Origin of the sequence: Lentibacillus saliphilus, assembly GCF_019093865.1 — a bacterium.
GTDB classification, from domain to species: Bacteria; Bacillota; Bacilli; order Bacillales; family Amphibacillaceae; genus Lentibacillus_B; species Lentibacillus_B saliphilus.
In genome coordinates this window covers 634,385-865,070 of record NZ_JABJXD010000001.1, presented here as the reverse complement: position 1 = coordinate 865,070, position 230,686 = coordinate 634,385, and the positions used below count along the sequence as shown (strand labels likewise).

Genomic DNA, 230,686 nt, shown 5'->3' with positions numbered 1-230,686 from the left:
TACACACGTGTTGCAAACGGTGTTAGAGTGATTTGATCATTGCTAGATTCATCTAGCTCTAGTTCGTTGGTTATTAATAGATTACGAATGTTGCAATCATCAGGAATGCTGAAGGATTGCGCCTCTTTTGTGAAGTTACTCACGACTAGAAGTCCGGTCCTGTTTAGTGTGCGTGTGTAAGCAAAAAGCGCTTCACTATCGGCCTCTAACAGGTGATAATCACCATATAAAATAACGTCATGTGTTTTTCTAAGTTGAATTAACTTCTTGTAATAATGGAAAATAGAATCAGGGTTGTTCAATGCAAATGCAGCATTAATCGTTTGATAGTTTGGATTGACCTTGATCCACGGTGAACCATCTGTAAAACCAGCATGCTCATCAGCATTCCATTGCATTGGTGTACGAGCATTGTCCCGTGATTTAACATGGATTGCTTTCATAAGTTCTTCAGCAGTATGTCCTTTATTGAGTTGTTCCTCATACATATTCAGCGTTTCAATGTCACGGTAGTCGTCAATGTGATCAAAAGCGACATTCGTCATGCCGATTTCTTCCCCTTGATAAATAAAGGGTGTGCCCTTCATCATATGCAGTGTCGTAGCTAGCATTTTGGCGGATTTTTCACGGTACTGGCCATCGTCACCGAATCGTGAGACAACGCGCGGTTGATCGTGATTATTCCAATACAAACTGTTCCAGCCATCGTTTTGCAAAGCGAACTGCCATTTTGACAAAATATCTTTTAGTTCTTTTAGTAACCACGGGATCACATCCCATTTACCTGAAGGGCCTGAATCAATGTCCATATGTTCAAAATGAAACACCATATTTAATTCGTTCCGTTCCTCACCTGTATAAAGCTGGGCTTCTTCTGGTGTTGCACCAGGCATTTCACCGACCGTCATCACATCGTAGTTGGATAGAACTTCTCGGTGCATTTCTTGTAAAAATTCATGAATACGTGGTCCATTCATAAAGTGTTGATGCCCTGATACATAGCGTTTCCCAGGAGCAGGCTCACCGTCAGGAAAGCGTTGATCCTTAGAAATGAAATTGATGACATCCATGCGAAAGCCGTCAATTCCTTTGTCAAGCCACCACGTCATCATCTTGTAAACATCTTTTCTTAGGGTGGGATTTTCCCAATTCAGATCCGGCTGTTTTTTGGAAAAAAGATGTAAATAATAGTCGTCAGTAGCTTCGTTATAGTGCCATGCAGAACCGCTAAAGGCTGCCTCCCAATTCGTCGGTTCTTGACCATTTTTCCCCGGTCGCCAAATATAGTAGTCGCGATACGCGTTATCCTTAGAACGGCGTGATTCCACAAACCATTGATGCTCATCAGACGTATGATTGACAACAAGGTCCATTATTAATTTCATATCACGCTTATGAATCTCGTCAAGCATTGTATCCCAGTCAGTCATTGTGCCAAACTCAGCCATAATAGCCTGGTAATCGCGAATATCATAGCCATTGTCATCATTCGGCGAATCATAAACAGGGGAGAGCCAGATCACATCAATTCCCAGCTCTTTTAAATAATCGAGTTTTTCCGTAATACCATTAATATCGCCAATTCCATCGCCGTTACTATCCTTAAAGCTTCGCGGATAAATTTGATAAACAACACTTTCCTTCCACCATTGTCTGCTCATATGATTGATCTCCTTTAAAAAGTTATGTCCAATGGATTGGATTTGGTTACTTTATCATTAGTATAAATGGTTGTGGCATTATATGGAATTATTAAGTGGAGGAGGGGAGGTTCGTGTGTAAATCGGAGAGCGCGGCGTAGGAAACGGCGAGCGCGACGTAGGAAATGACGAACATGGCGTGAGAATTGGCGAAATCGGCGCAAGAATCGGCGAAAACGGCGTAAGAATCGGCGAACATGGCGTAAGAATCGGCGAACATGGCATAGGAATCGGCGAAAACGGTGCGAGAATCGGCGAAAACGGCGCAAGAATTGACGAGCACCGCAAAGAAAGCGGTGCTCGCACTTGAAGTTCAACGTTCTTCAAAAATACTTAACTGAAGTCAGCGTACAGACAGATTCTGCTCAGCTGTTGAATGTTTTTATATGCTCTATTTACATGATATAGACAACAAGTTGTGCAGCTATCGCAATGAAAATTAATGCGAATGGGTATGCTGCTGCATAAGCAACAGCTGGATCTTCAGAGTCGATTAATTGATTCAAGGACCCGAGTGCAGGGGTACTTGTCATCCCACCACATAACGCTCCGAGTGAATGGACGATGCTCAGCTTAAACAGCTTATTAGCGATTAGGTAGCCAATGAGAATTGGTATAACAGTGATGATCGTTCCACCTAATACGAGCTTTAGTCCTTCTGCTTGGACAACATCAAGAAGTCCTTGACCTGCAGTTGTGCCCGCACCTGCTAAGAACAGGACGAGACCGAGTTCTTGAACGACTTGATTCGATCGACCGTAATACCGCACATGAATCGGACCGAGTTTTCCAAAGTGCCCAATAATGAGCGCTACAAATAGTGGTCCGCCTGCTGTGCCTAAGCTAATGACGCCAAGGCCTGGAATTGGAATAGGGATCATCCCAACTAGAATGCCTATTAAAAGCGTAATGCTAATGGAAAAGATATCGATATTCGTAACGGCAAGCTTTTTCTTAGAGAATAACTGCTCAACCTCATCAAGTCGAGATTCACTGCTGACCATCGTCAACACATCACCGCGCATGAGGGGCATATTTGGATTTTGATTCAGCTCCAGACCTTCACGCTCAATACGTGTAACGGTTGTACCATAGTCATGTCTGAGACAAAGCTTTTTCAAGCTTTTACCAGCAATATTATCTGAATCAACTGTGACTTTTCGAAGTTGAATGTTGTCAGGGTTGTCGAGATGTGTATCAACCTGTTTACCGGCATATTCACAAAACGCATCGAGTTCGGGCTTCACACCGACAGCCACAAGCTCATCTCCAAGCAAGATGACAGTGTCGCTGACCGCAATCATCGTATGCTGGTTGCGAATAACCCGACTGATCACGATCGATTTTTTATTAAACGCAAGCTCTTCTAATGTCTTTTTATCAAAGTCAGGATTCGTGACTTCAACAGTCATGAACTCTGGTGATTCCTCTGTCTTGATTGGATTGTTTGCTTCGTCCAGGTCTTTTTGTAGATCATATTTCCCGATACGGGGCAATAATTGAACAAAAAGCACGAGTGCAAGCACACCAAATGGATAAGCAATCCCGTAGCCGACAGAAGCAAGTGGATCATTTGTCGCTTGCAAAGCTGCAGCAAGTCCGGGCGTCGATGTGAGCGCACCAGTCATTAGACCGACACTCAGTCCCGGCGATAAATCAAGTAGCTTAGACACGATAACGGTTGTGCCAATTGATACCGTTACGATGAGCAGAGCGATAATTCCGAAGACAAGGCCATTGGAACGCATCATACGGAAAAAGCGCGGCCCTGCTTGTAAGCCAACTGCGACAATAAATAGGCTCAAGCCCAAGCTTTGGACGATAGGTGACACTTGAAATCCAAAATGTCCAAATACCATCGCTATGAGAAGCACACCAGAGGTTCCGAGACTGATTCCACTTATTTTGAGTGATCCGAACCAGGAACCGATAAATAAAATAATAAAGACTAAAATGAGAGGTTCGTTGAGTAAATTAATAATGTAGTCCATCTTGCTCTCCCTTTCACGTAATATCTATATATTACTCGGAAGTGAAAGGGAATGAAAGTAAGAGCCAAATGAGTTCATGATTTTTTCAAATGATGATACGCATACAAGGCATTTTAAAAGGAAGATAGGCGTTTTGGAAATTTGTGTAATATGGTTGATCATATAAGTTCTTCTCCCTCGTCACTGAGGGCGGTCGCACGAACGGGAAACGCATATATCCGGATGAAGCCGCATATATGGTGCTCACCACGCATATCTCAAAAAGCGCGCGCATATACGCCAGTCCCGACGCATNTTTTGGAAATTTGTGTAATATGGTTGATCATATAAGTTCTTCTCCCTCGTCACTGAGGGCGGTCGCACGAACGGGAAACGCATATATCCGGATGAAGCCGCATATATGGTGCTCACCACGCATATCTCAAAAAGCGCGCGCATATACGCCAGTCCCGACGCATATATCGAAAAAGCGCCGCATAAGCCGCCCCGCCAACGTATAAGACGTGAATCAGCCGCATATCCAGCGGCAGCCCCCGCACACACTCAAAACAAAAACAAGAAGGAAGTCGTCAACCATGGACACTTCCTTCTCTCGTCGATGAGGGCGGTCACACGAACGGGAAACGCATATCTCCGGATGCAGCCGCATATATGGCGCTCACCACGCATATCTCAAAAAGCGCGCGCATATACACCAGAGTCCTGACGCATATATCGAAAAAACGCCGCATAAGCCGCCCCGCCAACGCATAAAACATGAATCAGCCGCATATCCAGCGGCAGCCCCCGCACACACTCAAAACAAAAACAAGAAGGAAGTCGTCAATCATGGACACTTCCTTCTCTCGTCGATGAGGGCGGTCGCACGAACGGGAAACGCATATCTCCGGATGCAGCCGCATATATGGCGCTCACCACGCATATCTCAAAAAGCGCGCGCATATACACCAGAGTCCTGACGCATATATCGAAAAAGCGCCGCATAAGCCGCCCCGCCCACGCATAAAACTAGAATCAGCCGCATATCCAGCGCCGCTCATGCACACTCAAAACAAAAACAAAAAGGAAGTCGTCAACCATGGACACTTCCTTCTCTCGTCGATGAGGGCGGGCACACGAACGGGAAACGCATATCTCCGGATGCAGCCGCATATATGGCGCTCACCACGCATATCTCAAAAAGCGCGCGCATATACACCAGAGTCCTGACGCATATATCGAAAAAACGCCGCATAAGCCGCCTCGCCCACGCATAAAACAAGAATCAGCCGCATATCCAGCGCCGCTCATGCACACTCAAAACAAAAACAAAAAGGAAGCCGTCAACCATGGACACTTCCTTCTCCCTCGTCACTGAGGGCGGTCTCACACACCACACACGCACTACCGACGTTCCCAGGACGATAGTATCCTATTTAAATCCAGTTCTGCTGTTGATGACACAATAAGATCAGCGTCTTGCAAAATGTCTTTGTCCCCGACTCCCACACTAAACATACCAGCTCGTCTGATTGCTGTAACCCCACTCGCTGCATCTTCAATTCCGATGCAAGCTGCGGGGCACGCATTTAGTTCGGCAGCGGCTAATAAAAATATATCTGGAGCCGGCTTACCGTTATCAATTTTCTCGACATCAGCAATCGTATCAAATAAATTGTCCAGTTCGAGCGCACGTAAAATGAACGGTGCATTCTTGCTCGCGGAGGCCAACCCAAGTCGGTAACCGGCCTCCTGAATGTCTCCTAGCAAATCAGATATGCCAGGCAAAATATCGTCAGGGCTTAGAGTAGCAATCATTTGCTGATAGTGCTCATTTTTCCGTTGCACGAGTTTTTCTTTTTCGTTTTCAGTGTAATCATTTTGTTGTTCTGCTTTAGCGAGAATTAACTCAAGAGATTCCATTCTACTAACACCTTTTAACTGTTCGTTAAAGTGCCGATCGAATGAAATATTGATGTCTTCTGCTAACGACTTCCAAGCTTTAAAATGATATTCTGCTGTATCTGTAATGACACCATCCAAATCAAAAATAAATGCTTCAACCAACATAGCCACTCCTTTCCTGTTGCCAAATCATCACTTACGTCAAGCAAACCTGGACGGGCTGCCCGGGTGAAAGCTTATATGTCGTATCCCAAACACTCATATTGACCGGTTCGCCCTCAGCCATCGTCACAACAAAATCTGTTCCATTTAGTTCAATATGGAGCTGTCGACCTTGATAGTGTAATGGAAATGCGTATCCGTTCCACTGAGTGGGGAGCTGAGGTCGAAAGTGTAAGCCTGATTCCTTTATTCTCATTCCGGCGAAGCCAGCAACAATGGCAAGCCATGTGCCACCCATATTCGCCATGTGCAGTCCATCCTTCGTGTTGCCGTGTGTATTGTCAAGATCCATACGAACGGTATCGATAAAATAATTGTAGGCTTTATCTAAATCACCGAGCCGCGCTGCCATCATGCTGAACACGCAAAAGGAAAGGGAAGAGTCAAACGTCGTAACCTGTTCATAATAAAGGTATGAATGCTTCATCACGTCTTCTGACTGTTCATCCTCGAGTAAAAAATGAGCGAGCACGGTATCGGCTTGCTTACACACTTGATAGCGGTACAGCGTCAGTGGGTGATAATGCAAGAGCAACGGGAATTGTTCCTTAGGCGTTTCCGCAATATCCCACACACCTTTGTTTAAAAATGTGTCGTCCTGAGGATTGATCTTTAACGTATCGTCAACTGGTAGATACATGTTTTCAGCAGCCAACAAAAAGTCGTCCACTTCAGCAGTGGTGACGTCTTGTTCGGCTTGCAGTTTGTGCCAGTGCTCAGGGGCTTTTCTTTTCATCAAATTTATTGCTTTAACGGCCCAAGTGAGGTTGAATTTTGCCATTGCATTTGTATAATAATTGTTGTTGACGATGCACGTGTATTCATCAGGTCCAGTCACCGCATCAATGCGGAAGCTGCCATCACTGGCAAAATGACCTGTGTCGAGCCATAGTCGGGCTGTTTCAACGAGCACCTCACCGCCATATCGCACCATAAAGTCTGTATCATTCGTTGCCAAATAATATTGGACAAAGCTGTATGCGATGTCAGCACTAATATGATATTGAGCAGATCCTGCTGGAAAGAAAGACGAGCATTCTGAGCCAGAAATGGTACGCCACGGAAAAAGCGCTCCTTTCGAATGGCCCATTTCGCGAGCCCGATTTCTTGCTGCATCAAGAATGCTGTAACGATACAGGAGTAGCTGCTTGGCTATGTCGGGCTGTGTCATAGTAAAAAATGGCAGCATATAAATTTCTGTATCCCAAAAATAGTGTCCCTCATACCCTTCGCCAGACAGCCCTTTCGCAGCGATATTCGACTGACCATCTCGGCCTGCTGACTGAAAGAGGTGATATAAATTAAAGCGGATCCCTTCCTGTAATTTGGTGTCTCCACCAATTTGGATGTCTGCATGGCTCCAAAAGTTCGCCATATCCTCTGCTTGTTTCCGAAAAAAGTAAGAGGCAGGAAGCTGATCCAATGCATGTTGCTCTTTTTTTGATAACGCGGTTTGACGTGAATCTGAGAAGTAGGTTCGTTTTTCAATAGTTGATTGACCATCGAGTGTGAACGCGATTGTCGTTGTAACATGATGTTCATCAACGTGATAGGTTGTTTGGTGGTCAACAGCGTCGACGTTAATATGAGAGCGTGCCGTCGCTGTGAGATTTGATGCGTACGTCTTTACTTTAACAACAGATTTATAATCGTCTGTTAATGTGACGTCTTTTATATGTACACGTTTTGCGTGACCGTGACCGACACGGGGATCGCTTTGATCGATATGATTTTCAACATGACCATTTACGCGGCTCTGCACCGTTACCGGTATCGGTCCACTGAGTGACTCAAGCTCGATGTGCTGCAGAAATAATGATTGGTATGCTTGTGAAGCTAGGCGTTTAAATGTGACGCGTAACTCATGCCCATAAGATGACTTCCAATGTATACGCCGCTCGGTAAAGCCTTTATCCATGTGGAGACTGCGTTCATAGTCCAATACGGTTCCATTCCATAGGGACAGTGTTTCCTGTTGATCTCCCACACCGACAATTATGTCGATCGATTGGGCATCAATCATATTTAATTGCTTCTGTTGTGTATCCGGAAATCCGTGCAGTTTTTCACCGTAAGAAATAGGCACATCATCATAAAAGCCATTGATGTATGTGCCACGAATTGACGGCATGTCGGAAGGTGAAGATTCTTCTAAATTTCCGCGAACCCCGAGGTAGCCATTACCTGTGAAAAATAAGCTTTCTTCTAATAATAGTCGATCTATGTTCGTTGCTTTCGATTTAATAACCCATGACATATCGTTCACCCTTTGTTGAATGTTGTCGGCAATGGTGTGTCGCGTATGCACTGCCTGTATCCTTCTTTCGTATAACCATGACGGAGGCGTATGGTTGGCGGAGCATCTCATACGCCTATATTAAAAACAAAAGAGTCTATTGTACTTATTCCTTCACACCGCCTGAGGTTAATCCAGATACAATTTGCTTCTGAAAAACGAGGACGATAATCAGTGTTGGAATTGTTACGACGGCCGTAGCAGCAGCGACCTCTCCCCATAAAATACTAAATTGCGTTCTGAGGAAGGAGATGGCAACAGGAACCGTATGATAACTCGATTCAGAGTTCATCGTGATCGTTAATAGAAATTCATTCCAAGCAGCGATAAACGTAATAATTGCTGTTGTAAACACGCCAGGAGCAGCGAGTGGAAAGACGATTCGTGTTAATGTTTGAACACGAGATGCCCCGTCAATCGTTGCTGATTCCTCTAACGCGAGTGGAATTTGATTAAAATGCGTGACAAGAATCCACACAGCCATTGGCAGCGTAATCGTTGAGTAAGGCAGGACAATCATATAGCTGTTGAGCCAGCCGAGTTCATAAAATAAGTTGTAAACAGGCCCTGTAATGACCATTTGTGGGAACATAGACACCGCAAGGATAAGACCGAGCAAGATGCTTTTTCCTTTGAACGTAAACCTAGAAATGGCATACGCACAAAAGGTTGCGACGATGATGACATAAACCGTCGTAGTGGATGCGACAATCAAGCTGTTGAAAATGGCTTTTATAATGCCTTTCTCAAACAACACCGTCACATAGTTCGCAAACGTTGGATTGTCAGGAATAACGTTAAAGGCACCCGATCCGAATATTTCACCGCTCGATTTAAAAGAAGTGATGAAAATCCAGAAAAACGGGAAGACCATAATAAACAAATAGGCAATGACAATAAGGCCAAAGGAAAATAGAAATCGCTTTTTGGCTGTCGTCATAGTTCATTCACTCCTTTTCTAATTTCGATCGAGCAGATTCGTACCGAGTAAGCGGACGAAAATAATCGCGATAATTGCGACACATCCAAACATCAGCATAACAACGACAGACCCGTAGCCAAAGTTCGTTTGTCCGAACATGAGCTTATACGCGTAAATAGACATCGTTTCGGTTGCCCCACCAGGGCCCCCGCCTGTAAGGACGTAAATTAAATCGAAAACGCGAAATGCATCAAGTGTTCTAAATAACAGTGCAACGAGAATAGACGTTTTCAACAATGGTAGTGTGACACGGAAAAAGCTTTTAATTTTACCAGCACCATCAATTGAGGCAGCTTCATACAATGTTTTCGGGATGTTTTGTAAACCTGCAAGCAGAAGCAAAGCCATGTATGGTGTCGTTTTCCAAACATCGGCTAAAATTGTCGAAACCATCGCTCCGGTCCCGCTCAACAGTAAATCCTGTGACTGAGCAACAAAGCCGATATTTTCAAAAAAGTGGGCGACGATGCCACTGCTGCCATCGTATAAATAGCTCCACATCATTGCAGCAACCGCTGTCGGTATTGCCCAAGGAATGAGGGATGTTGTTCGAACGAAGCCTTGACCAAATATCGCTTTATTGAGAATGAGTGCAAGTCCGAGTCCGAGTACAAATTCTATCCCAACAGAAACGGTCGTAAATATGATTGTGTTCCATAATGCTGTTTGAATCCGTGCATCACCGAGTGCATCTTTGTAAGCACTAAGCCCCGTGAAGTTCGATGGAATTATACTATTTTTGAAGTCATCGACTAGGAGCGGGAGATTTTCTCCATGCGTGAGCGCGTACGTATTGTTCAAATTCGCAACAAGGTCTGCGGTTTGTTCATGAAGACCTTCAATCCGATCTCTTTCCTCTGAAGATATTTTGATGACGTCCGTTTTATCCTCATATACAGCGGCCAGCTCATCGATGTTAGTAATGGCGTCTTCAACAGCTTTTTGATCATTCGGTTCATCTATGTTGGCAAGATCTTCTTCGAGAAAAAGTGAGACATAAAGTGCTGTTTCATTAAACAGATTTGTATTGAACCGTTCATTTAAATAGAGTCCTGATTTTTGTGGGTCATTCAGTTTATAGTCAAACAGTGTATATGTCATCGACTGAACGACAGGCCATAAGGAAAACACGGCAATAAGTGCAATCGTCGGTACGATATACAGCCAGCCGGTAAATCCTGGCTTCTGTTTCATGACCATCACCTCTCTTATTCTGTGAATCTATTTTTCAAGAAACGATGTGTGAGTCTTCGAAGGTGTTGAAAAGCATATAGCGTATAAAGTGAAACATCATTACGTGGTCGTTCTAAAGCCCGCTAATCTGCGATAAAAAGCGAAACTTCCCATGAACGATGTCACAGGAAGTTTGCGCGTTGTCGCCTGTTATTCTGGCAGTATGCTCTCAATGCCAGACACAGCATCTTCCAATCCTTCGCCAGAGCTCAAATATTTATGGGCGTTGATCATAATTTCATCTGATACTTTATTATAGTCAGGTGAAACAGGGCGTGCGATCGTATTAGACAAGGCATTTTTGAATCCGTCATATGACAGCATGATGTTGGCATCCTTGACGTCTGCATCATCAAGCAATGTATTAAAGCCTGGGAGGTATCCGCCTTCTGTAGCCATGATCTTCTGTCCTGCTTCACCAGCGGCAAACTCAATAAATGCCCAAGCGCCGTCGATATGCTCGGAGTTTTTATTAATGCCGAGGAGCCAGCCGCCGACAGAGCCACCATTTGGAAGTGGTGCAATACCAACTTGGTCAGTCGTTATCGTGACACCATCTTCTTGCCCGTTGATACGACCGAATTGATATGGCCAATTTCGCGCAAAGACAGCATTACCTTGTTCAAAGTTCGTATGTGTTTCACCTTCAGTGTAGTTTAATAGATCGTCAGGTGAAAAATCAGCCGCAGTAAATTGGTGCATCATTTCAAGGCCTGTATCAATATTTGCGAAAGCACTTGTGAATTCGTTGACGTTAACTGTTAAACCTTCATATTGTTTGGATTGATAAAGGAAACCATATTTTGTATCTGCTTCACCTGTATACGTTTCGGCCATATTGAATAGGTCCTCGTACGTATAGTCACCACTGTCAAGCATCGCAGCATCTTCTTCACTCACGATATCGCTACGGTAATAAAGTAAACCTAAATCAGGGAAGAATGGCAAAGTGTATTGCTTACCCTTGTAGTTTCCTGATGCCATTGAACCCGCATTAAACTGATCCTTACTATACTCAGCATCTTTCATAAGCACATCAATTGGTTCGAGGAAGCCAGCCCCAGCGAACTCACCAGCCCAAACGACGTCAAGTGATAACACATCATACTCACTTGAACCACTCGTTAAAGAATTTAAGAGCTGATCATGCATTTGTGCCGAGTCGTTCGTTAATGGATCCCATTCAACTGTGTAATCATCTTGACTGTCATTAAAAGCTGCAATCAATTGCTCAGTTGCGGGGGTGTTATCATTTTGAGCACCAAATTTGATCGTGACACGTTCTGTCTCTTTACCATCACCATCGTCATTTCCAGCATTCGCGTTGTTATCACCGTTCCCATTATCGCCACTACAAGCCGCCAAAACGAGTACAAAAATGATTGACAACAACCAAAACCCTTTTTTCCAATTTTTTATAGTCATTGGTAGACCTCCTTTTAATATCTGCTTTCAGTGTAAGTGCTTTCATGATATAGTTATATCATAAACTTATGATATTTGTTGTAAATTTACCATTAATTGTGAATGGAGAGATGGACTTGCAACAATCAAAGATTAATCAGGAAGTCATTCGTCAATTCTTGGAAGCACGTCAGGAAAATGAAGAACGTTTATTTGCACATCCATCATACACGCTGGAACAAGAATTGTTATATTGGTTGAAATTAACGAACGAAGAACGCGCTGCTCGAGTATTGGATCAGATTAACAATTTACAAAAAGCGCGTCTATCTAATAACCCGATTCGTTCCTTAAAAAACTCACTGATTTGCTCATGCACGTTATTTACAAGAGCAACGATCCAAGCGAGCGTAGCACCGGAATATGCGTATGATATGAGCGATGTGTTTATTCGCAAAATCGAAGCGACGGACTCACTCCATGCATTACAAAGCCTTGAATACGATATGCTGCACCACTTTATTCAAGCGATACGCGATTATCAGCAAAAGCCTTTTCAAAATCAAATTGTAAACCGCGCTATTCAATATATTCATGACAACATATTACAGCCCCTAACGTTAGAGGAAATTGCAGAGGCGACAAATGTCAGTCCAAACTATTTATCTGCTTTATTCCATTCCGTCGTCGGCATTAGATTAAAAGCATACATTAATCGGAAGAAAGTGGATGACTCGAAATACTTTCTCTTACATACCGATTCCACGCTACTCGATATCGCGCTGTTATTCGGATTTTGTAATCAGAGCTATTACACAAGCTTGTTCAAGCGGTACAACAGTATGACCCCAGCAGCGTTCAGGAGGAAGGAAGTAGGATGATAGATTTTAGAATGTATGGCATGGACCTGAGAGGCTGAGGCAATTTGAAACAGAAAGTGAAATAGATTAGGAGTAAGGCAGAAACTCCGTGGAAATAGAAGGAAAAATGAGGGAGGCGCGCAGCAGAAACAGAGACAGACGCAGCATGCAGACACAGAAACGCGGCAGATGGAAATAGAAACGCATAAAATGAATTCCACCCGCATATAAGAAGAAAGCCCCGCAAATATCTCGAACGAGCCGCATATGCTCCTAAACGGCCGCATATATAGAGATCAAGCCGCATAACCGATAATCCACACGCATAAATTCCAAAACAGCCGCATACCAATCCTACTCACATGATCAAATAGAAGACGGAAGTGCCTGCTTGGCCACTTCCGTCTTCTGTCCTTATGACGTTCTCGATGAAGTCATAGAATCCGTAATATATGTTTTATCAAGGTCATGATTTAAAATTTTGACAAGCTGTTTGGCCATTTGTTCTGGTGAGGGCTTCAAATCATTTTCAATCCAATCAATGATGATCCCTAAAATACCATTCGCATAAAAGGACGTGTATAACGTATGATCCAGTTCCCTGTCGCCAGATACGATCCGTTCAATATCCTCTTTGAAAAAACGCGTGAGTGATTGTAAAAACGTATCCTTAAAATGAGGTAAGGCGACGAATTTCTTCCATAAACGATAAAACCTTTTATTTGCATAAATGTGTTCAAAAACGATGATATCATCTGGTGACAGCGTGAGCATATCAATAACCGGACTTTTTTTATAAGGATATTTAAATGCCTCTATTAAAGTAGCAATTTGCTCTAAAATAATTTCTTTTACAAGCTGGTCTTTATCGTCGTAATATCGGTAAAACGTCGCCCGATTATATTCAGCCTGTGCGACAATATCAGTCACTGTAATATTTGAAAAGTCTTGTTCACCCATTAAATCGAGCAATGCTTCTTGAAATAATCGTTTTGTTCGACGCACCCGCCGATCCACTTTTCTCTCTGTCATACTATTATCTCCCCCAAAAATATTAACATAATCAACTCACATATAAACACCCTATACTGATCATAAGGACTTTTCTAATAATTAAAATGTAAAAAAATCATGATGCAAAGGTAAGTGGTGCCATGTTTTGTACGTGGAACATCTCATGAGCATATCGAGCTTGTATATATGAAATCTATCTTTACATGCATAGAGCCTATTATTTAAGTACCAAGTATAACACTTTTTTGAAAATAATTGTGAGTCTTTTTTTGGGGGGAGATGTTTGGAGGTATCGAGGGAGATTTTGTTCAAGTATCTCCAAAATGGATCAAGGTATATTAGTTTAATAACGATCACAGTAAAAGAAAACATTGAATTGGCAATGGTTTGAATGATGCCAAAACAAACATGTACATTATATTACAATGAAAATTATAACATATAAAAAGTATATTCACACAATGTCGGATTTCGTCGATAAAATGTATATCTTATCATCTTTAGCACTTGGAGGCGTCCCAAATGTGACGAAAAATAAACTATAATCACTTCATGTACCAACAAGCAGTTAAATAAGGGAGATGGTCTTATTAAAACACTTATACAGTTTAAAAGCATATCGAAGAAAATTTTATTTGGTTTTAGCATCATCATTTTTTTTGCTGGTGTAATGGGGGCGTATAACTACTTTTCGACAGAAACGATAAACGAAGATGTTGATCAAATGATTTCTGAACAGGTGCCATTAGTGATTATGTATGAACAACTGACGACCAAAATGTTTGAAAGCGCCTCTCTCGTACGGGGGTATTTTTTGTATCAAGATGATTCATTAAAAGAGGATTATGAACTTACGCTTCAAGAGATTAAGGACATAGAACAAGATATTTCTAAGGTTAATCAATCTGAACAGAATACGGATTTAATTACAAAACGTCAAGACTGGGAAGATACGATCGATCAGGCGATCAGTGAATTTGATCGTGGTGACGAAACGGGCGCCCTAAATACGTTAACAGGGTTAAAAACCATTACAAGCGACATTCAAGATGGATATCGTGCCATTGCGACAACAAGAGAAGAAGCGATTTTGACAGATGGTCAATCGGTCATCTCGAAAGGGAAACGGGCTATTTTGATCACACTCATAACCTCCATCATGGCTTTTTCTGGTGGTATTATCATTGCCCTGATTACAGCCCGGTCCATTTCAAAACCATTGAACGTCTTGAAAGATCGGATGGAGGCCGTTTCAAATGGTGATTTAAGCCATGAGCCACTCGTTATTCATGCAAAAGACGAGGTCGCTCAACTCATGGAAATGACAAATGTGATGTCCAATAACAACAAGCGTTTGCTAAGGAATATTAGCAGCGTTTCTGAGACGGTTTCCAGTCAAAGCGAAGAGCTCACACAATCTGCAAGTGAGGTCAAAGCCGGTACAGAGCAAGTCGCCGTTACAATGGAAGAGCTTGCACAAGCGGCAGAAAGACAAGCAAACAGTGCAGGGGATTTAGCGAGCGTGATGAATACATTTACCAACAGCGTTGAGGGTGTCAGTCAACATGGCAAGCAGGTAGAAGAAAATTCACAGCACGTACTTCAATTGACTACGCAAGGCACGCAATTAATGCATACATCAACAGAACAAATGGCAGCAATTGATCATATTGTAAAAGATGCTGTTCAAAAGATGCAATTGCTTGATCAGCAATCACAACAGATCTCTAAGCTAGTCGATGTCATTCGTGATGTCGCCGATCAGACGAATTTGCTAGCATTAAACGCGGCGATTGAAGCGGCTCGAGCGGGCGAAAGCGGAAAAGGGTTTGCTGTTGTAGCAGACGAGGTGAGAAAACTAGCCGAACAAGTCGCATTGTCGGTAAACGACATTACGGGCATTGTGACGACGATACAGACCGAATCAAATGCGGTAGCTGACTCACTCGATGAAGGTTATAAACAAGTTGAAGCCGGAAGTCAGCAGCTTCTAACGACAAGCGATACGTTCAATCAAATTCGCGATGCGATAACAGGTATGGCGACGAATATTAATCAAATTGTCGACCAGCTGGCTGACATTACGGCAGGCAGTCAGGAGATGGGTGGATCAATTGATGAAATTGCCTCTGTTTCAGAAGAAGCCGCAGCAGGTGTAGAAGAAACAGCTGCTTCAGCCGAACAAGCCAGCAGTTCTATGGAGGAAGTTGCAGCAAGCTCATCACAATTGGCGGAACTCGCGGAGAATTTGAATGGATTGGTGGGAAGGTTTAAGTTGTAGCGGGTGAAGAAATGGGGCATTTGAGTGTGCTGTGTCTCTACAATAAACAACGACAAGTAATACGCAACTCTTCATTAAATCGTATCAGGTAAAGATATAGACTGGGATTTATTAACTTTTTTCATTAAAAAGGTTAAACATATAGAAAACATGCCGATATAAAGGTTGAGTTCTAAAAAAGTGACAGCATGCTTTGGACAAGCATGTACGTGCTGTGGGCGTGTGCACACCCGCACGTCACGTTAGGACAAGCATCGAAAGGGATGCAAAAAATGAGTTAATAACGCCTTTTTATAGGTGTTGTTATAAATATGGGACACAAGGACGTGACCCAAAAATAAAAACATGGAGGTAGATTGATCATGATTATCAATCACAATATTTCGGCGCTTAACACACATCGTCAGTTGGGTGCAAACAACAGTGCTGTACAAAATTCATTGGAGAAATTGTCTTCAGGTTTACGTATTAACCGTGCTGGCGATGACGCAGCAGGTCTTGCTATTTCTGAAAAAATGCGCGGGCAGATTAAAGGGTTAGAAATGGCATCTAAAAATTCCCAGGACGGAATTAGCTTGATTCAAACTGCTGAAGGTGCACTTACAGAAACACATTCAATTCTTCAGCGTATGCGTGAATTGACTGTACAAGCAGGTAACGTAGGGACACAAGAAGGTGATGATTTACAGGCGATTCAAGACGAAATGGATGCACTAATTGAAGAAATTGATGGTATTTCTGCAAGAACTGAATTTAACGGAAAAACATTATTAGATGGTTCATTCAGTGGTGCTACCAATGAATTGATTTTTCAAATAGGTGCCAATATTGGTCAATCATTAGGTGTCAATATTAGTGATATGTCTGCTTCAGGTCTTGGAGTTGATGCTGTAGATGTGGCCGCTTTCTCTGGTGTAACTGATCCAGCAGCTTTAAGTGGTCTTGTTTCAGGAGCTTTGGGTAGTATAGATGCTGCTATTACGAGTGTTTCTAAACAGCGTTCTGAATTAGGTGCTGTTCAAAATCGTCTTGAGCACACAATTAACAACTTAGGTGCATCACAAGAAAACTTAACAGCAGCTGAATCACGTATTAGAGACGTGGATATGGCTAAGGAAATGATGGAGTTCACAAAGAACAACATCTTGACTCAGGCATCACAAGCTATGTTGGCTCAAGCAAATCAAACTCCTCAGGGAGTACTTCAACTCTTACGTTAATTCAATTAAAAAGAAGGGAGCCCACCATTATGGAGGGCTTCTTTTATTTGGTCATAAGACACTGAATAATATAAATAATCACATTATGTTACTGGGATTAAGTGAATGTGATCATACAAATATCCCTCATGACGTGTGATTAAACAAGAACATTAAATTCTCCCTATTGAAATTCGCATCTATTAAACCGATAATATTTAATATACATACTAACGACAAAATCCGACATATTGGAGGCTGCTATGCAATTAATACATAAACAAGAACGCACAGAACTCGAAAATGATACGTCTGCGATCAAACAAATACTTATAAAAGTCAGTGAGTTAATCGAGCAAGAGAATGTTGTGTTTAGTCATTTACTTGTTGATGAGGTTGAGGTATACGACAATCATGAAGCTTACATCAAGGAACGTATCAATGAAATTATGGCTATCGAAATTGTGACAAAAACCCCGAGTGAAATGATCTGGGAAACAATGGATTCAATTTATGGATATCTTGGGCGAGCCATTCCTGCTTTGAAAAACCTCGTGGATGAAAGTTATGATCATTTTAATGATGAGACTTGGACAGGTATTGATCAATTAGCGGAAGGTATGCAGTGGATTATACAGTTTAAAGCATATGTGGAAGCTACTGAAGAACAGCCTGATCATTGGCAAGAAATTAATCAACACATTGTAGCTTGTGAAAGTGGTTTTGTGCCCTTGCTTGAAGCGGTTCAGACAAGAGATACTGTTTTAATTACCGATATTTTAGCATATGAAATTACGCCTGCTTATGAAGGGTTAGAAAGAGTTATCGGAGAGTCGCTTAAAAATAAGGAGTCTATGAAACATGTTAATTGATAATATTATGTTGTTACGTGAGAGGTACCCTCATATTCGCCGCTATTTTGCAGAACGTGAAACTGATTTAAACACGCATATTGAGGTCATCGAATCACGATCGGGTTCGCAAACGATACGTATTAAAGAAAACGAGTCGAAAAGTCTTATGGTTCATAGTATGTATGACCCTGTGCGTGAGGCTGAACGCGTTATTGCCTCACATCAGGACAAGATTACGGACGATACACATGTGTTTTTTTATGGCATTGGCATGGGGTATCATATTGAAGCATTTATTGAGCAATATCCAAACCATAGCTTTTCACTTTATGAACCATTGCCAGAGATATTTTACGAGATGACCAGTCATCGGCCACTTGATCAGATATTAACAAAGAAGATTAAAAATCTGTATGTGGATATAGATAGTGCCACTACAAAACCATATTTGAATGAGTTTAATGTAAGTAATCGAAATATACAGATTATCGCTTTGCCAAGCTATAAAAACATTGCTAAAGAAAAGTATGACCAATTTCATAGCGATATCAGACGTGCGATTTTAAACAGACGTACAGCTTTACATACTAATATGAATTACCAAAAAACGTGGGTGAGTAACAGTTTAATGAATTTCTCTACAGTCTTGGCAACGCCTAATATTGTAAAAGACACAGAAGAGAGTGACTTTAAAGACAAGCCCGCAATCATCGTTTCAGCAGGTCCATCACTTTCAGAAGACATTGAACATATTCGTTACATTAAAGAAAATAACTTGGCATACATTTTTTCAGTTGGGTCTGCTATAAATACATTAATAGAATATGACGTATTACCAGATGCTGTTTTTACATATGACCCAGGAACATTGAATCAGAAAGTATTTGAGAAAATGATTGCTCACAATATAGATGATATACCCATGGTCTTTGGCTCAAGTGTAGGTTATGAAACACTTGAAAAATACACTGGTCCTAAAGCACATTTTATTACATCACAGGATCGGACATCATTGTATTTCTTACGCGATCAATTGAATTTGGAACAGGATCTCATCCTGGATTCACCCTCTATCGCTGTGATGGCGTTCCAAATTTTAAATAAGCTAGGTGCTAATCCAATCGTATTTGCCGGTCAAAACTTGGGTTATCTTTATGACCGTCTGTATTCAAAAGGTATTGAGTATGATCATGTAGATTCTACTGTGGATAAAACTAAGCTTGATAAAGCAGTAATTACGAAAGACGTGTATGGTAATGATATTAAAACAACACATTCTTTTGAAAGTATGCGTCTAAGTATAGAAAAATTTGCTGAGCATTATAAAGGAAATACCTTTATAAACACAACAAAGGGTGGCGCAGCGATAAAAGGCGTGCCATTTCAACCTATTGAAGACGTTATTAAGAATACGCTCAACACACCAATTGAAAAAACAGCCTGGTGGTTAAACTCTAAAAATAATTATGACAATCGTCATATACAGGATAAGTTTAAAGATATTCATAAACATATAGAGAACTTTCACAAGCAACTTACTCGCTTTGAAAACGTGCTAAAATTAATTAATACGCATACAAAAGTAAAAAACAAATCAAAGGTACTTGACGGTCTTACACAATTTGACACGTTATACAATAATCTTAACAGCAACTTATATTATAGCAATTTCCTATCATTTTATATTCGTGTTCATGTTGAATATTTATCAAATGACATTAAGAGATTAAACAGTGAGCCAGACTTATTTGTAAAAGGAATGGAAGTTGTAAAGGCAGTTGAGGTGTTTGTTCAAAGGTGTAGAGAAGGTAGTGCAGAATTAGAGGAAATAATAAAAACTGTTAATTTTAAGTTGAATCAATAGATTTATTCAAAAGGAGATTATTTTGGCTGAATCACATGAATTAACCATACCAGCACATTTTAATATTTACACAGGTAAACAATATAATAGGGACTTAAATGTTTATTTTTCTGTTCCTAATCAGGGTGTCAATCATGAAACTGGATTATTATTATTAATCTCTGGTTTTGGAGCTAAAGCACAATCAAACGTTTACAGAAAAATGAGAGAGCAATTCGCTGACCATCACAATTTAGTTACAATTCAATGCGACTATTTTGGCTGTGAATACATGCAAGCTGCGAACAATATTCAAGTGAAAAATAGTGATGCTTTAGAAAAAATAATGTCAAAAGAAGATTATGAGAGCTTGCGGCCCAATATGAATCGTGCTCAGGACCTCTTAGCTTGTTTATCTGATTATGAATGTATCGTTGGTGCTGTGGAACAGTTAAATGAAAGTGAAGCCTCTTTTAATGACATGGGTTTTATGCAAGCTCTAGATTTGTTATCAGCTTTATATGCCGTAAAAATCATATTACGAGATAATGAGTTTGTCTATAATGAAGATCGCGTTATTGCGTATGGCCACTCACATGGAGCATTTCTTGCTTACTTATGTAATCGCATGGCACCGTATGATTTTTCTTTAATTATTGATAACTCAGCGTGGTTAAAACCCGGTTATTTTTATGCTTCTCGATATGTAAACCAACAAAAAGGTAACGTATTGCTGCAAACCGAGTTTAATTATTTAGCACGCCAAATAAACTATGATAAAGAATTGTTATCACTCCCCAAGCTGTATAAGGGCTTCGAGAATAACACGCTCATTATAGCTTATCAAGGTGTGGCAGATGCGTTAGTTAACTATAAAGAAAAAGAACGATTTTGTAACAGTGTAGATCATTGTATATTCAACCTTATTGATGAAGAAGCTATTGACTATGAGATGTTTTATTCGACAAACCATGGTCTAAAGGCTGATTTTATCAAGCTTTTTGATGATATTATGAACAAGCAATATTTAAAAAGCTTACACAATCATTCTTGTTCTAGAGATAGTAATATTGAGATTCATTATAACAACAGAATTTATTCAATAAGTTATGATCGCGGATTACCTGTTATGGGTATTAAATAAAAATAGTGATAGAGAGGTCGTCGTATGTCAAACATATTGGTAACAGGTGCAGATGGTTTTATAGGGAGTCACCTAACAGAAGACCTTGTAAGAAGAGGTTATAATGTAAAGGCGTTTGCTTATTATAATTCATTTAATAGCTGGGGATGGCTTGACACATTGCCTCCAGAGATCATGAAACAGGTTGATGTTTTCACTGGTGATATTAGAGATCCAAATGGTGTAAAACAAGCGATGAAAAATGTGGATGAGGTCTATCATTTAGCAGCTTTGATTGCTATACCATTTAGTTATCACTCACCAGATACATATGTAGATACTAATATTAAAGGTACTTTAAATGTTCTTCAAGCCGCAAGAGAATTGGAAACATCTCGACTTCTGATCACTTCTACATCAGAAGTGTATGGAACAGCACAATATGTCCCTATTGACGAACAACATCCTTTTCAGGGGCAATCACCTTATTCAGCTACAAAAATAGGTGCTGATCGCTTAGCTGAATCCTTCTATAGAAGTTTTGATATGCCAATAACGATTGTACGTCCATTTAATACATATGGTCCTAGGCAATCTGCAAGAGCAGTTATTCCAACGATTATAACTCAACTATTAGCAGGAAAAAAAGAAATACAGTTAGGGTCAATAACGCCAACGAGAGATTTTAATTATGTGAAAGATACTGTTAATGGATTTATTGAAATTGCCAAATCAGAACAAACAATCGGTGAAGAAATTAATATCGCGACCCAACAGGAAGTATCTATTGGTGATTTAGCAAGTGAGCTTATCCATCAGATCAATCCCAATGCAAAGATCATATGTGATGACCAAAGATTAAGACCGGAAAACAGTGAAGTGAATCGATTGCTTGGCTCAAATAAAAAGATAAAAGAGTTAACAGCATGGGAGCAAAACTACTCACTTGAAGAAGGATTAGCCGAAACGATAGATTTTTTCCGTCAACATATAGGTGCCTACAAAACAGATATATACAATATCTAAAAGAATATCGTAATTATTATTTTATAAGGCAGATGTTAAAAATGGATAATGTTTGGAAAGATATCGCACGAAAAATTCATAAATTACACCAACAAAAAGAGATTCTCCCTTTACATGAACCAAGCTTTATAGGCAATGAAAAAGCTTATGTAATGGATTGTATTGAGGCTGGTTGGGTTTCTTCAGTTGGTAAGTATGTTGATAGATTTGAAGAAAAATTAGCAGAATATACAGGTGTGGAGCGAGCAATTGCTGTAATGAATGGTACCGCAGCTTTGCATGTTGCTTTAAAACTAGTTGGTGTGAAGCCGGCTGATGAAGTGCTCGTACCATCTTTGACATTTGTAGCTACCGCCAACGCTGTAACATATTGTGGTGCAGAGCCTCATTTTGTTGATGTATCAAGAGAGACATTAGGGATGGATCCATATAAGCTGGACGCACACTTACAGGAAATCTCCTTTATGAAAGGGCAGAACTGCGTTAATAAAGTTACAGGTAATATCATTCGTGCTGTTGTTCCGATGCACACTTTTGGGCACTCGGTTGATATGGATCCGCTAATAGACGTTTGTAGTCGATATAATATTACAGTGGTAGAGGATGCCGCAGAATCTTTAGGATCATTTTACAAAGGAAAACATACAGGAAATTTCGGTAAAGTAGCTGCTTTAAGCTTTAATGGCAATAAAATCATTACAACAGGCGGTGGTGGTGCTATTCTGACAAATGACTATGATTTAGCTGATTATGCTAAGCATATTACAACCACTGCTAAATTACCCCATGCGTGGGATTATGTTCATGATGATATAGGCTACAACTACCGTATGCCAAATATAAATGCAGCTTTAGGATGTGCACAGCTAGAACAGATAGATGAATATTTGCACCAAAAGCGTATTCTAACAAAAAAATACGAACAGATCTTTCGTGAGTATCCTGGTATTAAGCTCTTTAAGGAAAATAATGATTCTCACAGTAACTATTGGTTGCAAGCGATTTTATTAGATCAAGAAAGGTATGATTTTTCAAAGGTTCTTAAAGAATTGCATGAAGAGAAAATTATGGCTCGGCCTATTTGGAAGCCACTTCATTTGTTACAACCATTTGCTGATTGTCAAAAGTCTGATTTGTCAATAACAATCCAATTACAAAAGGAAATTATTAATCTACCAAGTAGCCCTTATTTAGGAGGCGACAATAGTGGACAAGCGTAAGATTTGCGTCGTAACAGGTACCCGTGCAGAATATGGCTTACTTTATTGGCTAATGCGCCAAATTCAAAGTGATCCAGATCTAGAATTACAACTTATTGTTACCGGAATGCATCTGTCGCCTGAATTCGGATTAACGTATAAAGAAATTGAAAAAGACGGTTTTGTAATAGATGAAAAGGTTGAAATGCTTCTTTCCAGTGATACGTCGGTAGGAACTGTAAAGTCATTAGGGATGGGTGTTGTAGGCTTTGCAGACTCTTTATCAAGATTGCAGCCTGATATTGTAGTGATCTTAGGAGATCGTTTTGAAGCTTTGGCTGGTGCACAATCAGCTATGATTTTAAAAATACCAATAGCTCATATACATGGTGGGGAAATTACACATGGTGCATATGATGATTCAATAAGACATGCAATAACGAAGATGAGTACGTTCCACTTTGTGACCACTGAGGAACATCGACAAAGAGTGATAAGGCTCGGAGAACATTATAAAAGAGTACATAATGTGGGTGCGTTAGGTGTAGAAACAATAAAAAAGATGAATTTATATACTAAACAAGATATAGAAGGTAAATTAATGATGAAGCTTAACAGCCCATTATTATTAATCACACACCACCCTACCACCTTAGCGTCAAATCCATGTGAAGGTACAAATGAACTATTGGAAGCATTAAACGAGTTTAAAGATGCTACGTTTATATTTACTAAAGCGAATGCAGATAGTGAAGGACGGCGAATTAATGAAATGATAAACGATTTCGTCGCTCAAAATCCACACAACAGTAGATTGTTCGATTCATTAGGACAACGTTTGTATACAAGTGTTCTTAAAATAGCTGATGCTGTAGTTGGGAATTCATCAAGTGGTTTATTGGAAGCAGCCTATGTAAATACCCCAACGGTTAACATTGGCAATAGGCAAAAAGGAAGAGCGAGACCAAATTCAGTTATAGACTGTGCAGCAAATCCTAACGAGATCACTTTAGCGATTCGTAAGGCTTTATCGTTTAAGTTTAATGATGAAGGTTTAAGTTATAGAATTTTTGGTGAAGGTGAGACTTCCGTAAGGATAAAGGACGTATTGAAACAAGCTGATATAAAGTCGACGGTTAAAGCATTTTACGATGGAGGAATAGTATGACGAAAACATTTATTATTGCTGAAGCTGGGGTCAATCACAACGGTTCATTAGACTTGGCATTTAAACTTGTTGATGCTGCAGTTAATGCTCAAGCTGATGCTATAAAGTTTCAAACGTTTAAAACTGAAAATTTAGTAACTAAGTCAGCAGAGCAAGCAGACTATCAAAAAAAGAATATTGGCAAGGTCTCTTCTCAATACGACATGCTTAAAAAGCTGGAATTAAGCTATAGAGAATTTATAGAACTCAAACAGTACTGCGATAAAAAAGGTATTATGTTTTTGTCAACCCCATTTGACTTAGAAAGTGTGGATTTTTTAGTTCATGACTTGAATTTATCACTTATGAAAATAGCATCTGGAGAAATTACTAATGCACCTTATTTATACCAAATTGCAAACCTGGGTGTGGATGTAATTCTATCTACCGGCATGGCAACAGTTGAGGAAATACACAATGCGCTTGCTTTTTTAGCTTATGGTTATCAAAAAAAAGAAAATATCACTTTTAAAAATGCCAGACAATATTATAAAACTAAGGAAGCAAAGGACGTATTAAAAGGAAAAGTAAGTATTTTGCATTGTACATCAGAATATCCAACACCATATGAAGAAATAAATTTAAATACAATAGAATACATAAAAGAAAAATTTGATTTGCCAACTGGTCTGTCAGATCATTCGCAAGGTATTATAGCGCCCGTAGCAGCAGTTGCAAAAGGAGCTTGTATAATAGAAAAACATTTTACTCTAGATAAAAAAATGGATGGACCTGATCATAAAGCCTCACTAGATCCTCTTGAATTAAAGGAAATGGTGGAATCTATTAGAATAACAGAAAAGGCATTAGGTGATTGGGAGAAAAAGCCTATAGAAATAGAATTAAAGAATAGAGAAGTAGCAAGAAAGAGTTTAGTGGCATCATGTCGAATTAAACGTGGAGAAACTTTCTCCTCAAATAACTTAACGGTCAAACGTCCTGGGACTGGAGTGGCACCTTATTACTATTGGGACTGTATCGGAAAGACTGCAACCAGAAACTATGAAAAAGATGAGATGATTTAGACATGGATCTTAAGCCGGTTATTATACTTGGAAATGGTGGACATGCAAAAGTAATAACAGATATATTGAGATTTAACAATAGAGACATTATTGGTTTTACAGCTCCTACTGAGGAAGTTAATTATTATGATATACAATATCTTGGTGGAGATAATGCTGTTTTCCAATATAATCATCGAGATGTTCACTTAGTTAATGGGATTGGCTCTACTTCTAGCGTAATCCAACGTAAAGCACTGTTTGAATATTTTAGGCGGAACAATTATGTGTTTTCATCGGTCATTCATCCTAATTCAACAATTTCTAGTACTGTTAAATTAGGTGAAGGAGTTCAAATCATGGCTGGTGCAATTATTCAACCATTTGCTCAAGTAGCCGATAATACTATTATAAATACGTCAGTAAGCATCGACCATGATACTCAAATTGGAAGCCATTGTCACATTGCTCCAGGTGTTACAATTTCAGGATCAGTATCTGTTGGTGATGCGTCACATGTTGGAGCTGGATCTACAATTATTCAAAATGTAAAAGTAGGAAACTCTACATTAATTGGTGCTGGATCTCTTGTGCTAAAAAATATTAAGTCAAATAGTAAAGCGTACGGAGTCCCTGCTAAGGAAGTGGAACGATGAATAAGTGGACACAACTATTAGTAAAGCCGTCAACTAGTATTATAGAAACGATGAAAATTATTGATCGTACTGCTCGACAATTTGCGGTAGTCGTTGATAAAGAGAATAAATTACTTGGAACAATTACGGACGGCGATATACGAAGAGGTATTCTAAAAGGCCTTGCATTAGAGGCAACGTCACAACAGATCATGAATAGGGAGCCTATTTATGAAACAGAAGGGAAAAGCTTACTATTTTATAAAAGGATACTTGAGCAAAACAATCTTAAGCAATTACCTGTTGTTAATGAAAAAGGACAAGTAAACAAGATCATTTTTTCAGATGAATTAGATAAAGTAGCCTCAAAAGAAAATGTGGTCGTTATTATGGCTGGAGGTTTAGGAACTAGATTACAACCACTAACAAATAACACACCTAAGCCTATGTTGAAAATTGGTGACAAACCAATTTTAGAAACTATTATTTCAAGCTTTAAAAGCTATGGGTTCACCAATTTTGTATTGACTGTAAATTATAAAAAAGAGCAAATTAAGGATTACTTTCAAGACGGTCGTTTCTTAGGCGTCAATATAACATATATTGATGAAGAAAAAAGATTGGGGACTGCAGGTGCGCTCTCATTACTAGAAAGCAGACCGTCACAACCTTTTTTTGTCATTAATGGAGATTTGCTGACGAATATTAATTATGAGCAGTTACTAGAGTTTCATAATAGCTCGGAATCATTAGCAACGATTTGTGTTAGAGAGCATAATTATCAAATTCCATATGGAGTTATTGAAGTGGATAATGATCGATTAATGTCTATAAAAGAGAAGCCAATTCATCAGAGCTTTGTCAATGCTGGTATATACGTATTAGACCCTATGACTATTACTCACGTTCCGACAGATACTTTTTTTGATATGCCAGATCTTTTTAACAAACTAATAAAACACAATGAAAGAGTATCAGCCTTTCCGATAAGGGAATATTGGATGGATATTGGCAGAGTAGATGATTTTGAAAAAGCGAATGGGGAATTTTCTGAGGTGTTTAAATGATAAATGGAAAGACCGTATTAGCCATAATACCTGCTAGAGGTGGATCAAAAGGAGTCCCTAGAAAGAATATAAAACCACTTGCCGGAAGGCCACTTATTGCTTGGACCATAGAAGAAGCCAAGAAATCAAAATATATAGATCGTCTGATTTTATCATCTGAAGATAAAGAAATTATTAAGGTTGCAGAAGAATTTGGCTGTGAGGTACCATTTCAGAGACCAATAGAATTAGCTATGGACGATACTCCAGGAGTTGCTCCTATCCTTCATGCGTTAGAGCAAGTTCCAACCTATGATTATGTAATGTTGCTGCAACCAACATCACCTTTAAGAAGCATTCATGACATTGATACAGCGATTGAAAAAATTCATAAAAACAATAAGACATCTTTAGTTTCAGTAACAGAGTCAGAAAACTGTCCTTATTGGATGTATCGGATTCAAGACAATGATGAAATAATCCCCTTTTTGAATTCTGAAGATACGCCTGTAAGAAGGCAGGATGGGCCAAAGTTATATAATCTAAATGGCGCTATATATATATCAACACCTGATAGTTTAAAGAAACATAGATCTTTTATTCAATCTGAAACAGTAGGGTATCTAATGCCTAAGGAAAGGTCATTAGATATCGATAGCGAATTTGATTTTAAACTATGTGAATTCATGTTAAATGAAATAATAAATAATAAAAGTGAGGCAGATTAACTATTATTTGATTAAGGTAGTGCTGACAGGAGTGTAGATATTGTTTTGCGTTTGCACTTTCTACCTCTTCAGCACTCATCCATAAGTTATTTGTAGATATTGAACGTATTTTAAAGCAAAAAGAGGTGATCACATGAATCCCAAATCAACTTCCCGCGATAAATTAATTTTAACCGCTTCGAAGCTGTTTCAGCTGCAAGGCTATCATGCAACAGGGCTTAATCAGATTACGAAAGAAAGCGGTGCGCCAAAGGGCTCGTTGTATTATCACTTTCCAGGTGGCAAGGAAGAACTGGCGATGGAATCTGTTCGGGCAACAGCACGGTTTGTTGCTGATAAAATTACAGAAGGGTTAAATGTGTCATCTGATCCAGTCGAGGCGCTTCAAGGCTTCATTTTAAATATGGCTGATCTATTTGAAGTAGAACGGTTTAAAGCTGGCGTCCCAATCGCTTCAATTGCATTGGAAACATCGCTAATTAGTGAGCGGTTAAGACAGGAATGTCAGGCGTCGTATCAGCTGTTTCAACGTATGTTTGCGAATAAATTAATCGAAGCAGACTATGAAGAAAAGCGCGCTGAAGAGTTGAGTGTTGTCATCAATGCAATGCTCGAAGGTGCTTTTCTAACGTCGTTTACGATGGGACATTCAGAACCGCTCCGACTCGTTGCCAAGCAGGTGCCTGTGCTGCTAAAGTAATGTTTTTTTAGTATTAATTATATAGACTGGTCTACTCACGTGGGCTGGCATATCTTTACCAATATCATGTATATACAATCTAATCGAAAGAAGGTTAACGTATGAAAGTTCTTGTAACTGGTGCGTCTGGAAATGTCGGGCGGTATGTCGTAGAGGAATTGCTCAAAAAGGATGAACACGTTGTTGCGGCTGGACAGTCGCCAGATCGCTTAACGGACATGTTTAATGGAAAGGTAGAGGTTGTTTATTTAGATTTCACCGATGAAGCAACGTTTGAACAAGCGCTCGATGAAGTAGATCGTGTTTATTTAATGCGGCCACCTCACCTCGGTAAGCCTGAAGACTTGTATCCATTCATTGACGCCATGAAAGCTAGAGAGATTAAGCTCGTTTCCTTTTTATCACTTATGGGTGTTGAAAAAAATACAATTCCACCGCATCATAAAATTGAAAAGTATATTGAAGCATCAGGTATTCCGTATGCGCATATCCGGCCTGGTTTTTTTATGCAAAATGTATCGGGCATCCATTCAGTTGAAATACGGGAGCGCAATGAAGTGTTTGTTCCTGCTGGTAAGAGCAAGACGAGCTTTATTGATGCAGAGGATATTGGGCTTGCCATAGCGACGATCCTCCATGATCCTGACCAGTATCACCATACAGCCCATACGATTACGGGGCGTGAAGCTTTGGACTATGATCAGGTTGCTGAGATATTGACAGAGGTCACCGGACGAGAGATTCGCTATGCTAAACCTGGGCTTTTAAAATATAGAAAACATTATATGAAAGAACGCGGACTGGCGAAGGACTACGTAAATGTAACCGTCGCGTTGTATGTCATGACGAGGCTAGGCACAGCAAAGGATGTGACTGATGATTTTCATCAACTGACTGGACGACAACCGCGCTCGTTTAAACAATTTGCAATCGATCACTTAGAGTGTTTTACTAAAAACGAAGACAGCTGCCTGTAAAAGATTAGACATCATCACATATCAAGTGAGCAACCACCGAACGATGCAATCTGTTTGTTCGGTGGTTATGTTTTGTCTTAGATGAATGCTGTACCAAACGATGGAAAAACCTGCTACACTATGTTTAACGATAAACGGAAGGTGACGATGGATGAAGGACATTTTGAAACAGGAATTAGTTGAATTCGGCTATTTTCAAATACAGGAAGATTTTGAAAGGTTGGCCTGTGTACAACGGGTATTTGCCAACACGTTTAAATTTGAAAATCTTGATGTGTTGCTAGGTCATGACGCCCCCCTTACTGAGGCCACTTTAGAAAACGATATTCTTCTGAAGAAGCGAGGCGGTCTGTGTTATGAACTCAATAGCACACTTTTTCTCGTTTTGCAGTCACTTGGGTTTGACGTAACACTTGCTGCTGCAACGGTATGGTCTGATTCGGGCTGGATTATTGATCGCACGCATACAATTGTCTTGTTTTTTCAAGGTAATGATATGTATCTACTGGACAGTGGTTCAGGAAGCAATCTATCCTTGCAGCCACTCAAGCTTGATGGTCCATCAGTTTCTGCACCTTCAGGGGTATTCCGACTGAGAACAGAAAAAACAGAGCGCGGTTCGATTGTATCGGAGAAAAAAACAGCTGATGGCTGGATGCTGCGGTATGCCTTTCATCCCGTTCCAGTTGCATTCGATGATATTAATCGTGTAAAGACGATGATACATACCCACCCCGACTCACCGTTTACAAACTCACTTCTGATCGCCAAGACATTTTCAGCTGGTACTATATCTATTACGGAAGAGCGGATGAGCAAGAAGTGGATCAATGCCCAAGGGCTTGTTGAAAGGGAGAAACGGATTGATTTTGCTAGCCACACCGACATGCTTGAGTATATAAAGCAGATTGCGTCGCGTTCTACGTATGAAGCAGCCCAACAATATGTAAAGCAATTAAGTGAACGATAAAAGACAGATTTTTGTAATAAAACATGACAATTTAGTGGCCGTCGCTTATAATTAAAGTGACAAAGAGTGAGGAGTGAGGCTCATGACCACAAGGAAACCGAAAGTCGTTCATGTTGATTATGAAGAAAAGATGTCACTTGATCACGCAGTTCAATTTCTTGAGTCGATCGTTACGAAGCTGAAAGACGAGAAATCCTTTACACTCACGCACGGCGGGAAAGCGCACCATATCGCGCCATCATCTCAGGTAGAACTTGAAGTGAAGGTCGAGGAACAAAACGGAAAACATAAGCTCGAGCTTGAGTTGGAATGGCTAGAAGGCGCAGAAAACAAATGGCTTCATATTGAATAAGAGTTAGACACGATAATCAATGAACGTTATTCAACCATAATCAAGTCTGCTACGGCTCACAATAGGTTAACATTTGAAGTCATATTCTCATCATAAACAATGTATAGGAACGCTTGTTCTTTTAATATCTGTGTTGTAAAATAGAATAGAGGCATAATAGTTGATGAATATGTTGCGACCAAAAGTTATGCTACTCAAAATTATGAGAGGAGGGACGATAGGATGGAACAAAAAATGGATCAGTTACTTGCAATGGTTCAAGGCTTAACGACAGAATTTAGTCATATGAAGTCTGATATGAGTGATATGAAAACAGATATGGATAGCATGAAAACAGATATGGATAGCATGAAAACAGATATGGATAGCATGAAAACAGATATGGTTACCATGAAAACAGATATGGATAGCATGAAAATAGATATGGATACCGTGAAATCTGATATGAATACTTTGAAGTCTGATATGAATGACATGAAAATAGAGATGAATGAAAGATTTAACGTAGTTGATGAACGCTTTGATAAAGTGGACCAACGTTTTGATACCCTTGAGGAAAAAGTGGACAACCTCTCCACTGAAAGCAGAAGTCACTTTAAGCGTCTTGAAGACAAAACAGACACTCATGAATTTGTTCTTAAGAAACTTTCATATGAGACGAATGACTATGGTGGACGAATTAAAGAAATACAAGAGAAGTTTAAATGATCAACGTGACCGGATAAACGTTTGTTTTCCGAGCCACCTTATAGAGTATATTTCCTACTTCTGCTATCATCTTATATCACTTGTATCATTTGACGGTTATGAAGCCGTTTTTTCCTTCTGTTATACTAAACGACGCCTCCCGAAAAACGCCACTGATCAGATGCCAGCTTTTCACACCTCCTTATTCAACTGCCAAGTCGCATAATTGAGACCAAGTGCGAATGTGACCCAGCTTATATAAGGGATCATTAAATGACCTGACGTCTTGCGTGCTTGATAAAAGTAGTAGGTGGTGAGGGTGATAGCCGACCACATCATAGCCGCTTCGATAAAAGCTGTTCCTCGAAGGTTCCAGCGAAAATATAAAAACGACCATAAGAAGTTCAGGCCAAGCTGGGTGTTGTAGGCGATGTTCCCTTTACGTTGCAAATCGTGATGCTTCAACCGTTGATCAAACGTATATTTCGCAATCCCCATTGTTGTATACAGCGTTGTCCACGCGACAGGAAACACCCATGCAGGTGGGGCAAAAGCGGGCTGCTTGAGTTTCTTGTATTTATGTTTAGCCGTTTGAGTTGCAAATTGGCCGATTATGGTGCCACCGACGACGGGAATTGCGATTGTTGCTGCAAGCTTCCATTTGTTTTGTTTGATCTGCATAGTTGTTGCGCTCCTTTCACCTGAAGAGGTTTGGTCTCTCGATAACGCTCATCCTTTTAATAGTGTTTCCAAGAAAACGTCAAATATCGACCACTCAGCATAATCGTTACAGAAAAAGCGCTTCAGCGGATTTACACAAAGCATTACCGTTCGTGCGTCCACATCAGCGCTCCTGTTTCTAAATTTAACGTCCAGGGACTTCAAAGAGCTTGTACCCAACATCAAATTTCCAACCTAAGATGTCATCGAGTATCATTTACAATGCACCAACACCGCATCTCTACCTCCACCACCAAATCAATCAGCTTCTATCTTCACTTCAACATCATTGTATCGTTGAACATACCACTGTTTAAAGTGGTGTGCAGCTTCAATGGGGATATCTTCTAAGCTTTCTTGATGGGCAGGTTTAACCCGATTGACAGTAGTGATGTTAGCAAGCCCTAACTTTTTCTGAAACCAGCTTTGTTCAATTTCGATCTCAATAATCTTTTTCCGATTTGTGATAAAATGCTGTGTCCACAAGCCCCCCATTTTGAAATGAATGCCTGTTTCGTCCCATATATAACATGTGTTTCGGTAAGCAAATAAACGACTGGCATAGGTCACAATGAATAGTGCGATTATTGCAGGCCACCAATTACTTTTGAACCAGATTATTAATGCTGCCGCAATGATTAAAAGCCATGGAACACGTATCATGCGTAAATAAAATGCGTTCTTCGGTAGCTTTTCTGTTGCTTCTTTCATAGGAAGATGAGGTAAAAGGGCACTCATCAAGTTGTTCGCATGCTTGATCGGTAAAAAAGGATAAAGTGTACGCACATCATCAGACTCATCATCCATACTTCCAGCACTAATAAGCTTTATTTCAGCTAGTCCGAGTAGCTTCTTTAAAGGATTTTGTGTGATTTGGATCGCTTGAACGTTTGCTTTTCGAATCGAGAAAGCTTTTTCCGACAATACGCCTCGATGTATAAAAATCCGCGCCTCATCTGAAGCAATCTCATATTTTCCGTATTTCAAAAATGTATGAACGATGCCAAAAACCAAAGCAATGACGATCAGTAGAATGATGGCGATCGTTGTTATGATCCATGATTGTGTTAAAAAAGCTAAAACGCCTTCAGCTTGTTTGTCGACATCGATGAATTGTTCCAAATTCTGATAGCCAACAGCGAGCAGTGGAATAAGTGCTAAAAAGCTAAAAGATAGGAATGATGCTTTAATGAGATCTTTTTTTGTTGGTGTAAAATGTATGGTCCGCTGCTTTTCTGATAGGATAGGAGCAGTACCCTCTAATTGTGCATACGCGTCCGGATTGCTATTAACGGTTTGTGAAGGGGCTTCTGTAACCTCTTCATGCATATCTGTATCAGTTGAAATGTCCTGTGCTTTAAAATGTGTGGCCAGTTCCTCAATTTGTTGAGCACGATCGGTTTTGATCGCTTCAAGCTTGACGGTTGCACTGTCTGACGCTGCACTTGTTTCCAGCTTTAAAGATGTCAGCTGAAACATGCGATAATATAAAGGTGTATCCCATGTGATGTTTTGAATCTCATATAGTGGAATCGTTTTGTGCGTGCGTTGGAAAAGGCCACCTCTAATATGAATCGTTTCATCTTTTATTTCATACGTTGTTCTCTGCCATTCAATCACGATCATACACAATTTGATTGTGATATAAATGAAAAAAACGACTCGAAAAATTTTGATCAAGGTTGATACATCACTACCAATATTAAGAATAAATAACAGGATGATGATAAAAATAGAGTCCTTTACGAGCTTTATTAATGCGTCAATCATTTTCATCGGGTGCATGCGTGTAATTTCAATCATACGTGTTCAGCTTCCTTAATTTTGGCATATTCCGCAATTTGTCCACGCAGTGCGATGGCTTCTTCTTTAGGTAGTGCTGGTATCTTAATCGGTGTGTTCATCGTACCAACTTCAAGTGTTTGTAGGCCATACCGCCGGAGTAAGGGACCTTGCTGGGCGGTTACGTATTGCACTTTTGTCATTGGCGCGATCGTATGATGGATTTTGAAAATACCATGCTTGATTTGGATGAATTCTGCGTTGATATCGTAGCGCCAATAGCGTTGTGTAAGAACTGGCTCTATGAAAATATCCCAGATGGCGAAAAGGACATCTAATGTGACTAATACAAAAAATATAATGACGATCCAATTTTTCCAATCATAATAATAACCAGCTGTAATGAGGCCGATTCCGATGAGGGCAATGATTAAATGCGTAATGGTATTACTGATGCGCCACACTTTGACCGCATCCTCAGCAATTCGCCTATCGGGTTCAATTAATTCATACATGGTCCAATTCCTTTCTATGACATTATTTTACTTGGATATATTTACTATATTAAAGGTTAAACATCAGACTTGCAAAGCGATTCATAGAGTGGGGAGGAATTGGTGGATAAGGTGAGAAAGTGTAGCCGCCTATTGCAAAACAACCTCTCTCAAAACTGGGGCAAAAGAGGTTTGTTTAAATGAAAAAACGAACAATACAACCGCTCCGGAAATACACTACGCTTTCCGTGGGCGGCTGGTGAGCCTCGGGCCAACAGGAAGTTGGTCATGAAGGCGTGGCGATTGTCGTCGCGATTTTAGCCTTCCTTCCCCACGCACTGCGGGGTCTCGCCTAGGCCTCTGCTCCCACCGGAGTCTACGTATATTTCCGGAGCTAATGTTAAGCATTGTTTCGTCTCTTGATTTAAACTTTTAATTATGTCCTAGCCTCCATGGAAGGCTTGGTTATATGATGTTGCGTCGGAGTTCGGGATTGTTGTATAGCAATTGATTTTCAGGAGCCTGCTTGTGGATTTCGAATTTGGCCCATAAATAGGATGATGCCGGTTTCGTTGTCTGTAATTGCTATTAAGAACGGTTTATTGACGTTCATTATAAATGGTTCTTCGGTTGATGCGGATGTTTCCCTGACTTCAACTGACGTGACGCCCGCGGCTTCTGTTCCTTCTTCATTCACATCAATATATGTTTTTTGAATCACGTCACTAATGAATAGCTGAGAATCTCCTTTAACCATTTTCGAAAAGTTAGCCTGTTGTGGATCGAATGGGACTTGCATACCTAGCTGTCCTAGTGCTTTAAGGAGTGATGTTTCATAAGAAATGTTGAATTTAGGTAGCTTTAAAATGCCTTCTTTGTCAGTAAAATTGTTGCGCCATTCGTTCCAACCCTCATTTGAAATCTCTTTTTGTATCTCATCCAACTGTCGACCATTACGAGGAAGAAATACATTCATGCTCATTTCTCCTTCGCCATAAGGTATGGACACAGCTTGAAAATCTTCATTTTCGAAATAAGGGACTTTTTCTTGCATTGTCATGAACGGGACATCCTGTATCTTTTCATCACTTGTGTGAAATGCGTCTTTTTTTGTTAATGTTGGATCGAATTCATACGTCCACTCTCCATTAAAATAAATGGCATTGACTAAAAGTGTAACCAATGCTGGACTGAGTGGCGCCTCTACAATGTCTTCTATCTTTCCATTTGTAGCTTGCTTCACCCATTCATTGATTTGTTTTGGAGAATCGGGATCTGTTATATCGATCGCTTTAATCTCCGCGTTAAAGTAGTCTTTGTTCGCTTGGGAAAAATCGGTCTGAAAGCGATATTTATCATTGAGCCAAATAGAATTGGCGACGTTTAACAACATGTTATCGTCGCTTTTGTGAATTGCTGCAAGCAGTGATGCATTTGCTTCGTTGAGCGCATGATGATCGATGCCGTCTGATTGTAGAACCTGTGCAATTTCTTCTTTTGTTGTGCCGTCAGCGCCATTATACACCATCGATAGTGCCATCAATAAACTCGTTGGAGAGATGAATGTATTGTCGTCGTCATTAGGTTCGACTTCAGATAGAAGCTTGAAGCCCAGATCATTGTTAGCGGTAACGATTTTTGTATAGTCCGATGCTCCATAAACGACATCATTAGAAATGACAGGTTTGTTGTCCTCATCTTGATTCATATCTGCCCCTGACCCACAACCACTCCAAAGTATGGCCCCGCTCACGAGCAACACCGCACTCATATGCTTTATATTTCTCATTACACTTCACCAGCCTCCTATTGCGTCTATCTCGTTAGACGACATGGCATCCCAATTAGTTGCACACCGTTCATTCCCTACCTATTCATTAACAGATATGATGAAAAATATAACCATATCTAGGTATTTTGTACAATGTTGAAAATGAGCGGAACGGATAAAAAATGATTCAGCCGTATATATACAGATCCCCACGCATAACACCCGAACGAGCCGCATATCTGCCTCTCCCGACGCATAACGCCCGCTCGAGCCGCATATCCGCCTCTCCACACGCCTAACGCCCGCTCGAGCCGCATATCTGCCTCTCCCCCCGCATAACCCCCGAACGAGCCGCATATCTGCCGCTCCCGACGCATAACGCCCGCTCGAGCCGCATATCCGCCTCTCCACACGCATAACGCCCGCTCGAGCCGCATATCTGCCTCTCCCCACGCATAACCCCCGAACGAGCCGCATATCCGCCCCTCCCCACGCATAACGCCCAAACGAGCCGCATATCCGCCCCTCCCCCCGCATAAATCTCGATCGAGCCGCATACGCGCCTCGCCCGACGCATAACGCCCGCTCGAGCCGCATATCTGCCTCTCCCCCCGCATAACGCCCGCTCGAGCCGCATATCCGCCTCTCCACACGCATACCGCCCGCTCGAGCCGCATATCTGCCTCTCCCCCCGCATAACGCCCGCTCGAGCCGCATATCCGCCCCTCCCCACGCATAACACCTAAACGAGCCGCATATCCGCCTCTCCCCCCGCATAAATCTCGATCGAGCCGCATACGCGCCTCTCCCGACGCATAACGCCCGCTCGAGCCGCATACGCGCCTGCCACACACATAGATGTCATACTAACTGTACGGTATTCCTAATGATTAAACCTTCCTTTTATTCCAAATGATTTCCAAATAGACACCATTGTTTAGGGATGACAGTCATTGTTTCTGTATACAATCAATGCCATTTGTTCCAGTGATGCTTTGGAATTTAAAGGTACGGTCGTCTATGCATTTTAGTTTGATGATCTTTATGCACGTTCTCTTTCTCAATTTATGAAACTATAGTATACTCAAAGAGAACAATTACATAGTACCAGATAAGGTGTGCTTATTTATCAAATCAAGATAAATAAGTCTTAAAAGGGAAGTTAGGTGAAATGCCTACGCGGTCCCGCCACTGTAATTGGTCATACAGCTGCAACGATGTCACTGTGCTTCGGTTGCATGGGAAGACGCCAGCTGTTAATGTGCCAAGAGCCAGGAGACCTGCCTATGTCTGATACGCCAATGTAACCTACGAGGATAGGGAGGTGTAGCGTTCGGTCTAAAGGTATGTCGTAACATAGGCCGAGTATGTGCAAAATATATTATATTTTGCAGTCTGCATCCATCTACATCAGCTTGTAGAGGGTGTTTTTTTATGTTTAAGGACCATTTAAGGAGGATGACATGACGTGAAAAAGCTTCATTTATTATTCGTTTCAATATTAGTTGTATTAGGTTTGTTATCAGGCTGTGGAAGTGATGATGATCAATCCGAAAATAATAACGCTACAAATGATAATGGTACAGAACAAGCAGAAGACAATGGTGCTAATAACAACGAGACCGAATCAGAAGACGAAGCATCAGCTTTTCCGTACACAATTAATGATGCGTCAGGTGAGGATGTTACGATAGAAAAAGCACCTGAGCGAATTGTATCGGTGATTCCAAGTAATACAGAGATCGCTTTTGCACTTGGTTTAGATGAGGAAATTGTCGGTGTGTCCGATCACGACGATTATCCAGAGGCTGCGACTGAAAAAGAAAAAGTAGGCGGGCTTGAGCTCAATATTGAGGCGATCATTGCCCTTGATCCGGATCTTGTTTTAGCTGAAGCCGGTAATCCTGAAGCGGCGATCAAGCAATTGCGTGATTCAGGTATGACGGTTCTTGTCGTGCCGACGCCAACGGATTTTGCAGGGGTATATGACAATATTACAATGCTTGGTAAAGCAACAGGCACATATGAAAAAGCTGAGGAAATTGTCACGAGCATGCAAGCCGACTTAGCTGCTTTGCAAGAAAAAACAAAAGACATTCCTGAGGCAGATCGCAAACAAGTTTTTATAGAAATTTCCCCATCACCGGAAATCTATACAGCAGGAAAAGGGACATTTTTTGACCAGCTGCTAAACGTTATTAACGCAACAAATGCAGCTGGAGGCGAAGAAGGCTGGCCGATGCTCGATCAAGAGGCCATTATCGCGCTTAACCCGGATGTCATCATTACAACATATGGCAATTATGTTGCAGACCCACATGCTGAGGTTGCTGACAGAGACGGTTGGTCAGATGTGACAGCGATTCAAAATGATGCGATCTATGATGTCGATACAAATCTTGTCAGTCGACCAGGCCCCCGTTTAGTCGAAGGGGCAAAAGTACTTGGCAAAGCGATCTATCCTGATGTTTTCCAAGACTAGACGAATCGCTGCGTATCCGCTACTAGTGATTGCTTTAGTTTGGGCCGTTCTAATGGGAATATCCATTGGAACGGTTCATATCCCAATTTTATCGGTTGTGAATATCATCTGGTCGAACATATTCCAAACCCCACTTGCAGCCCATGTCGCTGATATGCATGAAAATATCGTTATGAATATTAGGCTACCGCGTGTCGTTTTATCCGGTCTAGTCGGCGCTTCACTTGCAATCGCTGGTGCAGCCTTTCAAGGGCTTCTTCGTAATCCGCTCGCAGATCCATATACGATCGGTGTGTCCTCTGGTGCAAGTGTTGGTGCGGTGTTAACGTTGTTTTTTAATTTAAGCTTACCGTTCATCGGCTTGTATACGTTACCTGTCGTAAGTATAATGGCGTCATTTATAACGATATTTTTAGTGCTGTTTTTTGCAAGACAGGTTGACCGTACGATGAGGGTTGAGACGATTATTTTGACGGGCGTTATTTTCAGTTCGTTTCTTGGTGCAATGATCTCTTTAATGATTGCTCTTACTGGTGAAGAATTACGACAAATTATCGGCTGGCTCCTTGGAAGTGTAGCGATGCGAGGATGGGAGTATGTTGGGATTATCCTGCCATTTTTTATAATTGGTACGGTCATTTTGTTGTTGCATGCAAAAGAACTCAACGCAATGTCCTTCGGTGAGGACCAAGCCAAGCACTTAGGTGTCAACGTGGAAAGGAAAAAATTAAATGTCCTGATCGCTGGCTCACTTCTGACAGGCGCGGCAGTTGCAGTATCTGGAACGATCGGATTTGTCGGTCTCGTTATTCCCCACTTTATTCGGATCCTTTGGGGGCCAGATCATAAGCATTTATTGCCGCTATCCATTCTGGCCGGTGCCGCCTTTTTGATTTTAGCGGATCTCGTATCACGCATCATTATTGCACCAGCGGTATTGCCGATTGGTGTCATTACAGCCTTGATTGGGGCACCAATTTTCGCCTTAATTTTAATGAGAAGACGGTTTGAAAGAAGTTGATTGTATGATAGATGTTAACCAGGTAACGGGTGGTTATTCGAATGAGCCAATTATTAAGGATGTATCATTGAACGTCCTTAAGTATGAGTTTTTTGGCATTATTGGTCCGAATGGCAGTGGTAAAACGACGCTGGCGAAGCTGCTGAGTGCGCTCTTACCTGTGCAAACAGGTGCCATTCAGCTGGCTGGACGTCCGCTTTCGGAATATGCACCTAAAGAGCTCGCGCGGCTGATGGCTGTTTTACCACAGCACAGTTCACAAACGTTTAGCTACACCGTTTATGAAACGGTATCCCTTGGTCGGTATGCTCATCAAAAGGGATTCTTCAACTCGTTCACACAAGAAGATGAAGAGATCGTTCAGGATGTCATGCGTCAAACGGGTGTTGTTGATTATCAGCATGCCAAGCTTGACGAGCTATCAGGTGGAGAGCGGCAGCGGGTGTATCTTGCTCAAGCTTTAGCGCAAAAGCCAGCTATTTTGCTTTTAGATGAACCGACGAACCATTTGGATTTAGCTTATCAAAAGGATTTGCTTGATGTGTTGAAGCGTTGGACATTGGAAAATAAACTCACTGTTATATCGATTTTTCATGATTTGAATTTAGCTGGGCTTTATTGTGATCGGCTCCTGCTCCTTAAGAATGGACAAAACATCATTTGTGATAAGCCAGATGAAGTGTTGAAAAAAGAGCGACTTGAATGTGTCTATGGCACAAAAATCGAAAAGAACCCGCACCCGAAAGTGCCAAAGCCGCAAATTATGCTTGTCCCAGAGCAACTATCACGCGCGATTGAGCCGGAAGAGATAGGTCCGCATTTATTAAAACACATTGATGATATGATCTGGCTGCAAACACCTACACCAATGAAAACTATGTCTTCAAGTGTGACCGGGGCTGGGTTGGGGTGGTATCGTCATTTTGTCAATCGTCACGTTGATAAGGGATATGATTGTTCAGATCATCGCGCCGAAATGAAGCGGTACTTAATAGAAAAGGGTCTTGATCCGAATGATACAGCCGGTATGATGACAGCGGTCCATCTGGAGCAGGCTGCCAGCGGGCTGTTTGAAGGTGACGGCTTTTCAGTCTTTGTCATGGTGACGGCAGGTGTTGGCAATGCACTTGATGTAACACAAGGGGAGCAGCACGTAAAAGCGTACACACCTGGAACGATTAATACGTGGGTGCTGGTCAACGGAGATATGCGCGACGAATCCTTTATTCAAGCAATTGTGACTGCAACAGAAGCGAAAACGAAGGCACTTAGGGAGATGGCGGTGATGGATCAGTTGACAGGAAATGTCGCAACAGGAACGTCGACGGATAGTATTTTAATTGCGGCTACACAAAAAGGGACCGTTCTTGAGTTTGCTGGTCCGATTGCCCCGCTTGGCCAGGTTGTCGCAAGAGGCGTCTATGAATGCACGATACAAGCGCTAAAAAACGATCGGAACTGGAGACATGACTCATGATTTGGCACCATCTGGCTGCGATTATAATCGCTTGTGTACTGGATCTGTTGATTGGTGACCCGAAGCACTGGCCTCATCCAGTAAAGTGGATCGGCGCGCTTATTGCGTTTCTTGATCAACATTTGAATCAGGATCGTTATCGCAAAGCAAAAGGTGCCTTGTTAGTGGTAACCGTTGTGACTGCGGTCTTTGTCCCAAGTATCTTGATCATTTATACAGCGTATGACTGGAATATCATTTTCGGGATTGTACTAGAAGCTTTCTTGATCGTGCCAACGATTGCTCAGAAAAGCTTGCGAGAAGCTGCACTTGATGTGTATAAACCACTTCAAAACAATGATCTTTCCCTTGCTCGAAAGCGTCTTTCCTGGATTGTGGGGCGGGATACGGACAAACTTGACGAGGGAAATGTCGTACGAGGCGCGGTAGAAACCGTTGCCGAAAATACGAGTGATGGCATCTCTGCCCCGTTATTTTGGGCGTTGATTGGCGGTGCTCCCTTTGCGCTCGCATACCGTGCTGTAAATACGTGTGATTCAATGGTCGGCTATCGAAATGAACAGTATTATGAGTTCGGCTGGGCATCGGCCCGTTTTGATGACGTCCTTAACTGGATTCCGGCTCGTTTAACAGGTATGCTCATGCTACTCGTTCATCAGCCAAAGCACGATACAAAAAAAGAAGCGTGGAACGTGTTCAGACGTGATGCCTTGAAACATAACAGTCCGAATAGTGGCTGGGGAGAATCAGCCGTTGCCGCACTTCTCGGTGTCCAGCTTGGTGGCATGAATACATATCAAGGCGTACCGTCAGAGGCGCCGTTAATTGGAAACGCCAACGTTCCATTAGAGCGTCATCATATTGTTGATGCCGTATCAATTATGCAGCGCACCATTTTCGCATTTATTATGAGTCTCGTTATCGGAGGTGTCATCATTGAGTTCACCATCACATGGTTCTAATCCACGCTACGTTTATGAATGGCTGCAATTACCGATGCCAGAGCATGTTATCGATTTTAGTGTTAATGTCAATCCGTTAGGTCCACCGTCTGTACTTAAGGAACAGTGGGGAGATTGGTTTGATGCTGTTGCCGATTATCCTGATCCACAAGCGCGCGAGCTGACACGACGCATTGCTTGTATGGATTCAGTCACTGATGACCAAGTTCTGTTAGGAAATGGTGGCGCTGAATTAATTCAGCTCATTGGAGGCCTATTGCGGGAGAAACGGGTGTTGCTCATTCAACCAACGTTTTCTGAATATGAACAGGCGTGTCGTGCACATGGCTGTGAGGTTGACCATTATATCCTTGAAGAAGGAACGTGGTCACTGAATGTTGAGCACATGATCGCCAAGCTCCCAAATGTTGATGCCGTCTTTTTATGCCATCCGAATAATCCGACGGGCATTACATATGAGGAAAGCACGCTCATTCCATTGGTGGAAGCATGTGAACAACACGATTGCTTGCTCATTATTGATGAAGCGTTTTACGATTTCCAGGATGATGCTTGGACAGCTGCTTCAATGCTCTACACACATCCACATCTCATCATTCTCCGTTCATTGACAAAAATGTATGCCATTGCCGGCTTACGTCTTGGCTATGTGTTAGCTGCTCCAGAGATTATTTCTACGTTGAAAAACCAACAGCCACATTGGAGTGTCAACGCCATTGCTCAATTGGCAGGAAAGGCGTGTTTACAGGCAGACCGCCATGTGACAAGAACACGTGACTTGGTCCAACGTGAGCGGGCGGTTCTTTTGGACCATATTGAAGCAGAAGGGTATCTCGTCTCAAACAGTAAGGTGAATTTTTTTGTACTTCGTGATCCTGCGTTAGACGACCAACTGCCATTGCTTCGTTATTTGCTGGAAAAAGGCATTGTTCCAAGGCATACGCTCAACTATACAGGATTAAACGGCCGCTGGCTGCGCTTTAGTGTCCGATTGCCTGCGGACAATGCACTTCTATTGGAGGCGCTCATTGCATGGAAAAAAACAACTTAATCTTTATTTCAGGTGGTGCTAGAAGCGGGAAGTCGAGCTTTGCGGAACGCTGTGCAGCGGAACAGAGTCGGGCGGCTGATCGTCCACTTTACTATCTCGCAACATCACGTCGTGTTGACGGGGAAATGTCTACCCGGATCGATCGCCATCGCCATGACAGAGAAAGAAGTGGTGTGAGGTGGCGAACACTTGAATGTCCAGAAGATATCGGCTCAAGTATCCGTCATATAGAAGCCGGGAGTGTTGTGCTGTTGGACTGTCTCACGCTCCTGTTAACAAATGAATTATTTCGTGAACATGATAAATGGCAGGACAAATTGTATCAAACACAAGTCTTTAATCGGATTGCTAGTGGAATTGAAGATATTCGTACTCACGTCCATACCCTCGTCATCGTGTCAAATGATGTTTCTTATGGAGGTCATTCCTCGTATGACATCAGCAACATATATGCCCGTATACTTGGTCAGTTACACCAGCACATGGTCAAAGTGTCTACTGAGGCGTATGCCGTTGAATCCGGCGTGCCATTGTTAATGAAGGGCACACTGGGAAATGGCAGCTGAAGCAATGAGAAACAAGGGGTGCGGGATATGTTAAAAGAAATAGGCACACTACAATAAGATATAGTGATTTTCTAGGGATTGCTGACAAATCTTTGACATCTAAATTATGTCCATACAGAGTTACCTAAAACGGAAGGCGGGGAATCTCAAGGAGAAATCGGCGACTCTCACACAAGAATCGGCAAGAACCATTTCTGAATCGGTGGACCTCACGAAAGAATCGGCAAGAATCGCGCTCAAATCGGGGATTCTCACGAAAGAATCGGCAAGAATTGCGCTCAAATCGGCAGACCTCACAAAAGAATCGACGAGAACCGCAGAAAGCGCCCGCCTGTAGTGAAAGTCAACGGTGTTAAACGCATTGTCTTTTAAAATAGGCTTCAGATTAATTTGACGTAAAATCAACGCCAAAATAAATTATACGAGGGGATGCGTCCATGATGAAAAGCTATATAAACGGGATGATATTGACGTTGCAATTTTTTAGCGTCATTCCAATCAATCGCAATGTACCAATGACAACCACGCACATCGAACGGGCTATAAGGCTTTTTCCGGTACTCGGCCTTTTATTTGGTGTGCTATATGGCAGCATGGCTTTTCTGTTACATGATTGGACACCTCTTTCGCCCCTTGCTGTGACATTTTTTATTTGGCTGTTTATGATTGTCATCACAGGTGGGATTCATCTTGATGGCTGGATGGATGTTGGCGATGCGTTCTTTTCATATCGAGACCGAGCAAAGCGCTTGGAAATTATGAAGGATCCACGAATTGGTGCATTTGGTGTTTTAAGTGTGAACGTTCTATTGACGGCTAAATTCGTATTCATTTATGAAACGATCTCTATGGCGACAAACATAACTTGGCTGCTTGTTGCTATGATTCCGTTTTATGGACGAATGATGATGGGGCTCATACTCGTTCGTGTTCCGGCTGTAAAAGAAGAAGGACTTGGCAATTTGTTTCAGCAGGCAGCCCGACCGAGTACGTTGTTGAGCTATCTCGTTATGTACGGCCTTTTGCTTTTAGTGCTTGGTTTATGGGATATTAGCGCTTTGCTTTCGATCCTCATTATGGGGGGTATCACCTTGCTGTTATTCTGGTGGCTGAAGAACAGAATTTCGGTTGCGTTTGGGGGCATAACAGGTGATGTCGTCGGGGCAGCAGTAGAAGGAACGGAGGTATGCTTATGGCTGACCGTGTGGCTCTTACATTTTGGCGTCACGGGCTGACAGTGGCAAATGAAAGGCAGCTTTATAACGGCTGGGGCGATGTACCTTTGAGTCCAGAAGGAAAACGAGCGATTCAAAGGATGCACCACTCTTTAGAGGAGCCAGAGTTGCTATTCTCAAGTGATTTAAGCCGTTGTCTCGATACAGCACGTCTTTTGTACCCAGATATGCCCATCGAAAGCGTACCTGAGCTAAGAGAAATAAACTTTGGCGATTGGGAAGGGCACGGGTATGATGCGTTAAAAAATGTGCCTTCTTATCAGAAATGGCTTGATGCCCCGTTTACTGCTCGTCCTGATGGTGGCGAAACTTTTCCAGAATTTACAGATCGTGTTCAACGGGGTGTTGATGTGATTGTTGGACGCATCAATGAGCGAAACGTCAATGAAGCAGCTATTGTGACACATGGTGGTGTGCTGCGGTATCTATTAACATCCTTCGCGCCAGAGAAGCGGCCATTTTTTGATTGGACGATTCCGAACAATGGCGGCTATCGTCTGGAATGGACAAGAGAAGGCTTAAGGAGGCGACAGCGATGCATGTCGTTACAGGCGGTGCTTACAACGGAAAAACAGCGTGGATAAAAAATCATTATATGCTCGAATCAAGAGTTCATCAGTGGATTTCAGCACATGATGGTGGCTCATATCTATTAGAGCAACATATTTCAGACTTTATCGATTTGATCGTTCTCTCAGATGTAGAACAATGGGTGTGGCAATGGGTGCAGCGAGGTGAGACAGATCGTCAATATGGCCAAGACGTGCTGCAACGTTGGCTTGACTGGGAAAAAGCAGAGCCGAATAGAGTGGTTATCGTTATTGGAGCAGATATTTCAAAAGGGATCGTCCCTATGGAAAAAGCCGATCGACAATGGCGTGATTTAACCGGCTGGTTCTATCAAGATTTGGTCGAAGCGAGTGAGCGGTTTGATCTTATTTGGTACGGTGTGAGCAAACGGTTGAAATAATTATAAAGGATATCAGTGTATTGACGAATGCGTCGTATATTTACACGAGTATCACCCTTACTCCTCAAAAAGCGGCATGAGGAGATTATAAATATTTAAAAAAACGGAGGGGTTCATAATGAAATTGTACACAAAAACAGGGGATAAAGGTCAAACAGCTATTATCGGGGGACGTGTTGACAAAGATGATGTACGCGTTGAGGCGTATGGCACTGTCGATGAATTAAACAGCTTTGTTGGTCAGGCGATCGCAGAACTAGCTGATGATGATCGTTTTCGCGATGTTTTTCAAGATCTGGAAACGATTCAACATGAATTATTTGATTGTGGTGGAGATCTCGCTAGCGTATCCGAACGGCGTCCTCTGAAGCTTGAGGAAGCGGCTATTGATCATTTGGAGAAGCGCATTGATGTATTATCAGAGGAAGCACCAGCTATTGAACGCTTCATTTTACCGGGTGGCTCAAAGCCGGCGGCTACTTTGCACATTGCTCGGACGATTACGCGACGGGCTGAACGACTTGTTGTTCGGTTAGCGAAACAAGATGAAACGCTATCAGCGGTTACACTTAAATATTTAAATAGATTGTCTGACTATTTTTTTGCGCTCGCTCGTGTTGTGAATGCTAGATTAGATGTAAGGGACGTGGAATATGTTCGAAGTGCACGCGTGTTTCGGAGCAGTAAGAAAGATTCGTAAGTTAAAAGCGGTCATGTGATATAGAAAGAAGGGGTTAGCGGATGCGTTTGAATCGAGACGTTTTAACGACGGCGTTATCAGAAGGTGAAGAGCTCGTTATCGCTTGTGATAATAGCGGTTCGATTGGGCGAAAGCCATTTGATGATGTTGAGGTTGATTATGAAGTTGTTGCGTACTTTGCTTTTCGAGTGGCATATATGGAATGTGCCGCTGCTGGTGCAACGCCGTTTTCAGTTCTTCTCCATAATTTTAATGGGGACGATGCTTGGGACAGCTTGAAGAAAGGGATTGAACGTGGCTGTCGCGAGCTCAATATACCTGATTTACCAGTGACAGGAAGTACGGAGTCGAACTTTAAGCTTTACCAATCTGCCCTTGGTTTAGCTGTTCTCGGTAAACGGTCTATTAATCATGTTTCGGATAACATACAGCAAAAAGATATGTGTGTTGCTCTCATTGGAGAGCCGTTAGTCGGAAATGATGTATTGACAAATGAGGGGGTCGCACCACTTTGGCTGTTTAATTGGTGCTGCCATAATGAAGGCATTCATGCTGTCATCCCTGTTGGATCCAAGGGGATTCAGCATGAGTTGAATCAACTCGATTCAGTCATAGCACCATATGTAGCGCGATCTGCTTCAATCGATTTTCAACAGTCTGCAGGCCCGGCGACATGTTTTTTGATTCTTTATGATGCTTTGCATGAGGGGGCAATTGTTGAGAAAGCAGGAACGTGGTTTCATAGGTTGTAAATAATAAAGTTATATGTTTCAGTCTCATCCAATCCAAAGAAGCGTGAAATTACTATTTGTAGACATACCACCGACTAAACAGGCGTCATTCGAATGATTCGTGTTTAGTCGGTGTTGTTATACATTGAAAAATTGATTATCAATGAAAGCATATCGTTATAAGCCATTTTGTATCAATAAATAGGATCTATTGAAATGGTACATTCTGTATACGTATCCTGTTTGATATCGAAACATTTCACCTGTGGTTCTTGTGATTTAAGAGATACAATTACCATTTTCACAGATTCGTCAGTATGATGATAGACATCATAGCTTGAAGGAATAGGTGCGGTACTCGGGTGTGAATGATAGATCGCAAGCACATGTTCTTTGCACTTATGAATTTGCTGTAATGTGTCTGCAACAACATTTTTGTGTACGAAAAAACGACTGCTTGACTTTAACTCATTTTCCAGTGTCCATATCGAAAGAACCTTATTGCCGCTTCCTGCTAGTAGCCCACATGATTCATAAGGTAACTGTGTTTCGCCATGCTCAATCATGCTTGTGAAAATAGGATGTGGAATGATGAGATGTGTTGACATACTATTCCTTCCGTCGAAATAAAGACAGAAACGTGTTTTCTTTTTTAGGAGCGTTCTCTTTTTCGTTAGTCTCTATTTTTCTTTGGTTTTCTTCATAATGAGCCTGCTGGAGCTGTTTTTCTGAAGCACGTTCTGATAAAGCACTGTGAGTTTTTACATCGCTGTCTATCGTTACATGACTTAAAGCGTTGCTTGAATTCACCTCTGAAACCTTGCTCTCATTTGGTTTCTTTGGTGGCCTCGCACTTGTAGGGGGAGACATAGGCAAGGGCCGAGACGCCAATCTATTAGGAAAAGAAGATGCTTTTTTCCCTTTTTGTTCAGATGGTGCGTGTTGCTTGTTTTTTGGATAAACCACTTTTTTTGGTTGATTTGTCGTTTGAAGCAGATTTTGCAACTGTTTGAAGCTAGAAGGCGGAAGGACAGGTGTTTGCTGTTGTGACGACTGCCCACTCGCAAAATCAGTCTTTAAGTCCGACGTACCCTCTTTAACCTCTTTTAATTGTTGTTTTTCTTCCTCCGTAATTTTATCATTGATTTGTTTTAGTTGATTTAAGATGACCGCATTGTCTCGTTTTAATTGATTGACAGCCTCTTGGACGTCCTCCATTTGAGTAATGAGTTCGACGATATGCTTCTTGTCATTCTCCAAGTTTCCATCCTGTACGTCTTTCATGGTGTTCATTTCTCCTTCAAAAATTGTCATACGCTCTTTTAAACGGTCAAGTTCAGTTTTTATCTGAAGATCGTTATTATTTGTATGCGAATTGGTTAAGGAATCTACTATACGTTTATAGATTTTTAGTTCTTCATTTAAGAAATCGATGTCCTGTTTATTATATAACTGATATCGTTCCATCAATCATCACCCTTTGACAGCACATTAATATACTATTGATGTGCAATTTGAAATGTGCCAAGTTTGCTTCGATTTGAGCAATCGTCCATCTTATGCTCACTCTTATTTGTATGCGGATAATGTGAAGAATATTGTTCGTTGCTTTTGAAGAAAAGCGCTCGGCTTTATCTGTTACTGTGCAAGATGATCAAGATCATAAACTATTAAATTATGAAAAACTATGATGAAGAACGATACAATCATAGAACAAACATACAAATTAAAGAGAATTCGGCTCCAATTCCGCTCTATTACTATACTTTTATTTTTGGAACACATATGTTGGCAGAGCAAGATAAAATTATATGGAGGTGTTTGCGAGATGCAAGCAAATGATTTGAATGTTGGGCAAGAATTGATATGTATGAATGTTGATAGGGTATATGATTGGGTGCTTAATCAAAATAGTTTTAATGTAGGGCCATTACCTGGTGTTACGTTTCCAGGATTAACACCCCCAATTGCAATAGGAGATATCGTTTCTTTAACAGCTGAAGTAGATGAGGATGCTAGTACTGTGACTGTGACGAATCGTGAAGATATGGATGTCATGGTAGAGGGCGAACTTGTATCTTTACAGCAAGTAACATTACAAAAGGATTTTGTCTTTTCTTTAACGTTAACATTACTAGGTGGGATAACAGCAACAGTTCCTGGTCTAACGTTTACCGCTTATGAACAAGTCGCTTTAAGTGCACCAGAAGGAACAGAGGTTGCAGTATCATTTACGAATATCGATAGCTTTGTTAATACACCTGGTACGCCAGATGCGACTGATCCTATTTTGAACGGCATTACCCTTTCAATCACCGCATGCCAAAACATTCAATCAACGTATCCAGTTACAGTAGAATTCCAGGCTGAGTATTGTGAACCGAGAGAAGCATTACCAACGTCATGTCCAAATGCAATGCCGCCACAAAGTGCTATGATGTTTCCTACTCCGAGCACAGGGAATAATGGCTAGCATTATCGCATAACAATGGAGAGAGGTATTTTCCCTCTCTCTCATTTTTATCGATGTGTGGAAGAACCTTAGAGTATTTTTATTGCGGGAGGGTCTTGCACATAAATAAAACAAACATAAGAGGGAGTGATATGGTTGGAGAATAGTGATTTCCAAAGCATACACGAAAAAATGAATCGCCTTCAACAGCAATCACACGCATACATGGATGATATCAAACAATTGATCACGGAGCGTAATGCAAAAAAACAAACTAACGTAATGAGTTATTTCACCTATTCAATTCACATTTCTCGTGAGCGTTCAAAAGATCATTTGATTTGGGCATCCTACTATATTACGAACGTAAGTGACCATCCAATAACACATCCACATATATGCATTCAGCTGTCAAAAGATACCCCGTTCAACTTCTCAGGGAAATATATAAATGATGTTTCAAAAACAAATCGAATTCCTTCAGATGCATGGGAGCGATTTACTGATCACGATCATAATGATTCGTATTGGCTAAGGCCAATTTACCAGCAAACATTGAAGCCGCATGAAACAATTGCATTTTCTAATTTTCAAGTAAAGTGGCAGTCGCAACAATCTTATGCGGGTAGTATAAAGGGGATTACGTATGGGGATGAGATAAAAGAAGGTATACCAGCAGTGAATCAAATTAATGTTAGTGAAAAAGTACCGAAGAAAGGGGGCGCATAATGACTCAGGATCGTAACGTCCTCCTTGATCAATTGGTGCGTGAGTATATATCTGATCAGTTGGAGACTGCTAAGGAGAATAGTGGTGAAACTGGCAATAGCTTTATAGTTTTGGACAATCATACGATAAATATGCTTCTTACTTATTTACTTTTGTGTAAAGACCGTTCACAGGAGAAGCAAGGGGTTGCTGAAGGGCATATTCCTGATGAACTTTTGCAGGACATTGAAGCTGTTATCGAATCTCAACAACAAAGCTTTGAAGACATTATTTCTTTATTAAAAAATGATCCTCGTTAGTTTATAAGATGAAGGAGGTGCAGGGCTACACCTCCTTCGTCTTGCTTCATTATTGACCAGCTTGCCAAGGCCTTGATAAACGTGGTTTCGATTGAACGGCTTGTTGAATAGGCGTTCCGACCATGTTTTCTTTTTTGACGAGCTTTGGTTCCATCCCTTGCTCGATTGTCTGTTTGACCCGTGAATCCATGCGATACGTTAAAGGGGGACGGAATACCCGCTTAGACAACGTCTCGCATTCTGGGCAATGAGCGACGTCTTTTTTTCCCTTCAACGATGTATGCCATTCTGTAAACTCCCCACATTGAGGGCATGAAAATGTAAAATAAGCCATGTTTCTCCTCCGTTATTTCGGCATGATGTTCTTGGTGAAAATTTCTTTCGGTATACCGATCGTTGCACACGTATTCGGGATATCGACAACTCCTGCTAAATGACCTTGTACAGGTGCACAGCTCAGCAGCATATAAGCTTGTTCCCCCGTATATCCTTGTGTTTTTAAATACTCAATCGCATTAAGGCAGGCGTTTTTATAGGCAAGATTCGCATCCATGTATGTTTGTTTACCGGATTCCTCAACAGATACCCCCTGGAATACAAGGTATTCATTATAATGTGGATTAACAGGACCGGGCTGGTAAACAGGATTTGTCTTAATTTGATATTTTGACATACCGCCTTTAATGACATCGACACGTAATTCAATCCAACCAGACATTTCAATTCCGCCACAGAATGTTATTTCACCATCACCCTGTGAAAAATGTAAGTCTCCAACTGAAAGCTTGGCCCCATCAACAAAAACAGGGAAGTATACACGTGACCCTTTGGATAAATCTTTAATATCACAGTTCCCACCGTTTTCTCGCGGTGGCACCGTTCTGGCACCTTCTTTAGCAACACGATCAAAGTCTGCTCCGGATAAATTCCCAAGTACGACACTTTCTTCCGTTGGTGGATTGGCCAATGGTGGCACACGCTCAGGGTCTGACGCAATAAGCTCTCGTTCACGTCTGTTCCACTCATCTAAAAGCTCCTGAGAAGGTGCAACGCCCATTAAACCAGGGTGAATGAGTCCAGCAAATTCGACGTCGGGCACGTGACGCGAAGACGTGAAAATACCGTTAAAATCCCAAATCGACTTTGCAGCTTCAGGGAAATGGTCGGTGAGAAAGCTACCCCCATTTTCTTTAGCAAAGATACCATTAAAGCCCCATGGCTGTTCATCAAACGTTCCAATATCTAGAATATCTACAACAAGAAGGTCACCTGGTTCAACCCCGTTGACATGCACAGGGCCACTCAGAACATGAACACGCTCTAAATTCACCTTGCGAATATCTGATGGATCATCATTATTTTTGATCTGACCGTCTGTCCATTCCAAGCATTCCATTTTAAACGACTCACCTGGATCAACTGAAAAAGCTGCAGGTATATCGGGGTGCCACCGGTTGTGCCCAACAACATCCTGCTTGTCCATCGTCTTGTTAAGGTCGACTTTAAATAATGTTTTCAAGTGATACATACCTCCTAATTATTTTTGATTATTCTGTATCTACTGGCATCATATCATGAAAACGCATACAAAAACAATGATTATTTTAATGATAAAAATTTATCAGAAAACAGCGAGCGTGTTATGGCACTAGCTGTGAGAATAAAACTAACTGCTCGCTTGGGCAAACGCATATATTAGAAATAAGCCGTATATATTAAAAACGAACCGCATAAAATCGAATCGAGCCGCGTATTACCGAAACGCCACGTATATATTGAAATTCAGCCGCATAACTGCTCCTACAGCCGCATATCTGCTCCCCAGACCGCATATCTGCTCCTGCATCCGTATATCCGCTCATCCGACCGCATAACTGCTCCTGCATCCGCATATTCGCTCACGCAGCCTCATATCTGCTCGTCCAGCCTCATACCCGCTCCCCCGACCGCATAACTGCTCGTCCAGCCGCATCCCGCTCCCCCGACCGCATAACTGCTCCTGCAGCCGCATATTCGCGCCCCCGACCGCATAACTGCTCGTTCAGCCGCATATTCGCTCACGCAGCCTCATATCTGCTCCCCCGGCCCCGCTCAACTATGCCCGGAGCACTTAATCTCCCAATTGAGACCCCATCATTCCTCTTTACCTTCACAGTCCAAACATCTCTCGCAAATACCCATTTAACAGCATTCCATTCGGATCGAGTTTCTTTCTGACGTCCATAAACGCTTCTAGCTTAAGATACGTATCATACAATTGCTGAGCAGACATCGTGTGCATTTTTCCCCAATGGGGGCGTCCATCATAATGGCGAAAGACCTCTTCAATGGCATCAAAGTAAGGCTGGTAGTCCATCCCTTTATACATATGAACAGCAATATAAGCAGCGTCACGCTCGTAAGCGGGACTGAGCCAAATATCATCTTTTTTGACGTAGCGACATTCAATTGGAAAATGAACATTAAAATTGTTTTGATTAATAACGCGCTGAATATCTTCAATGACGTCAGCCATTTGTTCAGCTCGGACGCTATATTCCATTTCGGTAAATTTAACGAGCCGTGGTGTAGCGTACATGTCATGACTCATCCCGCTCGATTGACCAGTCGGAACAGCCTTTGCAGAAACATGACTCACAGTCTTTGAAAAAGATGGCATGGCACGGCATAATTCAGAGAGTGCCCAAAATGCCCCATTTTCTACTAGTAACCCAGATAGATTGGGTGTTGTTTTTGAAGGAGTAGAGAGGCTACTCATTTGTGCATTCATCACTTTAACCTGTACCGTATGCGTATGTGGAAACCAAAAAAATTCAAAGTTACGATTGCTGTGTCGCAGTTCATCGAGATTGTCCAAGCAATCAGATAGCTCAAGTCGGTAGCTTTCCGCGTCAAGCATATATGATGTCACGACGGCCAACTCAACTTTGACGATGATGCCGAGCATGCCTAATGATAGGCGTCCTGCTTGAAAAACGCCGCTGTTCTCAGTTGCGGATACGTTGATTACATCGCCATTTGGTGTCACGATGGTCAGCTTGCTTACTTGCGTGGACAAGCTGCCAAATGTCACCCCTGTACCGTGTGTTCCAGTAGAAATAGCACCGGCAATGGACTGAACATTAATATCACCAAGGTTCTCCATCGCATATCCTTTATCGTACAATAATTGCCCTAGTCGGCTTAACCGTGTTCCCCCCCATACGGTTACACGATGATGCGCATCATCAACGTCCACAATGCCAGATAAATGATCAAGTGATATGAGTACCTCGCTCGAAGCGGCCAGTGGTGTAAAGGAATGTCCAGCACCAATAACGCGGAGCTTTTTGTTTTGCGCCTTGCATGTCTTAACAATGCTCACAACGTCAGAGAGTGATTTTGGATAAAGTAATGCTTCCGGCCTGTTGTATACCGTCCCTGCCCAATTTTTCCAATCCTTGTTACGCCTTAAAGAAAACATTTGTGATCCCCCCTATACGTACGATATGTACCGGTGATTTGCCCTTCCTTAATTAAATGGATGTCATGAAAATGCTCGCATAATTCTCCAGCCTTGCTATGGCGCATGAAAATAGGATCGCCAATCTCTAAATGTACATCACCTTCGTAATAAATTGGTGTTTGGACCTCGCCAGCTCCTTCATTAGCTGTGAGTGTTGCGCCTTTTGGTAGATAGACGCGAGGTAACCTGTCTTCTCCGACAGCACCGGAAGCAATATAACCGCCCCCTGCACACGTATATATATGCCTTGATGGACGACGGGTAATGTCAATCGCAAATCCCATCGCAGGTTCATTATGATGGTCGACATAATCATCAAAGAGGTGTGGATTAAAAAAACCTGATCCGACAGTCATCTCGGTAACAGCATCTTCTTGAGCCGTTTGCTTTAAGCTTCCCGTTCCGCCACCGTTCACAAAGCGCAGTGGAATCCGTTTTTCTTGAATGGCATCACGGATCGCAGCCCGTTTTTTTATGATTTCTTTTGATGCATGTTTTTTGAGCATCCGGATGACCGAGTTTTTCGTTTTTTGCTTAGGATTGTTATCAGTGACACCAGCGATTTGTGCTTCATAGCCCATGATGCCGTCGAGGGTAAGGTACTTTGAGTGAAGGATTCGATTTATGAGTGCCATCGCATGCTCGGTCGTTTTAACCGGTGATCTGTGAACTCCGAAATGAAGCCTAGGGTAAGTGGTTGATAAATCAATGTCGAGACACGTTAGAAAATGGCTGTCGGTTTCTTTAGCGATCGTTTCCAATAGATCAATGTGGAAGGTACTATCAACCATAACAGTTATCGTTTGGTTGTTTTTCGTACGTTGAGCAATCTTTTTTAAATGGGTTTGATTAACTGTTGGATAGGCAATAAGTAAGTCGTCAAATCCGTTATCGTTTAAATAAAGGGCCTCGTCGGCAGCATAGCACATAACACCTTGAAAAATTGGCGAACTATTAAATATATAATTCAACACGTCGATAGAGCGGATGGATTTACTTGCGATTCGGATGGTTTTGCCATTCGATTGAGCGGCAATTCGTTGAATGTTCGTGTCGAAATGAGTCATTTCAATAAAGGCACACGGCTTTGAAACATCTTTGAGCGCCTGTTTAAAATAGTCATATGTTGACATAGACATCTCTCCTTCCTTATACAAATATGTGTTATGAGTATACAGTAAATACTGATAGTTGAAAATAATAATGATGCAATATGCTTTTAAAACAGTTCATTATTGGGTATAGACTGCTAAGAGACAGAAAGGAATGTGAAGCGATGTACCAATATGAGACGGCATTGTTGATATACAATGGTAATGCAGGACATGCTGATACAGAGCAGAAGCTTGCACAAACACTGCCAATACTAAGTCTCGCGATTAAAGCGTTGACGATTATACAGACAGAAACGATTGAAGACTTAAATGAGATTTGTGTTGAATGGGCAGCTAAGGTCGAGTTGTTTATTATTCTAGGTGGCGATGGAACTGTTCATGCGTGTGTTAATGCACTTGCGGCTTTGCAAACACGTCCGACCCTTGCGATATTACCAGGGGGAACGTCAAATGATTTTAGCCGAACCCTCGGTATACCGCAGCAACTGAGAGCAGCCGCTGAAGCGATTCGAGACGGGGAGGAGATCGCCGTTGATGCAGGCAAGGCTGATTCACATTACTTTCTTAATTTTTGGGGGATTGGTTTGGTGACAGACACCTCTCAAAATGTAGATCCAGAGCAAAAACAGAGCCTCGGTGTCCTCAGCTATATGATGAGTACACTTAAAACGCTTGGATCTGCTGAACCTTTTTTATATAAGATGACGATAGAAGGAAAGACATATGAAGGTGAAGCGGTCTTGGTGTTTGTTTTAAACGGACGGTTTATCGGGACAAGAGAGCTGCCAATGTCTACATTATCTGCCCGTGATGGAAAACTCAATGTGCTCATTGTTAAACGATCTAACCTCGCATCTTTTCGTGAATTAATGGCTATGAAAAATCCTGCTACAAATGATGACACTTTCGAGGAAGTTGAGCATTATCATGCAACGGCGTTAACGATAACGACCTCCCCCAAAAAAGAAGTTGATATGGATGGCGAATTGTACCAAACAACGCCATCAGATATTTCCATTTTACCCCATCATTTTCGTATGATTCGCTCTGTTTAATAGGCAAGTACGTGCTTGGGGAATTAGGGGGATCTTTCGTGTTTCACTATATGAAATGCACGTTCAAAAATACTTCATAATTTTGGAAGCTTAATAGTTGTAAATTGTATCAAAAACGTATACAATTTATATAGACTCATTGGTCAGTTTAAGATTCAAGGCAGGTGCAGGAGGATGGCTCCAAGGATATCAGACGAAGCAAAAGAAGAAAGACGTATTAAAATATTGCAAGCTGCATTGGAGTGTTTTTCGGCAAAAGGTTATTACGCTTCAAAAGTCGATGACATTGTGAAATACTCTGGAATGAGTAAAGGTTCGATTTACAATTATTTCAGTGGTAAAGAAGACATTTTTATGAGTATCTTGCAGCACGAAACGGCAAAAATGCATGCTTTAATGGATGCCAGGCTTAAGGAAATCTCCAGCCCGCTTGAACAGTTGAAGTACTGGATCAATTCAGACATACCGTACGACTCGACCAAGAAGAAATTGATGCGCGTCCACATTGAGTTTTGGCTATACTCAACCGATTCACCCGAGGTACAGCATATTTTGACAGATCGCTTTGATCGTAATTTTGAAAAGATCAAAAACATCATTATAGCCGGTCAAAATGAGGGAGAGTTCAAGCAAGATATCGACCCTGAACGCGCAGCAGAAATGTTTTGGGAACTACATGATGGACTGTGGCTGCACCATATTATCGGGTACGCTGAAGAAAAGTTTGCAGAACGGATCAAGAAAATGGAAAAAACAATGTTGGCATTACTCACTTAGGAAATGGCTATTGAATAAAATAAACTGACCAGTCATTTTAAAAGAAGGAGTGAATGTAATGGGAAAGAAACTAAAAGGCATGTTCAAAAAAGAACAGCAAATGCTGGAAAACGACGGTAAATTAGGGGCAGAATATTATCACGTGCAACAGAAGGCAGCAGAGCAGCAAAAACGTAAAGTCATTATTTACTGTGAAAACTTACGTCAGTATTCTCGCTAATTAAGGTAATGATAAATCCATCCAGTTATGAACTGGGTGGATTTATTGCGTTATTCCGCGATGTGAGCTTGAAATTCGGATGTGCGGGTGTTATTCCGCAATATGCGCTTGGAATTCCGCAATGCGGTGCTGTAATTCCGCAATACGTGCTTGAAATTCCGCGATGTGCGGGTGTTATTCCGCAATGCGTGGTTGAAATTCCGCAATGTGCGGGTGTTATACCGCAATGTGTGCCTGAAATTCCGCAATACGATGGTATTATTCCGCAATACGATGTTGTTATTCCGCAATGCGCGCTTGGAATTCCGCAATGCGGTGCTGTAATTCCGCAATACGCACTTGTAATTCCGCAATACGGCGGTGTTATTCCGCAATGAGTGGTTGAAATTCCGCAATACGATGTTGTTATTCCGCAATGAGTGCTCGAAATTCCGCAATACGACGGTATTATTCCGCAATGCGGTGCTATCATTCCGCAATGCACGCTCCAAATTCCGCAAACGCATCACCCCGCATCCTGCAAATAGTCCCTATGCGCCTCTTGCTCATCACCTAGACATTCACGTGACCCTAATTAATAGGAAAAAGGTGGTTAATGTCGTATCATTAGGAAGTACCATATTTTGTATTTGTAACTGATGAAAGGTGTGCGCAGATATGACCATTTTATTTTCGTTTATCGCCGGTATTTTGTTGGGAGTCGTTTTTTCCGTGTTCGATTTACCAATTCCTGCACCACCAAACCTAGCTGGTGTCATGGGCATTGTTGGTGTCTTTTCCGGTTATGCGTTTATCTCGACATTTGTATTATAGGAGGAAATCATCATGAAGTTAGTTGTACGTTCTCTCGTGGCAGGTTTCTTACTTGGCGTTATTTTTTCTCTATTAAGACTGCCAATACCAGCGCCGCCTAACTTACCAGGCGTCATGGGTGTAGTTGGTGTATTTGTTGGATTTATTATCGTGAAGCACTTTAAAACCAAACATAGTAAAGAGGCTTAAACGTTTCTGTCAAAAGGTGTCCGCGAATATTTCAACTTCGTACACCTTTTTTTATTTACTTGATCTTTTAAAGACTTCAAGCTCTATATATTTCTAGAAAAAGTTAACTGATAAATAAAAATCTATTGGAATATTACCTAAAATGAGTTATCATTTATACACAGAAAAGAAAGGATTTTAGAGGAGGTATATATGACATATCGAGCAAATGTCTTTAAAGTTTTGTTTAGGATGGATGATCATTTGTTTCGGATAAAACAGGCAGAAAAAATGCACAATATTTGGTTGTCTATGCTTTGGCTGATCGCACTTAGTATCGGTGTTTATGCGATAATGGCTTCCAAAGGAATGGGTACGACTATTTTGTCTCAAGGCGCAGTTTGGTTGTCTGCACATGAATATGAGGCTGTGAAGTTTTGGTTTGTGATCGGTCGAACTGGATTTGGTTTCATTTTTGCAGTGTGTGTCATATTTATACCATCATTGATCTTACATTACATAACGAAAATACCTTACCAAAAACTTTTGTATATGCAATTAGTCGTTTTGCTGCTTTTACTTTTGGAACGCATCATTTGGATACCGCTCACACTTTATGCAGGACTCGATTGGTATGCGTCTCCACTTTCCTTAGGGCTTATCGCATCATATTTAACGGACGTATCATGGGTCATTTATTTCTTCGGGGCTATTTCACTCATTCAATTCGGCGTTATATGGTTTCAAATGACGTTTATTAAACGCCTCTCAACGGTTAACGCGCATTGGATTTGGACGAGCATTATTTTGCTTCATCTTTGTCAATGGGCACTTGCTGCAACGCTGGCATCTGTAGACGATAACATGCTAGGCAGGTGGTTTAGGTGATGAGGAAAAAATGGCTTGTCGTCGGCATCATTCTGTTCATTAGTCTAAACACGTGTTTGATCCTGTTTGATAATGATGACCATATTGACCGATTGGTTTTTGTAGACAAGTGGGATAAAGTGTTTGAGGAAGATTTATATGAGTACTTGGAAAAGGACAGTGTATTTGATTATATACATGAACACAATGTTTACTTTGATGAACTCTCAGGTGATTTCGAACAATTTCTCGTTGAAGAGGGAAGTAAAGTCAGTGTAGGAGACGCTTTATATACATACGACGTAAGAGATATTGCAGAAGCGAAAGCGTCATTAGAGGAAAAGGCACAGCAATTAAAAGATGATATCGTGACGGTAGAAGCTGCACTTACAAAAATAAACATGACGACCGTTGAAAACGACACCATATCAGTCCTGCTGCCAGATGAGGAGCAAACAGTGGAAATTCCTCAAGACACGAGTGAAGCGAATATGTTGAAGACACAATTTATAATTGAACAGGAAAAAGAATTGGAGCGGTTGCAAGCACGATTGGCTGCTGTAAAAGCTGATACTGCATCGTTAGATAGGGAGGAAGAAACGATTACTGTTACAAGTCCTTATGATGGAACAGTTATCAAGATCTCGGAGTCACTTGAACCCCCGCTGATGACAATTGCAGAACCTCAATTGCAAGCTAGGGGAATCTTAACAGAACAGGACCGTATGATTGTGAATCTAGATATGCCTGTCCAGTTAAGGTTAACGGCACAAAATGTAACGTTAGATGGAACCATTTCCGCTATGAATGATCAACCGGAGCAAGTTGAATTGGAGGATTCAAATCATTATTCATTCTTTGTTGAAACTGAGGCGTTAGAGCAGCTCGATGTTCCCATTCTACCAGGGTATCATGCTGATGCGACCATTACATTAAAAGAATCACTCAGTGCATCAACGATCGAGGCGTCATGGCTTTTTGACCAGAGCATTTGGAAAATGACATCTGCTGGGACCGTGGAGTCGCAGAAGGTCGAGCGTGGTATACAAATGGGGTCGAGTGTTGAAATCATTGATGAGGTAGAACCAGGAACTTGGGTTGCAATTGATGTAAGTGATCAGTTTCAAGAAGGAGCCCAATTTATCACGCCTCTTAAGCTAGGAAAGATTAAATGGCATGATATCGGACAAACGGGAAATTGGAAACGACATGTTGTAGCAGGTTTGCTCGCACGGTAATCATATAAAAATGGAGGTAGTTGCATCGATGCAACTACCTCCATTTTAAATTCCCATATCAGCCTGCTATATCTCTCTTTTGATAACCGGTTAGACCGACTATAAATAATCCAACCGCCACAAGTGCAAGCACTATGAGTGGTAAGGCAGTCATGTCTTCGATCGGTATTTGTGGGACATGTCCGTATGGTGATACATTTTGCAACCAATCAGGAATATCGAGCAAGCCACCTAAATAGATTGCTAGAAAAGAATAGAACACATAAAACCAAACAAGTGATAATAATCTTGGTATGACGCCAATGATGCATGCACTAAAGGCGATCATGACGATCGTTGCCATATAATAACTCATACTACCACCGAAAATTAAGCCGAATGATAATGGGTCATCCATGGTCACTTGAGCTGCTGTCCATAGACCAATTGCACTAAGCGACACCATTATAAAGCCGTTGAAAAGCGCAACACCAATATATGTGCCCATTTGGCGTGAACGGGACACTGTGCGTGATAGTATATGTTCATTTCGCCCCTTTTTTTCCTCTGTATAGAGACGATTCATTGCCATGACTGGTGGTACTGTTGCAATCAAACTGATAACAGCTAACAATAAAGGGAGAAATTGCTCTGTTATCGAATTGTCGCCTTGAGCAACAATCATTTCGTTGAGCATGTCGTTACCTGTAATGAACGTTTCTAAGTCTCCTAAGACTGAGCCATACATAAGACCAAGCATGAGTAATGCAACGCCCCATGTGATCATCCCAGTGCGTTGTAGTTTAAGTACGAGTCCTAATGGTCCATTTAAAAGTGAAGATGCGTGCTGTTTTCCAGGACGAGAAGGGATAAGACCTGCTTCTAAATCTCGTTTGCTGTATAAGAATGCAGCTCCAGCAAATAAAACACATCCGCCTATTCCTAAAACGATGACAGGCCACCAATTGTTAGAATAATAGGCATCTGTTGCGGTTACCCAACCGAGTGGTGAGAGCATTGATAATGAAGACTCATCCACATCACCGGCTGCTCTAATGAGATATGCGAGAAGCAGAAATCCCATAGATAGACCAAAGACATTGCGACTTCCTTGCAACAGCTGGCTAAACAACGCTGTTATGCCAGCGAAAAATATGCCAGTAGCACCAATTGTTCCCCCATACAATAGAGAGCCTTCCAATGACATGGATTTAATGCCAAGCGACGCAAGCCCTACACCGATTACCAAAGCAAGCAACACATTTGTCAATGTCACCACGATAAAAGAAGCACTTAAGCTCGAAAGGCGACCGACAGGGAAGGACCGAATCATTTCGAGACGTCCATCTTCCTCATCTTGTCGATTATGTCGATTGAATAAGAGAATGCTCATCACACCAGCAATCAGAGCAGTAATTAAGAGCATTTCATGTGCTGTCATGACCCCAATTGTGTAAGGCCCTTGTGACATTGGCCCAAGCATTGCAGTTATTGCAGGGTTATCCATTGTTTGACCAAGAATGTCTCTTTCTTGTTGGGTAGGGTACAATTCTTCAAAGGCAACGGCCACCATAAATATCATAACCGTTAGTGAGATGACCCATACGGGAATACGGATACGATCACGCCGTATGTTCAACTTGATGAGCATGTTCGTATTAGAAAATAGCGATCGCATTACGATGCGCCTCCTTTTTCAGCCCCTTCATAATGCCGCATAAACAAATCCTCTAGTGTAGGTGGGGTGCTGACCATATTAACGATGCCGTGCTGACTTACATATTTCATAATAGCATCCATCTGTTCTGTGTCGATTTGAAAATCATAGATGGTGTTTTTGACGACAAGGTTGTGTATCCCTTTCATACGAGCTAATTCTGAGAGGGGCTCTTTCGTTTCAATGTGTAAATTCGTCCGTGTTAAATGGCGCATATCATCAAGTGTTCCAGACTCTATGAGCTGACCCTCGCGAATAATTCCGACTTTATCACATAAACGCTCAACTTCAGACAATATATGGCTGGATAATAATATGCTCTTGCCATTGTTTTTTGCATCAATGACATAGTCTTGAAATACGCGCTCCATTAAAGGATCAAGCCCTGAAGTTGGTTCATCCAGAATATAAAGATCAACATCTGCAGCAAGTGCTGAAATTAAAGCGATTTTTTGTCTGTTTCCTTTCGAATAAGAGCCACACTTTTTCGTTGGATCAAACTGGAAATCTTCAATGAGTTCATCACGACGAGCGACATCGATTGGGCCGCGCAGCTTTAAAAATAAATCAATGACCTCGCCACCTGTTAAATTCGGCCACAGATTGACGTCTCCAGGTACATAGGCAATGCGTTGATGAAGGTCAACGGCATCTGTCCATACATCTTTTCCAAAAATAGTTGCTTTACCTGATGTTGCCTTTAGCATTCCGAGTAAGATTCGGATCGTTGTTGATTTTCCAGCTCCGTTTGGACCAATAAATCCGTAAATTTCCCCTTCATCAACTTCAATGTTCACACCATCAAGTGCTGTGAATGTCCCAAATTTCTTTGTTAAACCCGTCGTCTTCAAAATCGTCATCTTAATCCCTCCCATGCGTTATAAAGGCTTTTTCCAATGTTTCTAGGTAATCGTCAAATAAATCCCAATAAGGTTCGAAAGCAATGGTTTTAACATTTTTATGCTTTAGTTTTTCAATCAATTGTTTTTCAAAGCCATCAAATGTCCATTGGATCACTTGCATGACTTTCTCTTTGTCCATATCGCTTCGAAATAGAGAGTAGTCAATGTTGTCATACATTTTTTGATAGGCGTCGGTATATAAGGTGTCGTATCTTTTTTGTATATCCTTTGGTAATTCTGCGTGTTCCGAGATAAGAGCAGTGCTAAGAAATTCAAAAACATTCGGGTGCTTGGCATATACCTCAAATTTGTATCGCGCCGCTTTTTGAACGCGTTTAATAAAATTTTTCTCAGTCATGTCAACTTGATCAATATATAATGTTTCAACGATGTCAAAGCTGTACCGCAATAAATAATGAAAGAGCTCCTTTTTACTTTTAAAGTAATAAAACAGCATACCTTTTCCGATTCCAGCAGCTTTCACAATTTCATTTGTGGAAGCTTGATCAAATCCTTTAGCAGCAAACTCATTGAGTGCTGCGTTTAGTATCCGTTGTTGCTTGTCAGGTTCGATGTTGAGAAACGATTCCACGTTGAAGCCTCCTTTGCACCTGTTTGATTAGACCGGAGTGGTCAACATGGTTTTAGTTTACCACGTTAGACCGGAGTGGTCAATGAGGTGTTAAGGTCTTTTATGTAAAAAAATGTGTATGTTTATTAAGCTTGCACGATCGTTCGGAAGCGTCGCTGAAATATGCGGCGCTTTCAGTGCTTATGCGTCTCCATGGGCGCTTATGCGGCACATTTTTAAAATATGCGTGCCATTTGTTATATATACGTGTCCAAACGGATATATACTGCATAGATGTGATATATGCGGCTATACGTGGGTTTATACGGTTATGTGCTTCCGTACGCTTTTTTCAAATGGTTGATCCTTTTGGACTGCTCTTTTTGAATTCATTTTCGAAGTGTCCTTGACAAATCAAATGTGCCTCGATATAATATGGGACATAATTTAATAAGGCCTCACTTTTAGCAGGTGAGGTAGAGGCGCGACGTTTAACGGTCAGCAGAAGAGCTTGAGGAAGCGAAGATGCTGCATGACTAGGAAATGTCGCCGAAGCGGATAATAGCCTCACTATTATCCAGCTGGGTCTGTAGTCAATAGCTGCAGGACTGTCTTGATAAATTTCCAATTTATCGAGTTGAGCTATCTCATTATGAGAAAAGAAGAGGAATGACGGGCATTTATAAAATGCGACCCAAGTTCATCTCGGGTCGCATTTTTTGTTTTGTTCGCCCTTATTGATCAAACACGTATAGAAGAAATGGGAGGAGAAAAAGCAATGAAAAAGAGATTGGTTTTATTGTTAGTTGTTATGTGTCTCGGAGTGATAACGATGCTCACAGGATGTGGAACAGATGAGGCATCCGGTGAGGAAACGAATGAGGATACATTTGTCGTCGGTCTTGAAGCAGGCTACCCACCATTCAACTGGACGCAAATGGATGATGCGAATGGTGCTGTGAAGATTGATGGCAATTCGGAATATGCTGGTGGATATGACGTGGAAATTGCAAAGCGTATTGCGGAAGGGCTCGGCAAAGAGCTCGTTATTGTAAAAACGGAATGGGATGGTCTCGTACCAGCACTTACATCAGAAAAGATTGATGCGATTATTGCTGGGATGTCGCCAACAGCAAAGCGAAAAGAAAGCATTGATTTCTCTGACGTGTATTACCAATCAGATCTCGTTATGGTTGTGAAAAAAGGCGGCGCGTACGAAGATGCTCAGTCCATTCATGACTTTTCTGGTGCTAAAATAACAGGTCAGCTCAATACATTCCATTATTCAGTTATTGATCAAATTGAAGGGGTGGACAAGCAAACAGCTATGGACAATTTTCCAGCTATGCGTGTCGCATTAGAATCTGGTGTTATTGATGGGTACGTCACTGAACGTCCTGAGGCCATCAGTGCTTCCAATGCTAATGACAACTACGCTATGGTCGAGTTTACAGACGGTTTTTCAACGTCAGAGGAAGATACAGCAATTGCAGTTGGACTTCGTAAAGAAAGTGATCTAACAGAGCAGATCAATGATATTTTGGCAAACATCTCAATAGAAGAACAAACAGACATTATGGATGCAGCCATTCAAAATCAGCCTTCCGCTCAGTAAACATAAAAGGCCAGACAGATCATTCTCAAGGCTTGTCTGGCCTTTTATACAGCATGCATGTGTCCATCATCGGATAACATGTTAGTCTAGAAAAAGTCAGATTAAAAAGAGCAAGCTGAAAAGCAGTAAGGAGCAATTATTATGAGTTTTGAGTCCGTCATAAAAATCGTTACAGAAAATTGGCCCATGTTTTTACGGGGGGCAGGTGTAACGTTATTAATCTCTATGGTAGGAACGATTATTGGGGCACTAATTGGTTTGTTGATTGGTGTTTTTCGGACGATTCCTAGACCAGACCGTTTGTTTAAACGGATCATTCATCGCGTATTGGGTGGGCTGTTTTCAGCTTATATTGAAATCTTTCGTGGCACACCGATGATCGTTCAAGCGATGGTTATTTATTACGGATCAGCGATGGCATTTGGCATTGATATGGATCGATTGTATGCTGCGATTTTTATCGTATCAATCAACACCGGTGCGTACATGTCGGAAATTGTGCGTGGCGGCATAGTTTCTATTGATAAAGGACAATTTGAAGCAGCGCAAGCGATCGGGATGAATCACATTCAAACGATGCGTCACGTTGTTTTGCCACAGGTGATGCGTAATATATTGCCAGCAACGAGCAACGAATTCGTTATTAATATAAAAGATACATCTGTTTTAAACGTTATTTCAGTTACAGAACTCTATTTTCAAACGAAAACAATTGCGGGAAATAATTTTAAGTATTTCGAGTCATTTTTAATTGCTTGTATCATTTATTTCGTTATGACATTTACAGTGACACGTATTTTGAGATTCATTGAAAGAAAAATGGATGGTCCTGACAACTATATGATGGCAGGTAATCAAATGCAGGTCACAACACCACAATTTAAGGAACAATCATAGGATTAAACAAGATGGGAGCAAGACACGATGCAACCAGTAATAGAAATTCAACATTTAAAAAAATCATTTGGCAGTCATGAAGTCTTAAAGGATATTGATTTTACGGTCAATAAAGGTGAGGTCGTATCAATTATTGGCTCATCTGGATCAGGAAAGTCTACACTTTTACGCTGCATCAATTTACTAGAAAAGCCAACAGGCGGCCAAATCATATATCAAGGTGAAAATATACTAGATGACACGCATGATATGAATGCGTATCGGAAAAATCTCGGTATGGTCTTTCAGCAATTTAATTTGTTTAACAATCATAATGCCCTCGGTAACTGTGTCATCGGACAGCGTAAAGTATTAAAGCGCTCTAAAAAGGAAGCCGAGGATGTCGCGATGAACTATTTACGTGACGTTGGTATGGAACAATATATTCATGCAAAGCCGAAACATTTATCGGGTGGTCAAAAGCAGAGGGTTGCTATTGCACGTGCATTGGCAATGGAGCCTGATGTATTGCTGTTTGACGAGCCAACGTCAGCACTAGACCCTGAAATGGTCGGTGAGGTGCTCAATGTTATGAAGTCGCTCGCACATACGGGTCTGACAATGCTGATCGTCACCCATGAAATGGAGTTTGCGCGAGAGGTGTCAGATCGCATCGTCTTTATGGATCAAGGCGTTATTGTAGAGCAAGGCCCTGCCCAACAACTATTTGACAATCCAACTGAAGAACGGACAAAAGCATTTCTCCGAAGATTTTAATGAGCCTCCGTTTCAGGGATCGTATGCGCATACTCATGCTGCTGCGATCCTTTATTTTATGGAACAAACTCATAATACGTGCTTGATTAATCTTATGTGAGTTTGTTAGTATGTACATAACCTTATTCATTTTCCAAATTTCCCCTCTATTATTGACCCTATCTGGTCCAGATCACACCCTTAAAGCTCCAATTCAAAACTAACGACAGTACAGTAGACAGCAGACATAATATCTTTTTCTACATATTGCTTGATCGCAAACGTTAAGAGAATGATTCACCCTAATAATTCAGAAATAATAAAATATTAATTTTAAACTAGGAGGTCGCGGAATGGATATGGACATGCTGGATATGCTTAAAGTAGATATGGAACGAACGTTAAAATCGCTTGATTTTGAACAAATGGACCAAAAGCTCCCTATACTTAAACAGCAATTAGAACTCATTGAGCGGGTTTATCTTTTATATACGGCAAAGCAGCAATGTCGTTTTTTAGACGATGAAGAAGAAGATTCTAAAATTGATCATGACCAGCTTCATCGTCATAAACAATCAGATGTAGCAGATGAAAACGATTGTACGAATCAACAATTAGAAGCTAGTGATCGTGACCTCGAGGAATCCGTTCGTCATCGTATGTTTACATTTGAACGCAAAATTAGAGGGGGATTTGTCCCAGAAATAGCCGGTTTCGTTCCGGAGGGTATTATTCGAAAGCTCGGACTGTCACACGGAGATAAAGTATATGCGAAAGCAATTGAAGGACCTGAGTCATCGAGTAATCATTTTCGTTATGAGCTTGCTGAGAAGGGAGATGGCAAGGATTTACCTGAGCGCATTCAATATAATTACTGTCCTGTAATTAAGGAAGCTGGTCGACTTGTTGTCGAAAAAAGCGCTGAGACAGGTGCGTATATTCGTTTTAACGACAGCATTTATCCGATTTTATTGGATGAAAATGATGTCTTTAATTTTAAAATAGAAGAAGGCGATTTAATAGATATTGCATACAAATCCCCTCATATTGATCAAGCGAAAGTACTTTGGGTACATAAGGTAGAAGAACTTCATATACCTGAGGTGTCTGTCACAAATAAAAAATCTCTAAAGAATAACGATAAGGTTGATGTTGATTTAGATCAGACGTTGGACAATAAAACTGTGCTCGTCATTGGAAATGAACCGATGAAAAGCCTTTATAAAGATGCCATCGAAAAAAGAGGCGGTCTCTTTTTATGGGGGGATACAAAGGACGATCTAACACGTTTAAAAGCACTCGTGAGACAAACTGACATATGCGTCTTTTTGCTAAGTGTTTCTGGCCATGTCGGTATGGAACATATTAAACAGATGTGTAAGGATTATGATGTTGCATTTCAAACGACGTGGAGCAATGGCCAATCTTCTGTAATTCGATTAGCAGAAGGGTCTTAATGCACTTGGTAAATAACGATTAAAATGCTCAATTCATGAACGGTAAACGTTGTGAGTTGAGCTGTTTTTTGTGCTTTAAAGTAGCCTTTAATGTCATAAAAAAACGAGCGGGATTAATGGGTGTTTTCAAAAAATTCTCCAATACATCTAGACAAAATAACTGTAAACCGCTATTATGTAATAACGGAACATATATGGACATTTTCCTTAATGTGATGTCTTGGGAATAAACAGGAATAACGTAAGGAGCGGTCGTATGAAAAACATTGACAACATATTAAGTGACTTAATTGCATTTCGCCGAGATTTACATCGATTTCCGGAATTAAGTGGTGAAGAATATGAGACTTCAAAAAAAATACAACAAAAACTAGATGAATACGGTATTCCGTATCAAACAGGCTTTGCTGGAACAGGTGTTTTAGCAATTATTGAAGGCGATCAACCAGGTGCGACAGTTGGCTTAAGAGCTGATATCGACGCGCTACCCATTACTGAAAAAACAGATGAACCGTTTCGATCAACTATTGACGGTAAAATGCACGCCTGCGGACATGATGCACATACCGCAATGCTGTTAGGGGTAGGTCGGCTTTTGATGGCAGATAAGGCAAATATTAAGGGGAAAGTGTTGCTCATTTTTCAGCCAGCAGAAGAGGATTCACCTGTAGGGGGATCAGCTCAAATGATGGCTGATGGCGTATTTGCTGAACACGAACCTGACGTTTTAGTCGCTCAGCATGTATGGCCGAACTTGCCTGTTGGTCAATTTGGTGTTTTGGCTGGGCCGATTATGGGGAATTCAGATCGTTTTCAAATTAAGGTGCAAGGCTCTGGCGGTCATGCCTCTATGCCACATGACACAGTTGATGCACTTGCTGCTGCCAACCAAATTTACACAGCACTGCAGACGATTGTGAGTCGTAATGCGAACCCATTCGATCCGGCTGTTATTACAGTTGGAAAGATGGAGGGTGGCTACCGCTACAATGTTATTGCTGATGAAGTCAACATGGAGGGGACGATTCGGACACAGTCGAACGACATGAAGAAAAAAATTAAGCAACGGTTTCATGAAGTCGTTAACGGCGTTGCCCAATCGATGAATACGTCTGTTGAGATTACGTATTATGATGGCTACCCTGCTACTGTGAACACAGAACAATGGGCAAACCGTGTGAAGCAAACAGCAGCGCAAATGTTTGGGGAAGACAGTGTTCCAGTTGTAACTCCTAGCCTGGGAGGAGAGGATTTTGGGCGTTTTCTTCTTAAATATCCAGGTGTGTATTACTGGCTTGGTTCTTCAATTGGTGAAGGACAAAAACCGTTACACGATCCTTTTTTCAAATTGAATGAAGCAGCTTTGAAAAACGGTGTCATGATGATGAAACAAGTTGCATTAGATATATTAAATGATTTAAAAGGCACGTCCGTATGAAGTATGACACGACCTTTACCGAAGACATTACACCTTATTTAATCAAAAAGAGACGGATGCTCCATGCATATCCAGAGGTTGGTTTTACTGAATATGTGACAACATGGCGCCTCATGGACGCTTTAAAGGATACCGCGTTTACGTTGACTTATGGGACCGATGCGCTTGAAACAAAGGATCGGTATGGTGTTCCAGAGGACCATATCCTAGCTGAAGCTGAACAAAGTGCAAAAAATATCGGTGTTCCCGAAGCCGTTTTAAACAAAATGGCTGGCGGTCATACCGGTTTTGTAGCCCAGCTAGAGACAGGTCAACCAGGTCCACATGTCGCATTGCGTTTTGATATTGATGCCTTGCCAATACATGAGTCAAACTCCCAAGATCATGATCCTACGAAACTTGGCTTTGCTTCTGAACGTCCAGGCGTTATGCACGCCTGTGGCCATGACGGTCATGCCGCAATTGGCCTAGGTGTCGCCAAGTTTATCGATCGCTATAAAGATCAACTTAAAGGGCGCTACACATTGTTATTTCAACCGGCAGAAGAAGGTGGTCGTGGTGCTAAAGCGATGGTTTCAAAAGGATGGCTCGACGACGTTGACCTATTTTTAAGTGGTCATATAGGGATTGTTGATACAGATGCGCGTACGGTAGTAGCTACAACGACAAAATTTTTGGCGAGTACGAAGTTGGACGTGACATTCAAAGGACATTCTGCTCATGCTGGATTAGAACCGAATGCCGGTCAGAATGCCTTGCTTGCAGCTGCGACTGCCGCTTTGCACTTACACGGTATCCCAAGACATAAGGATGGTGCGACGAGAATTAATGTTGGCACGTTGATGGCTGGTTCAGGACGAAATGCGGTTGCTGATACGGCGCATATGTCACTGGAAACACGTGGAGAAACGTCTGAGCTCGATGACTACATGTACAATGAAGCCATTCGTATCATTCAGTCATCAGGTGATATTCACGGTGTAGCAGCACGTACTCAGTTAATGGGAAAAGCAATTACTGGGCGATGTGATGAAGAATGGCAAGACATTATCACGTTAGCAGTTCAAGATGAACCTAGAATTACAAACGTTTTAAAATCAGCCGAAATCGGTGCATCTGAAGATGTTACAGTTATGATGGAACGTGTTCAAGAAAATGGCGGCACAGCGACATTTCTTTTGTTTCCGAGTCCGTTACCTGCTGGTCATCATCATCCAGCATTTAACTTTGATGAACAAGCTCTAAAGACGGCTGTTACAACATTCACACGTGTGATTGCGTATATCAACAACAATGAGGGTTTTAATAGAATAGGAGATTGATATCATGGTCCAGCAGTGGCTCGAGGAGCATATGCTGAAATTGAATCTAGTTGACACTATGAAACAACCGAATGGCTTTACGCGCCTTGGCTATACGATAGAGGAGACGGCTGCGATTGATCAGTTTAAAAACATCGCAGAAAACGATTTAGGCCTCACTGTTTTAGAAGATGTAGCTGGAAATGTAATTGCACGGTGGGAAGGAACTGACCTAGATCAACCTGCTGTTGCAACCGGGTCACATTTAGATACGGTAATTAATGGTGGTGGCTATGATGGCTTGGCGGGCGTACTTTGTGCGCTTGGAGCCATTCGAGTGCTTAAAGATGAAGGGTTTCAGCCTACACATCCAATTGAAATTATCGTTTTCCGTTCTGAAGAATCTGCTCGTTTTGGAATTTCCACGCTTGGTAGCAAGGCGATAAGTGGGTTGTTTGATCCGACTATTGGCAACACATTAGATTCAGATGGGATTTCTATCGAGGCAGCAGTCTCAGCCTGTGGTTACGATTGGAATGACTTTAGTAAAGCAGAGCGACCTCAAGCATCACTAAAAAGCTTTGTCGAGTTGCATATCGAACAAGGTATGCAAATTGAAGAGGCTGGTAAGGACATAGGCGTTGTTGAAGGGATTGCAACACCAATTCGTTTGACGATAGTCGTTAACGGGCAAGCCAGTCACACGGGTACAACACCAATGGACAAACGGAAAGACGCCCTTGTTGCTGTTGCGCCTGTCATCAATTTTGTCCATGAATATACGAAAAACTTAAATAACGTCGAATCTACACCGATTGTTGCAACTGTTAGTACGATGCACTTAGAACCGAATGCGATGAATGTTATACCAGCACGCGTTGAGCTAGGCGTTGATATTCGCAGTGTCTCTGATGCTCTCAAGGAGAATGTTGCAGAAGCGATTAGAAACAAGTGTCATGAACTCGCTCTCACGTATCATGTTGAAATTGGTGTCACAGAATTGGTTAATAACCCATCAGTCCATCTCGATCAATCTCTTGTGAAAAAAATATATGGTATGGGTGAAACGATTGGATTAAAGCCTCATCTTATGAATAGTGGTGCTGGGCATGATGTTATGAACATGGCAGCCAAATGGCCTTCCGGGCTCATATTTATTCCGTGTAAAGATGGTCTCAGTCATCACCCTGACGAGCATGCGTCATTAGCAGATTTAGAAAAAGGTGTCGCCATTTTAAGTGCCTACCTTAAGACAGAGGCGGGTGGCATTCAGTGAAAATCCGCGTCGGCGCTATTGGACCGCGAGATTCAGTAGAGCGTGTTATGGCTTTTGGTCGCACGTATGATGATTTAGATATCAAGCCTTTTATTTATGATTCGACAGAGGATACGGCTGACATTATTCAAACATGTCACGACCGGGTGGACCAGTGGTTTTTTTCAGGTCCTGTTCCATATGATTACGCCCTTCAGAATGGATTAATACAACCACACGAAGGGATATACGCCACACTTCATGGCTCAAGTCTTCTCGGTGTCTTACTCGAGGCCGTGATGCGTAAACAAAAAATGATTCATTCGATAAGCCTCGATTCTATCGATGATACACAGCTTGATGTCATTAAGACGTGTCCAGGTTTGGACCAAATGACGATCCATCAGTATGACAAAACAGGCTATATACCGAGTGATCACCTCGTTCTGTTCCATGAAACATGTTATAAACAACAAAAGACAGACATCGCTGTTACGTGCATTAACAGCGTTTATCACAAGCTTAAAGAAAAAAACATCCCCGTATTCAGAGTTGTTCCATCTGAGCTGTCAGTCCGTCTAGCGATTGATTATTTAAGACAACGCGCCCAAAAACTGTCTTATCGAAAAAAACAGCTCGTCATGATTGGATTTGAAGTCATTTATCCATCAACAATTGAAGACGGATTTATACCTTATAAAATACAACACTCTGAGCTTGAATTACACCACGTTTTACTGCAGGTGGCTGAAAAAGTTCATGGGTCACTTGCAAAAATAGGTAATGGCAAATATATCATTTACACAACGCGTGGAGATGTTGATTTCTATCAAACTGAACATTCAATTGAAGATCTTGCTGAGCATATTCGAGTGCAAAGCAACTTAGGTGTTCGAATCGGTATTGGATATGGCCAAACGGTTCTAGAAGCTGATGAGCATGTTCATATTGCTTTTGACTATGCGCGTCAAGATGATCGTCATAACTTGATCGTTGTTAATGAAGAAAAGGAGGTGATAGAGCTTAGAGACCAAAGCGAGAACATCTTGTACCAACAGCGTTTTTCTCATGAAAAATGGGGTGAAACGTTTGAGGACCTTAAAGTAAGTGCTGCTCAGGCAAAGAGAGTCTATACGTTGGCACAGCATCACGAAAAAGACGAAATAACTGCACAGGAGCTTGCAAACTGGCTCCAGAGTACAGAACGCAACGCAAGACGTATTTTACAGGAGCTTGAACGTGCAAAGCTTGCGAAAGTTGTCGGTGAAGAATCAGGACAACGTGGCAGGCCAAGACGTGTGTATCAGTTGCTAGATGTGTTTTAACAGCACGATTATACAAGGAGAGCTGTTTTGATTAACGCTTCAGCCTCTTGTATAACATCATATAGAAAAAATCATATAGGGAGTTGAATCTATGGCAAAACAGAATCAAACAGAGAACAAAGGTTTTTTAGGTGCTATTGAGCGCGTAGGAAACAAATTACCGAATCCATTCTTTATTTTTGTTTACTTGGCATTGTTTATCATTTTAATATCGTGGCTCGTTAGCAGCCTTGGTGCGACCGTGGTTCATCCAGGTACGAAGGAAGAATTAGCGATCCGTAGTCTTGTTTCCGGAGAAGGCCTTCGTTACATACTCGGATCAATGCTTGATAACTTTACTGGCTTTAAACCACTCGGTCTCGTATTAGTGATGATGCTCGGGGTTGGAATTGCTGATAAAGTAGGACTTTTGGAAACAGCGATTAAAAAATCAATTTTAAATGCTCCAAAACCACTTGTCACATATGCTGTTATCTTTATTGGGATCTTAGGAAACCTTGCTTCTGATGCAGCTTTTGTCCTTGTTCCACCACTTGCAGCTATGGTCTTTTATACGGTTGGTCGCCATCCGCTAGCTGGTTTGGCAGCTGGTTTTGCTGGAACAGGTGCTGGCTTTACAGCGAACATGATTCCGGCTGGAACAGATGCGCTTTTAGCTGGAATTACAACAGAAGCGATCAAACCAATTGATGCAACGATTAATGTAACGCCGGTTGATAACTACTTCTTTATGATCGTATCGGTTATCGTATTGTCAACTGTAGGTGCGCTCATCACGGAAAAGATTATCGAACCTCGTTTAGGAAAATATAAAGGTGACCTTGAGGACTCTTTTGAGGATGTAACCCCACTAGAATTACGGGGATTGAAAAATGCAGTAATTGCAGGTCTCGTGTTTTTGGCCATTTTGGCTATCGGCTTGTTTTGGCCTGATTCACCGCTTCGTAGTGATGAAGGAACGATTGTGCCTTCGCCGTTTTTAAGCGGTATTGTGCCAATCTTGTTACTATTCTTCATTACGCTCGGTGTGACGTATGGTATTACCGTTAAAAAGATACAGAACTCCAATGATGTGCCTAAATATATGGGTGAAGCAATGAAGGATCTCTCAGGCTATATTGTACTGATTTTTGCCGCAGCCCAATTCATCAATTATTTTAATTGGACCAATCTCGGAACATGGGTTGCCGTCAACAGTGCCGAATTTTTAGAAGGTATTGGTTTAACTGGCATCACTGTTATTATCGGCTTCGTTTTGTTAACAGCCTTCTTGAATTTGATCATCTTTAGTGGGTCAGCTCAATGGGCGCTAGAAGCCCCAATTTTTATCCCGATGTTTTATTTACTCGGCTACAACCCTGCTTTTATACAAGCAGCTTATCGGATTGCTGATTCATCGACGAATATTATTACACCGTTAAACCCTTATATTCTTATCATTCTTGCTTACATGCGCAAGTATGATAAAAATGCAGGGATGGGGACACTAATCTCATTAATGTTACCATACAGTCTTATCTTCCTTGGAACGTGGATCATACTGTTGCTCATTTTTGTCCTAGCTGGTATTCCATTCGGACCAGGGGTCGGTGTCTACTTGTAAAAATATAAGGTAAAAAAATGAGCTGTTCCTACTTCCGTGTAGGGCAGTTCATTTTTTAAAATGTTGACAATATACCCCTGGTGGTATATTATGATGGAAGAATGAATAACATACAGGATATACATGTATTAATAAATGGACGTTGACATGATGGAAGCTAATCATTAGTATTGAACTATACAATGATCTAGCGTATATTATTGCTAGAATATTGTTTTTGAGAGGTGAAAACATGAAATACGATAAGGACGTAAGAAATCGAATAAAACGTATAGAGGGCCAGGTTAGAGGGCTTTTAAAAATGATGGAAGACGATAAGGAATGTCGTGATGTAGTCACACAAATGTCTGCTGTTCGGAGCGCAATTGACCGTACTGCCGCATTGGTTGTTTCGAAAAACCTTGAACAATGTATTCGAAACGAAAAACAAAGTGGTCAGTCATCAGATGAGATGATTAAAGAAGCGGTTAATCTCCTTGTGAAAAGCAGATAGTTGATCTATAGGAGTATCATGCTTCGTCCATCTATTCCATTGTCTTAAATAAATGTGTTGACATTTGTAAAAAATGCCTTTATGATAACAAAAGATTGAGTCATCTAGTTGGCTCTATTTTTTATCACAATATAATACCCCTATGCGTATAGGGGCGGGGAAGGGGAACTGAATTGAGCACTAAAAAGAAAACAACAATTGTATTATTTAGTGGTGAATATGATAAAGCCATGGCTGCGTACATTATTGCAAATGGTGCAGCAGCATATGATCATGAAGTCACTATTTTTCATACGTTTTGGGGATTAAACGCGTTAAGAAAAGCTGAGCACGTACCAGTGAAAAAAGGTTTTATGGAAAAGCTTTTTGGGAAAATGATGCCTAGAGGCGCCGATAAAATGGGCTTATCTAACATGAATTATCTCGGTATGGGCCCAAAGATGATCAAAGACGTGATTAAAAAGCATAATGCGATGCCACTGCCACAATTAGTCGAAATGGCTCAAGAGTTAGATGTTAAATTAACAGCTTGTACAATGACAATGGATCTACTTGGACTTCAAAAAGAAGAATTACTTGATGGCATTGAGTATGGTGGGGTAGCAGCCTATATCGGTGATGCCGAAGATGGAAATGTAAGCTTATTTATTTGATTTTTTTTACGCATCTATATACCCTTATAGGTATTTAGATGGGTGGATAAAACATAATAATAAACAATATAAATAGACAATTGAAAGGAGATCAACTCATGAAAGAAATAACAACAAAAGAATTGGCACAAAAGCGACAGTCTGATGCAAGCTTAAGTATTATTGATGTGAGAGAAGACGAGGAGGTTGCTGAAGGAATGATTCCTGGTGCAACACACATCCCTATGGGGGACGTTCCTCAACGTCTAAATGAAATTGATAAAGCAACAACACATCATATCGTATGTCGATCAGGAGGCCGTAGTGGGCGTGTATGTCTCTTTTTAAACGAGCAAGGCTATGATGTCGTTAATATCGCAGGTGGCATGCTTGATTGGGAAGAAGAGACGGAACCAAAAACGTCAAACTAAGGATTTTAAAAAGAAACTTGAACGTTTGAAAGTATTATCAAAAATTAATTAAACTATATAAGGAGAGATAATGATGGAAGCTACAAAAGTATTAGATGCAAAGGGATTGGCATGCCCAATGCCGATCGTTAGAACGAAAAAGGCAATGGAAGAATTGAACTCAGGTGACGTATTAGAAATTCATGCAACTGATAAAGGTTCAAAAAGTGATCTGACAGCTTGGGTAAAATCAGGTGGACACACAATGTTGAAAGAAGCCGAAGAAGGCGACGTATTCAAATTTTGGATTCAAAAAGCTTAACATAAAAGCCCCATCGTTGGGGCTTTCTATTTGGTTACTCGACAGGATATATAGAATAGAAGTCGTTGATCTTATGTAATAGGAGATGATAGATATGGAGATCATTCAATGGGTGATTATCATCCTGGGTATTGTGTTTATTGCAACACGCTTCATGCCAGTGAAGGGGATTACTCATATCACCGGGCAGGACGCAAAAAAGAAGCAGAAAAACAAAAATGTTCAATTTATCGACGTTCGAACACCTGGTGAATACCGTTCTAATCATCATAAACCATTTAAAAACATCCCATTAGCTGAACTATCAAAAAGAATAAATGAACTTGATAAAGAAAAGGACGTCATTGTAATTTGCCAAAGTGGTATGCGCAGCATGAAAGCCGCTAAAGTACTTAAGAAAAACGGTTTTCAGCATGTCTTTAACGTTCAAGGTGGCATGGGCGCGTGGCGTTAAGCTAATCGGGGCACCTTTAATAGGTCGCTTTAATTTTTAAAAACAGCACGTACTGAGCAAAAAACACTTCAGTTCGCGCTGTTTTTGTATGGAATGAAATGCGAATCCTTAATCGTTAACCTTCACGTTTTAATGCTTCTACAAGCAGGGATAGTTCTTCCCAGCGTGTCATTTTATCTTCCAACTGTTGTTCGGCTTCTTGCTGCATTTGGAAAAGCTCTTGTGCTTTTTCTGCATCGCTACCCGCCTCATTAATGTCAGACTGCAGTTGATCGATTGTTTCTTCTAATGCGGTAATGTCATCTTCAATAACATCCCATTCTTTTTGCTCATGATAAGACAACTTTGTTTTTGATTTCTTTCGCCTTACTGGTTCCTTCGTTGTATCATTCGAGCTCGTCTCGATCTTCGTACTGGTTTTTATTTCATCATTCGACTGTGTTTCTACATACGCGCTATACGTTCCAATGAAACGAGTAATTTGGCCATTATCTTTAAAAATAATGAGTCGATCAATGACACGATCGAGAAAATAACGATCGTGTGAAACGGTTATGACGACACCTGGAAAATGTTCTAGATAATGCTCGAGGACACTGAGTGTTTGTGTGTCTAAGTCGTTTGTCGGTTCATCTAAGAATAGCACGTTTGGCTCATGCATCAATATCTTTAGTAAATACAAGCGCCTTCGCTCGCCACCTGATAATCTACGTATATATGTCCATTGCTGAGCGCGCGAAAACAAAAATCGTTCTAGCATTTGTTCAGCAGTAATGACGGTGCCTTCACTCGTATGGATGACTTCAGCTACGTCTTTAATATAGTCGATAATGCGTTGGTCCCCATCTAACTCTTCTTCGCCTTGTGTATAATAACCGATTTTCACAGTTGAACCGATGTCAATACTGCCTGAATCAGGTTGCACACGCTGCGCCATCATATTTAATAATGTCGTTTTTCCAGAGCCGTTTGGTCCAATAATACCGATACGGTCATAAGGTATAATTAATTCGCTGAAGTCTTTGAGCAAAACATTGTCGTTATAGGCTTTTGAAATATCGGTCATTTCAATTACCTTTTTACCAAGGCGACTAGAGCCTGTTTGAAATGTGACCTGTTGTGAATCCGTATTGAACGTTTTTTTCTGTAAGTCAGCAATTCTATCTTTACGGGCTTTTTGCTTTGTTGAACGTGCTTTGGCGCCACGTTTGAGCCATTCCAATTCTCGTCTTAACGTATTCTGATGCTTAGTTTCATTTTGGATTTCTAAAGCTTCTCGTTCCGCTTTTTTTTCAAGAAATATTTCGTAGTTGCCTTCGTACGTATAAAGCTGACCATTGTCGAGTTCAAAAATCCGGCTCGTAACTCGATTTAAAAAGTATCGATCGTGAGTGACAAGCAGAAGTGAGCCAGAATAGTGTTGTAAATAATGCTCTAGCCACTGGACCGTCATGTTATCAAGATGGTTTGTCGGTTCATCAAGTATGAGCAAGTCAGCCGGCTGAATGAGTGCCTTAGCAATGGCAATACGTTTCTTTTGTCCACCTGAAAGCTGTGTGATTGGTTTGTGGAAATCAGTAATGCCAAGCTTTGTTAAAATTGTTTTAGCTTGTGTGTTCGCTTCCCAGGCATCCATCTCATCCATTTCCTGCTGGCGCTTAAGCAATGTTGTTTGAGCTGTAGCATTATTTGGATCATTTTGGAGCGCTATGAGTGCATGCTCATATCGGCGCATTAATGTCATTATTTCAGAATCACCATAGTAAATTTGTTCAATGACACTTAATGAAGGATCAAGTGTTACTTCTTGAGGCAAATACTCAATATGGTAATCACCTGGTGTTTTAATGTGCCCTTTTTCCGGTTTTTCAACGCCAGCAATTGCTTTCAGTAAGCTGGACTTTCCTGTACCGTTCACACCGATTAATCCGATACGTTCTTTATCTCCAATAATAAATGAAATGTTATTAAACAATACTTTCTCACCAAATGATTGGTATAAATGATCGATAGTGAGCACATAAATCCCTGCTTTCTTACACGAATGTACATTTTAAGAGCTGTAAGTCTATGTTAATATCATAATGATTAACCAGTCAAATGGCAATCTAAGGCTAAAATTGCTATGACAAAGAGTGTAAACAATTGTGCAAGAACTTAATATTGTGTTCATGATAACCCGAGGATACCTTGAAAACGCTAGGGCGGTTGCGCAACATATTCATTAATTGTTTGATCTTTCAATAGAATAGCTATAACCTCATTAACTTGCAGTGCTATTTATCGTATACTAGTATGATAGCATAAGCTAATGGAGGTAATAAGTTGAGTCCAGAAGATATCATTCAAAGGCTACTATATCATACACCAACAATACTCGGACAAGAAGATTATCGTGAATACGGCATCCTCATACCAATCACCAATGTAGATGGGGAAGCTCATTTATTGTTTGAAGTACGTGCATTAAATATGCGGAGCCAGCCAGGGGATGTGTGTTTTCCAGGGGGCAGACTTGAAAAGATAGATGCAAATGCTCAAGCATGTGCTGTTAGAGAAACGTGTGAAGAATTAGGCATATCAGCTTCTCACATCAAACACGTTCAGGCATTAGGGTATTTTATTTCGGAAGGGCGCATGATTCACCTTTTTACTGGTTTTGTCCAAGATTTGTCCGTCATCCGTCCAAATCAAGCGGAAGTAGATCATGTTTTTACAGTGCCACTCACGTTTTTCCAAGAAACAATACCAGATCTATATCAAGTCGCATTTGAGCCGATTCCTGAGAAAAATTTTCCCTTTGATTTAATCCAAGGTGGAGAAAATTATAACTGGCATAAGCGTCATCTTGATGAACTGTTTTATCAGTATGAAGACCGCGTGATTTGGGGATTAACTGCTTATATAGTAACGCGGTTTATGAAGATTATTTCATCGAATTAACTCATGATCGTCATTATATCTTAAGAAGAGGCTGACTATATAGTCAATAGTTATTGCGAAAAAAGCGAGTATTTCATTCTTATAAATTTGGGTATGACAACTAAGTTTAATGATTTAGGAGTCTTATATTAAGTACTAGGAGTTAGCTGCTCCCGGAAGATGCACACACTTAGTTACCTGAAACGGAAGGTGGCGACTCCAGCGGGAACAGCACGAGTCCGAAGACCCCGCAGAGGTGGTCTTCCTCGAGGAGGCTGAGGCCGTGCCCGCGGAAAGCGTCCGCCTGCAGTGAAAGGTAACGGAGTTATAGTTGAATGTATGTTAAAAAATCACTTAGAATAGATTAAAATTAATGCCTAAATATACTATAAGAGGAGATAGCTTACAAGGCTGGGACAACTGGAAGTTTAACCATATACACGAACAATGCTCAATCTAGTTCCGGACATATACAGAAGATGTTTGCGGTAGAAAATAGGCAAGACACCGCAGTACAGTAGGCGTAAAATACGCAATGTATATGTCCGGAGCGATCGTTGTCGTATTGTTCGGATTTTCAATTTGGTTAAACATCTTTGTCCCAGCTTATTTGTTGTGGGGAAAATTACGCAATCGTATTTTATTATTAAAAGCCGATGCCCCTTTTTTCATCTTCTACTCGAATGTAGTGGTGAAAGGAGGTGACATATATGGCAATCGCAGATAAAGTCAACTCTTCGTTGCAGCTCGTTCTTTATGATGGTGATGACTTAGTGACAGGAGAACCGATTTATAAAACGAAAACCTTCAATAACATTAAAACGAGTGCAACTGCGGATCAGCTGTTTGCTATTGCAAACGCACTGGTTGTCTTGCAGCAAAGACCGTTAACGAACATTGAACGTCGAGACACATCGAACATCCGTCAAGCTTAAAGGACCACTAAAAAGGATTCATTAAGAATCTGACAAGGAGGGGGTGATTGTATGAAGAAATTAGAATTGAAATTTATGAACGAAGAAGGAAAAACCGTAACGTATACACTTGATAAACCAGTTGAACCTGTCAATGCATCAGAGGTTAATCAAGCTATGGATGAAATTATTGTCCAGAACGCATTCACATCAACAGGTGGTAATATTGTTGAAAAAAAGAGCGCCCGCCTTGTAGAGCGCATTGTCGAGGATATTGAACTCGGCCTATAATGTTAACATGATTTAGTCGAACATGTTATTCAGAACAACCATGGTGGAGGGACTGCATGTGATATGCGACCTGACATCATGGTTGTTTTAATGAATACGTCAAATTAAAATGCTGGGAGGTCTGAACATGATGGAGCATTGGGTATCATTTGTCACTGAGGTCGGTTTTCCAATTGCAGTGACATTTTATCTCCTGCACCGAATTGAAGGCAAGCTTAACATTCTTATTGCATCAATTCATGCAATTCCAGATAAGCTGAATCGTTAAATCCAAGCAGTACTGTAGACTAGGCTAGGGCAAAGGCGACTATACCTAAAAGATGAACAATCCTCGGTTGAGGTTAACGGAGTATATTGTTTGTCTAACGTTAATCATTTTACGTTTTTGCCCTAGTTTTTTCGTTTTATCTTAGAGCTCATCGGATTTAACGTCATCGGCACAAGTCGAAAAATGTCGCATGGTTTGCGATTTTTTTCACAAAAACGACTATTTTTGTGAAAGCACACTCATTTTTAAGGACTTATGCGAAATATGCTTTGTTTTATGGCTATATGTGTCGAACCGGTGCTCAATTTTTGAAAAATGATGTTAGGCCTTTAGTCTTGTTTATGATATACATGAAGGCAAGAGAAAGGAGGTGTGACATGTCCCGATTACTAATAAAGCAAACTTTAGATGAGCAAATCTTAAATATTCATGTCGAACATCAATTGAGGTCCATGAATACTAAACTGAACACGCTTCAAGATCGCCTCGATGAACTAGAAAACAAAATAACACATCAAGATAGATTCCTCACTCAGCTGCAAATCAAATCCCACCAACAAGAGGAATTTATTGCCCAACTCATTAATATGGTTGCCTCAACCAATTCAAAAGTTACACAGTTGTTTGACTCAGTACCGACTCACCAAACGTTCACGACCATGATAAACAATAGATTAAATGGATTGTTACCTTAAAGTCAATTATGTGTTTGTCGGTACGATCGCTTTGCATATCTAGGCACTTGTATCCCCTCATGCCTTAAAAGCGGATTGTCACGCACAAAAAGTGTGATACCGGCAGTACGCCCGCGTTTTATGCAGCCCCGCTTCAGATTCTACATTTATAAAAAGAGTAGTTTATCCTCGAACTACTCTTTTGTGCTTTTTAATATTATGGCGCTGTTAAAGTGATTAAAGGTAATTTTACAAAATTTCTAAATGTATGATACACTTAGGTTATCTAGATTCACGATATAAACATACTGCTTGTTCAACTAACGAAACAGGATACTTGAATACGCTATTATATTGGGGGATGGTTATGAGGTTATTTTTTCTACTATTTATTATACTTGCAATGACTTTAGGAGGATGTTCATCAGCTACACTATTTGATGCGATAGAGAAGAATGGTAGAGAGAATGTTGAAATATTATTCCAAGACGATACCGACAATGTTGTCCTCTTTTTAAGTGAAGATTATGCAGGGAACCCAATGTTAAGTTTAAATACTTTTTTAAAGGAAAAATCAGGGTATAAATATGACTCAGGGACTGGAGAACACGCTCAAAGTTTAGATTTATCAAATAAATATGAAATTATTAAAGTTACTTCAGTTGGAAGAAACTCATTTGGTGCATTATGGGGAGGTGTTTTTAATTATCCCAACGCTAAAACAGTTAGTTATTCTCTAAAAGATGAAGATGGTAATGTTATATATAATTCCAATGTTAAAATAACAAAAACAAATATAGTTTATGAAAAATTACCCCAACACTTATATGAACAGACCCAATCTCTTCATTATAAAATTTTAGACGATAAAAATAATGTGATAGTTGAATGGTAATATAAAGGAGTGCATATCGTTTAATAAGCCAATATTATAAAAAAGGAACACTGGAAGTCCAGTGCTCGAATGATTCAAAAGCAAGAGCTTCACTCATTATCGCGGTGGGCGGTTTTGGCGATATTTTTTATCGTCCTTCATATCATTTAGTTCTTCTTTACTTTTATTTTTTTTCTTTTTACCTTTGCTCATCATAACCCTCCTTCTAAGTCTATTATGGTTAGTATGTTGTGGGGGATATGATTTATCCATTCTTAATCCATTTTTGTACGAAGATGTGAAATATGCTACGAGACGAATTGGTTGGGACATAACTTATTAATTATTAACGCAAAAGACGGATAATGCTCAACATTAGCTCCGGAAATATACGTAGACTCCGGCGGGAGGAGAGGCCTAGGCGAGACCCCGCAGTGCGTGGGGAAGGAAGGCTAAAATCGCGACGTCCTGTCGCAACGCCTTCATGACCAACTTCCTGTTGGCCCGAGGCTCACCAGCCGCCCGCGGAAAGCGTAGTATATTTCCGGAGCGGTGGTATTGTTCGTATTTCCATTCAGTAAAATTTTTTTGTCCCAGATTCTTCGCTATAATTATTTTGCTTTTTTACGTTTCACGAGCTTACCTAGCATTAAGGCACCAGCAACAATTGCCAACGCTGTGTTCGTTTTTTTATTAAATACTTGCTTTGTGATTAAATTTAAATTTTGTGGGCGCTCAGCCAGTCGGCGCATAAAATATCCGTACCAATCGTTTCCAAAAGGCACATATGTACAGAAAAGATAGCCTTCGTTAGCGAGTTGCAGCTGCATATCCTTACGAAAGCCATAAAGCATTTGAAATTCAAACTTATCCTTAGGTATATTGTTTTCTTCTACAAATTGCTTCACATGGTTAATAATATGATGATCGTGTGTTCCAATAGAGGTGAATTGACCACTCAATAAATGATATTCGATTAACTTAAGATAGTTTTTATCAATTTGCTTTTTGTTTTGCCAAGCAACATCGGAGGATTCTTTATAGGCTCCTTTTACGATTCGAAGCCGCTTGTCCTTATAGGTTTGAATCAAGTCGACAGAATCAAAGAAATAGGCTTGGATGACAGTACCGATATTATCATATTGTGCAGCCAGTGTATCAAATATATCAAAAGATGGCTGCAAGTGACCATAGTCCTCCATATCCATATTAATAAATATATTATACTCATGCGCTTTTGCAACAATTTCCTTTAAGTTATTTAAGCAAAACTCATAATCAATATCTAGTCCGAGCTGTGTTGGTTTCAACGAAATATGTGCATCAACATCATGCTCATGGATCGCTTCTAGCACAAGCAAAATCTGCTTTTTTGCTGCAATGGCTTCTGATTCTTCACATACGAATTCACCAAGATTATCAACGGTTGCCGATATGCCTTGTGCATTAAGTGATTTAACGCTTTCAATCATTTCCGGAATGTCTGTTCCAGCAACAACCGATTGAGCCCCTAGCTTGAAACCATATTTTTGAGCCAGTTTATTTAAGGCTTGGTTTTGAGAAAGTCCCATAAATACATTTTTTAACCACATAATTCAGCCCTCTTTTTATCTTAGTTTTAACACTATTATATCAGATTGAATAGTCTAATGTGTATAAAAAGTATTAATGGTAACGTTTTCTTGCTAAGTGAACAAAATATTTTGAATGAGTCGTTCTATTCTTGTTTTGATGTTTGATAGACTAAAAGGCTTTAAAAAATAATCGTCTGCTCCTAGTTTTAAAGCATCAATGATCGTTGATTCGGCAGGGTGCTCGGACATCATCGCTATAACAATACGGTCGTCAGGATAATCCTGTCTTACCTTGCTTAATATATCAAATTTAAAATCTTCGTTAAGATTATCATCTAAAAGAATCATATATTTATCGTCTTGTGTATACCATGATGAATCAAGAAACAGATGTCCATCTTCATAGCATTCCACTTTAATGACGATTCCTGTTCCAAGGTCTATTTGCTTTACTATACTTCTAAATAAACTTCTAATCATTGGATCCGAATCAACAATGATAAAGCGTAATGTTTGAACAATTGATTGGCTATTAAAAAAATTATAAGTAGAGACTTGGTTTCTTCCCGATGATTTACTAAAATAAAGTGCGTGATCAGCGTTCTCTAATAAATGTGCAGGCCCCGTGTGGTCTTCAGTAACTTCACATATACCACCTGAAAATGTAACATTAAATGTTTCGTCCAGACATACAAATGTTTCCCAGCTAAATGCCCGCCGAATCCGCTCTAAAACTGCTTTGGCTTGTTTAGCATCTGTATCAGGGAACAAAATAACAAATTCTTCACCGCCATAACGAAAAAGTTCTCCTGTTTCCCTTGTCATTTGATGGATCATGTTTGCAAGTTGTTTCAAAACATCATCACCTACAAGGTGCCCGTATGTATCGTTGACACGTTTGAAGTGATCAATGTCAATAATGGCAATTGTAAAAGGGCGCTTGTGACGCTTATATGTGTTAAATGTATTTTTAAGAATGTGATTCATGTGCTTTCGAGTATACGCATTCGTCAGTTCGTCCACGTGAATGGAGTTTTGTATATGTTTGCTCAAATCAAGTCTATTAATAATATACGGTATAATTAAATCCATTTTGACCGGTTTTGCAATAAAATCAGTAGCGCCCATTGTAAACGTAAGCTGTCTCTGTTCAATTGTATCGTTTTCACTCATAACAGCGATCGGAATAAGTGTTTTTTTAGCTGCACTAATCATCTTTTCAAGAACGATCGTATGGTGTTTTTTCGAAAAATTAATGTCAATAAGAACAAGATTAGGTCGCATCGTATAAAATTGCTCAAGTCCTTTTGCCCAAGTAAAGGCAACGAGGACATGAAAACCGTGCTTTTCAAGGTGGTCTTTCATATAGCTTGTAAAATGAGTATCTTCATCAATAATGAGAATTAAATGATCTGCCACAATAGATGAATGAGGTAAATAAGGCATGCTCATGCTGTCATTAAAAGGAGTATCCATCAATAGTTCAGTCAGTAATTCAAATGCTTCATTAAATTTCCATATACGACTGCTATGTTCATCAAGCTGTTTGAGTTTGGCAGCGGATATTTCCATAAAGTCTTCGAGTCCTTCTGTTTCAGCTACTTCATAAATTGATTGCAGAAAAGAATAGAGTTCACCCTCAGGTAGGATGTGACGCTGCTTCCAGCTTAATAGGGTCATCTTTATTTTTGCTATGAGTACATTTTCACGTGAGTGAATTTTAGCTGTTTCCAATTTTGAACCCCCTTTTTAGATGAACATGTGTTGCTTATCTTAATTTTAACACAAAAAGGGACTTTAGACCTACTTGTATTTAGAGAACATGCATTGATCAGCAAATAATATGGAATTATAGATAACCGATCTCATATAAGATGTTTACAAGTATCTTTGTATTGGATATAATACACATACCTATAATATCTAGGTAGGTGATGATATGTTTAATCGCGAACTTGTAAAAGGCAGCACGTCACTGCTTGTTCTTCAGTTATTAAATGAACGTGATATGTACGGCTATGAGCTTGTGAAGGAAATGGATCGGCGTAGTGAGCATCACTTGCAAATGAAAGAAGGTACGCTCTATCCTGCCTTACACAAACTGGAAAAGCAGGCATACGTTGAGCACTATTGGAAGGAGCAGCCAAAGGGGCCGGCACGAAAATATTATCGCATTACGCCTGAAGGTGAGCTCATTCTTGAAGAACGTACGAATGAATGGTATCGCTATGTAAAGATGATGAACAATTTGATTGGAAGAAGTGAGTCATGACAAATGAGAAGGACGCGTTTCTTCGAGAATTGGAAAAGGCTATTCGTCATCATCCGAACAAAGTCGCCATTATGAAAGAATATGAAACACATGTCCAAGAGGCCCTTAATGAAGGACGATTTGACGAACACCATGCTTATCAGTTTTTAGTCGATACGCTTGGGACGCCAAAGGAAATAGCAGACGCTTGGAAAGCAGACGCTCAATTAACACCTAGAAAAATGCAATGGTTGTTTGTTCTGTTAAATGTAGCCCTTTTTATAGGTGGCGGATTGTTAACGTTAAGCTATAATGTGTTTCATTGGCAATGGATATCGATCATTTGGTCGATATTGACAGATATGGCGTCAATCGTTATGACGATTTATATATTGTTTTGGGGCTTATTAGGTTATGAGATTGGCCGAGAATTTGGCCATAGTGGACGCAAGCTTCTTAAGAGAACGTTTTTATTGTCTATAGTACCAAATGTTATATTTATGTATTTGATTATTTTCAAGGTGATTCCACATAATTGGTTTGAACCACTGTTAAATGTATCTTTTATTTTACTTTGTGTCGTATTGACAGCTGGTCTGTATCCGGTATCTTTATTAGGGTATAAATGGGGCAAGAAAGCGTCGGTATCATAGACAGAAGTCATTTATTGTGAAAGAAAGGTGATTTCTGCTTATATACATAGAAATTCTATGTATATAGGCGACAATGTTGGGAGTGAGGAATGTGCGAATGCGCTATAGAAATATTGTGTTTATGATCATGTGTCTAGGGTTAGGACTACTTGCAGAACAAAGCTTTTTTCATGGATATGTAGGTATCTCGTTTCTTGTGTTTATTACAGGATTTTATAGTGTGTTATTTGCTAAAGTTCGTCTCTCATTTACGAATCGCCGCATAGGCCTTCTTCTAATGGGATCAATTTGGTTATTGGCCGCCTCTTTTGCAGTTTATGATACGGTGTTGTTTCGTCAATTAAATATGCTCCTAATCCCAACACTCATCTTTGTTCATGTCGTTACGATTACAAGTCCAAATGAGATTCAATGGAGTAAACTGAGCTTTATAACGTTGCTTTTGAAAAAGCTTAAAGAGATATGTATTTACGCTTTTTCTTTGATATGGACGTGTGGTCGTTGGTTATTAAAAGGCTTAGGAAAAGAACAGACACGAACGATCAAGCATGTCGTTTTAGGTGTTGCAATAGGTGTACCTTTATTTATAGGGATGACAGGTTTATTAATGCTTGCAGATGATCAGTTCCAAAACGTTGTTGTGAGTCTGTCAACTCATATTATCGGGTTCAATCAATTAGAAGTGATCGTTAGAACATGTCTTGCGGTTGGATTAGGTTTATTGTTTTTTGCGCTTTTCCAAGTGCTTAAACGTCCTGAGACACCTCGTTCGCTCAAACGTAACAACCAATCCTTTGATTTTAGCTTGAACGAGGTGACAGCACTGACGATTCTTTTAATATTAAATGCTGTCTATATTTTATTTGTAATCGTTCAGTTTAAATATTTCTTTGGGCAATCATTACAACCAGGTTTTACGTATGCGTCTTATGCGAGACGGGGCTTTTTTGAACTTATTTCTGTAACGGTTGTGAACTTAACCTTGTTAGTTGTTTTTCTGAAGCTAGTTAAACAATCAACTTCTTCATTCAAGATCGCTTTACGAGGGATGTATGTTTTGCTTGTGACTTCAAGTGTCATTATGCTCGTTTCCGCTTTTCAAAGGCTTTTAATGTATGAAGCAGCATATGGTTTTACAGTTGAACGGTTGTTGGCTCATATATTCATGATCTTTTTAATGGTTATTTTTGCTTATACGTTCATTCGAATTTGGATTGAACGGTTGGCACTACTTCATTTCTATCTCATTGTTGGCCTCGTATTTTATACTGGGATTCATGCGATTAATCTTGAACAAATAGTTGTTACAAGTAACTTAGAGCGTTATGCAGAAACTCATAAAATAGATATTGAATATATGGAGGCTCTGTCATGGACGGGGGTTGATGGCTTAATGACTCTTTATGAGCAAAACCCGGATTATCCTGGTCTAAAAGAAGTGCTTCAAATTAAAATGGAAGAGCTACCTGTCATAGCTGAGCAGGGGTGGCAATCATTCAATGTTGTAAAAAGTAAGACGGTCGAGCGCTTGAATAACCTTCAATTGAAAGAATGAAAAACGTTGTGACGTCGTTAAAGATATTTTTAGAAGGATGAGGGGGCATACACATGAACGGTTCAATACCAGATCATGTAGCGATTATTATGGATGGGAACGGAAGATGGGGAAAGCAAAGAGGATTGACGCGAAGTGAAGGGCACTATGCTGGTGTGCAAGCGATGGAACAGGTTATTGATGCGGGCATTGAACTCGGTATAAAGGTGATAACCTTGTATGCATTTTCATCGGAAAATTGGTCGCGTCCAAAAGATGAAGTCAATTATTTAATGCATTTACCGGTTAGGTATTTTAAACAAAAGCTTCCTGAATTTATAAGAAGAAATTGCCAAATACGTATTTCTGGGAACATAGCGACCTTACCAGCTGCAACGAAAGACGCGCTATTAAAAGCTGTTGATCAGACGAAAAGTAATGACGGTATTATCGTCAATTTCGCATTTAATTATGGTGGTAGAGCGGATATTGTTCAAGCTGTATGCGGCGTGCTGCGAGAAGTGAAGAACAACAACCTTAGCATAGACGATATTAATGAAGAGCTCTTTCATGATTACTTGTATACAGGTGACTTACCAGATCCAGATTTAATTATTCGAACTGGTGGCGAAAAGCGTGTCAGCAATTTTTTATTGTGGCAATCATCGATGTCGATGTTTTACTTTAGTGATGTGTATTTCCCCGACTTTACAAAAGATATGCTGAAGGAAGCTATATACAGTAGCTTCAATAAAGGAATGACAGCAGATTGGTAGGAGTGAAAGGGAAAAGGCTGGGACATCATATTTTGTCTCAGCCTTTTAAAATGGTGTTCTAATTTTGGAATGTCGGCCATCCAGTTATTGGTGTTCGGAATCGTGTTGATCGTTTGTTGAATGGTCCTTTTCTAGTGCAACTGTTGTTTGTTGAGCCTCGATAATGCGCGTCGGATGTGTATAAATATTCATGACACGGCCTCTGGCAAATCCAATGACTGTAATGCCGAGATCTTCTGCTAACTTAAGAGCCAAATCTGTCGGTGCTGATTTGGATATGATTATTCCAACACCAATTTTCGATATTTTTAGAAGGACCTCCGAGGATACACGGCCGCTAAATGCGATGAGTTTATCCTTTAAAGGGATACGTTCATAGAGAATTTGGCCATAAATTTTATCAAGTGCATTATGACGTCCAATGTCGGTACGCACAGTTAAAAGTTCATTCACGGTACAGAGTGCTGCATTATGAACACCGCCCGTTTCTTGAAAATCCTCGGATTGCGCTTGTAGCGCGCTCATTAAGCGATAGCATTGTGACGCATGAATAGACAGCCGACTCATGACGGTTTTAGCTGTTTTGACATCACTTTTAAAATAGAATTGTCGGCTTTTACCACAGCAAGAACCGATGACCCGTTTTGAATGGTCAATATCGTGTGGCTGAATGTGCTTATGAAGTTCAACGTGTGCGAACCCTCTAGAGCGATCAATGTGCAGCGATCGAATTTCTGCATATGTACGAATGACGCCTTCAGAGGCGAGAAAGCCGACAACGAGTGCATCCAGGTCAGTTGGCGAGCATACCATTGTTGCAAATTCTTCACCGTTTAACATGATCGTTAAAGGATACTCCGTTGCGACCTGATCTATTTTCGTACAATCGGATTCATTGTGGAATCTAATAATATGCCAATCTTGTTTTACCGTTTCATCCATCGGATCACCTTCCTTAAACATTCAATGAAACAGGACCCATGCGCTGAGTAATTGGGCCATGGGTCCTCGTTTTATGATGTTAGCTCATCTCCATTTCAAGCTCTTCTACACGTTTTTCTACATATTTTGTATCTTTATGAGCGTAATATGTTTCAGCCTTCTCAACGACGACGGCCGTATTATACTCTGGGATTCCTGCATAAGATTCATAGACGCCTTTAGGAATTAACACGTTTCCTTCTGGCCAGTGCACTTCTATATTTCCAGTTTTCACATCAACAAATTTAGCCCGACCTGTAAATGTTCCGAATGTGTTGTAGGCAACGATCGCATCACCTTCACGAATATTATGCTTTTGACCGTTTTCTGCATTCATTAGAATGTCATAGCGGTCAGCATCGTTGAAGGGATCTTTGTCACTGTAAATCATTGAATTAAATTGCTTGCCGCGTCTTGTTGTAACATAAAAATGGCCTTCAGGCTTACGCAATTCAGGTATTTCTACGGAGATTAAATTGCCTTTACCGTCTGGAGTTGGACAAATGCCGCCTTCACAGAGCCATGCACCGCCCCATTGAAAGACATCCCCCTGCTCTTTAAGATGTTGAATGCCGTTATAATTCGGATTTGCTTGGGCAATTTCCGCCCTAATATCATCCGCATGTTTAAAATCAATTAAGTCGGCTTGTTCTGGTTTGATCCGTTTTGCAAGGTCAACGTATATTTCCCATTCGGAGCGTGCTTCTTCAATTCGCGGCCCTTTAATTTCAGGTGAAAAATAGACCATGCGTTCAGTTGATGTCGATGTTCCTCCACCAGGCTGTTCATAACGTGTCATTGCCGGCAGAACAACAACAGCTTCTTTGGCATCAAGGAGTGTTGATGTATTTAAAATGATGTCTTGGTGGACACGGACGTCAATTTGCTCCAGACATTTCTGGACAAATTCTGGTTCTGGCATCGTCTCAAGGAAATTACCGCCTGACATATAATAAAGCTTTAGCTGACGTTCATGGTCGTCAGGTAGTAAGGCGTTTTCAAGTGATACACCGACGATATCCCCTTGCCATTCAGGGATGTCAAAGCCCCAAATATCACCAATGCGTTTGCGGTTTTTCTCGTTCATGTCCCCGCCAGGTAGCACAAATGGATCTGCGCCCATTTCACCAGAGCCTTGAACACCAGAATGACCTCTAATTGGCATGACACCACAATGTTCACGACCGATGAACCCACGGAGGAGAGCTAAGTTCGCAACCTGTGATACGTTGTCGGTTCCAAAACGGTGCTGAGTGAGTCCCATTGACCAGACGAAAACAGCGGATTTTGATTTGGCAAGCAGTAGTGCCAATTCTTTCATGCGTTCTTTTGATAATCCAGACGATTGTTCGAGCTGTTCCCAATCATATTGTGCGACGGTTTCCTTTAATGCATCATAATTGTTCACATGTGCCTTTACAAAATCATGGTCAATGGCAGATCCATGTTCTGCTTCCTCCATATCAAACCAGTGCTTCATAATGCCGTGCATAAAGGCAATGTCCCCGCCAATATTGACCTGGTACACATCATCGGCAATTTTTGTTCCGAACAGTGCCGATTCAGCAATGGAAGGGATCCAATATTCATCCATTGCTGGTTCATGATACGGATTGATAATAATGATTTTTGTTCCTTTTCGTTTTGCAGCATACATATATTTTGTTGAAACGGGTTGATTGTTTGCAGCGACGGATCCCCAAAATACGAGGACGTCTGAGCCAATCCAGTCTTTATAGTTACAGCTGGATGCTCCAATACCAAGTGAACGGCTGAGTGCTGTTTTAGAAGGAGAATGACAGATGCGTGACGCATTATCAATATTGTTCGTTCCTAAAAATCGTGCGACTTTAGCAGCTACATAATACGATTCATTTGTAATGCCGCGAGACGTTAAATAAAAACCAGATTGCTTAGGATGAATCGCTTTCATTTTATTTGCAACGATATCAAGGGCATCATCCCATGACAGGCGACTAAATGTCCGATCACCAGGTTTTCTGATAAGTGGATAAGGGATGCGTCCGAGTTGACGAAGCTCAGTGCTATCCATCTCTCTTAGTTCATCAATGTCCTTGTGAAGGATATCAGGTTTAATCGCTTTCATTGTATTGAGGCGCAATACATTGAGTCGAGTTGTACATAGATGCGGTCCCTTTAATGTTTGATCCTGCAAGCCAGATACCCCTAACGCACAGCCGTCACAAACCCCTTTGGTTAAAATACGTGTGGCATATGGTAGGTTATCCTTGTTTTCCCAAACGACCTTCATCGTGTCGCGAATATGGTGTGGTTTGATTTTACCCAATCCGAATGGCACTTTGCTTGCCCAAAGACTCGGGTCAGGCTTTTTTGTCATTTTCATTGGTCCAGTATGCTTCGTATCTCCCATTGTGATCCCCCTTAAAATGATGTAATGAAGTCGAACTGTATACCTATGAGTCTTTATTTAATTCAAATAAACAAGATTCATAGATGTTTTCTTATTTCTGTTACAATTTCAATTTGTTTGTCACGGTATTCGCCCTCAGTATACACCATTTAAGATGTGAGTTCACCTACGACGGTCGGTTTTCTGATTTTAACGTCTTTTTGTGCTGCTTGAAGCTTGCGAATATCAGATCTGATCCAAATAGACATTCCAAGTGCAACAGTAAATAAGGCTCCAAAAATCATCATCGTTAAGTTGTAGCTTTGTGTTGTATCATAAATGAGTGAAAGAGAATTAGTTCAACGATTCCAGCCATTTCCCAAGCTGTTTTGTTCCGAATAAATCACTAATCAATAGTTTGCCGAAAAATGAAATAATAACAGGGAAGTTGAATTTTTTCAGGACTATTGACCTATACTTAGTTCGCTTATACATTACCCTGTATAGGTCATATGGTATAATGAAAGTGTACATTTAAGGCGCAAATCAACATACTAAAATCGTCTTCAGAGGGGGGCAGCTATGAAAAAACGTCTTATACCACTTGTATTTGTATTCATTTTAAGTCTTCCTTTTCTCATATGGGCATTTATTCCTAAAACAACAATGGACATTGCAATTGTTGATAAAACGGTTCCGCGAACAGATTATCGTGAGCATCTCGGTTTGTTTCAAATATTGTGGCAGCAAAAGTTGGTGAAGCCAAATGGTGAGAATTATGATTTAGGTAATGATTACTTCGGTTATGATCCATATGAACAAGCACCACTGCCACCTTATAATGTGGGAGATCAAAATCTTGATTTAATATATATATCAGATACATATGGTGTGTATAGTGATGATATTGAGGAAAAACCTGATGGGGACCGTTCCGAATTAATATATGGTGGGATGTCTTTAGAGGAATGGAATGCGGTGATGGCTAGTAAAGGGCCAGACACAACATTAATTGCTGAATATAATACGTTTGCTTCCCCGACAGACCGGAAAATGAGTCGTGTGATCCAACAAAATTTAGGGGTGACTTGGACAGGCTGGATCGGGCGCTTTTTTGAGGATTTTACCAGTGATGAAGTCCCTGCTTGGTTAGTTGCCAATTATGAGGAACAGTATGAAACACCGTGGCCGTTTACAGACTCTGGAATTGCCTTCGTTCATGACGATGATCATATTATTATTGTAGAAACAGATATAATGCCTCAATTCAAGCCGACTGAACGAGGAAGTGCACGATTTGAGAAGCTGAGGTCAAGTTCATACGGATATTGGTTTGATGTCGTCACACCAGCTCGTAATCAGGCCATTCTCGCAAACTATCATTTAAATGTTTCTGATCAGACAGTAAAAGAGCTTAAACGATCTGGTCTTTCACAAACCTTTCCTGCTGTCCTGCATGATGAAAAAGAAGATATTTTTTATTTTGCGGGAGATTATGCTGATTACCCAAACAGAGCGCATATGAATTGGGTTGGTTCAACGTTCATGTTTCAAGTATTTGCAAAAGATGAGCGTGCCTTTTACTGGCGCTCATATGTGCCATTAATGCAACACATATTAACCGACATTCAAGAAAGAAACGGATAGAAAGGACGTGTTATCATGACAAATCGTCCACGCTTACGTAAGTTGAATAAATTTCTCCTTTGGTTCATATTGCTTAGCACATTTGGAGTCGGTGGCGGTATTTTATTCCTGCTGTTTGGTGTCGTACCAATTGAACAGTCTTATACCGATCGTGGCTGGTCACAATACCGAATTGACAATGTCATGAAGTATTATGTTCTTGGGTGGGTTGTGTTTGGTTTTATCGTCTCATTCGTGTATTACCGATTTGTTGTTAGAAAAGAACGCTGGAAAACAGCAATTGTTCTGATGCTTAGCTCAATTGCATTGTGTGGCTTTAGTTTGCACTTCTTCCTGAATACAGGTGCAGGACTCGTTCAGCAATCTCAAGGAGAAGTCGTTGAAGGTGAGCGTTTTACCTTTGGACCGTACCCAGAAAAGGGCGATATGGAACGCATAAAGGCTCAAGGCTACGATGGAATTATTACTTTACTAAGTCCAACACTCCCAATTGAAAAACCACTTTTAGATAAAGAACGAAAGAATGCTGAAGCTGTAGGAATGGACGTGTTTTCTTACCCAATGCTCCCGTGGGTTGGCGACAATACGGATTCTATTGAACAAATAAGAGAACTTGTTGCCAATAGTGATAAGAAGTATTATGTGCACTGTTATTTGGGACGTCATCGGGTTGATATCGTTAAGCAAGTCATTAATGAAGAAGGTGGCTTAGATTATGATGTTATGTTTTTACAGCCGACAACGTTTGAAAGAGGCAATACCTACTATCTACCAGAAGATCAATTATTGCTAGGACCATACCCGACCGATGAAGAATGGTTTACTCGGATTAAACGCGCAGAGGTGGAAGAAGTGATCACGCTTCTTCCAAATGATAAAACGAAATGGATTGATGGCGCGCAACAAGTTGCTCAGGAAATGAATATGACTTTTACTCATATGCCATTAAATAGTGATTTCACGAAGGGCGACCTTTTAGAAATTGTTAATTATGTAAAACAGCAGGATCATAAAATTTTCTTGCACCGTTTTGCTAGTAAGGACGAGATTTTAGCATTAGAAGCATTGTTGAGCTGGGGAGAGGCAATTATGCATCCACGAGACTTAACGATTAATGACAAGCCTTTAGAAAATGTCGGTGCAAAAGTCCTCATTGGATCAGAGCCATCGGAACAAGTTGAAAAGCGTCTAAAGGAAGCAGGCGTCAATACGTTTAGGATGATAGGTCGCAATGCATCAAAAAAAACGATTTACCAGACATTACTAAATGTGAAGCAACAGAAACAAACAGCTTATATTTACGTCGAGGTGCAGTCGGCGATACCGCGCATTAAACAGATGCTATACGGACTTTTATACGGAAACGATGGGAAAAATCCAGCCTTTGATGGGTTGGCATTAACCCGCGGTTCAGTTTATAATCATGAACGTAATTTAATTGTCGGACCGGTCCTTTCAAAAGCGGAGTACGAATCATTAGCAATGGAACATGGCTTTGCACAAATTATTTATTTGCACTCAGCTAGTGTAACGGACACATCACAGCTTCAAGCAATTAAAGAGCAAGCAGAGCATGCACATATTCCTCTCCATGTGATTGATATGAGTGAAGGGTATGAATCCGAGCTCATTGATCAAATTGAGCAAGAAAATGGCTTAAATTATGTGATGACGGATGATGAACTAGTTGAATATATAAATGAATTTATTAATGGGTATTAATGCGGCCGTTTTAACGGGGACTGCGGGGAGGCAGCAAGATGGCACAGATCACGAAAGATAATCAAGGCAAAATCAATATACTTGATGGCGAATTGCTGCCAGTCATCTTTAGTATGCAAACAGCTTCGGTGGCACGATCAAAAATGACATTTACGTTACTGTTTATGTCGCCTCAACAAATAGGCGTTGCAGATGACTGGAAAGCTGATCCATCTACTTATGAGGTGTTTACGGATTTTCTAATCGAACAGATTCGTGATTCTGATATGCTGTTTCTTTTTCCAACAGAAAAGGTTGCCGTCCTTTTACTCCCATTTTCCGGTGAAGTGGAGGCGGCGTTTGCGGTCGAACGTATGAAAAAAAACTATGCCACAATTGACCCGTATCGTCATTTTTATACAGCGGTTGTTGAAATTGCCAACAGCCATGCTCAATATGATGACGTGTGGCAAAATGGTATGACAGCTCTTGCTTTATGCCATTCACAGCCTCCTTTTGCAATTGAAGCGGTGGATTGGCATAAAGAGCGAGAAATTGAAACGATTAAAGTTAGTATTATTGAGCCTGATGAAACGACGAAAATGACGCTTCGCATTTTACTTGAGCGAATGTCATTGTCTCGCTTTACCCTTATGATTGAAACATATCATGATGGTCATGACTTCCTTACATCGCGCTGGCATACGTCTGGTCATACACATCTTGTGATGATGAATGATATTTTACCGAGGCAAAATGGTGTTGAGGTTTTAAATGAACTTCGGCTTATGCCGAACAGTGACAAATATATTATTTTCATGATGTCAGATAAACAAAGTGAATCCAATATGCTTTATGCCTATGAAAAAGATGCGGATGAATACATTGTTAAACCGTTTAACATCAAACTGCTAGAAGCAAAAATTAAGCGTGTTTTAAAGAGGCTACGCTAATGAGGGGGCTCATATGGACCGTTGCCGGCATAAGTGCACTGTTGATCATCGTTCTCTTCATTTTGCTCGGCTATTTATTGATTCAGAGAACCATTGAGAGCCGGCGCAACAAGAGGGTTAAACAGTATAAAGCTCAGTTTGTGGAGCATTGGTTGCTTTATTTACTAGAAGGCGTTGATCCCCCAGAAGGTGGGCTACCACAAAAAAGAGAAGCGTATGTAGCAATCGATGATGTGTTTTATCATTATTGCTTCAGTATATCGGATCATCTGCCTAGAAAAAGAGTGCGCTGGTTCGTGGAGAATTATATGGTGGACTTTTATAAAAAGAAATTGTTGAGTTCGAGATGGGATGAACGCCTCAATGCCCTTCATCGTATAACAGACCTTCAGCTGCAAATGTTTGTTGATGATGTTCGGTCTATGCTGAGACGTGAGGATAAAGTCTATACGGAGGCTGAATACGTTCAAATGTATGTGATTATGGCGAAATTTGATGTGTATGATAGCTATGCCTATTTACAGAATCCCCAAGTAAGCTTAAATGTCTTTCACTATACAACTATATTAAATGAAGCAGCCCCGCGGATTTTTAATAAGGTGATTACGCACTTCAATACGTCTCCGCTTCAGCTTAAGTTGGCAATCATTGATGTGATAGGATTAAAAAAACAAGTCACTTATATTGATGTATTAGAAACCAATTTACAAAGTGATGATGAAGAAATTCGGATTCGCAGTTTAAAAGCAATTGATCAAATTGGTTTTGTGAAGGAGGCCTCCATATATGCTGCTTTTGCTCAATCTGATCGTTGGCCGGAGAGGCTCATGGCGGCACGTATATTTTTACACATTCCTAATGATTGGGTTATTGATGCACTATTCGATTTGCTACGAGATCCTTCATGGTGGGTGAGAAAACGAGCAGCGGAAACACTCAGCCAAAAACACGGCGGTACGAGTCTACTACAAGATGTCATCAATCAAGATACAGATCCTTATGCAATTGATCAAGCTAGAGCGATTTTAGCCCGTCAAGTAGAAACTGGCACATGACACAACCTATTCTGACCATGGAACCAACATAGATAAAGAGAGGAGAATGTCGAGATGGAATTTATGTCAACTGCAATTGATATCTTCGCCTTTATTTTGTTGGTTTATATGGTCATTGCCATTTTATCTTATAGCATAATGCTCTTCACAGCTGTTCGATTGCTCTTGAAAAAACGCTATCTTGACAAGACGGCACTCGATGCACGTTATTTAAATACACCGCATCTGAAGCCGGTTTCTGTTATTGTTCCTGTTTACAATGAGGAGAAGGGGGTTTTAGTAAGCGTTCAATCTCTCCTCGGTTTGAAATATCCTGAATTCGAAGTGATTATATCGAATGATGGGTCCAATGATGATACACAAAAAACGTTAATTGACCATTATCAAATGACGGAAATCTCGTTACCAATTAGACAACGTATTCCAACAAAAAAACCAATTAAAGCTTTATATCAATCGAATATATACCCCAATTTGTTGTTGGTGGATAAAGATAATGGTGGCAAATCGGACGCCTTAAATGCAGGCTTGAATGTATCAAATTATCCGTTTTTCTGTTCAGTAGACGGAGATTCAGTTCTGGAGAAAACATGTTTACTGCGTGTTATGGAGCCTTTAGCAACGTCTGATCAGGTGATTGCTTCGGGTGGGAGTATTCGCGTTGCTAATAACTCAGACATTCAAATGGGCGAAGTGCTTGCCGTAAATCTACCTCAAAAACCGTTTGCCATTATGCAGCTTATTGAGTATGTACGGGCATTTTTAATGGGGCGAACAGCTCTAAGTCAATACAATTTAAATTTAATCCTTTCCGGAGCATTTAGCGTATTTTCCAAAGAATGGGTCATGAAAGCAGGCGGCTATCGAACAGATATTGTTGGTGAAGATATGGAATTGGTCGTAAACCTTCACCGGTTAATTAAGGAGAGTGGAGAGGATCGGCGAATTGTATTTGTACCAGATCCTGTTTGTTGGACGGAAGTACCAGAAACGATGCAGGGACTAGGGCGACAGAGGAGAAGATGGCATCTTGGGCTCATTCAGAGCTTATGGAAGCACAAGAAAATGACGTTTAATCCGAAGTATGGTTTGATCGGCACATTGTCTTTTCCTTATTTTTGGCTCATCGAATTTTTAGGACCAATGATTGAACTCGGCGGCTATATTTTTGTTGTTATTGCCTTTCTGATGGGAGAGGTATATTTTGAACTGGCGATCCTACTCAGCTTGTTGTTTGTACTTTACAATTCGATATTTTCTATGGCTTCTGTTTTATTAGAGGCGTGGACATTAAATCGCTATCCAAAGAGAAGAGATTTATTGAAAATAACCTTGTATTCACTCACGGAAACGTTCTGGTTTCGACCGATTAATTCTTTTTGGCGGCTACAGGGATCTATCCAATTTTTAACGCATACTAAAAAGTGGGAAAAAGCTGATCGAAAAGGTTTCGGAACATCTCAGTCAAAATAAGGTAGCTTTATATTTCATGACAAGATCGGTTACAATCTGAAATATTGATTTTCTATGTCAACGTCATTTACAAAATGATTACATGCTGTTTATGTGTGCTTAATAATCCTTTGGTATACTATACATGTAGAATTCTTCTAAGGTTATCTGACCAGATGAAGATGTTTACCCCCCCTTATTATATATAGAAAAACTGTTCGATGTTCATGGTTACACCGCCATGTCTCGAACAGTTTTTTCTTTCTATTAGAAATGCTATCCGTTTATCGCTCTCTCTTACTTTTCGATTTCAAAGCGATTCACATGAAATTTCAGTGCGTCGGCTAAATCTAAAAGCTTCGTGCTAATGTCATGTATTCCGTTAATCTGAGTGATTTGTGTTTCACTGCTGGCAAGCATTTCTTCTGAACTTGCCAGTGTTTCTTGTGCGACAGATGCAAAGCTTCTTGATGTCTCCTCCAAGTGTGGCAAGTTTTTGGCTAAATCCTTTAACATATGCTGCATATCTTCTAACCTTTGCCCAACGTCTAGTGTGTTTTTAACGAACGTATCAAACGTTGATTTCGCAAGATGAGACATTGCGAGGTTAGACCGAGTTTGATCTTCAATTTGTTCAAACTCAGCTGTAGCATCCTTCGAAATATGTCCCATATGCTTTATCGATTGTGTAATCCGCTCTGCAGCGTTTGATGATTGTTCTGCGAGCTGTCTGACTTCCGTGGCAACGACAGCGAAGCCTTTACCTGCGTCTCCTGCACGTGCTGCCTCAATGGTCGCGTTCAAAGCAAGAAGCTTTGTTTGTTCCGCTATGTTGTGAATCAAGTCAATCAACTCTGCAATAGCGTCTGCAGTCGTTTCGACATGACGGATCGTCGTCGTTAAATGGGAAAAATCTTTCTCGAATGTCTGTATTGTCTTCATTAATTGGTCCATATTGTTTTCGCCATCTCTTGCGGATTCATTCATATCATCTGCACGCTTGAAGAGGGCGTCCATATTATGAATGATCGTCTCGACTTTTTCCATCATGGCGTGAATGTTGTTGGCACTTTCTTCAGATTGGTAGGCCGTGTGGTCTGCTCCTTGTTTAACAATGTGCACAGCATCAGTTAAGTCTTGTCCTGACTCTAGAGTTTGGTTGGATGCTGATTTAAGATGATGTCCTGTATGTTCAAGATTCTGAGTTGTCGTCTTGAGCTCATTGAGAATCGTTGACATATGGCCAATCATAGCTTCATAGCTTTTATGTAATGATCTGATTTCTGGGAGTGTCGTCCTAGGCGGTTCAACGCGCTTTAAATTGCCAGAACGAACCGATCGCATCATCTCTCTTAAATCAGTGAGCGGCTGGGTGAGACTTTTAACAAATATAATGATCACAATGACGGCTATTAAGATACTTACAAGGCTCACACCTAAAATCATATACGCCATGTTCTCTATCGGGGCTAAATAGGCCTTTTTTGGAACGAGTAATACGTATGTTCCTGCAATTTCTTTCATATGCTGAAACGAAAGCGTATAAAGCTTCCCATCAATTGTTTCATGTATCATACCGGTTTCTTTGTTTTGAATCTCATTAATAACGGTATCAGGTATATTGGGAAAATCTTTACTGCTGACATTAAACGGTATTGCTTTATCATTTTGGATATAGAAATAATCAGACGGTATGTCATCAGAAGCGAGCTTGTTCTGTTGCGACCGAATCGTCAATTCAAGCTGCTGCATAAAGTAGTCATCATCACTGACGTAAAGAAACTTCAAATTTTCCGCTAAAAATCCCATCAACTCAGTTTCTCTAATCAGACGATCTTCAATAGCGTTCGTCGTGAGATCCTTTGCTTTTATGTATGACAATGTTCCAACTAATGTAATCGTAAAGCTGAGTAATACAATAAATAAAATGATTAACCGATATCGCAAATTGATTTTATGGTGGAATGCGTCTTTCTGAATTGTTAAGTGTTCGGTTTGTTCAAGCTGATTAAAATTAGATTGGTGCATAGACACAGAAGATCCCCCTTGATTCATAGTTGTCTTATAAGAGCAGTATATCAACCAACTAACGGTTTGATTGTTAAGACTTGGTAAAATTGACCTATTGGGTGGGGGATCCTGCATAGCAATAAGAGCCTATTAACCTGATAAAATGTTTTTGAGTGACTATTCTATTAAAAATGAATTTTATAAGTAAAGTAAAGCGACTTTAACGATTTGTATAATAGATTGATTTTGTTTAGTGTTTAATCCGTTTTATCTACTGAAATGGCGATATATGCTATTTTATGTCGTTTTTTAAGAATAGGTGAGTCTGCTAGCATAGAATTATATAAAAAAGAAAGGGAAGGTGGATATGGAAGGTTATCTTTTACTAGGTGTATTTGGTTTGTTTTTCATTATGCTCGCTATCATAACAACCAAACTATTTAACATTAATGATGCAGATGAATTTATTGTGGCTGGACGAAAATTACCCTTTGGTTTAATTGCAGCTAGTGTCATGGTGTCTTGGATATGGACAACGTCTCTTCTGGGATCAGCAGAAGCAGGGATGTGGTATGGAATAGGTGGTGGGATGGCTTTTGCAGTAGGATCATTTGTACCATTTTTTTTCTTTTTACCGATTGTGCTTAGAATTAGAAAATTAATGCCGAATGGCGTTACATTTACATCTTTTATAAGTGGACGTTATGGGAAAAAATTACAACTTGTATTTTTGTTTTTTGTAATCTTACTCGCATTATATGTCTCAACCGAGCAATTAATTGGCATTGGTTATGCTATATCATTACCCTTTGATATACCTTATACAGCAGTTGTTATTATCTCTGCGGTAATAATAACGTTATATATTAGTATTGCTGGTTTACGTGGATCTGTCTTTAATGATCTCATTCAGTTTTTTGTAATTTCTTTGGTTGCTTTCGTTTTTCTACCTCTCATTTTAAAAAATTACGGATTTGAGCAGTTATACAATGGCCTTGTTGATGTGGCTACCAACAAAAATAATCCGAACTATAATCCAGATAGTTTGAATTTGTTTGCTCCTGCAGCATTAAGATATTTAGTGGTAGCAATGGTTGTCAGTATGGGATTTGTATTACTCGGTCAAGGTTACTATTCAAAGGCGATTGCTGCAATTAGTAGGAAGACATTGATATATTCCTTTTTAGTTGGGACAATCTTAGCTTGGGCGCCGATTCCGATATTATTTGGTACCGTGCTAGGTGGGACTGGATTGGCAATGGATCTTGTCCCGGGTGAAGATATACGAGTGACAACAGATGTTGCACCTTATGTGTTTTCTGAATTTTTTTCTTCAACAGGTAGTCTGATATTCTCTTTAATGGTGTTCATGGCCGGCATTACAACTGCTGGTAATTCGATTGTTGGATTACAAGGTATTTTAATAGAAGATATTCACCCAAAAATCTATAAGGGAAGTCATGCATCAGATACACAAAAGGTGAGGTTCGCGCGTATTGTTACATTAATTTTTGGCGTAATTATTATGATCTTTGCGATTGTACTCGAAGGTGTGTCCTTATTGTACATTGACATTTTGAGTGGCATACTTTTTGCCGCACCACTAGGAGCGTTTATTCTCGGTTTATTTTGGCGTCGACCAAATCAAACCATAGCAATTTGGTCAATTGTGCTCGGTGTTACAGGGGGCGTATTAACATTTCTTTTGATAGACGATCCTGATATTGATTATTTTTATGGGAATGTTGTTTCATTAGTATTGCCATTTATTATAGTTATAATTGGATCATTATTTTCAAAGGAAGCGTATCATTTTGATCAACTAAAACACTATCGTCCTAACTAACAAAACAATATTGTGAGGAGGAGATCTTTTTGTTGAGTTTTGGAGCGTTTCAAATTTATGTTTGGATATTCTTAATCATGGGCTGGATTGGAACGATTATTATTAGCGTGTCCTCGATTATTGAAGTAGTTAAATTAGTAAAGGGTGTAAGGAACAATGCTTGAATTTGATACACGTGATAAGACAGCTATCTTGTTAATTGATATGCAAAATGACGCCGTTAAACCAAATGGAATACTACCAGCTGAAGATGCACTTGAGATTATCGAACCAATTGACCATTTATTACAATTAGCTCGACAGCATACCTTGCCAATTATTTATACGCAACATATACATCGAAATGATTTGAGTGACTTTGGAATTGCTCGTTATTTCGAACCACCAAGCTGTCTTGAAGATGGTTTAGGAAAAAATATTATTGACGAATTAACACCTCAAGAATCTGATATTGTTCTTTTAAAAAGAAGATATGATGCATTTATCGGCACAGAGCTCGATTTAATTCTTCGTCAAAAAAATATTAAAAATCTCATTGTAGCAGGCGTTTTGACAGATGGTTGTGTTTTAGGAACTGTCGCCCACGCAAGAGGTCTTGACTATAAGGTCTGTCTTTTGGAAGATTGTACAAGAGGAACAACTATAGAAAAGCATAGAGCAGCTTTGAAAGTGCTTGAAACTTATTGCGCTAAAGTTACGACGCTCGAAAACGCTAAACAGATTTTTGATATGACGTGATATTTTAATATGCCAGAAGGGGATAATTGGTCTCAATTTCCTCTTTCTGGCTATTTTTTCATGGAAAGGAACATTTTAAATTCACATTTGACCTCACTTTCGTCTGAAATTGTGAGTCTACTTTTCTAAATTTATATTATGATATAGTGTAGAGAAACATTTTGGCGTGTATATTAAACGCTTATCACACCATGAGTTTAAAGGAGATCATACTTATGTTGTTACAAATGACGAAGGAAATCGGTCAAGAAATTATTGCGCGATTATCGGCATATACCGATGTTGATATGAACATTATGGACATGAACGGCATCATCGTGGCGAGTACGGATTCGAGCCGATTGGATCACGTTCATATAGGTGCGGTGAAAGTCATCGAATATCAACAGGAGATTGTATTGTATCAAAAAGATATTTCTGCTTATCCTGGGACAAAGCCTGGGGTAAATTTACCGATAATGTATCAAAGACAGATTAAAGGTGTTGTAGGGGTGAGTGGACAGCCAGGCAAAATAAAACAAATTGCTGGAATTGTTCGGGCAACTGCCGAGCTGGTTCTTGAACAGATTCATATCGAACGAGAGACGTATTTTATTGAGCGGCGTTGGAATAACTGGATCCATCAATTGCTTCATCCACTGGGCTATGATGAGGAACAATTATTAAAGGAAGCAACGTACACACTGGAGGTTAATCCGAGTGGGAAATGGCGCATGATTGTGATGACCGGTTTTAAAATGCAAGAAAATGTAGAAGGTCTACGTGCTGCATTTTTAACTGATGGCATACCGTTTTTATTTGTTCTGCCTTTTATGAATGACGAAATTGTCATTGCTGCTGATCAGTCGTTTGAAGATTTTCAATGGCTTATTGAACAAGTTAATTACCAATCAGAAACAATGGTGAATCTCGGGATCGGTCATGTTGAAGAAGGCATTAAAGGGTTAAGAGATTCCTATCACCAAGCAAAGCAAGCGCTTGATTTCGCGAAGGGTGAGAAGATGATATCAAATGTAGCCGATTGGCCTATTGAAAGAATTGTTGCATCTGTTCCCGAATCGATCTACTCATCGATTTGTAGTAAATACTATCAGACATTATATGAATTAGGAGATGCATACTTTGAAACGATAGAGACGTACATGGCTTACAATTTTTCATTAAAGGCAACAGCCGATGCCTTACATATTCATAGAAATACGTTGCAATACCGATTAGACCAAATAAAGGAAAAAACAGGGTTAGATCCACGGACAGCTCAAGGCTCATTTCTATTACAGGTCGTACTCACACATCAAAACATTTGTGCATATGACCAAAAATAAAGCCCTAAACATCAGCAAATTTTATTAATACAGCTAATTGTAATCGCTGTCAATTTATCATTTAATAGATTTATAGCTTGCAAGAAAAGGAGTCCTGACCAACATGAACATCGTCATCGCACCAGATTCGTTCAAAGGCAGCATTACAGCCTTACAAGCATCAGAGATTATGGGGAAAGCTGTTCAGTCGATTTTAGAGGATTGTTACATTCACTTACGGCCAATGGCAGATGGGGGCGAAGGTACTCTTGAATCAATGAAAACAGCGCTAGATGGAAGAGAGGAACGCATTACATGTACAGGCCCCCTTGGTCATCCAATACATACGTCTTATGCCATTGTTGCTGATAATATAGCAATTATTGAATGTGCGAACATTGCAGGGCTTACACAAGTGCCTCTATCGTCGCGCAATCCAGATCATACGACGACATATGGGATTGGTGAGGTAATAATTGATGCGTTAGATAAGGGTTGTACGTCTTTGGTGATGGGATTAGGTGGTAGCGCTACGAATGATGGTGGACTTGGAATGCTTCAAGCGTTAGGTATGAAGGCTTATGATACAGCCGGACAGCTGTGTGGCCCGTTTGGAAAGGATTTGTTTCGGGTTGCTTCCGTTGATATGACAAGGTTGGACAGTAGACTGGCCCAAGTTCATATTCAAGTCGCGAACGATGTAGACAATCCGTTATGTGGTGACAAAGGCGCGAGTGCTGTGTATGGCCCACAAAAAGGTGCTGACAAACAACAAGTTGTTCAGTATGATAACGCATTGAAAGCGTATGGCAAGCTCGTTGAATCTACATCTACATTGCACCAAACCAATATGGAAGCAGCTGGTGCGGGCGCTGCTGGAGGACTCGGTTTTGCATTGCTTTCTCTAGGCGCAGAGCTTGTTTCAGGGGCAAAATTGGTTGCTGAGCACATTGGTCTTGAAGCAGTTATAAAACAGGCTGACCTCGTGTTGACAGGAGAGGGACAAAGTGATCAACAGACGATGTATGGAAAGGCTCCAGGGTATGTGGCTGAACTCGCAGCACGTTATCACGTTCCAACAGTGTTAATTTCAGGAGCGTTAAGTGATGATTCTGACGTGCTTCGTAAACAATTTGCCGGCTGTTTTTCGATTGCTCACAAGCCTATGACTCTAGGCAAAAGCATAGAGCAAACAGAGACGTTACTGTATCGTCAAACACAGCACATTATGCATTTTTGGCGCAATGTGCAGAGGTAAGCAGGCGAACTGCTTAGTGATTGTGAGTGGGATATCCACTGCTTAATTTAGTCAATTTTAGGAAAAAGATCTAAAGAAGATCAAATTTAATAAAGAGGTGAACACATGGAAGGGTTCGGATTAATAGTACTAATTGCTGCCGGTGTTTTATTTATTGTCTTTGCAACTGCCAAATTAAAGCTTCACCCATTTTTATCTTTGTTAATGGCTGCATTTATCATAGGGATCCTCGCTGGATTACCTTTGCCAGAAGTTGTTGCTGCAGTCAATGGCGGTTTTGGCGGGTTGATGGGCGGCATTGGCCTTGTCATTGTGTTCGGCACAATTATAGGGGTTATTTTGGAAAAATCAGGTGCAGCTCTTCGAATGGCTGAAGTCGTACTTCGGGTTGTCGGTGAAAAACGACCACAGATGGCTATGAGCTTGATTGGGGCAATTGTAAGTATTCCAGTATTTTGTGACTCTGGATACGTTATATTGTCTTCTTTGAAAAAGGCGTTGGCAAAACGTGCAAAAGTGACCGTTGCATCAATGGCGATTGCACTATCAACAGGGCTATTTGCCACACATACATTGGTACCGCCAACTCCTGGCCCCATTGCGGCTGCCGGTAATATCGGGGCAGAAAATTATTTAGGAACGATTATTTTAATTGGCTTTGTTGTCGCAATACCAGCAATTATTGCAGGGTATTTATGGGCAATAAAGGTAGGACCGAATATCCAAGTTGAAGGTGAAAATGATCATGATCCAGCTTATGATTATGAGGAGATCTTAAAAGCATTCGGTGATTTACCATCCACCTTTAAGTCGTTTGCACCAATCGTCGTTCCAATTGTTTTAATCGGGTTTAGCTCAGTCATTACGTTTGCAGGTTGGACAGGAACGGTTTTTGATGTATTGCAATTTTTAGGCGCACCAGTTGTCGCGTTATTGATCGGTGTTTTGTTTGCTTTCTTACTGATGCCAGAATATTCGGAGGCGACATTAACTGATTGGGTTGGGGCAGGCATTAAGGAATCTGCACCGATATTGCTTATTACAGGTGCAGGTGGGGCATTTGGTTCCGTCATTAAAGCGACACCTGTGGCAGATTTTATTCAAGGCTTAGGAGAGGGCGCATTTTTTACAGGCGCATTATTTATTCTCATTCCATTCCTAGTAGCAGCAGCTTTAAAGACGGCGCAAGGCTCATCAACTGCAGCGCTCGTTATTACATCGACTCTCGTTGCCCCATTGTTAACAGAATTGGGTATTTCTGGTGCATTGCCACTTGCACTCGTTGTCATGTCAATTGGAGCTGGGGCGATGGTTGTATCACATGTTAATGACAGCTACTTCTGGGTCGTTAAAGAGTTTAGTGATATGAGTGTGACTCAGGCATACAAAGCTCAGACAGCGGGTACACTCATTCAAGGTCTCGTTGCGATTACTGTTACATTTATCCTTTGGGTTGTATTTGTATAGATAGCACGTTTGTAAGCGCATACTGGAATAGTCTAGAAGGATAAAAAAATGGTTTGTTTTACCGTTGATTTTAAGTGTGTGAACGTGTATCATATAGTTACAAGCTACGATGTTCGTATCTAACTAAGTTTTAACCTCTACCTATAGAATAGGGAGTTTAACATCGGAATCTAACTGTCGTGCCGTTCGCAAGCGGAAGACAAGACGATTTCTGCAGACACCCACCTGGTTGATGTGGTGGTTTAAAACTTTCTATCATGCATACGGCATTTGTGGCTCGTGACTACATATTTAAAGACCGGTCTTCCTGATGAGGAGGATCGGTCTTTTCGTTTGTTTAAGGTGTCTTAAGCGTGACACGTTGACATGATCATATGTTTTTCCATATAATTCATGTACATTGGTAGAAACGAAAGAAGGTGTGTCATTGCAAAAGAAACATCAAATCTTGATTGTCGTTGTGTTGATCTCAGGTGCATTTCTTGCGATCTTAAATCAAACGCTCTTGGCAACTGCCATACCGCCAATTATGGCGGAATTCGATTTAACCGAGAATACAGCGCAATGGGTGACAACGATTTTTATGCTTGTGAACGGCATTATGATACCGATTACAGCATTTTTAATTGAGAGATTTACGACAAGGGGACTGTTATTAACAGCGATGGCGACGTTTGCGATTGGCACGCTGATTTGTGCGCTCTCACCAACCTTTACCATTTTAATGGTCGGAAGAGTTGTGCAGGCAGCAGGGGCTGGTATTATGATGCCGCTTATGATGACGGTTCTCTTACTTATTTTTCCTATTGAAAAACGCGGTTCTGCAATGGGATTCGTCGGACTTGCGATCTCATTTGCACCGGCGATCGGACCGGTTTTATCAGGATGGGTTATTGACAATTATCCTTGGCGCGTAATGTTTTATATCATTCTACCGCTAGCATTATTAGACATTATATTTGCTTACTATCTGATGAGAAATGTGACCGAACGAACATTTCCTAAAGTAGATTTGTTATCGATTGTCATGTCTGTTCTCGGGTTTGGAGGTTTGTTATTTGGCTTCAGTGGTGTCGGTAATCATGGCTGGATGAGTCCGCTCGTTACAATACCTCTTGTGGTTGGCGTTGTTGCGTTAGTGTTGTTTATTCTTCGACAGTTAAAGCTTAAGCAACCGATTTTGGAATTTAGAGTGTTCAACGATCAGACATTTACCATATCAGTTGTGATTGGAATGATTGCGTTCCTTGGTTTGATTGGATCTGAGACGATTTTACCGATATACATGCAAAATATGGCCGGATTTACGCCCTTTGAATCTGGGTTAATGCTTATGCCAGGCGCTCTTTTAATGGGATTAATGTCACCAATTACAGGTCGTATATTTGACCGTTATGGTGCCCGTCGGCTCGTGATGACGGGGTTACTGATCATGACGGTGACAACCTTTTTATTTACAAGACTATCATCAGAAACATCGTTTACATATTTGACGGTTGTGTTTGCAATTCGGATGTTTGGTCTGTCTATGGTGATGATGCCAGTGACAACGGCGGGGCTCAATGAACTGCCTAAACGGTTAATTCCACATGGGACAGCGATGACGAATACGATGCGCCAAGTTGCCGCGTCAATTGGTACGGCGATATTGATTACGGTGATGACGATGGGTTCACTCAATGCTGGAGCTGACGCAGCGCCTACCAACTTAATTTCTGGTGTGAATTTAGCATTTCACGTGATGACCGTTTTAACATTCATCGGATTTTTGCTTGCCTTAAAGATCAAACGTGCGACGCCGAGTGAGCAAAGAAACGTCACGTTGGATAAAAAAGATGATGTGCAATCTCATGCATGATTGGTCGTTAAAAGAGGGGAGGAAGTCTTTTGACAAAGTGTGACGCATGTGGGGTTAAGTTTAAGTGGGAGGACATTTTCGTTAATATTTGGGCACTATACCGCCCTATCCGATGTCGAGCATGTGGTGTGAAGCATAAAATTGTTTATGCTTCAAGAACGCTTGCGGCTATTGCAATAGTCGTACCCATTTTTGCTGTTGCCTTTTTAATTCCAGGTTTGTCTGTTGGATTAAAGGTGGCAGTCATTTTTGGACTCGGTTTTTTCGTATCGTTGTTGCTTCCGTTCATATTAAAATATGAATCTAATTATGAGGATTACAAGCGTTAAATAGGGAGATTAAACTAAAAAGGCCGGTGCAGTTTTGAATGAACTGCCCGGCTTCTTTTTCGTTGTATTATTTTTGTATGACAACTTGAATAACATGTCCAGTCCCGGTATGACGAGCACCCTCATGTCGCTCTGCCTCACCGTAATAAAAGTGACGGCATGTGTATGGCTTGATCCATGCTAAAATTTCAGCAGGATCATATAAGTGATCAATAGAAGGCGGTCCCCCTGTTTGATACGTGAGTTGCGATTCTGAATAAACCTCGAATAAAATGAGGCCGCCACGTTTAACCGATTGAATGATGTTTTGAATGAAAAAGTGTTGATCTTCCTTAGGTACATGTCCAAAAACCATAATTGCTGCATCATATAGATCGGCAGGTATGGTATTCTTTGTAAGATCGGCGGCTTCTGTGTGAACGGAAACATGATGTCGCTCGGCTAATTGTTTTGTTTTTTGGAGTCCTACTGTAGATTGATCATAAGCAGTAACAGTGTGGCCTAGCGTTGCTAAATAAACAGCATTTCGACCTTCACCTTCAGCAAATGCACCAATTGTGGCACCGCTTGATAGGAGATCTGCTTTCTCTTTTATAAATGCATTCGGATGCTCCCCATACGTATAATCCACTTCTGAAAACCGTTCGTCCCACTTTGCTTTCGACATGTCAATCCCCCCTAAAAAATGACTACTATCGACTAGTTTAGCATATAAAATTTTGAAGACGATATCATTTGCTTATGGGGCTGGAAATACCGTGTGTCAACCTTCTGCATTTTAGTTTACATGTCAATTTATTAAATGACAGAGGCAGGACTTTTGGCCTTTAAAATCGAATTATGTAATAGGTGACCTATTCACTATATTTGAAAATTAAATAGGGAGGTGTATCTACATGGCTGTGATAAAACGGGATGATGTGCTTATTCATTATGAACATCTCCAAGCCACGTCACCCGACATTAAAGAAACTCTTATTTTAATTCATGCTTTAGGACTAGACATGCAATATTGGGATGAAGCAATTGAACATCTACACCCGCATTATCATATATTTCGCTATGATTTACGGGGACATGGTCAAAGCTCTGCTGGCAGTGGAAAAACGACAGTTCAAGATCTCTGTGATGATTTAGAATGGTTGCTGTCAGAGCTTGAAATTACGTCTTATCATATTATTGGCCACGGGCTAGGCGGCTTTCCAGGTGTCCGTTTAGGTGCCCAAAATAAGGAAGGCTTGAAGACAATTACATTAATGAGCGTTCCCCTTCATTTCCCTAAAAATCTCGCTAATCAAGTTGTGATGGCACGAAAACAAATAGTAGGAGATAGTGAAACGATGCTTCCTCTTGGTGATCACGTTGTTGATCAAGCATTTTATAGACCAACTGAGGATTTAAGACAACAGATTAAAGATTCATATAGCAAAGTGAATTCATCCGTTTATTTTGATATTTTTTCTGTGAAGAGTCTTGAGTTAACGATCAATGATTTACAAGCTATTTCAAAGCCAATTTTGATTCTCTCCGGCTCAGCAGATCCTAAGTTCATCCCTGAATTGAGTCATGCCAGTTTGAACTTCGCAACGCATGCAAGGCACTACTCAGTTCCTAAGGCATCTTTTATGGTCCAAGTTGATCAGCCAAAGCTCATGAGTGATTGGATACATGAATTTATTCAAGAAGAGCATGATGAAGTATACCCAAATAGTTACCGCAGACAATTCAGAGAAGAAATGTACCAAGAGATTAAAGATCGGATAATTAAAGATGATGCACTATACACTGATGACGTATGCATTTCGATCATGAATGGCTTTTCTGTATCCATCAATGGTAAAAAAAATGTTGCTGGTTTTAATCAAAGGAAAGCGAAACAGATCGTCGTATATTTAGCTTTCAAACAATCAGCGACGAGAGATGAACTATGTGATTTACTTTGGCCGGAAAGTGACTTGACGCAAGCACGTAACCAACTAAGAGTGTCCTTACATCATTTGAAAAAGCTGCTCACAATCCCCTCACACCATGATAGCCTTCTCAGAACAGATCGAGAACACATTTATATTAATGCAAAGGTACAATGTGATTTATTAGATCATATAAATATGATCCATCATGCTCAAAGTTTGAATGTTCAAGAAGAAAAGATAGCAGAATATGAACGTTTGCTCGGTCAAATATCATCACAAACATTTCCTGTCCTATATGAAGAGTGGTTTCTTGAGCGGTATCACTCGTTAGAATCCGAATGGCTAGCGATGTCCCTTTATATTGTTGATTACTACGAAGCAAAAGGCAATGTGTCAAGAGCAATTTATTATTTAGATATGGCACTTAAGTTCGATCATAATGAAACAGAACTCATAAGTAGACGTGAAGTCTTGTCTAAACGCTAGGTTTATGTAATAGCATTTCAACTGCGCTGATGCGATGCAATTCGAATCAAACAAACCGAATGGTGATCGATCTAACTAAGCACTTATTGATTATTTGATATTCGAAGGGCCTTTATATACATGATAAGTCCTTCGATTTGTTGTTTTTATTGACATGTAATGGTGGTGTAATGCATTATGCGTTAAACTTTTTTTATAAAAGTATAAAGAATAAGTCATGGAAACAAGGGGGTATGTCTTATCAAATCTCAAGAGAAATTAATGGATCTAGAATGGGTAGATTTGATTTGGCAAGCGGCAGAACAAGGCATGACAAAGCAACAGGTGCGTTCGTTTATTAGACAGAAAAAAAGGGATTTGCACAATGGGGAACGAGCAAGTAAGGATTATGCGTAATAATATAAATGAAAGCATCGCTCTAAATAAAAATAAGAGCGATGCTTTTTCTTAGAAACTCTAGATTGTAGCAGGTTTGATGTACTCTCGTTGATCTGAATTATTATGATGCGAAAATGATTGATACATCTTTAAGTGAAATGGCATTTGAGATGAGTAAACGGTCAAGTTGTTGTTAACGAATAAGATGCCCTAAATCTTGAAATCGTGTCAAAGAACGTTCATTAAGTCATATCGATATGCTTCGTATAATCATCCTTATAACATCTGTAAAAGTCGATCATTGGCTGAAGTGTCTCTTTTAAGTCAGGACATGAGACACCACTATCCGCTAAATCCTTCACAGCCTCGGAACTGTCAAATGATGCTTGAAAAGAGAAATAATCAAGGGCCTCCTGCTCTGTCTTGAGCCATTTTCTAATGAAACGAGCCGACAAACCCACTTTGGCTAGTGGAAGTGGGATTTTTCCGCGTGGCGTTCTGCCAAGGTAAAACGCACAGAGCATACGATAAATGTCATGCATGCGATAAGGGTTCGGGTCTGTTAGGTGATAGGTTTTTCCCTCTCCAACAGATGCAATAGCCAAATAGCTCGTTGCTTTTATAACATAGTCAGCCGGAACGAAATTGCCTTCTGCTTCACCGTCTCCAAGATACGGAATGATCGGTAGATGACGCATGCTATCAAGAAAGTTCAGCATGAAATATAGGCCGTCAAATTTAATCGTCTGACCTGTCTCCGCATCTCCCTTTACAATGCCAGGGCGAATAATGGTTGTCGGGACAACACCTTTAAGCAGATCGACCATTTTTTCTGCTTCATATTTTGTCTGTTCATAATGGTTTTTGAATGATTGACCACAGTCAAGCTCATGTTCATAAATGCGGCCTTCGCGCTTACCAGCTACATACGCTGTACTGAAATAAATATATCGTTTAAGCTTTGATAGCTGCTGAATCCAGTCATTCATATGGCTCGTACCTTTAACATTAACTTCCCATGCGACTGACTCAGGTACAGCTAAATCGTATATTGCAGCGAGATGAAAGACATGTGTAACGGATTGAGCCAGATGATCGGATAGTTGTGTGTCAATCCCAAGGCCTTGTTTCGTAATATCACCGGGCACAACCGTAACCATTTTCTCGTCTAAATGATTCTGCTTACAAAATTGATGGATGTCATGCGTGGCGCTCTTTTCAAGATGAGGCAGAACGAGTAGATATATATGATCGATCATTGATTTGTGATCTGTAATCAACTGATTTAACAATCTTCTTGCTAAAAAACCAGGAAAACCAGTTATAAAATATGTATGAGTCATTAGGCTCACTCCTTTAAAACGTGATGATATTTTCGTAATGGTCTCGATTAACGATTAGTCTTTGTGCTCTACTGTATGCATCAAGTATAGTATAATAGGAATATATTGACAATGCGTTGTAGAGGGGAAAGCTGATTGTGACTGTTTTTTTCAAGAAAACAAAAGTTTCCTAGTGTATTGATATCATGAAAACGCAAATAAACTAATAGAGCCGTATATATTAGAGGATCTCCGCATAAATATGAATTTAGCCTCATATACTGGATTTGCACCGCATATATCTTTATTAAGCCGCATATCCCCACGCTTAGCCGCAAAAACACAATAACAGCCGTATACGTTCCAATAGCACCTTACGAAAAAATGTATTCATTTAATGGAAAAACGTCATATTTAATAGATGGTCATGACTTTTCCTGTGCAGAAAGGGCTCCTTAGCATAACGATATGAAGTTAGCAACATGTACCATGACCAAATTGCTCAAACCTCCCCATAGAATGCCAGTTTCATATTATAATGGACATACGTAACTGAGGTGGGGGGAGCCGTGATGAAAAAGAAAAAGTGGTTAAAGCTTGTGACGTTATCGGTAATGACCTTACTTATAATAGATGTTGGTGCTAGTTTGTTTTTCTATAACTTGGCAATTAAGCGTGAAGAGACGAAGGATTTTCTTCAAGGGAATAAGGATCTTGAAGTATCCGCCGAAGCGATGGCTGAATTTACACGAGGTGACTGGCGGGATTGGGTAAACGAGCAAGCCTTTGAAACGATGACGTTAGAATCCTTTGACGGGCTTGATCTTCGGGGATATTTTTCACGAGCAGATGAACCGACAGATAAAGTCGTCATTTTGAGCCATGGCTATTTAGGCCATGGCAAACAGATGGGGCTATATGGTAAATATTATTATGAAACACTTGGCTATCATATATTTATGGCTGATGCTCGAGGTCATGGTGACAGCGAAGGCGATTACTATGGCTTTGGCTGGCATGATCGACTTGATTTAATTGCGTGGACGAACCAGCTGGTAGAACGACTAGGACCCAATACGGAAGTCGTATGGCATGGGCTGTCAATGGGGGCTGCCACCGTTCTGATGGCGAGTGGAGAGGATGTTCCTGATCAGGTCAAAGCGATTGTTGCAGATAGTCCGTATGAAAGTGTGTATGATTTATTTGCCTATCAAATGAAGCGCATGTTCCATTTGCCAGCTTTTCCGATTTTAGATAGTACGAGTTTTGTTGCTAAGGCGCGGGCAGGCTATACATTTAAAGAAGCATCAGCACTGGAGCAAGTTGAAAAAGCGGACGTTCCGATTTTGTATATTGCTGGCAATGCAGATACATTTGTGCCAACAGATATGGCTCAGAATCTCTATAACCATACGAAAAGTGAAGCGGACATTTTAACAGTGGACGGTGCAAACCATGGAGAGTCGTTTATCATTGATCGTGATGCGTATCTTGAACGATTGAATGGTTTTTTGGCACAATATGTACAATGAGGCGTTTTGGGATGATGTGATGCAGCGCATGCGATGTCCGAAAGTGTCGTTAAAATGACTGGTGACCATTTCGAAGAGGCAGTTCGTTCTAGATATGCGTTAGTTTTACGATATATACGGCTGAAACGTGTGATATGCGTTGTGTTTTGGTGATATGAGGCAAAGACGAAATATATACGGCGTATGTGGCGTTTATGCGGTTTAACCTTGTGATATACGGCGATTTGACGATATATGCGTTTGTGGCGCTGCATGTGTTATAGGTTATGCTGCTGTCATGGATTAAATGTAAGAAGGAAGTAACCGAAAGAATGCGGTTACTTCCTTTTCCTTGTTGGATCATATCAATTCATACATGATCTTATAAATAGTGGTCGAACCAGCGGCAAATGTGGTTCAAGCGCTCAATACGCATGTCTGGGTCACCACTTCTGCTTAATTCATGGTTGGCACCAGGGAAGCGTACGAATTCGACGTCTTTTCCAAGATGCTTCAGTGTGATGAACAATTGCTCACCTTGTTCAATCGGACAACGGAAATCAAGCTCGCCATGCAAAATTAACAAAGGTGTCTCAACGTTGCCGGCATATTTTAATGGCGAAATATCCCATAGCTTGGCTGGATCGTCAAGCAGATTGAGCCCATGCTCCCATTCTGTGAAGAAGAACCCGATATCACTGACGCCATAGAAGCTAAGCCAATTACTGATTGAACGCTGGGTGACGGCTGCTTTAAAGCGATTTGTATGACCGACGATCCAATTCGTCATAAAGCCACCGTAGCTGCCACCAGTGACACCGAGACGATTTTCATCGATAAAGCTGTATGTCTCTAAGACGTAATCGACTGCGCTCATGAGGTCCGTATAGTCTTTTCCACCATAGTCGGTGCGGCACGCGTCAACAAAGGCTTGTCCGTATCCGTGACTACCACGTGGGTTTGTATACAAGACGACATAGCCCTTGGCTGCAAGAAGCTGCATTTCATGGAAAAATGTTTGCCCGTACATCGCGTGTGGACCGCCGTGAACTTCCAGGACAAATGGATATTTTTTGCCTTCTTCAAATCCATAAGGCTTCAATAGCCACCCTTGAATTGTCCAGCCATCCTCAGCCGTTACCGTCAGTTCCTCTGGTTCAGCAAGGTGTACGTCGGCTAGAAATTCTGCATTCGCCATCGTTATTTGTTCAAAATGTCCGTCTCCATCTAGTTTATAAAAATTGCCTGGATCTGTCGGCGTACTGATGCCAATGATAAATGTATGTGCTGCTGGATGATATGAAAAACCAAAGACGTGGTTGTTCCGCGTATAAATCGTTTTCAACGCACCGTCCATGGACACCTCATAAAGTCCTGTTGCACCTTGATCCGTACCAATAAAGTAAAGTCGTTCACCGTCAAGAGACCAGACAGGACCTGTATCTGACTCGCCAAGACGTGTATCCCCAATCATGGCATCACCGATTTGAAAATCCCAATCTGAACTGAGGCATGTATGATCTCCACTTTTTAAATCGAATACATAAAGATCATTTAAAGTTGCGCCTTTATATTGCTGTTCATGACCGAGACAAGCCAATTTTGAGCCACAAGGTGAAAATACAGCTCCAGCGAAACTGCCTTTTCCGTTTGTCAATTTTTCAATATGTTTCGATGCGATATCTAGAGTATATAGATCGAGAAACAGTTCACGATCGGCATCATCATTTAAGTTCGCAGCAAATACAATTGTCTTGCCATCTGGAGATATGTCTTGGACAAAATGATCCGCATCACCTGACGTGAGCTGTGTGAAGGATTCGTTTTTTACATCATATAAAATAATGTGACTGCGTTTTCGATCATGAAATCCCCTTCCGTCTGACTTGTATTTCAGTCTGTCGACGATGAGTGGCTTTTTCTTCAGTTCTTCTTGTTCCTGTTGTCTTTCTTCTTTTGACAGTTCCTTTTGATTTTGGACATCGTCGTCCGCATCAAGCATGGCCGTGAAGATAATTGATTGGCCGTCTTTAGACCATTCTGGGCCAGTTGCTCCATTTTTGAAAGTCGTTAACTGTCTAGCTTCACCACCATCAACCGGTAATAGCCATAACTGAGGTACACCGCTTCGAGTAGATTGGAAAACGATGTAGTTTCCGTCCGGTGAAAATCGTTGATGGCTTTGTTTGCCCTTGGTGAATGTCCATTGTTTAGGCTCGTTTTTATGTAGATCCTGGTAAAAGATGTGTGATTCATATGTGTCCTTGTCCGTTGCAGTCGTGGAGATGAATGTATAACCATTACCATCTGGTGATACTTGTGGATCACTAAATATCGCCAGTTCTTTAAAGTCATCGGCTTTAATTGCTCGCTGTTTCTGTACGGTCATTCAAATTCCTCCCATATTAAATCAGATTTGATGAAGTTTTCTTTATTCTAAACTATTTCGGGTAACGAATCAATGATTGATTTGAGCATTTTTAAATTTAACAAATTTTATTGATATGGTAAAAAAACCGGATGCAATCCTATGCATCCGGGTGTCTACGTGTTCAAGTCATTTCGTGTATTCAGTTGTACACGATCTGTACTGTTCAATTTGTTGTTCAAATCGCTTCTGGAGCTGTCTCGTAATTGGACCAGGGCGACCATTGGCAATGACCGTATCATCCACTTTCGTAATTGGTAATATTTCCGATGTTGTACTTGATAAGAACAGCTCATCAGCTGAAGCAATTGCTTCGGTTGAAAAGCTTTCTTCAATGAATGGTACACCTATCTCATCCGCATAATTATGCACACGAATTCGAACACACCCTTTTAAAATGCGATTTGTCGCAGGGTATGTGTATATTTTGCCGGATTTAATCATGTACACATTAGATGAAGCACATTCTGTTACCTCACCATCAAGATGCAAAATCGCTTCGTAGCACCCTTTTTCTGTGGCGGCTTGTTTTGCGAGAACGTTAGGAAGCAAATTTAAACTTTTAATATAGCAATTGCGCCAGCGTTCATCCGGCTGAGTTATTGTGCAGACGCCATTTGCTTGATTTGTCTCATTGCGCGGTAAATCACGCACATAAGCATATACATTTGTGGAGGCTTCCTTTGGAAATACATGATTCCGTGGTGCAGAGCCACGTGTAGCTTGCAAATAGATAATACCATCGGCTGTCATGTCATTTTTCTTAAGGAGCTCCATAAGTAATTGTGCGAGTTGCTCTTTCGTAAATGGGAGCTCAAGCTGAATCGCTTCAGCTGATCGGAAGAGTCTATTTAAATGCTCTTCAAATAAATCATATTGTCCGTTATAAATACGAACGACTTCATAAATACCATCACCAAATTGCAAACCACGTTCTTCAAAAGGGTACGTGAGGTTGTCCTTATGTGTAAATGTGGTTTGCGACAAAATAATTGGGTAAATAGACATGTTCAGCCTCCTTAGCATATTAGACTATATTAAATTACATTTTTAATCATGTGTAAAGAATAATAGCTTAATTGTACTATCTTTGTGATAAACTTCACAGACTATTATAGTACAGTTATGATATAATGCTCTCATATTCTACAGGGAGGCGGAAAGGATGGAACGCTTGTTAGATCGATTGTCGTTATCTGATTATGCCCAATTACTGAATTTAAGTACGTCTAAAACGGTAAAAGGGGGAGAATGTGTTTACCAAGAAGGAGATCCTGTACATAACCTATATATAATTAAGAGCGGGCGTATCCGCATTTATAAACAAGTCGCGCCAGATCGAACGATTACGATGTGTACAAGAGGTGCACGTGACGTTTTTGGTGAACTTGGCCTATTAAGTGGCGAAATGTATTATAATTCAGCCTGTGCCTTAGAGAACAGTACGTTACTTGTTCTGAAAAAAGAGCAGTTTGATGAAGTTTTAAAAGAAAACGGTCAGTTGAGTCTCGTGTTTGCCAAGTGGTTGGCCGAAACCGAAGAAGCTGGATACTCAAAAATTCGAGATTTTATAGCGTTTGGTGCTGAAGGAGCGGTTGCTTCTATATTTATAAGGTATTCTAACATGTATGGCGTTGTGACACCTGAAGGTATTCGTATTACAGAGCCGATCAAGCTGCGTGATATCAGTGAATATATCGGTGTATCTCGTGAGACGGTGAGTCGTATCGTTGCTAAGTGGCGAAAAGAAGATAAGGTTGATAATGCCTCTAAGTATTTTATGATAAAGGATCAAGCTTATTTTGAACAGCTCCTTCAATGTCACAGGTGCCACGCAGAGCACTGCGTTTTATAGCGTTAATATGGATTCAGCTTTTAGAAGGGATAGTCGTTCATGGAAGAGGTGGGCGTTATTCCTTTTTGTATTTAAATGAAGTCATGAATTTAGCTGTGCCATTTTTCATCATATTTTCCTTTAAAAAAAGATTGATTGCTTCAATAAAGACTGTTATAATACAATACACGTTAAACATAAGACATGTCAGCATGCGGGTGTAGTTTAATGGTAAAACCTCAGCCTTCCAAGCTGATGACGAGGGTTCGATTCCCTTCACCCGCTCCATACATACCAACGCAGTATCTCGTGAATGTCACACGAGGTGTTGCGTTTTTTAATTGTAGCAACCGCTCCTCAAGTGTATCCTAAGTTTAGGGGATAGCACGTTTGACGTACAATGATTGAACAACGATAAAGCGAGGGATTTGATTACGATGCAAAAACTATTAGAACAGTTGCAGCGAATCGATGGAAAAGGCTACAAAGCATATCAAGATTTAAAGGGAAACTATGACTTCACACATACTAGATTATATATCGATCATGTTCAAGGTGATCCGTTTGCGGCGCCATCTAAAATAAGAGTCGTAATACCGCGCCTTAAACGACCAATTCAACGCGCGTGGTTAAGTGAACAATATCGTAAAATTGCCGCAGAAGATGTATTTGCCCGTGCCGTCAGTCAAGCTGTCTCTAAACAGCACACAGTTATTAAGGGCTCGGGAAAGAGTGGACGAATCCAATTTGACGCACCAGGACAAGAAGTGCTTGAACGCACAGCAGTTCAAATTCATGACAATCAAATGACTGTTTGCTTATCTGTTGGCCTTCCTGCTAATGGCCGCCGTATTAACGGTCGAGAAGCGATTAAACTATTAACGCATGTCATTCCAGAGGTTATAACGAATTCTGTTTTTTCCGTTACCGATACCGCGATAGAAGAAGCTGTACAGCTCGCTGATCAACAACAGGCCATTCGTCGTCTTATGCGACAAAATGATTGGATTGCATTTATCGCTAATGAGGCGATTTTGCCACGCAAGAGTGGGGTTAGTGATGAACCGATGCAACGAGCTGTCCCTTTTCAAAGTCCAACTGAGCTAGAAGTATCCCTTGAAATTCCACATCGACCAACGCCTTTAAAAGGGATGGCAATTAGGAAAGGCATTACATTAATTGTCGGTGGTGGTTATCATGGTAAGAGTACGTTACTTCAGGCGATAGAGCGAGGTGTCTATCATCACACGGCTGGTGATGGTCGTGAATATGTTCTAACGGATCCTGATGCAGTTAAAATTAGGGCAGAGGATGGGCGGAAAATAACAGCGGTCGACATCTCCCCTTTTATCAATAATTTACCTCATGCGCAACAGACAACATGTTTTACAACAGACAATGCAAGTGGCAGCACGTCACAAGCTGCAAATGTCATAGAAGCATTAGAAGTTGGAGCATCGACTCTCTTAATTGATGAAGATACGAGCGCCACGAATTTTATGATTCGAGATCATCGGATGCAGCAACTTGTACAACAAGAAAAAGAACCGATTACCCCATTTATTCAAAAGATTAATCAGTTAAAGAACGCGCTTGATCTCTCAACGGTTCTCGTAATGGGTGGCTCAGGAGATTATTTTTCTGTTGCTGATACGGTTATTATGATGGATGAATATCACCTTTATGATGTAACAGAACAAGCAAAAGCGATTATTGAAAAAGAGCCTCTTCCTTCAATAACTGCTTTAGAGCAGTCATTTGGTTTGATTACAGCTAGAAGCTTTGAACAAAAAAGCTTACAGACGAAAAAAGGGAAACGCTCAAAGACACAAGCAAAGGGCTTAACCACCATCGTCATGGGACAGTCAAACATATCCTTTGATCATACTGAGCAACTCGTAGATCCTTCACAAACGCGAATGATTGCTGAAATCATTCAATTTTTGGATCGAACGAACGGCTTGGGAGATCGTTCATTAACTGAACTACTCGATTTAATTGACACACAAATTGACGAAAAGGGGCTAGCCTCGTTTACGACTTATCGAGATGCTCACCCTGGGGACTTAGCGCGGCCACGTCGTTATGAAATTGCGGCCGTGTTGAATCGGATGCGAACAGCTCATGTTAAGCAATTAAAGTAACGTATATGTACATTATAGTTGAAAGAGGTGTTCCAAATGAGCCATGACAATTTGAAGCAAAAAATAATAGCATATAGTAAAACAATTGGCATTGATAAGATTGGCTTTACGACGGCTGACGTATTTAGTACGCTCAAAAATCGGCTCAAGGAACAAGAAACGCTTGGTTATCAATCTGGCTTTGAGAAAGGTTCTATTGAAGAACGAACTGAACCAAGACGACTAATGCCAGAAGCCCAGTCTATTCTTTCGATTGCCATTGCATATCCCTCCCGAATGCAACGTCCACCTAAAGGTGAAAAAGGGAATCGACGCGGTATCTTTTGTCGTGCGTCTTGGGGCCGAGACTATCATGTTGGACTAAGGGAGCGGTTGGAAAAATTAGCAGCATTCATTCAAAGTGAAAGACCCGATGCCATCACAAAAATAATGGTTGATACGGGTGAATTATCCGATCGCGCTGTTGCTGAACGTGCTGGTATTGGCTTTAGCGGTAAAAACACGGCAATTATTACACCTGAATATGGGTCATTTGTTTATTTAGGTGAGTTGTTAACGAACATCCCCTTTGAACCCGATCACCCGCTCGAGGATGGGTGTGGTGATTGCACGAAATGCATTGATGCCTGTCCGACCGGAGCGCTCGTAGAAGGGGGGCGTCTTAACGCTCAAAAATGTCTCGCCTTTTTAACGCAAACGAAGGATTTTTTGCCCGATACGTATCGTTCAAAGCTCGGCAATGCGTTATATGGGTATGATACGTGTCAGGTCGTCTGCCCTTACAATAAACAGGTGGACTTCCATCTACACCCTGAATTTGAGCCAGAGCCAGAAGTTGCTAAACCGAAGCTTGTTCCTCTGTTGACGATGTCTAATCGTGAATTTAAAGAAACGTTCGGTCATGTTTCGGGATCGTGGCGAGGGAAAAAGCCTTTGCAGCGTAATGCACTTCTTGCCCTCGGTCATTATAAAGAAACAACGGCGGTCCCTGATATGATAAAAGTAATGAACGAAGATGTACGGCCTGTAATTCGCGGGACAGCTGCTTGGTCTCTTGGTAAAATTGGGACGAAAGAAGCATTTGCAGCGATCAGAGCTGCAATGGAAACTGAGGCAGATGATGCTGTTTTATTTGAAATGGAAAAAGGCCTGGCCTTTGAAACAAAACGAGAGGAATTATAGGTCTTAGATAAAATTTTATGAGAAAAGAGGTTTTTACCATGACGTTATTTTATAAAGAAATGATTACACCAATTGGTCCTCTCACAATTGTCGGTACACATTCAGAAATTGTCCGTATTGATTACGGCACTTATCAAGAGTTGAAATCTAAGCTCAATGCTTGGGGGGCGAAACATCTTGATAAGCCAGAGTTTATTCAGCAGACGAATGAAAAAATCGCCCATGCCTCAGGCGAACTTAGCGGGTATTTTGCGGGGAAGTCATTTAATTTTTCGTTTCCTTTCAAGTATTACGGTACTGACTTTGAAAAGCAAGTGTGGCAAGCTTTGTATATGACAGTCCCTTATGGCGCGACAAGAACTTATAAAGATATTGCTGAAATTATTCGCAACCCGAAATCCGTTCGGGCAGTAGGACGGGCCGTTAACAAAAATCCCTTCTCGATAGCCGTACCTTGCCATCGTATTATCGGGAAAAAAGGTGATTTAATCGGATATAATGGTGGCCTTGATAAGAAGAAGTATTTACTCACCCATGAGCGCGAACAAATGGCGTTGGTCACGAGGAAGACCAATTTAACTTAATCGTCATTCCCTGGGCATGTTATAATTAGAAAAAGCGTCAAACCTTCTTTCGTAATCGATAATATGAGACACCTTTCAATCATACATTGATTGGAGGGGATTGAATTGAAACGATTAAATCATCTTTGGCTTGATATATGTGAAGGACGATCACAAGAGCTCGCCTGGTGGAATCAAAAAAGATCTCTTTATCAACAACGGGGCTACAGTGTGATACAAGTTCGTGGAAGTGGAGAACTGTATCGGACAGTGCGTTCTGTTGTTGGTGCGCAGTATGAATATATGTTGCATATGATGATCGTCTTGAAAAAAGGTGACCATATTTATATTGAAGAGGAATCGGAGTCATTTTCTTTTGAATTGAATAATGGAGATATCGTTAACCATAGGGCAATCGAGAAGAAGCAGACCTATACAAGTGATTTCATGAACAAGGTGTTTGAAAGGGATATATCAACGGATCGTGCTCACCGCTTTATCTATGATCGACAGGCTGCTGTGAAGTACGCTGAACGCTGGTGGAATAGCTATAACCCTCAATATCGTACATTTGACGTTGATTGTACCAATTATGTATCACAATGTCTTTATGCAGGAGGTGCTCCAATGCGAGGCGCGCCTAACAGAGCAAAAGGCTGGTGGTATCAAAATGACAACTGGAGCTTCAGTTGGGCAGTTGCTCATTCGCTACGCTGGTACTTAAGTGGTTCAACGACAGGACTGAAAGGTGCAGAAGTAGAGCAGCCTTCTGAGCTAATGCCTGGTGACGTTATTTGTTATGATTTTGAAGGCGACGGAAGATGGGACCATAATACAATCGTTGTGGCAAAAGATATCGATAACATGCCACTCGTTAATGCCCATACGAATAATAGTCGAATGCGGTACTGGTCGTATGAAGATTCCCTTGCTTGGACGCCCGAGTGTAACTATAAATTTTTTCGAATTGGTTGACGTTTCATTAGAGGCATTTATTCTGTTCGATTAGATTGTAAACTTTAAATAGAAGCGACGAATCCATTATGAATCGTTTGCACATGTTAAGGAGAATATGGAATGAGCTTACACATTGTATTATATCAACCAGAAATACCGGCTAATACGGGTAATATATCTAGAACATGCTTAGCTACTGATACAACACTTCACCTTATACACCCTCTAGGATTTTCAACAGACGATCGTATGGTACGTCGAGCTGGTCTGGATTACTGGCAGCATGTCGATATACGTGAATACAATTCCATGGATGAGCTGTATCGCACATATCCAAATGGTGACTTTTACTATATCGAGAATTTTGGTACAAAGCATTACACTGACTTTGATTTTAGTGATACGGATCAAGAGTTGTTTTTTGTATTTGGACGTGAAACAGATGGAATCCCGGTGTCTTTATTAAACGGAAAAGAGGATAAATGTTTACGGATCCATATGAACGATAAGGTTAGGTCTCTAAACCTCTCTAATACGGCGGCAATTTTGATTTATGAAGTATTACGTCAACAAGGCTTTCCGGGCCTTGTATGAAAATAGCATCATGATTTGACGATAAGAGAGCGGAATTGTGCACCTGTTTAAACAGAAAAAACTGCCGGCAATATGAGTTGCACGGCAGTTTTTTTGACATGTGTTATTGACTTTTCTTTGGTACTCCAGGTTTTGCTTCATAGCCTGCTGTGAAACAAGATGTAATAAACACAACAATAACCCCAGCTAAAAGTGCAAGCTTCATGAACATGGCCCCCCTTATGATTAACTTCCATGTCGCTCCCGTTAAACGGTTCGTACCACTTCATCATGACCGCATCAAGATGATGTGATAATGAATGCCGTGTATAATCGGGAAGGTGTTCACCTTCAGTCAATAGGAAAAGAGATCCCAGCTTGATGAAACGTGAAATCAATGAAATGCTTAACGTATCATTTCGAGTCCATTATAGCTGATTCATTGTTTAATGTGAACTACGAACCGTTATTTCAATCAATCAATGTGAAAATGACCAAGCACTAAAAAAGGTCAAGTCGTTGAAAAAACTTGATATGGCAATGATTCACTCACGACATAACACCTATTTGAATAGCATGAATCATTCCAAATATATTTTAAGAGATAATAGTTGATGAAATGTTTTAACATGCCTATAATGATAGGTGGATTTGCACAATGTTAACATCTAATGGGGGTATATGACGTGACACAGAATGAAGAATCTTTTGAGAGATTCTGGGGAGATTTTCACGGTCCAAATCGGGGGTATATTGAAGAACAGTTTGATCTGTATAAAAAAGATCCCAATAGTGTTGAACCATCAATTAAAGATGTGTTTGACACATACGGCGCACCGGATTGGCTGTCCGGGAACACGGTCCAAGAGACATCAGCTTTTTCGTCAATTGACCATGTTAAAAAGCTTACCTCAGCAATGAAGCTTGTTGAGGCTATTCGTCGTTTTGGGCATCTAGGGGCAAAGATTTATCCAGTAGGTGCAAGAGAGCGTCAATCAGAGCTTGTACAAGCAGCATCATACGACTTGACGGATGACGATTTGCGCAGCATCCCAGCTGAATGGCTATGGGAACAAGCACCGACAGAGGTTGAGAATGGACTTGACGTCATTCGTTATTTGAAATCGTGTTATTCAGGGCCGATTACGTTTGAATTTGACCATGTTAACAATGATGAGGAGCGGCAATGGCTTCTCGAAAGAATCGAATCTGATTCACATCGCTTTGATCCGTCGAAAGAGGAGAAACTTCAGCTTTTAGAACGACTGGCCCAGGTAGAGGGGTTTGAGCAGTTTTTACAAAAAACATTTGTCGGTCAAAAGCGTTTCTCGATTGAGGGACTTGAAGCAATGGTACCAATGTTAGATAGACTTGTGAAGTATGCGACGAAAGATAAAGTTGAACATATTATGATGGGAATGGCACACCGTGGCCGTCTAAGTGTTTTAGCACATGTGCTTGGTAAGCCGTTCGACAAAATATTTTCTGAGTTTCACCACTCGCCAAACAAAGAATTAATCCCATCTGAAGGCTCAAGAGGGATCAATTACGGCTGGACTGGTGATGTGAAATATCATTTTGGCGCAGTGAAGGACGTGCCAAATGGTGATGAATTTACGACGCGTGTTACCCTTGCAAATAATCCATCGCATTTAGAATTTGTGAATCCTGTGGTTGAAGGATTTGCCCGCGCTGGCCAAGATGATCGATCTGCTAAGGGCTACCCGAAACAAGATATGAATAAAGCCTTTCCGGTGCTCATTCATGGTGATGCAGCTTTTATCGGTGAAGGTGTCGTTGCGGAAACGCTAAATTTAAGTAATTTACCAGGCTATGATACTGGTGGAACCGTTCACCTTATCGCGAATAATTTAGTCGGCTATACAACAAACCGCCATGAAGGGCGTTCAACACGGTATGCGAGTGATTTGGCTAAAGGCTTCGAAATACCAATTATCCATGTGAATGCAGATGATCCGATTGCGTGTATCAACGCTGTTAAAATGGCATATGAATACCGACAAACGTTTCATAAAGACTTTTTGATCGATCTTGTTGGCTATCGCCGTTATGGTCATAATGAGATGGATGAACCAAGAACGACACAACCGCAGCTTTATCAAGATATTGATAACCACCCAACGGCAGCACATGTATTTGCAGAGAAATTACAAAATACTGGTGTGATTGATCAGGCTCATTTTGAAGCGGTCAAAAAGACGATTCAAGATGAACTTCGTAATATTTATGTAGGCATGAAAGAGGAAGCCGCGTCTAAACTAGAACCGCCTGCAATGCCAAAAGCACTCACAAATGGCATTGATCACTTTGATACGACGTTTCCACTTGAAAAGCTAAAGCAATTAAATAAAGAATTGTTGCAGCGTCCTGAAGGTTTTACACCATTTAAGAAGCTGGAAAAAATCTTGAAACGCCGTGAACAGATGCTTGAGGATGGCAATAAAGTAGATTGGGGAGCAGGCGAAGCATTAACGTATGCGTCTATTTTAAGTGATGGCATTCCAATTCGTTTAACAGGGCAGGACTCTGAACGCGGCACATTTGCGCATCGCCATATGGTTTTGCATGATATTAAAACTGGAGATACGTATTCACCACTTCACGGACTGACAGATGTAGAAGTGTCGTTTGATATTCGCAATAGCCCATTATCTGAAGCAGGCGTACTTGGCTTTGAGTATGGCTATAGCGTTCAGTCTCCGAAAACGTTGGTCATTTGGGAAGCCCAGTTTGGTGATTTTGCCAATGCCGGCCAAGTGATCTTTGACCAATTCATTTCTTCAGCACGCGCAAAATGGGGCGACGTGTCCAATATGGTTATGCTTTTGCCACACGGCTATGAAGGGCAAGGGCCTGAGCATTCTAGTGCACGATTGGAACGGTTTTTACAAATGGCTGCTGAAAATAACTGGATTGTTGCGAACGTCACTTCAGCTGCGCAATTTTTCCATTTAATGCGTCGGCAAGCTGCAATGCGCGGTCGTGAAGAAGCAAGACCACTTATTGTGATGTCACCAAAAAGCTTGTTAAGAAATCAACGTGTGGCATCACCAGCTCAGGCGTTTTCTGAGGGGCGTTTTCAACCATTGCGTGATCAGCCTAATTTGAAAGTATCAAAGAAAAATGCGACACGCCTTTTAATTGGGACAGGAAAAATCATGGTGGATATTGAAGAAGCACTTGAACAGTCCGATGAAACATATAGCTGGCTGCGTGCGCTTCGACTCGAGCAAATATACCCATTTCCGATAAAAGAGCTGCAAAAAGAAATTAAAGCATTGCCTAATTTAAAGGAAATTGTGTGGGTACAGGAAGAACCGAAAAACATGGGGAGCTGGGATTTTGTTGATGATTACTTAAGGGGTGCACTAAAGGAAGGGCAGTCACTGAAGTATATTGGCCGACCTGATCGATCATCACCAGCTGTTGGCGAACCGAACATTCATAAAGCTGAACAACAACACATCATTCAACAAGCGATTAATCCGTTCAAAGGGGGAGATTTCAGTGAAAGAAATTAAAATTCCAGAACTGGCTGAATCCATTACAGAAGGGACAATTTCTGAATGGTTGGTTAAAAAAGGCGATAAAGTAGAAAAAGGCGACCCGATTGTTGAGTTAGAGACGGATAAGGTGAATGTAGAAGTCAATGCCGATCATGCTGGCGTTTTAGTGGAAATTCTTCATCAAGAAGGTGATGATGTGGAAGTTGGTGACGTCATCGCTAAAGTGGATGAGGCCGCAGAAGCTGGTGCATCTGTTGAACAATCGAATGCTGAAACACCAGTGGCACAGCATTCGGAAGTTGAAGTTGAGCAACCATCACAACACCCCGTACAAGAAGAGCCGTCAAGTGAGCCAACGGATGAACAGAACCATGTCATCGCCTCACCAGCAGCTAGAAAGCGAGCACGGGAACTCAATATTGATCTCAATTCTATTCAGCCACGTGATCCACTCGGCCGTGTGCGACCAGAGGATGTAGAGGCTGCTGCAAGCAAGAAGCAGGATCAAAAACAGTCAGACACTAAAAAATCTGCCCCTAAAGCAACTGAGAAAACAGAATTTACCAAGCCGGTTGAACGTGTGAAAATGACGCGCCGCCGTCAGACGATTGCTAACCGTCTCGTCGAGGCACAGCATGAAGCCGCTATGCTGACGACATTTAACGAAGTCGATTTAACGGAGGTCATGAAGCTTCGTTCTGAACGAAAGGATAAGTTTTTAGAAAAACACGACGTGAAGCTCGGTTTTATGTCTTTCTTTACAAAAGCAGTCGTCGGTGCTTTGAAAGACTTCCCATTACTTAACGCAGAAATTCAAGGCAATGAACTCGTTCTAAAGAAATTTTACGACATCGGTATTGCTGTATCTACTGATGACGGGCTCGTCGTTCCTGTTGTGCGTGATGCCGACCGTCTTGATTTTGCTGGTATTGAAAAGGAAATTAGCAATCTCGGTAAAAAAGCACGTGACAACAAGCTTGGCTTAAGTGACTTGCAAGGTGGCACATTCACAATTACAAACGGTGGTATCTTTGGTTCAATGCTGTCAACACCAATATTGAATGCCCCACAAGTCGGCATTCTCGGTATGCATAATATCCAAAAGCGTGCAATGGTCATGCCGGATGATTCGATCCAAGTATGTCCGATGATGTATATTGCGTTGTCCTATGACCACCGGATTGTTGATGGTAAAGATGCTGTTCAGTTCCTTGTTAGAATTAAGGAATTGCTAGAAGATCCGTATGATTTGTTATTAGAAGGTTAATGATCCGTTTATATATCGTACAAAACCCGTTTACGACACAGCGCGTGAACGGGTTTTTTGTATGGGTGAAATATATAACATGCATCCTGTTGTGAAAGAGGAAAATCGATGCTATTACTGGCTCTTGATTATCGTAATCCGGACAATGAGTAGTTTTTATGACCTTTATATACGGGTTTAGTCAATATAAACCCTTAAAAATAAAAAAAACTCTTGATCTAATGTCAAAAAGCGAATATGATTGGTTATGTTGGTTTTTAAATTCGGAAATTGGAGTGCTATTATATGAATACATTTTTTAAGTTAAAAGAAAACAACACCAATCTACGAACAGAAATAGTTGCAGGTGTGACAACTTTTTTGACGATGGTTTACATCATTGTTGTGAATCCGGCTATTTTGTCAGCCGCTGGCATTCCGTTTGATCAAGTATTTATGGCAACGATTATTGCAGCAGTCGTTGGAACGGTCATTATGGCGTTATGCGCAAATTATCCAATTGCAATTGCGCCAGGCATGGGACTTAACGCTTATTTTGCGAGTGTTGTAGCAGCACAGGGATTTTCATATCAAGTCGTGCTGGGTGCAGTGTTTATGGCTGGTATCTTATTTGTCTTGCTCAGTTTGACAAATTTCCGCGAAGTGCTGATTGGCGCAATTCCACCAGCTTTAAAGTACGGTATTACGTCGGGAATCGGATTGTTTATTGCATTTATCGGATTAAAATCATCGGGTATTGTCGTTGAGGATCAAATTAATATGGTAGGACTTGGTGATTTTCACAATCCGGTTACACTGTTGACCCTTGTTGGACTGCTGATCACACTCATTCTTATTGTGCGAAAGGTTAACGGTGCTTTGTTTATCGGGATGCTCATCACTGGCGTCATTGGCTTTTTTACTGGTCAGCTTGAGAGTCAAGGTATAGCAGCAATGCCACCTATGCCTGTTATATTTGATATGGATGTTACAGGCGTGTTTGCTAATGGTCTATATACTGTTGTGTTTGCATTTTTGCTTGTTACAATATTTGATACAACGGGGACATTGATCGGTGTGGCTGAACGTGCGGGCTTCTTGAAAAATGGTCAGATGCCACGGGCAAAATCAGCTCTGTTAGCTGATGCAACAGCAACGTCAGTTGGAGCGATGTTTGGAACAAGCCCATCTACGGCTTATGTCGAATCTACTTCAGGTGTGGCTGCTGGCGGAAGAACCGGACTTACAGCACTCGTCGTTGCTGCATTGTTTGCTGTATCTATGTTCTTTAAACCAGTGATCGAGGCGATTGCCAATTCGCCGGCGATTACAGCCCCTGTTTTAATTATTGTCGGATGTTTAATGATGGATGGATTAGCACGTATTGATTGGAAAAAGTTTGATGATGCATTTCCTGCTTTTGCAATTATTCTTGCAATGCCACTTACATCAAGCATTGCAACAGGTATTGCGATCGGATTCATAACGTATCCGCTTCTTAAGCTTGTTATTGGAAAAGGGCGTGACGTGCATTGGATCTTATATGTATTTGGTATTATTTTTGCCCTACAAATGGCATTCTTTCCAGCCATCTAAGATAATAATATGATGTTGGGATACATCCCAAGTTAATGTAACAAAGTCAGGTAAGCCATCTTGTAATCGATGGACGACCTGACTTTGTTTTATGTGTATTAGATTGTTCATTTGACTGATACGAAAGGTGGTTGCTTTCTGTAGGAACGACTTTGGTCATTGCTGTTCCTGCAGGCGTCAGCCATCTTTTGTCTAGTCTGGTGAGGTCATTCGAGCATTCCATAAGGATTTGATTCAATGAACTGGTGTTACACGTCATTGGCTTGAGCATAATGACGTTGTACGTGTAACAATCGCCATAACAATGCAACCGCCCCACAGCTTAAACCAATTATAATTCCAACCCAATAGCCAAACGGTTCAAGAGGTGTGAAATTGGCAAGCAGCCATCCGCTTGGTAAGCCAATGACCCAATATGATATGAGTGAAATAACAAGCGTCACATTGACATCCTTATATCCGCGTAATGCCCCTTGTATCGGAGCCCCGAACGCATCTGCCAGCTGGAAGAAAATCGCATAGAATATAAATTGTTTCGTGAGCTCAATGACTTCCGGATTCGTATTGTACAAAGCCGCTGCTGGTCCATCAAACACATAAAGAACGGCCCCAGCAAATGCAGCGATGCCGAGTCCACTTGCCAAGCCGATATAGCTGTAAACCTTAGCGTCGAAGGAACGATTTGCACCGAGTTCATAACCAATGGCAATCGTTAAAGCCATTCCTACACTAAGTGGAATCATATAAAGCATCGTTGCAAAATTCATAGCCGCCTGATGTGCTGCAATTGTATATGTGCTGTACACACTCATGAGCAAGGTGACGGCCGAAAATATACTCGTTTCAAAAAAGATCGCGACACCAATTGGAATACCGATTTTAAGCTGCTCGCCCCACGCTTTTAAAGCAGGTTTGTCCCAGTTGCGACATATGCCGTAGTTTCGAAATGGGCGCAGACGATGAACGACGAACACGGTGATGATACAGACGAGCCAATAAGTGAGTGCGGTGGCAATCCCTGACCCAATTCCCCCAAAAGCTGGTAAACCAAGCTTTCCAAAAATAAAAATGTAATTGAAGCATACATTTAAGGGAAGAGAGATGAGAATAATCATCATAGATGTCCGTGTTTGCCCGAGTGCATCGATAAAGCTGCGCAGCGTGTTGAAAATAAACAGCGGGACAATACCTGTACTAATCGTAATCAAATACCATTTCGCTGTGTGACGAACGTCGTGCTCGAGATCCATCCGTTCTAACACAGGATTAAGCGAAAATGCACCTACAATCAAAATAAAAATGGCCAATGCGACGGCCAAATAAATTCCTTGCTGTACTTTTTTTGGAATGTCCTTTGTTGCCTTAGCACCCGCAAGCTGAGCGATAATAGGTGTTATCGCAAGGATTACCCCATTAATTCCAGTGAAAACTGGTACCCAGAGGCTTGAGCCAATTGCTACACCAGCGAGATCTTCAGCGCCAGCCCGCCCGGACATAACGGTATCAAAGAAATTCATTAAAAACATGCTAACTTGCGTGATTAAAATCGGAATGAGAATGATACCAAATAGTTTAAGCTTTTCTCTTAAAGAAGATGTTTCATACATATCAAGACTTCCTTTTTTGTGCATTTTCTATTATCATTGAAATTGGTCTGACAATATGGCTCCAATAGCTATTATACTGCGAGCCAATGAAATAAGAAAGAGGGGCCAATCTGTTATGAATAACAAACGTATTTTATTTACGGGTGGCGGTACAGCCGGCCATGTTATGGTTAATCTCGCTTTAATACCCGTTTATCAACAGGCTGGGTGGCAAATTGATTATATTGGATCACATGATGGGATTGAAAAGACATTAATTGAACCTCTTGAAGGTGTCACGTATCACGGCATATCAACAGGGAAACTGCGTCGATATATATCAAAGGAAAATTTAAAAGACCCATTCAAAGTTGTAAAGGGAACATTACAAGCATGGCGTATCATTGGCCGTGTAAAGCCGGCAGTCATTTTCTCAAAAGGTGGCTTCGTATCGGTCCCAGTCGTTCTTGCTGCTAAGCTAAGAGGCGTTCCAACGATTATCCATGAATCAGATTATACGCCTGGGCTTGCCAACAAAATTGCGATTCCATTTGTTCAAAAAGTCCTCGCAACGTTTCCAGAGACGATGGCCTTTTTGCCAGAGAAGAAAGCGGAATATGTCGGTGCTGTTATTCGGGATGATCTGTTCCAAGGGGATCGAAAAAGAGGTCTTGAGCTCACCGGATTGACTGAAGAAAAGCCGGTCTTACTCATCATGGGTGGTAGTGGTGGCGCACAAGCAATAAATGATACGATTAGAAATGTGCTCGATCAATTACTTGACTCAGTTCAAATCATTCATATTTGTGGTCATGGTAAAACGGACCCATCGATAAAACAAACAGGTTATGTACAATTTGAATATGTGAATGAAACACTTAAAGACATATTGGCGGCTTCTGACTTTGTCGTATCACGCGCGGGAGCGAATGCAATTTTTGAATTTTTAGCTTTACGGATTCCGATGTTGTTAATTCCTTTATCACGGCAAGCGAGCAGAGGCGATCAAATTATTAATGCCCGTTCCTTCTTAGACAAAAAGTATGCCCGTGTACTTGAAGAGGAGGAGCTTACTGAAGCGTCTCTTGTTCATGAAATTATGGAATTAACAAAAGCAGCCCCAGTAATGCGTGACTATATGAAGGCATTTGAAAGTAAGAAAGCGCGTGATCAAGTGCACGATATTATTCAACACGCGATAAAGCATTAAATAAAAAAAAGTAGGCAAAATCATCGATTGACGATTTTGTCTACTTTTTTTCTCTGAAAATGAGTCAATTTCCATCTGTTATAGTCATATATTTGTACATATAGCTCGCTAATACAAGTATTCACCATGATTAAGCCATATTATCTCGGTTATACAAGGTTAATCGTTGATAATCGATGATAATTACCAATTTTCCCCACATAAGCGGTTTGAGTATTTTGGTTTTTTTGGATAGTATTTTATATGTAAGTCGCTTCAGACTTCAACTTTTGGGTGCTTCATTTTCTCCTTCCACGTCTGTTTCATATCAATCTTTGTCCGTAATCGACAAAACGTATCACATTCTAAACATAGGTTCTGCATGAAGAAAAACAACAACACTATGGGGGTATACAATTTGAAGAAAACAATTTTGGCAATTTTCTCAGCATTACTTCTTACCATGCTTGCGGCATGTGGTGGCAGTGATGAGCTAGAGACAATTACATTTGCTGATGCTGGCTGGGACAGTATCAAAGTACACAATTATATTGCACAGACAATTATTGAAGAAGGATATGGTTTTAAGACTGAGACAACGACAGGATCTACCCAAGCGACATTTCAAGGACTGATTGAGGGAGATATTAACGTCTATACAGAAGTGTGGACAGACAATATTAACCCTGCTTATGACGAAGCAATTGAAAATGAAGAGATCGTAAAACTATCAACCAACTTTGCTGATAATGTTCAAGGACTTTACGTCCCAACATATGTGATTGAGGGCGATGAAGAGCGTGGCATTGAACCGATGGCACCTGATTTAAAAACGGTTGAGGATTTGAAAAAGTATCCAGATGTCTTTGAGGACCCTGAAGACCCTGATAAAGGCCGTATTTTAAATGGACCAAGTGGTTGGACTGTTGAAGAGGCCATATCAAAGAAATTTGAAACGTATGGTTTAGATGAGACGATGAACAACTTTATCCCAGGATCTGATTCAGCGTTAGTGGCAGATTTGGTCAATCATTACGAAAAAGGTGAGCCATGGGTTGGCTACTATTGGTCACCAACATGGGTTACGGCAAAATATGATTTAACACTTCTAGAAGAACCTGAATTTGATCAAGATACATGGGATGAAACAAAAGGGACTGCATTCCCACCGAACGATGTCGTGGTAGCTGTTCATAAAGATTTCCCTGAACAAGCTCCTGACGTGACTGAGTTTCTCAAAAACTATGAAACAAGTACTGAGCTAACAGAAACAGCATTGAAATACATGAACGAAAATGATATGACAGCAGAAGAAGCCGGAAAATGGTGGATGCAGGAATATGAAGATGTTTGGACGAGCTGGGTTTCTGATGACATCGCAGAAAAAGTCAAGAATGCTCTGAAGTAACACTTGAGGGCAGCTGGCCGATCTGGTTGGCTGCTTTCGTGTTTTACGATAAAAGCGGCGTGACAAGAGCTACATGTGTTGCCTTTGCTGTCATAAATCGCATCAAAAGGTATAAATACTATCTATAAAGAGAGGTGAGTCGACTGCACGTGCTGCAGTCTGCCTATGTGGGATTTTCCAGAAATACGCACGAACATCGGTGAATATGTAAATAACTTTGTAAAGTTTTTAGACCGAACATTTGAAGGGTTTTTTGAATTTATTTTCTTTGTGGCCTCTCGTACGATCAACGGTATCGATGATTTCCTCGTATTCCTACCTTGGTGGTTGTTCATTATTATTATCATCTTATTAGGCGCGTATTTTAAATCTGCTTTAGCGGGGATATTGTACGGTATATTTGTATTTTTAATTGGAACGTTTGGACTGTGGGAAGATATGATGACGACAATTGCGATTATTGTGTCGGCTGTTCTTATATGTTTAATTATCGGTATTCCAATCGGGGTCTGGATGGCATTCAGTGAGCGATTTTCAACTATAATTCGACCATTGCTGGATGCGATGCAGACGATGCCGAGCTTTGTCTATTTGATACCAGCGATCTTTTTCTTTGGCCTCGGTAACGTATCAGCTATTTTTGCAACATTAATTTATGCGCTACCCCCTGTTATTCGTTTAACGGAGCTGGCGATTCGTGGTGTCGATAAAGAAGTCGTTGAATCTGCGCAGTCATTCGGGTCATCAAGGTGGCAAACACTTCGTAAGGTGCAGCTTCCACAAGCTTTACCGACCATTATGGCTGGGGTGAACCAAACGACGATGATGGCATTAGCGATGGTCGTTATTGCATCAATGGTTGGCGCCAAAGGGCTAGGGGAGCAAGTGCTCATCTCTATTAACCGTATTGATATTGCACTTGGCTTTGAAGCAGGCATTAGTATTGTATTTCTTGCGATTATAATTGATCGTATTACAAATGGTGTGGCCGATAAGTTCCAAAAGCATAGGAGGGTTGGCAAATGAGCCATATTAGACTTGAGCATGTATCGAAAATATTTGGGCCCAAACCAAAATCCGTCATTCCAATGATTGAGCAAGGTATGTCAAAGGAGGATATTTTAGCTGATACAGGTCATACAGTCGGCGTATATGATGCGTCGCTTGAAATCGAACGTGGTGAAGTATTCGTCATTATGGGATTGTCTGGAAGTGGTAAGTCGACGTTAATTCGTTGTTTTAACTTATTAAATAAGCCGACAACAGGTTCAATCTATATCGATGATGACGATATTATGTTGTATAAAAATCCACAGTTAAAAGAGGTCCGGCAGAAAAAAATTGCCATGGTGTTTCAGCATTTTGGTTTGTTTAACCATCGCACAATACTAGGAAATGTTGAGTATGGACTCGAAATTCGCCAAGTGCCAAAAGAAGAGCGCCAGGAAATAGCTATGAAGAACATTGAAATCGTTGGCTTAAAAGGCTATGAGGACAAATACCCTGATGAGCTTTCAGGTGGTATGCAGCAACGAGTTGGCTTAGCGCGGGCATTGGCCAATGACCCTGATATTCTACTAATGGATGAGCCATTTAGTGCGCTTGATCCACTGATTAGACGAGAAATGCAACTCGAACTATTAGACATCCAAAATAGGCTTCAAAAAACGATCATATTTATTACACATGATGTGAATGAGGCCTTTAAAATAGGGGATCGTGTCGCTGTTATGAAGGATGGTCGTGTCGTCCAAGTCGGTACACCTGAAGAAATTATTGAAGCACCTGCTAATGATTATATATCAGAGTTTATTAAAGATATTGATCGTTCAAAGGTGTTCCAGGCAGAGCATGTTATGACGAAACCGAATGCGCTTGTATCAGTAAAGGATGGCTTGAAGGTTGCCATTAAAGAAATGGAAGAAAACGGCATATCAAGTGTGTTTGTCGTTGACAGAGGGCGTCACCTTCAAGGGATCGTAACGATTGATGACGCGATTGAAGGGACGAAACAAAAGAAGCAGCTGATGGACGTGTTGCGTACAGATGTTACGACGGTTGATAGGGAGGAATATGTGAGTGAATTAATTCCTAAAGCACTCGAATCTTCCTTTCCACTAGTTGTTACAAATGAAGACAATCGTGTGGAAGGAATCATTCTCCGCGTTCATGTCATGGCAGGGCTTGTCGCAGATGATGTTGATGAAAGTGAAGAATACCAAGGCACTGTACCATTAACGTAATATATAAAACGAGAAGTCATCTTCATGGCTTCTCGTTTTGTGTCTATCACGTATTGCGGGCGGTTTCACGAGGTTTAACGCGCCATTATTCTTTTCGGTTACCGCTATGAAATAATTGGATAAAACTCATATTTTTTCAAAAAATGCTTTACTTTATAAATGGTGTCGGCTATACTGAATATATTCAAAAATGAGAGGAGGTCACTAAAATGGAAAACGTAATCATGAGCATTTCAACTTTAACAGAATTTTATCCACATGTGGCCTCGCCGGTTGTACGATAGCTTTTTAGATGACAATGAGGGCCGCATATGTTTGTGGCCCCGCTATAAGTGTATAGGGATACGTGTATTCCTTTGCCTAAGAGCATGCGTCACAGACGTGTGCTTTTTTTGTGCGCTTATAAGCTACAGGACACCCGACGGGGAAAAGTTAGTGTATGAGTCATATTGATTCGTACGAATGGAAGAGAGAGAAGGTGAACGATTTGTTTGCGGTTTTTAAGAAGCTCGATTGGTTTTTTAAACGGTATTGGAAACGGTATGTATTTGCCATTACGGCTTTAATTATTGCGAGTGCGATCGGACTTATTCCACCTAAATTGGTAGGATATATTATTGATCATATTCAATTTGACACGTTGACGATGCAATTGTTGACAATGGTCATTTTAGGATACGTCACGTTAACCGTTGTACATTATGCTATTTCGTTTTTATGGGATTATACGTTATTTGGCGGTGCCGTCATTCTTGAGAGATGGATGCGAAGCCGATTAATGGACCATTTCTTAAACATGTCACCAACGTTTTTTGGTAAAAATCGAACGGGTGATTTAATGGCGCGGTCGACGAATGACTTGAAGGTCATTTCGCTAACAGCTGGATTTGGTATTTTGACACTAGTGGACTCTACGACATTCATGTTTATGATCATTGCCGTAATGGGCTTTACGATCAGCTGGCCTTTAACATTTGCTGCTTTGATTCCACTGCCAATTATGGCTGTAATCATGAACAAATACGGTACAGCCATTCATAGCCGCTTTACAGCTGCACAGGCTGCCTTTAGTGATTTGAATAATAGTGTTCTTGAATCAATTAAAGGGGTGCGTGTTGTAAGAGCGTTTGTTCAAGAAGAACAGGAGGAGCAACGCTTTCAAGCAATGACTGAACATGTCTATGCGAAAAATATGGAAGTGACTAAGATTGATGCATTGTTTGAGCCGACGATGAAAATTCTTGTCGGTCTCTCTTACACGATTGGCTTAGGCTACGGTGCGATTCAAGTGTTTGAAAATAAGATATCACTTGGTGATCTTGTCACATTTAACGTCTATTTAGGGATGTTGATCTGGCCAATGTTTGCGGTTGGTGAATTAATTAATATATTACAACGTGGTAATGCGTCACTTGACCGGGTTAATGAAACGTTAAACTATAAAGCAGATGTAACAGATGCTGAGAATCCGGTAGATGTGCAGCATCCTGATACGATTGACATTGATCATTTGACGTTTTCTTACATAGGAAGCGGCAAAAACCAATTATCAGATGTATCACTTCACGTGCGTCAAGGTGAAACGATCGGTGTTGTTGGCAAAACCGGTGCAGGAAAAACGACGCTATTTAAATTGCTTCTAAGAGAATACACCCGGTTTGAAGGATCCATTAAAATATGTGGCGTTGATCATGCCAATATCCGTTTGAACCAGCTTCGCAACTGGATTGGCTATGTTCCACAAGATCAGATGATGTTCTCTAAAACAATTAGAGAAAATATTCAGTTTGGCAAGGCGGATGCAACAGATGAAGAAATAAACCGTGTCATGGAGCTGGCACATTTTCTAGAAGATATAAAAGCGTTACCTGAAGGGCTTGATACAGAGGTTGGTGAAAGTGGTGTCACCCTTTCTGGTGGTCAAAAGCAGCGGGTCGCGTTAGCCCGTGCGTTTATCAAAAATCCAGATATACTCATTCTTGATGATGCGTTATCAGCTGTTGATGGAAAAACAGAAGCAAATATTATCGCACATTTAAGAGAGGAACGGAAACATAAGACGACATTTATAGCCGCACATCGGCTGTCAGCTGTCGCACATGCTGATCACATCATCGTCATAGAAGACGGGAAAATAGTGGAAGCAGGAACACATGACGTGCTCATGGCTTCAAAAGGATGGTATTACAGTCAGTATATACAGCAACAGCTTGAAAGTAGTCAAAAGGAGGTGGACTAATTATGAAAAAGCAATCTGCTGAACGACGATTAATAGGTTATGCATGGACATTTAAAAAAGGAATTTTGATCGGAATTGCCTGTCTAATGATTGCGACAGGGTTGGAATTAGCGGGACCGCTTATCGCTAAAACGGTTATTGACGATCACATTCTCGGTGTAGAAGGACAATGGGAACGCGTTACTGAAAATGACGACCGATATACGGTCAGTTATGAAGACACATTTTATAAACGTTCAGATCGGATAGATGGTGAGGAAAGCTCAGGAACATCAACTATTTTACAGGTTAAACGAGATTATTATTTGGTTGATGGAGTGATTCCGCTGGAAGGCAAACGCCAGCTTGACAAGGGATCAATAGTCATTCAGACGGCTGATGAAACAGTCACATTTACAGGCGAAAAGCTATCACTTACGGATGTGTATCAATTTTTCAAACCAGAGCAACGTCCGATCATTTTTTTACTCGTTTTGTATATGGTGCTGCTACTCATAGCGGGGGTGTTTCAGTTTTTTCAGACGTATAAGCTGCAGCAGGCATCTAATCGGATTGTACAAAAAATGCGTAACGACATATTTGCGCATACCCAGCGTATTCCAATTGATTATTACGTGAATGCGTCAGCTGGGTCAATCGTGTCTCGGGTGACGAATGATACGGAGGCGATTAGAGACTTATATGAACGGGTTCTTTCGATTGTTGTGACGAGTGTCATATATATGGCTGGGATTTTTGTTGCGTTATTTATTCTTGATCCTAAGCTTGCGGCCTTTGCACTTCTACTCATTCCTTTAATTATCGTATGGATGAAGGCTTATAAGACGTTGGGAACGAAGTACAATACGGTGATTCGCTCGACGGTTAGTTCGATTAATGGTCATATTAACGAATCTATTCAAGGCATGCCAATTATTCAAGCGTTTTTAAGGCAAAAGCAAACGAAAGAAGAATTTGAAACGCTAAATGAACGTCATTATAAGTACCAGCGGAAACTTATGAAGCTCAGTGCTTTAACCTCGTTTAATTTGGTTACAGTCTTTAGAAATCTAGCGTTTGTTGGCTTTATCTGGTATTTTGGAATGTTCTCGTTAGAGCCAGGCGCCCTTTTATCAATTGGGATGTTATATGCAATTGTTGATTTGCTTAACCGACTATTTGAGCCTGTGACAGATATCGTCAATCAGCTGCCTCTCATCGAGCAAGCACGTGTAGCAGGTCGGCGCGTATTTAAGCTATTAGATCATGAAGGCGAACCTGTGCAAAATGATAAAATCGCCAAATATCGTGGAGGTATTCGCTTTGATGATGTATCCTTTGCGTACAATGGTAAGGACTATGTATTAAACAATATTAATTTTGAGATTAAACCAGGACAGACAGCCGCTTTTGTTGGGCATACAGGCTCAGGCAAAAGTTCGATCATGAATCTGTTGTTCCGTTTTTATGATCCACAGCACGGTCAAATTACGATTGACGGTCAAAACACGCAGTCACTGTCCCGACAGCAAGTGAGAAGCCATATGGGGATTGTTTTACAGGATCCATTCTTATTTAGCGGTACCATTTTGTCCAATGTGACATTGGGAGATCCTAATGTATCTGAGGAACGGGCAAAAGAAGCGCTTAAAGCAGTTGGAGCTGATCGCTTTATTGAACAACTGCCGAAAGGGTATGACGAACCTGTATCTGAGGGCGGAAAAAGCTTTTCATTAGGCGAGCGCCAACTCATCTCATTTGCAAGAGCACTTGCGTTTGATCCAGCAATTTTAATACTTGATGAAGCAACAGCTAATATTGATACTGAAACAGAACAAATCATCCAACATGCTCTAGACGTCTTGAAAAAAGGTCGTACGACACTCGTTATTGCTCACAGACTTTCAACAATTCAGCAAGCAGATGCGATTTTTGTGCTTGATCATGGTAAGATAGTAGAAAGCGGTAATCATGACGCGCTCATTAAACAAACAGGGATTTATCATAATATGTACCAAATGCAGCAAGGGCAGTTAAAGCGCGTGAATTAATCTTTTGTGAATTGGGTGATTTGATGTCGCGTGACGATCGAGATCATTATGACATTATTGATGAAGATTTATATGAGGAATTCGATGATGAAGAACTGTATGAGCTCGTTGAAGCCGAACGACAAAAAGCGCTCCAAAGAGCACGCGACGAAAAGAATGAACCGAAGACAAAACGGCCGTTTCCTAAATGGGCGTTTTGGCTGATTGCATGTGCGATGGTGTTAAATCTGGTCGCTTTATTACCGAAGACCTTTTCAATAGCTGCGTTTGACTTTTTAAAAACATCAGCTGTTTTATCGACACAGGACGATATTAACGACTATAAACAGGCTGTTGTTGTTGTTGGAACCGAAGACGGAAGAGGAACTGGGTTTGCCATTTCTGAATCAGGTACGGTTATAACGAATCACCATGTTGTTGAAGACGAGAATCGTGTAACCGTTGCTTTTCCTGAAGAAGGATTGTTTAACGCTCATGTTGAAGCTGTTTACCCGGAAGTCGATCTCGCAGTTTTACAAGTCGATGCGCCGGATGAACGACTGCCATCGTTACAGCTTGCGAATAAAACAACATTTAAGCAAGATCAGGCGATTTATTTCATTGGCAATCCATTACGGTTTCAAGGCATTGCAAATGAAGGCCATATTATTGGCTATACTGAGTTATCGAGTTGGAATGAACCTGTCCTAATGGTTGATGCACCAATTTATCATGGAAATAGTGGCAGTCCAGTCATTACAAAAGACGGAAAAGTCATTGGCGTCGTTTTTGCGACACTAAAACATGACATCCATGGTAAAGTAGGCCTTGTCATTCCAATTGATTATTATTATGAACGGCACGTAAAGTAAATATGTTTAAGCACCGACACTAGAGGTCGGTGCTTTTTTAAACGTCTAAGGTAACAGTAGGCGTGTATTTCATAGCATGATCAATATAGTAAAGAAGATCATCATGAGCGGATAAAATCGCACGCTCATTTGGTGAGTAATGATACGCATTTAAAAAGTACTGTATTTTCTTTGATAACAGGTCATCCTCTGTACGCACCATGAGTACAAGCAATTCATCCCAATGCCCCCACAACGTGTAATATAATGCTTTGTCGTAATCTGGTATATCCATGCTTTGCCCTCCTTGAATTCAAGGATTTTACAGAAACACTATCTTGAAGACATCGTGTCGTCGAGCAATTTTTACAAACGATCAACCGGAATGGCACATCCAAAATTTAATTCTGAATTGTAACATCACGATGAAAGCAGCAATACTGTTCAACATATTGTTTAGCTTCCCCTTTACATCATTATATTTGCAAAAGGAAAATTGGTGTCTATGCCAATTTAAGGTTTACCATGACACGAGCATAAAACATTGATTCTGCTTCATACTAAACGCAAAACGAAAAGGAGGTATGTAGCAATGAAGAAATGGACGATAAAAAGTATGATGCTTGCTGTTGTTCTCGTTCTTTTTGCAGCGTGTCAAAATGTTGATGATAATGATATGGAACAAGGCATGCTGAACGATCGAGATAACAATAATAATGTCGAACGAACCAGATATCAGAACAATGATCAAAACAATATGATGGATCGGAATCGTCAATATGACGGGCAGCAGAATAGAAACAATGACAACAATCGTCAATTAAGTCGTGATCGGAACAACAACAACGATAACCGTTATGAAGTTTCCGATGAAGCAGCGAAAAGAATTACTGATCAAGTTAAAGGTATCGACTCTGCATATGTTTTAACAACTAATAACAATGCATATGTCGCGGCAATGCTTAATGATGGTCAAAAGAATAACGGAAAACGTGGAAATGACTTAACCAATGACGTTAAGGATAAGATCTCTAAAATTGTTAAAGATGTGGATAAAGATATTGACAATGTCTACGTCTCAACCAATCCCGATTTCGTTGATTTAACGAATAACTATGTGAATGATATGAATAATGGTGAACCAGTCGAAGGCTTTTTTGACCAAATGGGTAATATGATTAAACGATTATTCCCACAAAATCGGTAGCAATGAAGTCTCGTCCTCAATTGGGCGAGACTTTTTTAATGCTCAAATTAAAATTTAGAGGCTTTCAGTCGTGTTTTTTCTGACGGCTATGCTAAAATGTATAAAAACCGTGGGAGGAATGACTGATGAGTATGAATGCTGTGAAATACTTGGAAGATCATCATGACAAATTGTTGGAAAAGCTGAATGCCTTTTTAGCGATTCCGAGTGTCAGTACAGACAGTGTACATAATCAAGATATTATAAAAGCTGCTGAATTTCTAGAATCCTATTTAGAAGACATCGGATTTACCAATGTGTCACAAATGGATACAGGTGGGCACCCACTCGTTTATGCTGAGTACAATGAGGCTGGAGCTGACGCACCGACTGTTTTGGTTTATGGGCATTATGACGTTCAGCCTGTAGATCCAATTGCTGAGTGGAAAAGTGAGCCGTTTAAACCAGAAATCAGAGACGGGCGTCTTTATGCAAGAGGTGCGAGCGATGATAAAGGTCAAGTGTTTATGCACTTAGCTGTGTTTGAAGCGTTTATGAAGACAGAAGGCAAACTGCCAGTGAATGTTAAAGTGTGCATTGAAGGTGAAGAAGAAATTGGCAGCGAAAATTTGTACAAAATGCTCCATAATAAGCGCGAAAATTTTGCGGCTGATTTTGCAGTCATTTCTGATTCGGGGATGGTCGACCACAACCAACCAACAATTTTATATGGACTTAAAGGATTTACTGGACTTGAAGTGACGGTTGACGGCCCGGATCATGATGTTCATTCAGGGCTTTACGGGGGAGCTGTTCGCAATCCACTGATGGCCTTAAGTCATATTCTCGCATCATTGAAAAATGAGGAAGAGGTTGTGACGGTTGACGGTTTTTATGACGGTGTTGAACCGATGACAGATCAGGAACGTGATCTTATTAAAAATGTCCCTGGCGAAGACTACGAGTCAGCGTTAGGTATAACTGAAACAGTATCTGAAAAAGGCTATACGGCGAAAGAGCATACGATGGGACGTCCAACATTAGAAATTAATGGTATGTACGGTGGCTATCAAGGGGAAGGTACAAAGACAATTATTCCATCATCTGCCACTGCTAAAATCACGTGCCGTCTCGTACCGGGTCAAGATCCTGAACGCATTCAACAGTTGCTGGAGGATCATATCCAAGCTGTTGCACCAGCTGGTGTTCGTGTTCACGTGAAGAAAGAGAATTTATCGGCAAAGGCGTATAAAGTTGAGCCAGATCATCCTTTAATTCAAAAAGCAGCGGAAAGCTATACAGAGGCTTTTGGAAAAGAGACTGTCTTCGTTCGAATGGGAGGCTCTATTCCAGTTGTTGAATGGATTGAAGCCATTTATCATATTCCAATTGTGTTAATGGGCTTCGGTACACCAGATGACAGACTACATTCACCGAACGAAAGCTTTCCATTAGACAGCTTTACACAAGGAATGACGACGCTTGCTCATTATTGGACAAAAGTTGGTCAAAAATAAACTGAGGGGGATGTTTGAATGCATGTTGCTATCGTAACAGGTGTTTCGAGAGGACTAGGCGCAGCAACAGCTCAATTATTAATGGAGAATGGCACTCATGTTATTGGCATATCTCGTAAAACGAATGTTAAATTAAAGGAGACAGCTCATCTCAATCACGTGTCTTTCACCCATTTTCAATGTGATTTAGCTGACGTGAGCGCGATTGAAGAGACCTTTACAAAAATTAGCAGCTATTTAACCGAACATCATGTCCAGCGATTTGACCTGATAAACAATGCAGGTGTTGTCGAGCCGATTCATCAGTCTATGCATATAGATAACGCAGATCTTCAAAATCATGTCATGATTAATACAGTCGCTCCGATGGCTTTAATGAATATGAGCTTAAAATATGCAACAGATCATGACGTTGCGTTTAACGGTGTGACGGTTACATCAGGCGCAGCAGAGCGTCCTGTATATGGCTGGAGTGCCTACTGTAGTACAAAAGCAAGTATGAATATGTACACAAAAACAGTAGCGCTTGAACAAGAAGCACTCGGCACACAGCATAACGTATTTGCCTTTAGTCCAGGTATTATGGATACGGATATGCAGACGGATATTCGTCAAACGTCAAAAGCAGCCTTTATAGAACGCGATACGTTTCGTGACTATAAAGAGCAAGGAATGCTACGCACGCCAAAAGAAGTAGCAAGCGTTTTGGTAGATATTTTAGGTGATGCAGCACGTATTGAAAATGGTCATATATACAATGTCCGTGATTATATATAAAAATATACAAAGGAAATCTGCCCAAGATTTGGGCAGATTTTTTTAGTGCTTTGTAGTAAGCCTTTGATAGCGATGGAAAATATCCTAGCTTAATACCAAAAGCTTGCACCTACAATGATCAGCAAAATAAATAACACGACAACTAACACAAAATCGTTACCATAGCCGCCATCATAACCCATGAAATAGCACCTCCTCTTATGGTGATCGAGTAGGATAAACGCTTCACTAATCGTAAACCTCACGCAAAAATAAATGTGAGAGAGGTCAGTAAGTCTAATCGGTACAATGTTGGGATGGTTTTTTGCAACAATGGAGGTTTACGTTAGCAATACAGTATATGCATGTTACCTTATTGTGTAAGGGCACATATAATAAATTAGATGCTGAATGCCGGTGTGGCTGTGCTTGATGATGAATATAATGTTTTGTGGTACACTTTAAGAAGGATATTCATGCAGGCTTCTATGAGTGATTTTACTGGAAAGGAAGAAATAAATGATTACTAGGAAAAGTAAGCGAGAAATTGAAAAAATGCAAAAGGCGGGCGACTTGCTCGTTGCCTGTCATAAAGAAATAGCTAAGATGATTAAGCCAGGCGTAACGACTATGGAAATCGACCAATTTGTGGAAGGATTTTTAGCAGAACATGGTGCCACACCTGAGCAAAAAGGGTTCAGTGATTATCCTTATGCAACTTGTGCTTCCATTAATGATGAAATATGTCACGGGTTTCCACGAGAAGAAGCTCTAAAAGATGGCGATCTCGTCACGATTGATATGGTCGTGAATCTAGATGGTGGTTTGGCAGACTCTGCATGGACATATGCTGTAGGTCAGGTTGATGAAAAAGGGCGCCGCTTAATGGATGTGACAAAAAAGGCTCTATATAAAGGAATTGAACAAGCAAAAGCAGGAAATCGCATTGGCGATATTGGGCATGCGATTCAAACGTATGCAGAAGGTGAAGGATTTTCGGTTGTACGTGACTTCACTGGCCATGGCATTGGCCCAACAATTCATGAGGAACCACATATCCCTCATTTCGGATTGCCTAATAAAGGCTTACGACTCAAAGAAGGTATGGCCATTACGATCGAACCGATGATCAATGAAGGAGAATGGCAGAGTAAAATGGATGCAAACAATTGGACCGCTAGAACCGTGGACAAAGGCCGCTCTGCTCAGTATGAACACACCCTCATCGTTACAAAAGGAGAACCAATTATCATTACCGATCAAGATTAATGAAAAGCAGTATGACCCGCACATATGTTGTGACGGGTTTTTCTTTGGCTTTTTTAAAAGGACGACCTATAAAAATGTAACGTCAATATACAGTTTCCTTTACCTTTTTTTTCTGTTTGTTATAATAGTATATCAATTGAAAAAAGAGTGAGGGATGAGGATGGAGAGGGAAGCACAAGAAGCCTCGTTACCAACTGCAAAGGATATGATGAAAAAAGGCTTTATAGTCGGTTTTCCGATCATGCTCGGTTACTTACCGATTGCTTTGACATATGGCGTGCTGGCTAAACAGGCGGGCTTAACATTACTCGAGCTTGTCGCGATGAGTGTCCTTGTATTTGCAGGGGCAAGTCAATTTATGGGCGCGAACATGATTGCAATTGGTGCAGGTGCAGCTGAAATCATCATCGCAACACTTGTTTTGAATTTCCGTCATTTTGTCATGAGCTTATCGTTTGTTAACCACATGCGTGATATTGGACTTCGCTGGAAAGTTCCCTTATCATTGGGACTGACGGATGAAACATTTGCCGTATCAGCCATACATAAAGATGAAGGTAAAAAGAAGTATGGACGATATTTCTATGCAGGACTTATATTAACGGCTTATTTTTCATGGGTATTTGGATCATTACTAGGCGGTCTTTTAGGTGATATTATCCCTGAACGACTGAGCGAAAGCATGGGGATTGCACTGTATGCCATGTTTATTGGTTTGTTGATTCCTTCAGTTAAAAAAGAGCTAAAAGTCGGTTTAATTGCTGTTGTTGCCATGTTGCTAAATTATGTATTTGGAATGTTTATGTCCGATGGTTGGGCAATTGTATTGGCAACGGTTATTGGCGGGTTTAGCGGCGTATTTTTACTGAAGGAGGATACGAGATGATATTTGTGATAATCGTGGGCATGGTACTTGTAACGATGATTCCACGTGCCATACCTGCATTGATCGTTGATAAACTTGAATTTCGTGATTGGGTTAACCGCTGGTTGAATGGAATTCCATTCGCTGCTCTTGGTGCGCTTATTTTTCCTGGTATTATGACTGTTCAAGGAGAGGACCCTCGAATTGGATTGTTAGGGGGCCTTGTTGCGATCGGACTTGCTTTACTTGGACTAAATGTCATTCTCGTTGTGTTCGGTGCCATCATCACTGTGTTCCTATTATCTATGTAAGAAAAGCGGTTTTAGTCAGGGGGACATCTTATGTTTACGATACGAAAGGCTGTGTACGAGGATGCAGAAGAAATTGCTAATATTCACGTGCAAAGCTGGAAAAGTACATATGCAGAGCTTTTGGATGAAAAAGACTTATCAAATATGACGTATGAAAACCGCAAAATATTGTGGGAAACGATACTTCAGGTGCAAAAAGCAAATCAATGCACACTCGTAATTGAAAATGGTACGCAAGTGGTTGGATTTATATCTGGCGGACCAGAGCGAACGAAGCGCTTTGATTACGATTGTGAAATATACACGATATACTTATTGGATGCCTTTCAAAAACAAGGGCTTGGGGCACGTTTATTAAAAGCCTTTGCAGAAGAGATGAAACGATTAGAGTTTGGTTCCTTACTCGTTTGGATTTTAAAGCAGAATCCGTCCAGCAGATTTTATGAACGGTATCAAGCACAACCAGTTGGAGAAGAAGCCACAACAATTGGGGAAGGCACATACCAAGAAACAGCTTATGGTTGGACTTCCATCGACAATTTGTTGGACTTATTAAATCAACCTGTATAAGTGAATGTTGAATACAAAAAAAGCGAAGAAACCTTTTACAAGGACATTTCTTCGTTTTTTTTGCTTTAAGTATGCGATTCATAATACGGTTCGATATGAATGTGTGCATATGTGATATGATGTTTCTCCTCGAGTAGACGTTCAACCTTCACAGTTATATCATGGCTCTTCTCGACATTATGTTCTGGATCAACGAGAATGGTAATATCTATAAGCGCCTTATTACCATGAATGCGCCCCTTTACATCCGCAACTTTTTTAACATCTGCAACGCGCGCCACACTTTCTTTAATTTCCATAATCCGTTTTTCATCAAATCCATCCGTTAAAGCATGTGTCGCATCTTTAAATATATCCCACGCCGTTTTACAAATGATTAACCCTACAATAAAACCAGTTAACGGGTCAAGCCAAAAAAGTCCAAGCTGCGCCCCACCGATACCGATAAAGGCACCAATACTAACGAGCGCATCGGAGCGGTTATCTTGAGCAGCTGCATATAGAGCGCTACTGTCTACTGTGCGTGATAATTTAAGATTAAAGCGGTATACAGCATACATGACGATGGCACCACCTAGTGCCACCCAAGCTGTTAACATATCAGGCTGGGTAGTTTCAAGCGATATCAGTTTTTGTATGGTATTTGTGATGACTTGTATGCCAACCGTGACCATAATGAAAGCAGCGATCAGTGAAGCAATCGTTTCGGCACGATAATGTCCATAGTGATGATCTTCATCAGGAGGTCTGCGTGAGATTTTTAAGCCGATTAAAACAGCAACAGATGCAACAACATCCGTGGCGTTGTTTAAGCCGTCTGCTTGAAGTGCGTGTGAGTTGCCGATATGAGAGAACACTAATTTAGTCGAAGCAAGGATCAGATAGGCAAAAATGCTAATCCATGCGCCTTTTTCCCCTCTTTTTAAATCATCTACTCTCTCCATCGATTTACCTCCATCTCTATAGTGCAACATAACTAAAGTATATTCAGTGTATCAAACCCTATTCTGGTGGGTCTAGACAAACATTAAAGCCTAAAGGTATACTTCTTGGCTTAAGGAAACATTCCTAGCGTTGTGATACAAAATAATCGGTATCTAAGTGATATCTTTTCTTTTATGTTTAGATGACTGAATGTGTCTATGGAAGACGCCAAAATAAACGAACGTGTATGTCATAATTTTTTGGATAAATATCCAAAGAGCATTCAAGCATAAAAACATCATTCATGTACAAAGTAATGATAGTTTAAAGGTCAGCTTATGCTTGACTGAATCGATTACGTAAAGGATGTAATGTCATGACAGAAACAAGCAACAGTGGTGTTGCCGATCAAAGTAAAAGACGGTGGGCAATTGTTTCACTTGCATCAATTCCCCTTATTATGACATTAGGCAACTCAATGCTCATTCCAATACTACCTCTCATGGAAAAAGAGCTCGGTATATCGGCCATGCAATCGAGTTACATCATTACGGTTTACTCGATTGTTGCAATTATTCTTATTCCAGTGGCAGGTTTTCTATCGGACAGGTTTGGACGGAAAAAAGTCATTATTCCTGCCTTAATTTTAACGGGAGCAGGAGGTCTAATTAGTGGTATTGCATCATGGAAAATGGACGACCCCTTTATAATCATATTATTAGGAAGAATTCTGCAAGGCATAGGGGCATCAGGTGCAGCGCCAATAGTGCTTCCACTCGTAGGTGATATGTTTCAACGGGATGAGGATGCAAGTTCAACAATGGGGATAATTGAAACGTCTAATACTGCAGGAAAAGTACTCAGTCCTATTCTTGGATCAGCTCTTGCAACCGTCATCTGGTATTTACCCTTTTTATCAATCCCGGTATTCAGTCTCGTATCAGTTTTACTCGTTGCTTTTTTAATTCAAACAAAGGATAACGATGCAGGCAATAATGAAGATGAACCATTCACGTTGAAGGCGTACTTAAAATTGATTAAATCTGTCTTTAAAGAACACTCAAGATGGTTATATGCTGTTTTTGCAATCGGTGCCATATTAATGTTCATATTGTTTGGCTTCTTATTTTATTTATCCAGTATTCTAGAAGATACATTTGGCTATGAAGGGATTTGGAAAGGGCTCATGCTTGCGGTGCCATTATTAGCGCTTGCGATTGCTTCTTATATATCGGGGAAGCAAATTAAGGATAACCTTGTCGTTATGAAATGGGTAACGTTTATTGGAATTGTTTTGGCTGGGAGCAGTGTTATTGCTATCCCGTTTAAGGCACATCCGGTATATTTACTGACTATATTCTTTCTATGTGGCACAGGAATTGGCATGGCATTACCCGCTCTCGATGCTTTAATTACAAAAAGCCTTGATAAGGATGTACGTGGTATCGTTACATCCATTTATAGTGCAATGCGCTTTATCGGGGTGGCAGCTGGTCCGCCAACAATTGCATTTCTCATGACAAAGGATATTGCCTGGATTGCCGGACTATTAGCGATATTTGCCCTTGGAGCTGGTTGGCTGGCATATAGAAATATTGATCCATAACGCACATTCTTATATGATAGACGTCCATTTTTAATATTTATGCTTGCAATTATTCAAAAGATTAAGCATAATAATAAAAAGGGACCAAAGGAGTGTGTGCCATGCCAAAACAGACTGCAAGTTGCACGTACGTTCGTTACACTGGTCCAGTTATTCGGGCAAAGCGCGAAATTCCTTATGAACTACAAGTGTCTGCCCGATTGATCATGGATGAATTATGTTATAAGTGGAATAAAAACCAATTGGAAGCAGCGATCAATGACGCAATAGATTCTGGAGATCGAAATATGTTTTTGGAGCTCGGTGAGCAATATAAACCGTATCGTTATGAATAACGATGGATTAACGTCTTGTCACAGCTGGCAAGGCGCTTTTCCTATGTCTCGTACCGTCCCTTAATTTTTAATGTGATGCAAGCCACTTTAAAATACATATAAACCCAAGATGACGGACTAACATCGCACACATCATGGCAGTGTTAAATAAGTGATAAATTAAGGTTAAAAATGAGTCTTTCAGAGCAGAAATAATTGTATTTTTGTTATTCTTATACATAAGTGGATGATGTATTTCAGATCGTTCATGATGTAGGTTCATTCATATATGAAATAGACGCACATACTGAGTTACCTGGAATGGAAGGCGGCGACTCCTGCGGGAACAGCACGAGTCTTGAGACCCCACAGAGGTTAAAAGGAAGGAAGGCTAAGGTCGCAACGTCCTGTTGCAACGCCTTCATGACCAACCTCCTGTTGGCCCGAGGCTCAAGCCGTGCCCGCGGAAAGCGTCCGCCTGCAGTGAAAGGTAACGGGTTTATAACACTTAACGGTTCTGAACAAATAGGCTTAAAATCAATGCTTATATAAATTATAAAAGGGGTGTGTATGTGAAATCTAAGAAGAAAGAAACGCTTAGCTGGGTATTGTATGACTTTGGAAATTCAGCTTTTGCCACGACCATTATGGCAGCGGTCCTTCCAACATTTTATTATGATGTCGCCGCTAAAGGCTTAGGGGATTCAGTAGCGGCTAGTTATTGGGGTTACTCACAATCAATTGCAGTTCTCATTGTCGCAATTATGGCACCGATTTTAGGCGCTATAAGTGATTATTCTGCCGCAAAGAAAAAATTCCTTCGTTTCTTTGCCTATATGGGAATCATTGCAAGTATTTTACTAGCGTTTGTAGGTGAAGGCGATTATCTTTTTGCGTCTGTTCTACTCATCATCGGAACGATCGGTTTTTCTGGAGGGAACGTCTTTTACGATGCTTTTTTACCAGAGATAGCTGATGAACAGGATATCGATAAAGTATCGACTTCAGGCTTTGCTTGGGGGTATATTGGCGGTGGTGTGCTACTTGCTATTAACATCCTCATGATTTTAAAACACGATTGGTTTGGCTTGCCGAATGCAACAGCTGCGAGTCAAGCAGCGTTCGTTACCGTCGGTATTTGGTGGTTTATTTTTTCCATTCCCCTATTTAGAAATATCCGTGAGGAAAAGAAAATAGCCGTGAAACGAGATCGTTCATATATTGCGATCGGCTTTTCTCGAGTTGGACATACATTTAAGGACATCAAGCAGTATAAGCAATTGCTCATTTTTTTATTAGCGTTTTGGATGTACAACGACGGCATCTCAACGATTATTAAGATGGCTACGATTTATGGGAAAGATATCGGCATTGATACGAATTCATTAATTATTGCACTTTTAATTACCCAATTTGTCGGAATACCTTGTACATTTTTCTTCGGTTATCTTGCTAGAAAAATTACAGCAAAACGGGCATTGTTAATTGCGTTATACGTGTATTTAGGCATTGTTGTGCTCGGTTATTTCATGTCATCGGCGCTGCATTTTTACTTGCTAGCGATTTGTGTTGGACTCGTTCAAGGTGGTGCGCAGTCGTTAAGTCGATCGATTTATGGCCGAATGGTTCCAAAGAACAAACATGCTGAGTTTTTTGGTTTTTATGGAATATCATCAAAGTTCGCAGCAATTGTTGGACCATTTGTGTTTGCATTGGTCGGTCAATTAACCGGTTCAAGCCGCCTCGGTATCTTCTCACTTGTGTTTTTCTTTATCGGTGGTATTATCCTATTGAAATTCGTTAATATTGAAAAAGGCATGGCAGAGGCTCAAGCACACTCAGACCCGGCATCTGCAACGAAGGTCACGACCCAATAAGTGATGTTGGGGCTCATATACAATTGAAAAAAGCATCCGGCCTCATTTTGAGAGCCGGATGCTTTTTTTCAAATCTGTTCAGACAATGGGACTGCTATATTGATTTTTAAGGTTTAAGTTGAGTGGTTTACCGGTATCATAGGATATATTTGCAATCAGCTTCCGCAATCGCTCATCTGATACATCATCATTTGCTTGCCAATACATAAGAATTTCAGTCAGGATCGCAATTCCTTCTTCGCGGCTTTTTTGATATAAATCAACAAAACTTTCTGTGCGCTGCTCATTTGTTGCTGAATGGTACCATGCACGGCGTTCCATATTTAAATAGTCAATGTTGTTTTTGATTGGTCGATGGGAAAAGGCACTAACGAGCGGCTTAAACAATAGATTTTTCCATCCAATAGGGTCGGCTAATAGTCTAAGCGCACGCTTCATATCACGATAGGCCTTTTGTATATAAGCTGAGTTATCTTGTTGTGTACTAGGAAAGTATGTCTTGATCGTGTTGTGTAGTAAATCAGCAATATCATCTGGCAACGACCGACCTACATCAATTTCTTTAAAAACAGGTGCTTTCCATGTTTTTAGTTTATGAAATTGATCCATCATAATTGTATCAATAATAACTTCTAGCTTTTGGTGATCATTGCCGTTGTAGCCTGCACGATAGTGGATATATGGATGGGTGTTTCGATCGAGAATATGATGCGTGACAAAGCCGAACACATAAGCACGCACATGTGGCTTCATATGTTTCGCATGATGAATGAGATGCATTAAAACGTCGCCACAATGCTCGGTATGTAGTTGGTTTCCTATCTCATGTATAGGTTCATCCTTAATCCAAGGCCAGAAATTGTAGTAAAAAAAGGGGTCAGGACCTTGAGCACCTAATTTCATAAAGCTGTCATACTGAATAAACGGATTCGGATTATCAATCATATCGGCCACATCCTCACAAAAGAGTGTGTGGGTCCAAATATTGGGCATCACGAAAACCTCCTCTCGTACGTTACTGCCTTTGATTTCAGAAGACTTCCGTTTGCGATACTAACAGGTGAACACTGAATGTTAATGCCAGAAAGTGATCGTGTACTTCTGTCTGTATTATAATTGATCGTTTCCGTGTTGACTACCGTGAAAACGTACGAATTTGTGTCAGACAAGGGCTCCTCTATATCGTCCCAAAAATGAACGCTTTTATATGGAATGGTCTTTTCGGACTAACTTTAGATGGAAAACACGTTGCATTTAGGATTTTGGCAAAAGTTTGATACAATGAAAGTGGGTTAAAAAAAGAGACTATACAGGGAGGAACAGCAAGATGAATTATCGGATTGAACACGATACATTTGGGGAAGTAAAGGTGCCAGCCGATAAATATTGGGGGGCACAAACAGAGCGTAGTAAACAAAATTTTCCTATCGGTACAGAAGTAATGCCACATGAAATTGTGAAGGCATTTGCCATTTTAAAAAAGAGCGTTGCTCAAGTCAATTGTGAACTTGGCATTTTAGAAGAAGAAAAAGCAGACGCAATTGCTCATGCTGCTGATCGTATTGTAGCAGGAGAATTAAATGATCATTTTCCACTCGTCGTTTGGCAAACGGGTAGTGGGACACAATCGAATATGAACGTTAATGAGGTTATTGCGTATGTAGGGAATGAATGGCTAGAGAAAAAAGATTATGATGTACGCCTTCATCCTAATGATGATGTGAATAAGTCGCAGAGCTCAAATGATACATACCCAACAGCTATGCATATTGCCTTTGTTTTAAAAATCGAACAAGTCGTTTTGCCTGCAGTTGCTCAGCTTAAAGCAACATTAGACGATAAAATGAATGCGTTTAAGGATATTGTGAAAATTGGTCGAACCCATTTACAGGATGCCACACCGCTAACGCTCGGCCAGGAAATAAGTGGATGGCACCGTATGCTCGAGAAATCAGAAAGCATGCTTCAAGACAGTCTCCAATATTTGCGCGAGCTTGCGATAGGTGGAACAGCAGTCGGCACCGGTCTTAATGCGCATCCAGAGCTATCTGAACGGGTTTGTGACACAATTTCAACATTAACAGGCACACCGTTTATATCGGCACCAAACAAATTCCATGCATTGACGAGTCACGATGAGTCTGTTCATGCTCATGGTGCTTTAAAGGCATTGGCAGCTGATTTAATGAAAATCGCCAATGATGTACGTTGGCTTGCGAGTGGCCCGCGCTGTGGCATTGGTGAGATTACCATACCTGCCAACGAGCCAGGTAGTTCAATCATGCCTGGAAAAGTGAATCCAACACAGAGTGAGGCTGTTACGATGGTTGCCGCTCAAGTGATGGGAAATGATGCGACGATCGGTTTTGCAGCAAGCCAAGGCAATTTTGAATTAAACGTATTTAAGCCCGTCATCGCTTATAATTTCCTTCAATCATGCCAAATTGTTGCTGATAGTATGCTCTCATTTGATGAACGCTGTGTCCAAGGACTTGAACCAAACGAAGAACAAATTGAGAAGAACTTAAATGAGTCACTCATGCTTGTAACGGCATTGAATCCACATATTGGCTATGAAAATGCTGCTAAGATCGCCAAAACAGCTTATAAAGAGCAAAAGACATTAAAAGAAACAGCAGTCGAGTTAGGTCTGTTAACCGCTGAGCAATTTGACGCATATGTTGATCCGAAGCAAATGACTTATCCTAAATAATGAATATATGACGTTGACAGACATGTTAATTGAGCATGTCTGTTTTTTAATACGCAATTTGTAAAAGGACACACTATTTACCAGCCATTTCACGTGATAAGTTACTGCAAACTGCAAACAATATGCTTACAGGAGGTGAAACAACATGGCAAACAACAGTTCAAATCAGTTGGTTGTACCTGGTGCTCAGCAAGCACTTGACCAGATGAAAACAGAAATCGCTCAAGAATTTGGTGTGAATCTTGGCCCTGACACGACTTCCCGTGCCAACGGCTCTGTCGGTGGTGAAATCACCAAACGCCTCGTTCAAACTGCACAGCAGCAAATGGGTGGACAGTATCAGTAACTAAAACACGAAATTGAATAGATTGATGGCTATTAGGTCTAAACCTAATCTAAAGATGGAGGGTGTGCCCACTATGGGCTCCCCTCCATACTTGCGTTCAAATAAAAAAGCGTTGACGGTTTAGGTCAACGCTTTTTTATAAGTTTAGCGAATTCTTAACTCAGTTTCCTGATCAAAGAAATGTACTCGGTTCATATCAAAGGCGAGTTCAATTGTGCTGCCGCCTTCTACATCTGTACGTGAATCAATACGTGCTACAAAATCCTGCTCATTTACTTTTGAGTATAGGAAGGATTCTGATCCCATTAATTCAGCTACTTCAATAGTCGCACTAATTTTTGTTTCAGGTGAAGAATTAATAAATGCAAGTTCATCATGAATATCTTCTGGACGAATACCAAGAATGACTTCTTTGTTTATATAGCCTTGATCACGGAGCATTTTCATTTTGCCCTCTGGTACTTTAATTTTAAGGTCGTTCATTTCAAAGTAACCATCTGTAAGCTTTCCAGTTAAGAAGTTCATTGAAGGTGAGCCAATGAATCCACCAACGAATACATTTTCCGGACTGTCATACACATCTTTAGGTGCACCAACCTGCTGAATGACACCATCCTTCATAACGACAAGACGCGTTGCCATTGTCATAGCTTCTGTTTGGTCGTGTGTAACATAGATTGTTGTTGTTTGCAGACGACGGTGAAGCTTTTGGATTTCGGCGCGCATTTGGACACGTAGCTTGGCATCAAGGTTTGATAAAGGTTCGTCCATTAGGAAGACCTTTGCATCACGAACGATTGCACGTCCAAGTGCTACACGCTGCCGTTGTCCACCTGATAATGCTTTTGGCTTACGGTCTAAATACCCTTCAAGGCCAAGAATTTTGGCAGCATTATCAACACGTTCTTTAATTTCTTCTTTTTTAAACTTACGTAGTTTAAGTCCGAAAGCCATATTATCGTACACATTCATGTGTGGGTACAAGGCATAGTTCTGAAACACCATGGCAATATCGCGGTCTTTTGGTGCAACGTCGTTCATCTTTTTATCATCAATGTACAATTCGCCGTCGGAAATTTCTTCAAGTCCTGCAACCATACGTAATGTTGTTGATTTACCGCAACCAGAAGGTCCAACGAATACGATAAATTCTTTATCTTGAATATGCAGGTCAAAATCATTCACAGCGACAACATCTTTATCAAATACTTTTTTAATTTTATTCAGTCTCAGTTCAGCCATTAAAATCCCCTCCATGTTGGTCTAATTTCATTGTACATTAGGCATTCATACCGGTAAATGGACAAAGTGCACGAACTATGAAAGCGTTTTTGTGCATGTATTCTAGTTGAACAAGTGGAATATAGTCATTTTTTGTAGATCATTCCATTTTATTCGCTAAAAGAGCGAGGTAAACTGTAACAGCTAAAGGAAATTGTCTAATGTCAATCCCTGTTTTTTCAATGAACTTGTCAAGTCGGTATTGCAGGCTATTTCGATGCATGTACAGCTTCTTCGCCGTAATTGAGACGTTTAAATGGCATTGAACAAATGTTTCGATTGTATGAAGCATATCTGTATCATGTACAAATTCGTTCAGAACAGCTTCAATCATTGCAGAGCGGTTGTGCGGTTCCATTTCATTCACGAGAATAGCTGGCATGGCTTCTACATATGACAGAACGGATTGATCGGAATGGCGAAATGCTGTTTCTGCATAGTCAATTAGTTGCTTGTAAATGGTTCTCGCGTCAGCATGATCGTTCATAATCGGACCGACAAAAAAATGAATGTTTACATATAAATCGCTCATTAAAATGTCAATGATCTGTTCATATGAAATGGCCTCATCTCCTGATTCAACAGGGGATTCAATCATCAAACCACTATGGTCATCATTCCATAAGATTGGAATGTTTTTATTAAAGAGCTCACTAATTGCTTCTTTAAATGCTTGTGGCTTAATTTGATTAGGCTGGACCGAAAAGTAAACAAAACGATAAGACTCTGATGACTCCGTTTGAGCGCCATCTGTTTCACCGGTCTTAATGCGTTGTTCCCAATAGTGCTCTTCTTTTGTCATAGTAGGAAGAGCCGGATTGTGAGGAGTTAGGATTGCCTCAAGCAGACTTAAATCGCGAGGTGATAGGTCTTCTGTTAAAATACCGACCACTTCGTCATCAGTTGTTATAAACCACGTATAATCATCGTACACAGCGTTCGGGTGGTGATTCAATGAAATGAGTGATGGAAATAGGTGTTTAAGTTTATGTGTCAACGTCATCGATCCTTTGTTTAAAAATAGCGCATACCCTTGTTTATATGTATATACCTTCATTCTGCACACGTTTATTATAACAATCATTTCGAGCAATAGGAATTATTCTAAAGGGTATACATTGTTTTCTGGCTTTGTTATAGTATGTTTAGTGTTCGTATCTCGGTCGTCATTGAAGATATACATATGACTATACGTGCTTCAAAGCATATTGACGGGAACTTTCACATGAACATAAATCAGGCGTTTGGCCGTTTAATTAAATAGGCACAGAGGAGGATGTAACATGACAACTATGCAAGAACGTGCACATGATCTCGAGCAAGCAATTAGAGAAAGCAATGAATTCAAGGAACTCGAGGCAGCTTTTGCAGCAGTAATGCAGGATGACATCGCACGGACGATGTTTGAGGATTTCCGCAATACGCAAATGACTTTGCAAGAAAAACAGATGATGGGTGAGGAAATTACTCAAGAAGAAGTGCAGGAAGCTCAACAGATTGTCGAGCGCGTGCAACAGCACGAAGGTATTTCAACACTTATGGAAAAAGAAGAAAGCATGAACCAAGCTGTTACTGAGATTAGCCGTATTATTACAAAACCGCTTGAAGAATTGTACGGTGCTCAAGAAGCAGAAAACAATAATTAAATTGCTGAAACACCACTACCCGCGGGATTATATTCTGCGGGTATTTTACTTGACCCCTTTTGGTTATTGACGTGTTTTGTTAGCGAGTTAGGTATTGGATACACAATTAGAAATGAGAGATGAAGCGATGATAGAAAGAATGGACATACGTAATCCGCGTGTAGCTGAACAAGTGTTAAATCTTCAAAGATCTGCCTATATGATTGAAGCAGAGCTCATTGGTTATTCCGATCTCCCGCCACTAAAAGATACGATCGAAGCGTTACAGCAATGTGGAACGTTTTACGGCTATTTGATTCAAAATAAATTATGTGGCGCAATTGCCTTTAAAACAGAAGGTGGTGTCATTGATATTTATCGTTTAATGGTTCATCCAGATCATTTTAAAAAGGAAATTGCTAAGATGTTATTAAATGTAATTGAAAGTGAAAATAGGGTTAAAAAGATCATCGTATCGACGGCCTCTAACAATACACCAGCTGTTCAATTTTATATTAAACACGGATTTCAAGTCGTTAAAGACGAAATAATAAATGATCGTTTGTCTTTAACACATTTTGAAAAGATGCTTTGAACTGTTCTCCACTTAATTCAAAAGTCTTAATGACACTGGTAACAAATTAGTTAATTATAAAATAAAGGAACTATTTTGTGTTTTGTATCGTAATGAGTTAATGTAATCCATATACATCATACATTTTGGGGGGAGCGATGATGGAAGCACAAAAAGTTCTTTCATTAAAAGCGTTAACGATGAACTTTGGCGTTAAACAGGTTTTAAAAGGGATTGATTTGGATGTTTATAGTGGCCAAATCATTGGATATATTGGTCCGAATGGAGCTGGAAAAAGTACAACATTAAAAATTATGCTTGGTTTGTTGGATGGATATCGTGGCACTGTAGAAATTTTCGGGCAGGACATCGCTAAAAGCGGACATGATTATAAGCGTCGAATAGGCTATGTCCCAGAGAATGCCGATATATACGATAATCTAACTGCGACCGAATTTATGGTTTTCTCCGGTGAATTGTATGGTTTAGCGCCTCAAGTAGCTGAGAGAAAAGCACGTGAGCTATTAAATCAATTTGATATGTTGTCTGTAAGTGATGCTCGATTATCTTCCTTTTCCAAGGGCATGCGGCAAAAAGTACTCATTATTACAAGTTTAATACATGATCCCGATGTGATTTTTTTGGATGAGCCATTAAATGGTTTGGATGCAAATAGTGTGATGATCATAAAAGATGTACTGGAACAGTTGGCACAGCGAGGTAAGACGATATTTTATTCATCACACATCATGGATGTTGTAGAGAAGATTAGTAATCGTATTGTCTTATTGGTTGATGGCAAAATTGCGGCAGATGGGACGTTCGAGGAATTAAGAGAAGAAAGTAAGCTCGGATCGCTTGAGGCTGTATTTAATGAAATTACTGGATTCAACGAACATCAAGAAACAGCGCGCCGCTTCGTAGATATCATCATGGACGGTGAGACGTATGAAAGAGTTTAGATCATTAAAGCTATTAGATCTTGTGAGGGGTCTTATTGGACGAATGGGCATTAACTATGAAACGATGCGAAAAATCCTCCAAGTCAAATTAACGATGGATCAAAGACGTGTACCGACGATGTTTCAAGCAAATATGACGGAAGATAAACAAGATGATTATCAATTCCTCAAATCGCTGGGCATCTATGTTTTGTACGGGCTCATCCTCATCCCTTTCTTGTTTATGGGAGATTACTTTATTCAAATGAGCATTTTTTTTGGTGTTACAATGTTCATTTTAATGACGACTTTGGTTTCTGATTTTTCAGCTGTTTTATTGGATGTCAGAGATAAAACATTATTGAACACGAAGCCTGTCAATGAGCGTACAGTGAATGCCGCTAAGATTGTTCATATCATTATTTATATTACACAATTAACAGGTGCTTTTTTACTCATTCCATCTATAGTAGCTATTTTTAGCAAAGGCATCTTCTTTATGATTGTTTTGTTCTTTGTTATGACACTGCTCATTTTGTTGATTGTGGCGTTAACAGCTTTAATTTATATTTATATTTTAAAGTTTTTTAGCAGTGAGAAACTGCGTGATATTATTAATTACGTACAAATTTTCATGTCAATCGGAATTGTTGTTGGTTATCAAATTGTCATTAGAGTATTTGAGTTTACCGATTTTGATGTGATCTACACGTTTGAGTGGTGGCATATATTTATACCGCCAGTCTGGTTTGGCGGACTGTTTGACTTGGTTTTACAAAATAATCAATCGGGTGTAGCGGTGCCAATGTCACTTCTTGCTGTTGTTGTTCCACTTTTGGCAATTGCATTGTATTACCGCTTAATGCCTACATTTGAACGTAATTTGCAGAAGTTAATGGAGGAGACCGGACCAAATAAAAAAAGTCGCTGGGATTTCACTGCTTTTTGGGCAAAGCTATTTTGTCGGTCGCGAGAAGAACAGCTCTTTTTTCGCTTTTCTTCTATTATGATGAAGCGTGAGCGTGATTTTAAATTGCGTGTGTATCCGTCGCTCGGACTGGCGCTCGTCTTTCCGTTTATATTTCACTTGAATTATATCAGTATGGAATCCTTTGCTTCTTTGCGTGATAGCAATATGCACTTAACCATATATTTTACAGCTATTACAATTGGCCCAGTCGTTCTTATGCTGCGATATTCGCCTAACTACAAAGGAAGTTGGATGTTTTTAGTCAGTCCTCTCCAGCAGCGATCACGGATTTATAGTGCCACATTGAAGGCGTTTTTGTTTCAGTTGTTCGTTCCTTTATATGCCGTGTTATGTGCTGTGTTTGTTTTTATTTTTTCCGCACGTATTATCCCTGATTTAATCGTCGTCTTTATGGCAATCGTACTGTTAACCCTAATATCATATAAATTAACGAACAATGATGAACTTCCGTTTTCAAGACCTTTTGAATCTGCGAAGGAAGCAGGCAGCACAGTGACGCTCTTCTTGCTGATGCTTATAACGGGTGCTTTTGCTCTCTTTCATTGGCTTGTTTCTATGCTTCCATATGGTGTGTATGGTTATATGGGCGTTTTGTCGGTGATCACTATTGTCAGTTGGTATGTTGCGTTCCGTCCGAAAAAGCCGTTAATTGAGTTGTGAATAAGGTGAAATAATAGAAGGAGGTGTTGGTATGAATGTTTCTTTAGCAGATCGGTTTCGTTTATTTGCTGAAGAGGCCAGCTTTGGTTGAGGTGATTTTTAGGAATATTATAGTGCGTCCTTATGTTTTTATTTTTGCAAAGTCCGGAAATATCTGATTTGACATGAAGCTTGAAAATCAGTTATAGTTGGTTCAACAATGTTGAATAAAAGGAAACTAAGGTGAATACACATTAAAAATTACAGGAAAGCTTCCAGGGGTGGGAGAAACTGAAAGCGTATTCACTGTGTGGCAAGAGCCTTTTAATATCAACAGAGGAGGGGTATGATGGGACGTTGGCCGGATTGTGTTCAAATCAAGGAAGTTGGACCGCGAGATGGATTGCAAAATGAAAAGAAGCAAGTGACCACTGCCGATAAAGTCGCTTGGATTGATATGCTGTCTGAATCAGGCGTACAAGAAATCGAATATTCATCATTCGTGCATCCGAAATGGGTGCCACAGCTGTCTGATGCTCATGATGTTGGTCGTCAAATTAAACGTCAGCCCGGTGTGCGCTACTCAGCACTCGTTCCAAATATGAAAGGATTGGAGCTTGCGCTCGAAGCAGGTATTGACGGGGCATCTGTATTCATGTCTGCAAGTGAAAGCCACAATCAGAAGAACATTAATAAAACGATCGATGACACGTATCCGGTTTTAAGCGAGGTTATTTCCGAAGCTAAAAAGGTGAATAAGCATGTAACGGGTTATGTTTCAACGGTGTTTGATTGTCCCTATGAAGGCAAAATCAAGCCAGAAGCTGTGATTCGTGTTTGTGATGAACTGTTGGATGCTGGTGTGGATGATCTATCGCTTGGTGATACAATCGGAACGGCTGTACCTTCACAGGTTGAAGCGTTGTTGGATGTAGTTCTCACACGTTATCCTAAAGATAAAGTTATTATGCATTATCATGATACAAGGGGGATGGCCATCGCGAACATCATGACATCCATGTCATATGGTATTACCCGTTTCGATAGCTCTGTCGGAGGCTTAGGAGGGTGTCCGTACGCACCTGGAGCAGCGGGAAATGTAGCAACAAATGATATCCTTTATCTGATGCATGGTATGGGAATAGAAACAGGGATTGATGAACGCATCTTGCATGATGCCGCACTCTTTATGCAAAATAAGCTGGGAAAGACACTCCCCAGTAAATCCCTCGTCTATGAAGTAGCAGATCAGCAATTAGTCTAGTTATATATTTGTCTAAGTTTTTATAAACGTAAAGCAGTACAGTGCTCTTATATATATTTAAAACGGGGAAGATATAGACAATTGATTTGCTGGGAAAAAAACGCATAGTTCTCTTTTTATTTATTAAAAGTTATACAAAGCTCATTACTTTAGAAAGCCAATTACGATACGACGTTGTATGTCGTAAGACGGAGAAGGCTTTTATTTTTCTGTATAGAGTTTATTGGTCATATGCGACTCTAGTTGACGGAGGTGTATAGCTCCTCTATGATATGAATTATAATTATGATGACGATGTTTATTTTTTTAATTGGAAAGGGGAGAAAGACGATAAATCTACAGCATATCGGCATAAAAATAAAACAAGCCAGGCAACAAACTAAACAAACACAGCAGCAAGTGGCCGATCGCTGCAGCATATCTAAAAGTCTATTATCTAAAATAGAAAATGGTCAAACCGCTTCCGCAGTCGCTACATTGTCAAAAATATGTGAAGCGCTCGATATTCCTTTGTCATGGGTTTTAGATGATCAACCGGAAACAGACTTGGTCATGCTTAATAAAGCTGAGCGTCAGCAAACGATCGGTGATGTGAATATGGGTTATTCTTATGAATTACTAGCGAAATCCCGCTTTTCATCTATCGAACCGACCATTGTTCATGTCACCCCGAAGGATCAAAATGTGAGACACGATCCATATACACACACGGAGGATGAATTCATCTACATCCTCGAAGGATCGATTAAATTATTTTACAATGATGAAACGTATATAATGGAAAAAGGCGATACAGCTTATTTCAAAGGACATAACCCTCATTTATTCGTTCCGGTTGATAATGAAGGTGCTAAAGTTTTGACCATATTTATTAGACAGTAGAAAGTTGTTCATTATGCATTTTAAAAGAATGATTGAGATTAATAGGTTGACCAGAAGATATAGCCCCAATCCGTTGTGTTGCATATTAAGAATGAAATTATGATAAATATATATATGGGTTCAAAGCAAAGGGGGAATTCTGTTAAGTGAATCGATTGATTGTATTTTGCTTATGTGTATTCATTTTGATAACCGGCTGTGAATCAGAGCAAAATGAGTCGATTAATGGTCGTGAAAACAAGGTTGATGCACGTGGTCAGACAGAGATAGATGGCTCACAAAATGATACCCGTACTGAATCATCACCAATCGAATATAAACGTATTGCAAAGAACGTTGAATTTAAGCTCAACACCCCGGAGGAAGCACCATTTGAAGTGTATACAGATTTTGAACTTTCTGGGACGCTAGAGTATGTTGCCGACACGTCATATGTATTGGTGAGCATAACGCCCAAGGCAATTGTAGAAGAATTTGAACATGACGATTTCAATTATTACATACCTGTTGAAGATGGGACATTCTCACAACGTGTCCAGCTTCATTATGGTGCAGGGGATTATCAAGTAAGACTGTTTGCCCCTATACCTGAATATGATGACAGCTATCATGAAGTGACAAGGTTTACGGTCACTAATAAAGATGCTCATATCAGTCGTGACATTGAATATACAATATATGGGTTAGACCAACAGTTTCAACTATCGTCCCCTTTAGAAGGCATGAACGAATCAGATGATGGTTCTATTCAATTACAAGGTGTGTTACCAGATTCAAAGCGAGGGGAAGTCCTTTTAGCTGAAATTAAGAAGGAAAGTGACACCGAGCAAGTGTCAATCCCGATTCATAAAGGCCAGTTTGCCACTGATTTGCCACTCTTTTTTGGTGAAGGCTTACATCATGTTCGGTTATATGCATATGACCCTCAGGATGATACCTACTATGAAGCAGCCTCTTTTTACGTTCAAAATGAGATGGACACAACGTTTTCTAAGCTGGAAACAAATGATAGATATATAGATAGTGGTATCATTTTAAATCGCCCTAATATGGGGATGCGTGAACAACTCGATCAAATGGCGTATCCGATTTCTGGTCGTATTGATCAGTCGGCACCTCTTGCAAAGCACGTTGATAATGTGATTGTAACAGTCCGACAGCTTGATGAACAGGTTGAATCAAGCTATTTAATACCGGTTCTGGATGGTGAGTTTTCTGGTGAAGCATTTTTTCGTTTTGGTCCCGGCCCATATGAAATTTTAATTAGCGTTCCTAATAATGTGGATAACACGGATCCTTCCAAATACCAATATTCTCCTGTTGCTGTTATTAACCATGAGGTTGTCGGTATTTCTGACGAGCGTGATTTATTACCGTCGTGGGGCATTCAATCAGACCATCCTAAAATCAAACAGCTTGCTCAGGAACTGACAGCTGGTAAGCCAGGAGAACGCAATCAAGCAAAAGCAATATATTCATTCGTTGCGCGACATATCGCATACGACGTTGCCAAGGCAGAAGCAGATACGTTCAATATTGCTGACAGTGCGCTCTCTGCACTTGAAACCGGAACGGGCGTATGCCAGGATTATGCGTATTTAGCGACGGCTCTATTACGAGCGGCTGGTATTAATGCCCATTATGTTGAAGGAGATGCTGGTGAACGTCATGCATGGGTAGAGGCTCATGTCAATGGAGAATGGATTGAAATGGATCCGACTTGGGGGGCGGGCTATGTGGAAAACGGACGCTTCTATCCTCATTATACAGAGGACTTTTTTGATCCGGATCCGAATTTTCTAGCAGAGACACATACAAGAACAGGGATCGTGTACTAGATATTATTAAAATATATAGGTGTATAATATATAAAAAACGGGAATATGTGGAGGTATCACGAAAGGTATTGATATGAAGACATCATTCCATTAATTATTGGGAGGAACAATATGAAAAAATGGCTTAATATTTGGTCGAAAGGTGTGACCGGTAAAAAAACTCGCTGGGCTTCTTTAGGGATATGGATAGCACTCGTTGTGGGACTATCTTTTATCTGGCCACAGGTAAGTGATGAAACGACGAACTCGAATCAATTGCTTCCAGAAGATGCGATGTCAGTTGAGGCATCTGAACTGATGGACGAACAATTTGCAACGGATGCTGGAACACCATTGCTTCTCGTCTGGTATCGGGAAGCGGGGCTGACGACAGAAGATTATCAAGTTATTCAAGGTTTGTATGATACGTTAAGCACATCACCAGTAACAGGGCAAAAGTCTGTGCCACCATTCGGAAAGGCACCCGTTGAAGCGCTGAAGGCTTCTGCTTCTGAAGATGGATCAGCTTTGACGACGCCAGTCTTTTTTAAGGCTGAAGCAGGAGAAGAAGCTTTGAATGAAGCGTTAGATGAGCTTGAGACGCACATCACTGCTGAAACAGGTGAAAATCGTGTTGTTTCGAATTTAAGTGATTCTGGCTTACACGTTCGTTTCAGTGGTCCTGTCGGCATTCAGACAGACGCTGGGAAGTTGTTTGCTAATGCTGATGTGACGCTTTTGATTGCAACAGTTTTACTCGTCTTAATTTTACTCATTATCTTATATCGCTCACCAATCTTGGCTGTTGTGCCACTTATTGCAGTAGGTGTAGCCTATGGATTGATTAATCCGTTGCTCGGGTTTCTGGCTGAGAATGATTGGATCGTCATCGACGCACAAACAACGTCCATCATGACTGTTCTGTTGTTCGGGGCAGGAACGGATTATTGTTTATTCCTCGTTTCGCGCTATCGTGACGAACTCAGACATGTTGAGAGTAAGTATGAGGCGTTGGAAAGAGCGTTGAAAGCGTCCAGTGGTGCTATTATGATGAGCTCACTGACGACAATGCTTGGTTTACTTACACTTGGATTAGCGATCTACGCGTCTTATAACCGTTTCGCTGTTCCATTCAGCATGGCGATTTTCATTATGGGTATTGCTGCCGTTACCTTCCTGCCAGCAATTCTGTCCTTACTTGGAAGATTTGCTTTTATACCGTTCGTACCGCGAACAGAAAAAATGATTCAAGATATCGAACAGAAAAAAGGTAAAAAAATGCGTCAGCCGAAACAAAGATCTCGATTTAGTAAATGGATTGGCAATGTGGTGACCGAAAAACCGTGGCCAATTATCGTGTCAATTGTTGTAGTCTTTGGCGTATTGGCGGCGTTTATTCCGAAAATGCAATATACGTATGGCTTACTTGACTCGTTTCCAGAGGATATGCCATCACGTGAAGGCTTCACGATCATTCAAGAGCATTATCCGCCTGGAGAGGCCGCACCTGTTAATGTAATCGTTGATACAGAAGGAAAAGATGTTGCGTTTACGGAAGCTTTAACAGAATTGTCTTATGTTGATCGCGTTGGGGAGGTTCGAACCGGTGCGAAGGATGCCAATTACGCACAGGCTCAGGTGATTTTAAACGTCGACCCATATTCTGACGAGGCTGTTAATGCAATTCCAGAGATGCGTGATGCTGTTTCAGACTCACTTGAATCAGCTGGTATTAGCGATGCAGCTGAGTCCGTCTGGGTTGGCGGCGAAACGGCTACACTATATGAAACAGAGGAGACGACGAGTCGAGATCAAAATGTCATTATACCTGTTGTTCTTTTGATCATCGGTTTGCTTTTGTTTACGTATTTAAGATCGTTTGTTGCCACGATTTATTTGTTAGGGACGGTCGTATTGTCCTATGCAGCGGCACTTGGACTTGGTTGGATTATCCTTCATTACGTATTCAGTGTTTCAGCGATCCAAGGGCTCATCCCACTTTATTCGTTTGTGTTTTTAGTGGCACTCGGTGTAGACTACAATATTTTCTTAATATCGACCATTTGGCGAAAAGCTAAATCGCTACCGCTAAAGCAAGCAATTAATGAAAGTGTTGGAGAAACAGGCTCGGTGATTAGTTCAGCAGGACTTATCCTTGCGGGTACATTCTCTGTTCTCGCTGTATTGCCGCTTCAATTACTCGTTCATATCGGAACGATTACAGCACTTGGAATTATGCTTGATACGTTCGTTGTGAGGCCATTACTTGTCCCGGCAATCACGACGGTACTCGGAAGATTTGCCTTTTGGCCTGGGCGTATGTGGAAGGAAACAGAGCATACGAAGAAGGAAGAAGGCTGATATACAAAGGACGATCGCGCACTTTAATCGTGCCGATCGTCCTTTTTTTTGGGGGGAGGTGTCATACAGTACCACGCCTTGTTTTGTATTACCACGATAGGCGTGTTCTGCTGCCATCTAAATACTGGAGGCTATGCGCAATACAAAACTGAGCCCCGTAATACGTTAGCATAATTAAAGCATGGGAATGGTCGACAGGTTGAATAAACTTGTTCCATGCAAGGATTGAATCAGATATGACGAATAACAGACTGCCCATTAATGCCCACTTATTACCGGTTAATGATGCAGACAGCGCCATTAGCGAGATCGCTACGATGTACACGATAACAGGTATAACCAGTGACGTGTGTCCGTCTCCTTTTAACGTCGGTATCATTTGACTCGTATACCAGAAACCGTAGATCCCGAGTGGTATAACGATTAAGCTGTTACGCCATGAGAAGCGGAGTTGTGTTATAAACCCAGAAATATAAAATAAATGTCCAATAAGAAAGGCAGATAGCCCGATGACAAACCAATGAATCGTCGCATCTCCAATCATTGAAAACCCAAGTCCAATTAAAATGAGCCAGTGAATTGCCAACTTTTTCTTTGGTAGTCGACTCACTGCATAATACGTAATCATAAGCATTGGAATCAACTTAAATATAAGCTTAATACCAAATGGTTCAAATGGCACAATATAAATATAAACAATGCTCATAAGTGCAATTAAAATAGGTAAGCGATATAAGATCATGACACCAACGCCTTTCTAAAAGAGGTAATTTTAAATAATCATGTATACAACAGATTCGACATCAATCGGTGAAAAACCTTCTTAATTGTCATGAATCATCCCCCTATCTATCATCTAGATGAGTTTTTTGATAAACTATAAAGATCTAAAGAACAGTATTTTTAATTGCTATAGGAGAAGGTGTCTGTATGGAAGGAACTGCACTGATCAGCATTGTTGTTATTCTCGCGCTCGGAACATTTTCACAATGGTTGGCATGGCGCATTCAATGGCCATCTATTGTTATCATGTCAATTGGTGGTTTGCTTATAGGGCCGATTCTCGGTTTAATAAATCCTCAAATGGCTTTAGGCGAATTATACAGTCCACTCATTTCTCTGGCGGTCGCTGTTATTTTGTTTGAAGGTAGTTCAAGCCTTGATATTCGTGAAATTAAAGGTGTATCTAAATCAATTTTTCGCATCATAACGTTTGGTGCGTTTTTAGCGTGGATTCTTGGTTCATTGGCAGCGCATTTTATCGCAGGGTTAAGCTTGGAAATATCGTTCATTATTGGCGGGCTGTTTATCGTAACAGGTCCAACCGTCATTATTCCGTTGCTTCGAAATGCAAAGCTCAAGCCGAGAACCGCAGCTGTATTAAAATGGGAAGGGATTATTGTCGATCCAGCAGGTCCTTTGCTTGCCTTATTTGCCTATGAAGTCATTAAGGTACTCAGTAGCCCCGATCTAGAAGTGACGTATTTATTCTACTTTTTCGGTGGTGCATTTTTGGCGATCATTCTCGGCTATTTAACTGGTATGCTAATGAGTATTATGGCTAAAAAAGGGTTATTCCCTGAATATTTAAAGTCACCGATTATTTTAGCAGCTATTTTGCTTTGTTTTGCGGGGGCGGAAACCATTATGCATGAAACAGGTATGCTAGCGGTTACCGTAATGGGATTGACGATGGCACGAATGAGAAGATATGTGTCATCAATCGGAAATGTGAGTCATTTTGTAGAAAATATATCGGTTGTGCTGACATCAACCGTCTTTATTTTATTAACAGCATCGCTTTCTCGTGAAACGATTGCCGAAGTGTTTACAGCGCCGATTCTTGGATTTGTACTGGCGATGTTGTTCATCGTTCGACCGCTATCAATATGGCTTCCAACAATCGGAACAGAACTAACGAGGGCAGAGAAAACATTGATTGGTTGGATTGCGCCGCGCGGAATTGTTGCACTCACTGTTGCAGGTTATTTTGCTACGATATTGATCAATGATGGCTACGAGGATGCATCGCTCTTGATGGCACTCACATTTGCACTTGTATTTATCACAGTATGTGCTCATGGCTTTACGCTCGGTCCTCTCGCTAAAAAGCTGAAATTGGCAAACACTGAACCACCGGGCGTATTGATTGTCGGAGCCAGTAGCTTTTCAATTGCGATGGCGACTGAGCTTCATAAGCTAGGGACGCCTGTTTTAATCGCTGATTCATCAGAGGGCCGATTAGGACCAGCTGTTCAAAACGGCATTGATACGTACAAAGGTGAAATATTATCTGAGCATGCCCAGTACGAAACGGACCTCACACCTTATGATACGATCCTTGCCATGACGGGAGATGCCTCTTACAACGCTCTTGTGTCCCAGTCATTTGCACCGGAGTTTGGGTATAACAATACGTTTAGTCTACCTTCTGCACGTCATGCAAAGGATGATCCATCTGAGCTCCCGTTGTCTGTGAAAGCTCATTTATTATTCAGTGAAACAGCTGTGTTTACAGAGCTTAACCGAAAAATTAACACGACCTATACGTTGACCACTTATACGATCGAGGACGAAGATGCATGGAACGCGCATGAGCTGTCCGAAGAGACCACACCGTTGTTTATTAAAAAGAAAAGCGGTACGATTGTATTTATGACCCATCGTAAGAAGCTGGTCCTTGATGATGGGGATGAACTCGTCGTTTTAAAGAAAGCTGAGCTTGTTGATTGATAAGAAAAGGCAGTGACGTCAGTGGATATAAAGCACTTACAGTATTTTGTAGAAATCGCACACGCAGGTAGCTTTACAAAGGCTGCTGAAAAGCTATACATTACCCAGCCTGCAATTAGCCGTATGATTAAATCTTTGGAGGACGACCTAGGAACCCCCTTATTCGTCCGTTCAAGGAAAAAGCTCGTTTTAACGGATGCAGGCAAAATCGTTTATAAACACGCTCAAGTCATTGAAAAAAATGTACAGTCATTACAAAAAGAATTAGATGATTTACTTGCCGTTAAAAAAGGTCATCTGCGTATCGGCTTACCGTCAATCGTTAACGCCCTAGCATTTTCGGGACTCATTGCAAGCTTTCATAAAGTGTATCCGGATGTGACTTTTCAGCTTGAGGAAGATGGATCCAAGGGGATAGAGGAAAAAATTCTTGCAGGTCAGCTTGATTTTGGCGTTGTTGTTTTTCCAGAGGGTGGCGACCTATTTGATTACTATGCGTTTGAAGCAGAGCGGTTAAAGCTCGTTGTGTCCGTTTATCATCCGCTAGCTGGTCAGGAACACGTTCAATTACAAGAGCTCAAAAATGAGACGTTTATCTTGTTTACTCAGGATTTTACGTTACGAAAAATCATTATTGAAGCATGTCGTCAAGCCGGTTACAAGCCTAAGATCATCTCTGAATCGTCCCAGCCTGATTTTATTGAAGAAATGGTTGCTTCAAATCTTGGTATCACGCTTCTCCCGGAGAGCTCTGAGGCTCATTTAGGCCCACACGTTGATACAGTGGCGATTGTTGAACCGTCGATTGAATGGCGGCTTGCATTCATATGGCGAAAGGATGCCCAGCTTTCTCAACCGGCTAAAGACTTTATAAGACATACAAAAGATATACTTTTTTAAAATAGACCTGAAACTGAAGAGAGATAGTCCTGACATTAGGGCGTGATCTCTCTTTTTTGTGATAGCTTAAAACGGGTTCTGTTATGGTATAAAACGCTTTCATAACGAACTGTTATGATACACATGTTTAATCGGCATTGTACTTCACTAAGAAGCCGGTATTATAATAAAAACAGTGACATCGTTTCGTTGCATTATTTGGTTACACAAGAAGTATTAGTTTGAATGCATATGGACGAAAAGAGTAAAAGTGAATCGGCGCTGGGACAAAAGAGGTTAAACAAAGAAAAGTCCTAACAATACGACCGCTCCGAAATATGGAGTATTGTTCGTCTTTTGATAAAAACTTTAAGTTATACCCAGCGGCTTTATTTTTGAAAGGAGAGAGAAGATATGCTGACGACAACGAGCTACAATGAATTGCAGCAAGCACAACAAGCGCTCCACCATATTGCTGACGTACGCCCGGAAATTCATGAGCAGTTTATTAATTTAATTCAGTTAACGCGACAGCTGCAGTATAAATTACAGTATCTCGGCTGTCTCATCATGGATGAGGAGACAGATCAAAATGCCCCTCATCACCAAAATCCGTTTGTCCTTTCTGTATACAAACGAGAAATTAATGATTTTAAAAAATCTGCAGGCGCAACGCTGCTCATACAAATGCTAGCAAACTTTGAAAAACTCGGCTATGCAACGGTCTGCCGCCTCGCATTAGGCGTGAACCCAACACAGCTTGTCGGTCCTAAGGTTGTGTGATTGAATAAAGAACGAGTAGAGGAGATATGTCATAAAAAGGCTGAGGCAAAACGTGAATGTTTGTGCCTCAGCCTTTTTGCTTTTTAATAATAAGGTGAAATCATGATGTAAACAATGACCCCGCTTAAGCTGACATACAGCCAAATCGGCATCGTCCACCGCGCGATCCGGCGATGTTTGGCAACTTGTCTTGTTAAGCCCCAAACGAGCGAAAATAGTGCAATCGCCACAACGATCGGAGCGAGCACAATATGTGAAATGAGAACGAAATAATAGATTGATTTAATCAGCCCCTCGCCACCGAACGATGTACTTGGTGCCAAATAATGATACGTTAAGTAAGAAACAACAAAAAGGAGAGTTGTACTAAACGCAGCAAAAATAAAATTTCGATGCATCTTCACGTTTTTCCGTAAAATGAAGAAAAGCGCTGCCAATAAAAAGATAAATGTAAAGGAATTAAAAATCGCATTTAACCGTGGCAGTATTGTCACATCAAAAGGAATGTCACGATCCTGCTTAGGCAAGAAAAACAGTATGGCAATAATCCCATTGACGATAATCGTCAATGTAATAACGAGACCGGCATAGCTTTTACCATTGGTATTTGATGGATTCATAGATTAGACCTCTCTTTACCATTTAATATCCAATCGTCATTGTAGCATGTTTTAATATCAACATGCCATGAAAGACTCTGAGGCTTCAAGTCTATGCTTGGCCAATAACCACTTAAATGAGTGTTGTCTTGTTACGATGTGCCTTCCCCAAGAGCGTGAGAAACGCATAAAACGAAAATCAGCCGCATATACGCTCATACAACCGCATATATGAAGAAAGCGCCGCATATACGAAAATCCACACGCATAATCCACAAAACAGCCGCATAAGCACCTCTCGACACGCATAAATGGAAAAAGTGCCGCATATATCCTCGGCCGCTGAGCCACGTACTCATACACATTCACTTTAAAGGCATTCCCAAAAGTTTAGTCCTAGCTGAAACGCCTAAGCTACCTATCAATCGACAAGTCTATTTCAGAACGGTACCATTCTTGTGTATTTACTGATAATATTAAACGACGTAGATTTTATATGGTCTAAGAAAGGGGATGCTCTTATTGCAACCACCGAAGCATATCGTATCAGCTGCAGCAATTGTGTTAAATGACAAAAATGAAATTCTATTAATTAAAGGTGAAAGACGAGGATGGGAAATGCCTGGTGGACAGGTAGAGGAACACGAATCGTTAAAGGACGCAGCGATCAGAGAAACGAAGGAAGAATCAGGCATAGATATAGAGGTTACAAGGTTTTGTGGCGTCTTTCAAAATGTCGACAGATGCATATGCAACACACTCTTTTTAGGACGTCCAATTGGTGGTGAGCCGACACCCTGTCCGCCTGAAAGTATAGAAGTAGGCTTTTTCCCAATTCAACAGGCATTGGACCTCGTTACTTGGAAAAATTTTCGTCAAAGAATTGAAGCGTGCTTGGATGAGTCGTCACAGCCGATTTATGTTGCATTTTAATTTTAAAACGCATCACTAAACAAAAGGGGGAATTGACTGTGAACCTCGATTTAGGGACAATATCTGTCCGTTCACTCACACAGCATGATAAACATTTACTTGTTAAATGGCTGTCTGATCCATCTGTATTGGCGTTTTATGAGGGAAGAGATAATCCTTATGATTTGAAACGGGTTGATGAGCATTTTTTTCAAACAGAAAAAAATGTTCAGCGGTGCATCGTTACATATCAAAATACGCCTATCGGATATATTCAGTATTATTTAGTGACATCAGAGACAAGTAAGCTCAATTTAGGCACAGGACGTCATTTCGGAATGGATCTGTTCATTGGTGAACGCGATTTTTGGAATAAAGGAATCGGAACAAAACTCGTTCAAGGTATGGTCGATTACTTGATAGCAGAGGAGCAGGCTGATCAAGTCATTGTCGATCCACAGATAACGAACAAAAGGGCAATCAGATGTTATGAGAAATGTGGTTTTCAAAAGGTGAACATCTTATCGAATCACGAATACCATGAAGGCGGTTTTCGAGATTGCTGGTTGATGGTATGTAAAAGCGAGGGAGGATGATGATATCAGTTCTAGAAAAAGCGATTCAGTTAAGTGAAGATGGGGAAGTCAAGGAATCCAATGAAGCGTACGTTATTCAATCTAATCAGGGTGGAAGCTCCATGAGCGTTCCACCCTTTAATTTTGATCGACATTGCAACGCGTCAACTCATTTCAGATAGCCAAATGCTTCTAGCCGCTGATAACGCTCAATTGCTAAAATACCTTGCCACTCTACTTTTGCGATTGCAAATGTTTCTGGGTAGCTTCCCCATTCCCAAGAAATATCCCATACACCATTTTTATTGATTTGCTTTACAAACATGTCCAGGTTGTGTTCAATAAGAGATCCGAACCGTTCACATAATGGATGCTCAGGTCCATCGATAAAATCAAGTGGAAGCGCAGTGTAGGACGTCGCCCATGTATTCGTATTCTGATCGACACAATCGACTGCTAGCTTCATGACTTTTTCATATACATCTTCATAGGCAACCTCAAACCGTTCGTGAAATTGCTCCTTCTCTCGTGCCGTAATGGTTAACAAATGAAGGAAATTGCACACCTCATGACTGTCCATCTCCTGCTTGTCCATCATATACCGAACGGCTTTTTCGATAGATGCCCAGCCTACATACGTATGCTGACTTCTCTCATTTGACCAGTGGACGAGGTAGCCAGCTAGTTCTGCACCAGGATTGAACATCCAATTATCCTGTACATTCTCTCGCCAATGCCACCACGGTGCATGAGGATGGTCATTGTTACCGGGAAGAACTGCTGGCCACATACCCGTATCCGCATCTCGTGTTTTAACCAAATAGGCGACCATTTTTTGAACCATTGGATGATCGTGATCGACGTCTAACTCATATAAAATACGTGCTGCAGCCCATGTGGCCATTGGTGAAGAGTCCGGCAGCCAAAAGTCAGGTTCAAGCCCATGACCAAAGCCACCGTCTTCATTTTGAAATGCTTGTAACTCATTCAAGATATCCTCTCGATCACCTTGAAAGAAGGCATGTTTAAATCGCGCCTGCTCCAGTGGTCTTGCTTGTGTCGCCATGAAGTGTGTGGCCTTGTTGAACGCTTCATTTACGGTTTGTCGCATGATCAGCCCCCTTTCATTTTTAAAAGAAATCGTTATCGTATGTTTATCCTATCATACCTTGACAAGCTATAAAGGTGTACACATGTTTTCGGGTGGAAAAATGTGTATAATGGCCATAAAAGCTAGAATCAGACATACATCAAAGGAGATGGTGACGGTTAAGCAGATAGATGTCGTAGGAGCAGTTATCGTTCGTGACAATCAAATTTTGTGTGCCCAACGTGGTTCAACTCAAATATTGCCTCATTTATGGGAATTTCCAGGCGGGAAAATTGAGGCCGACGAGATGGCTGAACAAGCTTTGAAGCGGGAAATTCGAGAGGAATTAGAATGTGATATTAACGTAGGGAAACAGGTTGCACACACGATTCATCAATATGACTTTGCGACGGTTCGTTTGACGACGTTTTATTGTGAGTTAGCAGGAGCAGACGAGCCCAAACGAACGGAGCACGACACACTCAAATGGGTACATCCTCATGAGATGATGAATTTGAATTGGGCCCCGGCCGATATTCCTGCAGTTAAAAGGATTATGGATGATTTTGAGCATAAGAGATGAGGTGATCTTGTGTTAAAAATAGGCATTTATGAAGAACTCATTAATCAACACATGAAGGAGCAATTAGAAGCAGCTGATGAAGCACGCTTTGATGTCCAAAAAGGTGCTTTAGATGTAGAGGAAGCTAGAAAAATGCTTGCGTCATACATATCTCATGTTACAAGAAGCGCTTTAACGTCTGTCCGTGAAAAAGAAAAAGATGATCAAGCGGCACTTCTCCAACAAATAGCGACGTGTAACCACATCATAGCGACTTTAAGCGACACATTAGGAGATGAAGAATTAGCGCATTTACATATTGATGAAGAAGGCGAGATTCTACAAGCGATTTATGACAAGCTCAATTCTGTTCGGAGCATCAAAAAGGAACAGTCCATTCGACCTGTGACATCTATTGCAGAAAGCACATTATTTACAGGCTCATCATCTGAACCGAGTATGATGAATGAACTTAAAAAAGAAATTATGTCCTCTGATGAGGTTGATTTTCTTGTTTCATTTATAAAATGGAGTGGGCTTCGATGTATTTTTGAAGAACTGCGCCTATTTACTGAGCGTGGTGGAAAGCTGCGAATCATTACAACGTCTTATATGGAAGCTACGGACTTTAAAGCGGTTATGGAATTGAGTCAGCTGCCAAACACTGAGATAAAAATATCATATGATGTTGATCGGACCAGACTCCATGCCAAGGCATATTTATTTAAACGTCACACAGGATTCACAACGGCCTATATTGGTTCCTCCAACCTGTCTAACCCAGCCCTAACATCAGGTCTAGAATGGAACATGAAGGTGACGGAAAAAGATTCGTTTGATATTATAAAAAAATTTACTGCCACCTTTGAAAGCTACTGGAATGACGGTGAATTTAAGTCGTTTGATGAAAAAAGCGAGCAAGATCAAGTTCGGTTAAAGCGTGCCCTAAAAAAGAAATCAACCAATGAAACAGACGTCCACTTTACATTAGATATTCAACCTTATTATTATCAAAAAGAGATATTGGAAAATCTACAAGTTGAGCGTGACGTATTTGGTCGTTACAAAAATTTGCTCGTTGCCGCAACGGGTGTTGGAAAAACGGTCATTTCTGCATTTGATTATAAGCGGTTTGCCCTAGAAAAACGACAGATGCCGAAGCTATTATTTGTTGCACACCGTGAAGAAATTTTAAAACAGAGCTTACACACGTTTCGGGCGATCCTAAAGGATGCTAACTTTGGTGATATGTTGGTTGGGGGACATCTTCCTACTTCAATGGACCACTTATTTGTAAGCATTCAAAGCTTTAACAGCATGAAGCTAAATGAAAAAATATCAGCTTCGTATTATGATTTCATGATTGTTGATGAGTTTCATCATGCCGCAGCAGAGTCTTATCAAAAACTTCTAACGCATTTTAGACCGAACGTCATGCTTGGATTAACAGCAACACCGGAACGCATGGATGGCCAGGATATTCTACACTATTTTGACGGTCAAATTGCATCAGAAATGCGTCTTACCGAAGCCATCGATCGAAAACTATTAAGCCCATTTCATTACTTTGGTGTTAGTGACACAGAGGATCTATCTAACTTGAAATGGCGTAAAGGCGGTTATGAGGTCAGAGAGCTTGAGCAGGTTTATACAGGCAACACGAGGCGCAGTCAACAAATTGTAAATAGCTTATATAAATACGTGACGGATATGGATGAGGTGAAAGGACTAGGCTTTTGTGTCAGTGTTGCGCATGCGACATATATGGCAGCGTATTTTAATCAACGGGGTATTCCTTCAATTGCGTTACACGGAAAATCTGATAAAGAAACACGAGAACAAGCACAAAGGCAACTGAAACAAGGTGACATTTCGTTTATTTTTGTAGCTGATCTATATAATGAAGGTGTCGACATTCCACAAGTTAATACGATTTTGTTTTTAAGACCGACAGAGAGCTTGACCGTGTTTTTACAGCAGCTAGGGAGAGGTCTCCGATTAGCAGAAGGCAAGGAATGCTTAACCGTCTTAGATTTTGTTGGTCAAGCTCATAAACATTATAATTTTGAAGCGAAATTTAGAGCATTGATCGGAAAAGCGAAGCATTCAATTCGACATTATGTGGAGGAAGGCTTTTCAAATTTGCCTAAAGGGAGTTTTATTCAATTAGAGAAGCAAGCGAGACAATATGTGTTAAGAAATATTAAGCTGGCTGCAAATACGAAAGCAAACCTCATTCATAAAATGACATACTTTGAACAAGATACGCATTTAGCGTTAACGTTAGAAAACTTTTTAACCCACTTCAATTTATCGCTGTATGATTTTTATGGAAAAAGTCGAAATCGATCATTTGAACGGATGAAGGTAGAAGCAGGTGTTGCAGAAGACTTTGATTTTGAGTATGAAGCACTCATTACGAAAAGGCTTCATAAGTTATTTCATATCGATTCTCATAAACTATTAACGTTTATGCTCCAATATATCGATCATATTGGAGAGGTTAAAGTTAAACAGGAAGAAGAACGGCTCATGCGCAACATGCTATATTATTCATTTTTTCAAAAGCCATCACAGGATGAGGGGTTTCATACTGTCGATGATGCACTAGAGCGCGTTTTATGTAATGAGCGAATGCGAGCAGAAGTATTGGCAGTTTTACGCTTTAACATTAAACAGATAAGAACACTTGAACTTGATAATGATTTTGATTTCATAACACCGCTGACTGTTCATTCAACATATTCAACAGAACAAATACTAGCAGCTTTAGGGTATTATAATGAAACCGAAAGTCCTGGCTTTAGAGAAGGGGTTAAATACTTCAAGGATAAAAAGCTAGATATGTTTTTAACGACGTTAAATAAGTCAGAGAAGGATTTTTCACCGTCAACTCTATATGAAGACTATGCGATTAATGAACGCCTGTTTCATTGGCAATCTCAGAGTAGACTGTCTGAACACGCACCAACAGCGCAGCGATATATTCATCATCAAAAGCATCATCATCATATTGCGCTATTTGTCCGTGATCATAAAAAGGTGCATGGTCATGCAGCACCATTCACCTATTTAGGCACATGTGATTATGTCAGTCATTCAGGTGAAAAACCAATTAGCTTTATTTGGCGTTTACGCGAAGAAATGCCGCCCGCTTTAATGCCAAAAGCAAATAAGACGATTATTTAATTGTATGGATAAAAGGAAGTCAATACGCTCTGTTGGCTTCCTTTTACATGTAGGGAACGCCTTAATAGTGCAGAGTCTCTAAGAGATTTTTTAGGAAAAGTTTCATCCGTTGACAATATACCTAAGGGGGTATATAATGAGGTCAGATTAAATCATTAATAACGATTTGAAAGGGGATTTTTACGTATGTCAAATAACGTAGCAACAGTATATGTCACTTCAACTTGCCCGTTTTGCACAATGATGACGAACTATATGAAGGAGAACAATATTCCACATGAGACGGTGAACGTTCAGCTTGACCGAGAAGCTGCTGTTCGCTTGGTGCAAACAACAGGCCAACAAGGCGTACCACAAACTGAAATTAATGGTAAGTGGATTATCGGTTTTGATCCTGATGCTGTGCAAGAAGCATTGAAAGGGTAATTAAGTTGAAAAAAGTAAAAGGAAGCAGCCTATTTACGTGCCGTTCATGTTCGATCGATACAGATGATGAATCAGGCCGTAAGAAAAAATGGTATTCCAATATTTGTATCGGTCAAGTCGCTATGTTCGGCGCTTTAGTATACATTTTAATCTCAGAGCTTATGAGATAAAGGGTACTATAAAAAGAACAAGCTGACTTCAATTTAAGCTGCTGGCATGATTCATGTGAACGTTTCGTATGCCGGTAGCTTTTTTTGTATGTCCAATCTTCTAACGTTTAAGCCCAGCTCAGAACGATCTAGGCTGGTAAGGATTAACGCCGTTTATCTAGACGGTACGCGTTTTGCAATTATACAATCATATAATAGAAAAAAGGATGAATGAGCAAATGGGAAACAGTCCAAGAATTAGATATTTCCCCATGGCACTTTGGGCAAGCGTCATGGGCATTTCCGGCGTAACGATCGTCGTGCGTCATATGGAAAAAATGCTTGAAATGAACCATATCGTGTCGACATTACTACTCATCATTTCAACACTCCTGTTACTTATAAATGGTGGCGCACTCATATATCGCCTCGTGCAATTTACAGAAGACGTGAAAAAGGATTTTGTACATCCTGTTAAAATGAATTTTTTCGGTGGTATGTCGATTAGTTTTTTATTGCTTGCCGTTGTATATGATGATGTGAGCCACGGGATTTCTTTTGCAATGTGGCTTGTTGGGGCAGCATTGCAGGTGTTTTTTACGTTGGACATGCTGTCGAAATTAATTTGGCGGACATCCTTTCAATTGCCACAAGCGAACCCGGCTTGGTTTATTCCGGTTGTTGGTAATGTCGTTGTTCCGTTAGCTGGTGTTCGACATGTTGGGATGCATGTTAATATGTTGTTTTTTAGTGTTGGGATTTTGTTTAGCATTATCCTCATGGCAGTTTTGTTTATGCGTTTGTTTTTCCATGAACCACTTCCCGGAAAGCTTGCACCAACGATGTTTATTTTTATGGCCCCACCTGCTGTAGGATTTGTCTCTTACGTACAGTTAGTAGATCGACTAGATACCTTCGCTCAAATTTTGTTTGGCATAGCAGTGTTGATGGCCTTGCTGCTTTTATTTAATTTGAAACGCTTCATATCCCATCCTTTCGCACTGTCGTGGTGGGCATTTTTATTCCCATCGGTTGCGATGACGATGGCGACCATTCATATGGCTGCTCGCTCTGGAATTGAGTTTTATGGCTGGCTCGTTTGGATTGAGGTCCCAGTTTTACTGTTGTTGATGGTTTATTTACTTTGGAAAACCATTCAATTAGTGTTAAAAAAGCGTTTATGTGTTGCTGAAGGGTAAGTGACTCTTTTCATCGTGCAGCATGTAGTTCCCACACAGTATTTCATAACAATGAAGGAGTTTATGCACACCTTGTCGAAATGTTAGATATAGATAAAAAATGACAAGGTGGGTAATGGCATGACGTTTTCAATTGTGGGATTTGATCCAAAAACAAGAGAACTGGGTATTGCGGTGCAGTCTAAATTTATCGCAGTCGGATTGGTTGTACCATGGGCTCAGGCAGGAGTAGGTGCTGTTGCAACACAGTCTTATGCCAATCCGGCCTATGGACCTGATGGTCTTGCACTCATGGCTGAGGGAAAGACAGCTCAAGAAACTGTTGATTTACTCATAGAAAAAGATGGTGGCAGATCTTATCGCCAGGTCGGCATTGTTGATGCGAAGGGAAATGCAGCGACGTTCACGGGTGAATTTTGTTATGAGTGGGCCGGTGGAAGAGTTGGTAAGCACTACGCAGCACAAGGTAATATTCTCGTTAGTGCGCAAACCGTCGATGCCATGGCAAATATTTTCGAGAAAACGGAGGGCTCTCCTCTCGCAGATCGACTGTTAGCTGCACTCGCTGCTGGTCAGCATGCTGGTGGAGATAGTCGCGGCAAGCAATCGGCAGCATTATATGTCGTCAAAGAGCATGGTGGCTACCTAGGTGCAAATGATCATTATATTGATTTGCGTGTCGATGATCATCTGGAGCCGATAGAAGAATTACAACGTATTTATCAGCTTCATCAGCTTTATTTCGGGGTGACAAAGCAAAGCGATGTGTTAGTGATGGAAGGTGAGGTTCGCCAAGATGTCGTTCATCATCTTACCCGCCTCGGATATCTCGAGTCTACGGACGTTGATGATCAGATTCTGGAAAAAGGACTAACCGCCTTTATTCATAAGGAAAATTTCGAGAGTCGTGACCTAATTCAAGGGCACATTGATGCAAACGTCCTTGATTTTCTTAAGGGAAAAGAATTGATCGGCAGCTAAGCTAAAATTAATTATAAAACATCCCATGATCCTTTTTATAGACTGAAGGGCATGGGATGTTTTTTGATTGGATAATGCATAGCTATATTAGAGACGTGCGTAGAAATCGGCGAGTCGGCGCTGGGAATCGGCGAATCAGGGCAAGGAATCGGCGAGATTGCACTGGAAATCGGCGAATCCGCGTCAAGAATCGACGAAGTCGTGCATAGAAATCGGCGAGTCGGCGCTGGGAATCGGCGAATCAGGGCAAGGAATCGGCGAGATTGCACTGGAAATCGGCGAATCCGCGTCAAGAATCGACGAATTCGTGCATAGAAATCGGCGAGTCGGCGCTGGGAATCGGCGAACCCACACGAGAAATCGGCGTCACCACCAAGTCCCGCTACAAGCATACTACGCTACATCAGGAACTCTCACTTTAGTTATTTTCTAATGAACATTTGTACCCAGTAATTGCCGCTCTCTGCGTAACCGACGCCAATATGTGTGTAATTCGCATTTAATATATTTGCTCTGTGACCACTACTGTTCATCCAGGCGTTAACTACCTCTCGTGGCGTTCTTTGTCCGCGAGCGATATTTTCCCCAGCAGAACGATAATTAATGCCAAAAGCCTTCATCATGTCAAAAGGGCTGCCATAGGTTGGCGATGTGTGGGAAAAATAGTTTTTATCATGCATATCCCACGCTTTATATCGTGCGACTCTGGACAGCTGCCAATCCGCCTTTAATGGACTAAGGCCATGCTTGGCACGTTCTGCATTCGTTAGTTTAATCACTTCACCTGCTGCCGAAGATGCTTGGCTTTTAGGAATGTTGATTTTTTGGTTTGGGTAAATCAAATCAGGATTACTAATCTGTGGATTGGCGCCAATGATTTCGGATAGTCCAATTTGATATTTTACCGAAATGATCCATAAGCTGTCCCCAGGCTGGACGGTGTACGTCGACTGAGCATGGGCTTCTGAATCGGTGCCGAATATAAGGGCCAACCCAACGGCTAATGCAATAAGCTTCTTCAATTAGTCTTCACTCCTTGAGGTTCGTTTTGAAAACATTCGCTCGTAGTATGTGCTCAAGGAGATGAATTTATCCGAGTCATAAACAGACCATTGCTAAGTGGTAGACGATGCTTTATTACATTCCCACATGGAATCCAATGGGAGATAATGAAAGGTGTTTGAAAATAGGGATGATTAAGGATACAATTAATTCACTTATTAAGAGCTACGTTAACTAGGGAGTTGTTATTAGAAAAAAGGAGGAATGAATCATATGACTTCTACGTTGATGGCGACGGTAGAACAATACCGGGGATCGATGTATCAGATCGGACAATTGCAGGCGAGACAACTGACGACTGATCTGTTCAATAAGTTGTCGGCTTTCAAGAGTAGTAACTTCAATGTTGACAATGCGATTGACGTATATACTGAATTTGCTCCACATAGATTGGAGGAAATCAGAGGACTTTCCGATGAAATTTGCATTCCATTCCATGAAACCGCTGCTTTATTTTTAGGTTACGGTATACCAGATATTCCTGGTATGGGATGTTCATCAATTGTCACTTCAACCTATGCCGTTCGTAATTACGATTTTTCACCAGACTTGTATGATGGAAGATTTATGCTCATTCAGCCGCGTGAATGTTATGCAAGTGTCGGCACGAGCTTACATATTACTGGGAGACATGAGGGCGTTAATGAGAGAGGGTTGTTTACAGCGCTTCACTTTGTTAATCAAAATGAAATATCCGATGGCTTAACGGCTACTGCTATCGTCAGAATCCTACTTGATACGTGTAAGGATATACCAGAAGCAATTCACGTATTAAAGCAGTTGCCGCATGCATGGAGTTATAATTTTTCTCTTGCTGATGAAGATGGACGTCAATCTGTTGTGGAAGTGACACCCGATGCGGTTCGTGTGCGTGATGGTCAGACCCGAATCATGTGTACAAACCATTTTCAGCATCAAGACATGATCAGTCAAAATCGACATATAGATTATACAAATAGTTATCAACGTATAGAGGAAATGTCAGAGCAAATATATGATCAAATGGATGGAGACGCAGCATTTTCAAAGTTTAAAGACCCTGATTCTCCGCTATTTTATAAGGATTACGCCCACTTTTTTGGAACCCTTCACACATTTGCATACATGTACAAAACGGATTTGATCATGATCGCGTTACCTAATGGGAAGACGTTAAAATTTTCCTGGACTGATTGGCTGTCGGGGTCTGATTTGGCAGAAAATCAGCTGATCGGTCATCTCGATCAACAACCAAACAAACCGACTTAGTGACACCAGCCATTCGTTTTTCACAGTAAAAGATTTCTAAATTGTTTCCAACAATTTAAATTGACCTGAGATGCACACCTTGTTTCGACCAGTTTGCTTTGCTTCATATAAAGCATGATCAGCATCCTCGATTAGCTTAATAGGATCGGTTGTTGTCTCAGGGAAAGTTGCGATCCCAACAGAAACCGTCAGTTTAATCTGTGTACCTGATGCCAGCTCAAAGTTGTTTAGTTCAACCGTTTTTCGTATGAGCTCGCCTATAAATTCAGCATTTGGCAATGGACAATCATTGAGTATAATTGTAAACTCTTCCCCACCTTTGCGGCTGACAATGTCGCTCGAACGAACGGTTTTTTGAAGGATTTGACTCAATTGCTTTAGTATAAGATCTCCCTCGCTATGGCCATACGTATCATTAATACGTTTGAAAAAATCAATGTCTATGTATAAAAGTGATATGTCTTTTTTCTCAGCTCTTTTCTTAATGATACGGTTGAATGCTTGGTCGAATGATCGGTGGTTGTTTAACCCAGTTAAGCCATCAATTTCTGCTTCCTGCTTATATTTATTTAAAAGTCTATGTGATTTTAACAAAAACTCACTAACATAAAATGCAATAAATCCTGCAGCGTAGGATACAGACCAATAAACGGGAAGGATTATCACGAGTTGCTGTGGATCCATACTTAAATTGATAAACAATATCGTAATAATGATGTTTGCAAATGTCATAATGGCAACGATTTTTATTTTTTTTCTAAGTTTTTGCATCATCATTATGATTGAGAATGCTGTTATGGATGTGATCGATATAATCGCAAATAAAGATGACATATTAATACCAATAAATAGACGCCCTGCGATTACAAAGGTCATCGTGATAAGGGCTGGAATTGGTCCACCGTAGTATGAAAGTAAGATGACCGGAATATGCCGTAAATCAATAATCGTTGTGTCAATTTGCATACTGTATTGCATTAAAATATTGCTAAGTAAACCGCCAAGAATTCCAGCAATGATTTTAACAGGATAAGAAGATTCTCTACTAAGTGGCTTTGTGTTAATGAACTGAGTATATAAAAAAAGCATCGCAATCAAAATCGTCAAGTTTGCGAATAAGTCTTTGAGTATCATTTGATTCACCTTTCTATCTTGAATGAATGCGTCATGAAGCACGTCTGCATCTTCAATAAAATATGATTAATACATTGTCTTATTATGTGTTGTTTTGATAGGTTTTGTTTCACGTATTTGATAAACGTATTGTAAGCAAAGCAGCTTTAAAGATATCATAGTTCACTAAAAAAATGAATGTTATTGGCTGATTTCTAACAATTGGTGGCGTATAAATGGTGGGAATGTCGTTTAATGCGGTTAATCATGAACATAATCGGTTATTGTACAAACCCTGTTTTCATATAAATAAAAAGTCATGGCCATATGTGCTAAGCATATTCGTGATGCAAAATTATATGGGGGGCAGGGATGTTATGCATAAAAACATACGTGTCGGAATTGTTGGCTATGGAAATGTTGGGCGAGGCGCGGAACTTGTTTTGGATCAACAGCCTGATATGACGCTTGTTGCTGTTTTTACCCGTCGTGATCCAACTATTATTAAAACGCTGAAAGACACAACGGTGGTGATATCTTATGAGGAGATGGCTTCATACCATGATCAGATTGATGTCATGCTTGTATGTGGTCAATCAAAAGATGATTTGCCAGCGATGAGTCCGGAGATCGCTTCGATGTTTAATATGATTGACAGTTATGATGTCCACGCTGAGATTGTCGAACATGTGGAGCGGGTTGATGAGGCGGCGAGGGAAGGGGGACATACTGCTATTATAGGAGTTGGCTGGGACCCAGGCTTGTTCTCCATGCATCGTTTGTTAGGGGAAGTCGTTCTACCAAAAGGGCAAACAGACACATTTTGGGGAGAAGGCTTGAGTCAGGGACATTCAGCCGCTATAAAAGGTATAGAAGGCGTTGTTGATGCTGTTCAGTATACCATTCCGAAAAAAGAAGCTCTAAATGCCGCGAGATCGGGGCAAGAGAGCCATCTTCCAGCCGCAGATCGTCATACACGTGTTTGTTATGTTGTGGCAAATGAAAAGGACCATAGCAGAATTGAAGCAGACATTAAAACAATGCCCCATTATTTTGCCGACTATGAAACGGTTGTTCATTTTATTAATGAGCAAGAACTAAAAAGCAACCATCATTTAATGAAGCATGGTGGGTTTGTCATTCGCTCTGGCTATACGCAGCCTGCCCACCACCATCGGATTGAGTTTTCTACTCATCTTGATAGTAATCCTGAATTTACAAGTAGTGTGATGGTCGCTTATGCGCGTGCTGCTTATGTTCTAAATAAACAAGACGATGTTGGTTCTAAAACAGTCTTTGACGTTCCTCTCTCATATTTAACCCCCCGCCCAATAACAGACATTATCAAAGATTTACTGTAAATCGTTATTCTCCACATTAGTCTATCAATGGACCTTTGGATGCTGACTCCAAAGGTTTTTTGTTTGCAAACAATTAGACGACCCGTGATGGAGACGTCCTTTTCTCCTTTTCAAGAACATATCGGAGGTGTACAATTAATGGCATGTATGAACATGGCCGTTATAAAAAAGGAATGAAGAGATATGAATAAACTTGTATGCGTTATGATCGGTGGTTTTGTAGGTTCCATACTTCGATATTATGCCAGTGTCATTGTGATATCTGAAGGATTTCCGTGGCCAACGTTAGCTGTTAATCTCATTGGTTGTTTTTTGCTTGCCTGGCTTCTCACCACGGCTGTTGTTAAGAAAACCATTCATCCGAATGTGAGCTTGTTGCTCGGAACAGGCTTGCTCGGCTCATTTACGACATTTTCGACGTTTTCATTAGAAACGGTACGAATGATTGATATGGGACATATTGGCTTAGCTGTCATTTATGTCAGTGTCTCAATTTTTATCGGGTTGTTGCTTGCTTATACGGGTGTCAATGTCGCACTTCGAAACGGTGGTGAGTCGAAATGATTGTAGTTGGAATTGGTGGCGCTTTAGGTGCGGCAGTACGCTATCAAGTGGCAGGCTGGATGAATGCACGTATGAAGCATCGGACGTTTGTACCGATCGGAACGTGGCTCGTTAATATGCTAGGATCTTTTATACTCGGTGTGTTGTTTCAACTTCATATGGATGCCTTGATGAGTGACACGCTTTGGCTGCTTCTCGGAGTTGGTTTTTGTGGCGCATTTACGACTTTTTCAACATTCGGCTATGAAACGATTACGTTACTGCAGGCCAAAAAAATACGTGCGGCTATGACGTATGTTGTTCTTTCTGTGATCGTGTGCTGTTTGGCTGCTTGGATCGGCTTTTTGATCGTATCATAAAGAGCCCCTTAAAGAGACGTAAAACCGTCATTTCAAGGGGCATTTTATATGTTTTAGTGAACGAGGCCGTTATAAACAAGACCGCCACGCGTGTTAATGATTTTTAAGCTGTTCAAGTCTTTAACATAGATGCTTTTGAAGTGAGCTTGTCCGTTATCATCTTTTAAGACGATGATACGTTTATGAGTATTGTCTTCTACGACGTATGAGTTGAACGCATCAACATCAACGTAACGATTAAGTGTTTCATATTCAGTGAGTCCTTCGATATCAGCTTCTTGATCCATAACTTCATTGTCTTCGCCTTCTTCAATCGTTTGATCATCGGCGTTATCATCAGCATCAGCTTGCTCGTCGTCGGTGCCGCCGATGACTTGATTGAACACAAGTCCAGTTTGGAAGTCAATCACTTTTAATCTGTTTGTATCTTTTACAAAGATGCTTTTGATGTGTGCTTGTCCGCTGTCGTCTGTTAAAACAATGACGCGTTTATAATCGCTGTCTTCTACAATTTGAGCGTTAAAGTCATCTACATCGACAACATCATCAAGTGTGTCATATTCCACGAGGTCTTCAATGTCAGATCCCTCTTCCACTGCTTCGTTGTCACTGTCTTCGTTTTCAACCGTATCATCATCGGCTTCAGCTTCATCATCATCCCCAAGAATTTGATCAAATACTAAACCAGCTTTAAAGTCGATGATCTTTAAGCGGTTCGTATCTTTGACGAAAATGCTTTTGAACTGTGGCTGTCCGTTATCATCCGTCAATACGATGACGCGTTTATGAGCGTTGTTTTCTACGACCTGGGCGTTAAAATCATCTGCTTCAACGATATCATCAAGTGTATCGTATTCAAGGAGATCCTCAATGTCTTCGCTGTTTACGTGTACTTTTTCAATGTGTGATTCAACACTGTCATCCTGGACGGGTGTTGTATCCGCATTCGCATGGACGGCGTAACCAATTCCTCCGCCTGATAGAAGTAGTGTGCCTGCTGTTGTTAGTACGAGTGTTTTCATGTGTGTTTCTCTCCTTTGTTTTAAGTTACTTATATGCTAATCCTTACCAATTAGAATGGCATGTGAGACAGATTAAAAAATGATTAGAAAAGATTGGCATATGAATGAGAAGCATTTTGCTGACGTGTTGACAACTCACGGGTTCATATGGTATTTAATAATTAGCACTTGACGACGTTGAGTGCTAAATGTTTTTAACAGCGCACTCGTTCTTATATAATAAGGACAGTATAATGATTACAAAAGGAGAGATAGATTATGACAAAGAAAGCTTTCCAGGCTGAATCAAAACGGTTGCTTGATTTGGTTATTAACTCAATTTATTCACAAAAAGAAGTGTTCTTACGTGAGCTTATATCCAATTCGAGTGATGCTATTGACAAAATCTACTATAAAGCATTGACAGACGATTCCATGACGTTTAACCAGTCGGATTACTACATAAAAATAGCTGCTGACAAAGAAAGCCGCACGTTAAATGTATCTGATACTGGTATTGGAATGACAGCTGAAGAACTTGAAGAGAACCTTGGTACGATTGCGCAAAGTGGATCGTTTGCCTTTAAAAACGAAAATGAATTAAAAGACGGCTATGACATCATTGGTCAGTTTGGTGTTGGCTTTTATGCGGCCTTCATGGTTGCTGATAAAGTCACTGTAATCAGTAAAGCGCTTGGAAGCGATCAAGCATTCAAATGGGAATCAGAAGGTGCTGATGGCTATACAATCGAGCCTGTTGAAAAAGCAGAGGTCGGTACTGATATTACGTTACAGATTAAAGAAAATGGTGAAGAAGACGATTTCGATCAATTCCTTGAAGAACACCGATTGAAATCGATTATTAAGAAGTACTCAGACTTTATTCGTTACCCGATTAAAATGGACGTAACGAAAAGTAAGCCAAAGGAAGACAATGAGGAAGAATACGTTGATTATATAGAAGAAGAAACAATTAACAGTATGGTGCCGCTCTGGCGTAAAAATAAAAGTGAACTCACACAGGAAGATTACGAGAATTTCTATCAGGACAAGCATTTCGGATTTGATAAGCCATTAACACATATTCATACAAGTGTTGACGGGTCTATTCGCTATCATGCTATTTTATACATTCCTGAAACGCTGCCATATGACTATTATTCTCAGGACTTTGAGAAAGGTCTAGAATTATATTCAAGCAGTGTCTTGATTATGGATAAATGTGCTGATCTCTTACCTGATTACTTTAGCTTCGTTAAAGGGATCGTTGATTCAGATGATTTATCATTAAATATTTCTCGTGAAATGCTCCAGCACGATCGTCAGCTTAAGCTCATCGAGAAGAACATTACGCGTAAAATTAAAAAAGAACTTGAAACGATGGTTAAAAATGACCGTGAAAAATATGAGTCATTTTATGAAACGTTCGGTCGTCAATTGAAGTTCGGTGTCTACAGTGACTTCGGTGCTAACAAAGATACATTACAGGACTTGCTCATGTTCTACTCTTCTACAGAGAAAAAGCTCGTTACATTAGCTGAATATGTTGAGCGCATGCCTGAAGATCAGCCATATATTTATTATGCAACAGGTGACTCATACGACCGAATTGAAAAATTACCACAAACAGAAATGGTAGCAGATAAAGGCTATGAAATTTTGTTCTTCACAGAAGATGTAGATGAATTCGCCATCCGTATGCTAATGAGCTATAAGGAGAAGGAATTCCGATCAGTGTCAAGTGGTGACCTTGGATTTGAAGATGATGCAGACGAAGCTGAATCAAAAGAAAAAGAAGCCGACAACAAGGAATTGTTTACAGCGATGAAAGAACTTTTGACAGACAAAGTGAAGGATGTGCGTGCATCTAAGCGTTTGAAGTCACATCCAGTTTGCTTGTCTACTGATGGTGATATTTCCCTTGAAATGGAAAAAGTTCTGAATGCTATGCCAAATAACCAATCAATCAAAGCGGAAAAAGTCCTTGAAATTAATGTGGATCACGATGTGTTCCAAGCTTTGCAAAAGGCTTATGATGGCGATAAAGATCAATTGAAGCTATATACACATCTTTTGTACAATCAAGCATTATTAATTGAAGGCTTGCAGGTGGACGATCCAGTTGCCTTCACAAATGACATCTGCAAAGTCATGGTACCTTAATTGGTTCACTGATAAAGACATGGTATGATATAAATGGCGCTTCGTTTATTCATCATTGACTCTAGCATCTGCGTCAAATCGTTTTAGAGGGGGATGCGAGATGAAGTCAGTCTTATTGGAAAGAAAAGAGGGCATATCGTTTATAACGTTAAATCGTCCTGACCGATATAATGCTTTAAATGCTCATATGCTCATGGATTTGCTGGACATCGTTAAACAAGTGGAAACGAATGATGACCGTGTCGTTATTATATCTGGCAACGGCCCAGCCTTTTCTGCCGGTGGCGATGTGAAAATGCTTCAGCAAGATTTCACCAATGATGAACTTTATGACGACGTGATGAGTACTATTGAAGCGATCATGATGAAATTGTATGTGATGCCTAAGATCGTTATTAGTGCGGTGCAAGGTCCTGTTGCTGGCCTGGGATTAAGTCTAGCCCTTACAGCGGATTATGTTGTATCACATACTGAATCTAGATTTGGTGTCCTTTTCATGGGTGTTGGACTTGTTCCAGACGGTGGTGGTCATTTTTGGCTGAGTGAACGTCTTGGCGTTGACGCAGCTAAGAAATTCATTTGGAGTATGGACCAAGTCTTAGGTGATGAGGCGAAAAAAATGGGACTAGCAGATGTTGTTTCTGACATGCCTGCTATTGAACGAGCCCAGCAATTAGCAAAGCATTGCCTTGCAGCGCCGTTTGAAGCGATGATTTCGACAAAGCTCATGTATCATCACAAAAAAGTAGTCGACTTAAAAGACTATTTAAATGAAGAAAGGCATGCCCAGAAGAAGCTCAGGCACACTGAGGACCATCAAGAAGGCATCCAAGCGTTTCTTGAAAAACGCGCACCAGTGTTTAACAACAATTAATAATAGATGATTCGATATGTCATGAAAGACCCCCGTGTCCAAATCACATTTGGTCAGGGGGTCTTTGGCTGTTAATAGGACGGTTGCAAGATCGGTTCACTAATGTCAAACATGTCGGTATGTACGGCGTTCATCCTATTAACGGTGAAATAATACGAGCTTTGCTTCTGGTGAAACACAACGATGAGTCCGCTCTGATAAGCCTGCTTCATTAAGTCGTGATTGACCGACTTGTTTGGCTTTCTCATCGCTTTCGGCAGTGAAGGACTCATCAAGAAGCAAGTCACCAGTTTTGTCGAAAACAGTTAGTGCATAAGTCCGCATCGGATCATCCTCCATTTGTTTTATTCTATGTGAGATGAATCTATCATTCTAAAGATAACATATCTATTCAACTGTTGCATTTCGAACGTGCATTCGCTTATTCTGTTTGCTACAATATCATTAATACACGTTAGTTGGCCGTAGGGTTAAGTCTTTTCTAATAAAAAAGTGAGGTGTTTTAGGTGGCTGAAGAGATTTCATTTATTCATGCAGCTGATTTACATTTGGATAGTCCATTTAAGGGTTTGGCCAATCTTCCAGAGCACGTCCTTACTGACGTCCGCGAAAGCACGTTTGCGGCACTCGATCGCCTCGTTCATGTTGCCATCGAGCGACAAGTGGATTTTGTGCTCATCGCAGGAGATTTATTTGACAATGAGCACCAAACACTTAAGGCGCAAATAAGATTGCGGAACGCTTTTACAGCACTTGCCAAACAGAACATTTCTGTATATATGCTCTATGGCAATCATGACCATATTAATGGTAATAAGCACCCTGTCACATACCCTGTCAATGTACATATTTTTCCTGATGAGATCGTTCGTAATTTCGTACATTACAAAGATGGGAAGCCCCTTGCTGCCATTTATGGATTTAGCTACGAAGATCGGTCTGTTCTTGACAATAAGACATCCAATTACAAAAGGAGAGAGTCTGACATTCCCTTTCATATTGGAATGCTGCACGGAAGTCTAGCATCAAATACGACGCATGATGTCTATGCACCTTTTCAAATTAGTGAACTGTTAGAAACGGGTATGGATTATTGGGCACTTGGACACATCCATCAAAGAGATGTGCTTAAATCAGCTCCAGCAATCGTTTATTCCGGAAATACACAGGGGCGCAGTCGCAAAGAAACGGGTGACAAAGGCTGTTATCACGTCAAAATGTCAGCAGCTGGTGTTGAACTTTCGTTTTTGCCACTCCAAGCCGTTACTTTCAAGAAGGTAGCCGTGGATGCGAGTACCTGTGAAGATGTTTTTGCATTAGAACAACACCTCCAACAGACGTTGAAAACAGCTCAAAGTCAGACCAATGCGTTATTTCATATACAGCTTACAAGTGATACGACCAACCTAGAGCAATGGGACCAGGAAGGACGTATAGAGGAACTCATTGACTTAATGAATGAAGCTGGTGGGTTCGCAACACCATGGCAATATATATATGACTATGAGATCAGCAGTTTACCATCTTATGACGAGCTTTATGAAGGGGCTCATTTTTCTGGTGAAGTGTTACGGCAATTAGACACATTATCTATTCCACCTCAATTAACAGATTTATATCATCACCGGCGTGCGCGACGGTTTCTTGAGCCTCTTGATTCCGATGCTGAATCAGACATTAAGGAAAAAGCTAAGCAGTGGCTCATGCATGAATTGTTAGGGGGGAGGACATAGGATGAATATTTTACGGGCTCATATTTTTGGATTTGGGCATTGGGTTGATACGACAATTGATTTTCCAGCGGGTCCATTTTTGTGCATTTACGGTGAGAATGAATCTGGTAAATCAACGCTGCGACAATTTATATTATTTATGTTGTTTGGTTTTCCTCCAAAAAAGCGTGCGTTTTATTACCCGAAGTCGAGCAGTCGCATGGGTGGTCGGTTAACCGTTATTGATGAAAAATATGGTGAATTTACGATCGAGCGGATGGACCAAGTCCGTAATGGTGCTGCGACTTGTGAATTGGCAAATGGTGACACGCATGATGAAGCTTGGCTAAAGCAACGCATGAATGGCATGACGCTTTCGACCTATGAAGCCATTTTTTCTTTTTCAGCACTCGACTTAACACAGATTAAGTCGATGAAGGAAGCAGACCTTGGCGACGTGCTGCTCGGCATTGGATTAACAGGCGCATCAAGTATTTATGACATTGAGAAGAAGCTAGAAAATCAGATGGGTGATTTATTTAAGCCAACTGGTAAAAAGCCTCATATTAATCAACAACTCCAAGCGCTGGAGGAGCATGCCCAAAAAATGAGTGAGCATCGCCAATTTGAAGAAACGTATCGAGATAAAATACAGCACTTAAATCAATTAAACGAAGACATATCAAACATTCAGACCGAATTAAAAACAAAGGAAGCCACACGTCGTTTTAAAGAAAAGCAGTTTAACGCGCTTTCACTGCTTCATGACTATGATCACTGCCAGCGGGAATTGGCACGCTATCCGGAAGATGTGAGCTTTCCTGAAAATGGTATCGTCCGCTTTGAGAAGCTTCAGGATCAACGCCTACCTTTAAAAGGAGAGTGGGCCGTATTACAAGATACGGAAGCAACTATAAAACAGACGATCACTGAGCTAAAACAGCGTCAACATACAGAGGATGTATTCAATCAAGTGAATGATTTAATCGAGCAATTGCAAAAGAATCGGGAGCGGTCATATCAGATACAGACGCTTGATAATACGCTAGATAAACTAAATCGAGAGCAACAATCAGCGCTCAATGCGTTAAACATTGGCTTGCAGCAAGATGCCCTTGCAACGATATTCTTGCCTTTTAGCATTGAAAAAGCGTGGCAGCATCTCAAGCATACACAGGAACAGCTTGATTTGGACATGATGCGATTAAAAGATCAGTATGCGACCTTAACACGAGAAAGAGATGAATTATTAATTGAAGCACGGAGATTGAACAGCCAATTACTTGATGAACAAACGGCGAATGATGTCCGGCGCAAGCTTTATGAGGATGATGAAGAACATACACGACAAAAGCTTGCAGAGCAAAGAGACAAGCAGCATACAACATGGCAACGACTGAAAAAGCAACGTGAAAAACGTTTAACAGTTACGATGACTGTGGCGATCGCACTTGCTATTCTTAGTGGTGTCGCTGGATTCATCCTTTCTAATGAAGCGCTTCTCATCGTAGCGGCTGTTAGTATTATGTTTGGCATCAGTCAGTTTATTATTGGAAAACGCTCAATCAAAGATATGGTATCTATGTTTGCGACTCAAGATGATCATACGGATGTAATAAAGCTCAATGAAACAGAAAGAGATAAGCTTTCAGCACAGCTAGCGATTCATGATCAGGCAACACAAGATTTGCAAGCGATCGACAAACAAACACGGACCGTTAACCTGCGTCTCATGAGATGTGAAGATGATTTTCATGGATTAGAAGTCAAAAAAGATCAGCTCGCTAAAGACATAGAGGACCACATTAAGACGCATCCTTATTTAGCTGATGTAGACGTCATATATTGGCCAGATCTTTTCCAATCGCTGCGTCATTTAGTGAGACGCCAAGAAGAGATCAGTCATTTTATTAATGAACGTCGTCATCTTCAGTCAGAGCGAGATGTAGTTGTTGAGCAGGTTAGGGATTTTTATCATCAACAAGGCATGGAATATCCTGAAACAGAAGTGCTAGAATCGTTAACACGCCTTCTAGAAGAACAACGTAATATCCAAAGTCAGCTTATGACATATCAGCAATCACTCGATGACAATCATCAAGCACAGTTGACGGTACAACGACAAATCCAAACATATGAAAATGAGATGATGCACCTGTTTGACCAGGCACACGCAAAAGATGAAAATGAGTTTTGGCAACGTGCGGATGTTTATGAAGCTGTTAATCAACTGAAGGAGCAATCCTCAAAAATTGAAGAGCAATTAATCAGCCGATTTTCAGAACAGGATTATACGTACATGGTAAAAGAGGCCAATCGAGATGGTGGGGTGCTGAAACAAAAGCTCGAGCAATTAGATATCGCACGAGAAGAATTGGAAACGTCCCTTGAAGCAAAACGATCAGAGTACGCTCGCCATGTTGCCGAGCTTGATCGAATGGAGTCTGATACAGATTTCTCTATGCTACAGCATCGGTTTAATATGGAGGTTGATGCCCTTCATAAAGAAGCGAAAAAATGGGCGGTACTAAAAACGGCAAAAAGTGTCTTAGAGGAAGCAAAGCGGACCTTTAGGGAAAAGTATATGGATAAGGTGATGGAGCAGGCGGCACAATATTTTGCGCTATTAACAGACGAGCGTTACAGTCAAATTCATCCCCCACATGAACAAAGTGGTTTCCGTGTTGAAAGGGAAGATGGTGTTCGATTTTCTGTTAATGAACTATCTCAAGGCACAGTCGATCAATTATATATCGCGTTAAGACTTGGAATTGGGCGCATTATGAGTGAAGCACACCGCGTCCCTTACATGATCGATGATGCATTTGTTCACTTTGATGATGACCGAACAAAACGGATGCTGTCAATACTTGAAACTCAATCAACAGATCAACAAATGATCGTGCTGACATGCAAAAAAAATATTGTACAAACTGTTGAAAAAGATAAAACAGTATTTTTAGGTGAATCTGTTCGCATAAATGCGTCATTAGTGATAAAATAGCTTACAGAACATAAAAGGTCAAGCGTTTTTTTATGATAATCTTAAAAACGTTATATTGAATAGAATCGGGCAGCTAACCCTAATGATTTGTTTAACGTAGGGGGCTGTCCGTTCATGCAACATAAATGTAATGAAGAAGTGTGATGGAGGGGTTGCAATTGTCAGGTAACCAACCTAAAGACTGGGAATTGTATGAAGAAAAGATTGAGCAATTTATTCAAGTGATTGCAAAAAATATGAACCTGTACGGAATTACATCTTCTGTAGGCCGGTTGTACGGGGTCTTATATTTTTCAGGTGAACCGATGACACTGGATGATATGCGTGAAGCACTGCAGATGAGTAAAACGAGCATGTCAACAGGTGTCAGAGCGTTGTCTGATATGAAAATGGTTGAATCAACCTTTCGCCGTGGCATACGTAAAGACTTATATCAATCAGAGGAAGATTGGTACAAATCGTTTACATCTCTTTTTGGCAATCGTTGGCGCCAATATACAGAGTCCAATATTGAAGAAGCCGATGAAACAATTGCCGATCTGGAACAAATCTATGAGAGAACGACAGATGAGTTATTGAAAGAGAAAATTGCTGGTGATATTGAACGACTGAAATATGCACGAAATTATTACGACTGGTTAATGGATTTCATACGTGTTATTGAGACAGGGAAAATATTTGACTACATCCCGAAGAAGTAATAGAGGGATGTTTAGGGGGAGGAACTCATATGAAAACAGGCATAGGCCATCATCAAATTGGTGATGCATTTGATAGCTTTTTACTTATTAAGGAGGCTTCAAAAGGTGTCGCAAGCAATGGAAAGGCGTTTATGACACTCATACTATGTGATGCAACCGGGGAAATTGAAGCAAAATTATGGGATGCGAAACAAGAAGATGAAACAGCATATGGCGCCGAGACAATCGTTCGTGTGTCTGGCGAAGTGAATCAGTTTCGTGGCCGTGCTCAATTGAAAATTATGTCCATTCGACCTGCGCAACCGATGGATGGTGTGCAAATTGCGGATTTCATTGAAAAAGCACCTGTCGAAAAGGATGTGCTCGCAGAAAAGTTAACGGAAGCAATCTTTGAAATGGAAAATCCTGTCCTACAACGTATCGTACGTGGTTTTATTAAAAAGCACCAAGAAGACTTACTGACATATCCAGCAGCATCTAAAAACCATCATGAGTATGTATCAGGCCTTGCACACCACATTGTGAGTATGCTAGGAATAGCAAAAGAATTGCATAGATTGTATCCTCAGGTGAATAAGGACTTATTGTATGCTGGCATCATTTTACATGATCTCGGTAAACTAAGAGAACTATCAGGTCCTGTTACAACAACATACACGCTTGAAGGGAAGTTAATTGGGCATATACCGATGATGGTAGAGGAAATTGGTCACATGGCCCGAGAGCTTCAGGTGGAGGAAGAAGAGGAAGTACTTATCTTACAGCATCTCGTGCTCTCACATCATGGAAAAGCTGAATGGGGCAGTCCTAGACCACCGCTTGTAAGAGAAGGTGAACTCTTACACCTTATTGATTTAATTGATGCCAAAATGAATACGTTAAATCGCGCTTTAGACAAAGTTAATCCTGGAGAATTTACCGAACGGCTCTTCCCTCTCGATAATCGAGCATTTTATAAACCATTATTTGAAAAAAAATGATCAAGATGTCCTTTTTATAGGACATACTTGGTCATTTTTTTTTCGTTCGTTCATATAAATATGAATACAAGCTTGGACGAGGGAGGAAATGACATGATTTTCGGCGTAGCATGGTGGGTATATATGTTGATTGTCTTTATATTTTTTAGTGGGTATATGGCATATCGCGCGATTCGAGCAGAAAAGCAGCTTGAACAGCAGCATATTGAACGCGAAGGCAGTGTGTTCATGGAAAGGTTGGCGCATGAACGTCAATTGAGACAGGAAGAGCGCAATACCAATGTTTCTGAAAAAGAAGCAGAAGAGATTCAGGCACCGCTTCCTCAAGAAACAAAAGCAGAGATGGATATGGAGGCTCAATCAGAGAAGGAAGCGCAAAGAGAGCGTCAAATGTCGCTCTAATATGGCAACAAAAACACGAGGCCCCTCCTTTTGGAGATGGGCCTCGTTGTATATTTCATTATTCTTCTTCTGATGCTTCTTCTTTGTCTTCAAATTTAAATAGATCTTCTAAACCGTCTATCTTAACGTCGATGCTAGCGTCTTTCATGATTTTTTCAAGTTTTGCTTGTGCTTTTTGCATGTCGACTTTTTCATTTAGAAGAGCGCGCTTAATATCTTCTTTATTATCCTCTAAAGAACCGAGGTCGTCTTCTTTTTCGCGCTTGTCATTGACTTTAATAATGTGAAAGCCGTGAGCCGTTTCAACAGGGTCACTAACTACACCTTTATCTAGATTCAAGACAGCATCTTCAAATTCAGCAACCATTCGTTGACCTTGAGGCGCCATCACACCAACTGAGAAGTAACCGAGGTCGCCACCTTCTTCAGCGGAACCAGTGTCTTTTGAGTACTCTTTTGCAAGCTCAGCAAAATCTTCACCGTTATCAAGCTTTTCTTTTACCTCTTGAGCTGTTTCTTCATCTTCAACAAGAATATGCTGTGCTTTAATTTCTTTCTTCATGAGATCATATTGTTCTTGAATTTCTTCATCGGAAATTTCAATGTCCTCAGCAGCTGCCGCTTCACGCAACATGCTTGTATACATCAATCGACGGAAATTATCTTCATTACCGAAACCTTGCTGCTGCAGTAACATATCAAATTGATCACCGTACTGCTCTTTCATTTTGTCCACTTCTGCATCAGCGTCTTTTTTAGATACATCCTCATACTTGTCGCTGAGAACCTTAACTTCAACCATTTCTTGAAGGACTGTATCACCGTAGCGATCTTTTAATTCCTGATAGAACTCATCCTTCGTAATGTTACCTGCATCTGTTTCTACAACCACTTCTGGGTCTTCGTTGCTGCATGCACCAAGTGCAAACAGAGATGTTGTTACGACTGCTGCGACTACTAGCTTCTTCATCTATGAACACTCCCAATATCGTATCTTATTTTGTAGCCAATTGTTACTATATCACATTTGCATTGAAAAAATATAGCCTGACCTATCATTTCCACACTTTTAATATTAAACGGTCACATTCATGACTTTAACGTAAGAAGAGAGCAGCAAAATTAAAATCATAATATTCATAAAGCGAAAAACAGTCTCTTGCTTTGCTGGCTTCATCTCCATTTTAATACAAAAGTTATGAGTCAATACGTTAAAAATGGAAAAGACGATCAGAGCATATAAAAGGAATATAAATTCCATGCTAAAACCTCCATCAAAAAAACTAGACATACGTGTAGGGGATTATTGCAATATTGTAATCTCTACTTTATCAAAATAACAACGTGCTGCATAGGGGAGAATCAATAATGGCACAATAAATATTGAATAATCTATATGATATAGTGGATTAAATAAATAATTACTCTTCATGACGCTAAAAAGGAGGGGATCGGATAAAGCAGTCGGAAAATAAAAACCCGAACAATGATTCCTTATGTTGCGCACATAAGAATCAGTTCGGATTTTAGAAGTTCGTGACGCGTATTCGGTTAAAAATTGAAAACACATTAATATGCCTTGTTAAGATTTTGTGCGTTCGATGAGTATATCCAAATCTGCAGTTCCATTTTCCACGACGGCCATTTTAGGTGCTTTTAAAATATGAATGATATAAAGAAAGTCCCGTAAAGAAATGCCAATATGAATCGCGGTAAAAGCGAGCACATACACAAAAATGTGCGGCATCAGCAAGCTAACGATAAGACCTGGAATTGTAATAAAGATTGTCGGTAGTACCATTGAACTGAGTGCGAGCGTCTTTGACAAATAGCTTCCTGAATAACAGTGAAACGTCGGTAAGCATTTAATGCTCGTTTTGAATTTAATTTTAATCGGTTTTCCCACCATAAGAACGGGAATCATGTGTGTCAATGAATGTAGTGTCGGTAGAGAAATAAGTGCCAAAATGAATGGGACAATTCCTTTGTCGACAACAGATTCTGTTCCGTGAATCATAGATACTGGAACAAATAAAACAATAAAAGAGCCTATCCCGATTAAAAACGCCATTAAATACAATCGGTTGCTCCCGTAATCTTTTTCAATATTAATCGACTTCCAGCAATTCATTTTGATCACCTCTGTTACTGCTTATTTTGCGATTGAAATCTTAGTGAATCATAGTACGTTTTAAGAAAAAAAGCAATAGGTTTTTGCCTATTTTTTTATCTTTTTTTTCGTACGTTTGGACATATTGTTACAGCAGTCTTGATATAGAGGTGAAGACATCAAAAAAACCGTAAAATAAATGGGTTTCTTCTATATTATATGTTGATGTTTAAAGACATAGATCAATAAGTTTTGGGTGTCTTAAAAAATTAGAGAAGAAGAGTTGTAAATATGCGGTCTCTCCCAGCTACAAATAGCCAATCGCTCGCAGTATGTAGAGGGAGAGATCATTGAAGTAATCTTGTTGAATAAAGAGGATATTCCATGTGTGTTTGCTTCATATTACATAGACCGTTTTGTTCACGTCATATGTGGATCGTTTTTTAATTGGTTAAAGCTGCTTTTAATGGCATTGTGAAATTGAATCATCTGTTCAAGCTGTTCCATATGCCCACCTTTTGTGTTAGCTGAAAGCTCAGGGTCATGTTCAATGGTTTCTTTGATTGACATTAAAGCTTCTCTTTGATGCTTCGTCGCATCATCCCATTTTTGTAAATAGGCATCCATAAATATCTTAAATAATGGTGCATTTGCATGATACAAATCTTTTCTGACCCCTTTAATCCACACACGATTAACAAGCTTTAAGTCAAGAAGACCTCTAACGCCATTGCTCATTGATGTCTTACTTTTGCCCATGGCTTCGCTCATTTCATCTAATGTTAATGGTTTATCTTCTAAATACATATATGCGAATAAACGGGCTTCGAGGGTTGTTAACCCAAATAGCTCTGCCGTTTTGGCAAATTCCATAACGATGTGATCAGCGATTTGTTCATTAGTGTTTTGAATCATATTCTCCCCCTAAAAGCCTTGCTATATAAAGATTACACCAAAAATAACCATTTTAAAAATAGGTAATACACTAGGATATGGGAGTAATATAGAGGAAATTAAAGAATAAACCTATATAAGTTCGTTCAGTATAAACTGTACGAATAAAATGTACAAAATTAATGGTATTTACCGTTTGAGATTCTTCATAGAAAGGGTATATAGTATTAGAGTGGATGTTAGAAAGCGGATATGATGCCAAATCATAATCTATGAATCTCGTATATTAGTATTGACTAAAGATATCTAAGCAACGTGACTCATATCATCCCCATGAAAATGGAGAAACTAATAAAGAGGTGTAAAATGTGCCAATAATTGAAGTGGAAAATTTATCAAAGGTTTTTGGCAAGGGTGCCCAAAATGCTTTGAAGCTTTTGGACCAAGGCATGTCCAAAGAAGACATATTAAAAGAAACTGGTTGTACGGTTGGTGTAAATCGGGCGTCATTTTCAGTAGAACCAGGTGAGATTTTTGTAATAATGGGGTTGTCTGGAAGTGGGAAGTCGACATTGGTTCGACTGCTCAACCGATTAATTGAGCCGACAGAAGGACAAATACTCGTTGACAATGATGACTTGGCTGCTATGGATAAACAAGCGCTGCGTAATGTAAGAAGACAAAAGATGAGTATGGTGTTCCAAAAGTTTGCCTTATTTCCTCACCGGACCATTTTAGACAATGCTGAATTCGGCTTGGAAATACAAGGTGTACCGAAAGAAGAACGCCAAGAGAAAGCTGCAGAAGCGCTCCGGCTTGTCGGCTTGGGCGATTACATGCAGCAGAAGCCAAGTCAATTATCTGGTGGTATGCAGCAGCGCGTTGGTTTAGCACGTGCACTTGCAAACGATCCAGAAGTTCTATTGATGGACGAAGCATTCTCAGCTCTTGATCCACTAATTCGTAAAGAAATGCAGGATGAGTTGATGGACTTGCAGGCGTCCATGAAGAAAACGATTATTTTTATTACGCATGATCTTGATGAAGCACTACGCCTAGGTGACCGAATCGCACTTATGAAGGATGGTTCGATTGTTCAGATCGGAACACCTGAGGAAATCCTCGTATCACCGGCTAATGATTATGTTGAGAGATTCGTTGAAGATGTGGACCGTTCAAAAGTCTTAACAGCAAGTCACATCATGATGCGACCAGAAACTGTTAATATTGATAAGCATGGACCTCGTGTTGCGTTAGAACGGATGCGTGAGGAAGGTCTATCCGGCATCTATGTTGTTGATAACAACCGTGTTCTAAAAGGATACGTGACGGCTGAACATGCATCTGAAGCAATCAAAAAAGATAACCGGAATTTGCGTGACATTGTTACGAACAACATCCCACGCGTTGATAGAGACACATCGTTAAACGATATATTTGATATTATCCATGATTCACCCATGCCTGTAGCTGTGGTTGATGAAGGCAAACTATTAGGGATTATTGTACGCGGTGCCGTAATTGCCGCACTTTCCGGAAATGGTGAGGTGAATGTGGACAATGCTTGATAAAATATTAGACTTTATACCTACGATACCTGTTGATAAATGGGTTAGCGATGCAACAGATTGGTTAACAGATACATTTTCATTCTTATTTGATCCTGTGAAAACATCTTTAGGAACATTCATGGAGTTCATATCGGAAGATGTATTACTACCTATACCAGCTGTTATTATAATTTTATTGACTGCCGTATTGGCGTTTTTCTTAAGTGGTAAACGGCTTGGACTTGCCGCATTTACACTTATCGGTCTATGGTTCGTTTATAATCAAGGACTATGGCCTGAGTTGATTAGTACGTTTACGTTGGTGTTATTAGCCAGTGTATTCTCGATCATCATCGGTGTTCCTGTTGGTATTTTGATGTCAAAAAGCAAATGGGCACAAGCCATTATTACACCGATACTGGATTTTATGCAGACGATGCCAGCGTTCGTATATTTAATTCCAGCCGTTGCGTTCTTTGGCATCGGTATGGTACCAGGTGTATTTGCATCACTTATTTTTGCGACACCACCAACGGTCCGCTTTACGAATCTCGGTATCCGTCAAGTGTCTGAGGAGCTTGTGGAAGCATCAGAAGCTTTCGGTAGCACAGGATCACAGAGACTATTTAAAGTCGAATTACCAATGGCTAGAGCGACGATTATGGCTGGTATTAACCAGACTGTTATGCTGTCTTTATCCATGGTCGTTATTGCATCGATGATCGGTGCACCAGGTCTTGGACGTGAAGTGCTGTCTGCCTTGCAACGTGCTGAGGTCGGTACAGGGTTTGTCGCTGGTGTTGCCATTGTTATCTTGGCAATCATCATTGACCGCTTTACGCAAAGTGTCAATAGTAAAAAGGATTAATTTTCCTCTAATCTGGAAAATTTCCATATATAAAAATATTTAAAAGGGGCGATTAAAGTTTATGATTAAACGTAATTGGAAGAAAATAGGGATCGCTGCAGGTCTTTCCCTGACATTAGTAGCTGCTGGTTGCGGTGGCGGAGATAATTCAAATGACGCTGATTCTAAAAGCGTAAGTGAAGAGCTAGACTATTCCATTACAGGTATTGAAGCAGGCGCTGGTGTTTTTAAAGCGACTGAACGTGCAATTGAAGAATACGACAGCCTTCAAGGTTGGGAAGTCCAAGCATCATCAAGTGGTGCCATGGCTACAGAATTAGGCGAAGCAATTAAAAATGAAGAGCCTATCATTGTAACTGGTTGGACACCTCACTGGAAGTTCTCTAAATATGACTTACATTATCTAGAAGATCCAAAAGAAATCTTTGGTAGCGAAGAGACAATTGAGACAATGGTTCGCCAAGGTCTTGAAGAAGATATGCCAAATGCTTACAAGCTGTTAGATCAATTTAATTGGACAACAGCAGATATGGAAACTGTAATGCTTGAAATTGCTGACGGCGTTGACGCTAAGGAAGCAGCAGCTAATTGGATTGCCGATAATGAAGAAAAAGTTGCTGAATGGAAAGAAGGCGTAGAAGAAGTTGATGGTGGAGAAATTGAGCTCGTTTACGTTGAATGGGATTCCACTGTTGCATCTACAAATGTTGTTGCAAATGTCTTAGAAGAGCTTGGATTCTCACCAAAAATCACACCAGTTGACAATGCGTTCATGTGGTCTTCTGTAGCAAATGGTGAAGCGGATGCGTTCTTAGCTGCATGGCTTCCATTAACTCACGGTGACTTATATGAAGAATATAAAGATGATCTCGTTGAGCTTGGACCAAGCTTGAGCGGTGCAAAAATTGGCCTCGTTGTGCCAGATTATATGGACATTGATTCCATCGAAGATTTAGAGCCAAAGGAATAACAATAAAATAAAGGACTGAACGTTAGAAACGTCAGTCCTTTATTATGAACTCTTTTATCCGATAATTCACTTTATGGAGGTTTTGCTGAAAATATGTTTAACAAACGATTTTTCAAAAACGGAGCTGTCGCAGTAGCATTATCAGGTGTCCTTGTTTTATCAGCGTGTGGTGGAGATGACGCGTCAAGTGGAAACGATACCAATAATAATAATGATGCCGATACGAATTATTCAGAAGCTATTGAGCACACAATTATCGGTATTGAACCTGGTGCAGGTATTTCTGTGACAACTGAAAAAGCAATTGAACAATATGACAGTCTCCAAGGTTGGAGCGTCGAGTTATCCTCAACAGCTGCAATGGCTACTGAACTAGATAAAGCAATGGACAAAGAAGAACCAATCATCATTACGGGATGGAATCCACATTGGACCTTTGCTAAATACCCCGACATGAAGTACCTCGAAGATCCAAAAGGTCTATATGGTGGCTCTGAAGATATTACAACACTCGCCCGAAAAGGCCTCAAGGATGATAAGCCTAACGCATATAAAATGATTGATCAGTTTAATTGGGAAGTAGAAGATATGGAAGGTATTATGTACGATGCCAAAGAATCAGGTGAAGATATTAGTGAAGTTGCTGCACGCTGGGTAGAAGATAATGCTGACAGAGTTGCAGAATGGTCAGAAGGTGTAGACGATGTAGATGGTGTTGAGGTTGAGCTTATTTCTACTCCATGGGATTCAGAACGCGCTTCATCAAGTGTCTTAAAGATCGCAATGGAAGAAAAAGGCTTTGAAGTATCTGTTACACCAGTTGAGCCACCAATCGTATTCCAGTCAATCGCAGAAGGTAATGGCGATGCAACACTTGCAGCTTGGTTACCTGTCACACATAAGGATTTCTATGAAAAGCATGAAGCAGACATGGATAACCTAGGTGCGAACCTATCTGGTGCGAAAATTGGTTTAGTTGTGCCATCTTATATGGACATCGAGTCCATTGAAGATTTACAGCCTAACGAATAAAAATAAATAGACAATAAAAAATCCGGGCGACGCGATCGCCCGGATTTTTACGCTTCTTTTTTTTGTTGAACTTTTTCTTCAAGTTCTTTTAAGCTTGATTCAATTTGCAATAAGTATTCTTGTATATTTTCTTGATGTGGTTCAACGGCTGTTTTCCACTCTTCAACAGATTCTTTAATTTCATGGGTTAAACTTTTAATGAGTGCGACGCCTTCTTTTGACGTATCTGAGATTTGTTGTTTTAACCGCGTTGTATCGAATTTTAATTTAGACATCATGTCTTTTAATTCAATACCTTGCTCTTTAGCACGTATACGCAGTTCTTTCCCTGAAGATGGGGCAACAACCAATGTGGCGGCAGCGCTTACTGTTCCCCCAATTAAAAAACCAATTAACATCGATTTACCTTTTGCCATAATCCTACACACTCCTTTGCTTTGGTTATATAATGAAGACCTGTGCAGCTTGCATGATACATAGGCCGACGTATATGCTCTTCATGGCAACTCAAGGAGCTTTGAGCACCAGTCGGTATCATTTCTTAAAAAATCCTCTGACAAAGTCGTGCCAGAGGATCTGTTTAATAGGTTATTGGCACCAGTTCAAACATGTTATGTGAACAATGGCGTTGAAATGCTCAGTATCCGTCTCTAGTACATTCAGGGACAATTACTGGCTTTGGAACGAAATGTTAGGATGCTGTAATGGTTTGTCGCTTCATAATACCCTGTACAATCGGGTAGATGACGGTCATAACAATCGTGTTAACGACGGCTGCTGGCAGTACAACAGTGATAAACATAGGAATAAAAGCGCCATCTAACAAACTGACAATAAATAGTGCTGCGGCCAAAAAGATAGAGCCGCTTACAATAGTTCCAAGCGCTGTTAATATCGGCGCAGCTATATGTCCATTCACACGATTTTGTGTGAGGAGATACAGTCCGAAAAACACAAGCGCAGTAATCGGTTTGTCAATTAAGTTGGCGATTTCACCACCTGGTACAGTTGTCGTAAGTGCAGACATAATACCGGTTACGATAGATAGAAGCACCACGTATTTCGGCGTTGGAAATAACATGATCCCTAAAAACATCATCGATAACAGCATATCCGGTCTCATTCCGAATAAAATTGGTGGTGCAATTGCGTGCATCACCGCTCCCATGCTGACCAGCAATGACAGCATAACCAAGATCCTCGTATTCATTTTTACCTCTCCTCAACTCAAGCTAAAGCTCGACTGTTTTATTCGTTCTCCAACTGTACGCTCATCGTCAGCTGCGAAAACGTGCCTTCATTATAGCAGACTTTTCACACAAAAAAAAGCTTAAAAGGCAGTTCCATTCAGATTTATCCTGCACATTTTACGTTATTTTACGTGCGCATGAATATTTTCAGCAATACGCTGGAGTTCTTCGGCGGTATAAGCATCATCGTGTGTTGTCCAGCCTGGATCAAAACCGTCTTCTTTTCCATAACGTGGCAGAATATGAATGTGATAGTGGAAAACAGCCTGTCCAGCTGGTTTTTCATTATTGTTTAATAAATTGATACCAGAAGGCTCATATGCTTTTTTTATAGCGCGAGCAATTTTAGGAACGCGGGCAAACAATTCCCCTGCAACATCGTCTGGGGTGTTGTATATGTCCTTCGTATGTACTTTCGGAATAACGAGTGTGTGTCCTTTCGTCACTTGACTAATGTCGAGAAAGGCATATACATGCTCATCCTCATATACTTTTGCAGAAGGGATTTCCTTATTAATGATTTTGCAAAAAATGCAGTCATCATGGCCCATTCACACCATCTCCTTTAAGCGTATTTATGTCTATTGTAGACGTCGGTATGGCTGCCTGTAAAGCAGACTGTATCCATTAGTGTTTATCAAATAAAAACAGACTGACCCGTGATTAAGCGGATCAGCCTGCTGTGTGAAGAAAGAGGATGAATGTTGTCTACGTCAATCCAATGTTGGGGACCGGTAAACAAATTGTTAAATCGCGTGCTTGGCTTTCGCCTTGTGCTTTTTAACGGACTTGCCTACGTTAAACCTTTTGTCAGCAATCTCTTTCGGGAGATATGTGCTAACAAAACGGTTATTTCATTAGATGTCGATCACAAACACCTCATTTTGTGGTTTAACACAAGTTTTTGCTGCTGTGATGCAACTCATCCTCCGTCTTCAATACCTATTGTGGACGGATCTCTTTGTTTTATACCTTTAATACAAGATTTTTTTAAAGTTTTTTGGGAGAGCAGTGATATAGGCATACAAGCATTGATAAAATAAAGAGAAATGGCATAATAAAAGAAGGGGAAGAATGGGGAGTCATTCATAAAAACTGTACCATCATTCATGGTGCATAAAAATGATTTCGTATGGAATATTTTTGGCATAAGCGAAACAACGTGATAAAATTTGATCTAAGTATAGACGGGGGGAACGAATTGTGGAGCCGTTATTGTCAATTGAACAATTGCGTGGTGGATATACGCATAAAGATGTATTACATGGTATTTCTTTCAATATATACCCTGGTGAAATTATTGGTTTAATTGGTTTGAATGGTGCAGGCAAAAGTACGACAATCAAGCATGTCATTGGTCTCATGGAACCGAAACAGGGCACAATTAAAGTGAAGGGGGAGTCGTTTAAGACACATCCGAATTCGTATAGGCAGCATATGGCATATATCCCGGAGCTACCGATTTTATATGATGAGATGACGCTTTATGAGCATTTACGATTGACGGCAATGGCTTATAATATTTCTGAAGACGTTTTTGAAAAAAGGCTGCCTCCACTCTTAAAGATGTTTCATATGGAAAAACGTTTGAAATGGTTTCCAGTGCATTTTTCAAAAGGCATGCGACAAAAAGTTATGATTATGTGCGCATTTTTAATTGAACCGGATTTATATGTTGTGGACGAGCCTTTCGTTGGACTTGATCCGCTCGGTATTCAATCTTATTTAGAAACAATGGATCGTATGAAAAAACAAGGTGCTGGCGTATTGATGTCGACTCATATTTTGGCAACAGCAGAGCGTTATTGTGATCGGTTCGTCATTATACATGAAGGAACAATTCGTGCGGTGGGAACGATAGATGCTTTGCGTCAAGAATTTAAGATGCCGGGTGCAACGCTTGATGACCTGTATGTGCAATTAACGAAGGAAGATCATCATGTTTGATGCGCATTTATTTTTTAAAAAACGGTTTTCCAGCCATGTTAAAGAATTAAATCGGTATTTACGCTATATTTTTAATGGTCACATAGCGTTTGCAATGCTGTTTTTTGTGGCGGCATCGGCTTATTTTTATCAGCAATGGCTCCAAAGTCTCCCTGATAATTTTCCGACTGCCTTAGTGATTGGGATTGCTTTCGGACTCATTGGGGCTTATACACCACTTCAAACATTGCTAAAAAAGCCAGATCTTGTATTTTTAATCCCGGTGGAGCATAGAATGGGCGTTTATTTTCGTAATGGCTTAATTTATAGTTACTTGGTTCAGCTTTACCTCGTTCTGCTGAGCGCGGCGGCACTTGGACCTTTGTACTCACATACATACCCTGATCGGCCAACGCGTGTTTATGTGTTGATGATTGTTGTGTTACTCGTATTTAAAATGTGGAATTACATCGCTCATTGGTGGATGCTTAAAGTACGTCAGACTTCTCAGCGGAGAATTGACGCGATCGTTCGGCTCTTGCTGTCCATTGCGGTATTTTATTTTATGATAGACGGACAAATGGTGTTTGCAGCTGTCGTAACAGTATTGTTTATCGGGATCTTTTTATATGACTGGTATATAGGTCGACAGCAAACGGGTCTTGCATGGGACATCTTATTGGAAAAAGATCAGAGTAGAATGCAGGCATTTTATCGGCTGGCAAACATGTTTACCGATGTGCCGCATTTTGATACACCGATTAAAAAACGCCATTGGCTCGCACGATCAGCGAAGCGAGTTCCGTGGGGACAGGCACATACGTATGAGTATTTGTATCGGTTAACCTTTATTCGTAGTGACTATCTCGGTATGTACGTCAGGCTTGTTGTGATGGGCGGGATAGCGGTTTACGCCTTTCAAAATATGTGGATGAAAATTGTCTTCGCACTTTTGTTTATCTATATGAGCACCTTTCAAATGATGACATTGTATCACCATCATCGGACAATCATATGGCTTGATTTGTATCCCATTAACCAAAGCAGTCGCAAAAAAGCACTGTTAAAATTGCTCAGACAGCTCACGCTTTTACAATCGGTGCTGTTTGCTGCTGTAGCTTTAGCGAGTGGGCCGTGGCATACGTCTCTCATCGTTCTCATTGTCGGTGTTTTATTTACCGTTATATTTGTTGATGGCTATGTTAAGTCTAAATTGAACCGATAAGGCATATTAAAAACATACTAAGATTAGTGGGTAAGGTCATCGACGGATGACTTTACCCACTATTTTTCTTTTTTAAAGTTATAGTGAGAAGTGAAAGAAAGCTCGACCAAAGCCTCAGGGATTTCGAATCCGTAAAAAAAACTGAGCTTCTTCACTTTCATTTTTGAATCAGATTTAAGTATGTTGGGGCCATTGAGCTCGTGTATAGGAAATTGGAATCGAAATGAATAAGTGAAGATCTTTCAAATGCTATAAAGAAGAGAGAGGATAGACATTGGAATTAGTTATTGCTTTAGATGTTTCTATGGGGAAAAGTTTTAAAGTCGTATATGAGGGTCAGACTTGTCTGTCAGAAGAAGAAATTATCCACAATAAGGAAGGGTTCCAAGCATTGCTTAATGAAATTCAACTTCTTCCTGAAGAACCCATTCTTGTTTTTGAATCCACAGGGATTTATTCGAAACCTGTGGAAACTTTTTGTCAAAAGAATAAACTACGTTATTGTTTGTTGAACCCTCTTGAGGCGAAAAAACAATTAGAAAGTGGTACTTTGAGAAGCTGGAAAACAGACAAGCAAGATGCTCATAAACTGGCACAAGTTCATCCATATAATCACCGAATAGAAACATCACAACAACCAGATATTTATTATGAACTTCGTGATCTATCGCGTTTCTATCAAGAAGTTGAAGAAGAAATAAAACGGACTCGTATGTACTTACACAATGCGCTTCAATTAAGCTTTCCAGAGCTTGAACAATTTTTCTCGAGTAGAATTACGCCGTATGCCTTAACCTTAATAGGCTTATATCCTCATCCTGATTTTGTTTTAAAATCAAGTCAAACAAAAATTAAAAACCGTTTGATAAAAAGTACTACGAAAAAAATTTCAGAAAGACGTGCAAAAGAAAAGGCAAGTCAGATAATGGATTACGCCAAGAACTCTTTTCCAGCAGTTTGTTCAACCAGTGTTCAAACACGTAAAGTTCAGTATTACGCACAACAACTACTTCATCTGTTGGTAGAGAAAGAGCAAATTTCTGATCAATTAATAGATAGTGCCAAAATGCTTCCTGAGTTCGAAGTACTAATAAGCTTTCCAGGAATTGGTGACATTAGCGCTGCACTTTTCATTGGAGAGCTAGGATACCTATCTCGCTTTTCAAATCCTAAAAAAGTAAACGCCTTTATTGGAATTGATATCTTAAGATATCAATCAGGTAAACACATTGGACAAGATCACATCAATAAACGTGGAAATCCTAAAGGCAGAAAAATTTTATATTTCATTGTTAGAAATATGATTCGTCAACAAAAAGCGGCTCCAAATCACATTGTGGATTATTATTACAAATTAAAGAAGCAACCTGTCTCCAAAAAGGATAAGGTTGCCACTGTAGCCTGCATGAATAAGCTACTGAAATGTATCTATTCCATGGTCAAGAATAATACAAAGTACGATTATACGTACGCGATCTCTAAGGACCAATAATAAGTAGCATTATACCATAAAAACCTCAGTTAAAAAAAGTAAATAGCTGAGGCTTATTTCCTATGTAAAAAAATTGCTCGAGTAGAACAAATCATTATTACAATTTTATACTTGACTAATCGTAGGAATGAGGCTGGGACAAAAGAGGTTTAATCAATGAAGAGCCGAACAATACGACCGCTCCGGAAATATACTTCGCGACCGACAAACACGATGTTTTAGTGTCGACGTTGGCGCAGGACGCGCCGAAACTAGGAGACCGCGGGCGGCTGGTTAGCCTCGGGCCAACAGGAAGTTGGTCATGAAGGCGTGGCGATTGTCGTCGCGGTTTTAGCCTTCGATCCCTACGCACTATGGGGTCTAACCTATGCCTTCCTCCCGCAGCAGTCTGCGTATATTTCCGGAGCTAATGGTGAGCATTGTTCGTTATTGAGTTAAACTTTAAGTTATGTCCCAACCTCATTATTTGCTTGGCATTTATGTTTGATAAGCAAAGTAAGCGCTGATGAGTGTTTTAGCTGCGATCGGCATAGCTTGTTCATCAAAGTCAAACATTGGGTGATGGTGCGGGTATTCATGGCCTTCTAGCTGTGCCCCAGTAAAGAAGTATGCACCAGGTTTATCCATTACGTAATAGGCAAAGTCCTCACCGCCCATTACCGGTATGATTTCATTCCGGGTATGAATCGCATCAATCTCTTTGCTTGCTTCAAGGACGAGCCCGGCTTCATTGGCATTATTGACAAGGGGGGGATAGCCTTTAAAATAATTCAACGTGCACTCAACGTCGTGAGAGGTGCTAACTCCTTTTACGATTTTTTCCATTTCTGACATGACGAGTGCTTGAATTTCAGGCTTAAGATATCTCACAGTGCCTTTAATATGAGCTGTGTCGGCAATAATATTAAATGCATTACCAGCTTCAAATTGTCCAACCGTCACAACCGCCGTTTCAAGTGGATCAAGGCGACGGCTGACGATATGCTGGAGCTGGGTAATTAATTGTGTCGCAATGATAATCGCATCTTTTGTTTCATGTGGATAAGCACCGTGTCCACCTTGACCTTGAACATTGATTTCAAAGCGATCTGCCCCAGCCATGAGGACATCTTTGGACGTTTCTAAGACGCCTAGTGGTGTTGTCGCCCATAAATGTGTTCCGAATACAGCGTCAACGTGATCAAGTGCCCCAGATTCAATGATGGGCTTTGCACCTCCAGGGGCGTATTCTTCTGCATGCTGGTGCAAAAAGACGATCGTACCTGGCACGTTGTCTTTATAGGCGGTCATGACCTTGGCAAGCGTTAAGAGTGTTGAGGTATGCCCATCATGGCCACAGGCGTGCATAACACCATCTACGGTCGATCGATAGGGGACGTCCTTTTCATCCTGTATGGGTAAGGCATCAAAGTCCGCTCTGAGTGCAACGGTTTTACCTGGCTTTCCGCCTTTTAAAGTTGCAATAACCCCATTGCCGCCGACGTTCTTTTCATAGGGCAGGCCTAGATCTTCATAAAATTGGGCGATATAAGCAGCTGTTTTTGTTTCTTGAAATGATAGCTCAGGATGCTGGTGTAAATACCGACGTCGTTCAACCATCTCAGGATATGCCGCATCAATCGCTTTAAAAATGTCCGTCAACATGAACAAATCCCCCCAGACTAAGTTTCACACATTATAACATGGAAGGGTTGTCACTGTCTTAAATGTTTAGAAAATAGACACGACGAAAAAGCGGCTGGGGTAAAAGAGGTTTAAACAAATAAAATCCGAACAATACGACCGCTCCGGAAATATACTACGCTTTCCGCGGGCTAACAGGCGGTTAGTCGTTCGATGTTGGCGCAGGACGCGCCGTATTTAATCGAACATCCCCTCGGTAAGCCTCGGGCCAACAGGAAGTTGGTCATGAAGGCGTTGCGACAGGACGTCGCGGTTTTAGCCTTCCATCCCTACGCACTGTGGAGTCTCTCCTAGGCCTCTCCTCCCGCTGGAGTCTACGTATATTTCCGGAGCTAATGATGAGCATTGTTTGTCCTTTGAGTTAAACTTTAATTTTGTCCCAGCCGTTTTCTTTCATTAAAGTTGATCCTTTTATTTTAAAAAAGTATTGTGAGATGGTTCAATTAGTTAGAAAGACGTGGGTCTTCGAGTAGTCTTTCCATTTCTTCTTTGTGATGTGTTTCATCAGCGATAATGTCTTCTAGCTTGACGACGAGCTCTGTGAAGCCAAGGTCTTCTGCTTGTTTTTTGCGTATTTCATAACGTTCAATTGTATCCTTTTCAGCTTTCATCGTTTCAGCGAGTAAATCCTTCACTTCTGTTACTTGAGGCGGCTGTGTCGCTGTTGTTGTCGGTGTACCGCCCAGTGATTTGATTTTCTCGGATAAATAAAGGGCATGTCCAAGCTCATCAGCAACCTCCGCTTCAAAAAATGGTTTTAATGCAGAGCGATATAAACCGGATACGACGGCAGCGCTATATGTGTACTGGATGGCTGCACCATATTCATGCGATAAATCTTCGTTTAATCCATCGACTAATTCTTTTAGTTGTTTGTCCATTTCGTATCACACCTCTTAAGATTAATTTTCGTTCTACTCGTGTATATTCCCGTAATCATATGTTTTAAACCTATTTTTACGTTATGATATAAAGAGATTGGGTAAGCTATAAGCTCACATAAAAAAGATGGGGAGGGCTTTGCTTGATACGCAGCCAAAGGAAATGGTTCGTGCTCGGACCAGCTTTAATTGTAGTAGGAATATGGATTGGACAGATCCTGACTGGTCACGTTCCTTTTTTAGATCAATGGACACGATCAACCGTCGCTGACGTTTCAGATACAATGCTTTATCAATTCTTTTGGTCGATGACGCATTTAGGCTCGGAGTTTTTTATGGTGCCATTTACGATTACAATGGCACTTGGATTAAGTGTTTTATATCGTGACTGGATACAAGCAGTATTTTTTGCAGGAGGGACGCTTGCAACTAAGTTTGCCAATAGTTTGATCAAGCATCTTGTAGGGCGGGAGAGACCAAGTATCTTGGAAGCAGCAAATGCTGAAGGGTTTAGCTTTCCATCTGGTCATGCGATGATTTCACTCGTTGCATATGGCCTCCTGATGTACATGATCGTCAAAAAACTACGTTCACGAACGGTGTCACTTATCATTCAGGTCGGTTTCGCAGCATTAATTACTGTGATTGGCATGAGTCGGTACTTTATAAATGTGCATTATTTGACAGATGTGATTGCTGGGTTTGTCATCGGCTTCCTATGTTTAATGGGCTTGATTAAACTGTATGAATCGACGATACAGTATAGAGACAAAAGACAATATCAGACTTAAGGCGGAGATGAAAACATTCCAAGGGTTGTTATCAGGAGGAGGTCGATTCTTTATACTAATGATAGAAGACAGACCAGACATGGTTCAGAAAGGGTGAAAATGATGAGAGGACGTTTTTTAAGCAATCTCATTGCAGTTACATTAATAGCATTTGGTGTTTTACTAATATTAGCGAATGTAAATGTCATCGATTTTGACTTCGGCACGATATGGCATTATCTTTATCCGATATTGTTCGTTGCCATCGGTTTTAAATGGTTGATGGATTCGCTGCGCAGAAAAGGTGGCAGCTTGCTCTTTGGGTCACTGTTTCTAGTGCTAGGCATTCTTTTGTTACTCGATCGTTTTCAAGTGATCACGTTCACATTTAGCGATATTATGAAATTATGGCCATTACTCATTATTTATATTGGTTTGACGATGATCGGTTTTCCCAAAAAAAGAGGGATTCGCGTTGTTGTGTCCAAAGACGATGAGGATACGGTACAAAAAACGTCCCGCTTCTCAATAGGTGATAAAACATTTAATGAAGAGAACTGGACGTTAACGCCAATTGATTTCCGGGATGCGGTCGGTGATTACTATATGAATCTTTCAAAGGCGTATATACCCGAAAAAGAAATTCCGATCCACATTAATAATTGGGCGGGTGAAATCCACTTGTTAATACCTGAAAATGTTGCCTGCCGTATTGACGCCTCCGTCAAAGCAGGAGAATTGGTGTTATTCGGTCAAACTGCAGATGGCATTAATCGAACGTTACATCATGAATCTGAGGATTACAAAACAGCAACGCGTAAATTGGATATCCATCTTCGGATGAAGGCTGGTTCAATTCGTGTTGACCGCGTATAGCACGTATTGGAGGAAACAGGAGGTGGACTGAATGACAAAATGGCTGAATAGCATTCGCTTTAGTTATATCCGATCGCATGTGCACGCTGTGTTTACCGTTACAATTATCATGCTTGCGTTTTTATTAACCATCCATGTCATTGTCGATCCAGTATGGTTAACGCGGACAAGTATATTTATGTTTATTTCGACATACTTCGTTTTAGCGCTCATCATATCTGCATATACAGGCTATCGTGCCGGTGGTCATTTGAAAATGTACATTGATGGTATCTCCGTTTTGATTGCGCAATTTTCAAATGGAAATTATGACTCTACGATTTATTCGAAAGAAGATAATGAGCTTGGAAGATTGAGCAATGAACTCAATGCATTAGGTGGCAAATTTCAAAATCAAGTTCAGTCATTACAACGGCTTGCTGATGAAAACAGTGAATTTACAAAGTCTGCGCATAAAGCGGCTGTCATAGAGGAACGACAACGGTTAGCACGTGATTTACATGATGCTGTCAGTCAGCAGCTATTTGCCCTTACGATGATGTCAGAAGCAGCTTTAAAGCAATTTGATCATAATCCAGAGCTTGCCAAAGAACAATTGCAGGAGGTCACAGCCGCTGCAATGCAGGCGCAAACAGAAATGCGTGCGTTGTTACTTCATTTGCGTCCTGTCTATTTATCAGGTGACCCGCTCTCTGTCGGTATACAAAAGTTAATCATGGAATTAAAACAAAAATGTCAGCTGGAATTCCGAGTTGATATTGATGACAATTTGGTGCTGCCAGAAGCAACTGAAGAGCACCTGTTTCGTATCGTTCAGGAAGCATTGTCCAATATTTTACGGCATGCCAATGCATCTATGGTAAAACTCACTATTATAGATCGTGATCGGGATATTTTTGTGCATATTGGTGATGATGGCGACGGCTTTAGCATACAAGAAAATGGGGATAAAAAAACGTCATACGGTCTGAAAACGATGCAGGAGCGCGTGAATGAGCTTGGAGGTACGTTAAATGTCCGCTCTAGTAAGGGAGATGGGACGTATATTGATATCCGAATTCCTAAAATGACTGTACAAGATGAAACGCGTGCAGAGTGAGGTTTATTCTAATAGATTCGTTAATGGGAAGGTTATCATGTCAAGCTGAATTGGTTAATAGAATCGTAAAATGAATGAGGAGGGATTTCTGTTGATTCGAGTTGTTGTTGTTGATGACCACGATATTGTTCGAAAAGGTATTATAGCCTATTTACAAACAGATGAAGAGATCGAAGTTGTTGGACAAGCAGCTAGTGGCCGGGAGGGTGCCGCTGTAATTCTTAAAGAAAAGCCCGATGTCGTCTTAATGGATTTGATGATGGATGACGGAAATGGTATTGAAGCAACCGCACAAGTGATGGCCGAATATCCAACATGTAAAATCATTATATTAACGAGCTTTTATGATGATCAGCAAGTGTTTCCGGCGATTGAAGCGGGCGCATTCAGTTACATATTAAAAACATCATCCGCCTCGGAAATTGTGGACGCCATAAAGAAGGCGGGGCAGGGCGAAACAGTTATAGAGCCGAAAGTCGCAGGAAAAATGATGACAAAATACCGAGCCCAAACGAAACAGCCTCATGATGACTTAACCGAACGCGAGCTTGAAGTCCTTCTTTGTATCGGTGAAGGCATGACGAATAAAGAGATCAGCGACAAGCTCTACATAGGCATAAAAACTGTCAAAACACATGTGAGCAACATTTTGTCTAAGCTGGATTTAGGTGATCGTACACAGGCTGCTGTCTACGTACATAGGAATCATTTGTTGAAGTGAGTTCGGTGGGTGTGATTGTGCGAGTCGTGTGCTGATGCGCAGGCCAGGGACGATTGCACAGGTTGGAGGCGGATGCGCAGGCCGGAGACGCATATAATCGATATCAGCCGCATATATTATCGTTCACGCGCATATATCGCCAAGCGTCCGCATATTCTCAAAAGTGGCCGCATATATGATGGATGAGCCGCATATCGCGTGGTTCGCACGCATAAATCGAAAAAGCGCCGCATATCCGGTCCAGCCTCAAACCGAAAACAAGAAGGAAGTGATCGCACATTGACCACTTCCTTCTGGCCTTTTATGTATGCAGGATCCTCGTGCAGGAGCGGATGCACAGGCCAGGGCCGCATATAATCGATATCAGCCGCATATAGTATCGTTCACGCGCATATATCGCCAAGCGCCCGCATATCCTCAAAAGTAGCCGCATATATGATGGATGAGCCGCATATCGCGTGGTCCGCACGCATAAATCGAAAAAGCGCCGCATATCCGGTCCAGCCTCAAACCGAAAACAAGAAGGAAGTGATCGCACATTGACCACTTCCTTCTGGCCTTTTATGTATGCAGGATCCTCGTGCAGGAGCGGATGCACAGGCCAGGGCCGCATATAATCGATATCAGCCGCATATAGTATCGTTCACGCGCATATATCGCCAAGCGCCCGCATATCCTCAAAAGTAGCCGCATATATGATGGATGAGCCGCATATCGCGTGGTCCGCACGCATAAATCGAAAAAGCGCCGCATATCCGGTCCAGCCTCAAACCGAAAACAAGAAGGAAGTGATCGCACATTGACCACTTCCTTCTGGCCTTTTATGTATGCAGGATTCTTGCAGGTGCGGATGCGCAGGCCAGGGACGCATATAATCGATATCAGCCGCATATATTATCGTACGCGCGCATATATCGTCAAGCGCCCGCATATCCTCAAAAGTAGCCGCATATATGATGGATGAGCCGCATATCGAGTGGTCCGCACGCATAAATCGAAAAAGCGCCGCATATCCGGTCCAGCCTCAAACCGAAAACAAGAAGGAAGTGATCGCACATTGACCACTTCCTTCTGGCCTTTTATGTATGCAGGATCCTCGTGCAGGAGCGGATGCACAGGCCAGGGCCGCATATAATCGATATCAGCCGCATATAGTATCGTTCACGCGCATATATCGCCAAGCGCCCGCATATCCTCAAAAGTGGCCGCATATATGATGGATGAGCCGCATATCGCGTGGTCCGCACGCATAAATCGAAAAAGCGCCGCATATCCGGTCCAGCCTCAAACCGAAAACAAGAAGGAAGTGATCGCACATTGACCACTTCCTTCTGGCCTTTTATGTATGCAGGATTCTTGCAGGAGCGGATGCGCAGGCCAGGGACGCATATAATCGATATCAGCCGCATATATTATCGTTCACGCGCATATATCGCCAAGCGCCCGCATATTCTCAAAAGTGGCCGCATATATGATGGATGAGCCGCATATCGCGTGGTTCGCACGCATAAATCGAAAAAGCGCCGCATATCCGGTCCAGCCTCAAACCGAAAACAAGAAGGAAGTGATCGCACATTGACCACTTCCTTCTGGCCTTTTATGTATGCAGGATCCTCGTGCAGGAGCGGATGCACAGGCCAGGGCCGCATATAATCGATATCAGCCGCATATAGTATCGTTCACGCGCATATATCGCCAAGCGCCCGCATATCCTCAAAAGTGGCCGCATATATGATGGATGAGCCGCATATCGAGTGGTTCGCACGCATAAATCGAAAAAAGCGCCGCATATCTGATCCGCGCTCAAACCGAAAACAAGAAGGAAGTGATCGAAGGTTGACCACTTCCTTCTATCCTTTGTGTATGCAGGATTCTTGCAGGAGCGGATGCGCAGGCCAGGGGCGCATATAATCGATATCAGCCGCATATATTATCGTTCACGCGTATATATCGCCAAGCGCCCGCATATTCTCAAAAGTAGCCGCATATATGATGGATGAGCCGCATATCGCGTGGTCCGCACGCATAAATCGAAAAAGCGCCGCATATCCGATTCGTGCTCAAACCGAAAACAAGAAGGAAGTGATCGCACATTGACCACTTCCTTCTAGCCTTTTCAAGAACGCACGACAAACCGACGCACGGACGTCGCCACTTCTCAGCATCTCTATCAAGCTCAATCTCCTATAGTTCTCTTTTGTTTTTCACTATATATACTAGTATAATACTAGTGAACAAAGGGGAGAGGATAGAGATGCTCAAACGAGATACGTTGCTGATGGTCATTTGGACACAGGCGCTTGTTGCAACTGCAGGGAGTTTGTTTTATTCAGAAGTCATGGCGTATATTCCTTGTGAATTATGCTGGATACAGCGCATTTTCATGTATCCACTTGTCGTTATATATGGGATCGCTGCCTGGAAAAAGGACATCGCGCATGCTCAAGCTGGATTAATTTTGAGCAGCATAGGCCTTCTCGTATCAACGTGGCACTATTTAACGCAAAAACTTCCGCTCCTGCAACAAGCGGGGGATGCGTGTGGCGCTGTGCCGTGCAGTGCGTCATATGTCAATTATTTCGGATTCGTGACCATTCCCTTTTTGGCTGGGGTTGCGTTCCTAGTCATCATTACGCTCCACGTTCTTTTGATGAAAACTACCAAGGAGGAAACGATTCATGAAAAATAAGATGCTCATTATTGTATTGGTCATTGTTGTATTATTCGGAGCTTTATACTTCGTAGTCTCTACAAAGAACAAACAAGCATCCGAGGATAATCCTTTTGGAAAAGACAAGCTTGACCCAGCAACCATTGCTCAGCTTGATGATCCGAATTACGGCAATCAAATTTTACCTGAGGAACTAGGTGAGAAATTGGCGAATAAAGAAGATCTAACGGTTTATTACTACAGTCCTAAATGTTCTTTTTGTGTGAACACAACACCAATTCTCGTCCCGATTGCTGAGGAATTGAACATTGATATGAAAAAATATAATTTGCTAGAATTCGAGAAAGCTGAAATTGAAAGTACACCAACATTAATCCATTATGAAAACGGTGAAGAAGTTGCCCGGGTTGTCGGTCAAAAGCCAGAAGAAGAATTCCGCGCCTTTTTCAATGAATATGTTGTGGATGAAGAAAAATGACGCTCAAAACGCTGCCTAATTGCTTGAAGGCAGCGTTTTTACGATGTTCGTTTCAGTCATCTTCGTCAAAATCAACCATATGATAATGATTTACAAAAGGACGATCGGCAAAATAGGCGGGTTGTTTCGTTTGTTGATCTGCATGGGCGGCAGAGAAGTGGGGAGAAGACGTCCATTTGTCATAATCGGCTTTTCGTGCCCATTGCGTTAAAACGACATAGGTCAGTCCGCGTGTTGGTCGCAAAAGTCGGAACGCATAATATCCAGGAACACCTTGCATGCGCTTTTCGCTTTTTTTGAAACGGTCTTCAAAAACAGGCTGTCCTTCTTCTGTCACAGGTATGTTATTCATGACGACATAGCCGTCGTCCCGCATATGTCCGTCTTGAGCAATGATGTCATAATCTCTTCCGGACACAAACACTGTCTTTTTATCCGACTCGTAGTAAGCCGTGATGTTTGCGTTGTGCTCCATAAAGTAAAAATGGTGCTCTGGATGCTTATCATTTAATTGAAGTAAAAAATCTAAGGTCCCGTTTGTCATATATGCCTTCATTGAAGTGCACTCCTTTCGATCCAAGCCCTTCTATTCTTCATTGTATCGTTGATCAATAGCAATTCGTCAAGCAAATTGAACCATAATCCTCTCCCCAAGCCTTTAAAACGTCGTCTCTTTACAAGCCAACTTCCCTTAATGTGCGCTGTCTTATGACATCAAGCATATGAAAGTGTCCTATCTATTTTAATCACTCTTAATATATTACGTTATTCTGCCTTACCCTATTCCACTCTTCCTCTATCATTTATCCGCAGTTGCTAAACTTTAATGGCGTCTGTTTTTGTCGTATACTGTAACAAAGGCACGTTTAGACATAAGATTGGTGGAACATATGAAAAACAACAAACAAAAAAGCAAGAAGAAACATAAAACAAATTGGACATCGAAGCGGATATTGAAATGGTCCGCTTGGACTGCTGCCCTTGTCATCTTACTCGGTCTCATCGGCTATACGGTCATTTTGTATGGTGGAAGGTGGGTTGTCAATGATGATGCCCTCGTACTAGATGCGACCACGTTCATTGAAACGTCTGATGGAGAAGAGATTGGTCGGCTTTATACAGAAAACCGAGTTCCAATCACGATTGATCAAGTGCCCAAGCATGTACAAGAGGCATTTATTGCGATTGAGGATAGACGTTTTCGTCAACACTCCGGAGTTGATCTAAAAGCGATTACCCGCGCTGTATATAAAGACATCATTGCCATGGACAAAGTGGAAGGTGGAAGTACGATTACACAGCAGCTCGCAAAAAATCTCTTTTTATCGCATGATAAAACGTGGCTCCGGAAAACAAAAGAAGCCATGGCCGCTATTTACTTGGAACGAACGCTTTCAAAGGATGAGATTCTTGAGCTCTATTTGAATGAGATTTATTTTGGAAAAGGTGTTTACGGCATCGAAATGGCTGCCCAAACATTTTTTTCAAAGGAAGCGGCAAACTTAACGCTTACAGAGGGGGCGCTTCTAGCAGGTCTTGCCAAGGCGCCGAATGGTTATTCTCCAATTCATCACCCAGAAAAAGCACGAACGAGACGGAATGTCGTCTTAAAAGCGATGACAGATGCCGGATATATCACAACTGAAGAAAAGTTGCGGGCACAAGGTCAAACCCTTGCTTTAAATGTGCAAGAAAAAGAAGCAAAGCCGTGGTTAAATAGTTATATTGATCTCGTGATGAAAGAAGCTGCAGACCAATATCATTTGAGCATTAATGAACTGAAGCGTGGCGGGTATCGAATTGTTGTTGCGCTCAACAGTACTGCGCAAAAAACAGCATATGATCTGTTTCAGCAGGATGAGTATTTCCCGGGGAATACTGAAGGCACAGAAGGGGCGTTTGTCCTTATGGATCAATCGACGGGGACGATTGCTGCTGCACTTGGAGGACGGGATTATAAACTCGGAGACCTGAATCGTGTAACAGTCAATCGCCAGCCTGGGTCAACGTTTAAGCCATTGGCTGTCTATGCCCCTGCATTAATGGATGCCGATACGTACACACCTTATTCGATGCTTGTCGATGAGCAAGAGGCCATTGCGGACTATTCAGTTAGAAACCATGATGGTCATTATGAAGGCTCTGTTTCGTTATATGAGGCACTTATTGAATCTAAAAACACGTCAGCAGTTTGGTTACTAAATGAGATCGGTCTCCCTTATGCAAAAGAGTATTTAAATAAATTGGATATCTCTATTCCAGATGATGGTTTGAGCGTTGCACTTGGTGGTTTAACACATGGCGTTAGCCCACTTGATATGGTAAAAGGCTATCGAGCATTTGCCCACGAAGGAAAAATGATTACACCACATGCCATCGTAACCATATATGATAGTGATCAAAACTCAATTGAAACAGTCAAACATGAGGAAGTTGAGGTTTTCTCTGCACAAGTGGCATGGTATATGACTGAAATGCTCACAACAGCTGTTCAAGAAGGCACTGGGGATGTCGGTGACTATCCTAAGGCGTTAGCAGGTAAAACGGGATCAACACAGCATCCGCGTGTCAAAGGAAACTATAAGGATGCCTGGTTTGTCGGTTATACACCGGATTACGTCGTTGCAACTTGGATGGGGTATGATCGCTCTGATGAAGCACATTACTTAACGGGCGGTAGCCCCTACCCAACGCGGCTAACGAAAGCAATATTGAGGGAATTAGATGAATCCGAACCGCTCACACCATCATTCACGAAGCCTGACCATGTTGCGGCCTTAGAAAAACCGATTGAGCTTCCAGACATTCATGATGTCAACCTTTCATATGATTTTGGTGGAGTGACCTTGCTGCAAGGAAAACTCACTTGGTCAGGCGGCACCGACGATCGTATAGAGTATCATATTTATAAAGAAAAAGATGGCGATGATGAGCGCATTGGCGTCGTTAAGGGTGAGCAGGAATTCACGATAAAACGGGTACCGCTATTCAGCCCAGACGTTTATTATGTCATCCCTTATGATCCCTTAACAAAGCAAGAAGGGCACAAATCAGAAGCTGTATCTGTCTCTTGGTTTGATCGATTTGAGGATGACGGTCTTAATCCCTAATCAATATTAATCAATAATAATTTTAAACAAATTAATGACATTTTATATAATCGCTATGCAGAAGCGAAAAGAATCTTTATAGTAGAAGTTGGGATTCAAGCGTGGAAATAGTGGAAAAGGGTGAAGATACGTGACAAAACAACTCAATGATACGATTATTCGTGCTTACAAAGGGGAAAAAACAGATTATACACCGTGCTGGTTTATGCGCCAAGCAGGTAGATCGCAGCCCGAATATCGCAAGCTTAAAGAAAAATATTCGCTATTTGAAATTACCCATCAGCCCGAAACATGCGCATATGTGACGCGGCTACCAGTTGAACAGTACAATGTTGACGCAGCTATTTTATACAAAGACATTATGTCGCCACTTCCTGCTATCGGTGTCGACGTCGAAATTAAGTCAGGAATCGGTCCGGTCATACATAATCCAATTGAAACAATGGAGGATGTGGAAAAGCTCGGAACGATTACACCTGAAACCGATGTGCCTTATGTACTCGATACAATTCGATTATTAACAAAGGAACAATTATCTGTTCCACTTATTGGCTTTAGCGGTGCGCCTTTCACACTCGCCAGCTATATGATTGAGGGAGGCCCGTCAAAAACATACGCCAAAACGAAAGCCTTTATGTACCGTCAGCCGGATGTTTGGTTTGCGTTAATGGACAAACTGGCAGATATGACGATTACGTATGTTAACGCTCAAATAAAAGCAGGTGCACGTGCTATTCAAATTTTTGATTCATGGGTCGGCACATTGAACGTGGCAGACTACCGAACATTCATTAAGCCGATCATGACACATATCTTTACTGAATTACAAAAAAACACAGATGTTCCGTTTGTTTTATTCGGTGTTGGTGCGAACCATTTATTGCTCGAATTTAACGATCTCCCTGTGGATGTTATCGGTCTGGATTGGCGCACATCGATTAAAGAAGCGCGCGCGATGGGCATCACAAAAGTGCTCCAAGGTAATCTTGATCCAGCAATACTATTATCGAATTGGGAGACGATCGAGGCACGTACGAAAAAAATTCTTGATGAATCCATTGAAGACGGACATCATGTCTTCAATCTCGGACACGGTGTCACACCAGACATCAAGCCAGAAACTTTGAAGAAGCTAGCCGATCTCATTCATACGTATTCCGCACGATAGGCAGAGGACTATTTTTACAAAATATCACATGAGCCGGCTTTAGCTTGCTCATACAATCATTAAAAACCAAGACTCAAAGAGGTGCTTAATATGGAACGAAAAAAAATCGGATTGCTCGTTATGGCGTACGGTACGCCATACAAGGAAGCGGATATTGAACGTTATTATACGCACATTCGTCACGGACGTAAGCCTTCTCAAGAGGCACTTGATGATTTAACAGAACGTTACAAGGCAATTGGTGGAATTTCACCGCTTGCCGAAATTACAAAACAGCAAACACAAGCGCTAGAAGATCAGTTGAATGCAAGCCAAGACGCATATGAATTCAAAGCCTATATAGGACTGAAGCATATTGAACCTTTTATTGAGGATGCAGTTGAAGAGATGGCAAAAGACGGGATTGAAGAAGCCGTCTCCATCGTCCTTGCACCGCATTATTCGACGTTCAGTGTGAAGTCATACAATAAACGCGCAAATGATGCCGCGGCAGAACACGGCAATATCCAAATTAAATCAGTTGAAAGCTGGTATGATGCACCAGGCTTTATTAAATATTGGGCAGACGTTATTGGAGAGACTTATGCCAAAATGACGGATGCTGAACGCGAAAAAGCGGTGCTCGTCGTATCTGCCCATAGCTTACCAGAAAAGATTCTTGCTGGTGGAGACCCTTATCCTCAGCAGCTCGAGGCAACCGCAAAGCTCATTTCTGAAGCGACTGGTATAACGGATTATGAAATCGGCTGGCAAAGCGAAGGCAATACACCAGATCCATGGATTGGCCCAGACGTACAAGATTTAACACGTGATCTATTTGAACAAAAAGGCTATACGACGTTTGTATATGCACCAGTCGGCTTTGTGGCGGATCACCTTGAGGTACTTTATGACAACGACTATGAATGTAAGGTCGTATGTGATGATATCGGAGCGAGCTACTATCGTCCAGAAATGCCAAACAGTCATCCACAATTCATTTCAACGTTGGCAGATGTCGTAATGGATCAATTAAAGCGTGATGCGTAATGAATAACAGTAAACAAATTGTCATCATTGGCGGCGGCATCACCGGTTTAACAACAGCCTATTATTTGCAAAAAGAGATTAAATCAGTTGGATTGCCTTATACGATTAAGCTGATCGAAGCGAGCGATCGGCTGGGCGGTAAAATAAAAACCGTTCAGCGTGATGGCTTTACGATCGAACGCGGTCCTGACTCATTTCTCGCGCGTAAAAAGCCGGCCGTTCACTTAGCTGAAGAATTAGGCATGGCGGATGAACTCGTCCGCAACGGTACAGGACAGTCTTATATTATGGTGCATGATAAGCTGCATAAAATGCCACAGGGTGCGTTTATGGGCATTCCAACACAAGCTCGTCCCTTTTTGTTTTCGGGCATTTTTTCGCCAAAGGGAAAATTACGTGCTGGACTGGACCTCGTAAAGTCAAAAAGCAAGCCGACAGATGACCAGTCACTTGGCGGTTTTTTCCGATATCGTTTCGGTGATGAGCTTGTGGAAAATCTTGTTGAACCTTTGTTGTCCGGCATATATGCAGGGGATATTGATGAGATGAGCCTGATGGCGACGTTTCCGAACTTCTATCAGCTTGAGCAAGAGTATGGCAGCCTCATTAAAGGATTACAAGCGACGATGCCAAAGCCGACCAAAGGCCAGCAAAAAAAGCCTGGCATGTTCTTTTCCTTTAAAAATGGGCTAGAATCGTTGGTCAAAACGCTCGTTGAAGCCATCGACAATGAAACGCTGATTGTCGGTACAGCTGTTGATCATATAGAACGAAAGACGCACGGCTATCATGTATTACTTGATAATGCCGACGTACTGCAGGCGGATGCTGTTGTGATGGCGACGTCGCATCACGCAGTCCCGAACATGCTCAGTCAATATCCGTTTTTCAACGTGTTTAAGGACGTACCAGCGACCTCGGTCGCTAACGTGGCACTTGCATTTGACGAAAGCGCCATTAAACAGGATATCGATGGAACTGGCTTTGTCATTTCCCGTACAAGTGATTACCGAATTACAGCGTG

General features: G+C 40.8%; 213 protein-coding genes, 1 tRNA gene, 1 other RNA gene and 2 riboswitches (2 of these 217 cut by a window edge). Of the genes, 159 read left to right on the top strand and 56 right to left on the bottom strand.

The features are described 5' to 3' along the window. The 7 genes from HPC67_RS04330 to HPC67_RS04300 form a co-directional block, all read right to left on the bottom strand. On the bottom strand, positions 1-1,661 hold the 5' portion of the coding sequence (locus HPC67_RS04330; RefSeq protein ID WP_217586190.1) for a glycoside hydrolase family 13 protein. It extends 16 nt beyond the left edge of the window; only the first 1,661 of its 1,677 coding nucleotides appear in the window; its start codon is at positions 1,659-1,661; its stop codon lies off the left edge, out of view. Positions 1,662-2,095: 434 nt separating this feature from the next. Continuing rightward, complete coding sequence (locus HPC67_RS04325; RefSeq protein ID WP_217586189.1) at positions 2,096-3,691, bottom strand: aspartate:alanine exchanger family transporter; 1,596 nt, start codon at positions 3,689-3,691, stop codon at positions 2,096-2,098. A gap of 1,383 nt (positions 3,692-5,074) precedes the next feature. Beyond that, the gene (pgmB, locus tag HPC67_RS04320; RefSeq protein WP_217586188.1) at positions 5,075-5,740 is read right to left on the bottom strand and encodes a beta-phosphoglucomutase; all 666 of its coding nucleotides are present in this window, start codon (positions 5,738-5,740) and stop codon (positions 5,075-5,077) included. Between the two features lie 31 nt (positions 5,741-5,771). Then, complete coding sequence (locus HPC67_RS04315; protein WP_217586261.1) at positions 5,772-8,054, bottom strand: glycoside hydrolase family 65 protein; 2,283 nt, start codon at positions 8,052-8,054, stop codon at positions 5,772-5,774. Between the two features lie 145 nt (positions 8,055-8,199). Beyond that, positions 8,200-9,033 carry a carbohydrate ABC transporter permease gene (locus HPC67_RS04310; protein WP_217586187.1) on the bottom strand — a complete coding sequence of 278 codons (834 nt, stop codon included), beginning with the start codon at positions 9,031-9,033 and terminating at the stop codon, positions 8,200-8,202. 18 nt (positions 9,034-9,051) lie between these two features. Further along, the gene (locus HPC67_RS04305; protein WP_217586186.1) at positions 9,052-10,269 is read right to left on the bottom strand and encodes a carbohydrate ABC transporter permease; all 1,218 of its coding nucleotides are present in this window, start codon (positions 10,267-10,269) and stop codon (positions 9,052-9,054) included. A 189-nt stretch (positions 10,270-10,458) separates the two neighbouring features. Further along, on the bottom strand, positions 10,459-11,733 hold the full coding sequence (locus HPC67_RS04300; protein ID WP_217586185.1) for an extracellular solute-binding protein: 1,275 nt from the start codon (positions 11,731-11,733) through the stop codon (positions 10,459-10,461). A 116-nt stretch (positions 11,734-11,849) separates the two neighbouring features. Between HPC67_RS04300 and HPC67_RS04295 the strand changes: the two genes are divergently transcribed. Continuing rightward, on the top strand, positions 11,850-12,593 hold the full coding sequence (locus HPC67_RS04295; RefSeq protein WP_217586184.1) for a helix-turn-helix transcriptional regulator: 744 nt from the start codon (positions 11,850-11,852) through the stop codon (positions 12,591-12,593). A 393-nt stretch (positions 12,594-12,986) separates the two neighbouring features. On the opposite strand, the gene HPC67_RS04290 is transcribed toward HPC67_RS04295, so the two are convergent. Next, positions 12,987-13,604 (bottom strand): TetR/AcrR family transcriptional regulator, encoded by a 618-nt coding sequence (locus HPC67_RS04290; protein WP_217586183.1) that lies wholly within the window; start codon positions 13,602-13,604, stop codon positions 12,987-12,989. 523 nt (positions 13,605-14,127) lie between these two features. On the opposite strand from HPC67_RS04290, the gene HPC67_RS15930 reads away from it, so the two are divergent. The 17 genes from HPC67_RS15930 to HPC67_RS04205 all read left to right on the top strand — a co-directional run bounded on the left by HPC67_RS15930 (position 14,128) and on the right by HPC67_RS04205 (position 31,438). After that, positions 14,128-15,867 (top strand): methyl-accepting chemotaxis protein, encoded by a 1,740-nt coding sequence (locus HPC67_RS15930; protein ID WP_343327804.1) that lies wholly within the window; start codon positions 14,128-14,130, stop codon positions 15,865-15,867. Between the two features lie 362 nt (positions 15,868-16,229). Next, complete coding sequence (hag, locus tag HPC67_RS04280; protein WP_217586182.1) at positions 16,230-17,087, top strand: flagellin Hag; 858 nt, start codon at positions 16,230-16,232, stop codon at positions 17,085-17,087. A 242-nt stretch (positions 17,088-17,329) separates the two neighbouring features. Then, entirely contained in the window at positions 17,330-17,938 is a 609-nt protein-coding gene (locus HPC67_RS04275) for a hypothetical protein (protein ID WP_217586181.1), read from the top strand. Continuing rightward, entirely contained in the window at positions 17,928-19,784 is a 1,857-nt protein-coding gene (locus HPC67_RS04270) for a motility associated factor glycosyltransferase family protein (protein ID WP_217586180.1), read from the top strand. Before HPC67_RS04275 ends, HPC67_RS04270 begins: the two co-directional genes overlap by 11 nt. 22 nt (positions 19,785-19,806) lie before the next feature. Further along, positions 19,807-20,907: a DUF2920 family protein gene (locus HPC67_RS04265; RefSeq protein ID WP_217586179.1), complete on the top strand. Its 1,101-nt coding sequence runs from the start codon at positions 19,807-19,809 to the stop codon at positions 20,905-20,907. A 24-nt stretch (positions 20,908-20,931) separates the two neighbouring features. Next, positions 20,932-21,912, top strand: a complete 981-nt coding sequence (locus tag HPC67_RS04260) for an NAD-dependent 4,6-dehydratase LegB (protein ID WP_217586178.1) — start codon at positions 20,932-20,934, stop codon at positions 21,910-21,912. Between the two features lie 41 nt (positions 21,913-21,953). Further along, positions 21,954-23,132, top strand: coding sequence for a LegC family aminotransferase (locus HPC67_RS04255; RefSeq protein ID WP_217586177.1), 1,179 nt, complete (start codon positions 21,954-21,956; stop codon positions 23,130-23,132). Then, a complete protein-coding gene (gene neuC / locus HPC67_RS04250; RefSeq protein WP_217586176.1) occupies positions 23,119-24,279 on the top strand; it encodes a UDP-N-acetylglucosamine 2-epimerase in 1,161 nt (386 codons plus the stop codon). Before HPC67_RS04255 ends, neuC begins: the two co-directional genes overlap by 14 nt. Beyond that, positions 24,276-25,343 carry an N-acetylneuraminate synthase gene (gene neuB, locus HPC67_RS04245; RefSeq protein ID WP_217586175.1) on the top strand — a complete coding sequence of 356 codons (1,068 nt, stop codon included), beginning with the start codon at positions 24,276-24,278 and terminating at the stop codon, positions 25,341-25,343. The genes neuC and neuB overlap by 4 nt, the downstream gene beginning before the upstream one ends. 2 nt (positions 25,344-25,345) lie before the next feature. Then, positions 25,346-25,978, top strand: a complete 633-nt coding sequence (locus HPC67_RS04240; RefSeq protein ID WP_217586174.1) for an acetyltransferase — start codon at positions 25,346-25,348, stop codon at positions 25,976-25,978. Continuing rightward, the gene (locus HPC67_RS04235) at positions 25,975-27,024 is read left to right on the top strand and encodes a nucleotidyltransferase family protein (protein WP_217586173.1); all 1,050 of its coding nucleotides are present in this window, start codon (positions 25,975-25,977) and stop codon (positions 27,022-27,024) included. Before HPC67_RS04240 ends, HPC67_RS04235 begins: the two co-directional genes overlap by 4 nt. Beyond that, entirely contained in the window at positions 27,021-27,731 is a 711-nt protein-coding gene (locus HPC67_RS04230) for an acylneuraminate cytidylyltransferase family protein (protein ID WP_217586172.1), read from the top strand. The genes HPC67_RS04235 and HPC67_RS04230 overlap by 4 nt, the downstream gene beginning before the upstream one ends. Positions 27,732-27,864: 133 nt before the next feature. After that, positions 27,865-28,431 (top strand): TetR/AcrR family transcriptional regulator, encoded by a 567-nt coding sequence (locus HPC67_RS04225; protein ID WP_217586171.1) that lies wholly within the window; start codon positions 27,865-27,867, stop codon positions 28,429-28,431. Positions 28,432-28,532: 101 nt separating this feature from the next. Next, positions 28,533-29,408 carry an SDR family oxidoreductase gene (locus HPC67_RS04220; RefSeq protein ID WP_217586170.1) on the top strand — a complete coding sequence of 292 codons (876 nt, stop codon included), beginning with the start codon at positions 28,533-28,535 and terminating at the stop codon, positions 29,406-29,408. A gap of 151 nt (positions 29,409-29,559) precedes the next feature. Then, positions 29,560-30,378: an arylamine N-acetyltransferase family protein gene (locus HPC67_RS04215; protein ID WP_217586169.1), complete on the top strand. Its 819-nt coding sequence runs from the start codon at positions 29,560-29,562 to the stop codon at positions 30,376-30,378. A gap of 82 nt (positions 30,379-30,460) precedes the next feature. Beyond that, the gene (locus HPC67_RS04210; protein WP_217586168.1) at positions 30,461-30,730 is read left to right on the top strand and encodes an amphi-Trp domain-containing protein; all 270 of its coding nucleotides are present in this window, start codon (positions 30,461-30,463) and stop codon (positions 30,728-30,730) included. Between the two features lie 222 nt (positions 30,731-30,952). Next, entirely contained in the window at positions 30,953-31,438 is a 486-nt protein-coding gene (locus HPC67_RS04205; protein WP_217586167.1) for a DUF3450 domain-containing protein, read from the top strand. A gap of 171 nt (positions 31,439-31,609) precedes the next feature. Here the strand turns inward: HPC67_RS04205 and HPC67_RS04200 are convergent, their stop codons facing one another. From HPC67_RS04200 to HPC67_RS04185, 4 genes are all read right to left on the bottom strand, one after another. Further along, on the bottom strand, positions 31,610-32,098 hold the full coding sequence (locus HPC67_RS04200; protein ID WP_217586166.1) for a TspO/MBR family protein: 489 nt from the start codon (positions 32,096-32,098) through the stop codon (positions 31,610-31,612). A 297-nt stretch (positions 32,099-32,395) separates the two neighbouring features. Next, on the bottom strand, positions 32,396-33,940 hold the full coding sequence (locus HPC67_RS04195) for a PH domain-containing protein (RefSeq protein ID WP_217586165.1): 1,545 nt from the start codon (positions 33,938-33,940) through the stop codon (positions 32,396-32,398). Next, positions 33,937-34,434 (bottom strand): PH domain-containing protein, encoded by a 498-nt coding sequence (locus HPC67_RS04190; RefSeq protein WP_217586164.1) that lies wholly within the window; start codon positions 34,432-34,434, stop codon positions 33,937-33,939. Before HPC67_RS04190 ends, HPC67_RS04195 begins: the two co-directional genes overlap by 4 nt. 493 nt (positions 34,435-34,927) lie before the next feature. Next, entirely contained in the window at positions 34,928-36,202 is a 1,275-nt protein-coding gene (locus HPC67_RS04185; RefSeq protein ID WP_217586163.1) for a serpin family protein, read from the bottom strand. A gap of 1,079 nt (positions 36,203-37,281) precedes the next feature. Continuing rightward, positions 37,282-37,487, top strand: a riboswitch (cobalamin riboswitch). 165 nt (positions 37,488-37,652) lie between these two features. On the opposite strand from HPC67_RS04185, the gene HPC67_RS04180 reads away from it, so the two are divergent. The 11 genes from HPC67_RS04180 to HPC67_RS04130 all read left to right on the top strand — a co-directional run bounded on the left by HPC67_RS04180 (position 37,653) and on the right by HPC67_RS04130 (position 47,400). Beyond that, positions 37,653-38,666 carry an ABC transporter substrate-binding protein gene (locus HPC67_RS04180; protein WP_217586162.1) on the top strand — a complete coding sequence of 338 codons (1,014 nt, stop codon included), beginning with the start codon at positions 37,653-37,655 and terminating at the stop codon, positions 38,664-38,666. Continuing rightward, entirely contained in the window at positions 38,629-39,687 is a 1,059-nt protein-coding gene (locus HPC67_RS04175) for a FecCD family ABC transporter permease (protein ID WP_425514295.1), read from the top strand. Before HPC67_RS04180 ends, HPC67_RS04175 begins: the two co-directional genes overlap by 38 nt. Before the next feature lie 4 nt (positions 39,688-39,691). Beyond that, complete coding sequence (locus HPC67_RS04170; RefSeq protein WP_217586161.1) at positions 39,692-41,164, top strand: adenosylcobinamide amidohydrolase; 1,473 nt, start codon at positions 39,692-39,694, stop codon at positions 41,162-41,164. Further along, positions 41,161-42,126 carry an adenosylcobinamide-phosphate synthase CbiB gene (cbiB, locus tag HPC67_RS04165; protein WP_217586160.1) on the top strand — a complete coding sequence of 322 codons (966 nt, stop codon included), beginning with the start codon at positions 41,161-41,163 and terminating at the stop codon, positions 42,124-42,126. The genes HPC67_RS04170 and cbiB overlap by 4 nt, the downstream gene beginning before the upstream one ends. Beyond that, complete coding sequence (gene cobD / locus HPC67_RS04160; protein WP_217586159.1) at positions 42,101-43,177, top strand: threonine-phosphate decarboxylase CobD; 1,077 nt, start codon at positions 42,101-42,103, stop codon at positions 43,175-43,177. The genes cbiB and cobD overlap by 26 nt, the downstream gene beginning before the upstream one ends. Then, positions 43,159-43,743 (top strand): bifunctional adenosylcobinamide kinase/adenosylcobinamide-phosphate guanylyltransferase, encoded by a 585-nt coding sequence (locus HPC67_RS04155; RefSeq protein ID WP_217586158.1) that lies wholly within the window; start codon positions 43,159-43,161, stop codon positions 43,741-43,743. The genes cobD and HPC67_RS04155 overlap by 19 nt, the downstream gene beginning before the upstream one ends. A gap of 437 nt (positions 43,744-44,180) precedes the next feature. Beyond that, the gene (gene cobS / locus HPC67_RS04150; RefSeq protein WP_246569617.1) at positions 44,181-44,978 is read left to right on the top strand and encodes an adenosylcobinamide-GDP ribazoletransferase; all 798 of its coding nucleotides are present in this window, start codon (positions 44,181-44,183) and stop codon (positions 44,976-44,978) included. Next, a complete protein-coding gene (locus HPC67_RS04145) occupies positions 44,936-45,562 on the top strand; it encodes a histidine phosphatase family protein (protein ID WP_217586157.1) in 627 nt (208 codons plus the stop codon). Before cobS ends, HPC67_RS04145 begins: the two co-directional genes overlap by 43 nt. Beyond that, on the top strand, positions 45,514-45,948 hold the full coding sequence (locus HPC67_RS04140) for a bifunctional adenosylcobinamide kinase/adenosylcobinamide-phosphate guanylyltransferase (RefSeq protein WP_217586156.1): 435 nt from the start codon (positions 45,514-45,516) through the stop codon (positions 45,946-45,948). Before HPC67_RS04145 ends, HPC67_RS04140 begins: the two co-directional genes overlap by 49 nt. A gap of 118 nt (positions 45,949-46,066) precedes the next feature. Then, the gene (locus HPC67_RS04135; RefSeq protein ID WP_217586155.1) at positions 46,067-46,648 is read left to right on the top strand and encodes a cob(I)yrinic acid a,c-diamide adenosyltransferase; all 582 of its coding nucleotides are present in this window, start codon (positions 46,067-46,069) and stop codon (positions 46,646-46,648) included. Between the two features lie 41 nt (positions 46,649-46,689). Continuing rightward, positions 46,690-47,400, top strand: coding sequence for an ATP-binding protein (locus HPC67_RS04130; RefSeq protein ID WP_217586154.1), 711 nt, complete (start codon positions 46,690-46,692; stop codon positions 47,398-47,400). A gap of 173 nt (positions 47,401-47,573) precedes the next feature. On the opposite strand, the gene HPC67_RS04125 is transcribed toward HPC67_RS04130, so the two are convergent. After that, on the bottom strand, positions 47,574-47,987 hold the full coding sequence (locus HPC67_RS04125; protein WP_217586153.1) for a M67 family metallopeptidase: 414 nt from the start codon (positions 47,985-47,987) through the stop codon (positions 47,574-47,576). Between the two features lies 1 nt (position 47,988). Beyond that, positions 47,989-48,846, bottom strand: a complete 858-nt coding sequence (locus HPC67_RS04120) for a hypothetical protein (RefSeq protein ID WP_217586152.1) — start codon at positions 48,844-48,846, stop codon at positions 47,989-47,991. A gap of 361 nt (positions 48,847-49,207) precedes the next feature. On the opposite strand from HPC67_RS04120, the gene HPC67_RS04115 reads away from it, so the two are divergent. From HPC67_RS04115 to HPC67_RS04105, 3 genes are all read left to right on the top strand, one after another. Further along, positions 49,208-49,852, top strand: coding sequence for a BMQ_0737 family morphogenetic spore coat protein (locus HPC67_RS04115; protein ID WP_217586151.1), 645 nt, complete (start codon positions 49,208-49,210; stop codon positions 49,850-49,852). Between the two features lie 135 nt (positions 49,853-49,987). Next, positions 49,988-50,560 carry a hypothetical protein gene (locus tag HPC67_RS04110; RefSeq protein ID WP_217586150.1) on the top strand — a complete coding sequence of 191 codons (573 nt, stop codon included), beginning with the start codon at positions 49,988-49,990 and terminating at the stop codon, positions 50,558-50,560. Continuing rightward, positions 50,560-50,859, top strand: coding sequence for a hypothetical protein (locus HPC67_RS04105; RefSeq protein ID WP_217586149.1), 300 nt, complete (start codon positions 50,560-50,562; stop codon positions 50,857-50,859). The genes HPC67_RS04110 and HPC67_RS04105 overlap by 1 nt, the downstream gene beginning before the upstream one ends. 49 nt (positions 50,860-50,908) lie before the next feature. On the opposite strand, the gene HPC67_RS04100 is transcribed toward HPC67_RS04105, so the two are convergent. From HPC67_RS04100 to HPC67_RS04085, 4 genes are all read right to left on the bottom strand, one after another. After that, positions 50,909-51,193 carry an FmdB family zinc ribbon protein gene (locus tag HPC67_RS04100; protein WP_217586148.1) on the bottom strand — a complete coding sequence of 95 codons (285 nt, stop codon included), beginning with the start codon at positions 51,191-51,193 and terminating at the stop codon, positions 50,909-50,911. A gap of 12 nt (positions 51,194-51,205) precedes the next feature. After that, the gene (gene fmdA, locus HPC67_RS04095) at positions 51,206-52,378 is read right to left on the bottom strand and encodes a formamidase (protein WP_281417492.1); all 1,173 of its coding nucleotides are present in this window, start codon (positions 52,376-52,378) and stop codon (positions 51,206-51,208) included. A 630-nt stretch (positions 52,379-53,008) separates the two neighbouring features. Next, positions 53,009-54,322 carry a D-arabinono-1,4-lactone oxidase gene (locus HPC67_RS04090; protein WP_217586146.1) on the bottom strand — a complete coding sequence of 438 codons (1,314 nt, stop codon included), beginning with the start codon at positions 54,320-54,322 and terminating at the stop codon, positions 53,009-53,011. Then, positions 54,310-55,497: an amino acid deaminase/aldolase gene (locus tag HPC67_RS04085; protein ID WP_217586145.1), complete on the bottom strand. Its 1,188-nt coding sequence runs from the start codon at positions 55,495-55,497 to the stop codon at positions 54,310-54,312. The genes HPC67_RS04090 and HPC67_RS04085 overlap by 13 nt, the downstream gene beginning before the upstream one ends. A gap of 80 nt (positions 55,498-55,577) precedes the next feature. Between HPC67_RS04085 and HPC67_RS04080 the strand changes: the two genes are divergently transcribed. The 9 genes from HPC67_RS04080 to HPC67_RS04040 all read left to right on the top strand — a co-directional run bounded on the left by HPC67_RS04080 (position 55,578) and on the right by HPC67_RS04040 (position 60,617). Beyond that, positions 55,578-56,534, top strand: a complete 957-nt coding sequence (locus tag HPC67_RS04080) for a diacylglycerol/lipid kinase family protein (protein ID WP_246569614.1) — start codon at positions 55,578-55,580, stop codon at positions 56,532-56,534. A gap of 174 nt (positions 56,535-56,708) precedes the next feature. Continuing rightward, complete coding sequence (locus HPC67_RS04075) at positions 56,709-57,311, top strand: TetR/AcrR family transcriptional regulator (protein WP_217586144.1); 603 nt, start codon at positions 56,709-56,711, stop codon at positions 57,309-57,311. Between the two features lie 58 nt (positions 57,312-57,369). Then, entirely contained in the window at positions 57,370-57,531 is a 162-nt protein-coding gene (locus tag HPC67_RS04070) for a hypothetical protein (protein ID WP_217586143.1), read from the top strand. Positions 57,532-57,681: 150 nt separating this feature from the next. Beyond that, the gene (locus HPC67_RS04065) at positions 57,682-57,855 is read left to right on the top strand and encodes a hypothetical protein (protein WP_217586142.1); all 174 of its coding nucleotides are present in this window, start codon (positions 57,682-57,684) and stop codon (positions 57,853-57,855) included. A gap of 57 nt (positions 57,856-57,912) precedes the next feature. Beyond that, positions 57,913-58,170, top strand: coding sequence for a hypothetical protein (locus HPC67_RS04060; protein ID WP_217586141.1), 258 nt, complete (start codon positions 57,913-57,915; stop codon positions 58,168-58,170). Between the two features lie 18 nt (positions 58,171-58,188). Continuing rightward, positions 58,189-58,344, top strand: a complete 156-nt coding sequence (locus HPC67_RS04055) for a XapX domain-containing protein (protein WP_217586140.1) — start codon at positions 58,189-58,191, stop codon at positions 58,342-58,344. Positions 58,345-58,356: 12 nt separating this feature from the next. Then, complete coding sequence (locus HPC67_RS04050) at positions 58,357-58,533, top strand: XapX domain-containing protein (RefSeq protein ID WP_217586139.1); 177 nt, start codon at positions 58,357-58,359, stop codon at positions 58,531-58,533. A gap of 192 nt (positions 58,534-58,725) precedes the next feature. Continuing rightward, a complete protein-coding gene (locus HPC67_RS04045; protein ID WP_217586138.1) occupies positions 58,726-59,400 on the top strand; it encodes a hypothetical protein in 675 nt (224 codons plus the stop codon). Then, on the top strand, positions 59,400-60,617 hold the full coding sequence (locus tag HPC67_RS04040; RefSeq protein WP_217586137.1) for an efflux RND transporter periplasmic adaptor subunit: 1,218 nt from the start codon (positions 59,400-59,402) through the stop codon (positions 60,615-60,617). The genes HPC67_RS04045 and HPC67_RS04040 overlap by 1 nt, the downstream gene beginning before the upstream one ends. Before the next feature lie 58 nt (positions 60,618-60,675). Here the strand turns inward: HPC67_RS04040 and HPC67_RS04035 are convergent, their stop codons facing one another. Genes HPC67_RS04035 through HPC67_RS04025 form a run of 3 tightly spaced genes read right to left on the bottom strand, consistent with a single transcriptional unit; the run spans position 60,676 to position 63,807 of the window. Then, positions 60,676-62,274, bottom strand: coding sequence for an ABC transporter permease (locus HPC67_RS04035; protein WP_217586136.1), 1,599 nt, complete (start codon positions 62,272-62,274; stop codon positions 60,676-60,678). Then, the gene (locus HPC67_RS04030; protein WP_217586135.1) at positions 62,274-63,173 is read right to left on the bottom strand and encodes an ABC transporter ATP-binding protein; all 900 of its coding nucleotides are present in this window, start codon (positions 63,171-63,173) and stop codon (positions 62,274-62,276) included. The genes HPC67_RS04035 and HPC67_RS04030 overlap by 1 nt, the downstream gene beginning before the upstream one ends. 1 nt (position 63,174) lies before the next feature. Beyond that, positions 63,175-63,807 carry a TetR/AcrR family transcriptional regulator gene (locus tag HPC67_RS04025; protein ID WP_217586134.1) on the bottom strand — a complete coding sequence of 211 codons (633 nt, stop codon included), beginning with the start codon at positions 63,805-63,807 and terminating at the stop codon, positions 63,175-63,177. Between the two features lie 448 nt (positions 63,808-64,255). After that, a riboswitch (Lysine riboswitch) is annotated at positions 64,256-64,439 on the top strand. A gap of 125 nt (positions 64,440-64,564) precedes the next feature. Here HPC67_RS04025 and HPC67_RS04020 point away from each other — a divergent pair. The 14 genes from HPC67_RS04020 (at position 64,565) to HPC67_RS03955 (ending at position 77,723) form a co-directional block, all read left to right on the top strand. Then, positions 64,565-65,401 (top strand): transporter substrate-binding domain-containing protein, encoded by an 837-nt coding sequence (locus HPC67_RS04020; protein ID WP_217586133.1) that lies wholly within the window; start codon positions 64,565-64,567, stop codon positions 65,399-65,401. Between the two features lie 141 nt (positions 65,402-65,542). Further along, positions 65,543-66,298 carry an amino acid ABC transporter permease gene (locus HPC67_RS04015; protein WP_217586132.1) on the top strand — a complete coding sequence of 252 codons (756 nt, stop codon included), beginning with the start codon at positions 65,543-65,545 and terminating at the stop codon, positions 66,296-66,298. A 27-nt stretch (positions 66,299-66,325) separates the two neighbouring features. After that, positions 66,326-67,054, top strand: coding sequence for an amino acid ABC transporter ATP-binding protein (locus tag HPC67_RS04010; RefSeq protein WP_217586131.1), 729 nt, complete (start codon positions 66,326-66,328; stop codon positions 67,052-67,054). Between the two features lie 332 nt (positions 67,055-67,386). Continuing rightward, positions 67,387-68,490, top strand: a complete 1,104-nt coding sequence (locus HPC67_RS04005; RefSeq protein WP_217586130.1) for a DUF2325 domain-containing protein — start codon at positions 67,387-67,389, stop codon at positions 68,488-68,490. Between the two features lie 256 nt (positions 68,491-68,746). Then, positions 68,747-69,928 (top strand): M20 metallopeptidase family protein, encoded by a 1,182-nt coding sequence (locus HPC67_RS04000; protein ID WP_217586129.1) that lies wholly within the window; start codon positions 68,747-68,749, stop codon positions 69,926-69,928. Continuing rightward, positions 69,925-71,250: an amidohydrolase gene (locus tag HPC67_RS03995; protein ID WP_217586128.1), complete on the top strand. Its 1,326-nt coding sequence runs from the start codon at positions 69,925-69,927 to the stop codon at positions 71,248-71,250. The genes HPC67_RS04000 and HPC67_RS03995 overlap by 4 nt, the downstream gene beginning before the upstream one ends. Positions 71,251-71,254: 4 nt before the next feature. Beyond that, positions 71,255-72,505, top strand: coding sequence for a M20 family metallo-hydrolase (locus HPC67_RS03990; protein WP_217586127.1), 1,251 nt, complete (start codon positions 71,255-71,257; stop codon positions 72,503-72,505). Continuing rightward, entirely contained in the window at positions 72,502-73,809 is a 1,308-nt protein-coding gene (locus HPC67_RS03985) for a helix-turn-helix domain-containing protein (protein WP_217586126.1), read from the top strand. The genes HPC67_RS03990 and HPC67_RS03985 overlap by 4 nt, the downstream gene beginning before the upstream one ends. A gap of 91 nt (positions 73,810-73,900) precedes the next feature. Continuing rightward, positions 73,901-75,412, top strand: a complete 1,512-nt coding sequence (locus HPC67_RS03980; protein ID WP_217586125.1) for an AbgT family transporter — start codon at positions 73,901-73,903, stop codon at positions 75,410-75,412. A 232-nt stretch (positions 75,413-75,644) separates the two neighbouring features. Further along, positions 75,645-75,905: a metal-sensitive transcriptional regulator gene (locus HPC67_RS03975; protein WP_217586124.1), complete on the top strand. Its 261-nt coding sequence runs from the start codon at positions 75,645-75,647 to the stop codon at positions 75,903-75,905. A 173-nt stretch (positions 75,906-76,078) separates the two neighbouring features. Then, positions 76,079-76,558: a DsrE/DsrF/DrsH-like family protein gene (locus HPC67_RS03970; RefSeq protein WP_217586123.1), complete on the top strand. Its 480-nt coding sequence runs from the start codon at positions 76,079-76,081 to the stop codon at positions 76,556-76,558. Between the two features lie 98 nt (positions 76,559-76,656). Further along, the gene (locus HPC67_RS03965) at positions 76,657-76,968 is read left to right on the top strand and encodes a rhodanese-like domain-containing protein (protein WP_217586122.1); all 312 of its coding nucleotides are present in this window, start codon (positions 76,657-76,659) and stop codon (positions 76,966-76,968) included. 73 nt (positions 76,969-77,041) lie between these two features. Next, the gene (locus HPC67_RS03960; RefSeq protein WP_217586121.1) at positions 77,042-77,269 is read left to right on the top strand and encodes a sulfurtransferase TusA family protein; all 228 of its coding nucleotides are present in this window, start codon (positions 77,042-77,044) and stop codon (positions 77,267-77,269) included. Positions 77,270-77,363: 94 nt separating this feature from the next. Next, on the top strand, positions 77,364-77,723 hold the full coding sequence (locus tag HPC67_RS03955) for a rhodanese-like domain-containing protein (protein WP_217586120.1): 360 nt from the start codon (positions 77,364-77,366) through the stop codon (positions 77,721-77,723). A 115-nt stretch (positions 77,724-77,838) separates the two neighbouring features. On the opposite strand, the gene HPC67_RS03950 is transcribed toward HPC67_RS03955, so the two are convergent. Next, positions 77,839-79,743, bottom strand: coding sequence for an ABC-F family ATP-binding cassette domain-containing protein (locus HPC67_RS03950; protein ID WP_217586119.1), 1,905 nt, complete (start codon positions 79,741-79,743; stop codon positions 77,839-77,841). Positions 79,744-80,048: 305 nt separating this feature from the next. Here HPC67_RS03950 and HPC67_RS03945 point away from each other — a divergent pair, with 305 nt between their 5' ends. From HPC67_RS03945 to HPC67_RS03915, 7 genes are all read left to right on the top strand, one after another. Continuing rightward, a complete protein-coding gene (locus HPC67_RS03945; protein ID WP_217586118.1) occupies positions 80,049-80,666 on the top strand; it encodes an NUDIX hydrolase in 618 nt (205 codons plus the stop codon). Between the two features lie 514 nt (positions 80,667-81,180). Next, positions 81,181-81,372, top strand: a complete 192-nt coding sequence (locus HPC67_RS03940) for a hypothetical protein (protein WP_217586117.1) — start codon at positions 81,181-81,183, stop codon at positions 81,370-81,372. Next, positions 81,356-81,580 (top strand): DUF1659 domain-containing protein, encoded by a 225-nt coding sequence (locus HPC67_RS03935; RefSeq protein WP_217586116.1) that lies wholly within the window; start codon positions 81,356-81,358, stop codon positions 81,578-81,580. Before HPC67_RS03940 ends, HPC67_RS03935 begins: the two co-directional genes overlap by 17 nt. Before the next feature lie 51 nt (positions 81,581-81,631). Further along, on the top strand, positions 81,632-81,850 hold the full coding sequence (locus HPC67_RS03930; RefSeq protein WP_217586115.1) for a DUF2922 domain-containing protein: 219 nt from the start codon (positions 81,632-81,634) through the stop codon (positions 81,848-81,850). Between the two features lie 130 nt (positions 81,851-81,980). Continuing rightward, positions 81,981-82,118, top strand: coding sequence for a YvrJ family protein (locus tag HPC67_RS03925; protein WP_217586256.1), 138 nt, complete (start codon positions 81,981-81,983; stop codon positions 82,116-82,118). A 377-nt stretch (positions 82,119-82,495) separates the two neighbouring features. Continuing rightward, entirely contained in the window at positions 82,496-82,813 is a 318-nt protein-coding gene (locus HPC67_RS03920; RefSeq protein WP_217586114.1) for a hypothetical protein, read from the top strand. Between the two features lie 346 nt (positions 82,814-83,159). Next, on the top strand, positions 83,160-83,687 hold the full coding sequence (locus tag HPC67_RS03915; protein WP_217586113.1) for a hypothetical protein: 528 nt from the start codon (positions 83,160-83,162) through the stop codon (positions 83,685-83,687). Between the two features lie 590 nt (positions 83,688-84,277). Here the strand turns inward: HPC67_RS03915 and HPC67_RS03910 are convergent. Then, positions 84,278-85,258, bottom strand: coding sequence for a proline dehydrogenase family protein (locus HPC67_RS03910; protein WP_217586112.1), 981 nt, complete (start codon positions 85,256-85,258; stop codon positions 84,278-84,280). 93 nt (positions 85,259-85,351) lie between these two features. After that, positions 85,352-86,974, bottom strand: a complete 1,623-nt coding sequence (locus HPC67_RS03905; protein ID WP_217586111.1) for a diguanylate cyclase — start codon at positions 86,972-86,974, stop codon at positions 85,352-85,354. A gap of 205 nt (positions 86,975-87,179) precedes the next feature. On the opposite strand from HPC67_RS03905, the gene HPC67_RS03900 reads away from it, so the two are divergent. The 4 genes from HPC67_RS03900 to uppS all read left to right on the top strand — a co-directional run bounded on the left by HPC67_RS03900 (position 87,180) and on the right by uppS (position 90,454). Continuing rightward, positions 87,180-87,512, top strand: a complete 333-nt coding sequence (locus HPC67_RS03900; RefSeq protein ID WP_217586110.1) for a PadR family transcriptional regulator — start codon at positions 87,180-87,182, stop codon at positions 87,510-87,512. After that, complete coding sequence (locus tag HPC67_RS03895) at positions 87,509-88,144, top strand: DUF1700 domain-containing protein (protein WP_217586109.1); 636 nt, start codon at positions 87,509-87,511, stop codon at positions 88,142-88,144. Before HPC67_RS03900 ends, HPC67_RS03895 begins: the two co-directional genes overlap by 4 nt. Positions 88,145-88,241: 97 nt before the next feature. After that, entirely contained in the window at positions 88,242-89,699 is a 1,458-nt protein-coding gene (locus HPC67_RS03890) for a DUF4153 domain-containing protein (RefSeq protein ID WP_217586108.1), read from the top strand. Between the two features lie 53 nt (positions 89,700-89,752). Then, on the top strand, positions 89,753-90,454 hold the full coding sequence (gene uppS, locus HPC67_RS03885) for an undecaprenyl pyrophosphate synthase (RefSeq protein WP_217586107.1): 702 nt from the start codon (positions 89,753-89,755) through the stop codon (positions 90,452-90,454). An 84-nt stretch (positions 90,455-90,538) separates the two neighbouring features. Here uppS and fdhD read toward each other — a convergent pair whose 3' ends face one another. The 3 genes from fdhD to HPC67_RS03870 all read right to left on the bottom strand — a co-directional run bounded on the left by fdhD (position 90,539) and on the right by HPC67_RS03870 (position 94,114). Next, positions 90,539-91,396, bottom strand: a complete 858-nt coding sequence (gene fdhD / locus HPC67_RS03880; RefSeq protein ID WP_217586106.1) for a formate dehydrogenase accessory sulfurtransferase FdhD — start codon at positions 91,394-91,396, stop codon at positions 90,539-90,541. 79 nt (positions 91,397-91,475) lie between these two features. Then, positions 91,476-93,827 carry an FdhF/YdeP family oxidoreductase gene (locus HPC67_RS03875; protein ID WP_217586105.1) on the bottom strand — a complete coding sequence of 784 codons (2,352 nt, stop codon included), beginning with the start codon at positions 93,825-93,827 and terminating at the stop codon, positions 91,476-91,478. A 149-nt stretch (positions 93,828-93,976) separates the two neighbouring features. Beyond that, on the bottom strand, positions 93,977-94,114 hold the full coding sequence (locus HPC67_RS03870) for a hypothetical protein (protein ID WP_217586104.1): 138 nt from the start codon (positions 94,112-94,114) through the stop codon (positions 93,977-93,979). 274 nt (positions 94,115-94,388) lie between these two features. On the opposite strand from HPC67_RS03870, the gene HPC67_RS03865 reads away from it, so the two are divergent. From HPC67_RS03865 to HPC67_RS03845, 5 genes are read left to right on the top strand one after another with little or no spacing between them, the layout of a single operon-like run. Next, positions 94,389-95,453, top strand: a complete 1,065-nt coding sequence (locus HPC67_RS03865; RefSeq protein ID WP_217586103.1) for a hypothetical protein — start codon at positions 94,389-94,391, stop codon at positions 95,451-95,453. A gap of 15 nt (positions 95,454-95,468) precedes the next feature. Further along, positions 95,469-97,175 (top strand): protein-tyrosine phosphatase family protein, encoded by a 1,707-nt coding sequence (locus HPC67_RS03860; RefSeq protein ID WP_217586102.1) that lies wholly within the window; start codon positions 95,469-95,471, stop codon positions 97,173-97,175. Between the two features lie 38 nt (positions 97,176-97,213). Next, entirely contained in the window at positions 97,214-98,107 is an 894-nt protein-coding gene (locus HPC67_RS03855) for a response regulator transcription factor (RefSeq protein ID WP_217586101.1), read from the top strand. After that, positions 98,107-99,162 (top strand): HEAT repeat domain-containing protein, encoded by a 1,056-nt coding sequence (locus HPC67_RS03850; RefSeq protein WP_217586100.1) that lies wholly within the window; start codon positions 98,107-98,109, stop codon positions 99,160-99,162. Before HPC67_RS03855 ends, HPC67_RS03850 begins: the two co-directional genes overlap by 1 nt. Positions 99,163-99,216: 54 nt before the next feature. Then, a complete protein-coding gene (locus HPC67_RS03845) occupies positions 99,217-100,635 on the top strand; it encodes a glycosyltransferase family 2 protein (protein ID WP_217586099.1) in 1,419 nt (472 codons plus the stop codon). 276 nt (positions 100,636-100,911) lie between these two features. Here HPC67_RS03845 and HPC67_RS03840 read toward each other — a convergent pair whose 3' ends face one another. Beyond that, the gene (locus HPC67_RS03840) at positions 100,912-102,642 is read right to left on the bottom strand and encodes a methyl-accepting chemotaxis protein (RefSeq protein WP_246569702.1); all 1,731 of its coding nucleotides are present in this window, start codon (positions 102,640-102,642) and stop codon (positions 100,912-100,914) included. Positions 102,643-102,991: 349 nt separating this feature from the next. On the opposite strand from HPC67_RS03840, the gene HPC67_RS03835 reads away from it, so the two are divergent. The 9 genes from HPC67_RS03835 to HPC67_RS03800 all read left to right on the top strand — a co-directional run bounded on the left by HPC67_RS03835 (position 102,992) and on the right by HPC67_RS03800 (position 111,424). Beyond that, a complete protein-coding gene (locus HPC67_RS03835) occupies positions 102,992-104,470 on the top strand; it encodes a sodium:solute symporter family transporter (RefSeq protein ID WP_217586097.1) in 1,479 nt (492 codons plus the stop codon). Between the two features lie 29 nt (positions 104,471-104,499). Beyond that, positions 104,500-104,634 (top strand): hypothetical protein, encoded by a 135-nt coding sequence (locus HPC67_RS15845; RefSeq protein WP_281417491.1) that lies wholly within the window; start codon positions 104,500-104,502, stop codon positions 104,632-104,634. Next, entirely contained in the window at positions 104,627-105,208 is a 582-nt protein-coding gene (locus HPC67_RS03830) for a cysteine hydrolase family protein (RefSeq protein WP_217586096.1), read from the top strand. Before HPC67_RS15845 ends, HPC67_RS03830 begins: the two co-directional genes overlap by 8 nt. A gap of 215 nt (positions 105,209-105,423) precedes the next feature. Continuing rightward, positions 105,424-106,533, top strand: a complete 1,110-nt coding sequence (locus HPC67_RS03825; RefSeq protein WP_217586095.1) for a CdaR family transcriptional regulator — start codon at positions 105,424-105,426, stop codon at positions 106,531-106,533. 103 nt (positions 106,534-106,636) lie between these two features. Next, on the top strand, positions 106,637-107,770 hold the full coding sequence (locus tag HPC67_RS03820; protein ID WP_217586094.1) for a glycerate kinase: 1,134 nt from the start codon (positions 106,637-106,639) through the stop codon (positions 107,768-107,770). A 105-nt stretch (positions 107,771-107,875) separates the two neighbouring features. Beyond that, positions 107,876-109,237, top strand: a complete 1,362-nt coding sequence (locus tag HPC67_RS03815; protein ID WP_217586093.1) for a GntP family permease — start codon at positions 107,876-107,878, stop codon at positions 109,235-109,237. A gap of 98 nt (positions 109,238-109,335) precedes the next feature. Continuing rightward, positions 109,336-109,520: non-coding RNA, 6S RNA (gene ssrS / locus HPC67_RS03810), on the top strand. A 138-nt stretch (positions 109,521-109,658) separates the two neighbouring features. Then, positions 109,659-111,095, top strand: a complete 1,437-nt coding sequence (locus tag HPC67_RS03805) for an MDR family MFS transporter (RefSeq protein ID WP_217586255.1) — start codon at positions 109,659-109,661, stop codon at positions 111,093-111,095. 29 nt (positions 111,096-111,124) lie between these two features. Then, complete coding sequence (locus tag HPC67_RS03800; RefSeq protein ID WP_217586092.1) at positions 111,125-111,424, top strand: TIGR04104 family putative zinc finger protein; 300 nt, start codon at positions 111,125-111,127, stop codon at positions 111,422-111,424. 67 nt (positions 111,425-111,491) lie between these two features. On the opposite strand, the gene HPC67_RS03795 is transcribed toward HPC67_RS03800, so the two are convergent. Further along, a complete protein-coding gene (locus HPC67_RS03795) occupies positions 111,492-112,091 on the bottom strand; it encodes a class I SAM-dependent methyltransferase (RefSeq protein WP_217586091.1) in 600 nt (199 codons plus the stop codon). Between the two features lie 229 nt (positions 112,092-112,320). Here HPC67_RS03795 and HPC67_RS03790 point away from each other — a divergent pair, with 229 nt between their 5' ends. Together HPC67_RS03790 and HPC67_RS03785 are read left to right on the top strand one after the other, a co-directional pair. After that, positions 112,321-113,823, top strand: a complete 1,503-nt coding sequence (locus HPC67_RS03790) for an alpha/beta hydrolase (protein WP_217586090.1) — start codon at positions 112,321-112,323, stop codon at positions 113,821-113,823. Positions 113,824-114,084: 261 nt separating this feature from the next. Continuing rightward, positions 114,085-114,219, top strand: a complete 135-nt coding sequence (locus HPC67_RS03785) for an anti-repressor SinI family protein (RefSeq protein ID WP_217586089.1) — start codon at positions 114,085-114,087, stop codon at positions 114,217-114,219. 224 nt (positions 114,220-114,443) lie between these two features. Here HPC67_RS03785 and HPC67_RS03780 read toward each other — a convergent pair whose 3' ends face one another. After that, positions 114,444-115,544, bottom strand: a complete 1,101-nt coding sequence (locus HPC67_RS03780) for an SDR family oxidoreductase (RefSeq protein WP_217586088.1) — start codon at positions 115,542-115,544, stop codon at positions 114,444-114,446. A 551-nt stretch (positions 115,545-116,095) separates the two neighbouring features. On the opposite strand from HPC67_RS03780, the gene HPC67_RS03775 reads away from it, so the two are divergent. After that, entirely contained in the window at positions 116,096-117,055 is a 960-nt protein-coding gene (locus HPC67_RS03775) for an alpha/beta hydrolase (protein WP_217586087.1), read from the top strand. 361 nt (positions 117,056-117,416) lie between these two features. On the opposite strand, the gene HPC67_RS03770 is transcribed toward HPC67_RS03775, so the two are convergent. Both HPC67_RS03770 and dat read right to left on the bottom strand, forming a co-directional pair. Then, entirely contained in the window at positions 117,417-119,423 is a 2,007-nt protein-coding gene (locus HPC67_RS03770) for a S9 family peptidase (RefSeq protein WP_217586086.1), read from the bottom strand. Positions 119,424-119,591: 168 nt separating this feature from the next. Further along, positions 119,592-120,470, bottom strand: a complete 879-nt coding sequence (gene dat / locus HPC67_RS03765) for a D-amino-acid transaminase (protein WP_217586085.1) — start codon at positions 120,468-120,470, stop codon at positions 119,592-119,594. 157 nt (positions 120,471-120,627) lie between these two features. Between dat and HPC67_RS03760 the strand changes: the two genes are divergently transcribed. The 10 genes from HPC67_RS03760 to HPC67_RS03715 all read left to right on the top strand — a co-directional run bounded on the left by HPC67_RS03760 (position 120,628) and on the right by HPC67_RS03715 (position 133,084). Further along, positions 120,628-121,317, top strand: a complete 690-nt coding sequence (locus HPC67_RS03760) for a Crp/Fnr family transcriptional regulator (protein ID WP_217586084.1) — start codon at positions 120,628-120,630, stop codon at positions 121,315-121,317. A gap of 193 nt (positions 121,318-121,510) precedes the next feature. After that, positions 121,511-121,584, top strand: a tRNA-Gly gene (locus HPC67_RS03755). 149 nt (positions 121,585-121,733) lie between these two features. Next, positions 121,734-123,440: an ABC-ATPase domain-containing protein gene (locus tag HPC67_RS03750; protein WP_217586083.1), complete on the top strand. Its 1,707-nt coding sequence runs from the start codon at positions 121,734-121,736 to the stop codon at positions 123,438-123,440. A gap of 36 nt (positions 123,441-123,476) precedes the next feature. Then, positions 123,477-124,622, top strand: a complete 1,146-nt coding sequence (gene queG / locus HPC67_RS03745; RefSeq protein ID WP_217586082.1) for a tRNA epoxyqueuosine(34) reductase QueG — start codon at positions 123,477-123,479, stop codon at positions 124,620-124,622. Positions 124,623-124,660: 38 nt separating this feature from the next. After that, on the top strand, positions 124,661-125,206 hold the full coding sequence (locus tag HPC67_RS03740) for a methylated-DNA--[protein]-cysteine S-methyltransferase (RefSeq protein ID WP_217586081.1): 546 nt from the start codon (positions 124,661-124,663) through the stop codon (positions 125,204-125,206). Positions 125,207-125,311: 105 nt separating this feature from the next. Beyond that, positions 125,312-126,160, top strand: coding sequence for an amidase domain-containing protein (locus HPC67_RS03735; protein ID WP_217586080.1), 849 nt, complete (start codon positions 125,312-125,314; stop codon positions 126,158-126,160). 102 nt (positions 126,161-126,262) lie between these two features. Continuing rightward, entirely contained in the window at positions 126,263-126,736 is a 474-nt protein-coding gene (trmL, locus tag HPC67_RS03730) for a tRNA (uridine(34)/cytosine(34)/5-carboxymethylaminomethyluridine(34)-2'-O)-methyltransferase TrmL (protein WP_217586079.1), read from the top strand. 665 nt (positions 126,737-127,401) lie between these two features. Further along, the gene (locus HPC67_RS03725) at positions 127,402-130,257 is read left to right on the top strand and encodes a 2-oxoglutarate dehydrogenase E1 component (RefSeq protein WP_217586078.1); all 2,856 of its coding nucleotides are present in this window, start codon (positions 127,402-127,404) and stop codon (positions 130,255-130,257) included. Further along, positions 130,244-131,509: a 2-oxoglutarate dehydrogenase complex dihydrolipoyllysine-residue succinyltransferase gene (odhB, locus tag HPC67_RS03720; protein WP_217586077.1), complete on the top strand. Its 1,266-nt coding sequence runs from the start codon at positions 130,244-130,246 to the stop codon at positions 131,507-131,509. The genes HPC67_RS03725 and odhB overlap by 14 nt, the downstream gene beginning before the upstream one ends. A gap of 285 nt (positions 131,510-131,794) precedes the next feature. Then, on the top strand, positions 131,795-133,084 hold the full coding sequence (locus HPC67_RS03715) for an NCS2 family permease (protein ID WP_217586076.1): 1,290 nt from the start codon (positions 131,795-131,797) through the stop codon (positions 133,082-133,084). A 248-nt stretch (positions 133,085-133,332) separates the two neighbouring features. Here HPC67_RS03715 and HPC67_RS03710 read toward each other — a convergent pair whose 3' ends face one another. Then, positions 133,333-134,691, bottom strand: a complete 1,359-nt coding sequence (locus tag HPC67_RS03710; protein ID WP_217586075.1) for an MATE family efflux transporter — start codon at positions 134,689-134,691, stop codon at positions 133,333-133,335. Between the two features lie 115 nt (positions 134,692-134,806). Here HPC67_RS03710 and HPC67_RS03705 point away from each other — a divergent pair, with 115 nt between their 5' ends. The 7 genes from HPC67_RS03705 (at position 134,807) to HPC67_RS03675 (ending at position 144,630) form a co-directional block, all read left to right on the top strand. After that, on the top strand, positions 134,807-135,880 hold the full coding sequence (locus tag HPC67_RS03705) for an undecaprenyldiphospho-muramoylpentapeptide beta-N-acetylglucosaminyltransferase (protein WP_217586074.1): 1,074 nt from the start codon (positions 134,807-134,809) through the stop codon (positions 135,878-135,880). A gap of 397 nt (positions 135,881-136,277) precedes the next feature. Continuing rightward, complete coding sequence (locus HPC67_RS03700) at positions 136,278-137,267, top strand: ABC transporter substrate-binding protein (RefSeq protein WP_246569610.1); 990 nt, start codon at positions 136,278-136,280, stop codon at positions 137,265-137,267. A 165-nt stretch (positions 137,268-137,432) separates the two neighbouring features. After that, positions 137,433-138,293, top strand: coding sequence for an ABC transporter permease (locus tag HPC67_RS03695; RefSeq protein WP_217586073.1), 861 nt, complete (start codon positions 137,433-137,435; stop codon positions 138,291-138,293). Beyond that, entirely contained in the window at positions 138,290-139,510 is a 1,221-nt protein-coding gene (locus tag HPC67_RS03690; RefSeq protein WP_217586072.1) for a quaternary amine ABC transporter ATP-binding protein, read from the top strand. The genes HPC67_RS03695 and HPC67_RS03690 overlap by 4 nt, the downstream gene beginning before the upstream one ends. 487 nt (positions 139,511-139,997) lie before the next feature. Beyond that, positions 139,998-141,749, top strand: a complete 1,752-nt coding sequence (locus tag HPC67_RS03685; protein WP_217586253.1) for an ABC transporter ATP-binding protein — start codon at positions 139,998-140,000, stop codon at positions 141,747-141,749. Between the two features lie 2 nt (positions 141,750-141,751). Then, positions 141,752-143,779 (top strand): ABC transporter ATP-binding protein, encoded by a 2,028-nt coding sequence (locus tag HPC67_RS03680; RefSeq protein WP_217586071.1) that lies wholly within the window; start codon positions 141,752-141,754, stop codon positions 143,777-143,779. A gap of 23 nt (positions 143,780-143,802) precedes the next feature. Next, the gene (locus HPC67_RS03675) at positions 143,803-144,630 is read left to right on the top strand and encodes a S1C family serine protease (protein WP_217586070.1); all 828 of its coding nucleotides are present in this window, start codon (positions 143,803-143,805) and stop codon (positions 144,628-144,630) included. Positions 144,631-144,667: 37 nt separating this feature from the next. Here the strand turns inward: HPC67_RS03675 and HPC67_RS03670 are convergent, their stop codons facing one another. Continuing rightward, complete coding sequence (locus HPC67_RS03670; protein WP_217586069.1) at positions 144,668-144,904, bottom strand: YhdB family protein; 237 nt, start codon at positions 144,902-144,904, stop codon at positions 144,668-144,670. 297 nt (positions 144,905-145,201) lie between these two features. Between HPC67_RS03670 and HPC67_RS03665 the strand changes: the two genes are divergently transcribed. From HPC67_RS03665 to HPC67_RS03655, 3 genes are all read left to right on the top strand, one after another. Continuing rightward, positions 145,202-145,816: a YhcN/YlaJ family sporulation lipoprotein gene (locus HPC67_RS03665; protein WP_246569608.1), complete on the top strand. Its 615-nt coding sequence runs from the start codon at positions 145,202-145,204 to the stop codon at positions 145,814-145,816. Positions 145,817-145,941: 125 nt separating this feature from the next. After that, positions 145,942-147,312: a dipeptidase gene (locus HPC67_RS03660; RefSeq protein ID WP_217586068.1), complete on the top strand. Its 1,371-nt coding sequence runs from the start codon at positions 145,942-145,944 to the stop codon at positions 147,310-147,312. Between the two features lie 18 nt (positions 147,313-147,330). Then, on the top strand, positions 147,331-148,089 hold the full coding sequence (locus HPC67_RS03655; RefSeq protein ID WP_217586067.1) for a (S)-benzoin forming benzil reductase: 759 nt from the start codon (positions 147,331-147,333) through the stop codon (positions 148,087-148,089). Between the two features lie 89 nt (positions 148,090-148,178). Here the strand turns inward: HPC67_RS03655 and HPC67_RS03650 are convergent, their stop codons facing one another. Further along, entirely contained in the window at positions 148,179-148,271 is a 93-nt protein-coding gene (locus tag HPC67_RS03650) for a YjcZ family sporulation protein (protein WP_217586066.1), read from the bottom strand. Between the two features lie 316 nt (positions 148,272-148,587). Between HPC67_RS03650 and map the strand changes: the two genes are divergently transcribed. The 4 genes from map to HPC67_RS03630 all read left to right on the top strand — a co-directional run bounded on the left by map (position 148,588) and on the right by HPC67_RS03630 (position 151,083). Continuing rightward, positions 148,588-149,337 (top strand): type I methionyl aminopeptidase, encoded by a 750-nt coding sequence (gene map / locus HPC67_RS03645; RefSeq protein ID WP_217586065.1) that lies wholly within the window; start codon positions 148,588-148,590, stop codon positions 149,335-149,337. 160 nt (positions 149,338-149,497) lie between these two features. Then, on the top strand, positions 149,498-150,223 hold the full coding sequence (locus HPC67_RS03640) for an AzlC family ABC transporter permease (RefSeq protein ID WP_425514294.1): 726 nt from the start codon (positions 149,498-149,500) through the stop codon (positions 150,221-150,223). Then, entirely contained in the window at positions 150,220-150,513 is a 294-nt protein-coding gene (locus HPC67_RS03635; protein WP_217586063.1) for an AzlD domain-containing protein, read from the top strand. Before HPC67_RS03640 ends, HPC67_RS03635 begins: the two co-directional genes overlap by 4 nt. Before the next feature lie 30 nt (positions 150,514-150,543). Then, positions 150,544-151,083: a GNAT family N-acetyltransferase gene (locus HPC67_RS03630; RefSeq protein ID WP_217586062.1), complete on the top strand. Its 540-nt coding sequence runs from the start codon at positions 150,544-150,546 to the stop codon at positions 151,081-151,083. Positions 151,084-151,148: 65 nt separating this feature from the next. Here the strand turns inward: HPC67_RS03630 and HPC67_RS03625 are convergent, their stop codons facing one another. Then, positions 151,149-152,027: a cation diffusion facilitator family transporter gene (locus HPC67_RS03625; RefSeq protein ID WP_217586061.1), complete on the bottom strand. Its 879-nt coding sequence runs from the start codon at positions 152,025-152,027 to the stop codon at positions 151,149-151,151. Between the two features lie 356 nt (positions 152,028-152,383). Between HPC67_RS03625 and HPC67_RS03620 the strand changes: the two genes are divergently transcribed. The 3 genes from HPC67_RS03620 (at position 152,384) to HPC67_RS03610 (ending at position 155,804) form a co-directional block, all read left to right on the top strand. After that, positions 152,384-153,613 (top strand): MFS transporter, encoded by a 1,230-nt coding sequence (locus HPC67_RS03620; protein ID WP_217586060.1) that lies wholly within the window; start codon positions 152,384-152,386, stop codon positions 153,611-153,613. Between the two features lie 101 nt (positions 153,614-153,714). Next, positions 153,715-153,948, top strand: a complete 234-nt coding sequence (locus HPC67_RS03615; RefSeq protein WP_217586059.1) for an IDEAL domain-containing protein — start codon at positions 153,715-153,717, stop codon at positions 153,946-153,948. A 545-nt stretch (positions 153,949-154,493) separates the two neighbouring features. Further along, positions 154,494-155,804, top strand: coding sequence for an MFS transporter (locus HPC67_RS03610; protein ID WP_217586058.1), 1,311 nt, complete (start codon positions 154,494-154,496; stop codon positions 155,802-155,804). A gap of 78 nt (positions 155,805-155,882) precedes the next feature. Here HPC67_RS03610 and HPC67_RS03605 read toward each other — a convergent pair whose 3' ends face one another. After that, positions 155,883-156,797 (bottom strand): zinc dependent phospholipase C family protein, encoded by a 915-nt coding sequence (locus HPC67_RS03605; RefSeq protein WP_217586057.1) that lies wholly within the window; start codon positions 156,795-156,797, stop codon positions 155,883-155,885. A gap of 334 nt (positions 156,798-157,131) precedes the next feature. Here HPC67_RS03605 and fumC point away from each other — a divergent pair, with 334 nt between their 5' ends. Beyond that, positions 157,132-158,517, top strand: coding sequence for a class II fumarate hydratase (gene fumC / locus HPC67_RS03600; protein ID WP_217586056.1), 1,386 nt, complete (start codon positions 157,132-157,134; stop codon positions 158,515-158,517). A gap of 145 nt (positions 158,518-158,662) precedes the next feature. Further along, positions 158,663-158,863 (top strand): alpha/beta-type small acid-soluble spore protein, encoded by a 201-nt coding sequence (locus HPC67_RS03595; protein WP_217586055.1) that lies wholly within the window; start codon positions 158,663-158,665, stop codon positions 158,861-158,863. A gap of 144 nt (positions 158,864-159,007) precedes the next feature. On the opposite strand, the gene HPC67_RS03590 is transcribed toward HPC67_RS03595, so the two are convergent. After that, entirely contained in the window at positions 159,008-160,105 is a 1,098-nt protein-coding gene (locus HPC67_RS03590; RefSeq protein ID WP_217586054.1) for an ABC transporter ATP-binding protein, read from the bottom strand. A 139-nt stretch (positions 160,106-160,244) separates the two neighbouring features. After that, positions 160,245-161,141 (bottom strand): PucR family transcriptional regulator, encoded by an 897-nt coding sequence (locus HPC67_RS03585; protein WP_217586053.1) that lies wholly within the window; start codon positions 161,139-161,141, stop codon positions 160,245-160,247. A gap of 286 nt (positions 161,142-161,427) precedes the next feature. Here HPC67_RS03585 and HPC67_RS03580 point away from each other — a divergent pair, with 286 nt between their 5' ends. The 8 genes from HPC67_RS03580 (at position 161,428) to HPC67_RS03545 (ending at position 171,238) form a co-directional block, all read left to right on the top strand. Next, on the top strand, positions 161,428-161,790 hold the full coding sequence (locus HPC67_RS03580) for a YlbF family regulator (RefSeq protein ID WP_217586052.1): 363 nt from the start codon (positions 161,428-161,430) through the stop codon (positions 161,788-161,790). A 94-nt stretch (positions 161,791-161,884) separates the two neighbouring features. Continuing rightward, the gene (locus tag HPC67_RS03575) at positions 161,885-162,364 is read left to right on the top strand and encodes a GNAT family N-acetyltransferase (RefSeq protein ID WP_246569606.1); all 480 of its coding nucleotides are present in this window, start codon (positions 161,885-161,887) and stop codon (positions 162,362-162,364) included. Between the two features lie 140 nt (positions 162,365-162,504). Further along, positions 162,505-163,305 carry an ABC transporter ATP-binding protein gene (locus tag HPC67_RS03570; protein ID WP_217586051.1) on the top strand — a complete coding sequence of 267 codons (801 nt, stop codon included), beginning with the start codon at positions 162,505-162,507 and terminating at the stop codon, positions 163,303-163,305. Next, the gene (locus tag HPC67_RS03565; RefSeq protein WP_217586050.1) at positions 163,292-164,935 is read left to right on the top strand and encodes a hypothetical protein; all 1,644 of its coding nucleotides are present in this window, start codon (positions 163,292-163,294) and stop codon (positions 164,933-164,935) included. Before HPC67_RS03570 ends, HPC67_RS03565 begins: the two co-directional genes overlap by 14 nt. 328 nt (positions 164,936-165,263) lie before the next feature. After that, positions 165,264-166,178, top strand: coding sequence for a hydroxymethylglutaryl-CoA lyase (locus HPC67_RS03560; protein ID WP_217586049.1), 915 nt, complete (start codon positions 165,264-165,266; stop codon positions 166,176-166,178). Between the two features lie 285 nt (positions 166,179-166,463). Continuing rightward, the gene (locus tag HPC67_RS03555) at positions 166,464-167,060 is read left to right on the top strand and encodes a helix-turn-helix domain-containing protein (protein ID WP_246569604.1); all 597 of its coding nucleotides are present in this window, start codon (positions 166,464-166,466) and stop codon (positions 167,058-167,060) included. A gap of 146 nt (positions 167,061-167,206) precedes the next feature. Continuing rightward, positions 167,207-168,898, top strand: a complete 1,692-nt coding sequence (locus tag HPC67_RS03550; RefSeq protein ID WP_217586048.1) for a transglutaminase domain-containing protein — start codon at positions 167,207-167,209, stop codon at positions 168,896-168,898. Positions 168,899-169,009: 111 nt separating this feature from the next. Continuing rightward, positions 169,010-171,238 (top strand): MMPL family transporter, encoded by a 2,229-nt coding sequence (locus tag HPC67_RS03545; protein ID WP_217586047.1) that lies wholly within the window; start codon positions 169,010-169,012, stop codon positions 171,236-171,238. 88 nt (positions 171,239-171,326) lie between these two features. Here HPC67_RS03545 and HPC67_RS03540 read toward each other — a convergent pair whose 3' ends face one another. Then, positions 171,327-171,980: a lysoplasmalogenase gene (locus tag HPC67_RS03540; protein ID WP_217586046.1), complete on the bottom strand. Its 654-nt coding sequence runs from the start codon at positions 171,978-171,980 to the stop codon at positions 171,327-171,329. A 188-nt stretch (positions 171,981-172,168) separates the two neighbouring features. Between HPC67_RS03540 and HPC67_RS03535 the strand changes: the two genes are divergently transcribed. From HPC67_RS03535 to HPC67_RS03525, 3 genes are all read left to right on the top strand, one after another. After that, on the top strand, positions 172,169-173,971 hold the full coding sequence (locus HPC67_RS03535; protein ID WP_217586045.1) for a cation:proton antiporter: 1,803 nt from the start codon (positions 172,169-172,171) through the stop codon (positions 173,969-173,971). Positions 173,972-173,992: 21 nt separating this feature from the next. Next, complete coding sequence (locus tag HPC67_RS03530; RefSeq protein ID WP_217586044.1) at positions 173,993-174,871, top strand: LysR family transcriptional regulator; 879 nt, start codon at positions 173,993-173,995, stop codon at positions 174,869-174,871. Between the two features lie 393 nt (positions 174,872-175,264). Further along, positions 175,265-175,633, top strand: a complete 369-nt coding sequence (locus HPC67_RS03525; protein ID WP_217586043.1) for a hypothetical protein — start codon at positions 175,265-175,267, stop codon at positions 175,631-175,633. Positions 175,634-175,716: 83 nt separating this feature from the next. On the opposite strand, the gene HPC67_RS03520 is transcribed toward HPC67_RS03525, so the two are convergent. Then, positions 175,717-176,253 carry a DUF420 domain-containing protein gene (locus HPC67_RS03520; protein ID WP_217586042.1) on the bottom strand — a complete coding sequence of 179 codons (537 nt, stop codon included), beginning with the start codon at positions 176,251-176,253 and terminating at the stop codon, positions 175,717-175,719. Positions 176,254-176,754: 501 nt separating this feature from the next. Between HPC67_RS03520 and HPC67_RS03515 the strand changes: the two genes are divergently transcribed. Next, complete coding sequence (locus tag HPC67_RS03515) at positions 176,755-177,165, top strand: NUDIX hydrolase (RefSeq protein WP_217586041.1); 411 nt, start codon at positions 176,755-176,757, stop codon at positions 177,163-177,165. A 38-nt stretch (positions 177,166-177,203) separates the two neighbouring features. Continuing rightward, on the top strand, positions 177,204-177,740 hold the full coding sequence (locus HPC67_RS03510; protein WP_343327796.1) for a GNAT family N-acetyltransferase: 537 nt from the start codon (positions 177,204-177,206) through the stop codon (positions 177,738-177,740). Between the two features lie 148 nt (positions 177,741-177,888). Here HPC67_RS03510 and HPC67_RS03505 read toward each other — a convergent pair whose 3' ends face one another. Next, positions 177,889-178,830 carry a prenyltransferase/squalene oxidase repeat-containing protein gene (locus tag HPC67_RS03505; protein WP_217586039.1) on the bottom strand — a complete coding sequence of 314 codons (942 nt, stop codon included), beginning with the start codon at positions 178,828-178,830 and terminating at the stop codon, positions 177,889-177,891. A 109-nt stretch (positions 178,831-178,939) separates the two neighbouring features. Between HPC67_RS03505 and HPC67_RS03500 the strand changes: the two genes are divergently transcribed. From HPC67_RS03500 to HPC67_RS03475, 6 genes are all read left to right on the top strand, one after another. Next, complete coding sequence (locus tag HPC67_RS03500; RefSeq protein WP_246569602.1) at positions 178,940-179,392, top strand: (deoxy)nucleoside triphosphate pyrophosphohydrolase; 453 nt, start codon at positions 178,940-178,942, stop codon at positions 179,390-179,392. A 9-nt stretch (positions 179,393-179,401) separates the two neighbouring features. Next, entirely contained in the window at positions 179,402-182,560 is a 3,159-nt protein-coding gene (locus HPC67_RS03495; protein WP_217586038.1) for a DEAD/DEAH box helicase, read from the top strand. 186 nt (positions 182,561-182,746) lie between these two features. Then, positions 182,747-182,986, top strand: a complete 240-nt coding sequence (locus HPC67_RS03490) for a glutaredoxin family protein (protein ID WP_217586037.1) — start codon at positions 182,747-182,749, stop codon at positions 182,984-182,986. A 5-nt stretch (positions 182,987-182,991) separates the two neighbouring features. Continuing rightward, on the top strand, positions 182,992-183,156 hold the full coding sequence (locus HPC67_RS03485; RefSeq protein WP_217586036.1) for a hypothetical protein: 165 nt from the start codon (positions 182,992-182,994) through the stop codon (positions 183,154-183,156). Positions 183,157-183,374: 218 nt separating this feature from the next. Continuing rightward, positions 183,375-184,334 (top strand): SLAC1 anion channel family protein, encoded by a 960-nt coding sequence (locus HPC67_RS03480; RefSeq protein ID WP_217586035.1) that lies wholly within the window; start codon positions 183,375-183,377, stop codon positions 184,332-184,334. Between the two features lie 120 nt (positions 184,335-184,454). Then, the gene (locus HPC67_RS03475) at positions 184,455-185,315 is read left to right on the top strand and encodes a DUF1028 domain-containing protein (RefSeq protein ID WP_217586034.1); all 861 of its coding nucleotides are present in this window, start codon (positions 184,455-184,457) and stop codon (positions 185,313-185,315) included. Positions 185,316-185,737: 422 nt separating this feature from the next. Here HPC67_RS03475 and safA read toward each other — a convergent pair whose 3' ends face one another. Then, positions 185,738-186,337: a SafA/ExsA family spore coat assembly protein gene (safA, locus tag HPC67_RS03470; protein WP_217586033.1), complete on the bottom strand. Its 600-nt coding sequence runs from the start codon at positions 186,335-186,337 to the stop codon at positions 185,738-185,740. Between the two features lie 253 nt (positions 186,338-186,590). Here safA and HPC67_RS03465 point away from each other — a divergent pair, with 253 nt between their 5' ends. Continuing rightward, a complete protein-coding gene (locus HPC67_RS03465; RefSeq protein WP_217586032.1) occupies positions 186,591-187,625 on the top strand; it encodes a C45 family autoproteolytic acyltransferase/hydrolase in 1,035 nt (344 codons plus the stop codon). A gap of 36 nt (positions 187,626-187,661) precedes the next feature. Here HPC67_RS03465 and HPC67_RS03460 read toward each other — a convergent pair whose 3' ends face one another. Further along, the gene (locus HPC67_RS03460) at positions 187,662-188,759 is read right to left on the bottom strand and encodes a GGDEF domain-containing protein (protein WP_217586031.1); all 1,098 of its coding nucleotides are present in this window, start codon (positions 188,757-188,759) and stop codon (positions 187,662-187,664) included. 356 nt (positions 188,760-189,115) lie between these two features. Between HPC67_RS03460 and HPC67_RS03455 the strand changes: the two genes are divergently transcribed. The 3 genes from HPC67_RS03455 (at position 189,116) to crcB (HPC67_RS03445) (ending at position 191,022) form a co-directional block, all read left to right on the top strand. Next, positions 189,116-190,099 (top strand): diaminopimelate dehydrogenase, encoded by a 984-nt coding sequence (locus HPC67_RS03455; protein ID WP_217586030.1) that lies wholly within the window; start codon positions 189,116-189,118, stop codon positions 190,097-190,099. Positions 190,100-190,282: 183 nt separating this feature from the next. Beyond that, positions 190,283-190,663 (top strand): fluoride efflux transporter CrcB, encoded by a 381-nt coding sequence (gene crcB / locus HPC67_RS03450; protein ID WP_217586029.1) that lies wholly within the window; start codon positions 190,283-190,285, stop codon positions 190,661-190,663. Beyond that, complete coding sequence (crcB, locus tag HPC67_RS03445; RefSeq protein ID WP_217586028.1) at positions 190,660-191,022, top strand: fluoride efflux transporter CrcB; 363 nt, start codon at positions 190,660-190,662, stop codon at positions 191,020-191,022. Before crcB (HPC67_RS03450) ends, crcB (HPC67_RS03445) begins: the two co-directional genes overlap by 4 nt. A 53-nt stretch (positions 191,023-191,075) precedes the next feature. On the opposite strand, the gene HPC67_RS03440 is transcribed toward crcB (HPC67_RS03445), so the two are convergent. Continuing rightward, a complete protein-coding gene (locus tag HPC67_RS03440; protein ID WP_217586027.1) occupies positions 191,076-192,044 on the bottom strand; it encodes a hypothetical protein in 969 nt (322 codons plus the stop codon). 258 nt (positions 192,045-192,302) lie between these two features. Between HPC67_RS03440 and htpG the strand changes: the two genes are divergently transcribed. After that, positions 192,303-194,186 (top strand): molecular chaperone HtpG, encoded by a 1,884-nt coding sequence (htpG, locus tag HPC67_RS03435; protein WP_217586026.1) that lies wholly within the window; start codon positions 192,303-192,305, stop codon positions 194,184-194,186. Positions 194,187-194,286: 100 nt separating this feature from the next. After that, the gene (locus HPC67_RS03430; protein ID WP_217586025.1) at positions 194,287-195,060 is read left to right on the top strand and encodes an enoyl-CoA hydratase-related protein; all 774 of its coding nucleotides are present in this window, start codon (positions 194,287-194,289) and stop codon (positions 195,058-195,060) included. A 138-nt stretch (positions 195,061-195,198) separates the two neighbouring features. On the opposite strand, the gene HPC67_RS03425 is transcribed toward HPC67_RS03430, so the two are convergent. Next, positions 195,199-195,384, bottom strand: coding sequence for a YhzD family protein (locus HPC67_RS03425; RefSeq protein WP_217586024.1), 186 nt, complete (start codon positions 195,382-195,384; stop codon positions 195,199-195,201). 182 nt (positions 195,385-195,566) lie between these two features. Here HPC67_RS03425 and HPC67_RS03420 point away from each other — a divergent pair, with 182 nt between their 5' ends. From HPC67_RS03420 to HPC67_RS15925, 5 genes are all read left to right on the top strand, one after another. Next, entirely contained in the window at positions 195,567-196,793 is a 1,227-nt protein-coding gene (locus tag HPC67_RS03420) for a metallophosphoesterase family protein (protein ID WP_217586023.1), read from the top strand. Between the two features lies 1 nt (position 196,794). Continuing rightward, complete coding sequence (locus HPC67_RS03415; RefSeq protein WP_217586022.1) at positions 196,795-199,776, top strand: ATP-binding protein; 2,982 nt, start codon at positions 196,795-196,797, stop codon at positions 199,774-199,776. Between the two features lie 143 nt (positions 199,777-199,919). Then, positions 199,920-200,477: a GbsR/MarR family transcriptional regulator gene (locus HPC67_RS03410; RefSeq protein WP_217586021.1), complete on the top strand. Its 558-nt coding sequence runs from the start codon at positions 199,920-199,922 to the stop codon at positions 200,475-200,477. Positions 200,478-200,506: 29 nt separating this feature from the next. Continuing rightward, positions 200,507-201,457 (top strand): 3'-5' exoribonuclease YhaM, encoded by a 951-nt coding sequence (gene yhaM, locus HPC67_RS03405; RefSeq protein WP_217586020.1) that lies wholly within the window; start codon positions 200,507-200,509, stop codon positions 201,455-201,457. A gap of 93 nt (positions 201,458-201,550) precedes the next feature. After that, a complete protein-coding gene (locus tag HPC67_RS15925; protein ID WP_217586019.1) occupies positions 201,551-201,859 on the top strand; it encodes a sporulation YhaL family protein in 309 nt (102 codons plus the stop codon). Between the two features lie 58 nt (positions 201,860-201,917). On the opposite strand, the gene HPC67_RS03395 is transcribed toward HPC67_RS15925, so the two are convergent. The 4 genes from HPC67_RS03395 to HPC67_RS03380 form a co-directional block, all read right to left on the bottom strand. Further along, positions 201,918-202,829 carry a peptidylprolyl isomerase gene (locus tag HPC67_RS03395; RefSeq protein WP_217586018.1) on the bottom strand — a complete coding sequence of 304 codons (912 nt, stop codon included), beginning with the start codon at positions 202,827-202,829 and terminating at the stop codon, positions 201,918-201,920. Positions 202,830-202,934: 105 nt separating this feature from the next. Further along, positions 202,935-203,120, bottom strand: coding sequence for a hypothetical protein (locus tag HPC67_RS03390; RefSeq protein ID WP_217586017.1), 186 nt, complete (start codon positions 203,118-203,120; stop codon positions 202,935-202,937). Positions 203,121-203,441: 321 nt separating this feature from the next. After that, positions 203,442-203,990, bottom strand: a complete 549-nt coding sequence (locus HPC67_RS03385; protein ID WP_217586016.1) for a DUF3267 domain-containing protein — start codon at positions 203,988-203,990, stop codon at positions 203,442-203,444. Positions 203,991-204,389: 399 nt separating this feature from the next. Continuing rightward, a complete protein-coding gene (locus tag HPC67_RS03380; protein ID WP_217586015.1) occupies positions 204,390-204,884 on the bottom strand; it encodes a GbsR/MarR family transcriptional regulator in 495 nt (164 codons plus the stop codon). 347 nt (positions 204,885-205,231) lie between these two features. On the opposite strand from HPC67_RS03380, the gene HPC67_RS03375 reads away from it, so the two are divergent. The 4 genes from HPC67_RS03375 to HPC67_RS03360 all read left to right on the top strand — a co-directional run bounded on the left by HPC67_RS03375 (position 205,232) and on the right by HPC67_RS03360 (position 209,283). After that, positions 205,232-206,431, top strand: a complete 1,200-nt coding sequence (locus tag HPC67_RS03375; RefSeq protein ID WP_217586014.1) for a quaternary amine ABC transporter ATP-binding protein — start codon at positions 205,232-205,234, stop codon at positions 206,429-206,431. After that, entirely contained in the window at positions 206,424-207,281 is an 858-nt protein-coding gene (locus HPC67_RS03370) for an ABC transporter permease (protein ID WP_217586013.1), read from the top strand. The genes HPC67_RS03375 and HPC67_RS03370 overlap by 8 nt, the downstream gene beginning before the upstream one ends. Positions 207,282-207,342: 61 nt before the next feature. Continuing rightward, complete coding sequence (locus HPC67_RS03365; RefSeq protein WP_217586012.1) at positions 207,343-208,251, top strand: glycine betaine ABC transporter substrate-binding protein; 909 nt, start codon at positions 207,343-207,345, stop codon at positions 208,249-208,251. Positions 208,252-208,344: 93 nt separating this feature from the next. Then, positions 208,345-209,283 carry a glycine betaine ABC transporter substrate-binding protein gene (locus tag HPC67_RS03360; RefSeq protein ID WP_217586011.1) on the top strand — a complete coding sequence of 313 codons (939 nt, stop codon included), beginning with the start codon at positions 208,345-208,347 and terminating at the stop codon, positions 209,281-209,283. Positions 209,284-209,330: 47 nt separating this feature from the next. Here HPC67_RS03360 and HPC67_RS03355 read toward each other — a convergent pair whose 3' ends face one another. From HPC67_RS03355 to HPC67_RS03345, 3 genes are all read right to left on the bottom strand, one after another. Further along, positions 209,331-209,699: a YtxH domain-containing protein gene (locus tag HPC67_RS03355; RefSeq protein ID WP_217586010.1), complete on the bottom strand. Its 369-nt coding sequence runs from the start codon at positions 209,697-209,699 to the stop codon at positions 209,331-209,333. A 275-nt stretch (positions 209,700-209,974) separates the two neighbouring features. Beyond that, entirely contained in the window at positions 209,975-210,493 is a 519-nt protein-coding gene (locus tag HPC67_RS03350; RefSeq protein WP_217586009.1) for a tryptophan transporter, read from the bottom strand. A 162-nt stretch (positions 210,494-210,655) separates the two neighbouring features. Beyond that, positions 210,656-211,084, bottom strand: coding sequence for an HIT family protein (locus HPC67_RS03345; RefSeq protein WP_217586008.1), 429 nt, complete (start codon positions 211,082-211,084; stop codon positions 210,656-210,658). A gap of 652 nt (positions 211,085-211,736) precedes the next feature. Between HPC67_RS03345 and HPC67_RS03340 the strand changes: the two genes are divergently transcribed. From HPC67_RS03340 to HPC67_RS03330, 3 genes are all read left to right on the top strand, one after another. Beyond that, positions 211,737-212,480, top strand: a complete 744-nt coding sequence (locus HPC67_RS03340; protein ID WP_217586007.1) for an ABC transporter ATP-binding protein — start codon at positions 211,737-211,739, stop codon at positions 212,478-212,480. After that, positions 212,473-213,684, top strand: a complete 1,212-nt coding sequence (locus HPC67_RS03335; RefSeq protein WP_217586006.1) for an ABC transporter permease — start codon at positions 212,473-212,475, stop codon at positions 213,682-213,684. The genes HPC67_RS03340 and HPC67_RS03335 overlap by 8 nt, the downstream gene beginning before the upstream one ends. Before the next feature lie 274 nt (positions 213,685-213,958). Then, positions 213,959-215,176: an IS110 family RNA-guided transposase gene (locus HPC67_RS03330; RefSeq protein ID WP_217586005.1), complete on the top strand. Its 1,218-nt coding sequence runs from the start codon at positions 213,959-213,961 to the stop codon at positions 215,174-215,176. Between the two features lie 477 nt (positions 215,177-215,653). On the opposite strand, the gene HPC67_RS03325 is transcribed toward HPC67_RS03330, so the two are convergent. After that, on the bottom strand, positions 215,654-216,820 hold the full coding sequence (locus tag HPC67_RS03325; protein WP_217586004.1) for an amidohydrolase: 1,167 nt from the start codon (positions 216,818-216,820) through the stop codon (positions 215,654-215,656). Between the two features lie 482 nt (positions 216,821-217,302). Next, entirely contained in the window at positions 217,303-217,740 is a 438-nt protein-coding gene (locus tag HPC67_RS03320) for a ferritin-like domain-containing protein (RefSeq protein ID WP_217586003.1), read from the bottom strand. A 143-nt stretch (positions 217,741-217,883) separates the two neighbouring features. Here HPC67_RS03320 and HPC67_RS03315 point away from each other — a divergent pair, with 143 nt between their 5' ends. The 6 genes from HPC67_RS03315 to HPC67_RS03290 all read left to right on the top strand — a co-directional run bounded on the left by HPC67_RS03315 (position 217,884) and on the right by HPC67_RS03290 (position 224,355). Continuing rightward, positions 217,884-218,531, top strand: a complete 648-nt coding sequence (locus HPC67_RS03315; RefSeq protein ID WP_246569598.1) for a phosphatase PAP2 family protein — start codon at positions 217,884-217,886, stop codon at positions 218,529-218,531. Positions 218,532-218,633: 102 nt separating this feature from the next. After that, on the top strand, positions 218,634-219,386 hold the full coding sequence (liaF, locus tag HPC67_RS03310) for a cell wall-active antibiotics response protein LiaF (protein ID WP_217586002.1): 753 nt from the start codon (positions 218,634-218,636) through the stop codon (positions 219,384-219,386). Between the two features lie 31 nt (positions 219,387-219,417). After that, entirely contained in the window at positions 219,418-220,485 is a 1,068-nt protein-coding gene (locus HPC67_RS03305) for a sensor histidine kinase (RefSeq protein ID WP_217586001.1), read from the top strand. Between the two features lie 91 nt (positions 220,486-220,576). Continuing rightward, complete coding sequence (locus HPC67_RS03300) at positions 220,577-221,206, top strand: response regulator (protein ID WP_217586000.1); 630 nt, start codon at positions 220,577-220,579, stop codon at positions 221,204-221,206. 2,254 nt (positions 221,207-223,460) lie between these two features. Beyond that, complete coding sequence (locus tag HPC67_RS03295; RefSeq protein ID WP_217585999.1) at positions 223,461-223,895, top strand: disulfide oxidoreductase; 435 nt, start codon at positions 223,461-223,463, stop codon at positions 223,893-223,895. Further along, complete coding sequence (locus HPC67_RS03290) at positions 223,885-224,355, top strand: thioredoxin family protein (RefSeq protein WP_217585998.1); 471 nt, start codon at positions 223,885-223,887, stop codon at positions 224,353-224,355. Before HPC67_RS03295 ends, HPC67_RS03290 begins: the two co-directional genes overlap by 11 nt. A 52-nt stretch (positions 224,356-224,407) precedes the next feature. On the opposite strand, the gene HPC67_RS03285 is transcribed toward HPC67_RS03290, so the two are convergent. Then, positions 224,408-224,911, bottom strand: coding sequence for an antibiotic biosynthesis monooxygenase family protein (locus tag HPC67_RS03285; protein WP_217585997.1), 504 nt, complete (start codon positions 224,909-224,911; stop codon positions 224,408-224,410). Positions 224,912-225,245: 334 nt separating this feature from the next. Here HPC67_RS03285 and HPC67_RS03280 point away from each other — a divergent pair, with 334 nt between their 5' ends. The 4 genes from HPC67_RS03280 to hemY all read left to right on the top strand — a co-directional run. Then, complete coding sequence (locus HPC67_RS03280; RefSeq protein ID WP_217585996.1) at positions 225,246-227,465, top strand: transglycosylase domain-containing protein; 2,220 nt, start codon at positions 225,246-225,248, stop codon at positions 227,463-227,465. 130 nt (positions 227,466-227,595) lie between these two features. Next, a complete protein-coding gene (gene hemE / locus HPC67_RS03275; RefSeq protein ID WP_217585995.1) occupies positions 227,596-228,633 on the top strand; it encodes a uroporphyrinogen decarboxylase in 1,038 nt (345 codons plus the stop codon). A gap of 90 nt (positions 228,634-228,723) precedes the next feature. Then, positions 228,724-229,662 (top strand): ferrochelatase, encoded by a 939-nt coding sequence (gene hemH, locus HPC67_RS03270; protein ID WP_217585994.1) that lies wholly within the window; start codon positions 228,724-228,726, stop codon positions 229,660-229,662. Further along, positions 229,662-230,686, top strand: partial view of a protoporphyrinogen oxidase gene (gene hemY / locus HPC67_RS03265; protein WP_217585993.1) — the 5' portion only. Its footprint extends 379 nt past the window's final position; only the first 1,025 of its 1,404 coding nucleotides appear in the window; its start codon is at positions 229,662-229,664; its stop codon lies beyond the right edge, outside the window. The genes hemH and hemY overlap by 1 nt, the downstream gene beginning before the upstream one ends.

Coding starts and splice junctions, on each gene's coding strand:
- pgmB (WP_217586188.1), bottom strand. CDS start 5,740: ATGTTGGTTGAAGCATTTATTTTTGATTTGGATGGTGTCATTACAGAT.
- HPC67_RS04290 (WP_217586183.1), bottom strand. CDS start 13,604: ATGACAGAGAGAAAAGTGGATCGGCGGGTGCGTCGAACAAAACGATTA.
- HPC67_RS03890 (WP_217586108.1), top strand. CDS start 88,242: ATGCGCTATAGAAATATTGTGTTTATGATCATGTGTCTAGGGTTAGGA.
- HPC67_RS03635 (WP_217586063.1), top strand. CDS start 150,220: ATGATATTTGTGATAATCGTGGGCATGGTACTTGTAACGATGATTCCA.
- HPC67_RS03760 (WP_217586084.1), top strand. CDS start 120,628: ATGGAACGCTTGTTAGATCGATTGTCGTTATCTGATTATGCCCAATTA.
- HPC67_RS03390 (WP_217586017.1), bottom strand. CDS start 203,120: ATGGAATTTATATTCCTTTTATATGCTCTGATCGTCTTTTCCATTTTT.
- HPC67_RS03565 (WP_217586050.1), top strand. CDS start 163,292: ATGAAAGAGTTTAGATCATTAAAGCTATTAGATCTTGTGAGGGGTCTT.
- crcB (WP_217586029.1), top strand. CDS start 190,283: ATGAATAAACTTGTATGCGTTATGATCGGTGGTTTTGTAGGTTCCATA.
- HPC67_RS04130 (WP_217586154.1), top strand. CDS start 46,690: ATGCGTTTGAATCGAGACGTTTTAACGACGGCGTTATCAGAAGGTGAA.
- HPC67_RS03280 (WP_217585996.1), top strand. CDS start 225,246: ATGAAAAACAACAAACAAAAAAGCAAGAAGAAACATAAAACAAATTGG.
- HPC67_RS03785 (WP_217586089.1), top strand. CDS start 114,085: ATGGATCTAGAATGGGTAGATTTGATTTGGCAAGCGGCAGAACAAGGC.
- HPC67_RS04325 (WP_217586189.1), bottom strand. CDS start 3,691: ATGGACTACATTATTAATTTACTCAACGAACCTCTCATTTTAGTCTTT.
- HPC67_RS03690 (WP_217586072.1), top strand. CDS start 138,290: ATGAGCCATATTAGACTTGAGCATGTATCGAAAATATTTGGGCCCAAA.
- HPC67_RS03995 (WP_217586128.1), top strand. CDS start 69,925: ATGAAGTATGACACGACCTTTACCGAAGACATTACACCTTATTTAATC.
- HPC67_RS03830 (WP_217586096.1), top strand. CDS start 104,627: ATGCTTGAATTTGATACACGTGATAAGACAGCTATCTTGTTAATTGAT.
- HPC67_RS03625 (WP_217586061.1), bottom strand. CDS start 152,027: ATGGAGAGAGTAGATGATTTAAAAAGAGGGGAAAAAGGCGCATGGATT.
- HPC67_RS04190 (WP_217586164.1), bottom strand. CDS start 34,434: ATGTATGAATTAATTGAACCCGATAGGCGAATTGCTGAGGATGCGGTC.
- HPC67_RS03500 (WP_246569602.1), top strand. CDS start 178,940: ATGGCCATAAAAGCTAGAATCAGACATACATCAAAGGAGATGGTGACG.
- HPC67_RS03535 (WP_217586045.1), top strand. CDS start 172,169: ATGGAAGGAACTGCACTGATCAGCATTGTTGTTATTCTCGCGCTCGGA.
- HPC67_RS03395 (WP_217586018.1), bottom strand. CDS start 202,829: ATGAAGAAGCTAGTAGTCGCAGCAGTCGTAACAACATCTCTGTTTGCA.
- HPC67_RS03740 (WP_217586081.1), top strand. CDS start 124,661: ATGACGTTATTTTATAAAGAAATGATTACACCAATTGGTCCTCTCACA.
- HPC67_RS04305 (WP_217586186.1), bottom strand. CDS start 10,269: ATGAAACAGAAGCCAGGATTTACCGGCTGGCTGTATATCGTACCGACG.
- HPC67_RS04045 (WP_217586138.1), top strand. CDS start 58,726: ATGACATATCGAGCAAATGTCTTTAAAGTTTTGTTTAGGATGGATGAT.
- HPC67_RS04315 (WP_217586261.1), bottom strand. CDS start 8,054: ATGTCATGGGTTATTAAATCGAAAGCAACGAACATAGATCGACTATTA.
- HPC67_RS04050 (WP_217586139.1), top strand. CDS start 58,357: ATGAAGTTAGTTGTACGTTCTCTCGTGGCAGGTTTCTTACTTGGCGTT.
- HPC67_RS04085 (WP_217586145.1), bottom strand. CDS start 55,497: ATGTCAACATATGACTATTTTAAACAGGCGCTCAAAGATGTTTCAAAG.
- HPC67_RS03650 (WP_217586066.1), bottom strand. CDS start 148,271: ATGGGTTATGATGGCGGCTATGGTAACGATTTTGTGTTAGTTGTCGTG.
- HPC67_RS03660 (WP_217586068.1), top strand. CDS start 145,942: ATGAGTATGAATGCTGTGAAATACTTGGAAGATCATCATGACAAATTG.
- queG (WP_217586082.1), top strand. CDS start 123,477: ATGAGCCATGACAATTTGAAGCAAAAAATAATAGCATATAGTAAAACA.
- HPC67_RS03325 (WP_217586004.1), bottom strand. CDS start 216,820: ATGTTGACGGACATTTTTAAAGCGATTGATGCGGCATATCCTGAGATG.
- HPC67_RS03870 (WP_217586104.1), bottom strand. CDS start 94,114: ATGATGATTTTTGGAGCCTTATTTACTGTTGCACTTGGAATGTCTATT.
- HPC67_RS04310 (WP_217586187.1), bottom strand. CDS start 9,033: ATGACGACAGCCAAAAAGCGATTTCTATTTTCCTTTGGCCTTATTGTC.
- HPC67_RS03320 (WP_217586003.1), bottom strand. CDS start 217,740: ATGGACAAACAACTAAAAGAATTAGTCGATGGATTAAACGAAGATTTA.
- HPC67_RS03675 (WP_217586070.1), top strand. CDS start 143,803: ATGTCGCGTGACGATCGAGATCATTATGACATTATTGATGAAGATTTA.
- HPC67_RS04270 (WP_217586180.1), top strand. CDS start 17,928: ATGTTAATTGATAATATTATGTTGTTACGTGAGAGGTACCCTCATATT.
- HPC67_RS03795 (WP_217586091.1), bottom strand. CDS start 112,091: ATGTCGAAAGCAAAGTGGGACGAACGGTTTTCAGAAGTGGATTATACG.
- HPC67_RS03935 (WP_217586116.1), top strand. CDS start 81,356: ATGGCAATCGCAGATAAAGTCAACTCTTCGTTGCAGCTCGTTCTTTAT.
- HPC67_RS04230 (WP_217586172.1), top strand. CDS start 27,021: ATGATAAATGGAAAGACCGTATTAGCCATAATACCTGCTAGAGGTGGA.
- trmL (WP_217586079.1), top strand. CDS start 126,263: ATGAGCTTACACATTGTATTATATCAACCAGAAATACCGGCTAATACG.
- cobS (WP_246569617.1), top strand. CDS start 44,181: ATGATGAAAAGCTATATAAACGGGATGATATTGACGTTGCAATTTTTT.
- HPC67_RS03965 (WP_217586122.1), top strand. CDS start 76,657: ATGAAAGAAATAACAACAAAAGAATTGGCACAAAAGCGACAGTCTGAT.
- HPC67_RS04255 (WP_217586177.1), top strand. CDS start 21,954: ATGGATAATGTTTGGAAAGATATCGCACGAAAAATTCATAAATTACAC.
- HPC67_RS04260 (WP_217586178.1), top strand. CDS start 20,932: ATGTCAAACATATTGGTAACAGGTGCAGATGGTTTTATAGGGAGTCAC.
- HPC67_RS03695 (WP_217586073.1), top strand. CDS start 137,433: ATGTGGGATTTTCCAGAAATACGCACGAACATCGGTGAATATGTAAAT.
- HPC67_RS03780 (WP_217586088.1), bottom strand. CDS start 115,544: ATGACTCATACATATTTTATAACTGGTTTTCCTGGTTTTTTAGCAAGA.
- HPC67_RS03710 (WP_217586075.1), bottom strand. CDS start 134,691: ATGTATGAAACATCTTCTTTAAGAGAAAAGCTTAAACTATTTGGTATC.
- HPC67_RS03770 (WP_217586086.1), bottom strand. CDS start 119,423: ATGACCGTACAGAAACAGCGAGCAATTAAAGCCGATGACTTTAAAGAA.
- HPC67_RS04140 (WP_217586156.1), top strand. CDS start 45,514: ATGCATGTCGTTACAGGCGGTGCTTACAACGGAAAAACAGCGTGGATA.
- HPC67_RS04220 (WP_217586170.1), top strand. CDS start 28,533: ATGAAAGTTCTTGTAACTGGTGCGTCTGGAAATGTCGGGCGGTATGTC.
- HPC67_RS03620 (WP_217586060.1), top strand. CDS start 152,384: ATGACAGAAACAAGCAACAGTGGTGTTGCCGATCAAAGTAAAAGACGG.
- HPC67_RS04035 (WP_217586136.1), bottom strand. CDS start 62,274: ATGCGATCGCTATTTTCTAATACGAACATGCTCATCAAGTTGAACATA.
- HPC67_RS04030 (WP_217586135.1), bottom strand. CDS start 63,173: ATGACGATTTTGAAGACGACGGGTTTAACAAAGAAATTTGGGACATTC.
- HPC67_RS03605 (WP_217586057.1), bottom strand. CDS start 156,797: ATGCCCAATATTTGGACCCACACACTCTTTTGTGAGGATGTGGCCGAT.
- HPC67_RS04210 (WP_217586168.1), top strand. CDS start 30,461: ATGACCACAAGGAAACCGAAAGTCGTTCATGTTGATTATGAAGAAAAG.
- HPC67_RS04105 (WP_217586149.1), top strand. CDS start 50,560: ATGACTCAGGATCGTAACGTCCTCCTTGATCAATTGGTGCGTGAGTAT.
- HPC67_RS03365 (WP_217586012.1), top strand. CDS start 207,343: ATGATTAAACGTAATTGGAAGAAAATAGGGATCGCTGCAGGTCTTTCC.
- HPC67_RS03920 (WP_217586114.1), top strand. CDS start 82,496: ATGTCCCGATTACTAATAAAGCAAACTTTAGATGAGCAAATCTTAAAT.
- HPC67_RS04080 (WP_246569614.1), top strand. CDS start 55,578: ATGCTTTTAAAACAGTTCATTATTGGGTATAGACTGCTAAGAGACAGA.
- HPC67_RS03380 (WP_217586015.1), bottom strand. CDS start 204,884: ATGATTCAAAACACTAATGAACAAATCGCTGATCACATCGTTATGGAA.
- HPC67_RS03580 (WP_217586052.1), top strand. CDS start 161,428: ATGACAACTATGCAAGAACGTGCACATGATCTCGAGCAAGCAATTAGA.
- HPC67_RS03630 (WP_217586062.1), top strand. CDS start 150,544: ATGTTTACGATACGAAAGGCTGTGTACGAGGATGCAGAAGAAATTGCT.
- HPC67_RS03540 (WP_217586046.1), bottom strand. CDS start 171,980: ATGATCTTATATCGCTTACCTATTTTAATTGCACTTATGAGCATTGTT.
- HPC67_RS15925 (WP_217586019.1), top strand. CDS start 201,551: ATGATTTTCGGCGTAGCATGGTGGGTATATATGTTGATTGTCTTTATA.
- uppS (WP_217586107.1), top strand. CDS start 89,753: ATGAACGGTTCAATACCAGATCATGTAGCGATTATTATGGATGGGAAC.
- HPC67_RS03595 (WP_217586055.1), top strand. CDS start 158,663: ATGGCAAACAACAGTTCAAATCAGTTGGTTGTACCTGGTGCTCAGCAA.
- HPC67_RS04300 (WP_217586185.1), bottom strand. CDS start 11,733: ATGACTATAAAAAATTGGAAAAAAGGGTTTTGGTTGTTGTCAATCATT.
- HPC67_RS03570 (WP_217586051.1), top strand. CDS start 162,505: ATGGAAGCACAAAAAGTTCTTTCATTAAAAGCGTTAACGATGAACTTT.
- HPC67_RS03955 (WP_217586120.1), top strand. CDS start 77,364: ATGGAGATCATTCAATGGGTGATTATCATCCTGGGTATTGTGTTTATT.
- HPC67_RS03545 (WP_217586047.1), top strand. CDS start 169,010: ATGAAAAAATGGCTTAATATTTGGTCGAAAGGTGTGACCGGTAAAAAA.
- cbiB (WP_217586160.1), top strand. CDS start 41,161: ATGATTTGGCACCATCTGGCTGCGATTATAATCGCTTGTGTACTGGAT.
- HPC67_RS03460 (WP_217586031.1), bottom strand. CDS start 188,759: ATGATACTCAAAGACTTATTCGCAAACTTGACGATTTTGATTGCGATG.
- HPC67_RS03350 (WP_217586009.1), bottom strand. CDS start 210,493: ATGAATACGAGGATCTTGGTTATGCTGTCATTGCTGGTCAGCATGGGA.
- HPC67_RS04075 (WP_217586144.1), top strand. CDS start 56,709: ATGGCTCCAAGGATATCAGACGAAGCAAAAGAAGAAAGACGTATTAAA.
- HPC67_RS03715 (WP_217586076.1), top strand. CDS start 131,795: ATGAATACATTTTTTAAGTTAAAAGAAAACAACACCAATCTACGAACA.
- HPC67_RS03520 (WP_217586042.1), bottom strand. CDS start 176,253: ATGAATCCATCAAATACCAATGGTAAAAGCTATGCCGGTCTCGTTATT.
- HPC67_RS03900 (WP_217586110.1), top strand. CDS start 87,180: ATGTTTAATCGCGAACTTGTAAAAGGCAGCACGTCACTGCTTGTTCTT.
- HPC67_RS04135 (WP_217586155.1), top strand. CDS start 46,067: ATGAAATTGTACACAAAAACAGGGGATAAAGGTCAAACAGCTATTATC.
- HPC67_RS03940 (WP_217586117.1), top strand. CDS start 81,181: ATGTATATGTCCGGAGCGATCGTTGTCGTATTGTTCGGATTTTCAATT.
- HPC67_RS03590 (WP_217586054.1), bottom strand. CDS start 160,105: ATGGCTGAACTGAGACTGAATAAAATTAAAAAAGTATTTGATAAAGAT.
- HPC67_RS04040 (WP_217586137.1), top strand. CDS start 59,400: ATGAGGAAAAAATGGCTTGTCGTCGGCATCATTCTGTTCATTAGTCTA.
- HPC67_RS04090 (WP_217586146.1), bottom strand. CDS start 54,322: ATGTTTTCTTTAAGGCGTAACAAGGATTGGAAAAATTGGGCAGGGACG.
- HPC67_RS03910 (WP_217586112.1), bottom strand. CDS start 85,258: ATGTGGTTAAAAAATGTATTTATGGGACTTTCTCAAAACCAAGCCTTA.
- HPC67_RS04005 (WP_217586130.1), top strand. CDS start 67,387: ATGGATATGGACATGCTGGATATGCTTAAAGTAGATATGGAACGAACG.
- HPC67_RS03930 (WP_217586115.1), top strand. CDS start 81,632: ATGAAGAAATTAGAATTGAAATTTATGAACGAAGAAGGAAAAACCGTA.
- HPC67_RS03410 (WP_217586021.1), top strand. CDS start 199,920: ATGGAGGGGTTGCAATTGTCAGGTAACCAACCTAAAGACTGGGAATTG.
- HPC67_RS04120 (WP_217586152.1), bottom strand. CDS start 48,846: ATGGAACGATATCAGTTATATAATAAACAGGACATCGATTTCTTAAAT.
- HPC67_RS03820 (WP_217586094.1), top strand. CDS start 106,637: ATGAACATCGTCATCGCACCAGATTCGTTCAAAGGCAGCATTACAGCC.
- HPC67_RS03285 (WP_217585997.1), bottom strand. CDS start 224,911: ATGAAGGCATATATGACAAACGGGACCTTAGATTTTTTACTTCAATTA.
- HPC67_RS03835 (WP_217586097.1), top strand. CDS start 102,992: ATGGAAGGTTATCTTTTACTAGGTGTATTTGGTTTGTTTTTCATTATG.
- HPC67_RS03815 (WP_217586093.1), top strand. CDS start 107,876: ATGGAAGGGTTCGGATTAATAGTACTAATTGCTGCCGGTGTTTTATTT.
- HPC67_RS03775 (WP_217586087.1), top strand. CDS start 116,096: ATGAAAAAGAAAAAGTGGTTAAAGCTTGTGACGTTATCGGTAATGACC.
- HPC67_RS03305 (WP_217586001.1), top strand. CDS start 219,418: ATGACAAAATGGCTGAATAGCATTCGCTTTAGTTATATCCGATCGCAT.
- HPC67_RS03490 (WP_217586037.1), top strand. CDS start 182,747: ATGTCAAATAACGTAGCAACAGTATATGTCACTTCAACTTGCCCGTTT.
- htpG (WP_217586026.1), top strand. CDS start 192,303: ATGACAAAGAAAGCTTTCCAGGCTGAATCAAAACGGTTGCTTGATTTG.
- HPC67_RS03850 (WP_217586100.1), top strand. CDS start 98,107: ATGAGGGGGCTCATATGGACCGTTGCCGGCATAAGTGCACTGTTGATC.
- HPC67_RS04000 (WP_217586129.1), top strand. CDS start 68,747: ATGAAAAACATTGACAACATATTAAGTGACTTAATTGCATTTCGCCGA.
- HPC67_RS04020 (WP_217586133.1), top strand. CDS start 64,565: ATGAAAAAGAGATTGGTTTTATTGTTAGTTGTTATGTGTCTCGGAGTG.
- HPC67_RS03430 (WP_217586025.1), top strand. CDS start 194,287: ATGAAGTCAGTCTTATTGGAAAGAAAAGAGGGCATATCGTTTATAACG.
- HPC67_RS03480 (WP_217586035.1), top strand. CDS start 183,375: ATGGGAAACAGTCCAAGAATTAGATATTTCCCCATGGCACTTTGGGCA.
- HPC67_RS03655 (WP_217586067.1), top strand. CDS start 147,331: ATGCATGTTGCTATCGTAACAGGTGTTTCGAGAGGACTAGGCGCAGCA.
- HPC67_RS04145 (WP_217586157.1), top strand. CDS start 44,936: ATGGCTGACCGTGTGGCTCTTACATTTTGGCGTCACGGGCTGACAGTG.
- HPC67_RS03290 (WP_217585998.1), top strand. CDS start 223,885: ATGAAAAATAAGATGCTCATTATTGTATTGGTCATTGTTGTATTATTC.
- HPC67_RS03895 (WP_217586109.1), top strand. CDS start 87,509: ATGACAAATGAGAAGGACGCGTTTCTTCGAGAATTGGAAAAGGCTATT.
- HPC67_RS03465 (WP_217586032.1), top strand. CDS start 186,591: ATGACTTCTACGTTGATGGCGACGGTAGAACAATACCGGGGATCGATG.
- HPC67_RS03875 (WP_217586105.1), bottom strand. CDS start 93,827: ATGGGAGATACGAAGCATACTGGACCAATGAAAATGACAAAAAAGCCT.
- HPC67_RS04070 (WP_217586143.1), top strand. CDS start 57,370: ATGGGAAAGAAACTAAAAGGCATGTTCAAAAAAGAACAGCAAATGCTG.
- HPC67_RS03705 (WP_217586074.1), top strand. CDS start 134,807: ATGAATAACAAACGTATTTTATTTACGGGTGGCGGTACAGCCGGCCAT.
- neuB (WP_217586175.1), top strand. CDS start 24,276: ATGACGAAAACATTTATTATTGCTGAAGCTGGGGTCAATCACAACGGT.
- HPC67_RS03865 (WP_217586103.1), top strand. CDS start 94,389: ATGAAAAAACGTCTTATACCACTTGTATTTGTATTCATTTTAAGTCTT.
- HPC67_RS03665 (WP_246569608.1), top strand. CDS start 145,202: ATGAAGAAATGGACGATAAAAAGTATGATGCTTGCTGTTGTTCTCGTT.
- HPC67_RS03455 (WP_217586030.1), top strand. CDS start 189,116: ATGCATAAAAACATACGTGTCGGAATTGTTGGCTATGGAAATGTTGGG.
- hemH (WP_217585994.1), top strand. CDS start 228,724: ATGGAACGAAAAAAAATCGGATTGCTCGTTATGGCGTACGGTACGCCA.
- HPC67_RS03425 (WP_217586024.1), bottom strand. CDS start 195,384: ATGCGGACTTATGCACTAACTGTTTTCGACAAAACTGGTGACTTGCTT.
- dat (WP_217586085.1), bottom strand. CDS start 120,470: ATGTCTATTTACCCAATTATTTTGTCGCAAACCACATTTACACATAAG.
- HPC67_RS04185 (WP_217586163.1), bottom strand. CDS start 36,202: ATGAGAAATATAAAGCATATGAGTGCGGTGTTGCTCGTGAGCGGGGCC.
- HPC67_RS04195 (WP_217586165.1), bottom strand. CDS start 33,940: ATGATTGAAATTACACGCATGCACCCGATGAAAATGATTGACGCATTA.
- HPC67_RS03360 (WP_217586011.1), top strand. CDS start 208,345: ATGTTTAACAAACGATTTTTCAAAAACGGAGCTGTCGCAGTAGCATTA.
- HPC67_RS03640 (WP_425514294.1), top strand. CDS start 149,498: ATGGAGAGGGAAGCACAAGAAGCCTCGTTACCAACTGCAAAGGATATG.
- HPC67_RS03825 (WP_217586095.1), top strand. CDS start 105,424: ATGTTGTTACAAATGACGAAGGAAATCGGTCAAGAAATTATTGCGCGA.
- liaF (WP_217586002.1), top strand. CDS start 218,634: ATGAGAGGACGTTTTTTAAGCAATCTCATTGCAGTTACATTAATAGCA.
- HPC67_RS04240 (WP_217586174.1), top strand. CDS start 25,346: ATGGATCTTAAGCCGGTTATTATACTTGGAAATGGTGGACATGCAAAA.
- map (WP_217586065.1), top strand. CDS start 148,588: ATGATTACTAGGAAAAGTAAGCGAGAAATTGAAAAAATGCAAAAGGCG.
- fumC (WP_217586056.1), top strand. CDS start 157,132: ATGAATTATCGGATTGAACACGATACATTTGGGGAAGTAAAGGTGCCA.
- HPC67_RS03925 (WP_217586256.1), top strand. CDS start 81,981: ATGGAGCATTGGGTATCATTTGTCACTGAGGTCGGTTTTCCAATTGCA.
- HPC67_RS03555 (WP_246569604.1), top strand. CDS start 166,464: ATGATGACGATGTTTATTTTTTTAATTGGAAAGGGGAGAAAGACGATA.
- HPC67_RS03370 (WP_217586013.1), top strand. CDS start 206,424: ATGCTTGATAAAATATTAGACTTTATACCTACGATACCTGTTGATAAA.
- HPC67_RS03980 (WP_217586125.1), top strand. CDS start 73,901: ATGGCAAAACAGAATCAAACAGAGAACAAAGGTTTTTTAGGTGCTATT.
- hag (WP_217586182.1), top strand. CDS start 16,230: ATGATTATCAATCACAATATTTCGGCGCTTAACACACATCGTCAGTTG.
- HPC67_RS04215 (WP_217586169.1), top strand. CDS start 29,560: ATGAAGGACATTTTGAAACAGGAATTAGTTGAATTCGGCTATTTTCAA.
- HPC67_RS03615 (WP_217586059.1), top strand. CDS start 153,715: ATGCCAAAACAGACTGCAAGTTGCACGTACGTTCGTTACACTGGTCCA.
- HPC67_RS03860 (WP_217586102.1), top strand. CDS start 95,469: ATGACAAATCGTCCACGCTTACGTAAGTTGAATAAATTTCTCCTTTGG.
- HPC67_RS04200 (WP_217586166.1), bottom strand. CDS start 32,098: ATGCAGATCAAACAAAACAAATGGAAGCTTGCAGCAACAATCGCAATT.
- fdhD (WP_217586106.1), bottom strand. CDS start 91,396: ATGGATGAAACGGTAAAACAAGATTGGCATATTATTAGATTCCACAAT.
- HPC67_RS04115 (WP_217586151.1), top strand. CDS start 49,208: ATGCAAGCAAATGATTTGAATGTTGGGCAAGAATTGATATGTATGAAT.
- HPC67_RS03560 (WP_217586049.1), top strand. CDS start 165,264: ATGGGACGTTGGCCGGATTGTGTTCAAATCAAGGAAGTTGGACCGCGA.
- HPC67_RS03750 (WP_217586083.1), top strand. CDS start 121,734: ATGCAAAAACTATTAGAACAGTTGCAGCGAATCGATGGAAAAGGCTAC.
- yhaM (WP_217586020.1), top strand. CDS start 200,507: ATGAAAACAGGCATAGGCCATCATCAAATTGGTGATGCATTTGATAGC.
- HPC67_RS03855 (WP_217586101.1), top strand. CDS start 97,214: ATGGCACAGATCACGAAAGATAATCAAGGCAAAATCAATATACTTGAT.
- HPC67_RS03680 (WP_217586071.1), top strand. CDS start 141,752: ATGAAAAAGCAATCTGCTGAACGACGATTAATAGGTTATGCATGGACA.
- HPC67_RS03385 (WP_217586016.1), bottom strand. CDS start 203,990: ATGAATTGCTGGAAGTCGATTAATATTGAAAAAGATTACGGGAGCAAC.
- HPC67_RS03355 (WP_217586010.1), bottom strand. CDS start 209,699: ATGGCAAAAGGTAAATCGATGTTAATTGGTTTTTTAATTGGGGGAACA.
- HPC67_RS04275 (WP_217586181.1), top strand. CDS start 17,330: ATGCAATTAATACATAAACAAGAACGCACAGAACTCGAAAATGATACG.
- HPC67_RS03345 (WP_217586008.1), bottom strand. CDS start 211,084: ATGGGCCATGATGACTGCATTTTTTGCAAAATCATTAATAAGGAAATC.
- HPC67_RS03670 (WP_217586069.1), bottom strand. CDS start 144,904: ATGGATATACCAGATTACGACAAAGCATTATATTACACGTTGTGGGGG.
- HPC67_RS03975 (WP_217586124.1), top strand. CDS start 75,645: ATGAAATACGATAAGGACGTAAGAAATCGAATAAAACGTATAGAGGGC.
- HPC67_RS03335 (WP_217586006.1), top strand. CDS start 212,473: ATGTTTGATGCGCATTTATTTTTTAAAAAACGGTTTTCCAGCCATGTT.
- HPC67_RS04235 (WP_217586173.1), top strand. CDS start 25,975: ATGAATAAGTGGACACAACTATTAGTAAAGCCGTCAACTAGTATTATA.
- HPC67_RS03415 (WP_217586022.1), top strand. CDS start 196,795: ATGAATATTTTACGGGCTCATATTTTTGGATTTGGGCATTGGGTTGAT.
- crcB (WP_217586028.1), top strand. CDS start 190,660: ATGATTGTAGTTGGAATTGGTGGCGCTTTAGGTGCGGCAGTACGCTAT.
- HPC67_RS03960 (WP_217586121.1), top strand. CDS start 77,042: ATGGAAGCTACAAAAGTATTAGATGCAAAGGGATTGGCATGCCCAATG.
- HPC67_RS04100 (WP_217586148.1), bottom strand. CDS start 51,193: ATGGCTTATTTTACATTTTCATGCCCTCAATGTGGGGAGTTTACAGAA.
- HPC67_RS04225 (WP_217586171.1), top strand. CDS start 27,865: ATGAATCCCAAATCAACTTCCCGCGATAAATTAATTTTAACCGCTTCG.
- HPC67_RS04010 (WP_217586131.1), top strand. CDS start 66,326: ATGCAACCAGTAATAGAAATTCAACATTTAAAAAAATCATTTGGCAGT.
- HPC67_RS04125 (WP_217586153.1), bottom strand. CDS start 47,987: ATGTCAACACATCTCATCATTCCACATCCTATTTTCACAAGCATGATT.
- HPC67_RS03475 (WP_217586034.1), top strand. CDS start 184,455: ATGACGTTTTCAATTGTGGGATTTGATCCAAAAACAAGAGAACTGGGT.
- HPC67_RS04055 (WP_217586140.1), top strand. CDS start 58,189: ATGACCATTTTATTTTCGTTTATCGCCGGTATTTTGTTGGGAGTCGTT.
- HPC67_RS03525 (WP_217586043.1), top strand. CDS start 175,265: ATGCTGACGACAACGAGCTACAATGAATTGCAGCAAGCACAACAAGCG.
- HPC67_RS04015 (WP_217586132.1), top strand. CDS start 65,543: ATGAGTTTTGAGTCCGTCATAAAAATCGTTACAGAAAATTGGCCCATG.
- HPC67_RS03440 (WP_217586027.1), bottom strand. CDS start 192,044: ATGAAAACACTCGTACTAACAACAGCAGGCACACTACTTCTATCAGGC.
- HPC67_RS04170 (WP_217586161.1), top strand. CDS start 39,692: ATGATAGATGTTAACCAGGTAACGGGTGGTTATTCGAATGAGCCAATT.
- HPC67_RS03505 (WP_217586039.1), bottom strand. CDS start 178,830: ATGCGACAAACCGTAAATGAAGCGTTCAACAAGGCCACACACTTCATG.
- HPC67_RS03840 (WP_246569702.1), bottom strand. CDS start 102,642: ATGCACCAATCTAATTTTAATCAGCTTGAACAAACCGAACACTTAACA.
- HPC67_RS03790 (WP_217586090.1), top strand. CDS start 112,321: ATGGCTGTGATAAAACGGGATGATGTGCTTATTCATTATGAACATCTC.
- HPC67_RS04155 (WP_217586158.1), top strand. CDS start 43,159: ATGGAAAAAAACAACTTAATCTTTATTTCAGGTGGTGCTAGAAGCGGG.
- HPC67_RS03915 (WP_217586113.1), top strand. CDS start 83,160: ATGAGGTTATTTTTTCTACTATTTATTATACTTGCAATGACTTTAGGA.
- HPC67_RS04205 (WP_217586167.1), top strand. CDS start 30,953: ATGGAACAAAAAATGGATCAGTTACTTGCAATGGTTCAAGGCTTAACG.
- HPC67_RS03295 (WP_217585999.1), top strand. CDS start 223,461: ATGCTCAAACGAGATACGTTGCTGATGGTCATTTGGACACAGGCGCTT.
- HPC67_RS03990 (WP_217586127.1), top strand. CDS start 71,255: ATGGTCCAGCAGTGGCTCGAGGAGCATATGCTGAAATTGAATCTAGTT.
- HPC67_RS03845 (WP_217586099.1), top strand. CDS start 99,217: ATGGAATTTATGTCAACTGCAATTGATATCTTCGCCTTTATTTTGTTG.